Source organism: Shewanella sp. BF02_Schw, from assembly GCF_014596695.2.
In the GTDB taxonomy this organism is placed as follows: Bacteria; Pseudomonadota; Gammaproteobacteria; order Enterobacterales; family Shewanellaceae; genus Shewanella.
This window is the reverse complement of record NZ_JABKAW020000001.1, coordinates 346,030-576,715: the sequence shown is the minus strand read 5'-3', so window position 1 is coordinate 576,715 and position 230,686 is coordinate 346,030. Positions and strand designations below refer to the sequence as shown.

Below are 230,686 nucleotides of genomic sequence, written 5' to 3'. Positions count from 1 at the left end.
CATTACTAGTTGCTTGCCAGCCTGCGCGAGCAAAGCCTACCCATTCTTCTACTTCAATGGTTTTGTCATCGTCTGCAATTAAAAAACGTTCTGTTCGCATTGAGCTACCCACACCGAAACTCCAGTCACGGTTATACTGATAACTTAACTCTAATCCTGCAGGACCACTAAAACCAGCTTGGAACGGGTTAGCAAGTACCCACTTCTCGTTTATCTGCCAACGTACGGCTAAGTAAGGTACGGTGCGCACTTCTGAAATATCATTTAAGTATGCAACGCCAACACCCAACATATTGCCCGAATCAAAACGGTACATTCCCGATGCGACTACACCATAACTTTGCGCATTTGAAGATGATGCAGTATCGGCATAGGCGTATTGCAGTTTGGGGGCTATAAGAAACATCCAATGATTATCAAGACGGTAAGATAACGATAAACCAGCACTGTACTGATGTATGGTTGACCAAGGTTCAGTACTGCTGCGTAACAGGGTGTTTTGGTTAATATCCCAGTCGTAATCGAGATTGTCGTAGCCTAGATTTGCCCCAATTGACCACTGACGATTGAGTGGCATGCTGGCCGAAAAACTGGTCTTCCAAGCATCACGCTGTAACTGATTAGGGTTATTACTATCAGCCCCAACATTAGCGGTACCCGTTGATGTACGAGCCACAGTGAGCGAAAATGGTGAACGTTCTGGCGCTGCTAAAGCATGCTGACTTAACAACAGTCCCGATGCTAGCAAAATTGACAAAGCTGATGTACTCAATGATTTTGGCTGAATTACGTTAACGTTATAAAGCGTCATATCAATCTGCTTCCCTTCAAATAATGAGATAAGTTAACTATTAACTTGGCTTAACTGCACCTTGGCTTAATAGCACGTTGGGTTAATAGCACCTTAGTTTAATTACGATAATACTGTTATCGCGCCAATTAAGTTCAAGTTTTATTGGTTTATTTTACGTCAACTTGATGAGCTCGCAAAAACATCTCGGCAGTATCTTGCAAGTATTGTTGTCTGGTTGTCAGTAAATCACCTATCTCTAAGCCTAACTCTAGGCGTAATTTTAGTTCGCCAAATAACATTAAACACAATCTAACTGCGCTTTCGTGCGGATTTTCAAAAAAGTATTCGCCATGCTCATTAACCTTTTTTAAGTAATTTCTAATCAGTCCGAGCACATGCTTGGGGCCTGCGTCATAAAACAATCTAGACACTTCTGGGTGAGTGTCGGCTTGAGCTACGCAAGTTTTAAATACTGTCATGGTTTCTTTGCTAACAATCATTTCACCAAATTGCAGAGCAAACTGCAAAATAACCCGTTGTGGATTTGCTGCATCAATTAAAGCTTCGCCAGTGAGTTGATGCACAACACATTTAGACTCAATCGCAGAAACAAACAAATCATCTTTGGAACCAAAGTGAGAGTAAACGGTTTGTTTTGATACACCGGCATGTTTTGCCACTTCGTCCATGCTGGTATTAGGAAAACCCTGATGGCAAAAAAGGTCAATCGCAGACTCAAGTACTTGAGCCCGCTTTTGCTCACTGCGGCTCAAACTAACCTGTTCGATGTTATTAAGCGATGTGTGTGTTTTTGTCATGTTGGTTCCGTAAATTAACCCATTAAGCACAATCGAGTGTCAGCGTTACTACTCATTATTTAGCGTTATAGTAACTAAAAATAGACTGGACAGTCTAGTTTTATAAAACTAGACTACCGAGTCTAGTTAACATTTAAGTTACAAGTCACGATTTGCGGTTAATGAGTTCGCTTATTGTTATTAACACTGGTTTTTAAGATAAATCAACATTGGCACAATATATTGCTTTGCAAGGAATAAACTTATGTACGCGTCAAAGGCATTCACCCCAATCATTCGATACTGGGCGCTAGGTTTAAGCTTAATCTCATTAGGCGGTTGTGGCTCTGAGGTAAAAGAGCATTCACAAACAACTGAGTATCAAACGGTATTGTCACAGCCTTTATCATTAAGCGACCGTTATCAACACATGCAAACTTACACGGGTACAATTCGCTCGGCCAATACCACCGGAATTGGCTTTGAGCTTGCGGGTAAACTGAATAATATCCTAGTCGACAGTGGCGATACTGTGAGCAAAGGACAAATATTAGCGCAGCTTGATACTGATTTATTAACCGCAGAAAAGCAGCAATTACAAGCCAGTTTATTGCAAACTCAAGCGGATATAGATTTAGCAAAAAGCACCTTAGCTCGTACTCAAAAGTTGAAACAACAAAACTATGTGTCTGAGCAGCAACTCGATGAAACCCAGCAACAAGTTATTAGCTTACAAGCTAACCAAAAGCGAATAGAAGCCAGCTTAAGTGCAACCAATTTGAAAATTGAAAAATCAACCTTACTGGCCCCATTCAATGGAAAAATCAGTCAACGTTTTCATAATATCGGCGAAGTGATTGCGCTAGGCAGTCCGGTTTTCACCTTAGTTGGTAACAGTCAGCCTGTGGCTTATATTGGAGTACCCATTGATATCGCACAGCAGTTAACCGCCGAGCAGATGGTAGATGTCCGTGTAGGTAAGCAAACCTTTATCGCTAAAATTGCCGGTATTAGTGCCGAGGTCAATACCATTAGTCGCACGGTTCAGTTGCGTATTCATTTGCCAGACTCAGCCAGAGTGATCAATGGCGAAATAGCTTATTTGGCGTATCAACAAGACGTGCAAGCACCTGGTTATTGGGTGCCTATGTCGGCATTAACCGATGGCGTGCGCGGATTATGGAACGTGTTTGCCTTAGTTGAGGCTGAGCAAGGTTTTTATACCATTGAGCGCCGCGATGTAGAGATTATCTATACCAATGAACAACAAGCGTATATTCAAGGTGCCATAAAACCAACCGATTTAATTGTATTGCAAGGATTACATAAATTGGTCGTTAACCAGAAAGTCACTCTCGCTCAAGCTGAGAAAGCGGGGGCATTATGATTAAAGCATTTTTAGAAAATGGCCGCTTAACCAGTTTATTTATCGCATTATTAATTGTTGCCGGATTAGGGGCGATTTCAAGCCTACCGCGCACCGAAGATCCACATATTACTAACCGATTTTCGTCTGTTATCACTCAATACCCTGGTGCATCTGCAGAGCGGGTTGAAGCACTCGTGACCGAGGTGTTAGAGAATCAATTACGCCGTTTAGAAGATTTAAAGCTAGTCCAGTCGACCTCTCGCCCCGGGATTTCGGTTATCCAGCTAGAATTAAAAGACACGGTCACAGAGACAGATCCGGTGTGGTCACGCGCTCGAGATCTTATCGCCGACAGTAAATCATTGTTGCCAATAGAAGCACAAAATAGTGTATTAGATGATCAACTAGGTTATGCCAATACCGCCATTTTAGGACTTGTTTGGGCTGACGATAGCCCTGTAAGAACCGATATTCTAAATCGTTATGCCAAAGAATTACAAAGCCGTCTAAGACTGCTCAGTGGTACTGATTTTGTTAAACTTTATGGCGCACCACAAGAAGAGATTTTAGTTGAGCTAGATGGCAATAAAATCAGTCAATTGCATTTAACCCCCGCCAGTATTGCCGCTATTTTAAATAATGCCGACAGCAAAATTTCAGCCGGTGAAGTTAATAACAGCCAATTTAGAGCCTTAGTTGAAGTCTCTGGTGAGTTAGATTCGCAGAATCGTATCCGCCAAGTGCCGTTAAAAGTAGACGACTATGGTCAAATTATTCGCTTGGGGGATGTGGCCAATATTAGCCGCCAAGCCAAGACTCCGGCATCGAGTATCGCTTTAATCGACAGTCAGCAAGGCGTTTTGGTGTCTGCACGCATGCTCAACAATAATCGAGTCGATGTGTGGCAACAGCATGTAAGCAGCGCCATAGATGATTTTTCAGCTAATTTACCGGCCAATATTAAGGTGCAATGGTTATTCGACCAACAAAGCTATACCAGTGACCGATTAGGTGACTTGGTGATTAATCTGCTACAAGGATTTGTGATTATTTTAGTGGTTCTGATGCTAACATTAGGACTGCGCAATGCAGTGATTGTGGCGATATCATTACCATTAACCGCATTATTTACCCTCACCTGCATGAAATATACTGGACTACCGATCCACCAAATGTCAGTAACAGGTTTAGTGGTTGCGCTGGGGATTATGGTCGATAACGCGATTGTGATTGTTGATGCCATTGCGCAACGCCGTCAACAAGGTATGAGCAAACTGGAAGCGGTATCAAAAACCTTACACCATTTATGGCTACCACTAGCAGGGTCGACCATTACCACCATGCTAGCCTTTGCACCTATTGTATTAATGCCTGGAGCTGCGGGTGAGTTTGTGGGTGGCATTGCCATTTCGGTCATGTTCGCCTTACTTGGCTCATATATTATTTCTCATACCATTATTGCTGGCCTTGCGGGTCGATTCAGTCGCAGTGAAAAACCAACGGCTTGGTATCAGCAAGGGATGGCATTCCCAAGAATTAGCCAAGCATTTACCGCCAGTTTACAGTTTGCGTTATCTCGGCCAATACTGACCGCTATCGTAATTGGAATATTACCGATAGCTGGCTTTTTTGCCGCGGGCAAAATGACTGAACAATTTTTCCCTCCGTCTGATCGCGACATGTTCCAAATTGAAGTCTACCTGGCACCTCATGTCAGTATTGATAACACTCTCGAGCAGGTCAAACTGATTGATAAAAAGCTGCAACAGATTGACGATATTATCGCAGCTACATGGGTTGTTGGCGGTAATACGCCCTCTTTCTATTACAACTTAACTCAACGGCAACAAGGGGCAACCAATTACGCCCAAGCGATGATTAAAGTGACCGATTATGCCGCCGCCAATCGGTTAATTTTACAATTACAAAAAGAGTTTGATGCCCAATTTCCACAAGCACAGATTTTAGTGCGAAAACTGGAACAAGGGCCTCCCTTTAACGCTCCGGTTGAGCTGCGAATTTATGGCCCTAATCTTGATACTCTGAAAACATTAGGTGAGCAAGTACGCGGCATTTTAGTCGCCACACCAGATGTAATTCATACTCGTGCCACCCTCAGTTCTGGCGCGCCAAAAGTGTGGTTACAGGTGAATGAAGACGCCAGTTTAATGAGCGGCCTAAGTTTGAGCGACATTGCTAATCAAATTCAAATGGCGACTACTGGGATCATTGGTGGCAGCATTTTAGAGCAAACAGAATCACTGCCAATACGGGTTCGCTTAGGCGACAACAGCCGCGAACAAGCCACTCGTTTAGCCGAGATTAATCTGGTGTCACCATCGGGGTCAGGCATTCCACTATCGGCATTATCTTATAACGAAATAAATGTCAGTCGTGGTGCAATACCGCGCAGAAATGGCGAACGCGTTAATACTATCGAAGCTTATATCACCAGTGGAGTATTGCCTGCACAAGTACTCAACGAGGTTAAAGATACTATTGCTAATTTGTCTATTCCTGCGGGATATCATCTCGAAATAGGTGGTGAAAGCGCAAAGCGTAATGAGGCGGTAGGTAATTTATTGTCTAATATTGTGTTGGTTGTAACCTTACTATTAGCAACGGTAGTGCTGTCTTTCAACTCGTTTAGATTAACCGCCATCATTTTACTGAGTGCTTTTCAATCGGCCGGTTTAGGCTTGTTATCCGTGTATGTATTTGGCTATCCGTTTGGGTTTACCGTCATCATCGGTTTATTGGGGTTAATGGGTTTAGCCATTAATGCTGCCATTGTTATTTTGGCAGAACTTGAGGATATTCCCGAGGCGCGCGATGGCAATTTAGCACTCATTATTAGCACGGTGAGCAGTTGCGGGCGTCATATTGGCTCAACCACTATTACCACCATAGGTGGCTTTTTACCTCTGATTATCGCCGGTGGTGGCTTTTGGCCACCTTTTGCTATCGCTATTGCCGGCGGTACGCTATTAGCCACTATGTTGTCACTGATTTGGGTACCGGTAATGTATACCTTATTGATGAAGCCGAAAGGTATACTTGCTAATCACTCAGTCGCGTAATGATATAAATTTCATCAGAATTTTTCATTACTTACCACTTTTTCGTACTAAATAACGGGTAATTAGTAGTCCTTAGATGTACATTTAAACTCGTATACCTACCTATTGAAAATTAATTGTCATAATAATTATGGAATAGTGCATATGAATTATAAAAATTGGCCTATAGCAAAACAAATTGGCTCACTTGCCATATTGTCTTCTATCGTTATCTTTACCGCTATGTCTTGGTTTTCCTATCAATCGGCATCCACTGTATTGCATGACAAAGCAATTCAAGCGATTAAATCACAAATGCACAGTAATACTCATTTAATTGAACTGCAGTTCAACAGTATGCTGGACTTAGCTAAACGAAATGCCGATGTTCTGCGTACCTTATATCCAGGACAATTCTTGATAGAAGATCGCACCGTTGAGGTGTTAGGAATTAAGACCCCTGTACTAGTCCATGATAATGAGCAAATTAACAATTCAAATAATAACGTAGATCACTTTTCGAAGCTTACAGGCGGAGTCGCTACGATATTTGCTCGCGATAATGATGATTTTGTTCGTGTATCAACATCACTTAAAAAAGCAGATGGTAATCGTGCATTAGGGACGTATTTAGGTATTACACATCCCGGTTATCAGCGTTTGGTTAAAGGCGAAGAGTATGAAGGCTACGCCAAGCTTTTTGGTAAAGACTACATGACAATTTATCGCCCAGTAAAAGATCCCAATGGCAAAGTTATCGCTATTCTTTTTATCGGTTTTGATATCACCCGATCTGTTGCACAAATCCAAAACTCACTTAAACAACTGACTCTTGAAGAATCAGGTTCGTATGTCATCATCCGAAACTCTGATCAACAGATTATCTCTCATCGTGAGTTAACATCAGAAGAACCATATAATGAAACATTGCTCGATGGCCTATCGCTTGAACAGGCACTCACAGATAAAGGGAGTTGGGTTTACAGGTCCTTGTCTAATCAAGAAATGTATTCCTATTCCGTATATATTCCCGGTTGGAATTGGACTTTGGTCGGTTTCGTTCCTGAAAAGGAATTGAGTGATGAAAGCTTAGGCATGTTAAAAATTAACGCCATATTGGCATTGCTAGGCGTAGTTATTATTTCCGTTTTACTTTTTAATGTCATTAATCGTGCAATTAAGCCATTAAAGAATCTACAGAGGCAAATAGCTAAATTAGGCCAAGGGGATCTTTCACAAACTTTCGAACAATGCCCTCAAGACAGCCACAATGAAGTTGATCACATCACGATAAGTGTGGCCCAAACGGCTGCAAGTTTAGCAGGATTAATTGAGTCGTTAAAACAGTCTGTCAGCAGCTTAGAAAGCCAAGCAATTCTTAGCCAACAAACATCAAAATTGAATGGTAATGAGGCAAAATCACTGTTAAACCAAACAGAACAGATTGCGACAGCTATCGAAGAAATGTCTTCTTCTATTAAAGATGTAGCGCAGAATTCGAGTCAAGTTGCCCAGCAGGCGCAAGAAATTGATGGCGCATCAAACCAAGGACATACACAGTTAACTCAGGCGGTTACAGAACTACAATCCTTGCGTGAACAACTTATTCAAAGTCAAAAAAATATTGAAAGCGTCAACAATGAAACTCAAGCCATCAGTCAGGTTACTGAAGTCATTAACGGCATTGCAGACCAAACTAATTTACTCGCCTTAAATGCCGCAATTGAAGCAGCCAGAGCGGGTGACCAAGGTCGTGGCTTTGCTGTTGTTGCTGATGAAGTTCGCTCATTAGCACAAAGAACACAACGTTCAATTAGTGAGATAGGTACGACTATTAACAAATTACAACAGCAGGTAGAACACACAGCAACACAAATGATCCAGTGTCAGCAACTGGGTGAGTCCTCAACGGTACAAGCTGATACAGTTAATAATCAACTCACACTGATTAATCATAATATCGGCGAAATGGCAATATTTTCGTCTAGTATTGCCAGTGCCACCAAACAGCAAAGTACGGTAGCAGATGAAGTGTCACGCAGCTTACATACTATTTCTACACTTGCACAAAATAGTGATGAGCGGGCAACAAAAGCGGTAAGTGATTCAGAGCAATTAACCAAACTTGCGCACAGTATCAAACAACAAATAGGTGTATTTAAAGTGGTTTAACTAAGTGGGATTTTAGCAGACCAGTACTCAATCTACTGAGTGCTGGTTAATTATCTTAATCGCTTAGTTGAGCAACGATAATCGTCACAACGAGGATTTGCGACTTAGGTAATACAGGTTCATGCTTAATGTTATTTCACGACAGTAGTTTACGACAAAAAACAAAAATACCCCATTAAGCTGCCGACATACGAGTAATGATGATGACAGCTTAATAAACGAACCTAATTATCTAAATTTCAGCTTATGTGGCTAAGCTAGGTAAGATAATTGGCAGCTGACCTCTAATCGAGTCGATGTCCTGCTTTACAATATCTTTATCTATTTCCAGCGTAACAATTTTAGTGACATTAGTACTCATTTCTTTGCGTAAGTTACCTAGAAAATGAGGTGCGGCAACAACAATCAATTGGCTAAATTTGTGCGCATTATATTCAGCCTCAAGGTATCGACAGATCTCCCTGGCAAATTCGACAGCCTCATTCTTTTTAGGCTCTGTTTTCCCCCCGACAGAATGATGACTATTGGTTGCTCCTCCAGCCTGACGGCCTGGTAGATCGGAGGTTAGTTCCTGTTCATGCTGCTGTGCTTCGGGATGGATCATGCTCTTAATCTCAATTAATGTAGATTTTGCTGTTTCTGCGTTAAATAGACGTGCATGTGCGCTATCCGCGACTAAAATCCAACTGCTCATTATATATCTCCCGTTAAGTGCATTATTAACAAATTGCCATGTTCAAAAAACAAACAATTAGCGTTAATTAATTATAGACAATATTTCTGTTAACACTTGGGAATTGAGCAGTATTTCCTGGTATCTTTGAATAAAAATCTTACTTAGCAGTGGCGAGTGTACTACATATTTTTTGGGCTTTTTATAAGGCGGAGACTGAACATAAAATTGGCTTTGTTAACAGCCACTAAGTAACAAGCTAATGAGTGCTAGATTGAGTCATTAGTTAAAACCGGTCGATTTTAGTTTTGTAAACAAGATGAGTAGCCAATAAAAAACCGCTTTATTACTAAAGCGGTTTTTTTATATCAAACGATATAACGTTTATAGTTCGTTGTTACGATCCATATTTTCAGTATTCTCAAGCCATAACGCGTTGATGATACCGAATGAACACGCTAACAATACCCCTAAAATCCACGCAAAATACCACATAGACGTTGCTCCTTAATTTAGTAAAGTGAGCTTTTGTTGTTTTCAACATACTCACGATTTAAGCGGCCGTACATCTTGTAGTAAGTCCAAATGGTGTAACTTAATACTGTAGGTACGAAGATAATAGCGGCAACGGTCATCACTTTTAGTGACATTTGGCTGGCTGTAGCATCCCACATTGTTAAGCTGACATTAGGTTCTAATGATGAAGGCATAACAAATGGGAACATTGCTGCACCACAGGTTAAAATGACACTAGCAACCGCAAGCGAACTGAAAAAGAACGCAAATCCACTACGATTTAAACGACTGGCAAAAATCACCAATATTGGCATTAATAAGCCTAACACCGGGAATAACATGGTAAGAGGATATTTATCATAGTTGGTTAACCAAGCACCCGCTTCAACCGCCACTGTCTTAGTGGTTGGATTTGACGGGCCAGCAAGGTCGAGGGCTGAGGTAATAACATAACCATCAATACCGTTTACAAGCCAAACACCAGCAGCACCAAACAGAACCACTAATAGACCACCACAAATTTGCGATGCTTTAGCGCTTCTAACGCGCAGCTCTCCGTCGGTCTTCATTTGTAACCATGTAGAGCCTTGCATTATCACCATAGTGACACTCACAAGACCGGCTAATAAGCCAAACGGATTCAATAAACCCAACAGACCGCCATGATAAGTGGCGCGTAAATATTCATCAAAGTTAAATGGTACGCCTTGAAGCAAGTTACCAAATGCCACACCAATGATTAACGGTGGTACAAAACTGCCGACAAATAATGCTCTATCCCATGACTTACGCCATCTTGGATCTTCAATTTTAGAGCGATAATCAAAACCGACTGGACGTAAAAACAATGCAAATAGTACTAGCATCATTGCCACATAAAAGCCCGAAAACGATACCGCGTAGACCATAGGCCAAGCAGCAAATAATGCACCACCCGCCGTCACTAGCCATACTTGGTTACCGTCCCAATGTGGTGCGATAGTGTTAATCATAATACGGCGTTCAGTATCATCTTTACCAATAACGGGTAACAATATACCTACGCCCATATCAAAGCCATCTGTCACGGTAAAACCAATCAACAGCACGCCGATTAACGCCCACCAAATAAATCTTAATACTTCATAATCAAACATAATCAGGTCCTCAGATTAAGCATCTTGGGTTTCGAAATGGTAACGGCCGGTCTTTAAGCTGCTTGGACCAAGACGAGCAAACTTATACATCAAGTAAGCCTCTATCACCAACAGGATGGTATAGAACACCGTAATCGAAATAATACTGAACCAAAGATCCGCCGTCGTTAAACTAGACGCCGACATGAATGTTGGTAGCACTTCAGAAATGGTCCAAGGTTGGCGACCAAACTCTGACACAAACCAACCAGCTTCAATGGCTACCCATGGAAGTGGCAAACTGTAAAGAGCAGCACGAAGTACCCACTTTTTCTCGGCGATTTGATGACGAGTGCTTTGCCAGAAGGCCGCAGCAAACACCAATAGCATTATCATCCCAGAGCCAACCATTAAGCGGAAACTCCAGAACATAGGCGCCACGGTAGGAATTGAGTCATAAGACGCTGCAATAATTTGCTCTTCAGTCGCATCCACCACTTTGTCGGTATAACGCTTAAGTAAGAAACCATAACCTAGGTCGATTTTGGTTGCTTCAAATTGCTCTCTAACCTCAACCGATTTATCACCTGCACGTAATTTTTCAAGTAAAGCATACGCAACCATACCGTTACGAATTCGTACTTCGTGATCTTTAATAAGATCCTTAATACCGGTTACTTCTCCATCTAAAGAACGTGTCGCAATGATACCCATCGCATATGGGATCTTAACGGCGTAATCCGTGTGCATAGTTTCTTGGTTAGGGAAACCAAATGCAGTAAAGGCTGCTGGTGCAGGTTCAGTGTGCCATTCAGCTTCAATTGCCGCTAATTTAACACGTTGGACTTCACCGACTTCATAACCCGATTCATCACCTAACACGATGACCGATAAAATGGATGCCATACCAAAGCTTGCTGCAATAGCGAATGAGCGACGAGCAAAAGGTAAATCTCGGCCTTTCAATATGTAATATGAGCTAATGGCAAGTACAAACATGGCACCGGCAACATAACCAGATGCGACGGTATGAACAAACTTAACTTGCGCGACGGGGTTAAATACCACTTCGGCAAAATTAGTCATTTCCATACGCATAGTTTCGTAGTTAAACACCGAACCCACTGGATTTTGCATCCAACCATTGGCGATCAAAATCCATAAAGCTGACATATTAGAGCCAAGAGCGACAAGCCAAGTGACGACTAAATGTTGGCGTTTGCTGAAGCGATCCCAACCAAAAAAGAACATCCCGACTAACGTAGACTCAAGGAAGAACGCCATTAAGCCTTCAATCGCCAGAGGCGCGCCAAAAATGTCACCTACGTAATGAGAATAGTAGGACCAGTTAGTACCAAACTGGAACTCCATCGCTAAACCCGTTGTTACGCCTAAGGCAAAGTTAATCCCAAACAACTTACCCCAAAATTTAGTCATGTCTTTATAAACTTGCTTATTGGTCATCACATACAGTGATTCCATAATCGCAAGAATAAAGGCTAAACCTAGGGTGAGTGGAACAAATAAAAAATGATACATGGCTGTCAGCGCAAATTGAAAACGCGATAGCTCAACGACCTCTTCGATAATCATTGGCGACTCCTTACTTCAGTACAACCAAATACGACATAGCAACACTCGGTTACCATAATGATGATGTTATACCTGAAAACGGTAATATTGAAGCAGTGGACAACTCACCAAAGAGTGAAAAATGATAAATTAATCTATTTGCCTGTGTTTTCAAGTCCAGTCCTAAACGCCCTATATCTTACGGTATAATGGCTTGGTAGATCATATTTTTTAATCAAAAATGTGATAAGCATTAGATTATTTGCATGAATAATTTTTTGAGTTAAAAAATCAGTCCTTTACAGTCGATCTCACACCTATTCGATGTACATTTGATGTCAGATGGATCACAACTCAACAAGAAACTTGTGGTATTCGTTGTAATAAAAATTGTACAACCATCGCCCCCCTATCTTGAGGTATTGACAAAAAATGGATAATTGCTAGGAATAAAAAGCAAGCATGTCTTATTTTTGACAAAACACCCTGCTCACTCAGATTGTTAATAAAAAGTAGTTAAATACACAAAAAATTAATATTAGATAAATATTTCTATAATTAACAATACACAATGATATTCATAACGCACTGTTTAAATTAAGTATAAGTAAATTTATTTTAAAAATTAAATTAAAATAATACAATAATTCATTAAATAAACTAATGCCAAACATCATTTTTTCTCGTTTGAGCATACATTAGTTCAATTGTATAATTTGCGCACAATTAAGAAGACGAACACTAAGTAGTGCAATGAGTCGTTGTCTTAATTCCAGTGACCTAACCTAGAGAGAATGTGCTATGACTCAATTATTCGAACATATTGCCAACTTGTACAAACGTGTTTTTACTGAAATGTTTACTGCTAAAGAAGTGAAATAAGCGAGCTCACGTTTTTATCTATACCGTGTTTAGTGAATGTTTTTTGTTAGCGCAGAAATAATATTAAGCGGTAATCGTTATGATCCAAGGATAACGAATCAGAAAACCCCATAGAATAAATCTATGGGTTTTTTCTTTACCACGACAACATAAAATCAGCAGCGCTAAACAAATTGAAACCAATAAAAAAGGCGACTCAAAGGAGTCGCCTTTTACTTTATAAATTAAGTGTTTTAGCTAAATCAAGTGCTTTAGCTAAACTAAAAATTTAATTTGCGATTAGCCGATTTTCACTCGTGCATTACGGAACATGCGCATCCATGGGCTATCTTCACCCCAGTTATCTGGATGCCATGAATTAGCAACAGTTCTGAATACTCGCTCAGGATGCGGCATCATAATGGTTACGCGACCATCAGTGGTACAAATACCCGTTAAGCCATTGGCAGAACCATTTGGATTTTCTGGGTACTGGGTCGCAATTTGACCATGACCATCAACATAACGCAGTGCAATAGTGCCCGATGCTTCTGCATTTGCTAACGATTGAGCATTAGCAAATTCCACTAAGCCTTCACCATGCGATACAGCGATAGGCATACGAGAGCCAACCATACCGTCAAAAAATACCGATGGATTTTGTTGCACTTCAACCAAACTGAATCGAGCTTCAAAACGCTCAGAGCGGTTACGCACAAAACGCGGCCAATGCTCACTTCCTGGAATAATTTCTTTCAGATTAGATAACATCTGACAACCATTACACACGCCAAGGGCGATGCTTGAATCACGTTCGAAGAAACGGCTAAACTCATCGCGAGCACGGTCATTAAACAGAATCGACTTAGCCCAACCTTCACCAGCACCTAACACGTCACCATATGAGAATCCGCCACAAGCCACTAGGCCTTGGAATTCTTCAAGGCTAATACGGCCAGATAAAATGTCCGACATGTGCACGTCGCGGCTTTCAAAACCGGCACGGTCAAAAGCGGCTGCCATTTCAACATGAGAGTTAACGCCTTGCTCACGTAAAATAGCCATTTTAGGGGCAGCGCCTTTAAGAATATAAGGTGCAGCCACATCTTCACTTGGATTAAAGCCTAATTTAACCGTTAATCCTGGCGCATCAGCTTGTTGTTTAAGCTCATACTCTTCACGCGCACATTCTGGGTTGTCACGTAGCGCTTGCATGCGATAGGTCGTTTCTGACCACAAAGTGCGCAGTGCTGTACGACTATCAGCAAATATCACTCGCTCGCCATCGTTAATGCTAATCTTGTCTGCCGCTTGTAAGCCACCAATGTGATGACACGTGACACCTTTAGCCTCAAATTGTGCGGCAATGGCTTTGGCATCAACAGCACTGACTTGAATTACAGCACCAATTTCTTCGTTAAATAAACGCTCTAAATCAGTACCATTCAAGCTGGCTAAATCAATCATTAACCCGGTATTACCGGCAAAGGCCATTTCCACTAAGGTGGTAAATAAACCGCCGTCGCTACGGTCGTGATAAGCCATAACCGCTTGCTCGGCGACTAACTGCTGCATCACTTCAAAAAAGCCCGCTAAGTTGGCGGTTTTATCTAATGTGGGTGCAATATCGCCTAACTCACTGTAAACCTGCGCTAAACAAGAACCGCCTAAACGATTTTGGCCATTGCTTAAGTCCAGCATTAATAATGCACTGTCACCTTTATCATCACAAAGTTGCGGCGTTACCGTTTTACGAATATCTTGCACCACACCAAAAGCGGTGATGACTAACGACATAGGCGATGTGACAGTTTTCTGAGTACCATTTTCTTCCCATGCGGTTTTCATCGACATGGAGTCTTTACCGACGGGAATAGTGATACCGAGTTCAGGACAAAGGTCTTCACCAATCGCTTTAACCGCCTGGTATAAACCCGCATCTTCACCAGGGTGACCCGCTGGCGACATCCAGTTAGCTGAAAGCTTAATGCGCTTGAACGAGCCAATATCGGTACCAGCAATGTTCATAATCGATTCGGCAACTGCCATACGAGCAGAGGCGTCGAAATCGAGTAATGCTAACGGAGTACGCTCACCCATCGACATCGCTTCACCGCAGTAGCTGTCATAACTTGATGCGGTTACTGCACAGTCGGCAACAGGAACCTGCCATGGACCCACCATTTGGTCGCGATTAACTAAACCAGTGACGGAGCGATCACCTATGGTGATAAGGAAGGTTTTGTCAGCCACGGTTGGCAAGGTTAAAATGCGCTTAACGGCATCGTTTAGCTCAATTTTAGTTTGATCTAACGCTGGCGATACTGCTTTGGCAGTCACCACATCACGGCTCATCTTAGGCGCTTTACCTAATAAAACTTCAAGCGGTAAATCAATCGGCTTGTTATTAAAGTGACTGTCTGCAAGCGTTAAATGCATCTCTGCAGTTGCTTCACCAACCACCGCAAATGGCGCGCGTTCACGGGCACAAATATCAGCAAATTGTTGTAAGTTCTCTGGTGCAACCGATAACACATAACGCTCTTGAGATTCATTACACCAAATTTCAAGCGGGCTCATGCCTGGCTCGTCAGAAGGAACATTACGTAAATTGAATACCCCACCGCGATCAGCATCATTCACTAACTCAGGGAACGCATTAGATAATCCACCAGCGCCCACATCGTGAATAAATTGAATTGGGTTGGTGTCACCTAACTGCCAGCAGCGGTCGATAACTTCCTGACAACGACGTTCCATTTCTGGGTTTTCACGTTGTACAGAGGCAAAATCTAAATCTTCGCTAGACTGACCAGACGCCATAGAAGATGCGGCGCCGCCACCTAAGCCAATGTTCATTGCCGGTCCACCAAGCACAATAAGCTTAGCGCCAACGGTAATCTCACCTTTTTGAACGTGTTCTTCTCGGATATTGCCTAAGCCACCGGCAATCATAATCGGCTTATGATAACCACGCACTTCAACGCCATTGTGGCTAGAGACTAATTGCTCGTATGTGCGGAAATAACCGGTAATGGCAGGACGACCAAATTCATTGTTAAATGCTGCGCCGCCAAGAGGGCCTTCGAGCATGATTTCTAACGGAGTGACGATACGATCTGGTTTACCGTAATCCCCTTCCCATGGTTGTACAAAACCAGGAATTTTCAAGTTAGAAACAGTAAAACCAGATAAACCTGCTTTAGGTTTAGAACCTCGGCCAGTAGCACCCTCATCGCGAATTTCACCACCAGAACCAGTAGCAGCGCCAGGATATGGGCTAATAGCGGTTGGATGATTGTGAGTTTCTACTTTCATCAATATATGCATTGGTTCAGTGTGATAGTTATAAACACCATCGGGATCAGGGAAAAAACGACCCGCTACCGGACCCGTCATCACTGCGGCATTATCTTTGTAAGCTGATAACACGTAATCGGGCGTGACTTCAAAAGTGTTTTTAATCATTTTGAACAATGATTTTGGCTGTACTTCGCCATCGATTGTCCAGTCTGCATTGAAAATTTTGTGGCGACAATGTTCCGAGTTTGCTTGAGCAAACATCATTAGTTCGATGTCGTTAGGGTTACGCTTTAAACGAACAAAATTTTCAATTAAATAGTCAATTTCATCATCGGCAAGGGCCAAGCCTAGCTTAATATTGGCCACTTCTAAAGCGCGGCGGCCTTCAGCAAGAATATTCACACTGCTAAATTTTGCTGGTTCTGTACGAGCAAATAATATTTCAGCAGCTTCAAACGCCGGCAGCATGACTTCGACCATGCGGTCATGCAATAAACCTTGCAGTAGTTTTTGCTGCTCGGCTGTTAATACTGACGCTTCAACATAATAAGCAATACCACGCTCAAGACGGTTAACTTTGCCTAAGCCACAGTTGTGGGCAATATCAGTAGCTTTAGAAGACCAAGGAGAAATAGTGCCAGGACGAGGAGTAACAAACAGTAAAGTGCCTTGTGGGGCATGAGACTCAATAGCTGGGCCATAAGTAAGAATAGTTTCTAACTGTAGACGTTCATTATCATCTAGTGGTTCACTCAAATTAGCTAAATGTACATATTCAGCATAAATTTGCGATACAGGAAGCGCTGCGTTTTCGCAAGCCTCCATGAGTTTTTGAACTCTAAATGCAGATAGTGCTGGGGCTCCGCGAATGATTTCCATCACGTCTATTCACCTTTATAATATAGGAGGATCAGAATTGGCGCTATTATAGGGAATTGCACACTACAAATCACCTTCAAGCGCAGGTGAAAACAGTGTTTCCTGATAGGGAAAATATCCCACTCAAGTAATGCTAAAATGAATAACATAAACACTTTACCTTTTAACAAAAAACAACCACTAAATGCTGCTTATTTACTCAACTATAGGCGTTTAGGAAAACTACTGATAAAGTAAGCAAAAAATAAGCTAACTCCCCTACATATTTAAAGGCTATTCAACCGGTATTTCATTCGTTTTTACACATCACTCTGGTGACATTAACGAAACAACTTAAGATAACCAATTAATAAATATGATCAAAACCTTATTCATAATCTTACTTTGCGGGATGTTATCCGCCTGTCAACCTGTTGATATTCAAAATGTTGATATTGCTGCCCCCGCACCTAAGCGTACCGTATTAAAGGTAGGGACATTATATGGCCCGCAGATTTATCTTAATTCAGAACAGGGTGAAAGCGGATTCGACTTCGAAATGGCGCAGCGCTTTGCTGACTATTTAGCCGTTCCTTTAGAAATGATCCCGTACACCAATCGCAAGCAATTATTCGCGGCATTAAAAGAAAACAAGATTGATATTATTGCGGCTGGCATCGCTAAAACTCCTAACCGTAGTCAACAATTTAAGCTCGGACCCACCTTATATAAAGTCAACCAAGTGTTGGTCTATAAGGAGGGTACTCCGGAACCCAAAGATATTAGTACTCTGTCAGGTGAAATTACTGTCATGGCTAACTCATCTTCAGTCAATACCTTAACCAAATTACAAAAAGACTATCCTGAGTTGATGTGGAATCAAGTCAACGACAAAGACAATGAAGAACTGTTTGCATTAATTGCCAACGGTGAATTGAACTACACCATTTCAGATTCAAATAGTTTATTGATCAATCAGCGTTTTTTACCTGAACTACGCGCGGGGATGATTTTAGAAGAAAAGGTCGAAGTGGTGTGGCTATTACCGCCGAATAACAGCGACCGTTTAATGAGTAAACTATTGGCTTTTTGGCATAAAGAAAGGCGTGCGGGTACGCTGGAGCATTTGAACGAGAAGTATTTTGGCCATGTTAAGCGTTTTGATTACGTTGATACTCGTGCCTTTATCCGCGCAATTGATAACATTCTGCCCGAATATCGTAGTTTTTTCGAGCAGTATTCTGGAGAGTTAGATTGGCGTAAATTAGCGGCCGCAAGTTATCAAGAATCACACTGGAACCCGAGTGCTCGCTCACCTACAGGGGTGAGAGGTATGATGATGCTAACTCAACCTACAGCGGCTTATGTTGGTGTAGATGATCGCTTAGATGCAGAACAAAGCATACGTGGTGGGGCATTTTATTTAAAAGACATGATGGAGAGATTGCCTGACACCATCTCTGAAGCTCAACGGATCTGGTTCGCACTGGCTTCCTATAATATCGGTTTAGGTCATGTTGAAGATGCACGACGATTAACTGAATCAATGGGAATGGATCCTAGCGCATGGCGTGATGTCAAAAAAGTATTACCTTTGCTGCAACAATCTAAATATTATAAACAAACTCGATATGGTTATGCCCGTGGTAGCGAAGCTGTTCATTATGTTGACAGTATTCGTCGTTATTACGACACTTTAGTGTGGATCGATAATCAAACCCAAAAGTTGGAGATTATTGAAGAACCTCAACAAATTGAAATCATTGCTGAAGACGCTTCAAAAAATATCCATGAAGCAGCACACTAATTTTTGTGCTGACACGCTTATCGTCATAAACCTGACCGATAATTGTCACGAATATAAGGTACTATGGTGCTGAATTTATCGTTAGAAAGCATTCTGCTAAAGTATGCGGTTTATCAGTAACCTCGATGAGGTTAGCCAATATTAAGGGATCACGGTATGAGAAGAAGAGCTATAAGCAACACCATGTCACGTCGTCGCGTCATGCTTAAAGTACATAAAAGCCGCATTCAAAATCGTCAACGAGCTCATTTTTTATTGGTACAAACTGAAAATTAATCTTCCGTTAACCACATAAAAACCAGTCACTCAATCAGTCTATTTTATAGCTAACTGTTTGAGTGCTTTTTTTTCTGCTCTACGTCGTTGAAAAAATGCACTTAGCTGCGCACCACACTCTGCAGCCAACACACCTGAACTGACTTCAAGCTGATGATTAAAAACTGGATGTTGTAATAAATTAATCACGCTACCTGCCGCGCCAGTTTTTAAATCATCTGCACCATAAACAACCCGCGCAATACGACTGTGCACCATGGCACCTGCGCACATAGTGCAGGGTTCTAACGTGACATATAAAGTCGTGTCGAGCATACGATAATTCTCTAACACCTTGCCGGCTTGACGAATACATTCCATCTCGGCATGAGCGGTTGGATCGTGATTCACAATACTTAAATTACAACCACTGGCAATCAATACATCGTCTTTAACCAATACGGCACCCACTGGCACTTCGCCTTTTAGCTCGGCTTGCTCGGCAAGTTGCATCGCTAAACGCATCCACTTTTCATCAATGGCGCGCTGAAGCTGATTCGATTTCTCATTGTGCGCATTAGAAAGTGGGCAAGTATCGCTGGAAACGTGTTTTTTTGGGGTATCTGTCACTCTATAAAACCTAGGTAATTGTCATACGTGGCTATTCTAGCAAATAAAAAAGACGCCGCAGCGTCTTTTTATTTAAAGTAAGGAGTCACGCTACAACGTTATTCCCATTCAATTGTTGCAGGCGGCTTACCTGAAATATCATAAACCACACGAGAAATCCCATCGACTTCATTGATAATACGATTCGACACGCGACCCAAGAAATCATACGGTAAATGCGCCCAATGCGCAGTCATAAAGTCGATAGTTTCTACCGCGCGTAACGATACAACCCAATCATACTTACGACCATCACCCATTACACCTACCGAACGAACAGGTAAGAAAACGGTAAAGGCTTGGCTGACTTTATTATACAAATCCGCTTTATGCAGTTCTTCAATAAAGATAGCATCGGCACTGCGCAATAAATCACAATACTCTTTTTTGACTTCGCCAAGAACACGAACACCTAGACCAGGTCCTGGAAACGGATGACGATAAAGCATGTTGTAAGGCAAGCCTAACTCTAAACCGATTTTACGCACTTCATCTTTAAATAATTCACGTAATGGCTCAACTAAACCCATCTTCATATTGGCAGGTAAACCGCCAACATTGTGGTGCGACTTAATCACATGCGCTTTACCCGTTGCACTGCCCGCTGATTCAATAACATCAGGATAGATAGTACCTTGGGCTAGCCATTTGGCATTAGCGCATTTCTTTGATTCTTCGTCGAAAATCTCAACAAACACACGGCCAATGATTTTACGTTTGGCTTCTGGTTCTGCTTCGCCAGCCATCGCATCTAAGAAACGGTTTTCAGCATCGACGTGAACAATTTTGAGTCCAAAATGATCGCCAAACATTTCTAATACTTGATCCGCTTCATTCAAACGCAGCAAACCGTTATCCACAAACACACACGTTAGTTTATCGCCAATCGCACGATGTAATAGCATCGCCACAACCGATGAATCTACCCCGCCAGATAAACCCAGAATAACTTCGTCATCACCAATTTGCTTTTTTAAACGCTCAATAGCATCTTCAATAATTGATGATGGCTTCCAATTGGCTTTACAGCCACAAATGTCTAGCGCAAAATGCTCTAGCATACGCTGACCTTGGCGAGTATGCGTCACTTCTGGGTGAAACTGTACGCCGTAAAAACCTTTATCTTCATTGGCCATCGCAGCAAACGGACAAGTTGCTGTTTTAGCGACGGTCACAAAACCTTCAGGGATAGCAGACACTTTATCGCCGTGGCTCATCCACACATCAAGCAAAGGTTTGCCTTCTTCGCTAACGGCATCTTCAATGCTTTTAAACAAAGCTGATGTGGTTTGCAATTCAATTTGTGCGTAACCAAACTCACCTTCGCCAACGCCTTGAATCACTTTGCCACCCAGCTGCTCTGACATGGTTTGCATGCCGTAACAAATACCCAATACCGGTACACCAGCAGTAAACACATATTCAGGGGCACGCGGTGAATTGTCTGCTGTGACACTTTCAGGGCCACCGGCTAAAATAATACCGTTTGGGGCAAACTCACGAATTTGCGCTTCGCTCACATCCCACGCCCATAACTCACAATACACACCAATTTCACGGATACGACGCGCAATAAGTTGAGTGTACTGAGAACCAAAATCGAGGATTAGAATCTTATGATCGTGAATATTACTCATGAATAACCTTTACATATTAATTAAGTGTAATAACTCGCATCCAATTGATGCGGTCAAATTAACGCTAATAAAACGAGGGCGACATAACGTCGCCCTTATCATAATTACGAACGATAGTTTGGTGCTTCTTTGGTAATGGTCACGTCATGAACGTGTGACTCACCCATACCTGCTGAAGTCACTCTTACAAACTGTGCTTTTTCATTTAACTCTTTAATCGTGGCACAACCGGTTAAGCCCATGCATGAACGCAAGCCGCCCATGTGTTGATGAATGATCTCTTTCAACTTACCTTTGTACGGCACGCGACCTTCAACACCTTCAGGTACGAGTTTGTCTGCTGCGTTGTCACTTTGGAAGTAACGGTCAGATGAACCTTGAGTTTGGCCCATAGCGCCCAGAGATCCCATACCACGGTATGACTTATAAGCACGACCTTGGTAAAGTTCAGTTTCACCCGGCGCTTCTTCAGTACCAGCAAACATAGAACCCGCCATGATGCATGATGCACCTGCAGCTAATGCTTTAGCTAAGTCGCCAGAAAAACGAATACCGCCATCAGCAATAACAGGAATGCCTAAGGCGAGTACTGCTTCAGCAGCATCAGATACCGCAGTGATTTGTGGTACACCGACACCCGTTACAATACGAGTGGTACAAATTGAACCAGGGCCAATACCGACTTTAACGGCGTTAACGCCCGCTTCAACTAGCGCAATTGCACCAGATGCGGTGGCAACGTTGCCGCCAACAATTTGTAAATCAGGGTATTTGGCTCTAGTGTCACGAATACGCTGCAATACGCCTTCTGAATGACCATGTGATGAGTCAATCAATAACACGTCAACACCGGCTTTTACGAGCGCGTCAACACGTTCTTCATTGCCAGGACCTGCGCCGACTGCTGCGCCAACACGTAAACGACCTAATTCGTCTTTACATGCGTTTGGTTTGCGTTCAGCTTTTTCGAAATCTTTAACGGTGACTAAGCCTTTAAGTTTAAAGTTTTTATCAACCACTAAGACTTTCTCAATACGATGAGAATGCATTAGTTTTTGTACTTCATCTAACTTAGTACCTTCAGTTACTGTGACTAGACGATCTTTAGGGGTCATCATGTCGGCAACGGTTTTGCTCCAATCAGTCACAAAACGCACGTCACGACCTGTAATAATGCCCACTAGTTCGTGTGCATCATTGACTACAGGGTAACCAGCAAAACCATTATGTTCAGTTAATAAACGTAAATCAGTTAAGCTTGTGGTAGGTGTAACAGTAACGGGATCTTGAACAATACCGGCTTCATAACTTTTAACTTTACGGACTTCTTCGGCTTGTTGCTCAATACTCATGTTTTTATGAATAAATCCTAAACCACCTTCTTGCGCCATCGCGATCGCAAGACGAGATTCAGTCACAGTGTCCATAGCAGCAGACACAAGTGGAATATTTAATTCGATTTTAGTCGTTAAACGAGTTTTAAGAACAGCGGTATTAGGGAGTACGGTCGAGTGGGCAGGAACCAACAACACATCATCAAAGGTTAGTGCATCTTTCAGTAAACGTAGCATGGCAACATCTCCCTAGTAAGTAGGATTTGAGGTGAAATATTGCGGCGAGATTATACCTTGCATATTGCAGTTGGTAAATGGAAAATGGATTTTTATTAACGTTAGAATGAGAACTCTCATGAGTGCCACAAAAAACAATGTTTATAGTGTTTCGCAATTAAATAGCGAAGTGAGGCATATTATTGAAGGTCAAATCGGCAAAATTTGGCTAAATGGTGAAATATCAAACTTTTCGGCCCCAAGTTCAGGGCACTGGTATCTCACCTTAAAAGACGCTCATTCACAAGTTCGCTGTGCCATGTTTAAGGGCCGTAATCAATCTGTGCGTTTTAAACCCGTCAATGGTCAACAAGTGTTGATTAAAGGCGCCATCAGTGTTTACGAGCCTCGTGGCGATTATCAGCTGCTACTTGAGTCAATGTTGCCAGCAGGTGATGGACTACTCGCACAAGAATTTGAAGCATTAAAACTAAAATTGGCCGCTGAAGGCCTATTTTCCCTAGAAACCAAACGCCCTATTCCAACTAATATCCAACGAATTGGTGTCATCACATCGGCAACGGGTGCGGCGTTGCGAGACATCTTGCATGTATTAGCACGCCGAGATCCCTCTATCGAAGTGGTTGTGTACCCCACTCAAGTTCAAGGTGCTACAGCCAGTCAATTAATCTGCCAAGCCATTGTTACTGCCAATCAACGCATGGAAGTTGATGTACTGTTGCTTACCCGTGGTGGTGGCTCGTTAGAAGATTTATGGTGCTTCAACAGCGAACATTTAGCCCATGCGATTTACAACAGCGCACTGCCTGTGGTGAGCGCTGTTGGCCATGAAATAGATACCACTATCAGTGATTATGTTGCCGATGTACGCGCCCCTACGCCGTCAGCCGGTGCTGAATTATTATCGAAAGACAAAGGCAATAAAGCTGAAAAGTTGGCGCTATTGCTATCGCGTTTACAGCAAGGGATGAAACATTACCAATTGCAGCAGTATGGACGATTAACTCAGTTATCTCACCAACTCCAACGCCATGAGCCGCAACATAAACTGCAGCAATTTGAACAACGATTTGACGAAATGCAAATGCGCTTAGAAAATGCCTTACAGCATAAACTCAGTCGCCTAACCTTACGCCACCAGCAATTACATAATCGCTTGCAACAACGTTCACCAATTAATACCTTAACCATAGAAAAACAGCGGCTTGGGTATTTAATTGAACGCTTTAACGACGCCAGTAAAGATTATTTTAAACAGGCTGAATCACGAGTTTCACAGGCCGCCCATAAACTTGATACCGTCAGCCCGCTGGCAACCTTGAGCCGAGGTTACTCAATCACAAGTACCAATGAGCATGTTATCGAAAATGCCAATCAATTAAGCAATGGTGATGTAATTCATACTCGGTTAAAGCAAGGAAGTGTCACCTCAACAGTGACAGATGTCTCAACCAAATAACGAACATAAGCTCGATGAAAGAAATGTGCTGGGAATGTGTGAACCAGAGATATTATCGATTATATACTCAAGTGAATTCAAACTGCAGGTTTTAATTTCTGAAAGTTATCATTAATTGTATCACCGAGTGTATCGGCAATATCGGGGAGGGTGATGCTAAAAAAGTCAGTGATTTTTCGTCGGAATTCTTTTGTCGTTGCGAAGTATTGCCCATTCCTCGCATGCTTATTCATTACCTTCCACAATCGTTCTATTGGGTTTAAATTTGGACTATAAGGCGGCAGGTAATGCAATGTTATATTCAGATTTTTAGCCTCTTTAACTACTAAGGCATTTCGATGGTATCCAGCGCCATCAAGCACCAAATGGATAACACCACTTGTTGAGTAACGCGCTCTAATTTGGTTTAAAAAATCGATGATGGATGCACCGTTAACCGTTTTGCTATATTGCTCAATGACCGCTTCTGTTAAGTGACCAAGTCGGATTGCACCAACCACGTTAATACGGGTTCGGCTTCCCGTCGTTTCTATCGGTTTATCAACGCCTTTTTTTATCCAGCCTGCGGTGATTTTTGTGGCTTGGGTCGGATGAACCGCATCCATAAATAATAACGGTTCATCAGGGGTTAACGAGGATTTTAGTTGCTCATAATATTCAATGAAAGCCGTTTGTTTGTCTTCATCAAATTTGTGAGGAACCCCTTTAGGGTTTTTATAGCTGAACTGATGTTTATGCAGCCATTTATTGAGGCCTGACACTGTGTACTTAATCTGAAATTGTTCTGAGATATAAGCGACTATTTGATGGCTATGCAAGTAGGTCACCTCACACAGGTGTGCAATCAATAGTTCAGTTTGCTCTTGACTCAGATAACTTAAGGAGCCGCCACTATTACACGTGAGTTTTTGGTCGTGAGCATAGGCATCAATGTATCGAACTACGGTCGTTTCGTGAATACGTAACGCTTGGGCAATCATTGGCGTTGGCCAATTTTCATCGCGTAGTAAAATGGCTTTAATGCGATCACACTCACGCCTATCACTCGAGCTTTTATGTCGAGTTTCCAATGCTACTTTTTGTTCTGGCGAGAGTGTAATTTGTTTCATGGGGCTATGATGATCCCATTTGGGACAAAATCAAGCATTTTCAATGATCACGGGTATATATGCTTGTTATTTAACTCACTTAACATCCATATATCAAATTACGTGTGCCAAATACATGTAGTCATCTAGATTATTGTTCACTAACTCCGTTATCGGTTAAACAAAAAAGCCATCTTTCGATGGCTTTTTTATTTACAGATCAACAAGCATCGCTTGTTAACCACACTCATGGATAAAACTATTTACCCATTGGTGTTAATACAATTTCTACACGACGATTTTGCGAACGACCTTGCTCGGTAGAGTTGCTGGCAATTGGGCTTGACTCGCCCATACCAGTTGAAGATACACGTGAACCACTAACCTTCTGGCTCGTCATATATTGCGCAACTTCACTCGCTCGTACTTGTGACAAACGCAGGTTATAAGAATCTGAACCCGAACTGTCGGTATAACCAATCACATTTAAGCGAGTGTCATCATATTCTTTAGCCACTAATACAACACTGTTTAACACTGATTTAGCGCGTGAACTTAAGACAGTTTGATCAACCGCAAAAGTCACTTCATTAGGCATGTTCAGTACAATATTGTCACCGTTGCGCGTCACACTCACGCCAGTTGATTTTAACTGTTTACGCAATTCTGCTTCTTGCACATCCATGTAATAACCAATACCACCACCAAGAGCCGCACCAGATGCTGCACCAATTAATGCACCTTTACCGCGGTCGCTTTTGCTTGATGAAAGTACACCAATGGCTGCGCCTGAAAGACCACCGATAATAGCGCCATTTGTGGCTTTAGCATTTTCTGATTCGCCCGTATAAGGATTAGGTAATTGGCAACCAGACAACAACAGCGCCGAACCGATTAATGAACTGCATAACAATGATGCATTTAACTTTACTGACATACACACTCCTAACTACTTATCCCATATGGATAAGTAAAAACTGACAAAATCAAAAATCGTCATTCTAACGTAGATCTAAGGTACATAAGCATAAATTTTACGTTATATTTTATTAATCAAACGTCGACGAAACCCAATCACTCCAGCGAGTAAGCCAATACTTAACCAAGATAACGCCCCGCCTGAATGTTCAGTTTGGATATACACCTCTTCCACATAGACCGCATCACGGTCGCTACTTTCAAGTGGCAACGCGTACAAGGCATTCGACTCATCACTACTTATTGTCGCAACCGGATCGGCATAACCTAGTTCATATAAATCGATCAACACATCATAGTGATCGGCTTGATAACCACTGGCTAACGTAGTGAGCACTTCGTAATCATCATTACTAGAATCTGCGTGGAGGTTGAATACGTCAGTTGAGTAATAATGGATCCACGGCCCACCATCTTGGCTTAAATATAACTCGGCAAATACATCAGCCTGAATGTCACCCGCACTGCTGGTTATATCAGCATCAAAGGTCACACTAAAGGTTTGATAAAAACCATCATAATCATAGTCATCAAATAAACTTGAATCTGCACCGTAGAAAGAAAAGTCGTAATAAACAACTTGATTTTGCTGCGCCAACGCTCGTTGTTGCTGGTTGGCCGTTGTCGCGGCAGCTTTTTGATTTTTAGCCATCACTTGTTCACGGGTGACTTTTTTATTCAGGGTTGCAACGGTACCTTGCAACTTAGCTTGCTCATGTAAAGCGCTCACCCTAGCCTGCTTGTCCGCTTCAGTTTCTGGCGTTTGCGGATTAATGACTCTTGCTTGACTGTATGTACCAAAAGCTTGTTCAGAGATCCGCTCGGCGCCTTGTACTGTTGGCGAACTTAACCAGAGTGCACTAGCAACACATAAACTTACGCCCCATTTTAGCTGGGTATTAATTGTCGATAGATTGGCTGTCTTGGCAGTATTATGTTTCATGTTAGTTCCTCACAGTCTTGATATTGAGGCCATTTAACCCTAATCAAAATGAACGTAAGCTGAACATAGTAATAAGGTAGACTTCCGATATCGCTAACCTTTAGTGCCACTGTTATAAATCAATACCGCGAAAACATCCCATAGAGGTAAACCATTCAGTTAATGTTCATCTGCTACCCATTATACTGCCAAGTCAAATCATCGATACATTGGCATTTACTGATATCTTACGGGCGTTTATGTTTCGCTTACGGCTATTTACTCAATAAGATTAAGTAGATGTTTCTATATAGAAAGGGATCTTTTACACTGGCAATAATGAGGTTATTAGGGAACACAATATGCAGCGTATGCTCAACGTAAATGCCACCATGTTAGGCCTGATGTTAGCGGTACTTTCACTAGCGTGCTCAGTGCCGTCCTATGCTGCTGCATTACATTCATCAGCAGGTGCTCAGTTCTCCCCAGGCCCCAATAATAATCGTCAAAACAATAACCAGCAGAACAGTAATCTGGTGGTTAATAGCGCTCAACAAGCTGTACAAATGGCTCAACGAAGTTATTCAGGTAAAGTATTAAAAGTGCAATCAGCTAACGTCAATGGACATCCTGGTTATCGAATTAAATTACTCACCAATGATGGAGTCATTTTTTATGTGTTAGTCGATGCCACTAATGGCTCGGTTACAAGGAACTAGCTCATGAGATTATTACTGGTCGAAGACGATTTAGCCCTACAAGCAAACATCAAACAGCACCTTATCGACGCGCAATATACTGTTGATGTCGCCAGCGATGGTGAAGAAGGCTTATTTCAGGCTCAAGAATATCAATACGATGTCGCCATTATCGACGTCGGTTTGCCTAAGCTTGATGGCTTGTCATTAATCAGTAAGTTACGTGAGCAAGACATTAGCTACCCGATCATTATTTTAACCGCTCGAGACAGTTGGCAAGATAAAGTGGTCGGATTAGATGCCGGCGCAGACGATTACTTAAGTAAGCCGTTTCAGCTAGAAGAACTTGTCGCACGAATTAATGCATTAATTCGCCGCTCCGCAGGTAAAGCCAGTCCAGTGATTCAAAATGGTCCCTTTAGCATTAATACCCGCAGTTTAGAAATTAAAAAGAGCCTGCAAATAATTAACCTTAGTGGTTCTGAGTACAAACTATTTGAATACCTGATGCTGCACCCAGGGTCGGTACATTCCAAAAGCAGTTTAATTGAACACATTTATGATCAGGATTTTGATTTAGACTCCAACGTGATTGAAGTGTTTATCCGTCGTTTACGTAAAAAACTCGACCCCGACAATCAATATCAATTAATTGAAACACTGCGTGGTCAGGGCTATCGACTGCGTCAATTAGACCCTGATGCGTAAACTACTCAGCTCGCTTAAAGTCCGCATTGTGATCAGTGCGTTATTACTGATTTTGGTATTATTGCCCATTATCGGCATAACCGTTAATAACGCCTTTGAAACCCAAATTAATGTCGCGGCAAAAAACCAGTTAAAAGCCTATGTTTACTCTGTTTTAGCCATGGCAGAAGTGGAAGATAACCAATTACAAATGCCGTCTCATTTACTTGAAAACCAATTCAATGTGATTGGTTCAGGTCTTTATGCGTTAATCACCACCAAAGATAATCAGCTACTGTGGACCTCAAACTCATTTCTCGGCCTCAACACCCCGATTAACTTACCCAAGCCCGTAACCGGTAGAAGTACCTTCGACTCGATATTGATTAATGACAAGCCACAGTTGATATACAGTTTTAGCGTGAGTTTTGCCACCAGCGAACAGCCTTTTACCATGACGCTGCACATTATAAAAAACCAACAAGAATACCTACAACAAATCCAAAAGTTTTCTAACACCTTATGGACTTGGTTGCTAGTGTTAACCGCCTTATTGGTTATTGTACAGCTCAGCTGGTTGCTATGGACCCTAAAACCTTTAGGCCAATTTAGCCAAGAACTCAGTGCGGTAGAACAAGGCACATCAATGCAACTCAGTACCCGCTACCCTGTGGAATTGCAAAAAGTAGCGCAACAGTTAAACACCTTATTACAAACCGAACAAAATCAGCGTAAACGCTACCGTAATGCGTTAGCCGATTTAGCCCACAGTTTAAAAACACCTTTAGCGGTAATCCAAACTCAAGCTGATTTAAGCGACGCCTCGATGGAACAAATTAACCGTATAAACCAAATTATTGCTTACCAACTAAAGCGGGCACAAAGCGCGGCGGGCAGTGCTTGGCACTTAGGGGTTAATGTTGACAGTATTGCCGTTAAATTAGTCAGAACCTTAAGTAAGATATACCAACATCAAAACCTCACCATTGAGTATCACCCCAACGAACAAGCCCGCTTTAAAGGCGATGAAGCAGACTTAACAGAAATGCTTGGTAATGTGCTCGACAATGCCTGCAAAGCCGCGAAAACAAAAGTGACATTAACCCTTACACAGCAAGATAGTCAGCTGTGCATGACAATTGAAGATGATGGTGAAGGTATTCCGAAAGATAAACAGCAACATATTTTTGAACGGGGGATCCGTGCAGACACTTACACTCAAGGCCACGGGATCGGGCTGGCAATCGTTAGAGACCTTGTCGACAGTTATCACGGTAAACTTACTGTTGGCCAATCGGCATCATTGGGTGGCGCTCAATTTGAGTTTACTTTCCAACAATAAACGCCTGCTTTAGATTGCCGCTATATACTATTTGTTTAGTTTATCTATCTAGCTTATTGCTCTTACTTACTCCTCTCGCATAGTTCTAGCGTATTAACTTCCGTTATGAGCTTTCAGCTTATGTTCATCTTCGGCCCGTTATGATGAACCTAACAGTCATCAATGACGCTGGAGATAACATGAAAAAAGCCATTCACGTACCCGCTCAGGCATTGCTCGCCTTAGCCTTGGTCTGTATGCCATTAACCAATGTACACGCGGCGCAACCAACTAATTCATACACTTATACAGCAGAAGATGATGTGGTGAGTGATGCTGAGTTGGCACAAATGCTCGCGCCAATAGCGCTATATCCAGACAGTTTATTAACCCACATATTAATTGCGTCAACGTACCCATTAGAAATTGTCCAAGCCAAACGCTGGTTATCAAACCAAGGTAACCGCGACACCAACCAAATTATGACCGAGGTAGAGTCGCAAGACTGGGACCCAAGTGTCAAAGCCTTGGTAGCATTTCCCAATGTATTGCAGCGTTTAAATGATGATTTAGCGTGGACTCAAAGCGTAGGCGATGCCTTTTTGCAAGATGAAGGCCGCATGCTAGACACCATTCAATCATTAAGACAACAAGCTGATGAAGCCAACAACTTAGTCGACCTTGAGCAAGTAAAAGTGTCGCGGGTTGAGCGCCGGATTATTATTGAATCAGTTCGCCCAGAAATTGTTTACGTGCCTTATTACGACAGCCGTATCGTTTATGGCAACTGGCGCTGGAATCGTTATCCACCGGTTTATTGGAATGCACCTGCTTATGTACATTATCGCCCTAACCACAGTGCTATTTACTGGGATAGCGGAGTACGTATTAGCTTTAACTTCTTTTTTAGTGGTTTTCATTGGCATGATCGCCGTGTAATTGCGGTACCAGTACGTCAAAACTACCGTTACTACACACCACGAAAAATAAGTTACAGCCATGGTGCCCAACATTGGCAACATAAACCTAAGCATCGCAAAGGTGTGGCTTACCACAGCCAAGTGATCAGCAAACGTTATAATGGCCATTATGAGAAACGTAACAAGCAGGTAAGTTATTCACGCGAAGCCAAACGCCAGCAAGCCAATGAACCTCGTCATTATTCCACCAAGGTGAATGATCAGCGTAAAGACATAAACCATAGCAGCAAGCAGGATAAGCGTAGTGACAAATCAACGTTAAGAAGTGTAGGCCGCAATGAGCCGATTGAGCACAAAAGTAGCCAGCTAAAACGCGAGTTAAGCCAGCAACGTCAACCAGCAGCACAAGTAAAATCATTTGAGCGCAAAGGTGAGCCGATGAAGTCAAACTACAGTCGCCAACGCGATGTGGCCCAAACTAAGCCTAAGTATGAGACAAAACCAGTGGCGAACATAACAAGCAAGCCGCGCACTCAAGAATTACAACAAGCTCAACGTAACACTCGAGTTGAAACATCGCGCCAGCCGCAAGTTAACGCGATGCGCAATCCACAACAGCAAGTAAAACAAATACGCAGGAGTGAACCACAAAAGCAGCAAGTTCGCGAAACAACTCGATCGACGCCTCAGCAAGCTTCGCGATCAATGAGTCAGCAACGTGATAATGCATCATCACGCCGTGCAAGCCAATCGAGAGACACCGGACCTTCAAGAGAAAAACAGTCTAGAGAAAGACAGTAAACAGTAAAAAAAGCCGCGAACTACAACAAAAAACAACATGAGTAGGTCTTGTCTCTCATGTTGTTTTTTGTCTATATAAAATCAATAAAATTGCCAGTATTCACGCTAAACCTGAGCATGGGGTAATACAATACAGACATTTAAGCCATGAGGTTCTACTCGGCTAAAAGTCAATTCACCATGATGTAAACTGATAATATGCTGACAAATTGATAAGCCTAAACCCGCACCATGTGAAGCGTTTTCATCAACACGATAAAAGCGGTTTTTGGCTAAGCTGATTTCCTCATCTGACATACCCCGGCCTTGATCAAGCACATAAATTTTTGTCTGTTGCTCGTCCTGAGTAACCTTAATGGTTATTAAGGATTCTTTAGGACTGTATTTACAGGCATTTTCGATAATATTTTTCAGTACTAATTCGATGTAAAACGGATCGGCATTAATGTTCATATCTTTAGGAACAACGATATACCACTCGAAATCGGCAATGACGTGTACTAGCTGATTTATCACATTCTCAATAATATCTTGTAGCTTACAATCGGTTTTATTTAACGCCTCTATCGCATCCACTCGTGATAACAACAACAGCTGCTCCACTGTATGGCTAATGCGGTTTACACCCTCGCCTATGGCTTCTATATATGGCAACGTTGCCTGCTGAATTTGTGGCATTTGGCTAGACAATACATCGCTTAAGCCATCGCTGTGTAACTTAATAATCGCTAATGGCGTTTTAAGTTCATGGGCGGCATCGGCACTAAAACGACGTTCACGGATCATCGTCTCGCTAATGCGCAGCAAGAAGCCGTTAAGGGCTTTTTGCGTTGATGCTAACTCCTTCGGTAAAGTGAAATTGATAGGGGTTAGGTCTTGGGCTGAGCGGTTATCTAAATGACGTTCTAATAACTTAACCGGTTTAAATAAGTAATAAGTTAACAACAACATGAAAAACATCATAATGGGAGTAATGATTAACGGCGAGCGCCAAGTGTTGCTGATAATTAATGACACGATCTCTCGTCGAACATCATCACGCTGTGCGGTTACAATCCATACCTGATGCGACGATGAGAAAAAACTGTACACATGCCATAACTCATTATCGATGCTACGAGTGTCATAGCCTTGGATGAAATTGGTTAGTTGTTGCTCGCCAGAACTATCAGAATACGCGAGTAACTGCCCCGAGCTGGACAGTAATTGAAATGATAATTTATGCTCATAAGACAAGGTGACAGGATTAGATTGATCAGCAAAGGTTTCTATTTTTGAATCCGCAACATGGAACAAACTTGGCTGCTGGAGCAATTGTGCCAGTTGAGCTTCTGTTAAATGTTCGACATAAAACTGTTCCAACATTTTGGCGGTTTGCACCATCTGCGCATCAAACAATTCTTCGACTTCATGCATAGCATCACGCGTACTGAGTATGCTCGAAAAAGTTACCGTAAGAACAATCCCCACCAGCATAATCAAACTTAATAATAATCGTAACGAAAACATAATATCCTTATTGTATTAAGTGTAATTAAGTCGCTGTTTGGCTGCCCAGCATTTACTTCATCTACCCTATCTAGCTCATAATAAAGCTATACCGTTTCAGTTAAAATATAGCCTATACCGCGCACGGTTTTGATCAGCTCAGTGGCCGTTTTTTTACGTAGATGATGAATATGCACTTCTATCGAGTTGCTGCCCACTTCATCCCAGCCATAAGTTAGCTGTTCAAGTTGATTACGGGTTAATACGCGACCTGCTGATTGAGCAAATTCGAGTAACAGTTGATATTCACGGCGTGAAAGCGACACTAACACATCGCGAAAATGCACTTCACAACGGGCAAAGTCGATGTTGAGAGCACCATAGCTAAATTGGTTATTATCTAGGCCATGTTGACGTCGAATAATCGCCTTAAGCCTAGCAATTAATTCCCTCACATCAAAAGGCTTACTTAAATAATCATCGGCACCAATATCTAAACACATTAAGCGGGTGTCGAAATCAGTGTTGGCTGTTAATACAATAATAGGTAATGAGATACCATTTTTACGCCACTGTTTTAATAAGTCCGCACCATTGCCGTCGGGTAAACTTAAATCGAGAATAATGGCGCTAAAATCTTCATTTCCTAAGGCGATTTGGGCTTGATTATATGATGCTAAATGATCGACCTGAATACCTGATTTAGCTAAGCTCATTACGATGCCTTGTGCTAACAACTTATTATCTTCTACTAATAACACCCGCATTCAGTACCCTTATTCATTAACGAAACACCTTAAAATCGACACCTTGTTGCTGTAAAAAACCTTCAGCATCAGCTCCTTTTAGCATCGACATTGTGGCCAACATTCCTGCCATAACACAATTGGGCGCCAGCACAGTGACCGATAATGGCGCTTGCTCTACAGGGTAACCCTTTTTAGGATTAATAATATGCCCATAACGTTTACCGTCCACCTCTATATAGCGCCGAGTAGTACCACTAGTGGCTAACGCCCCCTGGCGAATGGTTAACAGTGCCGCAGCGTTATCAAGCTTATGAGGGTTTTCAATCCCCACCTGCCAGCCATCGCTTTTGGTGATCGGGCAAGCAATATCACCACCAAAGTTGACTAATACCGATTGCTTTGGCCAACGACTCGCTAATATTTGTGCGGTGCGATCCACCGCATATTCCTTACCGATACCGCCAAAGTCGATACTCATGTCTGCAGGCATGCAAACGGTCTTATCCGTCAATGCAATGCGATCAAAACCCACCTTAAGCAAGGCGGCATCAATATCAATTTGTAACGGCACACGATGGTTACCATCAAAACGCCATAACGCCATTAATGGACAGGCACTGATATCAAATGCTGATTCACTTAATTGAAAACATTGTTGAGCAAATTGCAATAAATGCACTGTCTCGGCATCAATTGGGGTCGTTTCACCTTGGGCATGATTTAACTGCCACACCACGTTAGCTTCAATAAAACGGCTGAATTTATGTTCTATACGCTTTGCTTCGTCATAAGCAATAGTCAGCATTTGCCTCGCAATGTACTCGTCATCAACTGCCATTAATAATTCACATGGGCTAGCCATAGCATTAAATGAACCTAAAAAGCCCCAAGGACGAGGCTGTAAGCTCATCACTTTTGGGGCTTTTGACATTGTTGTTAGTGGTTCAAGCAAGTTAAATTACTCTGTTTATTGATGACACATTCATCTTAAAACGAATAACTCACTTGAGCTACTATCGCTTTCACCGCTGGGAATAAATCGTAGTTTTGTAGCTGACCAGGTATCTCAGTACCATTATTTTCAGGATTTTGCTGATAATACTCAATACGATAACTTAATTCATGGCCACCCGATAAACGCTGGCCAAATTTAAGTCCTATGGTGTAAGCCGTCATATCACCAATGCGATAATCGGCGCTGGCATACTCTGGTATTTCATCGCCACTCATCAAGAATGGTTGATAAAACTCAGCTGCTTGCTGCTGGTAATAACGTAAGTGCAATTGTGCGTACATAGTTGGACTAAAATTATATCGGTAATGCGTTTCTAAAGTATGCGATTGAATATCCCAATCATCAGTACTATAGCGATATGAAAAATCGACTACGCCAGAATCCAGTGCACCTTTGGTGAGTAAAAACACGCTGTGCTTAAGGCGTGAGTCTGGACGATTTTCGTAACGATAAGCTTGTGTTTGACCGTTAACATCGACTTCACTAAGGATCTTATACGGGTCGGTCATGTAACCTGACACACTTGATAAACCATAGTTAGCTTGCATCAACCAATTACGATTAATAATCTGAGTCACACCAAACATGATATCACTGGTTTGTTTAGTATCATCACCCGCTAAACGCGTTTGATCAAAGGCTGCTTGATAATCGGCATCACTGGCATAATCGCCACGAAACACCATTTCTGACATTGCCACAGGACGACCGCCAACAGGGTCAACCACATCATTGGTAAATGCCCCCGATAACGACAACGTAGTGTTATTTTTATTAAAACTACGTTCAAGACCCGCGTTAATGCCCATCGAAAGATAATCAAACTCTTTTGAACCGTACACACCTACGTTACCGGTCCAATCTTGATTAAGCACTTCTTGCCAGTTAGCGCTAAGCTGAACACGAGTATCATGAAAGGTATCATCCAGCGGTGTTTCGCCAGCACTGACAGTATATTGGCCATCACCTGACGGACGCGTGAAAGTTTGACTGTCACTTTGTGCCACTGCACCAGAAGCTGATGCACCGGTTAAACTGTCGACCACAATTTTAAGGTCCAATAACGAACTGTCACCAAAGGCTTTTTGTACATTACCAATCGCTTCTGCAGCTTGAACCCGGTCTTGCTCGCCATAATACATAATGGCAGCATCGACCTTCCAATCATCATTGGCAGGAATCGGTTCTGCTGCACTGGCCTGTTGGCTTAATAAACTACAGCTTGCTAATGCCAACGCACTGGCAATACTTTGCTTAGATGTTAGTTGCATCCACAACCTCCGCCCGCTAATGAGCGACCACCACTAGTACCTTCTTTACTAAAATAAATATGGTCATCTAACGCGAGATCGAGTTTTTCGCTGTTCAACGCCATATCAGCACGGGCTAATTGATCTTTTTCCCAAGGTTGTACACCTAAGTTCGAACAGCCAACCAAACTACTGACAATGGCTAATGCCACCACAGCTTTGGCAAAGGGTTGATAAAATGCTTTTGTCATCAATTTACTCCTGTAACAACATTTGGATTTCTTGTTCATAGGCGGGAATGTTTTCGGTAAAAAAACCCATGTGAGTTTGCACTAATTCACCTTTACGATTGAACAAAAAGCTACTTGGCATACCTTGTAACTCAAAGGCTTGGGCAATATCACCTTCAGGGTCAAAACGAAGATTAAATTTTGCCGGCAGTTTGCTCAAAAACTCACGGGCTAATGTGGTATCAACATCAAGGTTAATTGCGACTACCTCTAAACCTTGTTGTTGATATTTAGCCTGGATGGCATTCATCCACGGAAATGATTTACGGCATGGAGCACACCAAGACGCCCAAAAATCGACATAAACCACTTTGCCAGCAAATTGTTGCAGACTGACACTTGCGCCTTGTTGATCTAACACATCATGTTCTAATGACGGAGCAGCTTGAGCTTGGGCATTAACACCTAACCCTATCGCTAAACTTAACGCTATAAACTTAATGTTACGAAAATGACAAAATAACCCAATTGACATCATATTTTCACCTAATAAACATATTGCAAACAACATAGTCCACCAATCTTAAGATTCACTTAAGCATTGTAAAGATATCGTAAAGACAATTTATGCCATTAAAAAAAGAAAATAACATTAGCCTCCAATCATTTTCGACACGATGCCTTTATCGTTACCAGACTCGGCCACTAAAATCCCTGCTAAATGTAAACTTATAAAAGGGATGAAATACCACAGTGCCAACTTATGAATTGTTTCAGCCTGTTCTTCTATTGCCTCTGGACCAAACTTGAGTAACAAACCTGTTATTACAGAGAACGCTATGCCAGCATAAAATACCCAATACACCCATGCCTGAAACTTTTGCTTTGTCGTAGCTTGGCGCGAAAAAGGCGACGGATAATGCAGACCAAATTTAGCCATATAAACAAACCGAGCAAAAACAAATACGCCCACCGCATAGCCAAAATAAATATGCCACTGGAACATAACGCCACGAATACTTTTAGCAATGCTCACCGCTTGTTTATCGGTAATAATGACATCTAATTTCGCTAAGCCTTGGTGAATTATGGCGGCCATATGGTTTTTTTCCATCCACCCAAGCCTTAGTAATACGGTTAATAACATCACCATCATGGTCAAGGCCAACCCCCAATGAATAAGACGATGGAATAATGGATAAGTTGTCTGTGTTTGCATATAAACCTCGGTAGGATTGCGATGATGGGCCATTATCACGCCGGAATCTTAACAATCACTTATGGATAACAATAATCGAAAAAGAATCTAAAACATGACACTATGGCGATAAAATAACTTTGAACGAACTCACACATGACTCATTTTCTGCACAATACCCGACAAATGGCGTTATTCCTTGCAGGTTTAGGAACTTCATTGGGCGGACTTTATACTTTATTCCCACAGTGGGCTGTCGAAAACCTTAACCAGTTAACCTATCACTCCAGTGACACAATATTTATTCAGCATTGGGGATTTATGGTATTAATGGTTGGATGCAGTTTTTTTATTGCAATGTTCCGTTCAGCTTGGATAAAACCGCTGTTTTGCATTGCGCTCATTGAAAAGCTGTTTTTTGTTAGCTTGGTATTGAGTCATGCCAATCAAGATTTTGTCGATAGTTTTTGGTTATCAATGGTAATGGACAGCATGATATGTACTTACATTGCCGCGTATTTATGGTGGTGTCGAGCCACTGGTGATTTAACGTATTAAGATAGGTAAACTCAATTTAACCGAGACTATCTGGCGGTGCCGCGACATCGCATTTTTTACAAATAAGGATCATTCCTAATTGCTGTTGCCGACCTTCTACTGTCATTACCCAAGGGCGAACAGTCCAAGGTGGATTATGGCGTACATGTTGAAAATGGCCGCAACCTAATTCTGCCACCCAATGATGTTCTTCATCCAAATGATAACCGGTAATTTTTTGCTGCATCCTAGTTCACCCAATCTTTAATACCAATTCTAATAGACGGTAAACACCTACAAAAAAGCCTGAACAAGTCAGGCTTTTTGAGTAATAAGTAACTTAAATAACAACGAGGTTACTTAGTACGATCGCGAATGTGGCTCATTGCACGCTTACGACGACGCTCTTGACCCACGGTCAACTTCTCAGTTCTACCTTCAAACGGGTTAGAACCTTCATGGAAACGTAACTGAATTGGCGTACCGACTACTTTTAATGAACGACGGAAATAGTTCATCATATAGCGCTTATACGAATCAGGTAGTTTCTTAACTTGGTTACCATGAATAACCACGATTGGTGGATTATAACCGCCAGCGTGAGCATATTTAAGCTTCACACGACGACCATTCACCAATGGTGGTTGGTGATCATCTTGCGACATTTGCATAACGCGCGTTAGCATTGATGTACTTACGCGACGTGTCGCACTGTCGTAGGCTTCTTCAATTGACTCATATAAATGACCAACGCCAGTGCCATGTAATGCCGAAATAAAGTGAATACGAGCAAAATCGATAAAGCCTAAACGGCGATCAAGTTCGCTTTTAACACGGTCTTTGACTTTTTGATCAATACCGTCCCACTTGTTTATCGCAATCACCAATGCACGGCCTGCGTTTAAGGTAAAACCTAATAAACCAAGATCTTGCTCTGCAATACCTTCGCGCGCATCGATAACCAATAATACTACGTTAGCATCTTCAACCGCTTTCAAGGTTTTAATTACCGAGAATTTCTCGATAACTTCATTTACTTTACTGCGACGTCGAACACCAGCAGTATCAATTAACACGTACTCTCTACCTTCGCGTGACATTGGAATGTAAATACTGTCACGAGTGGTACCTGGCTCGTCATAAACGACGACACGTTCTTCGCCGAGGATACGGTTAATCAGTGTTGATTTACCCACGTTAGGCTTACCAATAATGGCGAGCTTAATCGGTAAGTTTTGTAGGCGTTCTTGTTCTGCTTCCGCTTCTTCTTCAGTATATTCACGTTCAACTTGCTCGCCTTCTTCGTCGAGTTCGCGAACAATACCCATAGCTTCGGCATAAGGCGTTAGTGCGTAGTCAATCATGTTGGTTACACCACGACCTTGCGCGGCAGCCATTTGATAGACTTCACCTAAACCTAGAGACCAAAATTCACCACAAGCTGAATCGGCATCAATACCATCAACTTTGTTGGCAACCACAAAAGTGACTTTATCACGGCTACGTAAATGCTGAGCAATCGCTAAATCGGCAGCGGTCATACCAGCACGAGCATCGGTCATAAATAATACGACGTCAGCTTCTTCAATCGCGGCCAATGACTGTTCAGCCATTTTGGTTTCGATCCCTTCTTCGCTGCCATCAATACCGCCAGTATCAACAACGATAAACTCGTAGCCAGCTAAAAATGCACGGCCGTACTTACGGTCACGTGTTAAACCTGGGAAATCAGCGACTAACGCATCACGAGTACGAGTAAGACGGTTAAATAATGTCGATTTGCCGACATTCGGTCGCCCTACAAGGGCCACAACAGGGATCATGATTTTGCCTCTAAAAAACTTTTCAATAAAAAGCCCCCGGAACGCTTCCAGGGGCTCTAGTAAGGACATTATACCTTAATTAACGCAAAAATAGTGCTATGACTTATTCCGCATCAGTTTCAGTATCTTCCTCAACATTCATTTGCTCTTCTTTGTTCAACGTAACAATCGCGACTTTGCCGCTACGGCCTTGAACATAGATTTTGTCACCCACCACTAAAGGTTGGGCATATAATCCATCACTATCAACTTGAACTCGGCCAACTATATCGCCGCTGTTACGGTCAATAAAATGCAAGTAACCTTCAAAGTCACCGACAACAATATAATTATCAATTACTGCAGGGGCTGTTAACTCACGGTTTTTAAGGACTGAAGTGCTCCATAACTCTAAACCATTACGGCGATCGACAGAGTAAATACGGCTATGATCATCGACCAAATACAGGCTAATACCTGCAGCGGCTAAATCATTAAAGCTTGAATATTTACGCGACCAAACTACGCGACCGCTACGAAGTTCCATAGAGACTAAGTTACCATTGTAACTAGCAACATACAGATTTTCGCCCAGTATTAATGGCGTCATATCAATATCAGCCATCCGGGTAAACTCATTTGCACCGGTTGGACTAAAAACGGCTTGTTCCCAAGCAGCTTGGCCATTACTTTTAACGACAACTGCGACTTTACCGTCAGCTGTTCCCAAAAAGAACCCGCCCGCTTCATACGCAGCAGAACCTGTACCTCTTAAGGTAAGATTTGGCAGTTGCATTTCATAGGTCCATAACTTTTTACCATTATCGATATCAAATGCTTCAAATGCGCCTTTACTGGTATTTACCGCGACAACATCTTCTGCCACTGTTGGTGCCGATAATAACTCGCCATTCGCTTGCGCAGACCACACAACGTCACCCGTTGCTTCGTCAAGCGCAACCAATAAACCGGTTTCGCCACCAACAAACACTTTATTACGTGCAGCGGTAACACCTGCAGCTAAAAGAATACCCTTGGTTTTGGTTTCAAGCTTATCTTCAAAGACATCATTGAAGTCTTTTTTCCAAAGCTCATCACCGGTTGTTTCATCAAAGGCAACCACAATACCGCTACGATCGGCGACAAACACCTTGCCGTAACGAACGGTAGGGCGAAGTTGAGAGTAATAATCCCCTACACCGTCGCCGACACTGGTATCCCAAGTAATCTCAGGAAACACGGTTGCTTGTATATCAACTAATTCACTCACTGGCTCTTCTTCAACATCACTTGAAGAACAAGCAGACATAAGAGCAACACTTAACCCAACGGCAAGTAGATTTTTACACCACGACTTCATCGGCTAAATTCCTTATGCCTTGTTTAGATTGTCTAATTTCATGGTCAGCGCTGGACTGGCTAACGCGCCACCATTATCCACTGCTGCTTGATAAGCTGATTTGGCTTTATCCAAATCACCTTGACGCACTAAAAAGTCGCCTTTCAATTCTTCACGTTGTGAAGCAAATGCTTTATCAGTCACTTGATCTAACGTCGCTAACGCCATGCCTATATTGTTTTGTTCTGCTTGAATACGTGCTAAACGAATCATCGCTACCATACCCAAACCAGAACCTGGTTGGGCAGCAATTATCTTAGTAAATGAGGCTTCAGCTTTAGCTAAATCACCCGCTTCAACCGCTGACTTTGCTACCATTAATTCAAGCAATGCTTGATAACCTTGCTGATCATGTTCTGATGCAAAGCTTTCTGCCTGAACCAATAACGCAGCAGGGTTAGCCGACTGTGTCACGATAGACTGAAACGACTCTGAAGCTTCTTCAGCCGCCGTCACTTTCATGTCTGAATATTCGTTCCAACCATATAGACCGCCAAGGCCTACTACGGCACCGACAATAATTGAGGTACCATAATCTTTCCAGAACTGCTTGATAGCATCTACTTGTTGTTCTTCTGTGCTATAAATTTCCACTTGCACTTCCCCTTTAAAATCTGTTCTTAAATCAGTTCTGCAATTTTAGCTACGAGTTCACTACGCGTAACCAATTGTTGTTCATCGCTTGTTCTTAGCGGTTTAATAGCGACTTGGCTATTAGCCATTTCGTTTTCACCAATAATTAACGCAAACTGAGCACCACTTTTATCGGCACGTTTCATTTGCTTTTTAAAGTTGCCACCACCGCAATGGCTCATGACTTTAAGTGTTGGTAACTGTTGACGCAACTCTTGAGCCACTTTAATGGCTTCAACGACGCAATTTTCACCCATTGCAGTGACATAAACGTCAACTTCTGGGGCAATATCACTGGTTAACTCAAGTGTTTCAAGCAATAGTACAATACGCTCAAGGCCCATTGCAAAACCAACAGCTGGGGTATCTTTACCACCAAGTTGGCCGACTAAGCCGTCGTAGCGCCCACCCGCCAATACTGTACCTTGAGAGCCCAGGCTAGTGGTAACCCATTCAAATACAGTGCGGTTATAATAATCTAAACCACGGACTAAACGCGGATTAATGGTGTATTGGATACCAACAGCGTCTAAGAGTTCACATAAAGTTGAAAAATGTGTCTTGGTCTCTTCACCAAGATAGTCCATCAATGCGGGAGCATCAGCTAAAAGAGCCTGCACTTGCTGATCTTTACTGTCTAGCACTCGCAATGGATTGGAATACATGCGACGTTGACTATCTTCATCTAACTTGTCTTTGTGCTGCTCTAAGAATGCAATTAAGGCATCACGGTAAGCTGCACGTTCAGCCGGATCGCCTAAAGTATTAAGCTCAAGTGCCACGTGTTCTTTAATGCCTAACAAGTCCCATAAACGGGCAGATAACATTAATACTTCAGCATCAATATCGGCGCTAGCAATGCCGTAAACTTCAACGCCAAACTGGTGGAATTGACGGTAACGACCTTTTTGCGGGCGCTCATGACGAAACATGGGTCCCATATACCATAAACGTTGTTCTTGATTGTAAAGCAGACCATGTTCGTTACCCGCACGCACTGTTGAGGCTGTGCCTTCAGGGCGTAAGGTTAAGCTGTCACTGTTACGATCTTCAAAGGTGTACATTTCCTTTTCAACAATATCGGTCACTTCACCAATAGAGCGTTTAAAAAGATCGGTACTTTCTACAATAGGAGTACGAATTTCACTGTAACCAAATGCACTAACTGATGAGCGCAATACAGCTTCGACTTTTTGCCATAAAGGACTTTGAGTAGGCAGAATATCATTCATTCCACGAATAGCTTGGATTTGCTTTGCCACTGTTAACGTGTCCACTTCTTGATTAGCTTGCGCTAATAAAATGTAAATATACCCTCAACATCGGCAACTCTTGGTTGCCATGCACAGGATTAAGATTATTCAGTTTTATCGATTATCGCGATGCGATTAGCCATCATGCTGGCTTTAGCGCGGATTTTTGCTTCTAAACCATCGACAATATTTTTATTGTCAAAGCGCTCTTTTTGACGCACTCCGTCATCATAATAACCGCTCTTAGCATGGCCGCCAGTTAAGCCGATATCAGCCACTAACGCTTCACCTGGACCGTTGACTACGCAACCAATAATAGACACATCCATTGCAGTGGTAATGTCCTCAAGACGACGTTCGAGTTCATTGACGGTACTAATCACATCAAACTCTTGGCGCGAACAAGAAGGACAAGCAATAAAGTTAATGCCACGGCTACGAATACGTAGCGACTTTAAAATATCAAAACCAACTTTAATTTCTTCAACCGGATCGGCCGCTAACGAAATACGTAAAGTATCACCAATGCCTTCAGCTAATAACATGCCTAAACCGACAGCTGATTTAACTGAACCCGCACGCATCCCACCGGCTTCGGTAATACCTAAATGTAACGGTTGACGAATTTGTTTAGCCAGCAGACGGTATGATGCGACAGCCAGGAATACATCTGACGCTTTAACGCTGACTTTAAATTGATCGAAATTCAAACGGTCCAAAATATCCACATGACGCATCGCTGATTCAAATAATGCTTCAGGCGTTGGTTCACGATATTTGTCCATTAAGTCTTTTTCAAGCGAGCCACCATTCACTCCGATACGGATGGGAATGTTTTTATCGCGGGCGCACTCAACCACACTGCGAATGCGTTCTTCATTACCAATATTACCTGGGTTAATACGCAGGCAATCTGCACCGTATTCGGCCACTTTAAGCGCGATACGATAATCGAAATGAATATCGGCCACTAATGGCACATTGACAGACTGTTTGATAATTTTAAAGGCTTCAGCATCATCCATTGTCGGTACTGAAATACGTACAATATCAGCGCCCACTTTTTCTAATGCTAGAATTTGCGCCACGGTGGCCGCAACATCGGTAGTTTTAGTATTCGTCATCGATTGAACAGCAATCGGTGCGCCATCACCAATAGGGACATTGCCCACATAGATACGTGTTGATGGTCTGCGAATAATTGGGGATTCGTTATACATGCAAATATGCTCTACTGCTGTTGCTAAAGCATTATGACGCTTTAGGCAGGGTTAATCTTGCAACTCGACCGTTGGCAAACTCAGCTAAACTGACATTATTGCCATCGAGGCTGATGCTGGCTACTTGAGGAGCACCCAGAATCACTTTAAAAGGTTTTATTCCACGAACTTCAATTCGTTGTGCCGAATTCTTCACGCCATCAACCATCACTTTGCCATTAGCATCAGTCACGTTAACCCAACAGTCACCGGTAAGCTCAATGGTTAATACACTTTCGCCACTGGTTAAACTGGTGTCTGTTGTTGATGAAGATTCAGTACTAGCAGTTGTAACACTGCTGCTAGCCGCTAATTGTTGTGCAGTACTGGCTGCATCTTGTGCCGTTTGAATCAGCTTATCTTCGGCTTCTATTGCTGCCTTGTTAGCCGAATCTGTTGCACTATCATTGCCTTCGTTACCTAAATCATTAGCAGTAGATTGCACTGAGCCACTTCGAATGATCTGTTGCGGTTCAGGCATGTTGCTTTCAGCAGCAATCTCTTCAACGGTAGGCTGCGATAAATCAACATTGGTTAGTAACGATGATTTCTGTACCCACCACAACACTAACATGGCAATCAATACGGCAACGATAAGATAAGTCACTAAATTAAGACGACTATTACGAGCTTGATGAGTCGTTTTACGTGAAAAACTTTGCATTGCAGGCGCAACAATTTCAGGCAACTGATGGCTTAAGCATTGTTGAATTTGGTTAATGTCAGCGCTCACAACACGGGCATAATTTTTAATATAACCTCTAACATATGTGGTAGAGGCAATATTAACAAAAATGTCATTTTCAAGATCATTGATAATCTTGGGACGTAAATGCAATTGGGTTGCTACGGTCTCAATTGAGAGTCCCTTTGCTTCGCGAGCCGCTTTTAAAATGGCGCCAGCAGTAACAACATCCTTTAACAATGACGTTTCTTCTACGTCTTGTTCTACTTCGAATTCTTTAGTCATTAATTCAAGTTAGCTCTATAATTTTTGGCTTGTGGAGATGCAGGAAACTTAGCAATAAGTAAAATGCCAAATCGTTTTACGGCTTCTATATCATTCGCCGCCCGCTCAATCTTAATCCCTAAGGCTAAACTTTCTGCTGATTCGCTAGCAACTCGATGGTATCTTGCGAGTTGTTCGCGCGCATTGCCGTAGTCAGCATCTTCCATGGCTAACTCGGTTAATTCTAATAACGTTACTTTACGTCTTTGATCATACTTTAACGCCATATTAAAATACTGTCGCGCTTTTTCTTTATCACCGGCTTTACGGCTGCATACGCCTAAGTTTTCATAACTCGATGCGGTACGGGTATATTTAGGTGTTTCAATCGCCGCAAGAAACATTTTCTCAGACTCAACAAAATTATTTTGCTGACATAAAAACACCCCAAAGTTATTCCGTGCATCACCAGTAACATCACTCAAGCTAATGGCTTTTTTATATGACTCTTCTGTTCGCTCTATATCACCAACTGTTTGATAATAATAAGCCATTGCCATATGAACTTCACTGATATTCGGTGCATATTCAACAGCTTTATTTAAATTGTACTTGGCTTGTTCACTATTTCCACGATTTAGATAAGTTAACCCAAGTTGCATTCGTTCTCTAGCGGCCCCCTGCTTATCAAACCGACGCTCTGCTACAGGGGTATCAGTACCACTGTAAGTACGCTCAGTAACACAAGCAGTGACGGACAAAGCCACTAAAGTAATCAGAACAACCTTTTGCATTCCGTGCTTCATTTATAAGCCTATTATCTATGCAAACAACGAGTTATTCCATTGTGACTGAAATCTGATTCTGTTGCATTTGTTTTTTTGCTAAACGCTTTGTTCTATCACGAATATCGCCAGCTAGTTGGCCACAAGCAGCATCAATATCATCACCACGAGTTTTACGAACAATCACAGTTAGGCCGTGTTCCATCAACACTTTAGAAAAACGATCTATGCGTGAGTTAGAAGAACGACCGTAAGGAGAACCAGGGTACGGGTTAAACGGAATTAAGTTAATCTTACATGGAGTATCTTTCATTAGAATTGCAAGTTCATGCGCTTGGTCTGTGCTGTCATTAATATGATCAAGCATGACATATTCAACCGTCACGCGGCCGCGATTTGCATTAGACTTTTCTAAATAACGACGAATACCCGCTAAAAATTCTTGTAATGGATATTTTTTATTAACTGGAACCAACACATCGCGCAGTTCATCATTTGGTGCGTGAATACTTACCGCTAATGCGACATCAATGGCGTCACCTAATTTATCAAGTGCAGGTACTACACCAGAGGTTGATAACGTCACTCGACGTTTAGATAAACTAAAGCCAAAATCATCCAGCATAATATCCATCGCAGGGATCACATTAGCAAGGTTCAGCAAAGGCTCACCCATCCCCATCATCACTACGTTAGAAATTGGTCGATCGCCAGTGTCTTTATGGAAACCTAAAAATTGCGATACACGCCAAACTTGGCCAATAATTTCAGATACCGTTAAATTACGGTTAAAACCTTGTTGGCCCGTTGAGCAGAAGGTACATTCTAAAGCGCAGCCGACTTGTGACGATACACACAAGGTCGCGCGGTCTTCTTCAGGAATATATACGGTTTCAACTTCTTGGCCTTGGCCAACATTGATAGCAAATTTAATAGTGCCATCATTCGACTTTTGAAAACTCGCAATTTCAGGCGCAACAATTTCACACTTCGCTGCAAGTTTGGTACGCAACACTTTGTTTATGTTGTTCATTTCTTCAAAGTCAGTAACACCAAAGTGATAAACCCACTTCATTAACTGATCGGCACGAAACGGTTTTTCGCCCATCTCACTGAACAACGCCCGTAGTCCTTTACGATCAAGATCTAATAAATTGATTTTCTTTACACTCATTCGCCTAACCTCAAAACACCAAAACCTGTAACAGGGCGGCGAATTATACAGTTAGCATCACGTTTTAGCCAGTATATCTGCATCTAGTGATATGTTAGTATTACTGCAGGCTATATGGCCTTCTACGAGGAAGTTTTTACTCACACTATGTTAACCCTTTTATTGATTGTTTCTTTTGCTATTTTGATTTCCTTTTTGTGTAGTATTTTTGAAGCAGTTCTCTTATCTGTCACTCCAAGTTATATCGCAACCCTAAAAGAAACTAACCCCTTTATTGCTGCGCAGCTCGATAAACAAAAGCAAAATATTGACTCTCCTTTAGTGTCTATCCTAACGCTAAATACCATCTCACATACCATGGGTGCTTCTATTGCTGGCGCACAGGCGGCTATTGTGTTTGGTAGTCAAATGCTTGGGGTATTCTCTGCGGTTCTAACTTTTTTAATTTTGTTCCTCTCAGAAATCATCCCTAAAACATTAGGGGCTAATCATTGGCGTAAATTGGCGCCATCGGTATCGGTATGCTTATTCTGGATGGAAAAAATGACCATGCCTTTAATTTGGATGTCTCAAAAAGTCACCAATCTGTTAGGCAAAGGTAATAACGGTCAATACATTCGTCAAGAGCTCGGCGCGATGAGTAAAATGGGTAAAGACAGTGGTGAGTTAAGTGAACAAGAATCACAAATTTTAACCCAAATGTTATCGATGAAAGACATGCACGTCAGCGACATCATGACCCCCAGAACGGTAATATTTAAATTATCGACTCACATCACTCATGCGCAATTTATCGACCAATATTTGTCGAGCCCGTTTACTCGTTTTCCGATTTACCAAGGTGACCGAGATAATGTGATTGGTTATGTCAATCGTAATGACATTATCCTTCAGTCTCGCCAAGCACCAGATACCGAAATTGGCACTCATTTAAAAACGTTACTTGTAGTCCCCTCTTCCGTAAGAGTATTGCCACTGTTTCAATTAATGATAAAACGTAATGCTAAAATGGCATTAGTGGTTGATGAATATGGCTCAAGTGAAGGGATAGTGACAATTGAAGATATCATCGAAACCTTAATTGGTTTAGAAATCGTTGATTCAAAGGATTTAGCTCCCAACATGCAAGCTCTGGCGCGTAAGCTGTGGCAACGACGAATCAAGAATAAAGGGTTAGTTATATACGATGATAATTAACTTGGTTAATTAAGCCACTTGCGCACGGATACATAATCAAAAAATCAATTATTAACATTCTGTTGGTCGCATTTTTTAATACAAACTGTATTGGCTATATCCAGCCAACTAGTACCATCACTTCCGTTGTTTGAGCTGCAATATAAAGATCACAACAACGCGCAGTGATGACATGTTTAGCTAAATTAGTATAAGATGGTGACATTATATTGAGGAAAAAAATGTCACATATTTATCGTTTATCTATAGCTCATATTAATGACACTCATTCTAACTTCGAACCTAGTCCAGTCCAGTTTAGCCTGACAGCCCAGCAACGCACTTATACACTTGAAGGCCATTCAGGTGGCTATGCGCGTTTAGGTTACCAAATTGAACAAACAAGGCAGCAAGCCGCAGCCGAGCAAACTCCATTTCTATTTTTACATGGCGGCGATAGCTTTCAGGGCACTTTATATTTTAGAGAGTTTCAAGGTGCCGCCAATGCACACCTTCTTAACTTACTCAAACCTGATGCCATGGTGTTGGGTAATCACGAAATCGATGCAGGTAATAGCCCTGTGCAGGCCTTTTTAAACCGTATCGACTTTCCGGTATTAGCCGGAAATATGGATTTAAGCGCAGAAGATAGGCAGAAAACAGGTCGATTATACGGCCACCCGATGTTGTACGACTTTGATGACAGCACCGGGACAGCAAAAGTATTGATAAAGCCATTTCACGATATTCAAATGGCTATTATTGGTATTACCTTAGATCAAATGCATTTAATTGCTAGGCCGGATCCCGATACCCACTTTGTTAATGCTATCGACACTACCCGTAAAACAGTTCAAAAACTGAAACAGCAAGGCATTAATCATATTATTGTACTAAGCCACCTAGGTTTAGACCAAGACCAAGAACTTGCTGCCTGTGTCGACGGCATAAGTCTAATTGTCGGCGGACATTCTCATACTCTCCAAGGTAATATGAGCAACATTGGCTTAAGCGATATTCCTTACGCAGAAACCATAAACTCAACGCCTATTTTGCATGCCGGAAAATATGCAGAAACGCTGGGTATTGCCCAAATCAATTTTGATTCAAATGGCAAAGTAACCGAACTTATCGGTAATAACTATTTTATGCTTGATGACAATATTCATGTCAGCACCAAAGACGGACAGCCTGCCGATAGTGCTATTGCCGCAGATTTAATCGAGCAGTTGTTCAATCACCCAAGCATAAAAGACGCTAAGCATGATGATGCTATTCATCAGGTGATTCACAGCCAATACCGCCCATCATTAGATGCGCTAGAAAACCAAATACTGGCTCATATACCTCGAAACTTTGTCCACACTAGGTTGCCCAGCAAACAGCTGCCTCATGGCAGTGAAATAGCCCCTTGGGTGAGTCGTAGCATGTATAAAGCGGCTAAATACATTGAGCCAAATATCGATTTTGCACTCCATAATGCGGGAGGTGTAAGGCAATCACTCAATAAAGGGCAATTATCACTTGCCGATGTTATTGGCCGCATTTTGCCATTCGAATTACCCCTAACCTTGTATCAAATTATGGGTAAACATATTATTGAAGCTTTAGAATCGTCCATCAATAGCGCTACCAATAATGGTATTGTCGGCACAGGTGCGGGCAGTTTCCCCTACCCCTATGGATTACGCTACTTCTATGATGGTAAGCGAGTTAAAGGCCAGCGGATCACTCAAATTGATATCTACAAGCAGGATCAATGGCAAACTCTTGAATCTAATAAGTTGTATATTGGGGTATCAAGTTCTTATACCGCAGCGGGTAAGGAAGGTTATGATGCGTTATTGCATGCCCACTGGCAGCAACCGATGAGCAATCAAACGCTGCCAGAAGCCTTCATCGATTTTGTTAGTCAACATGGCCATCTCATTACGGGACAACTGTTCACAAATGTACATTACATTAGCCATCGTGATTAAACGGCAACTTCATATATTTAGAAGACAATACCTAAAAGAAACCACCTAACAGCAGATAGAAGACAATAATTCGCGGTAGATCACAGACCATAATGAGCAGAGATGGTTAAATAGTTCAAAGGTTGAATTAAAATCCTCATTAATTATCATTTTTGGCAAAATAGGAATACATACATGAAAGCTAAATTAATTGCATTTGCTGCCGCTGCCACTTTGGCTATGGGTGTTTCTTCTGTATGGGCACAAGGTGCTTTGCATCAAGGCGAAGTACTCGACACCATGAATGGTGGCGGTTATACCTACGTTCAACTAAAAGAAGCTGACAAAACATATTGGGCTGCGGGTCCGCAAACTGAAGTGGCTAAAGGCGATAAGGTAGAAGTGTCTGAACAAATGTGGATGAGCGACTTTAAAAGCTCAAGCCTAAACAGAACCTTTGATAAAATCATGTTTGTTGGCAATATTAATAAAAAATAGTACGTTTTATCGTAAAAAACTTACATAATTGGCCAATCTTATCGATTGGTCTTTTTTATGAAAAACTCAATAAATCAACCTCATCAAATCGTTGATTTTTCTGCATCCTATGCAACTCAAATAAGTGAATTATACCATACGGCTGTACAAGGCATTATTCATCCAAGATACCCGACCTTAAAACTCAATGCGTGGTCATCAGCGCCTCGTTCAGCTAAATTTTGGCAACTACGATACAAACGAAATAAAGCCTGGTTAGCACTTGATAACCAACAGGTCATTGGTTTTATTAGTCTAGAAACTCATTTTAAACACCAGGGGTATATTGACTGCTTATACGTTCACCCCGACTATCAGCAGCAAGGCATCGCCCGCGCACTCTATAAACACTTACAACATTGGGCTCTTCAGCAACAATATCCTTATCTCAGTGTTGATGCGTCATACTTATCTAAACCGTTGTTTGAAGCTATGGGATTTTTTTTGCAACAAACAAGCTATCAACAAAAGTGTGGCCAAACGTTTACCGGCTTTTACATGAAAAAACGGTTAATAGACTAGCTACTAGGGCGGGACTTCGTCCTGCGAGAACGCTATAAAAGCGATAAAAAGCGATAACGAGCGTTACAAGCCTAGGTGCTAGGACGCTTCGAGGCTAGATTCTATAACAGCGGTAGAGCTAGGACGATAACGAGCGAACGCTTTGACCGCTTTATTTAGCAGCGTAGCGATCTAGCAGGACGCAGTCCGCGCTAGGCTCTAGGCTGTTACGTTCGTTATCGCTTGTCATCGCTTGTTACCAGCTTCATCGCTTACTACCTAGCTTCACCGCTTTAACAGAGGTTGTAGCATTTCTTCCAATCCATTGAGCTTCACTTCATACATTAATGCTAGTTGCTCACCAAGTTTGCCTTCAGGAAAACCTTTAGAGTGAAACCAAACCAAGTAAGGTTCTGGTAACTGCAGTAATTTACGACCAGCATATTTACCAAATGGCATGGTTTGATTAATCGCTTCTAACAATTGCTGCTCATTCATCACTTATGGCTCCACGCCTTTGTTTATCGATTAGGTTAATGTAATACCGATTACATTAACTATTTTATCAGTTCAAAGCCTTTATCAAAACTGCTTTAAGTTAAGCAAAGTGAACTGACAATGCACGCGATTGACATTACGGGCCATCAAAAAAGTACAACGAGTGAAATGCACAATGAATTGATACTGGGTTAATTAATGAGAGGTTAGCTACTCATTAATCAACCAACCCTGAGTAAACTCATGCTGAATGAATCGTCGCCTCGATTCAAAATCGCCCCAGGCTCAGTTCAAAAGCGATTGTAACTGACTATATCGGACAATAATAAGACCACTGGTTAGCGTAAAATAACCGATTGAATCAAATTTAAGCTTAAAATAACTCGTTTTGCTGCATCCCTAAAATATATCAATTAGCTATATCAAAATAGATTTATAGTCATTTAATGCATATGAAACACGTATTCATATTTTATATACATTGAAAACACCTCATAAAACAATGATGTTATTTGCACATAACAGCTGCAAGTCATTATTAAATTTAACCTTTCACTAACATTGGCGGATGCAAACCTTTGCTGTCAATTTTCCGCCTTTATGGTCAAAACAGTCAAATTATCGCCTCAAAGACATTAATAAAAAACCGTCAAAAATCAGCTAATTGACTAAATCTATAACCATAATTACAGTGTAGTATCAATTACATTTAACGGTGTAAGTTAGTCATATTGAGAGGGCAATATCCATGATCATATTAGTTGGTGGTGAAAAAGGGGGGAGTGGTAAAAGCTGCCTTGCGCAAAATATTGCAGTCTTCCTAACCAATGAAGTTCAAGCCAGCGTGATTATGGTCGACTGCGATCCGCAAAGAACCACATCAGACTGGATCCAAGCTCGGAACAACAACCCAAAACTGCCGGCCATTAACTGCGTGCAACTGTATGGCAAAATTCGTAATGACTTGCTCAGCTTAGAGCAACATTATGACTATGTTATTGTCGATTGTGGTGGCCAAGATAATCTAGCGCTTAGAGCAACCATGTCAGTTGCATCCTATGTATTAATGCCATTGCGCCCAAAACGACGAGATTTAAAAACCGTCAGCCATATGGACGATATCGTCTCAACTTGTTTGATGATAAACCCAAAAATGAAAGCATCATTTGTGATCACTCAATGCCCAAGTTTACCGAACCAGGCAAGCAGAATTACTGAAGCAAAAGATGTCTGTCGTACCTATGACATTAATGTATTAGATGCCGTTAACTACAGTCGCAATATTTACGACGACAGTGAAGAATCTGGCTTATCAGTATTTGAGTTAGAACCCCAAGGTAAAGCTGCAGAAGAAATGCGCAGTATTGCCTGTGAATTACTCGACATTACTGATGCAAAGCAACTCATTGAACAGCGCAATACTGCATCGAACGTGACCACGATGAGAGGAAATTATGGGACTAGCCGATCTCAAGAAAAACGCTTCGTTATGTAAAAGCACCAATAACATTGCAGTATCAATTGATGACTTTATTGCAGCAGCCGATTTATATGCTGCTGGCCAAGACCGCCCTCAACATGAGGAAAAGCAAACGCTAATGAAAAGCGATGCAGGTAAGCAAAACAATATAATCGATTTTTTACAACGAAAATATCCACAGCATGTAGAGCCAATAAAATCGGTCAACAAAAGTAAACAGCAACCTTTTAGACGTTGTACCTATACCTTAAGTGAAACGGCAATAAGCCAGCTCGCATTACTCAGTCAGCAAGGAGGAATAGCAAAATCAAAACTTATCAGGCAGTTGATTTCACAATATTTTAGTCTATCTCCACAACAACAAAAACGGTTAGATGTTAGCTTTACAGACCAATAGTTAATTTTGCAGACAAATAGTTAATTGAACATAAATTTAACCAAACACAACGACGACCACTTTATCCCCGCCCTTTCACTGGCAGTAAATATGAGACTAATATTTGCTAGCCAGTGCTTTTATTTAACCAAAATCCCAACCTACACGTTAAGCAAACTACGTTATCACTTATGGCTCCCACTGCTATTTAGTTTTTCCTAAAGCTTGAATTTGCTAACAAACTGCCCCATTAAATACTCATGGAATTAAACAGCTACTAGCGAATGAATTAAATGAGTCATGCTAAAAATTGCAAGCTCAGATAATACATAAGCTTAAAATAACAATCTTAACGCCCTCTTCGACTACCAGGACACTTCTATGATCGCGATTGTAATATTACTCGTTATATCAATAACAGCTGTGGCATGGATTGTCAGTAGCCAATGGCGCCTCAACCGTCAACGTAGCATTGTCGCCAGCAAACCATTTCCCACTCAATGGCGTCATATATTAAAAAAGCGTTTTCCTTATTTCAAAGCCATGCCGACGGATTTGCAACTTCAACTCAAAAAGCATATTCAGATATTTATTGATGAGAAACAATTTATCGGTTGTGACGGATTCGAAATCAATGACGAAGTAAAAGTGACGATTGCAGCCCAAGCGTGTTTATTATTACTCAACCGTAAAACTGACTATTACCCAAAACTTAAACAAATTTTAGTCTATCCAAGCGCGTTTATCGTTGAGAAAAACCGCACGGATCTCGCAGGGGTACAATCAAGCCAACGCAATGTGTTGCTGGGAGAATCTTGGGAATATGGCAAAGTCGTATTGTCATGGAACAGCACTATAGAAGGCGCTGCCGATCCGTTTGATGGTAGCAATGTTGTTATACACGAATTCGCTCACCAGCTTGATCAAGAAGATGGAACAGCTAATGGTGCACCACCACTGCGCGATATCACTTCATATCGTTCATGGTCTAGCACATTGGGGCAAGAATTTAAGCAACTTCAGTATTGCGCTCAACACCATATCCCGTCATTATTTAACTATTACGGCGCGACCAATCCGGCGGAGTTTTTTGCAGTGATAAGTGAAACGTTTTTTGAACGACCCGTGGAGTTTTACCAACAGCATCAACAATTGTATAAAGAATTGAGCCAGTTTTATCAGCTAGATCCAATAAATTGGCATTAAAAAAGTATTAAAAAAGTATTAAAACACATAATAATAATTTACTAGGTTAACAGGAATACTATGCAATCAATCATTCACCGACTCGGTTTTATTGCCGTGTTAATGACGACAGTGGCAGCCTTCGATCTACACGCAAGTGAAGCCGAAGAATCAACACTTGAACAGAGCCAAACTGAGCCTAAAAACAAACAAGTTAGTCAGCAAGTGAGCTCCGAAAGTGAAGCTGTTATAAAAGACATTAGCCAAAAAAATGAGTTAATTGATAGCCAAGGCTTATCAGAAAAAGACAACCAAGAAGTCAGCGCCTTGCTAAATTTATTACATGAAAGTGCAGCTGCTGCTGACTGGACCACTTATTTTAGCCTTTATCATCCACAAGCGGTGTTTATTGGTACCGATGATTCAGAGCGTTGGAATATGGTTGAATTTGAGCATTATGCCAAACCCACTAAAGGCTGGCGTTATGATTTAAAGTCACGTCACTTGTTACAAATTGACGATACCATTGTATTTGACGAGCAGCTCTATAGCCCGGCGTATGGCATCAGTCGGGGTACTGGTGCGTTGGTACAAACTTCTGAAGGATGGAAAATAGCGCAATATCATTTGAGTTTTCCAATTCCAAACGATAAAGCCAAACGTATTACCAGCTTAATTATGCAATAACCATTAAACAATATGGTGGCCATTGTCGAGTATGATGACTGCCATAATAGTGAATAGTTAACGCTTCGCTAGACACTAGACACTAGACACTAGACACTAGACACTAGACACTAGACAGATTGTAGCTAATTGGAAACTATTCAATAGCCACCTTATGTCATCGACACCCCAAAACACACGTTAGCGAGTTCACTAAAGTGAGTAAAACTGTCGAAATCCTCTTGCTCAAAACAACGTCCAGATCCCTGCCTATCCGCATAAAATAATCCCAACACTTTATGGCCAACAAAGAGTGGTGCTAATAAAAAGCCATTTTGAGAAAAGCGTTCAACGAGTACATCATCAATTTGTACTTTGCATTCTTTACTGGTGGGAGCATTGACCCACACACTCTTTTTTTGTCCAATACATTGAGTGAAAACCGATCGAGGATCGTCTAGTTCAATCACAAAGGCTTGTTTCAACAATTCAGCGCCATCCCCCATCATCACCCTAGGTTGTAATAATTTACGGCTTGGAGAGAGTAACAGTACACCACAACGGTCTAGGCCAACTCCGGTTAACATCCCTTCTAATGTGGTTTGCATTATTTGATTAAAATCAGTTTTAACCACTGCATAGTGGGTTAATTGTCTCAATTTACTTAACTGATAACCTTGATTGGTTAGCCGAATTTCAGTGGGCTCAACAGGAGAGTCGACATGTTCTAATACGTCTGCGGTATTCGGTAAATAAGACACTATGGCTTTGGCACCATATTCAATGGCTAATTTATGGGTTATTTTACTGCAATCGATAAATTTTTCAGTAAATTCATCCACACTGATGTCTAACATTTCTGCGGCTTGAGATAGGCGCTTATGCAGTTCTTCAGGGTTAACTTTAGGCTGCGACACAATTTCTGATAACTTATCGGCTAAAAAAATACAACGGATCTCAGGCATGCGCTCATCGGGTTGTGCTAAAGACTTAATCAGCACTTCACCTAAGCCCCAGCTTCTGGCAATACTTTGGGTCAGCTGGGTAAAAGAGGTGCCTAGTTCAGCTCGAATCAATGAGTTTTGTTCAATTTTATTGTCAATGGCTAACAGCTTATTATCAAGCTGTTCGGTCAATTCACCGCCCATACTCCAAAAAGCGCTTTCGCCTATTCGATACAATAACGAGGCAATAAACACCTCTTCACGTAGCGATTCTCCACGGTCGCTCATCATCATTCTGGCGAGCATCGCCGCTTGAAAAGATTGCGCCATCAGTTTTAATAAACGTTGATAGACACCTTCGCTCAGGTGCTTATTTTCAAGTAAACTGGTGAGTAGTTTTGCGGTAATGCATATGTTGCGGATAGTATCAAAACCTAATACTACCGCTGCACGGCTAACGGTCGAAACAGGATTAATACCTTTATTGTAAGTGGCGCTGTTTGCCACTCGTAAAATACGCGAGGTGAGTGCATTGTCGTGCATGACACTTCGACCTAACAAAGATAACGAAGACACATCGTCTTTTGCCAACTTTTCTAAATCACGCACAGTTGAACATAATGCAGGCATTTCTTGATCACTAATCCGCTTGGTCCAGTAATCAGCCCCTTTTTGCTGAGTCATCGCCTTCAAAAATTAACCTAAATATAACAAACATTGTTTTCAGTATACTCAATTTCATCACAGTGTCTTGTAGATATTGCTATTCACTCAAGCTAGCTCACGTATCAAAGCAAAACAACAATACTCATATCCTAGCGCCTACTGGTTGATGAATTAATATCACTGATGCTAGTACAACAAGTAAGCGACATGTTACATCGCTATTACATCACTTTATTCAGGAATAGCGATTTTTGAGCAAGTGTGGTTCGAAATAAATGGGATTCATCTGGGCGCAAAAGTGACATCTACATAAACGATAAATATTGGGCAAAAAAAAACGGCTCACAAGAGCCGCAATCACAATAATGTGGTTGGAAAAAACTTACGGGTAGGAAGTATCCAAACAATCAGGTTTAACAACTAAGCATTTACTTATAAACCATCATATTTGGATAAAAATCCCGTACGACCTGTAGGTGAGTCGCACGGGGTTACAACAGTCACAAAGTGACCAAACTTGTAAAACGGTTGGGGACTAACGATTAAAACTGTTCTTCTTCAGTAGAGCCCGTTAGCGCTGTTACTGACGATTTACCGCCTTGAATACACGTTGTCACTTGATCAAAGTAACCGGTACCCACTTCTTGCTGGTGCGATACGAAAGTATAACCTTTCTTAGCAGCAGCAAATTCAAGCTCTTGTACTTTTTCAACATAATGCTTCATGCCTTCACCTCGTGCATAGTCATAGGCTAAATCGAACATGTTGTACCACATGTTATGAATGCCTGCTAACGTGATGAACTGGTACTTGTAGCCCATGTTAGACAACTCTTGCTGGAACTTAGCAATAGTGACGTCATCTAAATTCTTCTTCCAGTTGAACGAAGGTGAACAGTTATAAGCAAGTAGTTGATCTGGGTACTGTGCATGAATGGCATCAGCAAATTTCTTCGCTTCTTCAAGACAAGGTTTAGCTGTTTCACACCAAATTAAATCAGCATAAGGAGCATAAGCAAGACCACGTGAAATAGCTTGGTCTAAACCAGCTCTAACGCGGTAAAAACCTTCGTTAGTACGTTCACCAGTAACAAACTCACGGTCATATTCATCACAATCTGAAGTCATCAAATCTGCAGCATTGGCATCAGTACGTGCAATAACCAAGGTATCAACACCACTAACATCTGCCGCTAAACGTGCAGCAACTAACTTTTGCACCGCTTCTTGGGTTGGCACTAAAACTTTACCGCCCATGTGGCCACACTTTTTAACAGACGCTAATTGGTCTTCAAAGTGAACACCTGCAGCACCAGCATCAATCATCGACTTCATTAGTTCAAATGCATTCAATACACCACCAAAACCGGCTTCTGCATCAGCAACGATAGGTAGGAAATAGTCAGTGTAATTGTCATCACCAGGATTTACTTCTTTGCCCCATTGAATCTGGTCAGCACGGCGAAATGAGTTATTAATACGGCTCACAACAGCAGGTACTGAGTTTGCTGGGTAAAGTGATTGATCTGGATACATAGTGCCCGCTAAGTTAGCGTCAGCAGCTACCTGCCAGCCTGATAAGTAAATCGCTTCTATTCCCGCTTTTGCTTGTTGTACTGCTTGACCACCAGTAAGTGCGCCCAGTGAGTTTACGTAGCCTTTTTTAGCGCCGCCGTTAACCAGTTCCCACAATTTTGCAGCACCCATTTTAGCAATGGTATTTTCTGGCACAACAGAGCCACGTAATGCAACAACTTCTTCAGCAGTAAAAGGACGTTTAACCGATTTCCAACGTGGATTTTCAGCCCAATCTTTCTTAATTACATCAACCTGTTGCTGACGAGTAAGTTGTGTAGTCATAGTGTCGCTCCTTACTGTATGAGGGTGGCAAAGTGAATCATTCAACTTTGCCTAATTCAGTAGTGTTGTAATTAATATCGTTATCCGACATTACGCCGTTAACAGTTCATATCCTGGTAATGTTAAGAAATCGACTAGCTCATCAGAGGTAGTAATTTGTTCAAATAATGCTGCCGCTTTGGCGAACTCACCTGCTTTAAAGCGCTCTGCACCAAGTTCCTCTTTCACGTTGGCCATTTCTTCTTTCAACATGTCTTTAAACAATGCTTTAGTGACCAGTTTGCCGTTGGATAAACTTTTGCCATGCTGGATCCATTGCCAAATAGAAGTGCGCGATATTTCAGCCGTGGCAGCATCTTCCATCAAACCGTAAATCGGTACGCAACCATTGCCCTGGATCCACGCTTCGATGTACTGCAACGCAATACGAATATTCAAACGCATGCCTGCTTCAGTTCGCTCGCCTTCACAAGGCTCAAGTAACTCGCTGGCTAAAATGGGTGCATCGACATCACGAGTAATGTGTAATTGATTGGTTCTATCGCCACCGATGTAATCATTGAAAATTTTCATTGCGGTGTCAGCTAAACCAGGATGTGCGACCCAAGTACCGTCATGGCCATTGCGAGCCTCTAACTCTTTATCGCCACGCACTTTTTGCAGTACCAGTTCGTTAGTCGCTTCATCTTTAGCAGGAATAAATGCTGCCATACCGCCCATGGCTAATGCGCCACGTTTATGACAAGTTTTTATCAATAGACGTGAATAAGCACTTAAAAATTTAGTATCCATCGTTACCGCTTGACGGTCGGGTAGTACACGGTCAGGATAGTTCTTTAAGGTTTTGATGTAGCTGAAGATATAATCCCAACGACCACAATTAAGCGCGACAATGTTTGAACGAAGTTCATAAAGAATCTCTTCCATTTCAAATACCGCAGGTAATGTCTCAATTAAACAAGTACATTTAATCGTGCCAGGCTGTAAGCAAAAACGCTCTTCTACAAAGGCAAACATTTTCGCCCACCAACGCGCTTCTATATGGCTTTCTAACTTAGGAATATAAAAGTAAGGTCCAGAGTTTTTAGCTAACAGCTGACGATAATTATGATAAAAGTACATAGCAAAATCGACTAACCCACCAGGAATAGGTTTGCCTTTGTATTCAATGTGCTTTTCAATAAGATGCAAACCACGTACACGAGCAATTAACACTGCAGGGTCAGGGTTTAACGAATAATGCTTACCGGTTTCAGGAACGGTTAGTTCAATATCGCCACGAACGGCATCACGAAGGTTAATTTGTCCTTCGACAATTTTTTGCCAACTCGGTGCTAATGAATCCTCAAAGTCGGCCATAAACACTTTTACATTGGCGTTTAAAGCATTGATGATCATTTTACGGTCAACGGGGCCAGTAATTTCAACACGTCTGTCGGTGAGATCATCAGGCATGCCACGGATAGTCCAATCACCACCACGTATTGCACGAGTTTCAGGTAAAAAATCAGGTAACTCACCATTATCAATACGAGCTTGTTTTTGTTTACGCTTAGCTAATAGCTCAGGTACTTCATCAACAAATTTTGCACATAACGAATCAAGGAAAGCCACAGCGCCAGAGTTAAAAACGTCTTCTTGACCGTTGACAGTGGGACCAATAAACGTGAGATCGGTTTTAATCGAATCATCAGCATTTGCTGTGGACTTACTGTATTGAGCTACTAATTGTTCTGCCGTCATAATAATGGCTCCCTAAATGCTGTCTGTTTTGATATCGGTTGTCATGCTTCACTGTGTAGTGACGTTATCTACTGTCTACTTATCACGCTTATCTATACCAACTCATCGGCGTATATATTCGCGTTCAAATAAACCATTTCTAATAACATTTAACTGAAGCTGACTGTTTACCAAAAACTTTCAAATGTCTATTTCGTACTAAAAACTAACCAAAAACGTTTGTAATTGCAACAGTCTTCACTTTACCAAAACGACTTAAAAACCAGTGTTACAGATCATATAAAATGGTCTTACCAACCGAGAAAGACAGACTTAAACAATTGATATTAAACGCAATAATAAAATAGAGCTTATACTTTAAATTGGCCGTCTGAAATTCATCTTACCAATTTACCGGTAAATGATTATGGTAAAAAAGGATGTAATATAATTACCTTATGTAAAATTATGTTTACTAAACTTTAGTCTATGCCATTGAATTAAACAATTTTGTAACGTTTCTAGCTTACCTACACGTAACAAGGTTTTAATCTTTAAAAACAGATAGTTAAAACTAGGTAATTAACTACCAAATTTAAACAACTGTTTTAAATTTACGTTTACGTAAACGAAATAAAATAAGCCGCCGCAACGGCTTAAAATGTGAGTTACGTCACCCGATCAACAAGCTCAAGTAGATTGGTTTTTTTTAAATAAAATTCAATTTTTTTAAAAATAATTGAAAGAACTTCATAAATGGGGCAATAGAGAACCAAAATGGTGCAGCAACAAGTAACAAACGGTGATCTGCTCTGGGCGGAATATGCCAATAATAACCAAGCTTCGCTCACAGTATGTTAATTGTCGTTTATTGATAAATAGTTAATGATTCAGCTCTAGCTCAAATAGAGTGGCCAACAAGGTAACGCAAACGGTGATGAGTGTATGGAGTTAACACATGTTGTAAGTGATAAATGAGACGGACATAGCGTTAGCATTTGTAGCGGAGGATTTTACCTTGAAGCAATTTGGTACAGACCATAAATGCATAATATTAACTCAGAATAAAAGATGGGGTTGCGCGATAAAAAGAGATTGTTTCAAATCTGCACTATCCAACTTACTCGTTGCTCGACTAACAAGGCGCACTTATAGCGTGTCTGTGATAAATTAATAGCGCAAATTACGCTGATAAAAAAGCTTTGATTAACTTTCCTTGTCCAGTGCACTGTAACGTTCACAACTGCCGTAGTGTCAGCGTTTAGCTGCTATCACAAGCTGGTTTAGCATATGTTGATTTACTTTACTCAAGGTAATACACGGGAGGGATATACAGTCAGCTAGAGGGTTATCGTTATTTGATGGCGTCGTTATAACAGATGACGCAATTTCGACCGTTATGTTTAGCCTTATAAAGCGCTAAATCGGCACGGCGAATTAACGGGTCGAGGCTTAGGTCATCCTTATCGACGCTACTCACACCACAACTCACTGTGACAGTAAAATCGTGCCCTGAGAAACGGGTGTTAATATTGGCAACGGCATGGCGAACCTGTTCGGCAAATTCAACCGCGATATCTTCAGTTTGCTTTGGCATAAAAATAGCAAACTCTTCCCCACCCATTCGGGTAAATATATGGGTCGGCTTTAACATTTCACCAATCACATGTGTGACCTTTTTTAATACCCAATCGCCCGTAGCATGACCATATTGATCATTAATATTTTTAAATAAGTCTAAATCCATCAACAGCACAGAAAATGACTCGCCAAGCATTTGAGCTTGAATAAATTCATTTTCTGCCATTTCTTGCCCTGTACGGCGATTAAAGATACCTGTTAATCCATCTCGCTGCGCTTGCTTCATAAATTGATTACGCTGCATCCAAGCAGATATTAATAACAATAATAAACCAACAGAAAGCCCAACTAATAATGTTGAAAACATAATCGATGAACTTTTCTCTTTCATGAATAAATCTTTTTGTTTCATCAAAAGTTCATGGTCTTGAATTAAGCTGGTATTCTCACGATTTTTTTCAACGCTATCAAAGCGGGCCATTTGGTAGGCATTTTCTTTTACTTTCTGTTCATCAAGTAATTGCTGACCAAGTGCAGAAGCAACAACTTGATATTGGTATGCTTTATCGAACTGACCACGTTTACCCGCAATTAAAGACAGTATTTCGCTAACACGTTTTTTTACCTGCATATTACTGGGCTTATTGGGTAAAGCATTAACTAACTGCGCAAACATATCAGCTTGCTGATAATCACCCAAATGGAAATATATCGAGCTCAAATAAGACTGTATTTCGTTAATCTCAATTTGAAATTTAAACTTCTGGTAGCGCTCTAAAGCCACTAGATAAAATGGTTCTGCTTCAGCATATAAGCCCTTATCAAACAAAACATTACCTTGCCCCTTAATTGACATAATCTCAATCAATGGAAAACCATGATTTTTACAATAAAGTTGAGTGTCTTTAAAGAACGTCTCGGCTTGATCAAAGTGGGCTAGCTTTAAATGAGCAACTGAGTGATATAACATCGAAAAACATTCACTTTTTGGGTCTTTACCTTGGTTTAGACTCAGTGCTAATTGCGCGATACGTAGCATTTCCTCATAAGCGTTAAGCTGTAAATACACATTCATCAAGCGAATATAGGACATTATTTTGATACTTTGATCTTGATAACTGTCGATACGAGAAAGGTTATCCTCTAAAAGAGCAAAAGCTTTTTGATAATTACTCAAGCCGATATTTGCAGTGATTTTCAATAAATAAATATTGGTGAGTTCTTCACCAAGTGGTCCGTATGTCAGTGCTTTATCGAAAGCTTTATCTGCTTCGACAAAATGACCTAAATAAAGATCTTTTGTACCTAGCAACATATACAGACGGCTATGCTGTGGTGAGGTGAGTAACGATTCAGAGGATAACGCGGTATCAATCTTTTCAATGGCATAACCAATATCAGTCTTCAAAGATTGTTCAATAGTGTCGAGTTCTTTATCATAATCGATGTTGTCAGCTATCGCCGCGCGGCTAAAAAGCAACACGATGATAATAAAAAAACACATCAATATTTGAGACAAAAAATAATTACTCTGTCGGATTACTTATAATCATATACATGGCCATTTCTTTATCACCAGACAACTGGCTAACACGTGCTTTATCTCCTGACATCACAGCTTCAATCTCTTCTTGTGTTAATCCATTTGATTTCATTACACCACGTGGATCAAGCTTATATGCTTCCAATAAAGCGGCGTCCGTTCCAAGCTTAGTAAAAAATGTATTCATGTTAGACATATCGTAACCTTATATTCTAGATTATATTTGTAATTAGCGACTTAAATTTACATCTATGTGATTATCATTTGTAACAACTTTAACTTTACTGGGTCGTTCCGTCGACATAAAACGTCGTAACCAATTGTTTTATCGAAAATCTCTACACAAAATTGCCCATTAACATCTTTTTATCAATAAAAACTGTATCAATTTCGCTAAGATTGAATCATTTACATCCAATAATCACCATTAATAGCTTGTCGATAAAAGTACGGCGGTTTAAAGCATACTATTACTTTATTACCTCATTTGTGAACAGCCATAAAAATACTTAGCCAATATCTGCTTCGGCGATACCTAATTTGGCTAACATCTCATGGTTAAGCGTCATTGGACGCGCTGGAGGAATTAACAATGTGCTAATCGTCGTTAGTTTAGCCTCTGGCAATACATATAACGGCATTCGCTCTATAACAGGTGATTGAAATGGCAAATTTGCTGCTTCATATATAATCACTTCATGATTCAGCGGATACCACTGATTTAAGTGTTCAACCAAAATCTGTAATTTATCTTTAGTGCTACTAAATTGAGTTAAGGTATGTTCACCCGCAAGAGCAATCTGCCAAAGTAAAAGATGCGTTGTAGGATCCGGAACATGGTGATAAAGCATGAACTGAGTCGCTTCAAAGCTTTGATGACCACTATTGCCTGGGTCAATGCCTAAATCAGCCCACAAACAAGCTTCAGCTGAAATACCCGGTAACATGCTAGCGTCAAAACCTTCACTGCGGGCCTGTTTAATCGACCAATGCGCTACGCAAGCAAATACCCCAGGATGGCCATATAAGGCACATACAACTAACTTGCCTAAGCGAACTTCGTCTAAGATAGCGTCAACCATTTCGGCATAAGTATCACGACGATTTTTTACCTCATCGTGTTGAGCATAATAAGGTTGAAGCGAGCGAACATCTGAATTAAGCGACATTAACCAACGTTCAGAAAAACCATCGGGCACTAACGAAAAGACCACATCAGCATGCTCTATATAACTCAAACTTAATGCACCTATTTGCCCTGCAAGCTGTAATCCCGTGCCAACACAAACAAGGTTACCTTTCTTTACACTGGTTAATGTTGCTATCGGTGATTGTTGTCTCGTCATCGTGGTTTCTTATTTTGAAATAATTACAACGCAAAATAAAAGCATAAAATAAAATTATCAATAACTTATGCATTAATAGCACTTGACATTATTAAACGTTAACTAGGGCATCTAAATCATAAATTGAGCAACATCCTACCAACATTTTTTGTACAATGTTAAATAAAAATGAAAATTTACTCTAAATTTATTTATCGAAGAAAATGGAACTTCAACCGCTAAATTGACTCAAAACCACAACATCTTCTAATAGACCCTTGTCAGCATAGGGACTGCTTGGGTATGATGACCGACAGAATTTAGGAAGTAGCGCAGACAATGATAAACAAAAAACAAAGTCTTACCCTTGTAAGCGCAGTTGCGCTTTCATTATCTCTTAGCGGATGCAGTGTGTTTGATTGGTTGATTTACAAGCCAGATGTGCCACAAGGCAACTACATGGAAACACAGCAAGTTGAAAAACTTCGTGTCGACATGACTAAAGAGCAAGCAGAATATATTTTAGGTCGTCCAGTATTGCGCGACAGCTTCTCCGATGACACTTGGTATTATGTGTACCATTTTAAAAGTGGTCGAGATGCTAGCATTACTCACAAAGAGTTGATCATTCACTTTAATGGCGACAAGATTTCAAGTGTTGCTGGTGATTATGACCTAAGTGCAGAATTTAATACTCCACTTGATGAAAGCTCGTTGCCGTCAGTTAACGAACAGGATCTTAAGCCTTTATTACCAGAAGTTCGTCCAGATGCGAAACCTTTAGTTGAAGAGCTACGTCCTGCGTTAAAAAACCAGGCCGAAAATGATAATGATAATGCACCAACATAAGCCACACGATAACATGTGATTTATGCCAATAAAAAAGCAGGACCTCTAACGAGAGTCCTGCTTTTTTATTATATACCCGTGATCATTGAAAATGCTTGATTTTGTCCCAAATGGGATCATCATAGCCCCATGAAACAAATTACACTCTCGCCAGAACAAAAAGTAGCATTGGAAACTCGACATAAAAGCTCGAGTGATAGGCGTGAGTGTGATCGCATTAAAGCCATTTTACTACGCGATGAAAATTGGCCAACGCCAATGATTGCCCAAGCGTTACGTATTCACGAAACGACCGTAGTTCGATACATTGATGCCTATGCTCACGACCAAAAACTCACGTGTAATAGTGGCGGCTCCTTAAGTTATCTGAGTCAAGAGCAAACTGAACTATTGATTGCACACCTGTGTGAGGTGACCTACTTGCATAGCCATCAAATAGTCGCTTATATCTCAGAACAATTTCAGATTAAGTACACAGTGTCAGGCCTCAATAAATGGCTGCATAAACATCAGTTCAGCTATAAAAACCCTAAAGGGGTTCCTCACAAATTTGATGAAGACAAACAAACGGCTTTCATTGAATATTATGAGCAACTAAAATCCTCGTTAACCCCTGATGAACCGTTATTATTTATGGATGCGGTTCATCCGACCCAAGCCACAAAAATCACCGCAGGCTGGATAAAAAAAGGCGTTGATAAACCGATAGAAACGACGGGAAGCCGAACCCGTATTAACGTGGTTGGTGCAATCCGACTTGGTCACTTAACAGAAGCGGTCATTGAGCAATATAGCAAAACGGTTAACGGTGCATCCATCATCGATTTTTTAAACCAAATTAGAGCGCGTTACTCAACAAGTGGTGTTATCCATTTGGTGCTTGATGGCGCTGGATACCATCGAAATGCCTTAGTAGTTAAAGAGGCTAAAAATCTGAATATAACATTGCATTACCTGCCGCCTTATAGTCCAAATTTAAACCCAATAGAACGATTGTGGAAGGTAATGAATAAACATGCGAGGAATGGGCAATACTTCGCAACGACAAAAGAATTCCGACGAAAAATCACTGACTTTTTTAGCATCACCCTCCCCGATATTGCCGATACACTCGGTGATACAATTAATGATAACTTTCAGAAATTAAAACCTGCAGTTTGAATTCACTTGAGTATATAACCACCTAAAAACTTAATCCATCACCTTAATAATGGTAAGTTAATTGACTTTAGCACCGGTGATTTTATTAATACGACCTTCATCTTTGGCTTTTTCGGCACGCTTGCGACGAACATCTTTAGGATCTGCAATTAACGGGCGATATATTTCAACACGTTGCCCAGGAACGAGTACCTCATCATGTTTGGCCTGGCGACTAAACACCCCAAGCTTAACCTCTTCAAGGTTAATCTCCGGAAAAAATTTAACAATATCACTTTGCTTAACGGCTTCAATGAATGTAGTGCCTGGCGACACCATCACCGAAATAATTTTCTGCTGTTTTGGCAATGCATAAATAACATCTACCGAGAACTTTTCTGTTTCATTAATCACGATAAATCACCTTTGCCCTGTCAGTAAATGCCATTACCATCGACGACATCAAATCTTTAAACACTTTGCCAAACGCCATATCAACCAGCATGTTTGAAAATTCGAAGTCTAAATCAAATTCAACTTTACAGGCATCTTCGGTAAGCTCAGTAAATTTCCACAAACCATGCATATACTTAAACGGGCCATTTTCCAATTCAAGTGAAATCGATTTAGCTTGGATCACTTGATTGCGGGTGGTAAATGTTTTACTGATCCCCGCCTTACTAACATCAACCGACGCCACCATGGTTTGACCATCAAACTCAAGCACCTTACCACCGACACATCCCGGTAGAAAAGCATGATACGATTCAACATCATTGACTAAATCATACATCTGTAAGGCACTAAATCTAACCAGCATACTTTTGGAAATCTTGGGCATCTGACATCACTATCGTTAATACAATAGTGCGATTTTATCACGTTAAATAAAAAAGGCATCTCCGAGAGCGTTAAATCACGTTGGAAATAACACAATCACCAAGAAACTGGGTATAATCGTTGAAATATCAAAAATCTCCCCCATATCTATTAGTTAATAGTATTAGCATAATAGAGTTTATCAAATGGGCTCACTGCGGGTTGTCCAGCACCATCCTTCAGGTCAATAACGGCAATCAGAACGGTAATAATAATGGTAAAAAAGAAATCAGCAAACGCCTCAGCGAGCATCGCACGCAATAAACGCGCGACCTTTGAATACCGCATAGAAGACAAAATCGAAGCGGGATTACAACTTATGGGCTGGGAAGTTAAGTCCATTCGCATGGGTAAAGTAAATTTATCTGATTGTTATGTCTATATTAAAGAGGGTGAAGCCTTTATGCATGGTTGTACTATTCAACCACTTAATACCGCTTCAACCCATGTAATATGCGATCCAATCAGAACCAAAAAACTGCTATTAAAGCGCAGTGAAATTGACAAACTTGCCGGCCTAATTGAGCGTCAAGGCTATACCCTCGTACCATTATCAATGTACTGGCGCAAAGGTGCTTGGGTAAAAGTCGAAATTGGCTTAGGTAAAGGTAAAAAAGATCACGATAAACGTGAAGATACCAAAGAACGTGAGTGGAAAATTGAAAAAGCTCGCGTAATGAAAAAAGACAAAGAAAACGCTTAATCTCGTTAGTAGGCCACTGAAACGATTAAAATTGATAAGTTGTTATTGAACATAGGCCTATAACGAACAGATAGTGAACAAACGATTATATTTTGTTAATGGATACTAGGTATTCATCTAACAAAGCGTTATAATTAACTCAATTGGGGGCGATTCTGGATTCGACAGGATTCACGAAACCCAAGGAGCATGTCGAGGGGCGGTTGGCCTCGTAAAAAGCCGCACCGTTATAGTTGCAAACGACTCTAACTACTCTCTAGCAGCTTAGGCTAGCTAGCCATCAACCACACGTTTCGCACGTGGACAGTGGATCCTGATGGTCATATTACAGTGTGCTAGCGAGGGAACTCCGTCCGGGGGTGAACCGCGAAACAGTACCGGACTCACCAAGTAGCATCCTGTCTTTCGGAGACTGCTTGGTTAAATAAAAGAGAGACTAAACATGTAGTGCCGAGGATGTAGGCTTTCTGGACGCGGGTTCAAGTCCCGCCGCCTCCACCAATTTATAGAAGGGCTTAGCAGCAATGCTAAGCCCTTTTTGTTTGCCCATTTTTGCATGGCAACATTTTATACTTCGATTAACTGGTCGTAATCATTCAACTTAAAAAATAACATCAACGTCGTGGCGCTTCACCCACACCCGACCAAGAAGGGAAAAACTGCTTTCCCCTCTTGGATCACCCCAGCAGCTCCGACAAAGTGTTGATCCTCATAGCGATAATAAAAATCGCCTAACGGCTCAGATGGTACATCCATGTACCCCTGAGCCTGTGCCATCATCCATGATGTCACTACGGCATTTTCATCACGCTATTTCGGACACTTCGGACGGAGGACCATTGAGCCTGCAGGTTTGTTTGTTACTTTGTTGAAGGTTTGGTATTCGTAGTCAATAACCAGATCACCAGCTTGGTGTGGGGTGTTGGCTTTAAGCGCAGCAAAGGCTGTGGTATCCATCAACCACTTGCCGGCTTTTACATCGCTGGGGCGTCCATCTACTGCCGCAAACTCACCATCAGGCAATGCCTGGATATAACCATCGGCGCAGGCCGTGGTAATATAAAAGGTTAACTGGCTGCTAAGGGCTGTAGGCCGAAACATAAAGGCACTCTCAATAACATTGGAGTGCCTAGAATGCGGGTTTTACTGATTTGAGCGGATTGGAAAGGTTTCGGGATTAGGGCTTTATATTTATATATTTAGAAGCGAGATCTATTACGGAATCTAAGTTTTCATCATTAATGAAAAATTTTAATTTTTTAGATCTACGATAATTATTCTGAAAATTAATCAAAGACACAATAGATAACTTATCATCCCCGATACTACTACTATAATGTTCATATTCAATACTCAGAGCACCAATTATAATTACAATACTTACGCAGTCTTCCCAAGGTACTTCACTTGATTTATCTATATAGTCTGATTGCGAAACTGTTTGAAAGCGAATTAGTTGTTCTGAATTCAACGGATGATCATGCCAAATACCATTGAGAAGTTCCTTTAGACTTAGAGTGTGTGGCGATAAAGATCTTAGGCAAGAAACGTATTGGTTCGAATTAATTATTGTGTTAGAAATTAACTCATCATACCTTTGAACTTGCTCATTTATCGCACGAGTTATTTCTCTGAGTTTAAAATCTTGACTAGCTAACCTTACTTGAGCCAATAGTGCATCAGCACTTCTAGCCGTTTCATTTTTTGTTGCCTTCAATTCTTCACGTGTTTCTTTTAGCTCCTTAAGCTGGATCCGAATAGACCAGACTAATAATCCAACAGTAGCAAAGCCGAGGATTGGATTTAATGTCCCACCAATAAAGTCTCCAAATTGCGCAAACCTATCTTGGCTGCCCCAAGGGCCATTAAACTGACTAAAATACAAACCTAAAATAAAAATTGTAATTATTGCAACTAAGATGAGAGAAAAAACCAACCAGTTTGGTAAATCATCACTAAGATTTGAACCACCTTGATTTTTTTCGGGTGATACTGTTACTTCTTTCGGTTTTGATACCATGTTCAATCTTCCAATTTATTAAAATTTAACAAGCAAGTAGAAAAGGTATCTTTTTCACCCTTAGTATTGATCCAACCCGCTGCACTACTTTCATTAAGTACAACCTTGCCATCGTTGAACACGTCCGCACTTACAAGCAAATAGTTCAATGAACCCGTGTATGTTTCAATCCGGTAACCAGTAGCTCTTATTGATTGTCTCACCTCAAAATTAGCTAGACCAGAATGGGCCTTATTAAAACCATCTGTTAAGCAGTCAATGAAATATGGGATTTTATCAGTAGCAATGTTGCCAGAATCCACAACAAAAAACTCATCAGTATCTGTGCGAGTTGGCGCAGCACATGAGGCCAGAATTATAGATAACGGAATTATGAATAATTTTTTCAAAAATACATATCCTTATGATTTGATTTTGATTGTGTTAGCTAAAAGTCACTTAGCTTAAAATTGAAACTAAGTTATTAAATTTAGTTCACTGTAACAACCCAATTACCACCGTCATCATCGATTGAATAAGCATAATAATCGTCATTGCAAGTTACTCTGTAGGAACCATCCCAAGAACTTTGGCTTATATGACTCACAGAGTCACACTTATAACCTGAGCGTTTTATCAACATTTGAGCAGCACCTGTCTTTTCTGCAGAAACAACTGGACTCGTTTGTTTACTATTATCCGTTTTACCGTTATCTCCACCAAACACCCCAGATAAAATCAATAGGGCTAAAAATAAAATACCCACACCTACAAAAATTGATAACTGTTCCGTTATTTTAAATGCTTCTGAATGAGTTAGCTGCAGATGTTTTAGGTACTTTATATATGGATCTGTAGGAGATTTGAAAGAAAAATATAAATCTTCACCAAAATTAATTTTTGCTACTGTATTGTACTTATCAGAATCTAACATTGTTAAGCTAGAAGCCGCTGCCAACATGATTTTTGAACTTTTAAATGGCGAAGACCCACTGAAAGTAATAACCCCATCCAAGCAATTAAAAGCGACTGTTTTTACCTTTAGCTCTGGTATGTTTGTCTCTAGCACTTCAACAGTTACAATCATCGTAATTCCTTTTCAACACATGACATATAAATTCCATTCCAATCATGATGCTAACCTACATAATTATCTCAATAAAAAAGATAACATCTCTGCACTTCTCAAATAAACTTAAGCTAACAACCTAATTTTTTATATTCATCGTATGCTACCAAGCAGCACTCTTCTATAAAACACGTCACATCGATCTTAATTTCACCATACATCCATACAGAGTTTACAAAGTCAATCCTTCGGTTCTGTCCACGAAAAATGCTTATATCCACACTGAAAGTCACACCGTCATTATCCATTATTTGTTGGGACAACATCACCGGCATCCCTTCATGTACATCAACAAAGATCAGAGGTTCCTCATTTAGCTCTACACTTAGATTTGTATTGTTTTGCTTCTGGACAATAACGTCACCCCAAGACTTGGCAGCATTTTCTATATCTAACAACAGTTGATTTATAATCGAATTCATTTCAAAGTCCTTTTGAAGATAAAATACAGTTCACCATGATCTAAATCTCGTTTAAAAGATGTTTAAATCTATGCTAATTCGTTTAACTTGCTCTTAGTCCTATATCATGAAGTATTTGATTCTTGCTCTTCTTACAGCTTGTTTGAGGCAGTCATCTTCGATGACTGGTAAATCGAGTGCTTCGCAGTTAGGGCGTTGGTGACAACAATACTCAGCAATGCATAAACGATGGCCCAGGAAATTGATATTGCTAAAATCCCGAGTAAGAAAGGGGCTAGCACCACGGCATCGGCACCACTTTTTAAGAGTTTGAATGTAAAAATGATAAAGCCAAGCAACACCATTCCATGGATAAATGAGCTGAACGAGCACAGTGAGCCACCAACGCTCACCGCCGATTGGGCTTTGTCTAAATCAGCTTGAAATCGATGCGTTGTTTTATCTGCAGTTTGCTCAGATGATGGTTGATTGTCGGCAGTTCTGTTTAACTCGGTAGGGTCTTGAGGTAAGGCAATTTCTTTGGCTGGTGTGTCCATACACGGGATCTTCCATAAGATGACTGGTTAAGAGTAAAACTTATCAACTAATAGACGAGAAGACAATAAATCAATGCTAATCAGTAACCTATTTTAGTTATTTAAAGAAAATAACAACCATTACATTAACGATCGTCTTAAATGGCTTTCTACTAGGTCCAGAATGTCTTGCTTTCAAACGGCGCGATACCCAAAAACGGCCTTGCTTGAATATCTTGATTGGGGAAGATGCTAAATGAGCTTGTGGTACCACCCAAATGCTGCATGGCAGCGTATTCTTGATAACTACAACAGCGGCTTAATCGAAGAAAGTAGAGACACAGGTGCAATCGCGGCTGTGACCATCGAAAACATGGATGTTTTCGCAGAGCGCCCATGGATGGGTTTACAGCGTGTCACCGAAGTGATTGCACTTGGGGAGCACAACTGGGCAAGCATGCGATCGGGCATTGCTAAACAATATACTTTTGGAACAACAATAACCGGTTCAGATGTGGCGGCGGGACTTGAACCCGCGTCCATAAAAAATCCCCGCTGGCATCGCTGCCTGCGGGGATTTTTTGTTAATCAGCCTAAAGCCGATTAATGGTCACTTATAACAATTAGATTACTCGTTATTAGCTTTGTTTTTTAACAAACTTCGATTTCAGCATCATTTGGCCGTTGCCATCAACTTTACAGTCGATGTCGTGGTCGCCGTCGACAAAGTGGTTGATCACTGCTTTAGTGCCGACTTTAAGCACGAGTGATGAACCTTTTACTTTAAGGTCTTTGATTAAGGTGACTTTGTCGCCTTCTGCTAATAAGTTGCCGTTGGCATCTTTTAAAATGATAGCGTCTGGATCAACCACTTCTTCATTTGGGTTCCACTCATTGGCGCATTCTGGGCAAATTAATAATGTGCCGTCTGAATAAGCGTACGGAGACTCACATTTTGGGCATGGCGGGATTACATCACTCATATCTTTACTCTCTGTGTTCTTGGCAGTTGTCGAACACGTTAACAGCGCTAATACGCAGTTCGACAGGCTTTATCGATTGGCGTGAGATAGAAAAGTATCTACCCTGCCGAATATTGTAATGACATTATAATGCTATTATCACGAATTGACTACCCTAGGGTGGTAAACCAGTTGATCCACTTGCCCGCTAATGTAACGGCTAGCGTAACGAGTAGCGTAGTAATTTGCATAGCCACTAGGTGACTAATAGTGTCACCAATAGCCTAACAATAGGCGAATTAAAGCTTAGCTTTTTACCTGTGGGTTCGGACGACTTTGATTGTCAGCAAAACTCACATCATGCTTTTCGAGGTATTCGCGAATAAGCTGACGGGTGACTTGTGATGGGGTGAGATCTTGCGCAGCACACAGTTGTTCAAATGCCTGCTTTTTTAGCGGGTCCATTAATACAGTAAAACGTGCAGTTTTATTTTCCATAGTGGCTAGCCTTTCATTACGACATGATAATTTGATTATAATCCAGTGTGTGGCTAAAGACCATATTCTGGATTTTTTATTCGCCGTACTATTATTGCTAGCCTTTCACTCGAACTATTCACTCAGGTCTTTAAATAGAGCTATTCACTCGAGCTAAACAACTAGGCTGGTTAAACCTAATCATGTCTTAGCCCGAGTGTGTTTATCTGTTAAGCAATGCTCGCTAAACGGGGTAACAGCGCTTTAAAACTCGGTCTTGTTGATGAACTATGCTGCAAGCAATCTTGCACTAACTGGCGCAACATTATCGCTTGTGGTGTGTTTGGGTTATCGATGAGGTTTAGCATGTCATCGACCAAATAACCAAATGCCCTAACCTCAATAGCTTGCATTAATTGCAAATGCTGTGGGGTGAACTGCTTTAAATTTGAGGCGGCGCCAAAATCACCAAACAGCACGTTATCGTGGGTATTTATCATGATGTTGTGGGCATAAATATCACCATGGCTTATACCATTTTGGTGTAAATGAGCCAAAATATCAGCCATTTGGCTGGCAATATGAGTAATGCGCGCCCAGGTAAATACCGTTTGCGCTTCAAAAGTGTCGCGGCTACAGGTTTGTAACGACGGCGGTAAACCTAAATTGCCGTAGCTTGGCGGAATAAGTTGCATCACTAAACCCAGTTGTTCTGGTTGATTAATTTGTGCCACCACATTAATCAGATTAGGGTGCTCGCCAGCGGTTAAGCAACAATCAAGCTCATCTGCTGGATAACCATCACTGGTTACCATGCCCTTAAACAACTTAATTGCGACATCAGCGTCGCTGCTAAAGTTTGCCTCAACTGAGTTTTCTGTATGGTGAGTCGCTTGATAAATCAATCCTGATGCACCCTGCCCGAGTAACTGACCTAAGGTAAACTGGGTTAATGGCACGATAGGTACGCGAGTATTATCGCAATGTTCTACATGACTAAACGCGTTACCTGCAAAAGCCAACCAGGCTAAGTTAGGTAGCTCAAATAACCAATGTGGTAAGGCGGTAAGCTGGTTAGCCGATAAACGGATAAGAGCCAATTGATGACAATTAGCCATGCTATTAGGCAGTGCGGTTAATCGGTTACCCGCTAACGCGAGTTTTTCCAGACGATGACATTGACCTAAACTGTCTGGCAACAGCTCAATGTGGTTATCGGTTAATATTAACCAACGGGTTTGCTTTGGAATGGATGCTTCAGGTACGGTGCGAATTTGATTAGCTTTAAAACCTATCATTTCGAGCTTTGGACACTGGCCTAATACTGCTGGCAGATGATCAAATAGGTTATTCGACACAAACAAGATTTTAAGTTGATGCAAGTCAGCAAAGTTATCAGGCAATGACGATAATTGGTTATTGCCGAGATCGAGCACTTCTAGGGTATCGGCTAACTCAAACAGTTTTACAGGAAATTCCGTCAGTTGTTCTGCGATACTGACCCGTTGATAACCCAGTAACAAACCATCATTTAATTGTTGCAGTGTTTGCATCATGTTTCTCTTTGCCAAAAATTGTCGACATAGTAATAGACTGCACCCACTGAGACAAATTTCTGCCAAAAAAAAGACCACAGCAAAAGCTGTGGCCAAGACGGATGCTAAAAAACACAAATTGGGGTTGATAGTTTTAGCGCCATTTCTAGCATAGAAAATACTGCTTAGAAATGGATTCCTACAAACTACGTTTGACTAACCTCTGCTGAAATCAGTAACGTAAAACAATAAACTAGGTTAAATCAATTCCGTTAACATGGTGTCGGCGTATGCCACTAATTCGCCGCCATCACGCACTTTTGCCACATAATCTGGATTAGCAATAAATGGACGGCCAATCGCCAACAAATCAAACTTATTGTCGCTAATGGCCGCACTGCCCGTTTCGGCGGTATAGCTACCTACACCCACTAACGTGCCAGTGTAAACACTGCGTAGGTAGGCCGATATGCTGCCACCTAAGTAATCAAACTGCATTGAGTCGTCAAAAATACCGCCATGTAAAAATGCTAAATTGCGTTTGGCCAACTCAGGTAATAAATAGTCAAACACGCCACGGTCGCGAGGATCGGCTGCCATATTAAAATAGGCACCAGGAGATACTCGAATAGCGGTGCGATCTGCGCCAATTCTAGCCACAATAGCGTCAACTACTTCTAAGGCAAAGCGTGACATATTTTCAGGAGTTTGGCCGTATTCGTCTTCACGACGGTTACTGTCATGATGTAAGAATTGGTCAATCAAATAACCATTTGCAGCATGAATTTCGACGCCATCAAAACCAGCATCAATCGCATTTGCAGCGGCTTGAGCATAGTCAATCACTAACTGCTTGATATCATCTAACGTGGCAGCCTTTGGCGTTTGGTAAACTAATTCGCGCATTCTAGGCACAGTACCTTCTACAGCTTGAGCAGAAGCAGATAACACGTCGCCACCATCAAAAAAGTGTGAGTGTGCTACACGGCCAGTGTGCCAAAGCTGAGAAAAAATTTTGCCATCATTTTTGTGCACCGCATCGGTCACTACGCGCCAGCCGTCGATTTGAGCTGGAGTAAATAAACCAGGGGTATTTGGGTAGCCTTGCGCATCTGGACGGATAATTGTCGCTTCACTGATTATTAAGCCTGCTTCAGCACGGCGAGCATAATAGTCTGCAATAGCTTGAGTAGGAACAAGATCATCATCCGCCATACAACGCGTTAATGGTGCCATTAAAATCTTGTTTGATAATGTTAGGGTGTCATTGAGTTTGTATGGTGTAAATAAACTTGCCGTCATGTGACGATCTCCTTTCTTGAATATACATTCAAGATTAATCTTAATTGAATACACATTCAAGTATTTTTTGAATAATCGATCAAATTTAGTTAGACTCGAGCGTTATGAGTTATCACGCTTTGATGTTGACCAGAAGTGACCAGATATGAGACACGCTGAATTTAATAGAGAAACGGTTTTACGTGCTGCCATGAGCACCTTTTTAGTGAATGGATACGCTAAAACCAGCATGCAAGATCTCACTAAAGCAACGGGGCTACATCCGGGGTCAATTTATTGCGCTTTTGACAATAAGAAAGGCTTGTATATTGCGGCTATTGAGCAGTACCAACAAGATCGCAATGAACAGTTTCAGCAATTGTTTGCTAATGACCGTTCAGCAGTAGACAACTTAGGGGCTTATTTAGCTTTAATTGTACAAGAATGCTTAAGTTGTGATGCTACTCAGGCGTGTTTACTGACCAAGTCACTCAGTGAGATGGGCGAGCAAGATGAGCAAATTAAACAAATGACTTGTCAGTTTTTGCAGCTATGGCAGCAGTCATTAGTAATGGTGTTCGATACAGCAAAAGCGCAGAAGCTAATAGCTCAAGACTGTGATAGCCAATTTTTAGCACAGTATTTAGTGATGGGAATTTACGGTTTACGAACGGTAGCTCACACCCAGCCTCATGAGCAAGTATTACAGCCTTTAGCAGATAAACTGTTAGCCGACTTATTACGCTGCGAGTCGCTAAACTAGCATGCCTAACTCTTGCCGTTAGCTCATGCGTGAAAGGCAACACATACAAAAATTACAAAAAAAAAGACACTTTACGTGTCTTTTTTTTACTTAAGGTTCATTTAATTGTCTATTTTGCTCATAACTCGTTGCGAATACACTCGCTCACCCAGTGAGTTAAGTATTTTGCACTCGCCTTCTAATACCGCAATAATAGATTTACCTCGACGAAATGATTCAGGGATCATTACACGCCCAGTTTGGCTGATTTGCAGATCGGTCATCACAGCATTATGCATTTCTAAACCAACTGGGGCTTCGTAATACAAAATAGTCACCGTCGCATTTGACGTTTGACCTTCAGCAGATTCAGATTTCATATTTGGACTCTCATTTCTAGCATACTAATTAAGTGTAGAAATGATATTGATCATCTAACTCATCAATTCATCTCAGGATAAAATGGATCAAACTATGGACTTTCAATATTGAGTTAACCCAATAGAGAAATCCTTTTTCTTATTTTTATATTTAGGCTTTATACGCTAATACTCTACTAAATTGTATTATCGATTGAAGCTTCATGATACATAAACTTAACACATCTGATGTGTAAATATGAATACTTATGTCCTGTAAGTGCGAAGCACTAGCGCTTTATTTTACCGTATTTACAATGTAAACAAACCGACTAAACCTCATCTCGGGATGATAAATAGGCCCGTTCAAAAAGTCAGATGATTTCAAGTAGATCATCGACATCGTTTTTGTTGTCTTACAAACAGTGCAAATTTACTTGGCAAAGGCAGGTCTATGGTAAGTGAATCCAGCTAGTGACTAGGGCAAAGGACTGTTTGATAACCTTTTATTATTTTGCTAAAAGATTATTTATGCAAAATTTAGAACCAGCACCTAAACAGCACAACTTATTCCTGCTAGAATCGATGACAATTTTTAGCCTTAAACATTTAATAAAACGAGATTAAGATGGGCAGAGCATATCAAAATAAAAAAGAGTCCATGGCGAAAACCGCTGGCCAAAAGACACGAATTTACTCACGTTACGGTAAAGAGATTTATATTTGCGCTAAAGGTGGCGTCGACCCAGACGGCAACCTAGCACTACGTAGCTTGATTGCCCGCGCGAAGAAAGATCAAGTTCCGGCACACGTTATTGAACGTGCCATTGAAAAAGCTCGTGGTGGTGGTGGTGAAGATTATGATACCGCCCGCTATGAAGGTTTTGGTCCTGGCGGCTGCATGGTGATTGTTGACTGCTTAACAGACAACGGTAACCGTACCTTTACTCAGGTTCGCCAAGCATTTGTTAAAAATGATGCCAAGTTAGGTAGCCCTGGTACTGTTGGCCATATGTTCGAACATCAAGCCGTTTTTGTGTTTGAAGGCGAAGACGATGAAGCTATTCTTGAATTGCTTATGATGGCTGATGTCGACGTTGCCGATGTAGAGCTAGAAGATGGCATCATCAGTGTATTTGCACCCGTATCAGAGTTTAACAATGCGCGCACTGTGTTAACTGAAGCCTTTCCAGAGATTGATTTTAAGGTAGAGAATTTAGCATTTGTGCCACAAACCATGACTGAACTTACTGGTGAAGATATTGAAAGTTTTGAAAAGTTCTTAGCCGCTCTTGATGATTGTGATGACGTTCAGAACGTTTACCACAATGCAGATATTAACGACGACGAATAACTCAAACTTAGGCTGTTAAAGTGTTCTAAGCCTACGTACTAGAACACTTTGCAGCTTGTTTCTATTAAAGCCGTCACGTCTTTTTTTCACTCTCAAGATCCACAACCTAAACGCCTCAATGTTAAAATGCCAAGACGCTTCGCTGATAAATTCTATAAAAACGATAATGCTGAAACGCTAAAAGTTCAACAGTCTAACCGAATCCCCCCTTCCTGCTTTATGTTGCTATAGCTTTATGTTGCTATAACTTTTTAGTGATCTACGTAAGTGAAGCATGCGCTTTTCATCGTTGTTATCTGCCTAATAATCCACCGAACACTTTATTAGCAATGCATTAGGGGTTATCACCCTTACCGATGTTACCGCTTTGATTACTTTAAGCATGATCAAAAAAGATCATTGGATAATAGCTCATTTCATGTCACTCTAAATAATACTCTTTATACATGTTATTTTTGAATAGCTAACATCGCTAAAATCAATTCAAATGTTATATCGGCACCAAACATTTAAAGGATGACCCATTGCTAACATTCATTAAAAATGAAAGTAAAAGTAACGGAGAACTTCAGCAAACTCACGTTATATCCCTGTTTTCATTGGTCGGAATGTCGATGACTTTTGTGATGGGAGTAATAAGCTTATTTAACAGTAATTATGTGTTAACCATCACTCTATTTGTCTCCAGCATTATTTATTGTTTGGCTTACGTGGCGCTAAAAAAATACAACAAGCTTAACCTTAGCTCTTTTATTATCATTTACTCGTTATATTTACTGATGTTCTATTTGGTGTTTACTGGAGGGGTGGAACAAACCGGTCCACTGTGGATATTTATTGTGGCGCCAGTTTCCGTTTATGTACTGGGATTAAGTTATGGTCTGGTTAACCTGCTATTTTTCATAAGTGTTGTCGCTATTATTATGTTTTCACCGATAGAGATGCCTCAATATGCAACTTACTCAACTGAGTTTAAAGTCCGGTTAATATTGTCATTTTTAACCACTACCTTCCTCTCCGCGTTATATGAATATTCAAGAATGTTATCCTACAATAGTGCGCTGAAGCTCGGTAAAAAATATCAAAAACTCGCGTTATCAGATCCATTAACGACACTGGCTAACCGACGTAATGCGTTAACTATTTTACAGCAGGAAAAATCAAGAGTATCAAGAAACAACGAATCATTATCCGTTTTGCTGTGCGATCTTGATCATTTTAAAATGGTCAATGACAAATACGGTCATAATTGCGGAGATATCGTGCTTACCGAGCTAGCGCAAGTGTTTAAACAAAGTGTGAGGCAACAAGATTGCGTTGCACGCTGGGGTGGCGAAGAGTTTCTGTTTATTCTGCCGCAAACCTCGGCTGAACAAGCTTTTATCATTGCTGAAAAAATTCGTACTAATGTACAACATCATAAGGTGCTTTTTCATAAGCAAGAGATTAGCCTAACCATCAGTATGGGTATTTCACAGTTAACCGATAACCAAACTATTGATGAGCTTATTAACAATGCCGACAGATATTTGTATCAAGCGAAAAAGAATGGCAGAAACCAAGTATATCCTCAGTAAGCAGGCTCTATCGACCTATGAGCCGATTGGAGTGTTTTCCATCCCATAAATGTTGTACTGTTTTATATCCAAAAATAAATGCTAAATGCTAGAACGCTTCGCGGCTAGATTCTATAAATGCGATAGCGCAGATGATTTACAAACTTAACAAGCTGCGATGAATGTATTGATGCTTTACTGCGCTTAGCTTTTTAGCAATGCAGCGTTCTAGCAAGTTGAAGTTAGCTTGAGTTGCTAGGTTGTTATGACTGGACAAGGTTAGTTTTTATGATGCTCTAACAAAAAACGCAGCCTAGGCTGCGTTTTGGATATCGTTGAATAAACGACTAGGGTTAACGGTTAACGTAAGTCCATTTCTTGAACTTTTTCGTAAGCGATTTCAGGTGCAGTTACATCTGGTTTTTCATGTAAATCTGCTTTTAATTGGCCTTTACGATGCTTTAGTGCCGCATCTAATTTTTTAGCGGCGCTCGTGATAGCGGGATACATGACTAGGTCAGTACCTTTGGCAGCAATGCGAGTTCCTTCATAGTTAGTTCTAATTTCAACATCATATTCACCATGCTCTTTAGCTATGATGATATCTAGCGAGATAAGCGTCGGGAAATGGCTAGCTATTTTAGCGAATTTTTCATCTACGTGTTGTTTGACAGTATCAGTAACATCAACATGGTGACCAGAAAGATTTATTTTCATAGATTATCCTTAAAAGAATTTACTTGCCAAATGTATTGCGTATTACAATTGCATGCTGACATAAATAGTGTTGTTGTACAAATGCAGGCTGACATATTTAGACATGGAACGTGTGCTTTGTATCACAAGTGCTCAAGCCTATAATGTGTTTTATATCTACTTGTATACTTTAACAGCGACAACATTGATAAACGTGCATGGGGTATATCTAATTGACCTAACCCTTACATTGATTAAACATCAGATTACTGATTAAGTATAGACACAATTTAGTCCCAAAGGTTGCAACTTTTGTGTTGTTTACACAAGTGATGGTAAACCAATCAATTAACCGCTAAAAACAGTTAATTTATAAGCAACTATACTCATTTTATTTTTGTAGACTTAGCTAAATTAAGTCGAATTAATCATTAACAGGAACATTTATGACGACTAATCAGCTCCAAATTGACATTATTTCCGACGTAATGTGTCCGTGGTGCATTGTCGGTTATCGCCGACTTGAACAAGCATTGAGCAAATTTGATGATTTAGAAGTTACATTGCAGTGGCATCCGTTTGAGTTAAATCCAGCAATGGGGCCTGAAGGGCAACATTTAGGCGAGCACATTGCGGAAAAATACGGTTCAACACCTGAGCAAAGTGCTCAAAATCGTCAACGGTTAACCCAAATGGGTGCCGATTTAGGCTTTGAGTTTAACTTTTCCGACTCATCACGTATTTACAACACGTTATTGGCCCACCAGCTACTGTATTGGGCTGCCGAGTCTGGTAAGCAAACTGACTTGAAATTGGCGCTGTTTAGCAGCTATTTTACTGAGCAGAAAAACCCAGATGACATTGAAGTACTCATTGAAGCTGCAACAAAGGTAGGGTTAAATGCTGATGAGGCTCGTGCTGTGCTCACCGACAAACGCTTTGAAGCTGCTGTAAAAGAGGAAGAGCAACTGTGGATCAGCCGCGGAATTCAAGCCGTACCTGCCATTGTGTTTAATCAACAATATTTAGTCTCTGGCGCACAAGATCCCGACACTATTGCTGAGTTGATTACCAAACTGACTACAGAAGAAGCTTAAGCCGTTTTCATTAAACAAACAAAACCCAGCTTTAGCTGGGTTTTGTTTTTTACGAAGCAATCACTTAAGCCTAGTTCAACTTGGTAACTAATAAGGTTGGCGATTCAGTGCTTGAACCTGTCACCGTAAAGCGATAGGTACCGACGCTTGTAGCATTAAAGTGCATGTTGGCGCCTTTTTCCACTAAGGTTTTCAACACCCCTTCAGTCACAGCGTCATCACCGGCTATTGCGCTAAAGTCAATTGTCGACCAATCTGCTGTCGCTATTTTAAATTCATTATCATCGGTAGCTAACGCAATATCGACGTGGTAGATGGCATAACACAGCACATATGCATTGATTACCAATAGATAGTCTTTCGTTGTTTTAAAACAGATAGTTAAATAGCAATAAATTCATCTAAAAAGCTGATTTAAATGGTATTTAAATCGCTTTAATGGAAAAGGCTTTATCCATTTTGTTTGTATCGATTTCGCCACATGTAGTGGTCGTTTCGGTTTGACTATTTAGCTCAAATTAATGGACATTAAGGTACGCCTAGTGTTGAATCAATAGAGATGTGTTACCGTTTGGTGAGTGACCGCTTTTCAGGGTAATACACGCTAAATTAAGTTGTTATAAACACCACTTTTATGTGGTTTGGGGAGTACAAAATGGGCTTTAAATTAACGGTAAATTGGCAGTCTTCACCAAGTGAGGAAGGTGAATTTAATCGCGACCATGAGGTTAAGTTTGGTACAGGGCAAACGATTCAAGCGTCATCAGCCCCTGAATACAAAGGCAATGCCGATAAAGTGAATCCAGAAGAAAGCTTACTGGCTGCTTTGTCTTCTTGCCACATGTTGACCTTTTTAGCGATTGCCCATTTAAAGCGACTGCCTGTTGCCAATTATGTTGATAATGCTACTGCTGATTTAGGTAAAAATGAAGCAGGTAAAGTCGCCGTGGTTAAGATGACATTAGCGCCTAAAGTGACGTTTGCAGAAGGGATTGAAGTTGACGCAGAAACGTTAGCGAAGATACATGAAAAAGCCCATGCAAATTGCTTTATTGCTAACTCGTTAGCATGCGAAGTTGAAATAAAGCAGTAGGCTTTTTACTGTTTCGCTGTTTTAATGTTTTAATGTTTTAATGTTTTAATGTTTTAATGTTTTAATGATAACCCTCTCAACATGACGCTGAGAGGGTTATTTTTTATTGGTTTACTGAAGCCAATTTAAAGTTATTTGGCTTTTATGTCAGCTGCTTTACCTATTTTTGGCATTGGCAAGCCTTGTAATGGCGCAATAGGTTGTTGTACTAGTTCATCTTTCAAATAACTGATAGCAGCATCAAGTTGTGCATCTTTACCGCTAAAAGTGGCATAAGGTAAGTTATCGACTTCAATGTCTGGCTCAACCCCGTGACCTTCAACAACCCAACGCCCATCGATGGCATATTGTGGGTATTCTGCCACTCGTGCCATGCCTTTATCGGTCACCGAATTGCGACCCGATAACCACACTCCAGCGCCCGCAGTTTGCTTACCGATAATAGGCGCAATGTTTAGCGCTCTAATTCCGGCAGAAAAAGTCTCACCATCTGAGTAGGTCATTTGATCGGCTAATATCACTAAATGGCCTCTAAAGGTTTGCTGCATGTTTGCGTTGGTGCTGCCATGAGTTGGCTGCCAAAATGCCCATGCACGGCGTAACAGTTTTTCGATAATCCAACTGTCGATATTGCCACCACGATTGCGACGAACATCGATGATTAAGCCATCTTTGTCGTAATTGGTATAAAACTCGCGAGCAAAGCTTTCGACATCACCGCTGCCCATGGCATATAAGTGTAAATAACCAATATTCCCTTTAGAGGCTTTAGCCACTTTGTCGCCGTTATGCTCAACCCAATCAAGGTAACGCAGCTTGGCATCGGTACCTATATCATGGGGAGTTACTATGGTATTGATGGCTGTTTTACCACGGACTAAACCGAGCAACACTTGCTTGTTGCCTTGGTTTCGCAGTAGTTGAGTCACATCAGCAATGTTAGTGATTTTCTTACCATTGATGCTCGCAATCACATCACCTTCTTTCGCATCAACCTCAATACGGGCCAGTGGTGAGGCTGATAACGGCAACTCAGGGTCGGTTTGATAAATATGGCTTATGACCACGCCTTTATCGGTTTGTGTCAGCCTAGCTCCTAACGCAGCGGCTTTGGCTGCATCGGCATCTTGGGCAATATCTCCACCTCGTACTTGTGAATGTAATGAGTTCAGTTCACCCATCATTTGGGTGAAAATATCATTCAGCTCATTACGATCGGTCAGTCTGTCTACCAAAGGTTGATATTTAGCTTTAGCTGCTTGCCAATCTACGCCGCGCATTTTTGGATCAAAAAACGAATCGCGATGCATTAACCACGCATCTTCAAAAATTTGTTGCCATTCTTGCTGCGGAGAAATACTTAATTGCCATTGGTCGGTGCTGACTTTGGCGCGCGATACATCGCTGGGCAGTTTGTCACCGGCATCGACAATCATAAGGCTTTTAGGATCAGACTGTTTGCGCAGCATGATTTTACTGCCATCTTTTGATAACGAATATTGGCCGACATCTTCACCAAAGGTGTCGACTTTAATATTGAGCGGGTCAAACTTAATCAGTTTTAGTTCGCTTTTATCTTGGCTGCCATCTAATAAATACAGCTTATCTTTGGTTGCGGTTAAGCTATTGTAGTTACCTGCATCAACTGGCACTTGCCATAAGCGTTGGTTTAATCCGTCCCACTCTACTTTGACTTTTGCTGGGGTGTCTTGGTCTTTACTGTCAGCTTTTTTAGCGTCTTTGTTAACGGTAAGCTCGGTTGGTTTGGCAAACGGAAATGATGCTTTAGCATCTAATGCTAAGGCAAACACTTGAGTGCGTTTATCAAATATCGGCCCCATGTTACGGTCGCCCCAAGGCGAACCAGGGTTGGCTTTAAATTCGCGGTTAGACAAGAAATACAACCATTTACCGTCGTGGCTAAAACTAGGCGAAAAAGACTCGTATTTGTCTGTAGTCAAGGTTTGTGATTTTGACTCGTTAATGGAATACAACACAATTTGCGGACGTTGTTTGCCAATCTCAGCCTTGGTTAGCGCAATAAATTGACTGTCGCCAGACCATTTTATGTCTTGGTAAGGGCCTAAACCTTCGCCATTTTTAATGATTTTTTGGTTATTGTTGCGGCTTAAATCAAGTAACCACACATTACCCATGTAATCGTCATGCACTAAATAACGGCCATTTGGTGATAACGATAAACTGGTGCGTAAAGTGCTGCCATCTTTAGTAAGTTGCTTAGCACCGGCAGAACCGTCGGCAGGATATTGCCAAATTTCTTGTTCGCCAGACGCATCGCTAATGCCATAAACCCATTTGCCGTCATCACTTAATAGTGCATCACGTACACGACTATCGGCGGGTGAATCTATTTGCACTAAACGACGACCGTCGTTGCTGGCAATAGCTACATGGCTACGGGCCGTTATTACTACGTTATCGCCTTGATGAGAAAATACTGTCGAGGTGGCGTAATCCATTGGGTCGTTAACCCACTGTTCGCGGCGATGAGTAAAGTCGCTGGTAAGCTCAATGGCTACTGTTGATTCCGCAAGATCGGCTAGATTAAGTAACTTAATGTCGGCGCCCTGCTGAAACACAATACGGCCATTATTAAGCTGGGCGTCACGCACTTGCCAGTCGCTGTATTGAGTGTGTTGCTTAATGTCTTTGCCATCTAGGGTCATTGACCAAATGTTGTCATTGCCAGATTGATCACTGACAAAGTAAACACGTTGGTTCCATAGCATTGGCTGTTTAACCGAGCCTTCATGGGCGTTGGTTAACTGTTGTGCTTCTTGTTTACTGCCTAACTTATAACGCCAAATTTCGCCTTTAGCGCCGCCGCGATACACTTTGACATTGTCGCCGCTAACTTGCAGACCAAATTGGGTAAAATAAACATATTCACCTTTATCATCAATGGTGCCTTCGACTGCGTCAGCTAACGGTAAATCGGTAATGGTTAAGGATTGTGGGTCAACGGTTTTAAGCACCCAAAAGTTAGCCGGGCCAAAGGCGTTGTCGGTTGAATACAATACTTCGCCAGATGCCGTCCAACCTTGCAGACGTACTCGGCTGTTTTCAAAGCTCACCCGTTTAGCTACGCCGCCTTGAATCGGCATCACATACACTTCGGTAGCGCCTTCATAATTGGCAGTATATGCCACCCATTTACCGTCTTTAGAAATGGTTGCGTCCAACTCTTCAGCAGCTAAACTGGTTAAGCGGCTGGCTTTAGTTTGGTTATTTTTTTGACTGAGTTCTGTGGTCCAAAGATCGCCTTCGGCAGTAAACACTAAGGTTTGATCGTGTAATGCAGGAGCGCGGTAATAGCCTTGATTAGAGGCGTTGGCGAATATCAATGATGAACACGCTAAAGTGCCTAGTACCAACATACAATGCGCAACGGAGCGACGAAGTTTCATGGTGAGGAGCTTCCTTATAAAGTCGATAATTAGAGATAACGCGTTATCGAGTAGGCTATTTTTATTGATTGATTCACGTTATCAGAGTTATGCCAATTGTTGCAGTACAAAAATGTAACGAACCTCTACAGGGAACAAAAAACGGCTAAGCAATAATTGCTTAGCCGTGGGTATTTTACCGTCTTAGTATTCTGGTATTTTGCTTACTGCGAAGTCAGTTGCAGTACAATTTTATGGTATTGCTCATAAAGTGGATGCGACGGATCTGATAACTCAGGAAAGCGTTGATCTATGGTGATCATATAACGCTCAGCTTGAATCAGTTTATTGTCGGCCATTAATACTTTTAAACGAGCCAAGGCAACATCAGCAGTATCTAACTCAATGTCCCCTTTTAACGAACCATTAAATGACTGTTTCACTTGCTGTACCTCCTTGGCATTACTGCGTGATTGCAGATCTAATGCTTTCTTTTGTGCTTCTGCATTTACTTTGGCAGGTGCTGGCGCTGCACTCATTACCGCGGACGATGTATCTGCCATTTGAGATTCAATGGATCCATTGCTATCAGACCGATTGTCATCAGATACTTCACTGATTGCATCGCGATTTTTTGACTGATTATTTACAGGTGCCGATTTCATCGACAATCCCTGCACTGCAATGGATTCTGCTGCTGCGGCATCTTCAACTGGTGATTCAGTTAGTTTAGGTACATCCGATGTCGATTTGGCCTGCTTAAATGGTGGCTGCTGAGCAGGTACGCTTTGCTCCGAGTCAGTACCAAGGTTTTTTTGCAAACTTGGATTTAATATAAATAATCCCGCCACCAGCAACACTGAGGCAGCACTTGAGTACACCCATGCATTGCGTTGCCAGATTGATTTTTTAGCTGAACTGGCTTTAGATACATTAGCCTCCGAACGCGCCTTGGTTAATATGGCTTCATCCAGTTTTGCAGAAGGTTGCTCTAATGGTTGTTGATGATAAGCATCTTTGATTTCAGTTTGTAATGCAGTGAACTCTGCATCATGATCTTGTTGCTGACTCATAATGTTGTCTCCTGCCTTTGATTAGCAACACATTGCTTAATACTCTGATAAGCATAACGAATACGACTTTTAGTTGCTTCTAAAGTCACATTGGCAATGTCGCTTATCATGGCGGCGGTCATGCCCATTTCAATGTTGAGCAAAAAAGCTTCTTTTTGCACTGGCGGTAACTTAGCAATGCAACCCTTCATCATATCGGCTTGTTGCTGCTGCTCAACTTGCGGCTCGGGCGAAGCTTGATCGTCGGCTTGTAAGCAGTCCATGGTTTGATCTTCGCCAAGCGGGGTCACTTTATCGAGAGGCTTAACGGCTCGCACATGGTCAATCAATAAGTTATGGGCAATTTTATATAACCAAGTGGTGAATTTGGCGGTGACTTGATATTGCCTCGCCGCATTAATCACCTTACCCCAGGTGTCTTGATACAAATCTTCGGCGAGCTGCTGGTCATGTAATTGACGAACAAAATAACGATACAAAGGGCCTTTGTGTTTAAGGTATAAGGCCTCGAACGCGCGTACGTCACCGGCTTGGTAGTCGAGCATCAGTTGCTCGTCACTTCCCACTTGAGGAATTAACGACTCATCCTTAGGGTGTATTGATGTTTGCACCATTTTATCCTTTTTGTGACGCATTTATTGGCTAACCCAACGAGTATCAGGCTCAGTTATCATAACCTGACCGTCGAGTACACTTGCAGTTTTTAACATTTGCACAAACTCATGACGATAGCCAAATCGGTCTTGACCCATTGCAGACTCAGCAAGTGTAATTAACTTAGCATAATCAGTATCGTGGACATAATTATTCTGGTTAAGCAGCTGACCAAATCCAGCGACTGCCGCGGCAAACCTAAAGTCATCGCTGGCTTGATGCAAATGAGTCAGCTGCTGCTCACGACTAATAGGATAGGCGATTAATTGACTGGTTTGTTCGCCAATCGCTTTATAACGCAGCTTTAAATAAGCCACTTCATTTACAGTGTGTTGATGAACTTTAGCATCATCTATTTGCGTTGATTCCGTGGCGGTATAACGCAGCGGATCAACTAGGCGATTATGGCTGTCGTTATAACGGATTTCATACAGTGCAGTCACAGAATGACCCGCACCAATCTCGCCTGCATCAACGGCGTCGTTATTAAAGTCACTACGATTTAACAAGCGATTTTCGTAACCAATCAGTCGATATTCTGAGACCACTGCGGGGTTAAATTCAATTTGCACTTTAACATCGTAAGCAATGGTTAACAGTGTGGCACTGAGTTGATCAACTAGTACTTTTCGTGCTTCATTTAAGGTGTCGATAAAGGCATATTGACCGTTAGCTTTATTCGATAATTGCTCCAACAAATGGTCGTTATAACTGGCAGTACCCGAACCTAGACCAAAACCAAGCGTTGATAAGCCAATACCCTTTTTGCTTTGACTGGCAACGAAATCGACCAATTGCTGATGATCTGTTATTCCCAAGTTAAAGTCACCGTCGGTGGCTAATATGACTCGGTTACTGCCGTTTTCGATAAAGTGCTTTTGCGCTAATTGATACGCCAACTGAATACCTTGGCTGCCGTTAGTGCCACCTTGCGCGTTTAACTGACTTAGGGCTATTTTAATGGCGGTAAAGTCATTACCTGCGACACCGTCAAGCACTACACCGCTGACACCGGCGTACACCACAATCGATACTTTATCTTGCGCCGATAATTGCTGACTCAACATCAGCATGGCTTGTTTCAATAATGGCAATTTATCAGCAGATGACATAGAGCCTGACACATCAAGCAGTAACACCAAATTACTTGCACCAAGCTTATCAGGCGCAACATCAAAGCCTTTAATACCAATGCGCAGTAATTGAGTATCAGCATTATACGGTGATGGTGCTAATTCAGTATTCACCCTAAATGGCTGCTCAGTGGTTGTCGGTACGGGGTAGTCATAGCTGAAGTAATTGACTAACTCCTCTACCCTAACGCTATTCTTTGCCGGCAGTTGGCCTTGACTGATTAATCTGCGCGTAGTGCTGTAACTGCCAGTATCAACATCGATTGAAAACGTCGATACCGGTGTTTCGCCTGCTACCATATTGCCGTTTTGTACTAGCGACTCAAATTTGTCATTAACATTAGGGGCTAATAACAAGCTGCGATCGCTTGCGCTGACATGCTGAGGACTCACAATACGCTGCGCCATTGACGATGCCATGACTTTAGCGCTGCGATGCACCTCCTTTGATCCCTTGTATAAATCAGCTTGTGGCTCAGATGCCATCACTAAACCAGCTACCTCATGCAACTCGGGATTTTGTTGTCGAGTTGAATGAGTTTCACTAGTGGATTGAGTTTTAGAAATGGACTGAATTGTAGAGATAGATTGTGGCTGACTTTGTTTCGCACTGTCTTTGGATTCTTGCGCACAACCACCGATAATAATCGCACTAATCACGATGGCTAATACACTGCGAGTGAGTTGCTTATGGGTATTGTTCATGGTTATTTTCCTCATCTATCGACTGATTCTTCATTTTGGTCACGTCAACAAAGTGACTTTGCATACAGCTAATAACGAGCGCGATGAGCAAAAGGGTTATTGATATAAAATGTGTTTAAGTAGTTTTCGTATTTAGAAACTGAGTGTTAGCCTCAAGAAACACTGAAATGAAGCCAACAGAGCATGGCTTATGCTATTATCTAGCACCTTTTTTATCGCCTTAATATTGACGTTAACCGCCGCTATACTCTAGTGAGCAAATTAACTAAATATACTAATAGAATAAGTACGTTAAGGAGTTAACATGCAAGCCCTAGTTGCTGTTGTAATGGGTTCGAAAAGTGATTGGCCTACAATGGAAGCCGCCGCTGAAATTATGGATAAGTTACAAGTGCCTTATCATGTTGAAGTTGTTTCAGCTCACAGAACACCAGACAAGCTAATGGAATTTGCAAGTTCTGCTGCAGATAAAGGCTATAAAGTCATTATTGGTGGCGCAGGCGGAGCAGCCCATTTACCAGGCATGATCGCCTCTAAAACGCGTTTACCAGTGTTGGGTGTCCCAGTACAAAGCAAGGCGCTATCTGGTATGGACAGTCTATTGTCTATTGTACAAATGCCTAAAGGGATTGCTGTTGGCACCTTGGCCATTGGTACTGCCGGCGCGTTTAACGCAGGTTTATTAGCCAGCCAAATTTTGGCGATTAGCGATACCGCTTTAGCTGAGCGTTTAGAAGCATTTCGTGATGAGCAAACTCGCTCGATCCTTGATAATCCCGATCCGAGAGAAGACTAATGACGTTGCCAAAAAATCTTTGGGTATTGGGTGACGGTCAATTAGGTGCCATGCTCAGTCATGCTGGTCAGCCGTTAGGCATTAATGTGCGCCCAGTCGATATTATGACGCCATCAGATGCACAATTACCGCTAGAAGCTGACGACATCATTACCGCTGAACGTGAACAATGGCCTGAGTCGCAGTTAAGTTTACAACTCAGCCAACACCCACATTTTATTAATGGTCCTGTGTTTGGCCGTTTAGCAGATCGTTTTAGCCAAAAAAGTCTACTCGATGAATTAGCGGTCGCCACATCACCGTGGCAATTAGTTGATGACAATACCAGCACTGAAGCGTTACATAGGGCTTATGGTGAACGGGTATTGTTAAAACGTCGCACCGGTGGTTATGACGGTAAAGGTCAACACTGGCTTAAACAGGCTGAAGCAACAACCATCCCTGCCGATTGGCGCAACGAAGCCATTGCAGAACAAGCGATTAACTTTGATGAAGAAGTGTCGTTAGTCGGCGTGCGCACACAAGATGGCCGCTGCTTATTTTACCCACTAGCACTTAACTTGCATCAAGACGGTATTTTAATGGCCTCTATCGCGCCATTAAGCCGCTTAGCGTCTTTACAAGCAGAAGCTGAAGACATGCTAAGCAAGGTGATGCATGGCCTTAAATACGTGGGTGTGATGGCAATGGAATGTTTCCGTGTTGGTGAACACTTAATGGTAAATGAGTTAGCGCCACGGGTGCATAATTCTGGCCATTGGACTCAAGCAGGTTGCCACATTAACCAGTTTGAATTGCACTTACGTGCCTTATGCAATTTACCTTTGCATCAACCACAAGTGAACTTTCAATGTGTGATGGTTAACCTAATTGGTGTTGATAAAGACGACCGTTGGTTAAGCCTGCCAAATGCTGAACTGTTTTGGTACAACAAAGACGTTCGTGTTGGTCGCAAAGTGGGTCACTTGAACCTGTCGGTGCATAATAAAACGATGTTAGATGGCAGTATTAGCCAACTAAAATCGTGGATGCCACAGCAATATCAAGCACCATTAGATTGGATTTTGGCAGAGTTTGCCCAATAGCTGGCTTAAACAGGCTGGTTAAATTAGTTTGTAAAATCAATTAAACAAGTCATCAAATCTGTTTATTAGGACGTTACCTAAAGACACACGAAAAAAGGAGCCTAGGCTCCTTTTTTGTTATTGATTTTTTTGTGATTTATTTTTTGTAATTGAATGATTTTTTATGATTGAATACTTTCTTGTCATTGAATAGCTAGGGCTTTCGCTTAAAAATCGCTAACCACGTCAAATGTGTTCGCAGTGGTCAGTAAGCCGCTGCACAAAGCGACTTATACTTAAGCTTAATCAAAGAATACTCGCCATAACCAAGACGAATCTAAATCATCTTTGCATTGAGTGTATTGCGCAGCATAACGTTTTGAACGGGTGTCGACTTTATTGGCTACTGGCGTTAACCATTTTTTGGCTTTATAACTACCACGCTTATAACCGCCCCAGCCTTCGTGATAATTTAAGTATTGGTTTTTAGCATCCCACTTTGATACGCCATTAATTTTATGGGTTTTGTAAATAAACCAGCCCATAAAGTCCATCGCATCATCAAAATCACTACGGCTAGACCAATTGTTACCGGTTTCGCGAACGTAATCGTCCCACGTCATGGTTTTAGCTTGTGCGTAGCCATAGGCATCGCTGGCTCGTCCGGTGGGGATAAAACCTAAAAAGTATTCCATTGGTGGTGCGGCATTATGTTTGAATGAACTTTCTTGGTACATCATCGCTAAAGGGACATGTACTGGAACGCCCCATTTTTCACGGGTATCTACTGCGGCTTCATACCAAGAACGGTGTTCTTTAAAAATAGCACACAGATTATCAGGCTCTTTCGGAGGCGAGGTGGCACAACCTGCTAATGACAGTAATACAATTGCGCTAACGACACCTAAAAAAAACTTCATAACACCTCTACCAGTACCTAAGATATTGATTCTGGGCTCAGTTTTACATCAATTAAAAACCAATGCAATTATCGTTACATTTTTTGTTGCATTGTTTTATAAGGGAACACCCATTATTTCAACAATGCGCCTCAAACTGAAAAGACTGAGTGACTCTGATTGAGCACATAATGAATGGAGTGGGTATTATCGTTTCATTTCACATTGATGAGATTCTGTTTGCCAAATGATTGGCTGCCAGTAGTCCTGATTTTGACCAATATAGATTTTATCGGTATTGAATTGAGCGGCAATATGATAGCGCTGATCGAGCTCAACATTAACAGTCAATACTTTCACTTTACGGGCCGATAATGACACTTTTAATTCTGGTGAGTTAATCAGCTCTGCCACTGTAAATGCATGCTCGCCTGGCGATAATAGGTAATTGGGCCTTGAAATAACGGCAACGCCATCCAAGTGAGTGACCACGACACGGTATAAGTTGGCACTGTTATCGGGCGCTAAATAACTCGATACAGTACCGCACTCTACCATTTCATCTGGCGATGAAGCACAGCCATGTAAAGCTAATGCCGCTACCGCTACAAGCAGTGCTCGCCAAGATGAATAAGCTTGCATGATTACTTCGCCTCGAAAGTGCCTGCAGGAACAAGATCACTAAAATAGTGAGCGAGGAAAGTCGCAAAATTATCTTGTGGTTGAGCCTCTAAACTGTGCTGCTCAAGCAAAGATTTTTTAGCCTCGTTTTCATAGCTTTGCTCGACTTCATCACTTAATGGGTAATGGCTTAAAAATTCATGATAATCATTTGCCAGTTGTTTAACCCACACGCTATGGTCGGTGCCTTTAACCACGACTTCGTTGATCACTCGCCCTGATAAGGTTTTATCTGGATCATCGATAGCTTCAGACCAAGTGCTTAAGGCTGTTTGGTAAGCATGGCTATCATCACCGTCGAGTAGCTTCGCGATTGTGTTTAATTGTCCAAATAACTCGTGCATCCATTGCGTTAAGCTAATGGTCTTACCGTTACGTTGTAATTCAAGCCCAGGTTTACGGCCTTCTAATACTACGGCTTTCAAGTTAGCGGCAATCTCTGCGTCGCCGACGGCATCGGTATCTTCAGATGGCGATAATAAGCAATACAATAAAAATAGGTCTAGGAAACGTACTTGAGTTGCATCTATCCCAACAGGGCTAAATGGATTAACGTCTAAGGCACGTACTTCAATATACTCAACACCTGCACGAGCTAAAGCTTGTGAAGGTTTCTCGCCTTTTTGGGTGACACGTTTTGCACGGATTGGCGCGTAAAATTCATTTTCAATTTGCAAAATATTACTATTGAGTTGGCGGTATTCACCGTCGACATTAATACCAATCTTTTCAAACTTTTTCGATGGCATTTTAATTGCTGCGCCGACGCCTTCAAGGTAGTCAGGCAATGAGTTATAGCTAATATTAAGCGTGTCTTGTTCTTTATTGGTATAGCCTAGATCACTCATGCGCAATGAGGTTGCATAAGGAAGGTATAAGGTCCCTTTACCGGTTTTTTTAAATTCGAAATCAACGTCTTGATCTTTTATAAATGAACTGCATAATGCTGGCGTTGAACCAAATAAATACGGTAACACCCACACTAAACGACGGTAGTTACGGATCAGTCCAAAATAAGATTCTGAGATAAAGTCTTCAAAGCTGATATTTTTACTGCAACAAGCGGCACCGTTGGTCATCTTGTCATCATACAAACGTTGCCATAAATCTTGCGACACCGAAAAGTTAAAATGAACCCCAGAAATGATCTGCATTAATGCACCATAACGATGGGTTAACCCTTTACGATATAAGGTTTTCATTTTACCGTTATTGGAGCTGCCATATCGTGCGACAGGAATATCACTGACTTCACCTACGTAACATGGCATGCTGACAGGCCACAATTTTTGGCCGTTAAGGTTACGCACACTGTAAGCGTGGGTTTGCGTTAACCCCTCGAGCAAATCATCAATACTGTGACAGACTGGCGTAATAAATTCTAATAAGGCTTCGCTGTAATCAGTGGTAATGCGCGAATGGGTCAGAGCAGAACCGAGCGCTTCTGGGTGTCCGTCTTGTGCTAAATGGCCGTTTTCATCAATACGCAATGCTTCACGTTCAATACCACGTAACATGCCCAATAAAGCCTCACGGCCTTGAGTGTCGCTTAAGTGTTCGACTTTTTCATTGAAAGACTTCAATTTACTACTCTCTTTTATGGATTCGCATTGCGAGTAAACAGCTAGACCTGATAATAAACGAGATTATTACTGAAAACGCGAAAAAAAATGTAACTCAGTATAATTAGCGTGTTTATGGGTGTTAAATTAAAAAACGGCAACACAAATTGTCACCGTTGATAGAGCCTTAAACATTATCTTTTATTTGCCAAAATAACCAACACCGTATGGTATTACGATTAAAGCACATAATTTAGCTCAACCTATATTTATAATAGACTGAGCTAAGTATACATCTCATGTATATGAGGTTAACACTAGCTTATTTCAAGGCTAGTGTTAACCCTTGTAGTAACAAGTGTTCAACTAGTCGGCAAGTGTCATCATTTCAATCTGATACCCAAGGGCTTTTAATTGAGGTACAACGGTGGTTTTATCACCCACCACCAACATTGCCATATCATTGATATTTAATAACTTACTGGCAAGTTTGTTTAATTCATCTGTCGAAATGTTTTTCACAATTTTGTCTTGCTTAGCCGTAAAGTTTTTATCGAGCTGATAACGTTGGATCATTCTTAGAAAACCGGCTTTTTGATACGGGGTTTCGTATTCTAATGCCTGGCTTTGCGCAATCGAACTGCGCATAAAGGCACTTTCTTCGTCGGTCATACCCGACGCTTGGTATGCATTAATTTCGTTAATAAACTCAGCTAATGCTAATCCTGTTACATCGCTTCTTACGCTAGCATACGCCATAAACTGACCGGTATCTTCTGCGCCACCAAACTGAGTACGCGCACCATAGGTGTAACCTTTATCTTCACGCAGATTAAGATTAATACGGCTATTAAACGCATCTCCTAATGGGTAGTTCATCAAATAAGCTTTAAAGTAATCGCCTGTTGCATCATACGGTAACGACACTTGGCCGATATTAATCACCGACTGTGCTGCACCAGGTTTATCAATCAAATAAATGGTGTTTTTAAGGTGTGTTGGTAATGCAGGCAGTGCTGCAACCTGAGTCGCCTCACCTTGCCATTCATTAAATATCGACAACTTAGGCATTATTTGTTGTTGATTTAAGTCTGATACCACAACCATTTGAGCATTACCTGCACGGTATTGCTGTTGGTAAAATTGCTTTACGTCATCTAGCGTTAATGCCGATATTGATTTAATCGTACCATTACTGCTGATCCCTAATGGACTATTGTTGCCATATAACAAGGCAGCAAAACCACTACGGGCTAGATAGTTAGCATCGGACATTTGATGTTGCAAACCTTGCAACTGCTGTTGTTTGACTCGTTCAAAGTCTGCAGCAACAAAACCGGGACTGAATAAACGCTCTTTAACGATAGCAAGCGTGGCATCTAGGTTTGCCGTTAAACTCGACACTTTAAGGTAGCTTTGTGAATCGCTGGCGCCAAAACTAATCGACGAGCCCAGCATATCAAGCGCCCCAGCTAAATCTTCGCTGCTGCGTTGCGCACTCGACTCATTAAGCATAGATGCGGTTAACTCAGCAAGACCCGCCTTATTATTGGGAGTTAAACGATGGCCGCCATCCAAATAAATAAGCAATTCAACCGTTGGTGTTTCGTCACTTTCAGTGCCCATCACTTTAATGCCATTTACCAGCTTGCTGTCCCATAATTGCGGCACTGTCAGTATCGGGGCCGCGGCTGATGGCGGTATTTTATTGCGATCAAATGAAGATTTAGCGAAAGTGATATCAGATAATCCGGTTACCGCTTCTTGCGCGATAGGCAAAGTAGTCGGTTCAAAATTATCCGCGTGGGCGATTAATTGTGTTTGTCCTTCTGGCACAATACTCATCACCACCATTGGCTTATTTTTAATGTAGGTATTAAATACCCGCATTACATCGGCTTTGGTGACATTAGCATAACGGGCTAAATCCGCAGCCACCATGTCTGGCTTACCAAAAAAGGTTTGATTAGCGGCAAGTGTAGAGACTTTTCCGGCGACACTTTGCATGCCAAAAATAGTGTTGGCTTCGAACTGTACTTTGACTTTTTGCAAGTCATCGTCGGTTACGCCACGTTGTTCAAACTCACTGATAGTTTGATTTATTTTAGTTTCAAGATCAGCAAGACTGCCACCTTTACTTGGGTTCGCGACAGCGTAAAGAGATAACTGACAAGTAAGCTCTTGGCATGGATGACTCACCGCAGCTTGGACCGCATAACCATCTTTGACCAAATTTTTATAGATAAGTGACGTTTTACCGCCACCGAGAATATTAGCGAGCAAATCGAGTGCAGCTTCGTCTTTATGTTGCGCGTAAACAGTGGGGAATCCCATGTATATTAATGGTAAATGTACTTTGTCTTCCATCGATATATAACGGGTTTTATCCAATGTCACCATGGTTTTAGCTTCAGGCTTAACCGTAGGCCCGGCTGGAATTTCACCAAAGTACTTATTTACCCATGCCAGCGTTTGCATCTCATCAAAGTCGCCACCAATGGTTAAGGTCGCATTGTTAGGCCCATACCAACGTTGAAAAAAATGTTTCACATCAGCAACTGTGGCGCGATCTAAATCATCTGGCCAACCAATAACAGGCCAAGAATACGGATGACCCGCTGGATAAAATGCTTGGTTAAAACGTTCATTTAAACGGCCATAAGGACGATTATCAATCCGTTGTGCACGTTCATTTTTGACGGTTTCACGTTGCACTTCGAATTTTTCACTCGTGAGGGCGGGCAGTAAAAAGCCCATACGGTCAGACTCTAACCAGAGCATTTTCTCTAGTTGATTACTTGGCACTGTTTCAAAATAATTAGTTCTGTCGGTATTGGTAGTGCCGTTTAATGTTCCGCCCGCTTCAGTAACCACTTTAAAATGCTGTTCATCACCAACGTGTTGTGACCCTTGGAACATCATATGTTCAAATAAATGCGCAAAGCCACTGCGTCCGGCTAATTCACGGGCTGAACCGACATGATAGGTCACATCGACATGAGCTAATGGATCTGACTTGTCTTGATGTAAAATCACGGTTAAGCCGTTGGCTAACTGATATTTTTTATAAGGAATGCTAACTTGATTTTCTATCGGCGTGGCGTTTTCAATTAAGGTAACGCCTTGGGGCAAACTCGACGACTGGTACCCATCATATGCGCAGCCACTTAACGCTGCACTGATGGCCGCTGCTAATATCCATTTATTCAAATTTAGTTTCAAAATCGACTCCTTCCTTAAAACAAAAAAACCATCGTTGCAGAAGTAACGCGGTATCAATACTCAAACGTATACGTCATCAGCAATACAATGACGCTATAACGTAATAATTTACCCATAAACATAAATAATGAGGCGGGCAAGATAGGTATTTTTAACCATCCAGCCAGTAAACATAGCAAATCACCGATTATCGGCAACCAAGATAATAATAAGGCCCACATACCATATTTTTCTATCCATGCGAGTGCATAGCGGTATTGACGACGTTGAATATCTTGTGGATTCTTGGCTAACCGCCCTGCTCGACCAAGACCATAACTGGTTATCGCACCAAGCGTATTACCAATAGTGGCCAGTATTAATAATTCGAACCATAAAGATGGCGTTTGATTAAGTAATGCCACCAGTAACACTTCTGAGCCGCCAGGCAAAAGCGTTGCAGCGAAAAAGGCGCCGCTGAACATTAACCATAAACTCGTCATCGATAAATCTTATTGTGCACTAGCATATTCATTCCAATGACTATTCATTTTATTTTTATCGTACCTTCACAATGAATATCTGCACAGCATAATATGAATATATTGAACGCGATAAATCTTAAATTAACTCACCAGTATCTCAAGAGTGCTTTAAACACTATGCAGATACACAATCACGATACCGTTCATTGTGACGTAAACATGCAAGGTTACCCCACTCAATATACAAAAATTGAGCAACAACAGCGCGAATACGTTAATGAATAGTGAAAAAACTTAAAGTTATAATAACAAATTTAGTTATTCATATAAGTTATAATAAAATAACGTTGTTTGTCATTCGCTCACTTCATACAATGCGATTAATGTTTATTAACCTCAACGGGTTTATTAGGACATTATTTAGCGTAAATACTTCGCATAGTCCTAAAAAACTAGACAGTAATACAGCGTCACATCGCCATTGTAGGGTTTAGCTTTTAGTAATTAATCACTCATTAGTGAACTAATGGGTCACGTACAACGATGTTGCCTAATCATATTTAGCGACGTCACAATGACATAATTTGGAACTTTCATGATATTGCAAACGCTCAAACGCATCCCTTTTTGGCAGAAAGTCATTGCAGGTTTTGTTTTAGGAACACTCACTGGTGTCGGATTAGGCGAGTCAGCCGTGATGTTAAAGCCTCTTGGCGATCTGTTTATCAGTGCCATTAAAATGCTGGTTGCTCCTTTGGTATTTTGTGCCATTGTGGTGAGCATTACCTCTCTGGGCTCGCAAGGTAATTTAAAGCGTTTAAGCTTTAAAACCTTAGCCATGTTTATGTTTACCGGCACCATTGCTTCATTTATTGGTTTAACTGTCGGCAGCCTTATCGACATGGGCGGTAACCTAGCCTTAGCCACATCGGAAGTTCGCGAACGTGATATTCCAGGCTTTGCTCAGGTATTACTCAATATGATCCCGGTGAATCCGTTTGCCTCATTAGCCGACGGCAATGTGCTTCAAATTATTGTCTTTGCCGCGTTAATAGGCATTGCCATTAATGCTGTGGGCGAGAAAGCAGCACCGCTTAAAAACGTGATTGAAGCTGGCGCTGAAGTGATGTTTCAACTAACGCGTATGGTATTAAAACTGACACCTATTGGTGTATTTGGTTTAATGGCTTGGGTTGTGGGCGAGTATGGCTTAAGTACATTATTACCATTGGGTAAGTTTATTATTGCGATTTATATTGCCGCGTTAATTCATATTATCTTTGTGTATGGCGGTTTAGTTAAATTTGCTGCGGGTTTAAGCCCACTGCAATTTTTCCGTAAAGCCATGCCGGCTCAAATTGTGGCCTTTAGTACCGCATCAAGTTTTGGTACTTTACCTGCCAGCACACGTAGTACTGAAGCAATGGGCGTATCGAAACGTTACAGTGCTTTTGTACTGCCACTCGGCGCAACCATGAACATGGACGGTTGTGGCGGTATTTATCCTGCTATTGCGGCCATTTTTATTGCGCAAATTTACGGTATTCCGCTTGATATGACGGACTACATGTTGATTGCGGTAACGGCAACGGTAGCGTCTGTCGGCACAGCAGGAGTTCCTGGTAGTGCGATGGTGATGTTAACCGTGACTTTGGGCGTGATAGGCTTACCACTAGAAGGTATTGCCTTCATCGCAGCCATTGACCGTATTATTGATATGATCCGCACGGCAACTAACGTGACTGGCGATATGATGACTGCGGTTGTGATTGGAAAATCGGAAGGCCAATTGGACGTAGAGCAATTTTACTCAGATGAAAAACCGGTTGAGCAAGCCGCTTAACAGTATTTTCATTGTATGGTTTGACCTAAAATACCTTGATCATTTTTAAACAAGCCAGCACTTTTTAGTGCTGGCTTTTTAATGTCAATCGTCAAAAAAGATAAACGCCCATAAATGAGTGAAGGCTATTGAGCTAACGCTGGAATGACTTAAATTGGAAAAGTGCTCCACATCCAAAAATCTAGGTCAACAGTCGTCTACATCAGAAACGATCTACGTTGAACCCGACAGTTTCAATCCGATAATGCCAATAACAATTAACAGTAGACTCACTAATCGAATCAATGTGACTGACTCGTTAAACAATACCATTCCTAGTATTGCAGTCCCTACCATTCCCACTCCAACCCAAATAGCATAAGCCGTTCCAACGGGCAACGATTTCATCGCAATGCCCAGTAGCCCAACACTAATCAACATGGCGACAATAGTACCGACGCTTGGCCATAAACGAGTAAAACCTTCGCTATATTTAAGTCCTATCGCCCATACAATTTCAAATAATCCCGCTACCACCAAAATAAACCAAGACATACACACCTCTGTGTTACGGGGCCGTCCCCGGATGAAATAGAGAGGTAAGGTCGTCCTCACGTCACATAAACAGATATCGGTATCACAAAAACAACCTAAGCCAATATCTTGTGATTAGGGCATTCACTGAGTAGGTTGCGATCTACTATTGGTACGTTTTACCCTGATGCATCAACCAACCATTAAGGTGGCGGCCATTAGGATCGTCATGAGTCCAATGCACTACGCCGCCTTTGTTATTCCATTCATACACACCGTAAAATTGTATCTCATCACCGACCGATATCGCATCAATCCGTGGCGCTAAATCAATATTATGTGCAATTAATACGGTGAACGAAGAAGATATTTTAACAATTAATCTTTGATGTCTAGCACCTTTATTGTCATCTGGTAGCAGTTTAACCACGGTTCCCAGACCTTGTACCTGAACATTTTCCTGCTGATGCTCAAATGCTTGCTGGATGAGTGCATTGTTATTTTGGGCTACAGAATATTGCACTGTGGAGTTAGATTTGAGTGCGGTGGTTGATGTATCGGTGAATGATTCAGCCACACTATATTGCGGTAAAACGAACCATTGATATGACGAAAAAATTATAACGAGTAACGCGAGCCATTTTTTCATGTGTTGTGCTTTCCTTAGCCTAATTAACAAGATAGTTAAACAGATATTATACGATAACAACCCAAAAGGAACACAAGATAGTGATGATGGTGATGATGGTGATGATGGTGATGATGGTGAGCATGCATTATGACTAAAGTTCTTTAGATTATAAATTGATTATGCAGGCAGTGAATTTTATCTAAGCCAGTCTAATTTAGCACCGTTAGAGACCACGGATTAGCAGCAATTTTAGGCTCTACATAAGATAGTAGCAGGAATAGTTAACTGACTTGGTTGAGCTTAGGGGGGTAAATAGATTTCAAAACTGGACACAAAAACGCAATGTAAAAAAAGATTAAAGCGAGTATCAATTGATACTCGCTTTTTTCACTAGCTTGCCAAATTAGAACTTAGCGTTTGCCCAAAGCCACACTTTATCAGTATCAACTTTACCGGCTCCAGCATCGCCTGCTGAATAAGCGGCGTATTTAACACCTACGGTATAATTTTTATCAATTGGTAAACTGAATACGGCGTCAATTTCGTCGCCTAAATCGTTTACCGTAGCGCTAGATTCGTCAGCTTCAAAATCATGGTAAACCAACGCCCAATTACCACCAACAATACTACCACCAATAGACACATAGGTATCGGCTAGCCCTTGGGCTGGCGTCCCTAAAAATTGATCAGACCAACCATTAAATGCGTGTAAAGTGGCAAGCGGTGTTGCAAAACCATATTCACCATTATCAGACCCAAGCAGCTCGTATCCTAACTTGACGGTCAGCCCGCTAAAACCTACGCCAACTTCGCCCAATAAATAATCAGCAGAATAAGATGTAGTTGCGGTATCGGCATCTTGTGTGGCGTATTCTACCGTATAAAGTAGTTTGATTTTGTCGATATCTTTAGCACCAGCAAAGCGCACGCCATAGGTGTCAACGCCGTTATCAAGGTTGGTATCTTCCTCAAGCAGATAGCCGTAAGCACTTAGCTTACCCAAGCCTAAATTATATGATGCATTGATGATGTGATCTTTTGAATCTATGTCTTTTATTTCTGCAAAAATACGGTTGCGCTTGTAGATATAGCCATAGTCAACGCTAAAGTCATTCATTGCATATTGCATAGTAACGGCATCGAATGTTTGGCGATCTTGACGCCAGCCAACATGGCCGATAAAACGTTGGTTATCGATAGCAATAACTTGACGCCCAGCTTTAGCAGTAAAACCATTACGCTTGTATTGTAAGAAAGCCTGGTCTAATTCAGTTGTTTCAGGGTCTGCAATCACAGAGTAATCAGCATTGTTGCCAATCGCGTCATTATAATCATTAACCCCTGCTAAGCTGCGTGAATCCTCAAACTCAACTAAAGCTGTTAAGCCGTAATATTCAGCGGTCGCAAAGGTTAAACGAGTCCGAAGTGTCAATGCATCAGCATCTTTTAACGCATTGTCTTGATCGACAGATTCATAACGCAAATTCAAATCTACATTTGCAGTTCCCTGAGTCACTGCATCAGCGATTGATGTGACTTTAACATCCGCTGCAGAAGCATTTCCCATAGCCAGTAATAGTGAACAACTAAGTACTGATAAGGCACATTTTTTTGTAAAGGCAGAATTTAGGCAAGCCTTATCCGCAACTTGACTCGCAAGCAGTTTTTTATTCATCTTACATCCCAAATAGTTATTTTAAGTTAAGTTATCAACACGCTGTAAAGCGTAACAGTGCGACTAGCAAACTAACTGTTGCTTACTTTAACGGCTTCATTAATTGGTGTCTGTGATTTATCTTGCATTTTAAATACTTGTTTTGTTGCTGACAGTGATTCTATCTTGCGTTGTTTTTCATACAGGAATTTAAGTACCTCAGAACGCAGTCGGTTGTACTCAGTATCTTGAGCTAACGCTAGGCGGTTTCTTGGCCTTTGAAGGTCGACTGTTAAAATTTCACCCACTGTGGCTTCTGGACCATTGGTCATCATGACAATTTTGTCAGACAGCAACACAGCTTCGTCTACATCGTGGGTAATCATAATCACGGTATTATTTAACTGACTTTGGATCTCCATTAACGAGTCCTGCATGTGTGCTCGTGTTAACGCATCTAATGCTCCAAATGGCTCATCCATCAGCAACACTTCCGGTTGCATAGCAAGCGCCCTTGCAATACCGACTCGTTGTTTCATTCCACCAGAAATCTCTCCTGGACGTTTATGCATAGCATGATCCATCTGCACTAATTGCAGGTTATGTTCAATCCACTGTTTCATTTCTGTTTTGCTCATCTTGCCAGCAAACACTTGTTTTACAGCAAGCTCAACGTTTTGATAGGCACTTAACCAAGGGAGTAACGAATGATTTTGAAATACCACCGCCCGTTCAGGTCCTGGCGCTTTAACTTCAGTACTTTTTAAAATGACCCCACCAGAGCTGGCTTGGTATAAACCTGCAACAATATTCAGTACGGTCGATTTGCCACAACCAGAGTGACCAATCAAAGAGATAAACTCGCCTTTATTTATCTTCAAATTCACGTCTTTAAGCGCTGTAAAAGATCCTGTAGGCGTGGGAAAAACCATATCAACGCCGCTAATCTCTAAAAATGTGCTCATGTTGTTACCCTCATTGATCCCAAGATACCCAATGCTGTAAGGCCAGAATGCCTCGGTCTAATAAAAAGCCAATAAAGCCAATCACAACCACCGCGGCCATAATTCGCGCTAATGAATCAGAACTACCATTTTGAAATTCATCCCAAACAAATTTTCCAAGCCCCGGATTTTGCGCAAGCATTTCCGCGGCAATCAATACCATCCACGCGACCCCTAGGGATAAGCGCATACCGGTAAAAATCATTGGGATAGATGCTGGTAAGACGATTTTTTGCACATGGGTTATTGCCGATAACCGCAATACTTTGCTGACATTGATGAGGTCGCTGTCGATACTCGTCACGCCGATTGTAGTGTTGATAATCATTGGCCAAACACTGCACAAGGTGACCGTGAGCATGGAGTTAATAAATGATTTAGACACTAGCGGATCCGGCGAGACATACAGCGCACTGACCACCATGGTAACTAAAGGCAACCAAGCGAGTGGCGATACGGGTTTAAAAATTTGAATAATGGGGTTAATTGCTGCCTGCAAACTGCGGCTTAACCCCATCCAAATCCCCAATGGAATAGCAATAATGGCCGCTAAAATAAAACCACTCATGACGGTAATTAGACTAGTGACAATTTGATCCCAAAAAGTTTCTTTACCTGTGTAAGCACGTACTTTGGCGACATAACTTGGATCGTTAGCAACACGCGCCTCATTTCGTGTTTCTTGACGTTGATAAAAAGCCTCGGCCTTTTCGCGCTCAGTTATATGCTCCTGATACAAATTGTCAAATTGCGACACGACAGCAACCGGTCCCGGAAACTTACCTAGAGAGGTTTCAATACTATTAGCTGTCACCGCCCACAGAGCTAAAAATATCGCAATGCCGATAAACGGTAATAGTATCGCCCTACTTAACTCGGCTATTTTCAGCATAACAACTGCCATGTTGCCTCGTTCAATTAAGCGATTTTGTGCAATAGAATAAAGACTGTTCATCCAAGACTCCTTAACGGTTTGTTACAGCTTGTCGCCTTGCTTTAATCCAATTACAAATGAATTAATGTAAGCATTAGGCTTGCTGCCGTCGTAAACTAAGTTATCAATAAAGTGAGTTTGCGGTGCTTTGAAACCGGTTTCTTTACTGAAATCTGGAAAGTCAGCTGCGGGGATGAGCTTATCGTCGATGAGTGATTGCGCGGCTTTAGCATAAATATCTGGACGATAGACTTTTGCGGCGATGTCTTTATACCAATCGTCAGATTTATCTTGTTCAATTTGGCCCCAACGGCGCATTTGAGTTAAATACCAAATCGCATCTGAGTAATATGGATAAGTTGCGTGATGCCTAAAAAATACATTGAAGTCTGGAACCGCGCGCTTATCGCCTTTTTCATATTCGAACGTACCCGTCATACTATTAGCAATCACCTCATAGTCAGCACCAACATAATTAGATTGAGACAATATTTTTACGGCTTCTGGGCGGTTAGCATTGTTATTGTCGTCTAACCATTTAGCGGCGCGGATCAACGCACGAGTAAGGCGTATAGTGGTATTTGGATATTTTTCGGCAAACTCGGCTGTAATACCAAACACTTTTTCAGGATTATCTTTCCAAATTTCATAATCGGTCACCACAGGTACACCAATGCCTTTAAACACAGCTTGCTGATTCCAGGGCTCACCAACGCAATAGCCATTAATTGTGCCCGCTTCCAGTGTCGAGGGCATTTGTGGGGGCGGAGTTACCGACAGCAAAGCTTGTGCATCAATCTGCCCTGATGTATCTCCTTTATGAGGTGCGTAAAACCCAGGATGAATCCCACCAGCGGCTAACCAGTAACGCAATTCATAGTTATGTGTAGAAACCGGAAACACCATACCCATATTAAATGGCTTACCAACCGCTTTAAATTCTTCAACTACGGGCTTTAGTGCATCAGCTTTAATGGGATGAACGGGAAAACCGTCTGCCTGTTTAGCAATGTGCGGCTTCATTTTGGCCCAAACGTCGTTTGATACCGTAATTGCGTTACCATTTAAATCCATCGAAAATGGGGTAATAATGTGCGCTTTAGTACCGTAACCAATTGTTGCAGCAATTGGTTGACCCGCTAACATGTGGGCCCCATCTAATCGACCATCAATCACACCATCGAGTAACACTTTCCAATTTGCCTGCGCTTCAATCGTGACGTATAAACCTTCTTCTTCGAAATAACCTTTTTCATAAGCAACCGCAATAGGTGCCATATCAGTTAATTTGATAAAACCAAACCTGAGCTCTTCTTTTTCAGGAAAGCCCACTTCGGCACTTACAGTGTTGATACACAAACTTGCCCCAATACTGACCCCCAGTAATAAAGACTTAATCTGCTGAGTTAACGATATTTTCCAGTTCATATTATTTCCCCGTTATGAAAATTGACAATAAAAAAAGGCGCTTCGGATATCCATTTAGGAATATCTCGATAGCGCCTTTGCTAAAATTGAATTTATTAAATATTATTTATCAGTCAGTTAGTTGTAAAATTGATAACCTGTACTGTCTAAAAAGACTGGATATGGCTCATCAAATATACAACCTTTGCTATCCATTTTTCATGCCAAAACATTAACAGGTTGATTTTGAATAACTTTAATTTTAACAATTAAATAACGTAATGCTACTACAGTGCAATAAAACAGTTTAAGTGCACCAATATGCATCAAAAGAGGTATAAGTAATTTTGTACCAGTAGATAAAAACAAAAAAGCCAACGCAAAGGCATTGGCTTTTGAATCATCTGATAAGTTTTAGCCTAGTACTGCCAGCAAAACACCTGCAGCAACAGCACTGCCTAGCACACCTGCTACGTTAGGTCCCATAGCATGCATGAGTAAGAAGTTTTGGTTGTTAGCCTCTAAACCTACCTTATTCACTACTCGTGCAGCCATTGGCACAGCAGAAACGCCTGCTGCACCGATAAGTGGGTTAATTTTTCCGCCAGAGAGCTTACTCATTAATTTAGCCATCAATACCCCAGAAGCAGTACCAATACTAAACGCAACCGCGCCAAGGATTAAAATACCTAGCGTTTCGATACGCAGAAATTGATCTGCTGATAGCTTAGACCCAACAGCAAGACCTAAAAAGATAGTCACTATGTTGATTAACTCGTTTTGCGCCGTTTTCGATAAACGATCCACTACGCCCGATTCGCGCATTAAATTGCCCAAACAGAACATGCCAATTAATGGGGTTGCTGCAGGTAAAAATAAAATGGTTAACCCTAGCACCATCAGTGGAAAGATAATTTTCTCTTTCTTACTGACTTCACGCAATTGTTCCATTTTAATTTCACGTTCGGCTTTAGTGGTTAGCAGTTTCATGATCGGCGGCTGAATTAATGGCACTAACGCCATGTATGAGTATGCAGCAACAGCAATCGCCCCTAACAATTCAGGCGCTAGTTTAGAGGCTAAGAAAATTGCCGTTGGACCATCTGCTCCACCAATAATGGCAATAGCTGCAGCATCTTGCATACTAAACTCAAACCCAGGTACCCAATTTAAGGCAATAGCACCAAGTAAAGTGGCAAAAATCCCAAATTGCGCCGCAGCCCCTAACAATAGTGTTTTAGGGTTAGCAATTAGCGCACCAAAATCAGTTAATGCACCCACCCCCATGAAGATGAGCAATGGGAATACCCCAGTCTCAATCCCGACATGGTAAGCGTAATACAGTAAGCCACCTTCATCGGTAAAACCTGCATTAGGAATGTTGGCTAATATGGCGCCAAATCCGATAGGTAATAACAATAACGGTTCAAATCCTTTAATTATCGCTAGAAATAACAATAAACAACCAACAGCCATCATTAGCAGTTGGCCACCAGTAAAGTTAGCGACACCCGTTTCAGCCCAAAAAGCCAATAATCCTTCCATTTCGACCTCTTATGCTAATGACAACAATGTTGAACCTACAGTTACACTGTCACCTTGCTTAACCGCTAACTGAGTTACAACACCATCTTGTTGAGCACGAATTTCGGTTTCCATTTTCATCGCCTCCAGGATAATGATCACTTCACCGGTTTTAACCGCTTGACCATTACTGACTAACACTTTGAAAATATTTCCCGATAACGGCGCGGCCATGGTGCACTTAATCTCACCCGTAGGCGCTGAGGCGACCGTTGCAGACGCTGCCGTAATAGATGCAGCTGATGCTGGCGCGATGTGACCAATCTCACCACCTTCACTCACTTCAACCACAAAATGTTGACCATCGACATCGACGGTATAGGTTTGTGGGCCTTTATCGGCTTCCACTTGTAAATCATCTGCACTTGGGACAGGTTCAAACGCATCCGGATTGCCGCGATTTTTAAGAAACTTAAGACCAATTTGATTGAACAACGCATAAGTCATTACATCGTCATCTGATTCTGCAGCTAAACTAAAGCCCTGCTCTTTGGCGGCTTCGGCAAGCTCGACACGTAACTTATCTAATTCTGGTGCAATTAAATCGGCTGGGCGACACGTAATTGGCTGTTCGCCTTTTAGCACTCTGGCTTGTAGTTCTGCATTAACTGGCGCTGGCGTCGCACCATATTCGCCTTTTAGTACACCTTCGGTCTCTTTGGTCATCGACTTGTAACGCTCACCCATCAGCACATTGATCACCGACTGTGAGCCAACAATTTGCGATGTTGGGGTAACGAGAGGTAAGAAACCAAGATCTTCACGTACCCGCGGGATCTCTTCAAGCACGGCATCCATTTTGTCTGCTGCGCCCTGCTCTTTTAATTGATTTTCCATATTGGTTAGCATGCCGCCAGGTACTTGAGCACGTAAAATACGTGAATCAATGCCTTTTAGTGCACCTTCAAAACGGACGTATTTTTTACGCACTTCACGAAAATAGGCTGCTATCTCTTCTAGCAACACCATATCGTAACCGGTTGCCCTGTCGGTATCTTCAACCATTGCCACTAACGTTTCGGTAGCGCTGTGGCCGTAGGTTTGGCTCATTGAAGATATTGCCGTATCAAGCACATCAACGCCCGCTTCAATCGCTTTTTGATATGTAGCGCTGCTTAGGCCCGTTGTTGCATGACAATGCATCGACACCATTAAGTCCGTTTGTGATTTTAAGCGGCTAATGAGGTCATAAGCTTGCATTGGCTTAAGTAAACCCGCCATATCTTTAATACATAAAGAATCTGCGCCCATGTCTTCTAGGCGTTTAGCCATATCAACCCAAGTATCAATGTTGTGAACAGGGCTAGTGGTAAATGAAATGGTGCCTTGGGCATGGCCGCCCACGTTTTTAACCGCTTTAACCGCGGTTTCAAGATTACGGACATCATTCATTGCGTCGAAGATACGAAATACATCAACGCCATTGGTATGAGCTCGTTCTACAAAACGCGTAACGACATCATCGGCATAATGTCGATAACCTAATAAATTTTGGCCTCGAAGCAACATTTGTTGCGGGGTATTAGGCATGGATTTTTTCAATTCGCGAATACGATCCCATGGATCTTCGCCTAAATAACGAATGCATGAATCAAAAGTTGCGCCGCCCCAAGACTCAAGTGACCAGAAGCCTACTTTATCTAATAACGGTGCTATAGGTAACATATCGTCAATACGTAAACGTGTTGCCAATAATGATTGATGTGCGTCACGCAGGACGACATCGGTTAATGCTAATGGCTTGCTCATAATGACTCCAAATTTATTTCGCGCGGTATTGATGTATCGCAGAGGTAATAGCGGCAACCAGCTTAGGGTCTAAGACGGTATGTTTAGGCACATTAGCACTTACCGTTGCTAGCGTAGGAACCTCTACTGGGGCCGGAAAAAGCTTGGCAACAATGCCAATACCGATGATTAAGATACTCAAAAAAATAAATACTAAACCCATGCCCATTACCATAATGCCTAGCGCATCGGATAACTGCTCAGATATCGATGTCATGTGTCCTCACTTTATCTGTTAAACATCAAACCAATACGTTGACTATTCTGTACCGTCCCTCAATGTGCTATCACGGTGCAATGTCACAAAACGTGCACCAAGACAACAACATCCTTAACGACTACAGACATAACTTGACTACTCAAGAAGCATAAATATTCAAACTCAACGCTTATTCAATGAAGGTGTATTTCATGGTAAAAACCGCAAACTGAGTTTGTAAACCTAAAATCCTGTCACAAAATATAAACAATTTACACCAACAATGCTATCTTTTTGTAAATTGGTCTTACCAAAATAGAGAGAACCAATTAAACAAAATCAATAAAATACAAAAAAAATGATAATAACCTGATGAATCATCAATAAAATCACTATATTCACTTTGAAATTAACAAATTCATAATTCAATGATAAAAATCACTCACACTTTATTGGTTTAACAAATTGATGAAATAGATGATTAAACATGACATGAGTAATAAGTGAATAAAGATGTGAAAATCAAATTTTATGAGATAAAGGTAAGCGTCCGGCGAACTACGCCTTGTCTAGCTTAACCTGCCAGGGTAAAAGGCTGTTGAGATCGCATTTAAGGTAGGATAATTGTTCTAAGCAGTGTTCGATGTAATCGAACGGGATGAGTCCATTCGCTTTAGCCGTTTCTATGATGCTGTACAAAATTGCACTCGCCTCAGCGCCGCGATGGTTGTGATTGAATAGCCAGTTTTTACGCCCTATCACAAACGGTTTTACTGCCCGCTCTGCACGGTTGTTGTCGATATTGAGTCGACTGTCTTGCGTGTAACAACTCAGCTTTGACCATTGATTGAGGCTGTAATGGATGGCTTTGCCTAGCGGACTCTCCTTTGATACTTGCTGCACTGATTTATCCAACCATTGCTTAAATAACCCCAGTTGAGCACGTGAGTGGGTGCGCCTAAAATACAATCGCTCTTCCAGGCTCAGTGCTTGTATTTGGGTTTCAATACGGTACAGCTTGGCTATCATGCTCAATGCCATATCCGCTTTACTGATTTTGCCTACTTTGGGCTTGCCTTGTGCTATTAGCGCTTCTTTGAATTTACGCCGCGCATGAGCCCAACAACCGACCAGTTTATTGTTTGCCTGCTGATAAGCCGCGTAACCATCGACTTGTAAATAACCATTAAATACCGTTTGCTCGGTGGCCAGAAAACGGCTCACGCAGGTGCCCGCGCGGCTACCGTCTTGATAGTCGTACAGTACGATATTGCGCAAACCTTGATATCGAGGCTCAGTGCTTGGTTTATCCGCGCCAGCGCAATACACCCACATATAGGATTTTACTCGCTCATCGTTAATCACTTTGAGCGTGGTCTCATCGGCGTGGATGACATCTTGTGTTAATAGATGTTGGTGCAGTAAATCATGTAAGGGCTTGAACAGCGCTGCAGATTTCATCATCCAATCCGCCATGGTTTGCCTGCTTAAGGCGATACCGTGTTGCTTGAATAAGGTTTCTTGCCGGTAAAGGGGTAATGCGTACTGATATTTACTGGTAATGAGCTGGCTTAACAAGCTTGGCGTCGCCACGCTTTTAGGGATAGGACTGACTGGCACGGGCGCTTGTTTGATATTGGCCTGGGGTCCTTTAGTCTCACAATGCTTGCAGCTGTATTTTAATCTAACGTGCTCAATCACACTGATTTTCGCCGGAATAAACTTCAGCTTCTCACTACTGTCTTGGCCCATTAACGCCAGCTCATGACCACAGCACTCACACTGCTTATCTTCATCACTGATGTCATGGATAATCACTTCACGTGGCAGGTCTTTAGGCAGTAATTTACGCTTGGCGCGCTGTTTAGGTGACACAGGCGCGTCAGCATCTGCTGTTAATTCAACAGGCTCATCAACCGTCACTTCTGCTTCGTTAAACAACTCACCTTGATAGTCATGGCTTTCACTGCTGGCGCCGAAACGTTGTTGCTGGGCTAAGCGAAATTGTTCAAGCAAACGCTGCACAGAGTGTTTAAGTTCGGCGATTTCAGCGTCTTTAGCCGCCAACGTCTCAAGCAATAATTGCTTAAGTAAATCAACGTCATTGGGTAAGTTATCAGGGCTTAATTTCATGGTGTTATTATATCAAATATCCCATTAAATAAGGCTAAAGCAGTGATCTAATTATCGAAAACAGCCTTCGCAATGGCGATCAATTAACTGTAATTCAAGCCGTTCACATGCTGATGACCCAGGACATCAAAGCCAGATAACAGCCAATGAAACTGTTGCTCAGATAAACTCAGGCACTCATCAATACTTTTCGTCGGCCACTTAAACTTATCCTGCTCGAGGCGTTTGTACCACAGTGCAAAGCCGGTGTTATCCCAGTAGAGGATTTTTAATTTATCACGGCCTTTATTACAAAAGACAAACACACTGCCGTCGTTGGCCTGTAAGGATAATTGCTGCTCAACGATAACAGCTAAGCCATTTATCGATTTACGAAAATCCACCGGTGCACGGTGCAGATAAACACTGGGAAGCTCACGAAACATCAACATGCTTGTAGGCCTTTTATAATCTCCAGCAGGTATCGTGCAGGCAAGGTGCTGGGGAAAGTCCATAAACCGGTTTGATGCTGAAAATGGATAGCCTGGGCTGAAGCGGAAGGTTGAGCTTGGGTTGTCATCGCAGTGGGCGATGTCACGGTAGCCTTAACAAACGGCGCTATCTGTTGGGTGCCCATTTTAGCCATGTCCGCTTTGCGGGCGTAAAACCCACTAAGACTAAGCTTGTGCACACGACAAAAATTTGAAATCGTTAAGCCGCTAGCGGATTGCTGTTGTATCAAAGCAACCCAATCTTGATGTGAACGTGTAGCCATGTTAACTCCTGATGTCATTATCAGTCGTTAAGATAAAGGCTCGATGAGCGCAGTTGAAGACGTACTTGCCCGGACGCATACAGATAAAGCGGTTGCAGTAAGATGAGAAAGACAATGAAAATTAAGCAAAAAAAAAGCCCTGCATTGATGCAGGGCCTTTTTATTATGGTGCGCGTGGGAGGAGTCGAACCTCCGACCGCCTGGTTCGTAGCCAGGTACTCTATCCAGCTGAGCTACACGCGCAAAATCGGTAAAACAAGCCATTCATAAATAATGCTATCGTCTGCACTTCATGTGCGTGACGTTATTTAATGAATGGCGGAGAAGGAGGGATTCGAACCCTCGATGGGATTTAAAGCCCATACTCCCTTAGCAGGGGAGCGCCTTCGGCCACTCGGCCACCTCTCCGCAATATATGGTGCGCGTGGGAGGAGTCGAACCTCCGACCGCCTGGTTCGTAGCCAGGTACTCTATCCAGCTGAGCTACACGCGCATAAATTGGGTTTTTAGTGAAACATGAAATGGTGCGCGTGGGAGGAGTCGAACCTCCGACCGCCTGGTTCGTAGCCAGGTACTCTATCCAGCTGAGCTACACGCGCATTCATGTTTAACACTTTAATAGATAATGGTGCGGATGGGAGGAGTCGAACCTCCGACCGCCTGGTTCGTAGCCAGGTACTCTATCCAGCTGAGCTACATCCGCATCGTATATCTATTGTAAGAAATGGCGGAGAAGGAGGGATTCGAACCCTCGATGGGATTTAAAGCCCATACTCCCTTAGCAGGGGAGCGCCTTCGGCCACTCGGCCACCTCTCCGTTTCTTGGCGCACATATTACTGTTTGATGAAAATAAGTCAAACCCTTTTTAGGAAACCTAACTTCATTTGGAGTGTTTTTAAGCACATTGGAGATAATAGACTCAAATCTTGATGAAAACAGTCGTTTTTTGATGAATATTCTTTTTAATTTACAGACATAATCTCATTAAACCTCTGTTCGTCCGACAAGCGTTTTAAGGTTTTTAACCAAAGATATAATTAAACACATCGTTGATTTAAACAACTTAGCCTAGTCATTGGGTAATTTATACTCACTATTACAATTCAACATCATATTAACCAATATCGACAATAGCCGCATAATGCCATTTAGGAAGGTTAATTTGCTATAGCTTGCACGAGATTACGATGGGATTTGTATTGATCAACGATTCCCATTACAACGCTATAATCAAGATGAATTAAGCACATTTAAATAATGACTCGTTAAAAAAATGGTTTGATACCAATTGTTAGCTACAAATAGCATCCAGTGATAATTCAACACGAGTAAAATAAATACGTTAGTCGGATGGTAAATAAATGACGACTCATTTATGGATGCGTTTAACAAACTGAATCAGTGTGTTAAAAAGTGCTTTGTGAGAGCCTCATTCATTCCACTTCAGTCTTGTATCAACTTAAGGGGAAATTGTCCTGCTTACACCAACAACCTTAAATTGGAGCTGTGAGGTACTCTACGCTAGAGCTAATGTAACCTCAACGCAGAATAACAGATGGGTAAATTGATAAACGTAGAATGTTTACTGGTCACTCATATTTAAATTGACTCGTTATTATTTGAATTTGGTTCTAAATTTAGCTCTGTATTTAGGTTAACCCAGCGAAATGACACGTAACTAGCGGGTCTTTTAATTGAAGCAATCGCATAAACAAAGGACAGTTTGATGACAGTGAAAATTCCGAGCAGAGGTTAACGAATAAGGGCTGATTAAACTAAAGCGGTAATGCCACTGCAATACAAAAACAAAAAAGCCAGCAAATGCTGGCTTTAATGATATCGACATCATCTGTCGAAATTAGTAATTACCACCTTCAGAAGGGGTACCTGACTTCTCAGACTGAATACGTTGGTAGATCTCTTCACGGTGAACAGATACTTCTTTAGGTGCGTTAACACCAATACGTACCTGATTACCTTTAACACCTAACACAGTAACGGTGACTTCATCACCAATCATTAATGTTTCGCCTACTCGACGAGTCAAAATTAGCATTCGATTGCTCCTTTAAGTTCAATCTGCATAACACGCTTTGTCCGTAATATGCGCTCATTATAAGGTCTGCTTTACATAAAATCATAGTATCAATTGGTGAATACATCAGTTTATAAAGCAAATTCTCTTAGGAAATCATAAAACTTGACGATTAGTCGTCTTTTAAAAACGAGATCAACCGTAAATTATTCATATTCACGATATAAGACTCCGTTACTAAACAATCCAATACGGCAAACCAATAACAAAAACGATAGGAATTGAAAACCAATACAACATTAGAGTACTACATATAAGTACAATAATAAGCATTGCCCAACGCTAGCAACCCTTTTAAACGCTTTTACTGTTAGCAAGTTAGTTCACTATGCCAAATCTATTCATAGCACTCAAGTCATAAAGTCGCATATCTTAGACTTTATGACTCAATTGCCAAAAAAACGCTAATCTACAGATTTTATTAACTTAAACGTTCGTTTACCCAGGGCTCTACAAGGGCTAATGCTGCGGCTAGATTCTCAGGTTGAGTACCGCCAGCTTGTGCCATATCAGGACGACCACCGCCCTTACCGCCAACATGCTGTGCAACCATTGCGACTAACTCACCCGCTTTGACCTTCTTGGTTAAATCGTTGCTGACTCCAGCAATTAAATTAACTTTACCGTCTTTAGCAGTACCTAGCACAATAATCGCAGACTTTAGCTTTTGCTTCAGCTCATCCTGTAAACCACGTAGTGAACCTGGGTCAATACCATCAAGTTGTTTAACTAAAAGTTTAACGCCATTGATTTCTACTGCATCACCGGCCATATCAGCACTGGCCGCAGCAGCTAACTTATCTTTTAATTGAGATAAATCTTTTTCTAATTGCTTCACTTTATCTAGCTGAGCTTTTAACTTAGCGACTACCGAAGCACTATCTGATTTTAGTAGTTGTGCAGCCTCATCTAACATGGCTTGTTGATCAGCAATATAAGCCATTGCAGCAATACCTGTTACAGCTTCAATACGACGCACACCGGCAGCAATACCATTCTCAGAAGTGATTTTAAATAAACCGATATCTCCAGTGCGGCCAACGTGAGTACCACCACACAGTTCGATAGAGAAATCACCCATAGTGACAACACGTACTTGGTCATCGTATTTCTCACCAAATAGTGCCATTGCACCTTTTTCTTTGGCTTCATCAATGCCCATTTCAGTGGTACAAAGTTCATGGTTACGACGAATTTGGGTATTAACTAAATCTTCGACAGCCTTCAATTCTGATGGCTTAACCGCTTCAAAATGAGCAAAGTCAAAACGTAAACGTTCAGGATTAACAAGTGAACCTTTTTGAGACACATGTGAGCCTAACACTTGACGTAATGCAGCATGCAATAAGTGAGTAACAGAATGATTTAATTGCGTACGATGACGTAAGTTTTTATCCACTTGTGCGGTTAACTGCTGGCCTATGACTAACTGACCTTGAGCTAATTGACCTTGGTGACCGGTAGCTGGACCAAACTTTTGAGTATCGGCAACGGCAAATACTACGCCTTCAGCTGTCAACTGGCCTTTATCACCAACCTGCCCACCAGATTCAGCATAAAATGGTGTGTTGTCTAATACTACGACAGCATCCTGACCCGCTATCACGGTATCAACCGCTTTACCGTCAACATATAAAGCAATCACGTTTGGCTGACCAGTTAACTCGGTATAACCGCTAAATGAGGTTTCTGCATCGATAATTAATTGGCTATTATAATCAGCGCCAAAGTTGCCTGCAGCTTGTGCACGGCTTCTTTGTTCAGCCATTGCTGACTCAAAGCCAGCTTCATCAACGTTAATATCACGTTCACGACAAACATCTGCAGTTAAATCGACAGGAAAACCATAGGTGTCATACAGTTTAAATAAGGTGTCACCATCTAAAGTATCACCTTGCAAGCTATTCAACGCGCCGTCTAAAATAACTAAACCGCGCTCAAGAGTGCGAGCAAACTGCTCTTCTTCCGCTTTTAAGGCTTTTTCAACAATAGCTTGAGTTTGTTTTAAACCAATGGCGGCATCGCCCATTACGCTAATAAGTGTTGGCACAAGTTTGTAGAAGAATGCGTCATTAGCACCCAGCTTGTTACCATGACGGACTGCACGACGAATAATACGGCGCAACACATAACCACGCCCTTCATTTGATGGCATAACACCATCAGCAATTAAAAATGCACATGAACGAATATGGTCAGCAATAACGCGCAGAGATTTATTTTCTAAATCAGTTACACCGATAATTTCAGCTGTTTTGGCAATAAGTTGTTTAAAAATATCGATTTCGTAGTTTGAATGCACGCCTTGCATAATCGCAGCAATACGCTCAATACCCATACCAGTATCAACAGAAGGTTTTGGCAATGGCAACATTTCACCGTCAGCCTGACGGTTGTATTGCATAAATACAATGTTCCAAATTTCAATAAAGCGGTCACCGTCTTCTTCAGGCGTGCCAGGACGGCCACCCCAAATATGATCACCATGATCGTAGAAAATTTCACTACAAGGACCACAAGGACCAGTGTCACCCATCTGCCAGAAGTTATCTGACGCAAAAGCCCCGCCTTTGTTATCACCTATGCGGATCATATTTTCCGCTGGCACGCCTATTTTTTGAGTCCAAAGATCATATGCTTCATCATCGGTTTCATAAATAGTGACACATAAGCGTTCTTTTGGCAGTTTGAGTGTTTCGGTTAGGAAGGTCCATGCAAAACGAATTGCATCTTCTTTGAAATAATCGCCGAAACTAAAGTTGCCTAACATTTCAAAAAAAGTATGGTGACGAGCGGTATAACCCACGTTATCTAAATCGTTATGTTTGCCACCTGCGCGCACACAGCGTTGTGAAGTTGTCGCTCGGGTGTAATTGCGTTTATCCATGCCGAGAAACACATCTTTAAACTGGTTCATACCCGCATTGGTGAATAACAGTGTTGGGTCATTTGTGGGAACAAGCGAGCTGCTATCAACAACCTGATGTCCGTTATCTTCAAAGTACTTTAAAAAAGCGCTTCTTAACTCTGCTGTAGTCTGAAACATGAAATGGCCCTGAATATAGAAAATACGAAAGTAACGAGCTTGGCATGCAAGCCTGTAAATGTAAGCATTATATACTGAATTTACGTCAACATGCGAGATGAGTGGCTCGATTATCCTCTGAGCATAAACCGATAATAATAGTTATTGATAAGCGATCTCACCGACTAAGGTTAACTAAGCTCAACTCGAGCTAATAAACACATCCCGAACAGCCCGTTACCCAACTAACGACGTTAAATTCACAGGCAATTGGCTCGTTGCTGGCGGCAAGACTGCCTTGTGAGTAAGCAAATGGTCAGCTTGAGATTGCAGATTAACAACAACTGTTGTTGTCGAGTGTTCGGTCTGTTATCCACATTTGAAGTGAGCTAAATGCCGTCTAATTTAACCAGATAAACCTCCGCTATCACGATAAAAAGAGCGTGGTTATAGTAACAAATTAGCTTTTAAACCAATTGAAGAAGGTAGCTGCATAACTAATAGATTGTTTGGCAAACAGTGTGATTTTACATGCTAAATAATTCAGAACTAAATCATTAAAAGTATGGGCATTAAAGCTATGTGGGATTATTCAAAGTAACGCAGAGTAGCGGATATGACTCAATAACCCTGAGATTGACAATAATCGAGTACTAGAGATTTTTCACATATCAACGTTTTTAACGTTGCAGTTTTTAACGTTGCAGTTTTTAACGTTGCAGTTTTTAGCGTTATAATTTTTAGCGTTATCGTTTTTAGGGTATAACAACAGGGGCTTTTAGCGGGGGAATATTCGCGGCGCGCAAGATGCGCTACCGCGATAGATGTAACTGACTGACTAGCTTAGAATACTTCACCCGTTTCAAGGTCAATATTCTCATCACTTTCTGTTTTAGAATCTGATGCATTAGCACCACCATTCAATAACATCGCACGTAAAGTGGTATTAATTTCACTGGCAATGACAGGGTTTTCAGTCAAGAATTTACCTGCATTAGCACGGCCTTGACCAATTTTCTCGCCTTTGTAGCTATACCAAGCACCCGCTTTATCAACTAACTTGTGCGCAACACCTAGATCGACTAACTCACCAGTACGGTTAATACCTTGTCCATAAAGGATTTGGAATTCAGCTTGCTTAAATGGAGCCGCAATTTTGTTTTTAACCACTTTAACGCGGGTTTCATTACCGACAACTTCGTCGCCGTCTTTAATGGCACCGGTACGACGAATATCTAAACGTACTGAAGCGTAGAACTTTAGTGCATTACCACCGGTAGTTGTTTCTGGGCTACCAAACATCACACCAATTTTCATACGAATTTGGTTAATAAAAATAAGCAAAGTATTTGATTGCTTAAGATTACCAGCCAGCTTACGCATAGCTTGGCTCATCATACGAGCGGCAAGGCCCATATGTGAATCACCAATTTCACCTTCAATTTCAGCTTTTGGCGTTAACGCTGCAACAGAATCGACCACAATAACGTCTACAGCACCAGAACGAGTTAACGCATCACAAATTTCTAACGCTTGTTCGCCTGTATCTGGCTGTGAACAAAGTAAGTTATCAATATCTACGCCTAACTTTTTCGCATAAATTGGGTCAAGAGCATGTTCAGCATCAATAAACGCACAAGTTTTACCTTCGCGTTGCGCTGCGGCAATCACTTCAAGAGTTAACGTCGTTTTACCTGATGATTCTGGACCGTAAATTTCAACGATACGTCCCATTGGTAAACCGCCCGCACCGAGTGCGATATCCAATGAAAGCGAACCGGTAGAGATAGTTTCAACATCCATTGTGCGATCTTCGCCCAACTTCATAATTGAGCCTTTACCAAATTGCTTTTCAATTTGGCTTAAAACGGCGGCTAGTGCTTTCTCTTTATTTGGATCAACCTTCATTATAAAACCCTCTTAAGGCATTCAATACGTTTAGTAAAATGCTATTTCGACTTAGGTGAAGTGACGTGAATCATTTCAATATGTTCATCAGTATACTGTATAGTCATACAGTATCAAGTGCTGAGCTGATTTTTTTTTAAACCTTTGAGAATTGATCATTTACATCAATATTTTATCCTCATAAAATTTTTTGTTTGAATCTATTTATACGCTGGGGGCAAATATTGTTAAGATTAGCCCCATAAGATTTACGTCCTACGATTGATTAATAGTGAAGTGTTCATAATGACAGTGATTGATACCAGCGATTTAGAAAAACACACCCCGATGATGCGCCAGTATTTGGGCTTAAAAGCGGCCCATCCTGATATGTTATTGTTTTATCGAATGGGTGATTTTTATGAGCTGTTTTACGATGATGCTAAACGCGCTTCTGAAATGCTGGGTATTTCACTGACGGCTCGTGGAAAAAGCGGTGGTGACCCGATTCCCATGGCAGGCATTCCATATCATGCTGTCGAAGGCTATTTAGCAAAATTAGTTAACATTGGTCAGTCTGTAGCCATTTGTGAGCAAATTGGTGATCCAGCCACATCAAAAGGCCCTGTTGAGCGCCAAGTGGTGCGCATTGTTACCCCTGGCACCTTAACTGACGAAGCTCTACTGCAAGAAAAACAAGACAATTTATTGGCAGCACTGTATCAGGGTAAAAGCGGTTTTGGTTACGCGACTTTAGACATTTCGTCTGGTCGTTTTGTTGTTGCAGAATTACCCACTCGTGAAGCTTTAGAAGCCGAATTACAGCGGACTAATCCAGCAGAGTTACTTTACAGTGAAGATTTTGCTGACATGTTATTAATCAATAACATGAAAGGCATCCGTCGTCGCCCAGAGTGGGAGTTTGATTACGACACGTGTATTAATTTACTGCTCAATCAATTTGGCACCAAAGATTTGCACGGTTTTGGTATTACTGATGCACGATTGGCGTTACAAGCTGCAGGTTGTTTAATGCAGTATGTAAAAGATACCCAAAAGATGGCGTTACCACATATCAACTCGATTGTGCGCTTTAATCAATCTGAATCTATTATTTTAGATGCCGCAACTAGACGTAATTTAGAGTTAACTCAAAATTTATCTGGCGGGCGAGAAAATACCCTATCATGGGTATTAGATAATACCGCAACCCCTATGGGTAGCCGTATGTTACAACGCTGGATCCATGAACCATTACGCAATCGTCAAACTATTCAATATCGCCATAGCGCAGTCAGTGAACTCATTGAACAAGACTTATATCAAACCTTACATGAGCAACTAAAAAGCTTAGGTGATATCGAACGTATTATGGCTCGTTTAGCACTACGCAGTGCCAGACCACGTGACTTTTCACGTTTAAAGCAAGCACTAACGCTTCTGCCTGAAATCCAACAAACATTAGCAACATGCCAACAACCTCGATTAAATACGTTAGTGCAATTACTGGGTGAATTCCCTGAACAACATGATTTATTAGAACGCGCTATTGTAGACAACCCTCCCATGTTAATTCGTGATGGTGGCGTTATCCGTACTGGCTATAATAATGAGTTAGATGAATGGCGTAAGTTGAGTGAAGGCGCCAGTGATTATTTAGTCGAACTTGAAGCTCGTGAGAAACAACAAACGGGGATTAACACCTTAAAAGTCGGCTATAACCGAGTTCATGGTTACTATATTGAAGTGAGCCGTTTACAGTCAGATAGAGTGCCACTGAGCTATCAGCGTCGTCAAACACTCAAAGGCACCGAACGATATATCACCCCAGAATTGAAAGAATACGAAGAAAAAGTACTTTCAAGCCAAGGCAAAGCACTTGCGCTTGAAAAACAACTGTGGGAACAACTGTTTGACTTATTGTTACCTAAATTACAAGAATTACAGCAGTTTGCAACGGCTGCTGCCGAGTTAGATATATTAAGTAACTTTGCCGAACGAGCACAATTATTTAATTATCAATGCCCACAAATGACCCACGATATTGGTATTAATATTGAAGCGGGCCGCCATCCAGTCGTTGAACGAGTTAGCCAAGCAGCATTTATTGCTAATCCGGTAGCGTTAACACCGCAGCGCCAAATGCTTATTGTCACAGGCCCGAATATGGGCGGTAAATCTACCTATATGCGTCAAGTTGCATTGATTACATTGATGGCACATATCGGCTGTTTCGTTCCAGCAGACCATGCTCAAATTGGTGAAATCGACCGAATTTTCACCCGTATTGGTGCATCAGATGATTTGGCATCGGGCCGATCAACCTTCATGGTTGAAATGACCGAAACGGCTAATATTTTACATAATGCTACTGCAAACAGTTTAGTGTTGATGGACGAAATAGGTCGCGGCACCTCGACTTATGATGGTTTAGCGCTCGCTTGGTCTGCTGCTGAATATCTAGCCAAAAATGTCAGTGCACTGACATTATTTGCTACTCATTATTTTGAGTTAACCCAATTGCCCGAGCTGTTACCGTCAGTCATTAATGTTCACTTAGATGCAATAGAACACGACGACACAATTGCCTTTATGCATTCGGTACAAGAAGGTGCGGCAAGTAAAAGTTATGGCCTACAAGTTGCGGCCCTAGCGGGTGTGCCGGCATCAGTCATTAAAGCGGCAAAACATAAGCTTCATCAACTTGAAAACCGAGATATGACGTTATCTCAACAGAACCCAACTCAAGTAAGTATGAACTTATTACCTCCAATACCAGAGACGTCACCCGTGTTGGAAAAGTTAGCCCAAATTAATCCAGACGAGTTGACACCTAAACAGGCTTTAGATTATTTATATGAGTTGAAGCGATTAAGTCACACGAACACCGAGCTACGAAAATAACTGGCCAAGTGAATTGTTGAACTGTGGGAGCCTGCAAAGGCTTCCATTTCAATGACGTATTAGGTGTTACATCAAACGAGTAACGCCCCTGAAATACGATGAAATGAACCAACAGTATTAAAATACTATCAGTAATACCTAGGTTATATCGTCAAGTTGCCACTACACAACGCTTAAATTAAGTTGGCGATTAGTAGGATAAACCTAAGCGCATGAGCAAAATTAAAATGCTCATATAGGTTTTAACCCTAATATCGCAATACCTTAATTGACCTTATTGACACATTAATGATGACATATCATTTGTGTGTTGATGATAGTCAACCGCCTAATATTCACAATAAACGTTCACTATCCATTAATCTCTGAATAATGCTTCAACCGACAGTCCTTGCGCCCCAAGTAAATCTTTTAAGCGTTTAAGCGCTTCGACTTGAATTTGACGTACACGCTCACGTGTTAAACCAATTTCGGCACCGACATTCTCTAATGTTGAAGGTTCATATCCGAGTAAACCAAAACGTCTTGCTAACACTTCGCGTTGTTTAGTGTTTAATTCGTTTAACCAGCCCACTATCGAATTAGATAAATCTTCATTTTGTACCCGATAATCAGGGCCAACAGAATCATCATCAGCAATAACATCTAATAATGCCTTCTCATTATCGCCACTCAGAGGCGAGTCTACCGAAGTAATTCTTTCGTTTAACTTCAGCATACGGCTAACATCACCGGTCGACACATCTAACTTTTCGGCGATCTCTTCTGCGGTCGGTTCGTGATCAAGTTTTTGGGCAAGCTGTCTTGCTGTACGCAAGTACACATTTAATTCTTTTACAATATGAATTGGTAGACGGATAGTGCGAGTCTGGTTCATGATCGCCCGTTCAATGGTTTGTCTGATCCACCACGTTGCATAAGTGGAAAAACGGAAACCACGCTCAGGATCAAACTTTTCAACCGCACGAATTAAGCCTAAATTGCCTTCTTCGATCAGATCGAGCAGCGCTAAACCACGATTGTTATATCTTCTGGAAATTTTAACAACAAGACGGAGGTTACTTTCTATCATGCGGTTGCGAGACTTTTCGCAGCCTTTGAGGGATTTACGTGAAAAAAACACTTCTTCCTCTGCTGTCAGTAGCGGAGAAAAACCTATTTCACCTAAATATAATTGAGTAGCGTCTAAATTTTTTTGTAAGTCATCTTGGACTTTTTCTTCAATATCAAGTTGTTGCACCAAATCGCGTTTACCGGTTGCAACTTCTGGTGGTTGTTTAGCTAGATCGACAAGATATTCTGCTGAAGCAGTATTATTTTTGCGGCTCATAATTGCTCTCCCAAACCTAATTTGTGGTATTTAATCTACTTCACTTGCTTATCCTCCGTTATTTATGTTGCTAAACAATTACTGTTTAGGTAGATATCGTAATGGGTTGACAGACTTACCATGAAATCGTACTTCAAAGTGAAGCATTACTTGGTGTGTCCCGGTACTGCCCATTTTTGCAACTGTTTGTCCTGCACTCACATATTGCTTTTCTTTAACCAATATCGTGTCGGCATGCGCATAAGCACTTAAAAAATCATCATTGTGTTTGATAATAACTAAGTTGCCATACCCGCGCAGTGCATTACCGGCATACACGACTCTCCCATCTGCTGCGGCTTTAATAATATCGCCGCGATTACCAGCAATCTTTATACCTTGATTGCCTTGTTCTGATGCCGAAAAATATCCAACTATTCGGCCTCTAACTGGCCAGTGCCATTGCTGAACTTGCTGTGGCAAATTAGCGACAGAACCACTCGCACTTTGGTTAATTGTTTGTTGGGTAGTTGTTACAGAATACGCAGGCTTCACTTTGTGATCAAGATCTTTTTTCGTTCTGACTGAAACAACTGCTGGGACTGGGTTTGGCGCAACCGTAGGTTTGATTGTTTTTAATATAGAACTATTCGAACTCGAAATATAGGGTTTAGTAACGGCTTGGGTTTGTACTGAATTAACAGAAGGTTGGGATGCTCGAGCAGGTGCCGATTGACTATTATTTGTAGTGGCTAAATTAAGCGTTTGCCCAGGATAAATAGTATAAGGAGCCGATAAACGATTCAAACGGGCAACTTCGACAAAATTACGTCCAGCCCCCCAAGCTATTGAATAAAGTGTGTCACCTTTCTGTACTTTATATTTATCGGTTTTTAATGAGCCTTTATGATACCGAGGACCATGATTTTTTGACGATAAGCTGTCTACCGGTGCGGGACGATCAGCTTGAAAGCTGCATCCAGTGAGCATGATTGCTAAGACCACAAAGTTGGGCCAACCGGTATTCATCAAACAAAGTCCTTAACGGGGAAATAGGTGATTGTTAAGCTAAATAAGCTTACTCCAAACGAAAATATCAATAATGGATAAAGTTCATTTGTATCGTGTTAACTAAGCCAAATCTCCATTAATGAGAGGAACAAATTTAACGGCCTCTATTATCTCAGATTTGAATGTCTGTCCAATGCGGGTAATTTTGAGTAATTGCTGGGTGTCTTCTCCTACCGGAATAATCAATACTCCATGTTCGGATAATTGTTCAAGCAATGCTTGAGGTACTGTCGCAGCAGCAGCGGTCACCATTATGCCATCAAATGGTCCACGGTTTGACCACCCTTGCCAACCATCACCATATTTGAATGCGACATTATGTAAATCTAGACGTTTTAGTCTTTGACGAGCTTGTATTTGTAATGCTTTTATACGCTCAATTGTGAATAACTCTGGAATTAACGATGCTAAAACAGCGGCTTGGTAACCTGAACCAGTGCCAATTTCTAACACTTTTTGAGGATTATGTTGCAGCAACAGTTCAGTCATTCGAGCCACAATATAAGGCTGCGAAATTGTCTGTCCCTGCCCGATAGGTAATGCCGTATTCTCATACGCCTTATGAGCTAATGCACCATCAAGGAACAATTCACGTGGTGTTGTTGCTACAGCATGCAATACCGCAGGATGTCGAATCCCTGCCTCGGCCAGCTTTTTGGCCAAATTCATTGCTGATGTAGAAGCTACACGAGTCATATTTTTATTATCCAATCGGCTAATCCATCAAGTTGATTGTATGCCGTTAAGTCTACCGTGAGTGGCGTTATAGATACATATCCCGCAGCTACAGCACCAAAGTCAGTCCCTTCACCGGAATCTTGTTCACTGCCAACAGGACCAAGCCAGTATATATCTTTACCCGCTGGATCTTGGGTTTTTATCATACCTTCGGCTTTATGTCGCGCTCCTAAACGGGTAACTTTAATCCCTTTAATTTGTGCTAAAGGTAAATCTGGAACATTAACATTCAAAATTTGATCACGACTAATAGGATGTTGCAGCAACCCTTTTACAATTTTGGCTGCGTAAACAGCTGCTGTATCGTAATGGATTAATGATTTTCCAACCAGTGACACAGCAATGGCAGGTAAACCTAAAAAACGTCCCTCCATTGCAGCTGCAACAGTGCCTGAATATAAAGTGTCATCCCCCATATTCGCCCCGGCATTAATGCCAGAAACGACAATATCAGGTTCGGTTTGACACAATTGCCTAATCGCGAGATGCACACAATCTGTCGGTGTACCATTAACCGAAACATAGCCATTTTCTAAGTTATTAATTCTTAATGGATTAGTCAAGGTTAATGAATTGCTCGCACCAGAGCAATTACGATCCGGTGCAACAGTTAATACTTGCGCAAACTCACTCAATGCGTGGGTTAATGCAATGATACCGGGGGCTCTCACGCCATCATCATTACTGACTAAAATATTAATCATTAATTAACACTCTTCATTTGTTTGTGCTTGTTGCTCGGCAACCATGACTTTTCGTTGCGACTCTTGGACATCTTGGTAATCAGCGAGCTCGCGTAGCACCGAGGTGGCATAACTCCCTGCAGGTAACACAAATTCAAGTGTGAGCGTATCAGCATCAAACTGCCATTTCATTCCTTGAGGCTCAAGTAATAATGGCCGTCTCTCTTGCGATAAACCCGCTTCTTCGAGTCCCTGTAAATCGGCCGATAATTCAGCTAATGGCGTTAACTCTAAAGCTAATGCCTCACCTTGTGCTAATGGTGTTCCCCGTCCCCAAAGAGGAGCTGAAAGTTGAATATCTTTTTCAGCTAAGCGGCTGTTGAGAACATCATCCCATACTTCGGCGGTAAAATAGCTTTTACTGCCAGCTAACATCACGCAATCGCCAGCGACGGTATCGACCTGATGATTAGCTAAACGAAATGACACTACCTGATTGAATATATTGGAACGCACGGCCGATAAATACATGCTGCGCTTATGGCGATCTTTTATGTTTCGACCACCACTGAGCATTTGTCGACCTAAGATTAGGTTTTTACCATCATGGCCAAAGCGCTGCTCACCAAAATAATTAGGGACACCGAGTTTGGCTATCTGCTGTAAACGAGATTCGACATCAGCAGTATCATTGATATTACGCAATGTCAGTACAAATCGATTTCCAAGTAAGGCGCCGATGCGCAGTTTTTTACTGTGACGACTGCTCGACAGAATGGTTAATTTATCGTCATTTAGCTCTGTCCACTCTGGCGTTTCTTTACCAGGAATACGTATGCCGAACCATTGTTCAGTAATAGCATTTTTGTCTTTCTGACCGGCATAGGTCACTTCTTTGGGATGCACTTTAGCAAATTTAGCTAATATTTCAGCAACATATACGGTATTCATGCCATTTTTACGTACATGAAGCATATGATGCTCGCCTTCCCCTGTTGGGGTAAAAGGCAAAATTTCTTTAACAATAAAGTCGCTGTTATTGGTACGTAAATCAGCTTGGCTTATTGGTTTACCAAATAGGTAATGTAATTCTTTCATGTGACAGAACTCTCTATATTTTGTAGGTTATTGGCTCTTCATCAACACAACAGCTTCAACAGCAATGCCTTCTTTACGTCCAGTAAAACCGAGATTTTCGGTAGTCGTCGCTTTAACATTAATATTATCGATATCTGTTTGTAAGTCAGCACTTAAGCACTGACGTATGGCTTCAATATGGGGTGCCATCTTAGGTGCTTGAGCAATAATGGTGACATCTAGATTACCTAAAACAAACTGCTTTTGCAGTGCAAGTTGATAACAGTGTCTTAATAGCACTCGACTATCGGCACCAGCAAAATTAGCATCAGTATCAGGGAAATGTTTACCGATATCACCTAACGCCATCGCCCCTAATATCGCATCACTAATGGCATGCAGTACCACATCACCGTCAGAATGGGCAATCAGTCCACAGTCATAAGGAACAGTAACACCACCTAAAATCAATGGGCTATCATCGCCAAATTTATGTACATCAAAACCATGGCCGATACGAATATTCATTTAAAAACCTTATCTTAACTTGCTTTGAACTAATATTAACGAGTGTGGTTATTTCAGGTAATTATTGTTGCGCCAGAAACAGAGTTGCCAACTGTAAATCATCTGGATGAGTCACTTTGATATTATCCATTCGGCCATTAACCAATCCCGGCATAATACCAGCCCATTCCATGGCACTGGCTTCATCAGTAATAGGTACCTGCGCCGCTAATGCTGCCGATAAGTGGGTTCGTAAAATCGAGACCGGGAAATACTGCGGCGTTAATGCATGCCATAGCAACGAGCGGTCGACAGTATGAACAATATGACCACTGGCGTTACTGCGCTTCATGGTGTCGCGAACGGGTGCAGCAAGAATGGCACCCTGAGGATGAATAGCTACCGACTCAATCAATTGGGTAATATCTTGGTGGGTTACACAAGGTCTTGCCGCGTCATGAACAAGAGCCCACGCATCTGGATTATGACTATGCGCATAGTCTAACGCAGCTAAAACAGAATCAGCACGCTCTCCACCACCAACAACTTGGGTTAACTTAGGATGTTGAGATTGTGGTAATTGGCTAAAATAATTATCTTGTGGATGCAATGCAACAATAACCTGAGCTATATCAGGGTGAGCTAACAATGTATCTAATGTATGGCCGAGAATGCTTTGTTGGCCAAGCATTAAATATTGCTTAGGTTTGTCAGCCCCCATGCGACTGCCAACACCTGCAGCAGGCACAATTGCAATAATGGAACGAGGATTGTTTGACATATATGCAGTACCAATATTTAAAGTAATATGACTGAGGGTTAAACCTGCTGTGCAACCTGCGTTAACGATTAAATGGGTTCCGTTCACGTAGTTCGCTACCCACGACCCGATAAAACGTTTCGCCGTCTTTCACCATACCTAATTCGTTACGGGCACGTTCTTCAATGGCTTCTGTGCCACTTTTCAAATCGATAATTTCTTCTTTAAGAATTTGATTTCGAGCGACAAGCTTGCCATTACTTTGTTCTTGGCCTGCTATTTGGGTTTGCAATAAGACATATTCTGACAAATTGTTATCGCCCAACCAAAGCCGGTACTGTAAAAGTGACAATAAACAAATCAGTAAAAATATTAGTTGCTTCATAATATTAACTTATGTCGAAGTAATCCTTAGAAAATATGTCCGTTATAGTACAACAAAAAAGGCCACCGAGTGGTGGCCTTTTTAAGCTAAAGCAAAAATATTATCCTTGGCCTTTCACTTCTTTAAGACCGTTGTATGGTGCTTTTGAACCTAGAGCTTCTTCGATACGTAGCAATTGGTTATATTTGGCAACACGGTCACTACGACTTAGTGAACCCGTTTTGATTTGGCCAGCCGCGGTACCAACAGCTAAATCAGCAATCGTTGAATCTTCTGTCTCGCCACTACGATGAGAGATAACAACAGTAAAGCCTGCATCTTTAGCCATTTTAATTGCAGCCAATGTTTCGGTTAAGGTACCGATTTGGTTGAATTTAATTAAAATAGAGTTAGCGATGCCGTTGTCGATACCACGCTTAAGGATTTTAGTGTTTGTTACGAATAGATCATCACCCACTAATTGGATTTTATCGCCCATTAGTTTAGTTTGGTGAGCAAAACCATCCCAGTCAGACTCGTCCAGACCATCTTCGATAGAAACGATTGGGTAGCGTTCAGTAAGACCTTGTAAGAAGAAGTTAAATTCTTCAGAAGTAAACTTCTTGCCTTCACCTTTAAGATCGTAGATGTTGGCTTCTTTGTCGTAAAATTCAGAAGCAGCACAATCCATCGCTAACGTGATGTCTTTACCTAGCTCGTAACCGGCGTTGGCAACAGCAACTTTGATTGCAGCAAGTGCAGCTTCGTTAGATGCTAAGTTTGGAGCAAAACCACCTTCATCACCAACCGCAGTTGAGTGACCGTCAGCTTTAAGTACTTTAGCAAGGCTGTGGAATACTTCCGCGCCCATACGTAGGCCTTCACGGAAAGTTTTAGCGCCAACAGGTTGGATCATAAACTCTTGAATATCAACGCTGTTATCGGCGTGCTCGCCACCATTGATGATGTTCATCATTGGAAGAGGCATAGAGTAAACACCTGGTGTACCGTTTAGATCAGCAATGTGAGCATATAAAGGGACGTGTTTAGCCGCAGCGGCAGCTTTTGCAACTGCTAGAGAAACAGCAAGAATGGCGTTAGCGCCAAATTTTGCTTTATTTTCGGTACCGTCTAAGTCAATCATGATTTGGTCAAGTTCAGCTTGAGCCAATGCATCTTTACCTTTTAGTGCTTCAGCAATTGGGCCATTAACAGCAGCAACCGCTTTAAGAACACCTTTACCTAAGTAACGTGCTTTGTCGCCGTCACGCAGTTCTAATGCTTCGCGACTACCGGTTGATGCGCCAGATGGTGCCGCAGCCATACCAATAAAACCGCCTTCTAAATGCACTTCTGCTTCTACAGTTGGGTTACCGCGCGAATCCATAATCTCGCGACCAATCACTTTAATGATGTTAGCCATAATTCCCTCGTACTTTGTGTAAGTAAATTAAAAAATTAAAAGAAATAAAAAGTTAATACCAATAAAAATACATAACAGACTTAAAAAAGCAGATTTATTGGTATATAACTTTCAGTTTAGTAATTTTAAATCGGTTAGTGCTTAGGATAAATCGAATTAGACTTTGCATCAACTTAGTTTTCACTGCAGTTACACGCCATCAATACGATTATATGATCTAACGCAAGTATCTTGAATAAAAAAGCCGCTAATGGATACATTAGCGGCTGATTCATTAATCGATATCGCGTTTTTGATACGCATAAGAAGCGGCTATGAACCCTTCAAATAATGCATGACCGTCGCGCGGTGTTGAGGTGAATTCCGGGTGGAATTGACTCGCAACGAACCATGGGTGATTAGGCAATTCAATCATCTCAATCAGTTTACGATCAGATGATAAACCACTAAACACTAAGCCGGCCTTTTCTAGGCGATCGATGTAGTTGTTATTCACTTCGTAACGGTGACGATGACGTTCAACACAGGTTGCAGAATCATAGGCTAATGCCGCTTTTGTGCCTTCTTTTAAATGACATAGCTGAGCGCCTAAACGCATAGTGCCACCTAAATCTGAAGACTCATGACGCGTTTCGACATCCCCTTCTTCATTAATCCACTCAGTAATTAAACCCACTACCGGATAAGGTGTCTGTGGATTAAACTCAGTTGAGTGCGCACCTTCTAAACCTGCTACATGGCGAGCAAATTCAATTAATGCTACTTGCATACCTAAACAGATACCAAAGTACGGAAGATTGTTTTCACGAGCAAATTTGGCAGCAAAAATCTTGCCTTCTACGCCACGTTCGCCAAAGCCGCCTGGTACTAAAATACCGTCTAGACCTTGCAACACTTCTTCGCCTTTAGCTTCAACTGTTTGTGAATCAATGTACTTAATGTTCACTGTTACACGGTTTTTTAAGCCTGCATGCTTTAATGCTTCATTCACCGACTTGTATGCATCAGGGAGTTCAATGTACTTACCTACCATACCAATAGTGACTTCACCATTTGGATTGGCTTCTTGATAAATAACGTTTTCCCACTCAGACAAATCAGCTTCGTTACACGCTAAATTAAAACGTTTGATGACTAAATCATCTAATCCTTGCGAGCGTAATAACGCTGGGATTTTGTAGATGCTATCAACGTCTTTTAATGAAATAACCGCACGTTCTTCTACGTTGCAGAATAACGAAATTTTAGCTTTTTCATTGGCAGGAATTGCACGGTCGCCACGACAAACCAGTACATCCGGTGCAATACCAATTGAACGCAACTCTTTAACAGAGTGTTGCGTCGGCTTGGTTTTAATTTCGCCTGCAGCGCCTAAGAACGGCACTAAGGTTAAATGCATAAATAGTGTACGTTCGCGTCCTAATTCAGAACCTAATTGACGAATAGATTCAAGAAACGGCAATGATTCAATGTCACCTACCGTGCCACCGATTTCTACAATCGCTACATCATGGCCTTCACCACCAGCTAACACTTTTTCTTTAATCGCGTTAGTAATGTGTGGAATAACCTGAATGGTTGCGCCTAAATAATCACCACGACGTTCTTTACTAATCACTTCTTCGTAAATACGACCAGTAGTAAAGTTATTGCGACGATTCATTTTAGTACGAATGAAACGTTCGTAATGACCTAAATCGAGATCGGTTTCAGCACCATCTTCAGTCACGAAAACTTCACCGTGCTGAGTTGGGCTCATGGTACCCGGATCGACGTTAATATAGGGGTCAAGTTTCATAATGGTTACATTGAGGCCACGCGCCTCTAAAATTGCCGCGAGCGAAGCTGCTGCAATGCCTTTACCTAGTGATGAAACAACGCCACCAGTAACGAAGATATACCTTGTAGTCATGCTGAACCTGAGAAAATGTGTTGGAAAAAACGTGCTTGTAAGAAAGCACTAGGACGGGGCGATATTATAGCAAAGCCACCTCGTTTCGACAAACTTAAACGCGCTAATTTTAGCTTAATTTATGTTTTCGTGTTGTTTTACTACATTCCAGTAGTGGTCTAATTCTTCCAAGCTATGCTGTTGTATCGGTTTACCACTATTGTCTACACATTGCTCAACCCCTCTAAATCTACGTTCAAATTTATAATTGGCTTGACGTAATGCTTGTTCAGGATCAACGTTTAAATGACGGGCAAGGTTGACTACAGCAAACAATAAATCGCCCATTTCATCAACAATTCTCGGTTGATAAAATTCAGGATCTTGATGTCGTAGATTAACTTCTACCAGTACTTCATCTATTTCTTCATGTATTTTGGCGACAACAGGCTCAAGCTCGGCCCAATCAAAGCCGACTTTAGCCACTCGATGTTGAATTTTTCGTGCTCGAGATAATGCCGGTAATGCATGAGGGATATCATCTAACGCTGAGTGCAATTTTTTTTGCTGACGTTCATTGGCTTTTAACGAATCCCACGCTTGGCTTAAATCGTGAGTATTGGTGATGGCACCAACAACGTTGTTTTCTGACTGAGCAAATACATGTGGATGACGGCGAATAAGCTTCTCGCTAATTCGCGCCACTACCGTCGAAAAATCGAACTTACCTTGCTCTTGCCCTAATTGGCAATAAAACACTATCTGAAACAATAAGTCGCCCAGTTCATCAGGTAACTCTTCCCATGCTTGTCGCTCAATAGTATCAACAACCTCGTAAGCTTCTTCTAAGGTAAAGGGCACAATACTGGCAAAATCTTGCGCTTGATCCCAAGGACAACCAGACTCGGGGTTACGCAATTGCTGCATGATGGTCAGTAACGATTGGATATCTGCCACAGAAACGGTCCTCTATTGTAAAGATAAAATCTAATAAAAAAGGCACCTAACAAGTAGATGCCTTCAAGGTAAGTCCATGATGTTAATTACGTTATAATCGGCGCGACTCAATCACACCATCAACAAGCGACAGTTTACCGAGAATCCGTGATAAGCCATCTAAATTATACAATTCAAGTTCAAGCTCTACGGTGGCCGTTTGGCTTTTAACATCAGAAGATGAACTCATGGCCATCACATTGGATTTCTCTGCCGCTAGCACTGTGGTTAAATCTCGTAATAAGCCACTGCGATCATGGGCAAGTACTCTAACGCGAATACGATAACCACCAGAGTAGTTTTCACCCCAAATCACATCGACACTGCGTTCTGGGTGGGCACGCATTAATTCTTTCACTTGCTCGCAATCACTACGGTGCACAGAAATACCCCGTCCCATAGTAATATAACCAAAAATTTCATCGCCGGGAACGGGTTGGCAACAACGCGCAATGTGGCTCATTAAATTACCAACACCATTAACTTCGACTTGGCCTTTACTCGACTTTTTAGGCTTATGCGACGCTTTCTTTATAATGTCTTCAAGTAAGTTTTCGTCAGTGTCTTCTACTTTGCGAATTTTGGTATCGGTAAAATTAACCACTTGATTTAAGCGTAAATCGCCGCCACCGATAGCCGCCAGCATGTCATCCATAGAGTTTAAATTAAAGCGCTCTACCGCCACTGCCGCATCTTTAACTTTAAGACCCACTCGGGCTAATTCAGACTCAAGCATCTCTTTACCCGCGGCAATATTTTTATCGCGGTCTTGTTGCTTAAACCAATGTTGAATTTTTGAACGCGAACGTGACGACTTGATATAACCTAAATTAAGATTGAGCCAGTCACGTTTTGGATTGGGTGTTTTTGACGTGATAATTTCAATGCGCTCACCCGTTTCAACTTGGTAAGTGAATGGCACAATGCGGCCGTCGACTTTTGCACCAATACACTTATGACCCACTTGAGAGTGAATATAATAAGCAAAGTCGAGTACGGTAGAACCTAAAGGTAAGTCAACGACCTCACCACTTGGGGTAAATACATAGACTCGGTCTTCAAATACTTGGCTACGGACTTCGTCAACCAAATTACCACTTTCAGCGACATCTTCTTGCCACTGTAAAATTTTACGCAACCAGTTAATTTTTTCTTCGTAACCGGTTTGTTTGGTATTGCTGGCACCTTCTTTGTATTTCCAGTGCGCGGCAACCCCAAGTTCAGAATCTTGATGCATCGCCTCGGTACGAATTTGAATTTCTACGGTTTTGCCTTCAGGACCAACAACTACGGTATGAATAGATTGATAGCCGTTCGGTTTTGGATTTGCTACGTAATCGTCAAACTCACGCGGAATGTGGTGCCAAAGGTCATGCACAACCCCTAACGCGCCATAGCAATCTTGTAATCTTTCGGTGACAATACGGACAGCTCGGACGTCAAAAAGCTCATCAAACTTGAGATCTTTGCCCTTCATTTTTCGCCAAATACTGTAAATGTGCTTAGGGCGGCCGTACACTTTGGCGCGAATATCATCGCTATCTAAACGCTGCTGCAACTGAGTCACAAACTTGTCGATAAACACTTCACGATCAACACGCTTGCCATCAAGCTGTTTGGCAATGTCTTTGTAAACAGTTGGATGCAAGTAGCGAAAAGAAATATCTTCAAGCTCCCACTTTAATTGACCAATGCCTAAGCGATTTGCTAATGGCGCATAAATATCAGCAATTTCTCGTGCTAATAATACCCGAGTTTCTTCATCGGCGTTTTTTACCGCACGCAGTAAGCATACGCGTTCGGCTAATTTGATCACTACGGCACGAACATCTTCAACCATGGCCAATAACATTTTTCGGATGTTATCTATTTGAGGTTCGGCATCGCGCGAATTTTGACTGACTTTTAATGCGCCAATGGCATTCATGGTCACAACGCTGGCAACTAACCTTGCAAGGTTTTCACCGTATTGCTCTAGGATTTGTTCGTCATTGAGAACGCCAGCATCGAATAGCAAAAATAATACTGCGGCTTGTAACGTTTCAATGTCCATATTCAGCGGCGCTAAGATTTCGATCATTTCGCGAGCACGCGCAAGCAGCTCAGTATGAGCCAGTTTGTTTTTAACCGGTAAGGCCTCAACTTGCTGGATCAATACCAATAACTTCTGAGCATCATCTTTGTCGTCGAGATAACGAGCGACCCACTCATCTAATTGGAATACTTGCGTATTAAAATGTGCTTCGCGAACAGATACCATGAACCCTTCCTTAGCCGCATGACCGACTGACATCCAACCATATGCACATGGCATAGTGTGCATATATGGTGTTAACACCAACTGAACAACCTATCTTGAAGCGCAATATTATTTTGTCAATTCAATAGCGTTCAGTTGGCCAATTTTTTAGCATACTTATCGTAAGCGGCTAAAAAATCGTTGTTTAAATATTTAATTCAAATAACACCATGGCTTCAATATGATGCGTCTGCGGAAACATATCGACTAATCCCACTTGGGCAATTCGATATCCACGGGCTAATAATACACTACTGTCACGCGCTAAACTTGCCGGATTACATGAAACATACACCACTTTTTTAGGTTGCATTTTCTGTAACCATTGTAAACTTTCAAAAGCACCTGCTCGAGCAGGGTCCAGCAACAGTTTATCAATTTGGCCTAACCATGTTTGCGTGGATAGATCAGCACTTAAATCCGCATGATAGAAAGTCACATTATCCAATTGGTTGTCGACAGCGTTTTGCTTGGCTTGTTGCACCATTTCAGGCACACCTTCAACACCTATGACTTCTGCTGCCTTTAATGCCAACGGTAAACTGAAATTACCCACACCACAGAATAGGTCTAAAATACGCTCACCTGGTTGAGGGTCTAACCATTCGATGGCTTGATCGACCATGGCCTGATTAATAGCACCATTAACTTGAACAAAATTACCAGGAGTGAATGAACAACGAACAGCCTCCTGTGCAAGATGATAATAAGGTAACGCGACAGCTTCATCACCCGCGGCATCAACAACAGGCAGCAAGGGGAACAATTGGGTTAATTGACCAGCATCATCTTGCAATAATAAGTTAAGCTGGTATTTTTCGGCAAAGCCCGTTAACCAGCGAATATCAGATGCTGGCAACACTTTAGTCACTCTTAGTACCGCAAAATTACCGTTATCAGCTTGGGTGAGTTCAACGTGCCCTAAACTGGCCTTAGCTTTAAGTTGATTTAAATTAGCCGCTAATGGAGTAATCAAAGCAGACAATGACTCAGATAACACTGGGCACTGCTGAATGGAAACAATTTTATTGCTATTTCCGGCGCGAAACCCAAGTTGTAACCGCTGAGTATTTTTATCAAATAATGTGGCCAATCTTGCGCGTCGGCGATAATGCCAGGCCTCACCCACTATAGGGTCAGCGATAATATCAGCATCAATGGCTTTAGCACTCGACAGCTTGCTGATTAAATCAACCAAGGCAGTTTGCTTATGCTCGCGTTGCGCATTAGTGTCCATGTGCTGCAAATCACAACCGCCACATTGTTGATAATGTGGGCAATGAGGTTTGATTCGATTAGCCGATGCAGACTCAATAGTGATGAGCTTGGCTTTAGCGTAGCTTTTCTTTTGTTCGACAAATTGCACCGTAGCGGTCTCTCCCGGTAACACTCCCGGAATAAACACTATTTTGCCTTGATGTTGCGCTATGCCTGCACCTAAATGGTCAAGTTGAGTGACACTGAGGCTTAACTTTGCTGATAATTGCTTAGATTTGTTCGGTTTTGCTTGGAAAAATTGTGCCATTTCGGCCTCAGGTATTGAATAAAAAACTAGTCAAGAGTGCGCCATATCTGGCAGTCTAGACGGAATAACAGCGATTTAGTAACAGGGATATACCTAACAGCCATGAAAAGTGCCAACAATATGACCAAATACAGCCTACGCTCTTGGGTTCTGGTACTTGCGTTAGCGCCCACTATTGTAGTGGGTATTCTACTTGGAAGTTATTTCACGATAAACCGCTTTTATGAATTGGAACAAACCTTAATTGAAAAAGGCAGCAACATTGTTGAGCCATTAGCCATTGCCAGTGAATTTGGTATTATCACTCAAGACCGTGAATCAACTAAACTTTTACTCGCCGCCTCGCAGATAAACAATGCATCGCTAATCTTATCTATTGCTGTTTTTGATGCCGAAAACCAACTATTTGTCACTTCGCACTACCACAAAGATTTTGAAACGATGCGTTACAAACAAACGCTGGCAAACTTAATCGGTACAGAACATGAAACGATTGGCGATACCTTAGTCATTCGTGTGCCAATAATATCCCATACTGGGTTAGAACAAAAACATGTTGCCAGTATAAATCGTCAAAGTAACAGCGACATCGATAATAATGCCTCTACCAATGGTGTCGTTGCGCCAATTTACAATAATCAACAAGAGCGAATATTAGGCTACATATCAGTATTACTAAATAAAGAGAACGCCTTGCTCGAACAACATCGAGCGGCTATAGCGGCGTTTATTATCGTATTAATCGGCGTGCAATTTAACCTATTTTTTACCTTCCGCTTAGTCAAACACGTGAACTACCCCATTACCGAAATGGTGCGAGTGGTAGCCAAAATTCGTGAAGGTAAACTCGACACTCGCCTAGAAGGCAACTTGATTGGGGAACTGGATCTACTCAAACGAGGGATCAACGCAATGGCAAGTTCATTGTCAGAATATCACGATGAAATGCAGCAAAATATTGATCAAGCAACCTCTGATTTACGCGAAACCCTCGAGCAGATTGAAATTCAAAACGTTGAGCTCGATATTGCCAAAAAACGCGCGCTTGAAGCGAGTCGGATAAAATCAGAATTCTTAGCCAACATGTCGCACGAGTTACGTACACCACTCAATGGTGTCATAGGATTTGCAAGACAGTTATTAAAAACACCTCTGCATACTAGCCAGCTCGACTACATAAAAACCATTGAACGCAGCGCCAGTAACCTACTCGGTATTATTAACGATATTCTCGACTTCTCTAAACTTGAAGCCGGTAAAATGATATTAGAAAAAATGCCTTTTGCACTGCGAGAAACGCTAACTGAAACCCTGACTATTATTGCCGGTAGTGCACAAGAGAAAGGCCTAGAACTGGTTATCGACATTGATGCTAATGTGCCAGAAAGTGTCAGTGGCGACGCGATGAGAGTCAGCCAGATTATTACTAACTTAGTCGGTAACGCTATTAAGTTTACCGACAAAGGCAGTGTCATACTTAAAATACACTTAGTGGGTCAGGACGAAGATAACATTACCCTGCGCTGCGAAGTTATTGATACCGGTATTGGTATTGATGAGAGTCAGCAAGAATATTTATTCCAAGCATTTGGTCAAGCCGACTCATCCATTTCACGTCGCTTTGGAGGCACAGGATTGGGCTTAGTGATTACTAAACGCTTAATCAACCAGATGGGTGGCCAGATAGGCTTTACCTCGGCCCCCAATAAAGGCTCAAATTTCTGGTTTATTCTGCCACTTGGGATCAGTCAATTTGAAATTGGCGAAGTGTTGCCGGTTGATGCATTACAACATAAATCAGTCTTATTATATGAACCACGGGAATTAACCCGCGATACATTAAATCGCCGCTTAGTGTCGTGGCAATTAATTATCACTAATGTGGCCAATCCAGAAAATCTCACCTCCGTGTTACAAACTAAAAACAGCAAATTTGATTACATCATCATGAGCTGCCATGGTTTTGCCGACAATGCGTCTTTTATCCATTTATTACAGCAAGCCAAACAACATACTGACTGCCTGATTTTATTACATGACTGTCTAGACCAAGACATGATAATCAATGTGCTAAAAGTCAACGCAGATGTATTGCTCAGCACCCCAGTGAGCGATTTTACCCTAGCGCATCATTTAATATATCCACCAGTACCTTCTACTTTTGTCAGTTTACCTGAGCAAATAAATCTTGATGTAACACAACGCCTCAATGCATCAGTATTAGCCGTTGACGACAACATGGCCAATCTAAAGTTAATTGATACTTTGCTCAAAGAACTAGTCGACAATGTGGTGACCGTTAATAATGGCGCCGATGCGATTCAACAAGCTAAAAAACAAGCATTTGACCTAATCTTCATGGATATTCAAATGCCAGGAACCGACGGCATAACCGCAACCCAGCAAATACGTTCAGAATCACTCAACCGTAATACGCCGATTATTGCAGTAACGGCACATGCTATAGCAGAAGAGCGTGAGAATATTTTAGCTAGCGGTATGGATGGTTTCTTGCCTAAACCGATTGATGAATTATCACTAAAAAGCGTTATCAGCCGCTGGATAATTAAACCTCAATTTACTCATTTCGACACCCATGTTCTCAATTGGGATTTATGTTTAACCCAAGCAAACCAGAAAACTGATTTAGCCTTAGACATGTTAAAGATGTTAGTTAATTCATTACCGGAAACAACCGCAACTATCGATAAAGCGTTAATAGCCAGAGATGCAGAGACACTGTTGCAGGCAGTGCATAAACTGCATGGTGCAACATGTTATTGCGGTGTACCGACAACACAAAAGCTCTGCCGGGATATTGAGTCAGCATTAAAGCATAAAATTGACATCGATGACCTAGAACCTGAAATACTAGAGTTACTTGATGAGTTAACTAAGGTAGAATCAGCTGCAAATCAAGTGATAAACCAGCTATCAGTGGATGTTCCCAATGACCAGTAAAACCGGTTTTTTTAAACGCCTAAAGGCATTGTCGTTACCTCAGAAGCAACTTTTTGCACTCGCACTGTGTCAAAGAATGCTCCCAAACTATCAATTATTTTCTGAAGTATGTGAATTTGGCCAACCGCAGGTATTAAGTACTGCGCTAGAGTTGTTATGGCAAAGCCAATATGACAAAAAGCTTAAGTTCAATATTGATGTGCATTTACAGCGCCTCGATGAAAACACCCCTGATCCTAGCGAGTTTGAAGCCTATGGTGCTTATCCCGCCATGGATGCGGCTGTAGCCATTGCCACCTTAATGGGTGCGATAGATGGAAAAATTGAAGAAGATATTACTAACATCAGTAAGTTATCATCAAGTACTGTCGCCAATTATATTGAAGCTATTAGCGATGAGTCATTAATGGATGAAGAACTCGATGAGTTTGTTTTTTCTCACCCAGTAATGGAACAAGAAAAAGAATTACAAGGCATGTTACTGGACATTGTCGAAGCTAATCCAGACATAACCAGCGAACTGGTTAAAGGTTTACGTAAAGATATTATCGAAGCCGGTGTGTCTAATATTGGTATTAGCCTGTAGCAAAAACTTGTAGCACGGATCGGTTACTGCCAATAAACGTCATTTAGCCTGAAATTATTCAGGCTTTTTATTAGGTGTCGCGCCATGAGAAGAATTTTTTATCAAGGTTTCACTTTCAGTAACGCCAATGGTAAAACTGATAACTGGACGCTAGTGATTGGCAATCAAGTACGAGTGGGTTCGTTATTTGAGTTAAGACGGCAAGTGCATTTTTTTTCTGAACTTGGAATATTACCTCCACCGAAAATATCAAAAGCGAATTTAGCCTTAAAATCTGACAAATAATCACTCGTTTAACTTTAGCCTAATTGCATCCGCCTACCGAAAAGCAGTAAAGTGACCTTATTATCATTTTGCTAAGGAATTGCGAGGGATGTCCAGTATTCTTACCCCGCTAATCGCTGTATTTATTATTATGCTGCTCGGCAGTATTGTTCAAAAAATGCGTCTGTTGCCAGCAGACACCGATTTGATCCTCAATCAGTTTGTTTATTACATTGCTTTCCCCGCTATATTACTGATTGTGCTAGCTGAAACGCGCATTGAAGACATTATTCAATGGGGCTTTATCGGTGGGTTTAGTCTGGCGATGATCATCACTTATGCTTTAGTGATTGTTGTATCACTAATTCGCACACCTAAAAAACAAGCAGTTGCCGCCATGCGCGCATTAAATGCTACGTTTGGTAATACCGCATTTATTGGCATTCCCTTGCTGAGTTTATTATTCCCAGGTCATAAAATGGCATTAGTCGCTGCAGCGATTGCCAGCTTGTTGTCGGTGTTCATGTTTGCTTTTGCTTTAGTATCAATTGAGCTAGCCAGCCGTGATAAACAATCAACCGACCATGCCATCGTCATCATGGCTAATGCCCTGTATAAAAACCCAATCGTGGTTGGCAGTGTTATTGGCATCGGTTTATCAGCACTGCATATTACCTTACCGGATAGTTTGGCCTTAATGCTACATCAGGTGGGAAATACCTCTAGCCCATGTGCACTGTTTGCTATAGGAATGGTACTTGCCAAAGCATTACGACATCAATCTGGCACAAAAATGTTCAGTGTTGGTTTGATTGCGGAACTGAATTTAATCAATTTACTCAAGCTAATTATTCAACCTTTAATTGCCTTTGGTTTACTCAAACTGTTCGGCGTAGAAAAGGAATTACTGACCATGGGAGTCATTTTGGCAGCGTTACCGACAGCAGCAAGTGTGTACCTTTTGGCCGACCGCTACCAAATTAACGCCAATGTCAGCGCCCAAGGTATTTTATATGGCACATTAATCACTTTTATCAGTTTGCCGATAATAGAAACACTTTTAAAATCCATTGCTTAATGATCAATCAAATCTAGATGATAAAATAGTCAGCGATAATTATTCCTCAACCACTTTACTGTATATAAAATCAGTATATACTGTTTATCAATACAGTGGTTTGGTAGTTTCATTGACAGGAATTTATTATGCTTTGCCAACTCAGCATCAACAATTTTGCTATCGTGCGTTTTTTAGAGCTCGACTTTAAAGCCGGTATGACAAGCATCACCGGCGAAACAGGTGCAGGTAAATCGATTGCTATCGATGCGCTTGGGTTATGCCTTGGTAATCGAAGTGATGCCAACACTGTCAGGCCTGGAGCCTCCAAAACCGAAGTGAGTGCAAGGTTTACCCTTCATGATGTACCTTTAGCCAAACGCTGGCTTGAAGATAGCGATCTTGATGCTGAAGATGAGTGCATATTACGTCGAACCATTAACAGTGATGGCCGCTCAAGAGCCTACATTAATGGTAATCCTGTGCCCGTGACGCAATTAAAAGCCATCGGTCACCTATTGATTGGTATTCACGGCCAACATGCTCATCACGCAATGCTTAAAAGCGAGCATCAATTAAACCTACTCGACCACTATGCCAACCACAAAATACTGCTCGATAGCGTTAGCGCTAGCTATCAACGCTGCAAACAAGTGGAAAACGAGCTAAAGCATCTTGAACAAGCTCAGCACGAACGTATTTCGCGTCAACAGCTACTGCAATATCAAGTAGAAGAGCTTAATGAGTTCAACTTAGGTTTGGAAGAATTTGATGAAATAGAACAAGAACACAAACGCTTAGCCAATGGCACAGATTTAATTGAACGTTGCCAAGCAGGTTTGCATTTATTGACCGAAAGTGATGAAGGCAATATAGAATCTCTGCTTAATAAAGTGGCCAGTATTGCTGATACGCTTCAAGGCTATGATGAATCCCTTGCGCCTATCAGCACTATGATCAGCGATGCGTTAATTCAAGTACAAGAAAGCGCTAGCGAAATTGAAAGTTATTTAAGCAGTTTAGAGCTTGATCCAGAACATTTTGCCTATTTAGAAAAACGTCTTTCAACGGCAATGCAATTGGCGCGCAAACATCATGTGAGCGCTGATAAGCTGGCGCTACATCATCAAGCATTGATGAGTGAATTAGCCGAACTTGCTGACGACGAAACTAAATTAGATGGTATAAGACAACAACTTGAAGCCACCAGAAATGCCTACTTAACCAATGCACAAAAACTGAGTCAAAGTCGCAGCCGTTATGCTAAAGAATTGGACAAGCTAGTCACCCAGTCTATCCATGAGCTCAATATGCCTAAGGGTAAATTTACCATTCAGATTAATCATAATCCGGACAACATTTCAGTTAATGGCTGCGATAGCATTGAATTTATGGTGACCACAAACCCTGGGCAACCATTACAACCGATTTCTAAAGTGGCCTCTGGCGGTGAGTTATCGCGTATTGGATTAGGGATTCAAGTGATCACGGCTAAAAAAGTCGCCACTCCGACACTGATATTTGATGAAGTTGATGTGGGTATTTCTGGACCAACAGCATCGGTAGTCGGTCGTATGTTACGCAGCCTTGGCGAATCAACTCAAGTATTGTGTGTCACCCATTTGCCGCAAGTTGCAGGTAATGGTCATCAACATATGTTTGTGAATAAATTTAATAAAGGTGGCAACACCGAAACGACCATGCAGACGTTGGATAAAGATCAACGGGTGAATGAACTTGCGCGCTTATTAGGTGGTGATGTCATTACCGAAAATACCTTGGCGAATGCCCGTGAGTTGTTGCAATAATCGTTATGCACTTATAAAAAGCAAATCAATATGTTAACGTAAAGTTAAAATAGATTTACGGATAAATCATAATGATGAAAGTAATAAAGGGCTTGGGTATTTTTGTCGGGCTAATATGCAGCTTACTGGTATTTACCGTTGTCTGTTTAGTGGCCATTAATGCAACAGACAGAACAAAGTCACCTAACACTCTTTTAGTTGAAAACTGGCTAAAACAGCAACCTATCGACCCTAGCGAAAATGGCTATGAGTATGCAATTACTATCGTAGGCACAATAGGAGACGATAAAACAAATGATAAAAAACCATTAATCAGCTTCAGCGAGCAAGAAGTTGAGTTAACTGACAACTTTAAAACGGCTTGTTATCAAACGGATTTGATAATATGCAGTCAATTTATTAGCGATAATAGCGATAGTATTAGAAATGTCATTGGCGCTCATAAAGCTAATATACAACAATATAATACATTATTAGATATGCCTTATTGGCAAGAAGAACCACAGTCTTTAACCCCAAACAATCAAGCTCATTGGGGTCTGCTTTTTAAGTTAAGAGATGTTCGTCAGCTTGCTGCGATAATAAGTATAGAGACATCTGACAACAAACTTGACCAACAAGCTACAGTGGCATTTTTAAACAAAGATGCACATTTTTGGAATATGGTTTATCACTCATCTCGCTCAACACTCAATCATATGATTGCCGTTAACATGATCAAATATCAGCTTAATTTAGCTAGCACCTTAGCTAAAACCACTGATGCAGCTGTTGCAACCAAAGTCACAACTTGGCAAACATCTTTCGAATTAACTGATAGTGATTTTGAACGGATATTTTCTGGAGAATGGCTTTTTGCCCATAACGTTACAGAACAAATGTTAATTGAAGTGCAGTCTGATAGCGCGGCTTTTTATGAGAAATGGTTAGCCTATGCGTTGCTTAAGCCAATAGACAGTGACAATCTCATGGCTGAGTATATTGTCAGCTTAGTAAAGGAACCGGTTTCAACTACCTCGATGCACACGCTCAAAGAACCAAATTATTGTGCTAACGACAATTATTTTCAGCAATTATGGATGTTACGCTACAATCCGATTGGTAAACTATTTAATTGCACTGTTTATGGAACAGATTACAAACAACGTTTAACCAATATGAATACAGAGTTAGAGCAATTGCGGACGAATCTACTTACCGCAAAATCATCCTAGTAAGTAGCAGCAACTGATTTAGTATAAGTATTATCGACAAAAAAGAGCACAAATGTGCTCTTTTTATGTATTAGGTACGATTTATAAGTGCATTTATAATTCTTTGCTAATCGTTGATTATAATCAGGTATTGATAATCAGGTATTGATAATCAGTTATAGATAATCAGTTATAGATAATCAGTTATAGATAATACACCGCTAGTTGCACACCGATTAACGAAAAGATTCCCGCCAATACATCATCAATCATTATCCCAAAACCGCCATGCACTTTGGCATCAAGCCAGCGAATAGGCCATGGTTTGACGATATCAAAAAAGCGAAATAGTACAAAACCAAGTGCTAACCACATAAAACCTAAAGGCGCTGCAATCATGGTGATCATCAACCCAACCACTTCATCCCACACAATAGCACCATGATCATGTACGCCCATATCTTTAGCTGCTTTGCCACAAATATAAAAGCCAGCGAGCATGCAAATACAGGTAATGATGAGGTAATTGGTTAAGCTTAACTGTTGCATTAGCAACACTATGGGCACCGCGGCTAAGGTACCAAAGGTACCTGGTGCTTTTGCCGCTTTACCGCTACCAAAGCCTAATGCCAAAAAGTGAATTGGATGGGCTAAAGACAGCTTTTTTACGAATTTATCTTGGGTTAATAATCTCATAGTACTTCAATTAAAAATGCACAAAGCCACGTGAAATCGGGTTAAATTCTAACCCATTTTCGACTAGTTTTAATTTATCACCTGCACAGATTTGACCAATTTTTACAAATTTGACACCAGCATGAATTAACGCGGTATCAATTGCGCCGCGTTGTGATTCTGGAACCGTAAACAATAACTCGTAGTCTTCACCACCCGTGAGTGCATAGCTTAATGCATCTTCATGACTGAGATTGGCTTTAACTGAGTTTGATAACGGAATTAGATTCACATCGATGATGGCGCCCACTTTCGATGCCGTTAATATATGTCCAATATCAGACATTAAGCCATCAGATAAATCGATAGCACTGGTGGCAAGTGTACGCAGAGCTTGGCCAGCTAAAACACGAGGCGTTGGATAATAATGACGATTAATCAGATATTCTTTATCTTCAGTGTTAACCGTTTTAACGCCTCTGAGGATATCAAGACCTAAAGCTGAGTCACCTAAAGTGCCGGTGACATAGACCCAATCACCAATTTTTGCACCATCACGAGTTAATGCAGTACCTTTAGGAACTTGGCCATTAATCGTAATACTGATACTGCGAGGTCCACGGGTAGTATCACCACCAATTAAGGCAATACCATAATATTCTGCAATCTCGAACAGGCCTTCACTAAAATGTGCTAACCAAGGCTGGTCAACATTGGGGAGCGTCAGTGCTAAGGTAAACCAAGCTGGTTCTGCTCCCATGGCGGCGAGGTCAGAAAGGTTAACCGCTAACGATTTATAACCTAAAGCATGAGCAGGAATGCTTGCTAAAAAGTGGACATTTTCAACGAGGGTATCACAAGAAATCGCTATCGATTTATTGTCTGCAGGATTCACTAACGCACAGTCATCGCCGATGCTTAACTCTACATCGCGCCTTTTTAGGCCTTTATTGCGGAAGTAATGTTCAATGAGTTGGAATTCTTTCACATTCAGTCTGGTACGGTAAACCGTCCACCTCAATTTTGAAACAATTAATAACAAATGAAAACGGTATCCGAAGATACCGTTCTGGCGTTACTTATGCTTCACTAACTTATCAAGCAAGCCGTTGACAAATTTGTGACTATCTTCAGCACCAAACGCTTTCGCTAACTCGATACCTTCGTTAATCGCCACTTTAAACGGCACATCTTTACGGAAGGTCAACTCATAAGTTGCCAGACGCACAATGGCTTTTTCTACTGGTGACACTTCTTCAAAATTACGATCAAGATGCGGCTTTAACAGCTCATCAATTTGCGATGTTTTTGATGCTACACCAGTTAACAACTCACGAAAATAAGCGACATCAACACCGTCAGTGTTCTGTTCAGTTAAAAACTCATGTTCTACGTCAGCAACTTTGTTTTTACTTAACTGCCATGAATAAATGGCTTGAACGGCTAAACGGCGGGCCTTACGGCGCTCTGAAGGTTTCATACTTTTCCTACTATTACAGCTGTTGTTCTAGTTGTTGCAGTACATTAACCATTTCAAGCAAACTAAGGGCTGCTTCGCCACCTTTGTTGCCTGCTTTAGTACCCGAGCGCTCAATAGCTTGCTCAATGGTATCAGTAGTTAATACACCGAATGAAACAGGAAGATCATACTCTAATGCAACTTGTGCAAGACCTTTGTTACATTCACCAGCAACAAATTCAAAATGAGGTGTACCGCCACGAATGACAGCACCTAATGCAATGATACCGTCAAACTTTCCACTTGCTGCAACACGTTTTGCTGCAAGCGGTAATTCAACTGCACCAGGTACGCGAACAACAGTAATGTTGTCGTCACTGACCTGGCCGAAACGCTTTAATGTGTCTATTGCACCATCAAGCAGACTTTCAACTAAAAAGCTATTGAATCGCGATATTACGATCGCCACTTTGGCATTTTTCGCTTCGATATTACCTTGAACTACGTTCATTCTATCTTACCTAAATTAGCTAAAGCACCCGGCTCGGGGCAAAAAGAGGCGTTATGATATCACAGCCAAAAGCCCTGAGCGCTATGCAATTAATGAATTTGTTAAATTTACCATAAGCCAAAATTATTCAGCTATATAATCAGTCACTTCTAAACCAAAACCAGACAGTGAATGATAACGTTTTGGCGAACTGAGTAAACGCATAGTGCTGACACCTAAACTCGACAGAATTTGTGAGCCTACGCCAACACGACGAGATGTTCCTTGCCACATTGCTGGCGCAGGAGATTGACCATTATCTTCAGCTTGAAAGGCTTTTACTTTGGCCAATAAATTACTTGTATGTTCATCATTACCCAGTAGTACTAAAACGCCACCTTCGGAAGCAATCCGCTCCATGGCTTTTTCTAATGGCCAACTGCGCTTTTGATCACGTTCAGAATGCAGCAAATCATTAAAGGTGTTTTGCAAATGCACACGCACCAAACAATTCGGTTTTACTTCATCTTTAACCAAGGCGTAGTGTAATTGATTATCGATAGTGTCTCTAAACGTCACCATAGTAAATTCACCAAAACGAGTGGGTAATTTACACTGAGCTTCACGTACAACGGTAGTTTCGTTAGTGTTACGGTATTCGATTAAATCGGCAATAGTACCGATTTTAATCCCATGTTTTTCACTGAATATTTCTAAGTCTGGACAGCGCGCCATGGTACCATCTTCGTTTAAAATCTCAACAATGACGCCTGAAGGTTCACAGCCAGCTAAGCGCGCTAAATCGCAACCCGCTTCAGTGTGGCCAGCGCGGGTTAATACTCCGCCCTCTTGTGCCATCAACGGAAAAATATGTCCAGGTTGCACTAAATCAGAGGCTTTGGCGTCTTTGGCAACGGCAGCTTGTACGGTCACTGCACGGTCATGAGCAGAAATACCTGTTGTGACTCCGGTCGCCGCTTCAATTGATACAGTAAAATTAGTCGAGAACTGGGCATTATTATTGGTAACCATTAAAGGCAAATTAAGCTGCTGACAACGCTCTTTGGTCATTGTTTGGCAAATTAATCCACGGCCATAGGTTGCCATGAAATTGATTGCTGCTGGCGTCACTTTATCAGCGGCCATGATCAAATCACCTTCATTCTCTCTGTCTTCATCATCCATCAAGATAACCATCTTACCTTGACGAATATCTTCAATGATTTCTTCTATGCTATGTAGCGCCATTGTCAGACCTTTATTTAGTAAGTGTTTGATTTAAACCTTAGGCATTAAATCTATTGGTATTGCATATTATGTATAGGGTACAAATGGTGTTTTACTGTCGCGATTAACGTAAAAAACCTGATTTAGCGAGTAACTCCATGGTCACGCCCGATGCAGGCTGCACATGGTTAGTTTCCGGTTGCATTAAACGTTCTAAATAACGCGCGATTAAATCGACTTCGATATTGACACTATCACCTACTTTTAAATCCACCAGCGTGGTTTCACCTGCAGTGTGAGGTACAATCGTTAATCTAAAACGAGCACCATCAACTTCATTAACAGTCAGGCTTACACCATCAATGGTGATCGAGCCTTTGTGAGCAATATAGCGACTTAATTGGGCTGGTACTGATAACCAAAACTCTAGTGATTTACCTCTGTAAGCGCATTGCTCAACTTTTGCAATGCCATCGACGTGTCCACTTACCATGTGTCCACCTAATCGAGTGGTTGCCGTAACCGCTTTCTCAAGATTAACCTTTTGACCGACCTGATAACGACTAAAGCCAGTTAAGTCAACGGTTTCAGCTGATATATCAGCAACGTAACCATCACCTAAACGCTCAACAACGGTCAAACACACGCCATTGGTTGCTATACTGTCACCTAGCTTTACATCCGTTAAATCCAGCTTACCGCTGGCAACTGTTAAGCGGATATCGTTACCTTTGCGATCAATTTTACGTAATGTGCCAAGGGCTTCGATTATTCCTGTAAACATAATACTCACTTTTTGCAGTTAAACGTTGCTGTTGTTCAGGTTTTGGACTGAACAACACGCACATTAATAGGGTTGATTATATCTGAGGATATAACGCTTATCTTGTCCAACGTTGCGTTCATCAATTAATTGCAGTGCCGGCGCTTGCTCCATTGTACTGTAATTAGGTAACTGCAACATATTACGTCCGTGGCTACCTAATAGTTTAGGCGCCTGGTAAAGCACAATATCATCAACGAGCCCTTGGGCGACAAATGCTCCGGCTAAGGTAGCACCGGCTTCAACTAAAACAGAATTAGTATGCTGACCTAAATATGTTAGCAAAGCTAACAATGGGATTCTGCCTGACGAGTCACACGTTAACTGAAGAAATGATACGTGATCTGGAAATGCAGCTTTGGTGCTTTCGGGATAATTACAGCCAGAAACCAGTAAAATAGGACTTTGAATTGAAAATAATTGCTGTGTTGCTGTTAATCTTGCGCGACTGTCGAGCACAACCCTTAGAGGTTGGAAGATTTCATCTTTTGTATGGCGAGTGGTTAACTCACCTAACGCCTCATAGCGCACATTAAGGCTTGGGTCATCGACAAGAATGGTTTCAACACCAGTGATTAATGCACAATGGCTAGCGCGGTATTTTTGCACATCAGCTCTTGCTGCACTGCCAGTAATCCACTTCGACACGCCATTAGACAGAGCCGTTTTACCATCTAAACTGGCTGCTATCTTTACCGTTATCCAAGGAAGTCCTGTTTTCATCCGCTTCATAAAACCCAGATTAAGGTCATAGGCTTGTTCGCTGAGCAATCCAACATCAACGTTAATACCAGCCTCACGTAACAGGGTTATACCGCGACCAGACACTTGTGGATTTGCATCGGTCACCGATACCACAACTCTGGCAACTTTGGCATTAATTAAGCCTAAAGCACAAGGTGGTGTGCGGCCATAATGACTGCAAGGTTCAAGAGTGACATACGCCGTGGCACCTTCAGCAGACAAGCCATTATCATGCACCATTTTCAGCGCATTAACTTCGGCATGCCCTTGGCCAGCACGTTGATGATAACCCTCACCAATAATCTTATTCTGATAAACAATGACACAACCGACACAAGGATTTGGCCGAGTGGTATAACGGCCTTTCTCGGCAAGCGCGATGGCACGGCTCATCATTTGGGTGTCAAAGGTGGACCAGTTAGACATGGGAGATAATCTCTTATTGCTTAAATGCCATTAAAACCATTAAAACAGATATTATTAAGCAGCATTACTTTTGCAATTTAGCAATTGCTTCACCAAATTGGGATACATCTTCAAATGCGCGATAAACCGATGCAAAGCGGATATATGCCACTTTATCAAGGCTCATCAATTGTTCCATCATCAGATTACCAATCATTTCAGAATTCACCTCACGCTCACCTGTCGCGCGCAGTGTTGATTTGATTTTAGTCAATGCTTGTTCAATTTCATCAATTGAGACCGGGCGTTTTTCGACCGCACGTAGCATGCCGCCACGCAATTTTTCTTCATCGAATGGTTGTCGAGTGCCGTCACGTTTGATGACTCTAGGCATGACTAATTCTGCGCCTTCAAACGTGGTGAAACGTTCATGACATTCGGTACATTCCCGGCGGCGACGTACTTGGTGACCATCAGCCACTAATCGAGAATCTATAACTTTGGTATCGGTCGCGCTACAAAAAGGGCAATGCATTGAACCTCCTGCAGAAAAAAACAAAATGGCCGCTAACAATTAGCGGCCATTAAAGTTTATCCTATTTGTTGAGCAAGGTTAACCTAAACCTTTTCAACAGGCATCAAGTGACGATTAACCGTATACAGGGAATCGGGCACATAATGCCAACACTTGACCTTTCACTCGTTCAGCCACTTCGGCGTTAGATGCATCATCAAGAATGTCACAAATCCAACCGGTCAATTCTTTCGCTTCTGCTTCTTTAAAACCACGACGAGTAATTGCTGGCGTTCCAATACGAACACCAGAGGTGACAAACGGTGAACGTGGATCATCAGGTACTGAGTTTTTGTTGACGGTAATGTTGGCATTGCCCAATGAAGCATCAGCTTCTTTACCGGTTAAATCACGACCAATTAAATCAACCAACATTAAATGGTTTTCTGTACCGCCAGAAACAATTTTGTAACCGCGAGCTAAAAACACTTCAACCATAGCTTTAGCGTTTTTAACAACTTGCTGCTGGTATACCTTAAACTCTGGCTCTAATGCCTCTTTAAATGCAACCGCTTTACCTGCGATTACATGCATTAAAGGGCCACCTTGGCCACCAGGGAATACCGCTGAGTTCAACTTTTTATACAACACTTCATCATCGGCAGCAGAGATAATAATCCCGCCACGTGGACCCGCTAATGTTTTATGAGTTGTTGAGGTGACCACATGTGCATGTGGGACAGGGGTTGGATAAACACCTGCAGCCACTAAGCCTGCAACGTGAGCCATATCAACAAGCAAATAAGCACCAACTTTATCGGCAATCTCACGCATTTTAGCCCAATCGACTATGCCTGAAAATGCCGAAAAACCGCCGATCATCATCTTAGGCTTGTGCTCAATGGCTAAACGTTCCATTTCGTCATAATCAATTTTGCCAGCTTCATCGATACCGTAAGGAATGATGTTGTAAAGCTTGCCTGAAAAATTCACTGGTGAACCATGGGTCAAATGACCACCATGAGCAAGGTTCATCCCTAAAACAGTATCACCAGGTTGTAACAACGCCATAAACACTGCGCTGTTTGCTTGTGAGCCTGAATGAGGCTGTACGTTGGCATAAGTTGCACCAAATAATTCTTTTGCGCGTTCAATAGCCAATGTTTCAACAACATCAACGTATTCGCACCCACCATAATAACGCTTGCCTGGATAACCTTCAGCATACTTGTTAGTTAACTGAGAACCTTGCGCTTCCATCACACGTGGACTGGTATAGTTTTCAGATGCAATCAATTCAATGTGTTCTTCTTGACGACAAGTTTCATCTTCAATGGCTTTAAATAATTCTGGATCATAATCCGCAATATTCATCGCTTTCTTCAACATGGTAGCTCCAACATCATTATCTATATAGTAGGGTTGCGCGGTATTCTACTCTGCAACGATAATGATTTACAGTACAAACAACATGAAATTCACTGTGTTCTGAATACAAAACGATTCATGTTGATAACACCAAGCTAGCAGATTGTTTAGCGAATTGAGTCTAAAAAGCATGCTAGATAAAATCACACAATTGCCTGTTGAGTTCAGCACATAATACAGTAGAATTATCACCATCTTTGTTGACAATTAGACAGTATAATTATGGCTCAATTTGTATACAGCATGCTTCGTGTGGGTAAAATTGTCCCACCCAAAAAGCAAATATTAAAAGACATTTCATTAAGCTTCTTTCCTGGCGCTAAGATTGGTGTGCTCGGGTTAAACGGTTCGGGTAAATCAACATTGCTGCGCATCATGGCGGGAATAGATACCGAAATTGAAGGTGAAGCACGCCCAATGCCTGGGTTAAAAATTGGCTACTTACCGCAGGAGCCGCGCTTAAACGAACAACAAACTGTGCGCGAAGCCGTCGAAGAAGCCCTAAGCGAAGCTAAAAATGCACTAATACGCTTAGACGAGGTCTATTCTGCTTATGCTGAGCCCGATGCAGACTTCGACGCACTTGCAAAAGAGCAAGGCGAATTAGAAGCCATCATCCAATCTCAAGATGCGCATAATCTTGATCATATTCTTGAACGTGCAGCTAACGCATTACGTCTGCCCGATTGGGATGAGAAAATTGCCGTACTCTCTGGTGGTGAACGACGCCGAGTGGCCATTTGTCGCTTATTGCTTGAAAAACCGGAAATGCTATTACTCGACGAACCAACCAACCATTTGGATGCAGAGTCAGTGGCGTGGTTAGAGCACTTTTTACAAGAATATAACGGCACCGTGGTGGCGATTACCCACGATCGTTACTTCTTAGATAATGCTGCTGGCTGGATTTTAGAACTTGACCGCGGTGAAGGTATTCCATGGGAAGGTAACTATTCATCTTGGCTTGAACAAAAGGATGCGCGCTTGTCCCAAGAATCGTCCACAGAAAGCGCCCGCCAAAAAACCATTGCTAAAGAATTAGAGTGGGTACGCCAAGGTGCTAAAGGTCGTCAATCAAAAGGTAAAGCCCGTATGGCTCGCTTTGAAGAATTGAACACCAACGATTACCAAAAGCGTAACGAGACCAATGAACTGTTTATTCCACCAGGGCCTCGTTTAGGCGACAAAGTCATTGAAGTGACTAATTTAACCAAGTCATATGGTGACCGCGTACTGATTGATGATTTGACATTCACGGTTCCTAAGGGCGCTATCGTCGGCATTATTGGTGCTAACGGTGCGGGTAAGTCAACCTTATTCAAAATGATCTCAGGCGAGGAACAACCAGACAGTGGCTCTATTTCTGTCGGTGATTCGGTTCAAATTGCGTCGGTTGATCAGTTCCGTGATTCGATGAATGACAAAAACACCGTGTGGCAAGAAATTTCAGGCGGCCAAGATATTATGCGCATCAACAACACTGAAATTTCTAGCCGTGCTTACGTAGGCCGCTTTAACTTCCGTGGTGGCGATCAGCAGAAAATAATTGGTTCATTATCGGGTGGTGAACGCAACCGAGTTCACTTAGCTAAGTTATTACAAGCCGGTGGCAACGTATTATTACTCGACGAACCCACCAACGACTTGGACGTTGAAACTTTACGAGCGTTAGAGGAAGCGTTATTAGAGTTCCCTGGTTGTGCAATGGTTATTTCCCATGACCGTTGGTTCCTTGACCGTATTGCGACCCATATTTTGGATTACCGTGATGAAGGTAAAGTGAGCTTCTATGAGGGTAACTATACTGAGTACTCAACTTGGTTAAAAGCCACCTTAGGCACCGATGTAGTAGAACCGCATCGATTAAAATACAAGCGTTTAAATAAATAATTCGTCTGCAATAAAGTGTTAAATAATAAAGCAGAGCCTCAGCGCTCTGCTTTATTATATTAGCCATTATTTAAAAGGTTATTACAAAACTAACGATCGAAATCTCGACAAGTGTCAAAAATTTGTCAATTTATTGTGAGCAATGCACCACAATCTGTTTGTAAAGCCAAAATAACTTCAGTATTATAAATTATTAACGGATTATTTTACTCTTTGCTGATTACACTCAGCGCAATACAGAGTGTCGATGGTTCCAGCTTGTAGAGAAATTTAATGGAGATATCAGTGAGATACGGTTCAATTAGCCTTGCTTTATTGTGCTTATACGCAAGCAACTCATTTGCGGCACTCGAAGTCATTACCACATCAGAAAAGCAGACTCTCAATAAAATTGAAAATCAATACGATATCGATTCTCTGCTAATCACTGTTAATGACAAATTCTCACAGCTTAATAAAAAAGCCTATGACGTTGAAGGTCTGAAAAAAACAATTGTTTCAGAACAGCAGCGCTACGATGAGCTTATTACAGAATTACCTAAGGTTATTCGGGCTAAAACAGGGCTTCCAGAAACCTATAAACAAATTGAAGAGTCTGTCAATTTAGTCGATGAATTAACCCTAAAGGCAGAAGAAGACAGTAAACGCCTTGAAACTGAAAAAGTTGAAATATTAACTGAATATGAGGCGATAAATAAAAAACGTGCCGCTAAAAGTCAGCAACTATTTAAACTCAAAACTGATATTACTAATCGTTTAATTGCAGATTTATCTAAATCAAGCAGCACACTGCCAGTCAATATTAATGGTTCGACTGAGTGTTCAAAATATCAAACTATCGCAGATTGTTTGAAAGAGTCTAAAAGCAGCATTTTATCCAATACTCGTAATGAGTCGCCGTTTTTAAATGACAAAAGTGTTTTATTGTCATATGAAGTTATCGACGCCAATATGAATATGAGAGGCGATTTGCATTATAAAGTGGCAATGAACTTTAAGCCTTCTTATAACGATAAAATTGACTCAATGTTAAATGAAGAATTAGGCCTTAAGTCGGCGATGGTTACCTTAATCAGTAACGTACCAGCAGATTGGTATATCAATGGCACCAAAGTAGGCACGGGTAAAAAACTTTTTCACGAGATCCCTTTAGGGAAACACGGCATTTTAGCGTCTTACCAAAATCAAGATAAATCAAGCGTCGAAAATGTTGAAGGCAATGGTGTATTTAATTATAAATTTGCCAATGTTGCTTCGTCTAACAAAGCCAGCAACCAAGCTAAAGCAGTGACAGCAGAAGTCCCAAAAGGCATTCTTAAACCATCAGCTAAACCGCAGCCTGTAGTCCAAAAAACTAAGGCTAAATACACCTTATTTTCAGACCAAACCAGTATTAAGTTAAGTGATGATGATGCCAAAAAGAAATCATCAGATAAAGGTTATGAATACTTTATGGGTGTTACACCTGTCAATAAAAAGCAAAACATTGAATTTACTAACGAGCCTATCGAGAAGTAATGTTTCAACCAGTGTTTTAACATAACTATTTGTTCAGCCTGGCTGACATAAATCAAAGCCATATCTTCGGATATGGCTTTTTTGTTGCTATAGCATCATCAAAACCCACTATTGATATGCGCCTTGTTACAAAGAAAATTAAAAGATTTACATTACTTTACGCTTGGTTAAGCAAATATAATTACAATAAGCTTGCATCAATCACGGGCTAGTCGTTAGCCAATGTCGTCTTGTAACGACATCATCAATTATTGCTTATAGAGATGTGTACTTAAATGATCAAAAAACTTAGCCAATGTCTTTTTTCGACTACCGTATTGATGATGGGATATGTTGGGTTTATTTCCAATGGTGTTGCCGCGCCCACACCTCCTCGCGCTGAAAAAGTGGTTCCTGTCGTCACCGCCACCGTTGAACAACATGAGCTTTCGCAATCAATTACCTTAATAGGAAAACTGGCGGCAACTCACTCGGTAATGATCGCGCCACAAGTCGCAGGAAAAATAGACAGCATAGCAGTCACATCTAACCAATACGTCAATAAAGGCCAAGCACTACTGACACTTGATAACCGCAAAGCAAAAGCCAGCGTAACCGAAGCGCAAGCCTATTATCAAGATGAAGTGCGTAAGCTTAATGAGTTTAACAAGTTGATTCACGTTAACGCCATCACTCAAACAGAAATAGAAGCTCAAAAGTCCAGTGTTGATATTGCTTTCGCTCGCCTTGAATCAGCCAAAACAGATCTGGATTACCATACTCTAGCCGCGCCATTTTCCGGAAACACTGGTTTGGTTAACTTCAGTCGCGGCAAGATGGTCAGTATCAATGAGTCACTATTATCACTTGATGATTTATCCGTGTTACAGCTAGATTTACAAGTGCCGGAGCATTATCTCTCTTTGTTAAGTACAGGAATGTCGGTAAACGCTTCCAGCAGAGCATGGAATAAAACCATTTTTACTGGCAAGATTATCGCTATTGATCCACGCGTCAATTCACAAACACTCAATCTCAATATTCGCAGTCAGTTTGATAATCAAAAGGGTCAATTAAAGCCCGGTATGATGATGTCAGCGACACTGGTATTTCCAAGCGTGTCTTCCCCTATTGTTCCGGTACAAGCACTTGAATATTCTGGTACCAAACGTTATGTCTACGTAATCAACCAGGACAATATCGCCACACGCACCGAAGTGATGTTAGGCGCCAGAATTGACGATCAAGTGTTACTGGAATCTGGCATAAACATCGGCGACCACATCGTCGTTCAAGGGCTGGTAAATATGCGTGATGGTGTCAAAGTAAAAGACTTAGCTAAGCAAGCTCAAACAAGCCCTGTTAAACAGGAGCAACAATAATGTGGCTAAGTGATACGGCGGTAAAGCGCCCTGTAGTTGCGATTGTATTAAGTTTATTACTGTGTGTTTTTGGCTTAGTGTCGTTCTCTAAACTGTCGGTTAGAGAAATGCCCGACGTACAAAATCCGGTAGTGACCGTCATGACCACTTATAGCGGTGCATCTGCCACTATTATGGAAAGTAAAATCACTAAGAGCCTTGAAGATGAATTAACTGGCATCAGCGGTATTGATGAAATTACCTCAACCACTCGAAATGGCATGTCACGTATTTCAATCGAATTCGAACTAGGTTGGGACTTAACCGAAGGCGTCAGTGACGTACGAGATGCCGTTGCCAAAGCACAACGTCGCTTACCCGATGAAGCTGATGATCCGATTGTATCTAAAGATAATGGTACTGGTGAGCCGTCGATTTACGTCAACTTAAGCTCTGAAAATATGGATCGTACTCAACTCACTGATTACGCCCAGCGGGTATTAGAGGACAGATTTAGCTTAATTACTGGGGTGAGCTCAGTCAATATTTCTGGTGGCTTATACAAAGTCATGTATGTACAACTAAAACCGCAATTAATGGCCGGTAGAAATGTAACTACCAACGACATTATTAGTGCGTTAAATACCGAAAATCTTGAAACACCCGGTGGCGAAGTCCGTAACGACACCACCGTCATGTCAGTCAGAACAAAACGGCTATATTACAGCCCAGAAGACTTCAACTATTTAGTTGTCCACACTGCTGACGATGGCACGCCTATTTATCTTAAAGATGTCGCTAGCGTGTTCATTGGGGCAGAAAATGAAAACTCGACCTTTAAAAGTAACGGCATCGTTAACCTAAGCCTAGGCATAGTGCCGCAATCTGATGCCAATCCATTAGACATATCACTGCAAGTACAACAAGAAGTCGACAAAGTGCAGAGTTTTCTGCCAAAAGGAACGCAGTTGGTTGTCGATTATGATGCCAATGTGTTTATTGCGCGCTCGATTAATGAGGTTTACAACACCCTATTCGTTACTGGGGTATTGGTTATTCTTGTGCTGTACATTTTTATCGGTCAAGTACGGGCAACACTCATTCCTGCAGTCACAGTACCAGTATCATTAATTGCCGCATTTATGGCGGCATACAGCTTAGGTTACTCCATTAACTTATTAACCCTAATGGCGCTTATTCTAGCCATTGGTCTAGTGGTTGATGACGCCATCGTTGTGGTTGAGAATATCTTCCACCATATTGAACAAGGTGAAAAACCGATACTTGCGGCCTACAAAGGGACTCGCGAAGTCGGTTTTGCTGTGATATCAACTACCCTAGTACTGGTGATGGTATTTTTACCTATTTCATTTATGGATGGCATGGTCGGGTTATTGTTTACTGAGTTCTCCGTGATGCTGGCAATGTCGGTGCTGTTTTCATCCCTTATCGCCCTTACCCTTACCCCAGTGATGAGCAGTAAACTATTAAAAGCCAATGTGAAGAAAAATCGTTTTAACATTGCGATCGATAATGGCTTTAATCGTTTAGAGCAACGGTATCGTAGTATGGTCAAATGGGCATTGCACTGGCGCATGGCAGCACCATTCATTATTATCGCCTGCATCGGTGGTAGCTATTTACTCTTGCAACAAGTCCCTTCTCAACTCTCACCACAAGAAGACCGCGGGGTATTATTTGCGTTTATTAAAGGCGCCGAAGGCACCAGTTATAATCGCATGGTTGCCAATATGGACATTGTTGAAAACCGATTAATGCCACTATTGGGTCAAGGAGTAGTGAAATCATTTAGCGTTGAAGCGCCAGCATTTGGCGGTCGAGCGGGAGATCAAACCGGATTTGCGATTATCCAGTTAGAAGACTGGCAAGATCGTGATACCGATATTAAACAAGCGTTAGCGTTAATCAGCCAAACGTTAAAAGACATTCCCGATGTAATGGTACGGCCAATGTTGCCAGGATTTAGAGGCCAATCAAGTGAACCTGTTCAATTTGTACTGGGCGGCTCTGACTATTCTGAGTTATTTAAATGGGCTCAAGTACTACAACAAGAAGCCGATGCAAGCCCTATGCTGGACGGGGCTGATTTAGATTACGCAGAGACCACACCAGAACTTGTTGTGACGGTAGACAAGCAACGAGCTGCAGAGTTAGGCATTAGCGTTTCAGAAATAGCGACAACCTTAGAAATCATGTTGGGCGGCCGCAGTGAAACAACCTTTGTTGAACGTGGCGAAGAATATGATGTGTACCTTCGCGGTGATGAAAACAGCTTTAACAGCGTCACAGACCTCAGTAAGATTTACTTTAGAAGCAGCAAAGGCGAATTAATCACCCTTGATACCGTCACTAAAGTTGAAGAAGTTGCCTCGCCGCAACGATTAAGTCATACCAATAAGCAAAAATCGATCACCATCAAGGCAAATTTAGGCGAAGGTTATACCCTTGGCGAAGCCCTCGACTTTTTAGAACAACGCGCAATAACATTACTGCCAAACGATATTTCAATTGCCTACACGGGTGAGTCAAAAGACTTTAAAGAGAACCAAGCTGGGGTGCTCATTGTATTTGCTTTAGCACTGCTGATTGCTTATCTGGTATTGGCGGCTCAATTTGAAAGTTTTATCAACCCTGCAGTGGTGATGTTTACCGTTCCCATGGGGATTTTTGGTGGCTTTATTGGCTTAGTGCTCACTCATCAAGGGATGAATATTTACAGCCAAATTGGCATGATCATGTTAATTGGTATGGTAACTAAAAATGGTATTTTAATCGTTGAGTTTGCTAATCAGCTACGCGACAGAGGCTTATCGCTCGACAATGCCATTATTGACGCATCGGCTCGTCGCTTAAGACCCATTTTAATGACAGCCTTTACCACGCTTATTGGTGCCATTCCATTAATCGTATCAACCGGCGCGGGGAGTGAAAGCCGTATTGCGGTAGGAACTGTGATATTCTTCGGCATGGCATTTGCGACCGTTGTCACCCTATTGGTGATACCCGCAATGTACCGACTTATTTCTTCGTCAACTCACTCTCCAGGGTTTGTTGAAGCACAACTTAATGACGCCATTGCCGCTCAAAAAGCGCAACAGCCTTAATCTTCACAGGTGTAATAATGACAACGCTTGCCGTATTTGTAGATGTGCAAAATATTTATTACACCTGTAAGCAAGGTTTTGGCCGTTCATTCAATTACCGAGCTTTATACAAACATTTGTCGGCACAGGGCACTATTAGCCACGCAATAGCTTACGCTATAGCACCAGCCGATGACGGTCAGGTTAAATTTCAAGATGCACTAAAACATATTGGTTTTACGGTTAAAACCAAACCTTATATCCAGCGCAGTGATGGTTCCGCCAAGGGAGATTGGGATGTTGGGATTACCATCGACATGCTAGAGATAGCGCCCACGGTAGATGAGGTTATTTTACTGTCTGGTGATGGTGATTTCGATTTATTACTCAAAAAAATCAACCAAACGACCACATGCTACACCCATGTACTAAGTGTTGAACGCCTCACTGCAAAATCATTAACCGATCAAGCGCAACAATTCACTGCCATCGATGCCTCGCTTCTTATTTAAATACAAACAATGACAATAATCACCCACTTTAAGCACAAGCGACAAAGCTAACACATACGACAAAAACATCGCTAAGATAGATACCAACAGAAATTAGTTTGATTTATTCCTCAGCCATTCAGCCTTCATTTACACAAGTTTCTTCTCATCAATACGGTTTAAATTTGATGAAAGGAAGATGAGTAGATCCCAAACCCACAAACAATGTTATTATTTTGTTGTGTAAAATAGTGACTGTATTTACAATATATCATCCTGTTATTATAGGTATCAAAATCAGTTTTTTATAAAAATAATAATAAGGTCTCTGATGGTGTTCTTTTTCCAAAGATGGTTATGCTCGCTGTTATGCTTACTTCTTTCAGTTGCCTTTATTTCAGCCACAAACGCAGAACAGTTTCAAATAGATAGGCTCAATATTGCTGACGGTTTACCGTCAACCATGATCACCTCTATCTATCAGCAAAAAAACGGATTTTTATGGTTTGCAACCGATGCTGGTGTGAGCCGTTATGATGGCCAAGAGTTTATAAACTTTCAGTTTTCACCGGGATCCAAAAGACATATATCGAATAACTTTGTGACAGATATTATCGAAGACGCCCAAGGCAATATCTGGTTTGCTACTGAAGACGGTCTTAATCAACTCACCGTCGATGATGAACTTAACATCTACCCCACCTCACAACAGCCTTTCGCTCAAAACACCAATTGGATAATGCGTTTATACTTGGATTCAAAACGCCAGCTATGGATAGGTACTGGCAGTGGGTTACAATATAAAACAGAGCATGGAACCGATTTCATCTCGGTTCCATTATATTTAAACCAACAAGATACTCCTGTAGAAACATCTATTTACAGCATAGTAGAAGACACTCAACACCGTATTTGGGTAGGGACCGACCATGGTCTCGCATTATTAGAACCCAACAGTACAACAATGCAGCTATATCAATCAGATAAAGCACAAGCAATATCCACTACAGGTTCAGCCGTTACTACGGCAGATTTATTTAATGATTACATTCTGACGAGTCAAATAGATAATCATGGTCAACTTTGGTTTGGTAGCCAACATTTTGGCTTAATTAAATTTATGCCTAACGACAACACATTCCAGCATTTTTTTAGTCCAAAACAACCAAAGGTTGGACAAATTCCCAGTAACTACATCTCCAGCATAGCGATTGAAGACGATCAACATATCTGGATTAGTACCGATAAAGGTGCGGCAAATTTAACTGTCGCATCCGAACATTTTGACTGGTTAACCTCACAAACGTTTAATCAACAATCATTACCGACCAATGATGTTGATGATGTATTTATCGACCATTCAGGAATCATTTGGTTTGCGACTAACCAAGGTGCGGCCTTTTACACGCCATTGAAAAAATCAAGTCGACTGTATAAACCCCTTGCCAGCCAATCAGAGCTATCAGGAGGCAATGTTTACGCAATAGCCTTAACGCAATCAGGTGATGCCTGGGTAGCAACAAATAAGGGTATCGATAAGATAAACATCGATAATAAAACGGTTGAATTAGGACCTTTAAAAGATAAAACCACTCCATCATTAATAAACAATATTTGGAACGTAACAACAGACAAAGATAATAATCTGTGGTTTTCTGACGCTGAAGGCCTGAGTTTTTATGATCAACGTTCTGACACTGTGCAACACTTTAGTAATAAAGTGAATAATCCCTATGGCTTTCCTAATACTGATTTCTATACTGTTGACCCAGACCAAGAAGGCAATGTGTGGATCACTGGCTATTTAGACGCTGGCGTAATGCTATTTAACCCGCAAAAAGGTTTAATAAAACATTATTTTAACGATGCGGATAATCTTTATACTTCAGGTGGGAATTTCACCTTCGACAGTTTAATCGCTACCCAAGGTGAGTTATGGTTAGCCACCACCAATGGTATTTTCATTATCGATCCTAAAACGGATATCACCTCACACTTAAGCTTAGGTAATGAAAGAGAGAACATCCGAATAGGCGGTATTTACCAAGATAAACAAGGCATTATATGGGCAGCAACCCAAGGTCTCGGGTTAGCAAAAATAATTCCAACATCAAATGTACCTCAGGGATTTACCATTGAATACATTACACGTCAGCAAGGCCTACCAGATAACCGTTTAAAAGCCGTCATTGGTGATGACCAAGGTAATTTATGGCTAACGAGCCAGCATACGTTAATCAAATATACCCCCAAAACCGCTAAAATAAGTGTTTATCCCAGCGTGATTAACACCGACAACTTAACCTTTAATGAAGCCGCAATAGCCATTTATCAACACCAGTTACTGTTAGGTACTAATAAAGGGGTGATACAGATAGATATCGACACTATTAGCCAAAATGATTTTGCGCCTCCGGTGCATATCACTTCGGCAAAAATAGCCAATAAATCGTATATTAATATTAACAGCCATAACCCTCCCCCGAAGCCGATACTTGATTACGACAACAACATGATCCAGTTTTCATTTGCATCATTAGACTATACCGCCCCTGAACGGAATCAATATCGATATATGTTAGCCGGGTTCGATCAGGATTGGCTGACCACATTACTACCTCGGGCGATGTACACTAATTTAGCCGCTGGTGATTATGTGTTTAAAGTACAAAGCACCAATAGCGACGGTATATGGAGCAACCAACAGGCAGAATTTGCATTTAACATTAAAAAAGCCTGGTGGTATTACGCATTAATTGCTTCGGGCACCATGATTATATTGATTATGATTTTGTTTGCGTTATCTCGAATCAAACAAATGAGAGAGCTCAGTCGCCGGGCTAACTTTGACAGCTTAACGGGATTGGCAAACCGGTTTCATTTTAATCAACAACTGTCATTACTTATGTCTAATCCATACAACACCGCCGCTGTGGTGTTTATCGATTTAGATCACTTTAAAGAAGTTAACGATTCTATGGGCCATGACGTAGGCGATGAGCTCATTATCCAAGTTGGTAAACGGCTTCAGCATTGTTTAAGCCAACAAGATGTATTGGCTCGACTCGGCGGAGATGAATTTGCCTTAATCATTCCATACGAGCAAGTTGCGGCCGACGTGAACCGAGATTTAGTTAATATCATTGAACGAGTTCGTCAAACGCTCAACAAAGGCTATCAAATTAATCAATATTGGCTAAACAGTTCTGCCAGTATTGGTGTGGCATGCTTCCCGGAAGATGGTAAAGATGCCAAAACATTATTAAAACATGCTGATACCGCCATGTACGCAGCTAAACAAAATGGGCGAAACGGAAGTTACTTTTTTAACGAAACATTATCCACGGCACTATTAGAAAGGTTATTGATTAAAGATCAGCTAAATAATGCCATGTCAGATGCGCAACTTGAAGTGCATTACCAGCCAAAATGTTGCGTTGATACACATGAGATTGTCGGTTTAGAGGCGTTACTTCGTTGGAATCACCCTCAACACGGGATGATATCTCCTAGCCGCTTTATTGATCAAGCTGAAGACAGTGGCTTAATTATCGATATTGGATTATGGGTACTTGAACAAGCCTGTCAGCAAGGATATCGTTGGCTTCAACAAGGGATACTGAGAGGCAATATTTCGGTTAACATTTCACCGGTAAAATTATCACAACCGACTATTGTTGATGACATTGCTGCCATTTTAGAACGAACCGCCTTCCCGGCTCATCATCTTGAACTTGAAATAACCGAGTCATTACTCATTAAAGATTTAAAAACAGCACAAGACGTTCTATTAGCACTCAAACAATTACGCGTACGTATTGCCCTAGATGATTTTGGCAAAGGTTATTCGTCATTAAACTATTTGACCCAGTTCCCCATTGATACTTTAAAAATTGATAAGGGGTTTTTAAGCAGTATTTTGCCTGAAGAAACCAGCAATATAGTATTACGAAACATCATTACCTTAGGTAATGAGCTGAAATTAGATGTCATTGCAGAAGGCGTCGAAACTCATGCTCAACTGCTTAAATTGAAACAGTACAATTGTAAAATAGTTCAAGGTTTTTTATTCAGTCATGCTCTTGATGTCACTCAATTAGAAGTATGTCTTCTACATAACAAGTTAACCTTATGTGAATATGTTGAAGTTGAAAACGAATAATGAGAGCGGCAACTTATTAGCGATTCATGCATAAGCAGCACCCAAACTGTTAACGACTTACTGCGACGTCTGCAAACACACATAACCTTCACTAACGATGCTCTTACCTATCAATCTGTATTCTAAACTAACCCTAATAAGGTGCCTTAAACTCTCGTTATTGATGCGAAGACACATTCATTTCAAGGCAGATAACTACCTGTGAAATGCTTATTCATATCGCATTACATTGTTATTATTTAAATCAATAATGAGAGGGCTCACATGATTGGGAATATCACTTTATTTGCAAAAGTGTTATTCTTGCTGGGCCGTAGCAGGACACTTCTATAAAGGATTATATGTCGTTAATACGTTACAAAAAACTAATTTTTGATTACATTCCCATGCCCAAACGAGCTCGTTTATTCATCCAATTGATATTCATATCAGTGGGAGTTTTATATACATTTAACTCGACCATCGCCGTGGCGGAACCACTAAAAATCACTTTAGCTGCAGAAGATAGTTGGCCTCCTTTTGCCGATGAAGTGGGTAATGGTATTTCCCATAACCTTATTAGACAGGCTTTTAAGCAAGTTGATGTTGACGTTTCTACTATTGTAGTACCCTATACTCGTGGTTTGATTATGACCGAGCGAGGTTCGGTTGATGGCGTTTTTAATGTGACAAAAGAGCAAAGCACTATTAACCGATTTATATTCGGTAATGAACCTTTGTTTACAGTAACAGCTTCTTTTTTCTTTGCCAAAGAACACCCTACCATTGCGGATAATAAATGGCAGATCCCAATAAAAAGCACGATTGGTATTGTGAGTGGTTATGAGTACGGCGACGAATTTACGACGCTTGTTGAACAGCTGCAATTACACGTCATCACGGTAAATAGCCAGCGCCAATTAATCAATTTATTATTAGTAGGCAGAATTGATACCGCCATTATGTATGACCTTGTTGCTGATGTTTACATCGAACAGATGGGTGTTAGCCATAATATAAAAGCTAAGTTTAATAATCATACCAGTAAAATTTTCGTCGCATTTTCGAAACTTAACCCTCAAGCAGAGCACATTAGCCAATTACTCGACAAAGGGCTGCTAACGTTACAAAGACAAGGTAAGTACCAACAGCTGCTTCTGCCTTCAAATGATTAACGACATAACCACAATATCAATAACATAAGGTCATAGTGTAATGAGTCACCCCTCTGTAGAGCACAAGTACAGCCCAGTTCACTCTTTTTCTGTACAAATTTATTATGAGGACACCGACTTTTCTGGTGTGGTATATCATCCTAACTTCTTAAAATATTTCGAGCGTGCGCGTGAACATGTCATCGGCGCAGATGTACTCAGCCAACTTTGGCAGCAACAACAATTGGGTTTTGCCGTTTATCGCAGCGATATGTTATGTCACGATGGGGTTGAGTTTGCAGATATTATTGATGTGCGCACACAATTTTATTTTGAAAGTAAATATCGTACCGTATGGAAACAACAAATATGGCGGCCTAATGCTAAAAAACCTGCAGTAACCGCTACAATTGAAATGGTCTGCATGAACCAGAAGCGTCAACTTTCACCTATGCCTGTAGAATTAATCGCTTATTTATCAGCAGGATTTAAGTAATTAACCACCAGACACAACGACATTTAACGTTGAAGAGATTAACTTTTAGGATCACTAAAGTGTGGATTATTAATTTTTTGATAATTAAGTTGCGGATAAAGATGTTCAAACTCATTGGCTGTCAATGGTTTAGCAAAGTAATCACCTTGAATAGTGTCTACTCCAAAAAGATGTAATGCATCTAATACAGACTTAGATTCAACCCCTTCAACCGTCACTTCAAAACCTAAATTTTTAGCCAGCTCGATACTGGTCTTAACAATTTGTTTCGCCGCTTGAGATGTTTCAAATTCATCTAAAAAGGCTTTATCAATTTTCACTTCATCAACGGGTAAATGACGCAAATAAGCTAAAGAAGAATGACCAGTACCAAAATCGTCAATCGCAAGTTTAACTCCAATATCACGTAATTGATTTAAGGTAACAATCGTTTGCTCGAGCGATTTCATTAACACACTTTCAGTAATTTCAATGGTAATGGTTTCGGCAGGAACCAGATACTGGGATAGTTTGGTGGCGACATCGGCAGCAAGGTTTGGATTATCTAAATCAGTAGATGACAAATTAATGGCTACATTAACGTAAACCCCCATATTTCGCCATTTGGCTTGTTGAGCCAATACGTTATCTAACACCCAACTACTCAGAATATCGATCATTCCGGTCTGTTCCGCTAATGGAATAAATTCATTTGGAGAAATTAATCCTAAGCCTTCATGTTGCCAACGAATTAACGCTTCAACCTGCTTACATCGGCCGCTTTTTATGTCTAGCTTTGGTTGAAATACCATAAATAATTGACCTTGCTTTAACCCTTTAGGCAAGCCATTAATAATCAACAATTCTCGGTATTGTGCTTTATCATCATCTTGATCGTAAAAAGCAATCGGCTGTTTTAATGCTTTGGCTTTCTTCAGTGCTAAATCTAAACGGCGCAGCATCAAACTGACATCGGCATGATGCTCATTGAGCGACAATACTCCGAGCTGCATTTTGATACTGATTGGCTGTTGTTCTATTTCAAATGGACTTTGTAAATCATTTTTTATCGTTTGCAACTGCTCGACAGTCAACGGTTGCTGGAAAAACAACAAAAATTCATTACCGTTCATACGTGCGATGAACTGTGCTTTACAGTTCAGGTTATCTATCCGCTTGGCAAAAGCTTTCAGCAATTTGTCACCAAATAAAAAACCAAATAAATCATTCACAAAACGAAATTGTCGAATATCCACCAGCACTAACATACCTTCTGAAATAGGCATTTTTGACAACATTTTACGTTTAAAGCCAACACGATTCGCTAATCCGGTTAACTTATCTCGTTCGGTGCTAAATAAGCTTGATTGATGTAAATGATGGAGGACATTAATGAGCGGTTTTAACGATTTGGCAGGAGAATCTATGTTAAATGAATCTTGATTGAGTAATTGTAATTCTAACGAGTGAGTTAATTGTTTAATAAAACGATGCTGACGCCAATGGAGAAATGCAATGGTGCACAGCATAATCACAATCATAAATAACACTGTTATTAGCAAATAATTCATTAAGTATTCATCATGTTACAGTTTTAGCCATCGGTTATTTAAACATCAAAAACATCTCACTTAGATATTAATCATTTAATGTTAGCTCATTGATTAATACCCGTGAAACTCACTTAACATAGCATTATTCGTAACTTTGCTTAATTGAATGGTACATATCAATAAACTCATCACTAGCAAGATCTTCTGGTGTTACAGGTAAACCTCGTAGGACAAAGACACCTAACCTTTCTTCTAACTCTTCACCGGCTCTAAGTTCACCAGTATAAAATGCCGCAGAACGAATAAAGTCGAGATAAGTCACTTTTTCAGGCATATAATGAAGATCAGCCCAACGCTCAACCACTTCCATAACTTCTGGGGCAAAGTCCCACGTTTTTAATACCGCACGACCAATCGGCCCCTGCATTTTACGTACGAGACTTCGTAAGTCATCAATTCGGCTAAACAATTCTGGGTGAACTTCTGCTTCGGTTAATACTGGTAATGCACCAATATTATGTACCAATCCCGCAAGGGTAAGCGTATCACGGTCTAGTTTTTTAGTGGGATGACGTTTGTTATACATTTCAAGCATCGCACAAGATGAAGCTGTCACTTCAATAGAGGTCTTCCATACCTCATCCATCACCTCCCACACCATTTCGTTGGTTGAGATAAAGAGCTGTTCCATGGCAACTGACGTGGTAATGGATTTAATTTGCACTAAACCAATACGATTAACTGCGGCATTGATGCTTTCTGCTTTATTACCACGAGAATATAAAGCGCTGTTTGCCACTTTAATAATACGGGCTGAAATAGCCGCATCTTGTCCAATAATATCTGCTACTTGTTTAAGGCTCGAATCTTGACGAGATACCACTTCTTGAACACGCATGGCCACTTCAGGTAATGTTGGTAAAACTAAAGCATCATCTTTGAGCTTTTTTAATAGTCCAACCAAGAGTTGATGTTCCGTAGACATGGGTTCTCCATAAATAAATAGTCTCTAATGTTGGATTATATACCCAAACCGATAACGTTTGCGATTACTCAACTGACGACAACTCAATTATTTATATCTTTCTGTGCTGATTTAACAGTTATAAATTCCTTCGATACAATAAAAATACAACCAACCTCACAAATACCAAGGCTATATTTGTCCTCGCTAATATCCTTAAGTAAGCTTCGCCCCTTTCATCACACAATGTTCAATTAGGTCAAAAAACATGTTTAAACCTGAATTATTATCTCCTGCTGGTACGCTTAAAAATATGCGTTACGCCTTTGCTTATGGTGCTGATGCTGTTTACGCAGGCCAACCTCGTTATAGCTTACGAGTTAGAAATAATGATTTCAAAATGGAGACACTTGCCAGCGGTATTGAAGAGGCTCACGCCCTCGGTAAAAAATTGTATGTGGTGAGTAATATTGCCCCACATAATGCCAAGCTAAAAACCTATATTAAAGACATGCAACCGGTGATCGCGATGAAACCTGATGCGGTGATCATGTCTGACCCTGGGCTTATCATGATGGTCCGCGAAGCGTTTCCTGAACAAGTGGTTCACTTATCGGTTCAAGCAAATGCGATTAACTGGGCATCGGTTAAATTCTGGCAACAACAAGGCATCAAGCGAGTCATTTTATCGCGTGAATTATCATTGGATGAAATTGAAGAAATTCGCCAACGTTGTCCAGATATTGAATTAGAAGTGTTTGTGCATGGCGCACTTTGCATGGCGTACTCTGGCCGTTGCTTGCTCTCTGGTTACATGAATAAACGCGATCCTAATCAAGGGACCTGTACCAACTCATGCCGTTGGAAATACGATGTGCACCCAGCACAGCAAACAGAGACTGGCGATATCATCCCTGTGGCTCCAACCGTACAGTTTGAGAGCCCTACATTAGGTTCGGGCCAACCTAGTAGCGACATAGTGCTACTGCAAGAAGCTGGTCGTCCTGGCGAGTATATGCCTGCGTTTGAAGATGAACATGGCACCTACATTATGAACTCAAAAGATTTACGGGCTATTCAACATGTGGATCGTTTAACCAGAATGGGGATTGATTCATTAAAAATTGAAGGTCGTACCAAATCTTTTTACTATGTCGCGCGCACCGCACAATTATATCGCCAAGCAATTGAAGATGCCGCTACAGGCAAAGACTTTGATCGCACATTAATGAACAACCTTGAAGGTTTGGCGCATCGTGGCTATACCGAAGGGTTTTTACGTCGTCACGTTCATGACGAATATCAAAACTATCAATATGGCCATTCTGTGAGTGATAGCCAGCAATTTGTTGGTGAATTCACCGGTAAACGAAATGCTGAGGGTTTGGCTGAAATTGATGTAAAAAATAAATTTTCAGTCGGTGACAGTGTTGAAATAATGACAACTGAAGGTAATTTTGTTATCACTATTGAATGGTTAATAAATCGCAAAGGCGAATCGATTGACTCTGCTTTAGGCTCAGGCCATTTTGTGTTTCTAGCGCTTCCAGCAGATATAAATATCGACAAAGCCATGTTAATGCGTAATTTACCTGAGGGAGTGGATACCCGAAACCCTCATCAACCAGCTTAAATTAAGGTTTTTATGGCACTAATCATCGACGATAGCTGTATCAATTGTGATATGTGCGAACCCGAATGTCCTAATGAGGCCATTACTATGGGTGAAGAGGTGTATGAAATCGATCCCGCGTTGTGCACCGAATGTGTCGGTCATTACGATAAGCCAACTTGCGTGTCTGTTTGTCCTATAGATTGTATCGATCCCGACCCAAAACATGTCGAGTCACATGATGCGCTATTACTAAAATACGCTGCTCTCACGGGCAATGTGTAACCTCAGGATTGAGCAACTAAGAGCTAATATATAGTGCCTAGGTACCTAGCATCTAGTATCTAGTATCTAGTATCTAGTATCTGCAAAAACGGCGCTTAATGCGCCGATTTTTATAGTCAAATAACACCATCACTATTCACTGGCTGTTAATGTTTGTAATACTTTTGCCAGTTGCTCAATGCCGATCCGAGCGGGTTTGGGTAAGTTATCTAACTCTATAGACAACAATAAATTTTTAACCTCTAACCCCAACTCTGTATCCCCTTCTATACGTAATTTACGCTGAAAAAATAGCGTGTCGGGATCTTCTTTGCCTGCTGCAACCAAAATTAACTCAGGCACATTGGCACCTAATGTCACATCAGGCTGAGTAAAAGCACGCACTCGTAGTTGTTGTTCTACACCCACCTCAAAACGCAAACCAATATCATCAACACAAATGCCTACCCACTTTTGTTTGAGAAAATGGAGTTCATCTGCCTTCAATTGTTCCGCTAACACTAAATTAAGCAGTTTATTAATGACGATTATTTTTAACGCTTCAGGCATCAAGTTTAGCGAGCGACGGCTTACTTGAGGCGCAAAATGTAACAAGTGCGCCGATAATTGTTGTGTAAATGCTTGAGCCATCGAGAGTACCTACTTGTAAATTGAACCAATAATCAAGTCAGTTTACTGGCAATTTATCTAACGAAACCTGTTTTAAATCAAATCATGTTAACTCAATCACATTTACACTCCTGTTCTTTGAAAAAAATGAGAACACCAACATGGAACTCTTATGCCCTGCAGGTAATTTAGCGTCGCTCAAAGCCGCTCTGAACGCTGGCGCTGATGCGGTTTACCTCGGACTAAAAGATGACACTAATGCGCGCTCGTTTGCAGGTCTAAACTTTTCTGCAGTACAACTGGCACAAGCGACAAAACTGGCCCAAAGCCAAGGGCGAAAGGTATTTTTAACCCTAAACACTTTTCCGAAACCCGGCGAAGAACAGCGCTGGTATCAGGCCGTTGATTTAGCCGCACAATTAGAAATGGATGCCCTCATCGTAGCAGACTTATCATTACTCGATTATGCCCACCAGTATTATCCGCACCTTCCGCTACATTTATCGGTACAAGCCAGCGCCACAAACTTAGGGGCTCTGTCATTTTATCAACAAGCTTTTAATATCGAACGAGCAGTATTGCCACGAGTGTTGTCGATTAAACAGGTTAGAGATTTAGCTAAAGTGAGCCCTGTTGAGCTTGAAGTATTTGCTTTTGGTAGTTTATGTATCATGGCTGAAGGACGCTGCCATTTATCATCATATGTAACAGGACAATCTCCTAATACCGGCGGCTCATGTTCCCCGGCTAATCATGTGCGTTGGCAAGATGCCGGTAGCGATAAATTGACCCGACTCAATAATGTATTAATCGATAAAGCTGATGCTAACCAACAACTGGGTTATCCAGTGGTCTGTAAAGGCCGTTATGTTGCTGAGTACGATCATGATGCAAAGTATTTACTGGAGTCACCTACCAGTTTAAACACCTTAAGCTTATTACCCGAGCTCGCCCAAGCGGGAATTAAATCACTTAAAATAGAAGGACGTCAGCGAAGCCCTGCTTACGTCAGCCAAGTCACCCACGTTTGGCGTAGCGCTATCGACACTTATTTAGCTAACCCCGAGTCTTTTTGCGAGCAACCACAATGGTCGCAAGCGTTAGCAAAAGTATCCGAAGGACAAATCACTACATTGGGCGCTTATGAGCGTCAATGGCAATAAGGTTTTACAATGAAAATATCTCTCGCTCCAATTAGTTACTGCTGGTCAAAATCTGACGTTGAGCACTTTTATCAGCAAGTAGCATTGAGTAACATCGATAGCGTTTATTTAGGTGAAACCGTATGTAGCCGCCGCCGTGAACTGAAGTTTAACGACTACCTAGATCTCGCCAATATGCTCAAGTCTCATGGCAAACATGTGGTGTTATCAACCATGGCTTTGATAGAAGCGCAATCTGAGCTTAATGAACTGAAACGAGCTATTGATAATGGTGATTTTAGTATCGAAGCGAATGATATGGCTGCAGTACATTATGCGCACCAAGCGAAAGTCCCCTTTGTATGTGGGCCAACAATCAATAATTACAATCGGACCAGTCTTGATTTATTGCACCAAAAAGGGATGTACCGTTTTGTCATGCCTTGTGAATTATCACAGCAGTGGTTAAACACCGTCATCAATCAAGGTGATAAACCCGCTTTTGAAATAGAGGTGCTCGGTCACGGCTATTTACCCTTGGCACATTCTGCACGCTGTTTTACCGCCAAACATTACCAATTGCCAAAAGATAAGTGTCAAACTATTTGCCAACGCCATAGCAAAGGCTTACTGGCTCAAACTCAAGAGTCACAACCGTTACTCCGCTTAAATGGCATTCAAACTCAATCTGCGGCGCAGGTAAACCTGATTAACCAAATTCCACAAATGATAGACATGGGGATTGATTATTGGCGTATATCCCCCAATAAATTAGCCGATATAGCCATGGGTTCAGAACTTGCTGATGTATTAACACAAATAACAGAAGAGCCGCTTAATAGTAAATCGCTAATTAATAAACAGTTTAATGACAATAAACAGGCATCGATTATCAATCATCATTGCAATGGCTATTGGTTAGGGTTACCGGGCATGGACTATTCCCTTGAGCCCAATACTCCAGCGAGTTAACCTTATAAACGCTACTTGATAGCCATTAATAAAAGTGGTCATGAACCGTCATCATATCCATGTTTATTAATGGCATACAAACCATAAAAAAGTGCTAGATCCAAAGATAACACACACCCGCAACAAAGTTTCAACAGGCTGATTAAATTAGATTTTAACCATATACCCCAACAATTTCTTAAAGTAAATATCTACTCACATTTAACTAATATCTATTCGATTAAGTTATCATTTTACATACAGCAAATAAGGGGGTAACCTTGCCTACCCAAAAAAACAACTGAATGGACATTCAATTTTGGTCCATAATAAACAGTTGGGTAGCACAGCTGGCCAACTTAGAACACATAAGTAAGGTGTATTTAACGTGACACATAAAAAACATAACATTAAAACAATTCTCACCTTTATTATTCCGTCACTGATTGGCTTGTTACTGTTCATGACGCCTATCAATGTCGAAGGTTCGATTACCATTCCGATTGCAATCATCTCAAAAGCGTTGCAAAGCCAAATGGGCAGTTCGATTCAGCTTATTGTTACCTGCATTGTAGTATTAATGGCATTGGCCTCGTTACTCACACAGCTCATTAATCCTAAATTCGTGCGTAAAAGTACTTTTTTACGCACTTTACTGAAAGTGAATTTATTTTGGTTAGCGGTGCGCATTCTAGGCGCAATTTTTATCGTCATGGTTTATTTGCAAGTGGGCCCCGAAGCGATTATTTCATCGGCCACGGGTGGCTTAGTTCTGAATGATTTAGTACCTGTACTATTTTCAGTATTTATTTTTGCTGGCATGTTATTACCGCTATTGCTCAATTTTGGTTTATTGGAGTTTTTTGGCACATTATTAACCAAAGTAATGCGCCCAATATTCAATTTACCTGGTCGCAGTGCTATTGACTGCATGGCATCTTGGTTAGGCGATGGCAGTGTGGGCATTTTAATGACCACTAAACAATACGAAACCCGTTTCTATACTGCACGCGAAGCTGCTGTTATTGGTACAACCTTTTCTGCCGTATCGATAACCTTTAGCCTAGTGGTGATATCACAGGTCAAACTTGAGCACTTGTTTGTGCCGTTCTATCTGACAGTGTGCTTAGCTGGTTTTGTTGCTGCAATAATAGTCCCTAAATTACCGCCGCTATCATGGAAGAAAGATCTGTATATTGATAATACCCCTCGCCATGAAGATGACGAAACGATCCCAGCCAATCATGGTGTGTTTTCGTGGGGATTTGATCAAGCAATGCAACGCGCATCTTCTGCAGGTGGCATTAAGCATGTGCTAACGGAAGGGATTAAAAACGTTGTCGATATGATATTCGGGGTTATCCCTGTTGTTATGGCTATTGGTACCGTCGCATTAGTGTTGGCTGAGCATACGCCTATTTTTAATTACTTAGGTATGCCATTTATTCCGCTGTTAGAACTGCTGCATATTCCAGAAGCTACCGAAGCCTCGAAAACGATTGTGGTAGGGTTTGCCGATATGTTTATCCCATCCATTTTGGCCAGCTCTATAGAATCAGATTTGACCCGTTTTGTTATTGCTGCTTTATCGGTTACTCAGCTTATTTATATGAGCGAGGTAGGTGCTCTTTTAATTGGTAGTAAAATACCGGTTAACTTTTTTGAGCTATTCGTTATCTTTATTCTACGAACCTTAGTAACACTACCGATTATTGCATTAATGGGTCATTTACTGATTTAGTTGAAGTCAGTATATATAACCACTCAAAATAACCAGGGAGCGCAATGCGCTCCTTTTTTAAACTAAATATTCTCAGCGTAATCGAGATAAATCGAGTATGCTTAAACAATAAACACTAACTATGTGTCTTTGCGATATTGATTACTAAGGGCAAACTATGGACGACAGACGTAAATTTTCTCGCATTTTTTTTGCAGCCAGTGCTCATCTCGCGCAAACAGAACAAACTTGGCGCACTAAAATTTTAGATTTAAGTCTTAACGGTGCATTAGTAGAATTACCATCTGGGTATACAGGTCAACTCAATAGCATTTTAACCTTAGAGTTTGTGTTACCCGACTCTGATATTGAACTCAAAATGGAAGCGGCAATTGTCCATAAAACCCCAGAACACCTGGGCTTAAAGTGTACTCACATTGACGTTGACAGCATTACCCACCTGCGCCGAATTATTGAACTCAACATAGGCGATGCTGAGTTATTAGATCGTGAGCTTACGTCGTTAATCACTCCAGCGCCTTAAGCTTTCAGATATACCGTAAAATGCAAAAAAGGTAAGTCAATGACTTACCTTTTTTATGCTCAAGTTTTGCTTTTAGCAACCGAGGGTTAATTAATTAACTCAAGCAGCTCATGGATAGTTTTCACTGGAATAATTTTTGCCCCAAGCCCTTCCATGGTTTTGTGATAATTACGAAATGGGATAAAAATCTCTGTAAAACCATGTTGTGCAGCTTCTTTTACTCTCGGCACACCACTATCAATTGGGCGCACATCGCCATTCAAACTCAACTCGCCCATAATACAAGTGGTTCTTGGCACGACAAAGTCATTTAAACTGCTCAGTAATGCCGTAACAAGCGCTAGATCGATGCAGGTTTCTGACTCATCAATTTTTAAACCGCCCACTATATTAAAAAATGTATCATGAAAAATTTTGGTTTTAGTATGCTTACGTAAAATACCGGTTAACATTTTAATCCGATTCATGTTTAAGCCCACACACACTCGTTGTGGAAACTCAGATTCAGTCTCGGTGGTTAAACATTGTATTTCCAATAGTAAATTACGGTTACCTTTACGAATACAAGTGATGGTCGAGCCCGGCGATTCGGTGGTTGAACCCGATAAAAATATTTCACTTGGGTTATCAACACTGATCATACCGCGTTCACTCATGCGGAATATCCCCACGGTATCAACATCACCAAAACGGTTTTTATTGGCGCGCAAGGTACGAATTTGCCCGTCGTTGGTGTCGATATGTAACAATGAATCTACGATATGAACCAAGGTTTGCGGGCCTGCTATTTCGTTATTTTTATTTACGTGAGCAATAATGAACATGGTGACATTATTTTTTTTACAATATTGAGTAAATGCTTGAGCCGCCGTTTTAACTTGTGAAGGCGACCCCGGACTGCCATTGGCCGCATCGGTGACAACCGCTTGAATAGAGTCAATGACAGCAAACTTGATTTGCTTGGCTTCTAATTCTTCAATAATGGCTTCTACACTGGTTTCAGACAGCAGAAACAAGTTATCTTCGTTATAATTAAGCTTTAAACGATTAACACGGTTTTTGAACTGAGATAATGATTCTTCTGCAGTACAGTACAGTGAAGCCATAGATTGTGACATCCGAGCAACCAAATCAGACAGTAATGTTGTTTTACCAGCTCCTGGGTCACCGGAAATAATATTCACCGATCCCGTCGTTAAACCACCACTGAGCACTCTATCTAATTCACCGATTTCAGTCAGTCTTTTTTCGGCATCTTGTGATTCAACTTCACTGAGTTTTTTAGAGCCCCCCCCCACAGCACCAGCGTATCCCAATACCGATGAACGTGAAGTTGAACTCTTTGAGGCCGACAGTTTCATTTCCACCAAAGAATTCCACGCACCACAACGACACTGTCCCTGCCAACGCGGATAATCCAGGCCACAATCGTCACAAACAAATGCCATTTTTGGAGCTTTCGCCATGTTAGTTCCTAGGTTGCAAATCAATTAGTACTTTTATGACCCATGTCACTCAGTCTACGAATCAATAAAGCATCATTGTTAGAAATTTCTTTACTGCCTAAACCTCACATCGAACGAATCAAATATGACGGTTTAGGCAACTCATAAGTATAATAATAACAACGATCTTTAGTCAGAGTCTTGCCAATGATTAAAATATTGTCCACACTCATGTAAACAAACTGTAAAAATCAACAAACAAACGTTACATCAATACAGCATTACCATTAATACGCTATGTTAGTCTTCGTTTCTGAGTAATTAACAACGATATCATTTGTGCATACCTATCGAACAACATTGAAATGTATATTACTATAAAGATCAGCACTTTCTTGCCGATAAAATTATCAGCCAGGCTCACAATAAGCATTTAAAACGATAAAATAATGAGTTTAGATAACCACAGGGCATTAATCGAACAACTAAAACCACTGATCATGGAACCTGATTTTCAGGACGTATTTGAACAGTTAACCGTTGACGAATCTAATTCAACCCGTTTTCTATTGAAAATGGAGCTAAACCGTATCTCATCTTTATGTACACGAATTATAGATTTACGAGATAAAACGGAACTGCCATGCGAAGAAGTTGTCATCGCTAACCAAAGATATTTTCTAGACGAACCCGCTAAAGAAGCACTGCTACAAGCACTACCGTTATACCGCAACAAATATACCTTAGGTGTATACGAGCACGTTATAAAAGCGCATAAACTGCGACGCCTGAAACTCAGAGAAAATGTTTCAATTGAGGTTGTCGACGAGGAAAATCCATTTTTAGTGCCTGGTGTTGTACTTGGCAGCTACTTTAATCGCTGTGAAGAACGAATGAATTACAGCATTCGAATTATGGTTTCTCAGCAAGGCATAACCGAAGTGAATGGCGCAACGCTAGATTTATCTGTCGGCGGCGCTCGCATTAAGTTGCCATTAAAGCATCATTTAGACCAAGATAAACCTTTGCGAGTAAAACTACTTGAACTCAGCGATGAATTTTATCTAGATGATCTAAAGCATGGTGTTGAATATCAAATAGTGGATATTCAAAATAAAGATGATAGTGCTATTTTTAGATTGAAAAGACTGGGTAGTGGAGAAGCATTAGACGGCGTACTATCGCAGCTTATACGCAGTTATAAATTCCGTTATAAAGTTGATGTCAACGACGTCATCGTTACTGCTACCGGATTAGGTTATGAACGTCATTACTTACCACTATTAACGCATCTTCCTTTATTTGTTTCGATTGTCGATGGTAAACCAATCATAGCCTACGAATTACTGGGTAGAGGTAACCAACCAATCCAACATTATTTTCAAGATGAAAATGAAATAAGTCAGCTACCGAGCTTTATTAATACCCGACGCTTAAGCCAAATGATCAAAAGCTCCGAAAATAATGAACATTGTTATTTATTCAGTTTTACACACAATGCTAATGGTAAATTACATTTTTATTCTGCTACCTTAGCAGAGCTTAAAGCAACCAAAAATATGCATCTCTTTTTAGGTTTTGCGTCGACAAAAACCAGCTGGCGCGTATTTAAAATTGTAATGCAGCCTATTGATCATAGCAAAAACTATAAAACATCCACCTTACCGGGGGATGATGCTCGTTATGCGGCCCTCACTGAGCAACAATTAGCTCAATTTAGTCATACTTTACAACTTATTGATTTAACCAACGAGGAAGCTCGTAAAGACTATCAATGCTGGTTTGATCAATCTGATGTGAATGGCTTAAAGATTTTCTCTCAAGCAAAAATAAAACAACACAGCATCAAAAAAGTATCAATGCCATTTAGTGAGCGGCGCCATGAGGCTCGATTCGTCTTTAAAACCTTAGTCACAATTCAACAAGGTGATAAACAGGCCACTGGTATTACTCATGATATTTCGAGTCGAGGTTTACAACTGACTCTAGATAAATCAGCTAATTTCAACGAACCGGGTCCGGTTACATTATCATTTCCACGCCTGCAAGCCGCTGCTGGAAAAACTAATTTATCGAATTTACCTTATCAGCTAATTCGCAGCCGGATGAATGGTGCAACTTTGCATTTGAGTGCCATCATTGGCCACTCCCCGCATGAAGGCGTTGAGTTTTTAAGTAAATTAATTGCTCACAATAAACAAAAACTCGAGCAATTATCAGACAACGAAGGCCAGAAAAAAGAACTGGCTGATGGTATGAAAAATCTCGTGATGCGCCAATTGCCAGGAGTGCCATATTTTATCGAAAAAACAGTAAAAGCGGCACAAATGGCTTACATAGGTATTGGTACCACGACTGATGAAATAAGCCATTTATTTGCTCAAGACAGCGATAAGGTACTGCAATACAATTTAAAGCCACTACTAGGGGCTGTTGATCTTTGTTTGAATTTTGTGCGAAGAAGGTAATCTCGTATAATTCACTTCGCCAAAAACAAATACAACGAGATTACCATGCCCCGATTAATGCTCACTGATGAGATGTGGTCGAAGCTAAAAGCTATTCTGCTTGATGATAGAGTTTATAACAAGCAAGAGCATCGATTTACGATGGAAGGTATCCTTTACCGATTGCGTGTTGGCTGCCCTTGGCGAGATTTACCTGAATATTTTGGCTTATGGAATACCATTTACCGTCGATTTTTACTGTGGTCAAGAAAAGGTATTTTACTTAGGCTGTTCAAAACATTATCGACTAATAGTGATACTGAATGGGAATTTATTGATGGAAGTTATGTAAAAGCCCATCAACACAGTTCAGGTGCATCATCTGATGAAAATCAAGCAATTGGGTTAAGTCGTGGTGGTAATACAAGCAAAATCCATCTCGCGGTAGATAGCTATGGTTTACCGATAGAATTCATTGTTACAGGTGGAGAAGTTCATGATAGCAAAGCAGCTAATGCCCTTATTGAATTATTGCCACAAAGTCATTTTATTATTGCAGACAAAGGCTACGACAGTGAAGCGATTAGAGATAAAGTGCGTGAATGTGGTTCAAAGCCAGTGATCCCTAGAAGACAAAATTCGAAGCAAGGAAATGGCGATATCGATTGGTGTTTATACAAATATCGGCATTTAGTTGAAAATGCTTTTGCTCGGCTCAAGCATTTTAGAGCGATAGCTACCCGCTATGATAAATTGAAAATTAATTTTGAAAGCCTGCTGGCTCTAGCTTGCTCTATAATTTGGCTGCCAATGTGAAAGATCAACAGCCCCTAGACAACAATGTATTAAAACAACACATTATAGACCCTATCAAGTTAATGAAACCCACTCATGATATGGCCTTTTTTGAAGTGTTTATGCAACTCACCCGCCACCCTAGAGGTGCAGTGCAGATCCAATGTAAACTTAAATCAGAACTGGGTAATAGAGAACAACAAATTCAATTTATTACCCAAAGTAAAAAAGTGGGTCGCTTCATGGCGTTAAGGGTGTATATAGGAGCAACTGAAAAGCCCGATATGAGTTATATTCGACGCGAGCTAGAATATATCCACATTCATGCTAATCACCGTGCAAAGCAATTAGAAGAACAATTATGGAGAGTTATCGGTTCGGGTGAGCTATTAGATATTACTACTGAAGTTGAAATCCGTTTTCCAAGCTTAATGATACTAGCCTAAGCAATCTTTCAGAAACCGCTACTCGTAATAAGCTATGGCATAAATCGATAAGAAGGATTTAGTTCAAATCTGCATTTTTTGCTAGTCAAAGATTAAATAACCAGAGAATAGGTTAATAACCACTTACTATTCCCATACAGCTAACTTGGCTCACATTGATAAATACCACTGTTTAATTTGTACAAAGTGATCTTGCTCGGCTTGTCGTTCAGTCAACATACCAGCATGATTATAATCCAGTAAATTGCCCTTTTCTTTGGCGAGTAAAGTGTACTTAACCTGGCTAAAACCACATTCATCAATCATATCGCGTACATCTGACGGATTGCCTAATACGTGATCATTTTTACCAGCGATAAACCATGCCGGTGGCCATACCGCTTTAGTTGCGGCTTCTGCATAGTGAAAATTATCATCATGATCAACCCAATCACCTCGCACCCAATCAATCGTTTGTAATAATGATGCACTGCTCTCATTATCCATACCAACACGGAGTCGACAGGCATCAAAGTAGCCTTGTCTGCCAATATAAAAAGGCGCAAAACGATTCCAGAAAAAATCGACCATAAGCCATTTTTTAAATGACTTCACTTTGATAGTACGTTTGGAACCAAAGGTTAATAACGATGCAACACTAGACTGTAAATGACTATAACGAGCCAAACTACTGGCCATTAACACCCCGCCCCATGAATGGGCACACCAATGTACTTTATTAACCAAAGGATGACGCTGTAGAATAAACTGCTGCACTAGTGGCAATTGTTCACGGATGACTTCTCCTTGTCCCAACGTAAAGTCACGGTGAATTTTAGGCTCGCTTAAGCCTCGTCCTGCGGTATCCATCACATAAACATCAAAACCAGCGTTAGCTAAAAAACAGCCTAAACCACGGCCAGAACTGCTATAAAACACTCTTCCATTAGACATAGCCCCATGCAACATCAAAATAGGAATACCTAGGGCTGTCGGCAATGAAGGACGAATATGCCGAAGGTGCAATTGACCATCTCTGTATGGTATAAAAAGTGAATCTTGGAGGATATCGATAGTCAAAATAGGCAGTTATGTTAGTGATTATAAATATAAAACTAACATTACTACCATGAAATACAACTAGAATAGAGTAATAATTCTATATTTAGCCTTGTTCATAAAGGTAAACATCAAAACGTTATAGTTGTAGGCAAAACACTAATGCTCGTAAATCGACATTTTGTATCGATGCATCAGCAGCAGCAATTAATTTAGGTTTAGCATGAAATGCCACACCTAAATCTGCAGCTTGGATCATCGGAATATCATTAGCGCCGTCACCAATTGCCACTCGCTGACCTGATGGAATGCCCCACTGTTCGGCACATTGACTAATCACATTAGCTTTGTATTGAGCATCTACTACTTCACCTGTCACTTCGCCACTTAGCTTACCATCAACAATAACCAGCTCATTGGCAAACGCCGCATCAAGATTAAGTAATGTTTTTAAATGGCCCACAAATGGTGTGAATCCACCAGAAGCGACAACCAGTTTCCATTGATGCGTTTTTAACTCGGCTAACATCACTTCAAGACCAGGCATTAAAGGCAAGGTATCGCACAACTGCTGAATAATAGAGGCATCAGCACCAGCAAGTTTACTGACTCGTTGTCTTAAAGACTGTTCAAAATCCAATTCACCACGCATAGCACTTGCCGTAACTGCTGCGACCTCCTCACCCACGCCAGCCATAGCGGCGAGTTCGTCGATACATTCAATTTGAATGGCAGTAGAATCCATATCCATCACTAATAAACCGGGTTGGTTTAACCGTGCTAATGGCTGTTGAATGAGTACAATTTCTGCGGGTATATTTTGAGGAAATGACGCGACCCACCCATCATTAGCAGTTTGAGCCGACAGTTCAAAACCAAATAAATCGTTTTGCCTGTCAAGCCTTGCGATATGAGTATCACTTGATATTGAAGATAACCAGGCTTCTATCTCTGTTGAGCATTGCGCACTAAAAATAACTCGACAACGATACGGTAAGTGAGATTGTAAGTTACGTAAATAATCTGACTCTTGATAACGATATAACACACAGCCTAAATGTTGATATGTCTCACAAGTATCTGAAAATAAAAAATTTAGTAAAACATTATCACGTTGTTCAAGCATCAATACGGCCTCTTAGTATGTTACGACTATCTACTGACAAATTTTTCGATTAGTATAGCTTTTTGATAATTCTCTGTAATTGGGTTAGCACAGAATGGTTGCTCGGTAAAAGAACTCCCTAAAACAGCCTCCAATTAAATAGAAAAAACACTGAGGATTAAAGTGATTTTTGTTAAAGGTCTTAAGAAAAGGCAAAAAATTAGCAGAATTGTGCAAATCATTGTGGCAATAGCACTGATCTTCGGCCTAATGTACTTGTGGCAATCAAGTTTACGTAATGGTCAAAAATTATTAAATTCACAAACAAAAGTGATGGCAAGGCTATTAGCACAGCAAGCCGCTAATGGTGCGGCTCCAGCAATGTTTTTACAAAATGATGAGCAACTGCGATGGTTAGCATCAGCACTTGCTGCTGATCCTAAAGTGATGTCGGTGAATATCTATAATTCACAAGGTGTAAGGCTAGCCTTTGCCCAAAGTGTGTCTTATGAAAACTTAGAAGCCGACTCTGAAATATTAAAAAGCTTATTAAAACCATATCCCCCCCTGATTGAGAACGTTGTTCAAGACGACAACAATTTAGGTTACGTTGAAGTACGTTTAAATCTTGATATATTTTTCGACGAAATAAAAATATTGCATGAACAGAACATGCAATTACAGCAGATGATGTTAATTGTAGCTGGCTTTATTGGTTTACTATTATCACGGGCACTTTCATTTAAACGTGCCGATTTTGACCGCCGAAAAGCCCAAGCTAAATTACGTAAAAAACCTAAAAAATCGGCCTTGCTCGCTTCAAACGAAACGCAAGCAGACGAGTCAGAAGATGTAAAACAAGATCCTCCTGCCTAGAGAGATTGCTGACAGAAATGACAAACATAAAAAATGGGCACTCAATGAGTGCCCATTTTTATGACTAACGATTAAATTACAGTGTTAACGCTGCATCTAAAGTCATGATGATCATGTCGCTGAATGTTGTTTGACGCTCATCAGAGGTCGTCTTCTCACCGGTACGAATGTGGTCTGATACCGTTACAACACATAACGCTTTGGCGCCTAATTCATGTGCTACACCGTATAAACCAGCTGCTTCCATTTCGACGCCAAGAATACCCATTTTTTCCATAACATCAAACATTTGAGGATCTGGAGTATAAAATAGGTCGGCAGAGAAAACGTTACCTACACGGATTTTAGTGCCGTGCGCTTTCGCTGAATCAACAACAGCACTTAGCAAGCTGTAGTCTGCAATTGCAGCAAAATCGTTATCTTTAAAACGTAAACGGTTCACTTTAGAATCAGTACATGCACCCATACCGATAATCACATCACGTACTTTTACGTCAGTGCTGATTGCGCCACAAGTACCAACACGGATTAAGTTCTTAACACCGTAGTCTTTGATAAGTTCGTGTGCATAGATTGAACAAGATGGGATACCCATACCTGAACCCATAACAGAAATACGCTTACCTTTATATGTACCGGTAAAACCTAGCATGTTACGTACATCAGTCACTTGCTCAACATTTTCTAAAAATGTCTCAGCAATATATTTTGCACGTAACGGATCGCCTGGAAAAAGTACCGTTTCAGCAAAAGCACCTTCAACAGCATTAATATGTGGTGTAGCCATGTTATAACCCCTATGTTTCTATTTTATTTTGTATTGCTTAGTCATGTTTACAGTTTAGCAAAGCCATTAAACTTTATATAGAACCGTCGTTTGAAAATGTGACTAATTAATAAAAGATTCACCATAATTCATCGGTTCTAACTCAAAATAACTCGCAATAGACTGGCCAATATCAGCAAAAGACTTACGACGGCCTAGCGAGCCTGCAGATAAACCTGCACCATAAGCGAGTACCGGCACACGTTCACGAGTATGTTCAGTGCCAACCCAAGTAGGATCACAACCATGATCAGCAGTGAAAACCACTAAATCTTCAGGCTGTAAAATCGCTAATAATTCCGGTAAACGAGAATCAAAGTACTCAAGTGCTTTAGCATAACCGGCAGTGTCACGGCGATGACCATAATGAGAGTCAAAATCAACAAAATTGGTAAACACAATCGTGTTATCGCCAGCACGTTTAATTTGCGCTAAGGTTTCGTCAAATAACTCTTCAAGACCAGTCGCTTTAAATTGTTGAGTAATACCGCTGTGCGCATATATATCAGAAATTTTACCGATACTAACCACTTCACCGCCAGCATCTTTAAGCTTATCTAATACCGTAGGCGCTGGTGGTAATACCGCATAATCATGACGGTTACCAGTACGAGCGAAATCAGCAGCGCCAGTGCCAACAAACGGACGAGCAATTACGCGACCAATGTTATAAGGCTCTAACTCTTCACGCGCTATTTTGCACAAGTTGTATAGATTTTCTACACCAAAACTTTCTTCATGACATGCTATTTGGAATACAGAGTCAGCAGAGGTATAGAAAATAGGCTTGCCTGTTTTCATGTGCTCTTCGCCTAACTCTTCAAGAATTTGAGTCCCTGACGCATGGCAGTTACCTAAAAACCCATCTAAACCAGCGCGTTCAAGGATTTTATCTGTGAGTTCTTTCGGAAATGAATTGGTTAGGTCACTAAAATAACCCCACTCATAAAGGACAGGAACACCCGCCATTTCCCAGTGACCACTTGGAGTGTCTTTGCCTGAACTTAATTCGTCAGCATGGCCATAAGCACCGATGAGTTCGACATTATCAGCAAATCCAGCAGCAAATTTACCCGTACTTTCAAAACCAGCATGGCCTAGACCAAAGCGAGCAAGATTAGGTAATTTCAATGGACCTTGACGGCCGATATCCGCTTTGCCGTCAGCACAAGCTTGCGCGATGTGACCAAAAGTATCAGAGCCAACGTCACCAAACTTATCGGCGTCGGTAGCAGCACCAACACCAAAAGAGTCGAGCATTAAGATAAAAGTACGTTTCATTATTTGTTTCCTTTATAAATCTGAAGCGCGAATATAACGATATATTTCAGGCGTTTTCTCAGGCGCGCTATCACCAATAATAATGGCTTGCTGAATAGCAGCGGCAGCTTCGGCGAAAGCATCTTCAGATTGAGCATGGATCATCGCTAACGGAACATCTTTGTTAACTTCCTGACCCAATGCGCATACTTGAGTTAATCCAACACTGTAATCCAGTGCATCACCTGGTTTGCGACGTCCACCACCTAAGGTCACTACGGCTAAACCAAGTTCTCGTGTATCCATTTTGTAAGCAAAGCCAGATGTATTGGCATATACAGGTCGTACAATTTTCGCATGAGGTAAATACTTATCATATGCCTCAACAAAATCTGTTGGGCCACCTAAGCCAGACACCATTTTAGCAAATGCCTCTGCTGCTTTACCATTATCTAATACAGTATTTAGCTTATGACGAGCTTCTGCTTCATTCTGTGCAATACCACCCAAAATTAGCATTTCTGCACATAATCCCATGGTGACAGCATATAAACGTGGATTACGATATTGACCAGTCAAAAAGTTTATCGCCTCACGAACCTCAACCGCATTACCTGCACACGAAGCCAATACTTGGTTCATGTCAGTTAACAATGCCGTTGTTTTAGTTCCTGCGCCATTAGCAACAGCAGTAATACTGCGAGCTAATTCTTCAGATGCTTCGTAAGTAGGCATAAATGCACCGCTGCCGACTTTGACATCCATTGCAAGAGCATCAAGCCCCGCGGCTAACTTTTTAGATAAAATAGATGCGGTGATAAGTGAGATAGATTCAACGGTGGCGGTATTATCACGAATCGAATAGAAACGCTTATCAGCAGGGACTAAGTCACCGGTTTGACCAATAATGGCAACACCAGCATCTTTAACCACTTTGCGGAATAATTCACTTGAAGGCTCAGTTTGATAGCCAGGAATAGCATCAAATTTATCTAACGTACCACCGGTGTGACCTAAGCCACGACCTGAAATCATTGGTACATAACCGCCACAAGCTGCAGCCATAGGGCCAAGCATTAGGCTGATTACATCGCCAACACCACCAGTGCTATGCTTATCGATAATCGGGCCATTGAGGCCCAGAGAATCCCAATTTAATACGGTTCCGGAATCGCGCATTGCAATAGTTAATGCAATCCGTTCGTCCATATTCATATCTTTGAAATACACTGCCATGCCGAACGCAGCAATTTGGCCTTCTGAAACGGTGTTATGAGTAATGCCATCAACAAAGAATTGAATTTCTGCAGTGCTTAATACATCGCCATTACGTTTTTTGCGTATAATTTCTTGAGCTAAAAACATGTTACGTCTCCCTTTAGGCAACCCATCACCTTTAGGGTCGCCTTTAATAATAGGATGCTATCAAGTGATAGCGCCTCAGTACGACAATGATCCAAGGCCATACTGAGATTTTTGACTATCTATGCGATTAGTAACCTGAAGTAGGCTTAGGGGTATCAACTAATTCTAATGTATGTAATAAGCTATTTAATAAGCTAGATGCACCAAAACGGAAAGTTTGTGGGGTAACCCAATCAGCACCCAAAATGCGCGCAGCCAAGTCTAAAAACTCTGCTGTTTGTGCTGCATCACGAACACCGCCGGCAGGCTTAAAGCCTACATTGCGATTTTTCTCACTGATTACAGTTAGCATAATTTCAGCCGCTTCAAGTGTGGCGTTCACCGGTACTTTACCCGTTGATGTTTTAATAAAATCAGCACCGGCATCGATAGCTAATTCTGATGCTTTACGGATCAAAGCTGGATCTTTCAACACACCAGATTCGATGATAACTTTTAAAATCGCATCATCGCCGCACTCTTCCTTACAGGCTTTAACCAATTCAAAACCGACGGTTTCGTTACCTTCCATTAATGCACGGTATGGAAACACAACATCGACTTCATCAGCACCATAGGCAACTGCGGCACGAGTTTCTAGTACTGCGATGGCAATATCATCATTACCGTGTGGAAAATTAGTTACGGTTGCAATTTTAATGTCTTCACAATCAAGTTCATTTAGTGTTTTACGTGCAATAGGAATAAAACGAGGATAAATACAAATTGCGGCAGTATTACCTGCTGGAGACTTGGCTTTATGGCACAAATCGATGACCTTTTGATCAGTATCATCGTCATTTAAAGTGGTTAAATCCATTAATTCAATACCACGTTGTGCCGCTTTTTTTAAATCAGTCATAATTGCTCTCCGAAACGATAAATCAAAGTTGATAAATTTTTTTCAGGCAACACTATGTAGCTGGCATATGATTATAATTATGGCCGGGCCTTCAGTATTGCCAGTAAATCTTACTACTATTTACTAACCTAAGTATTCAATCTGATAACGAGTACCACGACTTGAATCCTTGAAGACCGGAAAAGATAAAACAAAGATAATTGTTTCAACTGTTCCGCGAAAAATCCATTTTAGCGCGTAAAAATAAAACTTTGTAGGGTACAAACTTTTATATAAAAACACTCTTATTAGACAATGATTTTAAATGAAAGTTCGATTTGCATTTATTGTAAAATATGGAGCCGCTAAACGCGGCTCCAACAACTCATATACAAAAAAACTAGATTTTGTAAGTTGCGGTTAGGAAGTGAGTCCAACCTGTTGTATTCAAACCATCAAAGAACTGATTCTTAAATGCATTGTCATTTAAGCCGTATGAGTGGTAGAAGTATTTAGCACCATAACCTAAAGCAAAACGGTCTGTATGGTAGTAAAGACCTAAGAAACCAGCGCCACCGTGTTCAGTGTTGTTATAGTTACCATCACTGTTTTGGCCTGAATATTCTTCGTCCATGTCAAATTGGTAATCAACATAACCTTGGAAAGATAAAAAGCTCTTGTCATCGAAGAAAACAAATGGCTTGAACCAGTTAGCTGAGAATTGGTAACCATTCCAGTCTTTACGGTTAATATCATAACTAGCGAACATGTTCATGCCAGTTTTACCTAACCATGGAACCATTACATCCGCACCAACACCCCAGAAAGACATGTTAACGTCGCCAGCACCATTACCATCGGTATTGATAGCGCCGCCACCCCAGTTAAATAGAGTAGATAAATATACTTCTTGAACTGGGCCGAAAGATAAATCTTTACCAGTAATAGCATCAAGAGAAAAACGAGGAGCTAACTTCATGAACATTTTGCTCGCGCCGTCAGCTTTATCGCCTGAATCACTGTTGCCTAAGTTGAAAACATCAACATAACCATATAGGTCAACAAAACCAGAACGTCCACCAAACTCCATCTCTAAATAGTTATGGGTAGCTTCATCTTCGTTTGCAATTGGATGCTCATCGATTGCGTACATAATGTTAAACTGCATCCACTTATAATCATTAGCGTGAATGTCACCAGTTTGTTCAGCAGCAGAAACAGTAAATGCAGAGCCCGCTAGTGCAACGGTACTTGCTAATACTAAAGTATTTAATTTTTTCATCATCAACCCCATGTATATTATTTAACTATCTTCTTGGATAGCACTTCTTTTTAATCATTCGTATTTTACCGTTACTGATATAAATCTCAATATTTAATCGATAAAAAACGAATACAAAATTCTTTTTTGTGAACAATGTCGCGACTTTTTGTCCACACATCATTAACAATTTGACATTTCAATCTTGACTAGAGAATTTAATGCATCCTCTTTTGCAATCACTAAAACAGCATAACTTCGTATTGGGAAACGGTGGATTAACACAAAAATCAATAACAACTTTATTACAAAACTGGGTCTCTAATAATTATTAAAGTAAAGACCCAGCTGTAGGAGGTATTCCCCCTGGAATTACTCTTAACTTAGATAGCTAAGAATAAACCGGCTAATGTCGCGCTCATTAAGTTAGCTAATGAACCAGCGATAACAGCACGGATACCTAGTTTTGCAAGGTCATGGCGACGTGAAGGAGCCATAGCACCTAAACCACCAAGTAAGATTGCAATAGAAGATAAGTTAGCGAATCCACACAATGCGAAAGAGATAATCGCTTTAGTACGGTCTGACATCATTGCGCCAGTTTCAGCTACTACTTTAAAGCCTTCAGCAGATGCATCAAGTAGATACGGAGCGAAGTTTAAGTAAGCAACAAATTCGTTAACAACAATCTTTTGACCGATGAAAGAACCAGCAACAAGCGCTTCGTTCCAAGGTACACCGATTAAGAAAGCTAGAGGCATAAAGATATAACCAAGGATAAGTTCTAGCGTAATACCCTCTAAACCGAACCAACCTGTTACGCCACCGATGATACCGTTGACCATTGCAATTAATCCAACGAATGCGATCAACATAGCACCAACGTTCAATGCAAGGTGCATACCTGATGCAGCACCTGAAGCAGCAGCATCTAACACGTTTGCTGGCTTATCAGGATCATCTGGTAAATCGTCCATTTCATTGATAGCCGCTTCTGTTTCTGGGTGCATCAGTTTAGCCATTAATAGGCCACCTGGTGCCGCCATGAATGACGCTGCAACTAAGTATGCAATTGGAACACCCATTTGCGCGTAACCCGCTAATACAGAACCAGCGATTGATGCTAAACCACCCACCATGATGGCGAATAACTCTGATTGAGTCATAGTAGCAATAAACGGACGCACAACTAGCGGTGCTTCAGTTTGACCAACGAAAATGTTCGCTGTTGCTGACATTGATTCAGTGCGGCTTGTGCCTAATGCTTTTTGTAGACCGCCACCAATAATGCGGATGATCCACTGCATAATGCCTAAATAGTAAAGCACTGCAATTAAAGAAGAGAAGAATATAATGACAGGTAATACGTTGATGGCGAAAATAAAACCAACTTTAAAGTTAGCTAAATCACCAAATAAGAAGCTAGTACCTGCTTGTGCATAACTAATCACACTTGATACTGCGTCAGAAACACCTTTCAGAATATCTTTACCGATTGGAACATATAATACGAAACCAGCGAAGAATGCTTGAATTGCTAAAGCACCACCAACGGTACGTACACTAATTGCTTTTCTATTATTTGATAGTGCAAAACCTATCAATAGTAAGGTGACCACCCCTACTAAACTCATTACTATATCCATTAATCATCACCCTTTTGTTAACAGTTTTTTTGAATGTTGTTAACTCACCTAATTTCCGCTGATGATTATAACTGAGCGTGAAACGAAAAGCGTCGTTTTGATCAAGTTTTTAAAGTTTAATTTCAAACCCTTACGACATTAAAAACAATTTATGTCTCTATGTTCATTAAAAAACAATTAAAGCTCAAACAGTTGCAATGCATTTTTATTCAACTGTTCTAATATACAAACAGTCGGCTTTTTCTTTAAAAATGCGATTTCGGACACAATTCGAGGAAGAATAAGAGGGGTATTACGTGATTTAGGATGATCAAAAGGAGGCATACTTGGTGAATCAGTTTCCAATAAAAAGTGCTCTAAAGGTAAATTAACCACTGTTTCTCGAAGCTTTTTCGCACTTGGATTGAGTATTAAAGCACCAACACCTAATTTAAAACCGAGTGAAATATAACGTTTCGCAATTTCACTATTGCCATAGAACCCATGCACTACGCCGCCTTTAGGCAGTCTAATATGTGCCAACATTGACAATAATTCTTGGTGAGCTTTAACAGCATGTAAAATGACGGGTAATTGGTAAATTTGAGCAAGCGATAACTGTTTCTCAAGTAACAACAATTGTTTATCCGACCAATGGTGCAATTTATCCAGCCCACACTCCCCAACAGCAACCAAACGCCTATTCTTGCTATATTGTTGTATCGTTGCTTCAAGCTTAATAATGGCAGCATCAATGTCCTCAGGCACGTACCAAGGATGAATACCAAGGGAGAAATAACAATTAAACTGCTGTGCTATTAGAATTTGCTTTTGCCATTTATCAACCGACACACCAGGTAAAATAGCAGAGCTAATACCATGGCGATGCATGGCATCAAATAATTGTGTTCTATCATCATCGAACTCTGACATGTCGAGATGAGCATGAGTATCAATCATAAGGTTGCTCTTTTTTATTGCCATTCTGATTTATGACGGGCTCAGATGTCGATGCTTCATTTTTAGGTTCGCTCAATCGTGGTACACAGCTGCGTTTATTTTCTAGGGTTAACCCCATCTCATCACACCATAAAATGTACCTTTGCCAGGGTTTTACAATAAATAGCCTAAAAATAGCCTTAATCATCTTAATTCCCTGTTAAAAATAATAATAAAAAAGGCGGCACAGCCACCTTTTTTAACATATCTGTAAAAAACTTCTTAACATTTAATGTTCGCGTGTTTTGGCAAACTCAACATCAGGGTAGCGTTCCATCGATAAGTTTAGATTCACCATAGTAGGAGCAATATAGGTCAAGTTATTACCGCCATCTAGGGCTAAATTTTGACTACATTTACGTCGAAACTCTTCTAATTTACGCTCATCTTTGCAATACACCCAACGTGCGGTACTCACACTGATACCTTCGTAAATAGCTTCTACGTTATATTCACTTTTTAAGCGTCCAACAACTACTTCAAACTGTAGCACACCAACCGCACCTACGATTAAATCGTTAGAATCAATTGGTCTGAAGACCTGAACGGCTCCCTCTTCAGATAATTGCACTAACCCTTTAAGCAACTGCTTTTGTTTTAGTGGATCTTTTAAACGAATACGACGGAACATTTCAGGTGCAAAGTTTGGCACCCCAGTAAAGCGAAGTTTTTCGCCTTGAGTAAATGTATCACCAATTCGCATGGTGCCATGATTATGTAATCCAATAATATCGCCTGGGTACGCCACTTCGGCACGACTTCGATCACCAGCCATAAAGGTCAAAGCATCACTAACATTGACATCTTTACCGATGCGAACATGGTGCATTTTCATACCTTGTTCATATATACCCGAGCAAACACGCATAAAAGCAACACGGTCTCGATGTTTTGGATCCATATTGGCTTGTATCTTAAAAATAAAACCAGAAAACTTTTCTTCATCAGGCGTGACATTTCGTACATCACTTTCACGGGGAAGCGGCTTTGGAGCCCATTCCACGATACCATCCAAAATATGATCCACACCAAAGTTACCTAAGGCTGTACCAAAATATACTGGCGTAAGCTCGCCTTTTAGAAAAGCTTCTTGATTGAATTCATTTGAAGCGCCAGCGACCAGTTCCATTTCATCACGTATTTCAGAGGCATACGATCCAAGAACTTTATCTAATTCAGGATTATGTAATCCTTTGATAATACGCTCATCTTGAATTGTATGACCCATACCGCTCTGGTATAAAATGATTTCATCACGCAGAATATGATACACACCTTTAAATTCCTTACCTGAACCAATTGGCCAAGTAATCGGTGCACAAGCTATTTTTAAGATGTCTTCTACTTCATCCATCAATTCAATGGGATCACGAATATCGCGGTCACATTTGTTCATGAATGTCACAATAGGTGTGTCACGCAAGCGCGTCACTTCCATAAGCTTAATAGTACGATCTTCGACACCTTTAGCGGAGTCGATAACCATTAAACATGAATCTACTGCGGTTAGTGTACGGTAGGTGTCTTCCGAAAAGTCTTCGTGACCAGGCGTATCAAGTAAATTGATGAGCGCGCCACCGTAAGGGAATTGCATCACAGAGGTGGTAATCGAAATACCACGATCTTTTTCCATTTCCATCCAATCAGATTTAGCATGTTGACCAGACTTTTTGCCTTTTACCGTGCCAGCCTTTTGTAAGGCATTTCCGAATAAAAGCACTTTTTCGGTGATGGTGGTTTTACCCGCATCGGGGTGCGAAATGATGGCGAAGGTACGACGCTTGTCGACCTCAACTTTATTGCCTGACATGTTAACCTTGCACTAGCCGCTAAAAAAGGCGCAAATTATAGCGCCTATCGATAGAATTGGCTAGGCAAAGTGTTTTTTAGCTCTTAGATGACAATTCGTTAGATTGTTGAATCATATTTTTCATTCTGGCTAATTCAATTCTCGCATAACGATGCTCAACAAAATCATAAATATTGGTGGCTAACGTTAAACGATAGAAATTAGCCGCTTGCTGATATTGACCATTTTCAGCAGCATGTTTCGCCAAGTAAAAATAGGCTTCACATAAACGTTCTGCATATTCTTTAGGCTGAGACAAACCTTCTTTTGCGGCAGCAAATACTTGTTCTTGATTTATCTTACCTAAGTAAAAATCGACTAACACACTAGACCAGTCTTTATCCTTTAACTGCTGACGCTGTATCGCAAGGTCTGCCAAAGCAGGCTTACTATCGATTGAGGAAGACATCAAATACAACCATAAAGCTCGATAACCGTCACTTGGGTCACGATCATAGAATGCTTTCATATCATCAACGGCTAATTCGTAACGTTCGCCATAATATAATGCAATACCACGATTTAAAAAGGCATAGTCATAGTTTGGTGACAGTTCGAGTACACCATCAAATGCTTCATAAGCACTATCAAACTCGCCTTCTTGAGTGTAATAAATACCAAGAAAGTTATATGCATCGGCTAGATCAGGTTGTAATTTTAATGCTTGATGAAAATCGATTCTGCCAAGTAGACGTAATCCGACACTGTCATAAATGACCCCTCGATCGTAATGAAAACGTGCACGTTGTTCGTCAGTTAACTCCATGGTAGCTAAAATTTCATTTAGCTTTGCGAGTGTCACTTCTAATTTATAATCAGGCATAACCGGCGCGACAATCATCTGCCCTGCAATATTATCATTTGAACCTAACGTTGCAGCACACCCTGACAACAACATACTTGCACCGACAACAACGGCAACGATTGTGGTGCGTAGTTTACATTCCATCCGCTTTACCTTATCAGGTTCTATTAATATTCAATATCATAGCAATCTGGCAATCTAAGAGCCATGCACATTACAGATTATTTTTTTATAGATAAAAAAAAGGAGATCAAATGATCTCCTTTTGTGTCGTTAAGCCTTTAAATTACATTACTCAGCAGTTTCTTTCGCTTGAGCTTCTTTAATTGATAGTCTTACACGACCTTGACGATCCACTTCCATTACTTTAACAGCAACTTCTTGGTTCATCTCTAAATGGTCTGACACGTTAGCAACACGCTCATCGCTAATTTGCGAGATGTGAACTAAACCGTCTTTACCAGGAAGAATGTTAACGAACGCACCAAAATCAACGATACGAATAACTTTACCGTTGTAGATACGGCCCACTTCAACTTCTGCAGTGATTTCTTCAATACGACGGATTGCTTCTTTAGTCGCTTCACCGTTTGAAGAGGCAATCTTCACAGTACCATTATCATCAAGCTCAATTGTAGTACCCGTTTCTTCGGTAAGCGCACGAATTACCGCACCGCCTTTACCAATAACGTCACGGATCTTCTCAGGGTTAATCTTGATGGTAGTGATTCGTGGAGCATGGGCAGAAATATCGTCACGATGTGAACCAATAGCTTGATCCATAACGTTTAGAATATGAACACGAGCACCATAAGCCTGTTGCAGTGCGATATCCATGATTTCTTTAGTGATACCTTCGATTTTGATATCCATCTGTAATGCAGTAATACCATCACGAGTACCGGCTACTTTAAAGTCCATATCGCCTAAGTGATCTTCATCGCCTAAGATGTCAGAAAGCACAACGAAATCGTCACCTTCTTTAACTAGACCCATTGCAATACCCGCAACAGAAGTCTTGATTGGTACACCTGCATCCATCAATGCTAATGAAGTACCACATACTGAAGCCATTGAGCTTGAACCGTTAGATTCAGTAATTTCAGATACAACACGAATGCTGTACGGGAATTCTTCAGCTGAAGGCATCACGGCATTCATACCACGCCATGCTAACTTACCATGACCGATTTCGCGGCGCTTAGGTGAGCCAACCATACCTGTTTCACCAACAGAATACGGAGGGAAGTTATAATGAAGCATAAAGCGATTAGTACGTTCGCCCATGATGCTATCAATCTTCTGCGCATCACGTTCAGTACCTAAAGTACAGGTTACTAATGCTTGAGTTTCACCACGTGTAAATAATGAACTACCGTGAGTACGTGGAAGTACACCCGCTAAAACACTTAACGCGCGGATCATATCTGGTTCACGACCATCGATACGAGGCTTACCACTGATAATACGGCCGCGAACAACGCTTTTCTCTAAACTACCGAGTAAGTTGTCTACTTCACGAGTATCAACATCTGGATTCTCTGCAACTAGTGCAGCTTTAGCAGTAGCTTTAACAATACCGACTTGTACATAGCGGTCTTGTTTAACTTCAATTTGGTAAGCTTCTGTCATGCCAGCTTCTGCAAGATCTTTGATTTTAGCAACTAACACTTGATCTTGAACTGGTGCAGTCCAATCCCATGTTGGTTTGCCAGCTTCAGCCTTGAACTCGGCAATAGCATCAACAACAACTTGTTGTTGATCATGTCCGTAAGTTACCGCACCTAACATGATTTCTTCTGCAAGCGCTTTAGCTTCAGATTCAACCATAAGTACAGCAGCTTTAGTACCCGCAACCACTAAATTTAGTGAACTTGTTGCAAGCTGATCAACTGTTGGGTTAAGTACATATTCATCGTTGATATAACCAACACGCGCAGCACCTAGTGGGCCACTGAAAGGAATACCAGAAATTGCTAACGCTGCTGAGGTACCAATCATCGAAACAATATCTGGCTCGATTTGTGGATCAACAGAAACCACAGTGATGATAACTTGAACTTCGTTTTTAAAACCGTTAGGGAATAAAGGACGAATAGGACGGTCAATTAGACGCGCAATCAGAGTTTCATCTTCTGATGGACGGCCTTCACGCTTGAAGAAACCACCAGGAATTTTACCTGCAGCATAGGTTTTTTCTTGATAGTTAACAGTTAGCGGGAAGAAGTCACGGCTTAAATCCGCTACTTTTTTACCAACTACAGTAACTAATACTGTGGTATCGCCCATGCTTGCTAAAACTGCAGCATCAGCTTGACGTGCAATAACACCTGTTTCTAAGGTGACTGTATGTTGACCATACTCAAAACTCTTTACAATTGGATTCACGTGACCCATTCCTTAATTTAATGACCTTTAATTACGCGCACAAGTATACTTCAATTAGACCGAATAGTTAAATAGACGCGAGTTACAGAATGTGAAAATCTTTAAAATAATCATTTTCCTACATGAGATCATCGTATTAACAAATGATTTAGACGTTATTAAGCAAAAAACTTTACGATTAAGTGACCTGAGGTTTGCTATTTGATTTGATTATTGATGACAAGACAGATGAATTTGACTAAAGTTGTAGCTAATAGTGTCAATTTTTGTAAGGGTTAACTAATTAATTAGCCACGTTAAGATTGATTTAATAGAACCTATAAATCATGAGTAACTTTAGCATTTTAAATGCTAAAAACAACGTAGAATTAGTCACTTATATGACATGGAATAATACATGACTGCCCGTTTTAAGTCTCTTACATGGAAACAAACTAACTTAGTGGTATTTACTGCTTTGTTTTTTGCAATTGCCATCTTTATCGTAGAAATTGCGTTAGTTGTTATAACGACTAAACAACAGCTTACAGCAGCACAGCAAGAACTACTCAATTCTGTCGAGCAAACCACTACGAATGCGGTATGGTCGTTAGATGACAAACTTGCTAGTCAAACACTCGAAGGCATCATCAAAGTAGATAACGTCGGATCAGCGGTCATTGAGCTTGATGATGGTTCGCTATTTGTATCTGTGGCCAATGAATCTGATGAGTTTTCCAATAACTACATATCGTTAAGTAATCGTCTTTTTGGTAATTTGAAAGAAATTTCCCGTTCGCTGTATCGTCCGTTCTACTTTGAAGGCAACAAACAACAGCAACTCATTGGCACATTGACCATTTTTTACGACACCCAAAAACTGACGACTAAACTCTTTAGTCAGCTACAACTTGGGCTAATAGCGACATTGGCTCGCGCACTATTGCTCACTTTAGTATTAACAGTGGTGTTTCATCGTTTTTTAACACAACCCATCGCACGCATTAGTGAAGCTATTGATAAAATTGATCCAGACTATCCAGATGAAAACTTGTTGCCGATGTCTCAAGCCCATAAAGATGATGAATTAGGCCTAGTGACCAGTAAATTTAATCAAATCTTATTACAGTTCAGCCAAACTCAAAATAAACTGCGAAAAATGGCGACGCGTGACCCATTAACAGGGCTACCGAATCGAACCTTATTGTTAGAAACACTCAATGTGACAATTCAACGTTCACGTGTTCATAAGCGAAATTTTGCACTACTTTTTATAGACTTAGATCGTTTTAAAAACGTCAATGACTCTTTAGGTCATGCATTAGGAGATCAATTCCTCGCCCGAATCGCACGTATTTTAGAAAGAGTGGTAGGTGATCGAGGTAGCGTAGCGCGCTTAGGCGGCGATGAATTTGTTATTTTAGCCGATGAAATTCAAACCCCGTCACAAGCAGCTGATTTTGTTGATAAGTTGCTGATCCAATTAAACACTCCAATTCAGCTAAACGAACATGCTATTCACCCAGCAGCGTCTATCGGTATATCGATATATCCCGAAGATGGTAACACCGCAGAGGATTTAATTCGTCATGCAGATATTGCCATGTACAGCGCTAAAGCCGCTGGTTCTAATCAATGGTCGTTCTTTAAACAACAAATGACCGAACGTGCTGCAGTAAGATTACGTACAGAAGCCTCGTTACACGATGCTTTGAAAAACAACGAGTTTTTATTATATTTTCAACCTAAATTTGACTTAAATACCAATAAAGTCGTCGGATGTGAAGCTCTTATTCGCTGGCAAAAAGACGGCCGATTAATAAGTCCTATGTCATTTATCCCTGTAGCCGAAGAAACCGGTATTATCATCCCTATTGGACGTTGGGTTATCGAGCAAAGCTGTAAAGTCATCAGGGAATGGCAACGTAAATATAATTATGCTATCCCTATTGCTGTGAATGTGGCCTCGCAACAATTTGCAGATGCCAGTTTAGTACCTGATATTAAACAATTGGCAATTCGTTACCAAATACGTCCGGAATTACTTGAAATAGAAATTACAGAAACGTCACTGATGAATGATGTTGAACAAGCAATTACCAAATTAGAACAACTCAAATCAGCGGGTTTTGGTATTGCGGTCGATGATTTTGGCACAGGATATTCTTCATTATCATATCTACGTCATTTGCCGATTACCACAATGAAAATTGACCGTGCATTTGTTAGCGATCTCCCAGAAGATAGCGCAATTGCGTCAACTATTTTAATGCTCGGGCGCCAGCTTGATTTGACCATTGTTGCTGAAGGTATTGAAAATATTCAACAACTTGAATGGTTAAAAGAAAATCAATGTGAAATCGGTCAAGGTTTTTACTTCAGCCAGCCATTACCCATAGAAGAATTTGAAGAAAAATATATTGCCTGCAATACCGCTAAAATAATGCATGTTTAACGGCAACAAACGCAAGCCTAAATCAGACATGCCAAAGTATTCTTTAGCGGCCAATTATGAATAAAGCTTGATCGTAAGAGTTGGGTTGGTCTGTGGCGAGTTAGTCACAATAAAGCGGTATTATCTAAAGGTGGCTGTCTTAACCTTCCGCAGGTTATATTACCTCATCTAAAGAGCTTAATTTTTTCGGCAAAATTGTAAGCATTCTCTATTCTCTATTCTCTATTCTCTATTCTCTAAAAAATTCTACTCAACCGGATCAACTGTGGTGTGGCGATGTGACGTATGTTTGGGTTGGTTATCGTTGGGCATATTTAGCGGTGGTTCTAGACCTGTTTTCCCGTAAACCTGTTGGGTGGGCGTTGTCATTATCGCCTGACAGCGAGCTGACATGCAAAGCCTTGAAAATGGCATTTGAGTTAAGGGGGAAACCTGAGAATGTGATTTGTCACAGCGATCAAGGTTCACATTACACAAGCTTGAAATTCAGACAATTATTATGGCGTCTTCAAATTGAGCAAAGTATGAGTCGTCGCGGGAATTGTTGGGATAACACGCCAATGGAGCGCTTCTTTAGAAGTTTGAAATCTGAATGAGTACCCGCCAGTGGTTATGGGAATTTTACAGAAACAGACAAAGCGATCACAAATTACATCACTGGATATTACAGTGAAACTAGACTTCATCAATATTATGGTGGGTTAACGCCAAATGAGTCAGAACGTTTATATTGGAGTGACTCTAAAGCAATGGCCAATTTTACTTGACCACTACAGTGCTAGCTATAAGTTAATAAGTTCTTTGCTCATCTAATTCTCGCACGTATGCATCTTTAAATTTTTTATCTTCTGCAATGCATTCAACAACTCGTTTAACCAATAAACGTTCGTTAGATATTGTTGGCACGTATTCCGCAAGTAGAGCACTTTGCTCTTGTATCGCTAATTTTTTTTCCCATTCAAACAAGGCAATATTTGGACCGTTGGGTGTTTGTATATGACATTTATACGGAATATAATCAGTTTCATCTTCTGCAAAAGCAGAATAAGTAATAAAAATATATAAAATTGCTGTAAATATTATGCTTATTCTCATTTCCAACACTCCGAAGGTGACTTAGCACCCGTTGAGGTTAACGATATCGTTGCACAAGCCGTATCACGAGTCGCTTGTACTCCAACAGCAGTAGCTGTCACGGTGTAATCATCACCACTCAGCGTTGTATCAACCTTATAATAGGTATTTTCAACAATCCAAGGATCTGCTTTCAACCCAAGTTTAGTCATATCAGTTGCAAAGCTACGATGATCTAAATAATACTGTTCTTGCAAATTGGCAACATGCATCACCCCTGCCAAACCGTCACCACGAGCACCTTTAGCAACAAACTGAGTATAATTAGGATATGCTATTGAAGCTAAGATCCCCACGATCACAACAGTGATCATCACTTCAATTAATGTGAATCCTTTCTGATTTATCATTGCTTTTTTACTCATCTTTATTCATCAATATGATAATAAATTTTATTAACGCCTGGACCAGCACCGATACATTTATTATCACCAGCAGCACAGCCATCACCCTCATCATCCACTTTATCCATATCATCACCAGCAGAGCCAATACCAATTAAATACATATAACTATCTGATGTACCATTTGGTGGTATGACTAACTGAGGCGTATCAGGTACTCGTGCGCCCATTTCTAAATATTCTTGAGTATATGAACGAGTACCTTTGTGTAAATCAAAGCCGTATAATCGACCCTCACCAGATGCAAGACATTGATTTGATGATGTCACATCGCCTGGAACATAAGAGGTAAAGTACACTTTTCCTTGAATGATTGTAGATGCCGATAAACTTTTTTCTCCTTTCGCGGCGAAGTTATAATACCAACCTCGTTTTGCACCAAACTCAATATTTTGCTGTTCAGTTGTCGGAGGCGTAGAAGATACATTATAAAGATTTGCTAACTCCAACGGAGCAGGTATCTCTTTACCTGCAGCGCCAGTAAACGATTTAGTCACGACATTACGGTCTTGTAACACAAAAAACTTGTCTGAGCGCGTTGTATCTAAAGGATGTGGCCTGTGACCACTGCCTACGGTAACTGCATCATAAGGAATATTCTGGTACGTCAAACTAGTAGTAGTATTACTATCAGCATCCGTCACTGACACTTGAGAAATGTTAGTAAATACTGTTTGCGCCACTGCAGGTTCGGCAAAAAAACGTCTATCGGTTGCTTGTGTAGAACCACCTAGACTCGCAAACTTAAACGCCGTCCACGGACTGGTAGAACTCGTCGGTGAAGCACTGGGTAAATCCATACGCCAAATATTAGCCCCTGTGTCAGTTGCATATAATCTGTCAGTCAATCTATCACCGTTACTGTCTAATATTGCAATACTATTTGGAATGCTATCAACAATACCAGGTAATTGTGTTCCACTAGAACCTGTACCAAATCGATACACTAGGGCTCCAGTTTCAGCGTTTAAAATATAAACACTGCGACCGGTAGTGTCATCAGTACCAACCCCTGCACCATCTTTTGTTGAAGGGTTATATCCACCGCCAATAATCACAACTGGAGATGCGGTACCAGCAGAGGTATTACCCGCTGGCACTCCTGGAATAAACGTGACCACAGGCTCAGCCCAAGACTGGCCCATATCACTCATCCCTGTGGAGCTCGGGTCAACTTTCCACATAAATTGTGGTGAATCAGGATTGGTAATGTTGAGCGCATAATAAGATTTCCCACCGCGGCGCATACCCACAAATAACCAAGCTTTATCAATTGCACCTGATGCATTTCTTTTTACATATGCAACAGGCGGGCTATCCATTCCGTAAACAGAATGAACGCCTGTTGGTACGTTTGCCCTTAACTCACGAAGGTTAGGCAGTAACTCTTGCGGCATAAATGACCAGGACTCTTCAATACTCGAACCACTGTCTTTAAACATGTGTAAAAAGCCTGCATTGGTGCCCAGTAAAATACGTATATCTGGTGAGCTTTCAGTACCATAGTTAATGGCTAACGGTTTAGAATGCAGTGGGTCGCCCATAATATCTGAGCGCTTATCTGTTGTTGAACCGTCTTTGTCTTCATCATCAACATCAATGCCGATCGCCCAATCGAATAATTTAGTTAACTCAGATGTGTCTACGCCCATAAAGGCAGCCAAGGCAGCTTCACTGCCAATACCTGGACTGGTTACAGCTTTTGATTTAGTGAAAGCTTCAATAGCGCCACCTGTACCAAAGTTCCCGTATAACGTTCGACTTGGCGTTGATTGAAGCTTAGTTAATGCTCCACCGATTTCAACATTATTACCATCACCGCCGCCGCTTGTGGCACTGCAGACAGCATCCGATGTCCAATAAGAACATGCCGACGAGGCCAAATTACCATCACCATCAATGGCATCATTACCATTTTTATCGACAACATCACCAGATCCAGTCACCTTAAATTTTTTCAAATTACCAATCCAACGAGGACCTTCGTTAGGTAAAAACATCGCGTAATAAACCGAGTCTAATGTTTGGGTTCTATCAAAGTTATTACTGGCAACTGATGGTGAAGTGAAACTTGAATTAGTTTCTAGAATATTAGAGAAGATAGATTGTAAAGCCTCTTGCAATCTTGCAGCATCGGATGCTGGAAAATATGCACCGCCGCCACGATTTGCTGTTTCTTGCAGAAGTGTTGCAACACTCGTTGCACCAGAACCATAACCAATGGTATAGGTCGATACAGTTTGTGTTCCATCAAGGCTAGTATTAACATCATTTGTGTTTAACCAGCCTGCTAGCGCAGCTAAATAACTACTTGAGTATCTATTACTGGTAGTTACACCTGAGAGACCTAAAACTTTACTATCTGCATCATTATCACTAACAGGAGCACCATCTGTAACATATATAATATAGGCCTTATCTTGACATTGTTTACCGACAAAAGGGGATGTGTAGACACCATTAACCTCTACAGTCAGGTCTCTAAATGGAGTTCGAGTAGGATCATCGTCACCATAATCAACACCTAAACCTGCAAAATAGCGGTAGGCTTCATAAAGGTTTTCGCATAAAGGGGTATTACCGCCAGCGGTAAAACTACCGATGGTGGTGAGTAAGTTGGATTTATTAGCATCATTATTCGTTGTTATGCCATATACAATTCTACCACCGTTTGTACTGCTACTAGTATTTCGGTTAAACACACTCAAACCGAAATCAACACCAGGTGTTGTAACAATTGTATCTTCAATTACCCGTTGGGCAACTTGTAGTCGAGAATAACTACTCTGAGTTTTAGTACTATGATACCAATCAACATACCTTTCGGTATATATTGTAATCGGTTGACCAATGCCAAAATTGGTTAATTTAGCTTTTGCGACGGCAGCATCAATTTCGGTTGAAGTCGATGAGTTATCGATAGCAGTATAACGAACAGGGTTTGAACTCACCCCTAAGCCATCGACAGGAAAACCGTTTGTTTCCTGACGGTTAGCATAATTCAATTCAGCTATATCTTCATAACAATCAACATATTGAATACCAGTTCCGTCAGTCAGAGGGAATTCAGACCATTCACCATTTTCACCAATATATTTGTGCTCACGAAGATATCCGGTAAACATACCATAATCTTTTAGATAGCGATCACTGACACCGCAACCATTAAACTTAGCTTCGAAATATTGGTTACTTGAAGACAAAGGAATATTACTACTGCTACGAGTAAAAAATAACTTAGTTGTTCCTCTTAAGCGAACGCCATTATTATTGACATTTTCATTACCACGGCTATAAGGATCGTCAGTCGAAAAACTGGTGCTCATACTGCCGGATGTATCAAAAATAATGAGTACCTGCGGTTTTGAGCCTGTACGTGCGGTAGACTCAAGTACATACAACTCAGTATCATCGGCAAAGCTGATGGATGAGTAAGCCAAAATTGCAAATAGCAATGTATAAGATAATTGTTTAAAAAACATGACTAACTCCTTCAGTACACTTCTTGTTCAATACCAGCAACCACTGTCACTAGCCCCATATTATTGCGGCCAAATGTTGCAGCGCTCGAAATTTCAATTCGGCGACAAAATATAGGAATTGAATTGCCTTTTACATTTCGTTGACATTTCACATCACCTACAATCAATGGCGTTATGGTATTTGTAACACCTAATTCATTATCAATTGTTTGAGAAATAGCTGTCATACTTGTGAAAGTGTTGCCTGTATTCGCCAAAATAACTTTATCTTGTCCGCCTTGAGCTGAAGCCATCGCTTCAATTCGTTCTGAACCAGCACCAGACATTCTCAATGACTGTGTCGAATTGACTGCCAATGCCACACCAATCAAGGTCATTAACACTAGGACGATTAACGAAAAAAACAACACAATTCCCTGCTGCGTCTTTATTGATGTGATCATTTACCTACCTTTCCTGCATCCACTCAAAAAAATTACGAAATGAGCTGTGATATTATTGGTTGATTAAAATTGGATTTTCTAAAACAATAGTGCTTGAAACTATTTTTCGACGAAAGTTATCATTAAGTGGTCCAATGGTCTTGTCACCTAGCTTATAAGTATTATCATTTGTATAACTTCTGTCTTCTTCGCTTGAACGAACCAATAAAAATACCCTTAAAGCAACTAAACGCTGAAACTGTTCATTATCCCACATTAACGTTGTTACGTTTTGCGCAGGCATATAACTGTCTGCTGTGCCATCACCATTACTATCAAAACCATATAAAATACGCATATTTTCTATGCCTTCTACGAGCTGTTCTTCGTTATTCATGCCGTTATTTATTGATAACGTCCGACGCCTTAAAACGGGAGTGGTGCCGTCATTACGAACAAAGTAGACATGATGCTGGTATTCCCAAATGCGGCTATTCGCTAACCCAGGGGCAGCGGCACTGCCATTGAAAAATATGATTTCATTTTGCGTAGATGCTGCGTAATAGCGTGTTGCGGTGAGAACTGTTGCAGGTGGTCCCATTAAGCGTTTAATTTGGATAACATCTGTGGCGTTATTAGGTGTAATACACGCTAGTGATTCTGCACTTACGCCTTGCTCGTATCCCCACAAGCGCCTGAAATGAGAAAGTTGTGTATTAGGAAAACTGGCATTATTCAATCCTGCACCCACGCAATCAGCCGTTACTGCGGTGGCAGATAACGTTGTATCAGTGCCAACAATCAAATCAGCACCCGTAATGTCACCCATAAAACCAAGCTGGCTTAAGTCGCGTTCCATAATCGCTAATGCGATTCGGCCATTTTCTTGTAATTGATTAAATTGGCTGGTTGTTGTTACATTACTTGAAGACATGCTAAACATAGTAAAAAGGCCTGCTGTTAAAAACAAGCTAATCAACATCGCGACCATTAACTCAACTAGCGACATTCCTCGCTGGATTACTGATTTCTTCATCATCTTAATATCGCCGTATTAACCACTAATGCACGTCGCCTGTCACTACTCGTTCCACAACCTTGTACAACGCTAGATTGTCCTGAAGCGCCATCTGAAGATGATCTAACGCCCTTCCAAGTGATTACGACCATGACATTATTATTAGCGTCTATATTTATACAAGCTGTTGGAGAATCTAATCCACCCACATTATTATTGTCAGATGATTTTTCATTTTCACCTAAAAACGCGCGTTCCCACTGATATAAGTCCCAGTTTCTTGTTTCAATGTTGGTACATAGAACATTACCACCCACAGCAACATCACAAGATTTGGCCGATGATATAGATGAACCAGTATAAGTCCCTGCATAGGTGGCTAGTTGACTACTGTTTATACGCATTCGATTAATGATGTCGTTAGCATAATACGAGGCTTGAGTTTGTTGAAAAGATTCGAAACTGCCTTTCTTGGCAACTAAATGAAGATTAAAAATCCCAATAAGGCCAATCACTAGAATAACCAGTGAGACCATTACTTCAATTAAGGAAAATCCATTCCTTTTGCATGACATGAACGTAAAACCTCCAGATAAAATCAAAAGTAGATATTTTCACTCTTGAATATCGATATTTTATACAGCACAACTATTTAACCAGTCTAAACATTCAGCATAGATAATAACTGACTTAAATGTAATCAGATAGTATCAATTTTGTATGATTAATAGAACAACATATTTTATCCGTATTATACTCGGTTTACTTTGTAAGCACAAAAAACCCGCAACTTAAATTAAGTTGCGGGTTAATATTTATAGATGATTGAAATTACTAACGTAATTCAGCTGGAACTGCAAATACAGTGTCTTCTTTACGGCCTTCAACTTCAGTAATAATACTTGGAGCAAGTTTAGCTATCGCGTTAACAACTTGTTGCACTAACACCTCAGGCGCTGAAGCACCAGCAGTTACTGCTACTTTTTTCACACCATCAAACCACACAGCCTCAACGTCAGCAGCGGTATCAACGAGATAAGATTGCGTACCTGTTTTTTCAGCCAGCTCACGTAATCGATTTGAGTTAGAGCTATTTTTAGAACCGACAACAATCAATAAATCGACTTCGGAAGACATACTACGTACAGCATCTTGTCGATTTTGCGTCGCGTAGCAAATATCATCCTTACGCGGCCCCTCAATTGAAGGAAAGCGCTTTTGCAATGCAGTAATAATATCTAAGGTGTCATCAACAGAAAGTGTTGTTTGAGTGACAAAGCATAAGTTGTCTGGATTATTGACCTGAAGATTATTAACATCCTCTGGAGACTCAATAAGATAAACACCACCTTTAGGATTATCATATTGTCCCATAGTGCCTTCAACTTCTGGATGGCCTTCATGACCAATCAAAATGCACTCAATACCTTTACGACTTGCACGAGTCACTTGTAAATGTACTTTTGTCACTAAAGGACATGTCGCATCGAAGACTTTTAAACCACGATTTTTAGCTTCTTTACGCACAGCTTGTGATACACCGTGAGCACTAAAAATAACAATACTGTTGTCTGGCACTTGGTCAAGTTCATCAATAAAAAGAGCACCACGCTGTTTTAGATTTTCAACCACATATCGGTTATGTACCACTTCATGGCGTACATAAATTGGTGGTTCAAATAACTCTAAAGCACGCTCAACAATACTGATAGCACGGTCAACACCGGCACAAAAACCACGAGGGTTGGCCAATAAAATACTCAGTTCTGGAGACGTCGGATCAACTTTTAGCATGTGATACCTTTTTTACTCAGTTATGACACTGATCACTTCAAGTTCAAACGTAAGCGTGCGTCCTGCGAGTGGATGGTTTAAATCGACGGTAATTGAATCACCAGCAGTATCGCGAACGATACCCGGTATTTCACTGCCACCAGGACCCGCAAAACTCACAATAACACCGTCTTCAAGCTTCATATCTGCAGGAAATCGACTTCTGTCCATATAGTGAATCGCATCAGGGTTTGACTCACCAAAAGCGTCTTTTGCCGCTAAGGTAAATGTGTGCTTATCACCTTCTTTCAAGTCTTTTAGTTCGTTTTCAAAAGCCGGACTTAGACTACCGTCACCAATATTTAAACGTGAAGGTTTGCCAGATGATTTTGTACTGTCGGCTGTGGACCCGTCTTCCAGTACAATATTCATATGACATATTAATGAATGACTGTCTTGCTTATTTAAATCTGTCACAGTTAATCTTGCTCCTTCGGTGGCTTTGCTTCGGGTCTGAATGATTCCCAAATGATCAGTACCGCACCAATAAAGATGCCTGCATCGGCAATATTAAATGCAGGGTAATGGCTGGTATTCCAGTAAAAATCGACAAAATCAATTACAAAACCATGCATTAAACGATCAACCAAATTACCTAATGCGCCGCCAATAACTAAGGTAAAGGCTAAATTACTGCGCCATAACGCATAAGATTGTTTACGCAACCAGATTGTTAACAAGGTACTAAAACCGACAGCAATGATGGTAAACAACCAACGTTGCCAACCACCAGCTTCACTTAAAAAACTGAACGCGGCACCGTAGTTTCGCACGTAAGTGAAATTGAAAAATGGTAAAAGCTGTATAGACTCATACAATTCAAAATTACTCAGGACCCATTGTTTAGATAGCTGATCGGCTAAAAACACCAATGCAGCTACCCAATACCAACGTAAGCCACTGTCTTTCCATGTTAATGGCACAGTACTCATTATCAATGTTTCCTTAAGCGAATTCGCGTTGCTCGCCTTCACCTTCAATATTGGTCACACAACGCTGACACAATGTTGGGTGAGCTTCAATGGTGCCAACCTCTTCACGATAGTGCCAGCAACGCTCACACTTCTCGGCAGCACTTTTGGCAACCACTAGTTTAAGCGAACTTAATTCGGTTTCGATGGCATCGCTACCCGCTTGTGACATATCCGTAACCGCTGCTTTAGAGGTGATAAGGATAAATCGTAACTCATCACCCACTTTAGCTAACTCAGCCGCTAAATCAGCATCGGCGAACAATGTCACTTCAGCTTCTAATGAACCACCAATACGTTTATCACGGCGTGCTTGTTCGAGTACTTTATTAACTTCATTACGGACAGTTAATAGTTTTTCCCAATAATCATCGCTTAAATCACTTTCAAGAGTGACGGCTTCTAAGCCTTGATACCATTCTTGGGTAAACACATACTTTTCACGTTTACCGGGTAATAATTGCCACACTTCATCAGCGGTAAAGCTTAAAATTGGCGTCATCCAACGAACCATCGCCTCGGCAATATGATAAAGCGCAGATTGACAGCTACGACGTGCATGCCCTTCTTGCTTAGCGGTGTACTGGCGATCTTTAATAATATCAAGATAGAAACTGCCTAACTCTACAGAACAGAACTGCATCAGTTTTTGAGTCACTAAATGGAAATTGTATTGATCATATGCTTCAATGATTTCTTGTTGCAGCACTGCTGCACGACGAACAACCCAACGATCTAACGCGACCATCTCTTCAGATGCGATCATGTCTGTTTCTGGGTTAAAGCCATTCAAGTTAGCAAGTAAGAAACGGGCAGTATTTCGAATACGACGATATGCATCAGCACTGCGATTTAAAATCTCGTCAGATACCGTCATTTCGCCACTATAATCGGTTGCGGCAACCCATAGACGTAAAATGTCAGCACCAAGCTTATTGATTACTTGTAAGGGAGCTATCACGTTACCAACAGATTTTGACATCTTACGGCCTTTACCATCAACGGTAAAACCATGGGTCAACACTTGCTTATAAGGTGCTTTACCATTCATAGCGGTTGAGATCATCAATGATGACATAAACCAACCACGATGCTGATCGCTACCTTCTAGATACAAATCTATGTCATGCCCATGAAACTCTGGACGCGCTGCGACAACAGATGAGAATGATGAACCTGAGTCAAACCATACATCCAATGTATCAGTCACTTTGCGGTATTGATCGGCCTCATCACCTAACAATTCGCTGGCATCTAAATCCCACCAAGCTTGAATACCTTGTTGTTCAATGCGATGCGCTACACGTTCCATTAATGAAACACTGTCTGGATGTAATTCATCCGTTTCACGATGTACAAACAACGTAATAGGGACGCCCCAAGTACGCTGACGTGAAATACACCAGTCTGGACGGTTTTCTACCATTTTTTCAATACGGCTTTGGCCCCAATCAGGGATCCACTTCGTTTGTTCAATTTCTTTTAACGCTTGTGAACGCAAACCATGATTATCCATAGAGATAAACCATTGTGGCGTGGCACGGAAAATAATTGGTGTTTTGTGGCGCCAGCAATGTGGATAGCTATGGCGTATAGCAACATGCAGAAGTAATGCGCCCTTTTCTTCTAACAGCGCAACCACATTGGCGTTGGCTTTAAATACATGCTGACCAGCAAAAAACTCAGTGTCTGGCTTATAAACACCATTGTCGCCAACAGGGTTAGCGACTTCCAAACCGTATTTTTGGCCGACAATAAAATCGTCCTGACCGTGGCCTGGTGCTGTATGTACAATACCGGTACCTGCGTCAGTAGTCACGTGATCGGCTAAAATAGCAGGCACGTCAAACGCATAAAATGGGTGATTAAAACGCATTAACTCAAGTTCTGCGCCTTTTACTTCACCTAAAATAGTGTGTGACTCTGCACTGTAACGCTCAAGACATGACTCAACCAGAACTTGAGCTAATATCAAGGTAGTCGTTTCACCATTCTTAACAAATTCAACCAGGCTGTAATCTAACTCAGGGCTTAACGCTAATGCACGATTTGCAGGAATCGTCCATGGGGTCGTGGTCCAAATTGCCATAGCTACTGGTTTAGCATAATTTTCTACGCCAAATTTAGCTGCAACAGCTTGGCTATCAACCGCCACAAAAGCGACATCGATTGCTGGAGATGTTTTATCTTCGTATTCCACTTCAGCTTCAGCAAGTGCTGAACCACAGTCGGTACACCAATGCACAGGTTTAACACCTTTGTGTAAATGACCGCTTTCAATTACTTTTGCCAATGAACGGACAATATTCGCTTCGGTTGAAAAGTCCATGGTTAGGTAAGGGTTTTGCCAATCACCTAATACACCTAAACGAATGAAGTCATCACGTTGGCCATCAACTTGGATAGCGGCATATTTACGACATTCTTCACGAAACTCTGCCGCAGAAATTTTGACACCTGGCTTACCGACTTTTTGCTCAACTTTAAGCTCAATCGGTAATCCATGACAATCCCAGCCTGGAATATAAGGCGCGTCAAAACCTGACATGGTTTTAGACTTAATAATGATGTCTTTAAGGATTTTGTTTACCGAGTGACCAATATGAATGCTGCCATTGGCGTATGGAGGGCCATCATGAAGAATGAAAGGTTTACGGCCAGCACGGCTATCACGGATCTGTTGATACAGTCCGTCTTGCGTCCAGCTATTTAACATTTCTGGCTCGCGATTTGCCAAATTACCGCGCATCGGAAACTCTGTTTCCGGCAAGTTCAAAGTAAATTTATAGTCGCTCATTGATCCCATACCATTATTTAAAGCTGATTCATTTCAGCTAGCATCGTTGCTAAATAAAGCGCGAGCTTCATTTGCATCATTTAAAATCTGTTTTTTTAGCGCGTCCAATGACTCAAAAGGTTGTTCATCACGGATCTTTGCTACTAATTCTACTTCCACTCGTTTGCCGTATAAATCACCGCTAAAATCAAACAAATGGACTTCTAATCTGCAAGTTTGACCATTTACAGTGGGTCTAAAACCCACATTAGCCACACCGTCATAAATATCGCTGCCATCCCAGTACAAACGAACCGCAAACACCCCTCTTACAGGTACTACGTGTCGTTTTAAGGCAATATTTGCTGTTGGAAAACCAATTGTACGGCCTAATTTTTGCCCGTGTGCAACCTTACCACTTAAAATGAAAGGATGACCCAATAACCGCCTTGCTTGCTCTAAGTGCCCTAACGCTAGTTGTTCTCTCACTGCAGTAGAGCTTACTCGCAACGAACCAACAACAAAGCTTTGTGTACTGACCACAGTAAAGCCAAATTCTTTACCCGCAGCAACGAGCATATCGAAGTTACCTAAGCGACCTTTACCAAAACAAAAATCATCTCCAACAACGAGATATTTAACCCCGAGTTTTTTAACCAGTAACTCTTCAATAAACGCTTCAGCAGGTTGACTAGCAAAGGCTTCAGTAAAATTGATACAAAGTAGCTGATCAATTTTAAGCTCATCTAACAATCTAATTTTATCACGTAGAAGACTCAGACGCGCCGGCGCATCTGTACCACGAAAACGTTCTTGCGGTTGCGGTTCAAAGGTCATTAACATTGCAGGCAGTTGAAAATGATGCGCTTTATTAACCAAGCTGCTGATCACCTGTGCATGGCCACGATGGACACCATCAAAATTCCCAATGGTCAAAACGCAACCATGATGAGAAGGTAAAATATTGTGTATACCGCGGATTAATTCCATTACGCTCAATACTGCCTATTGCAAATCGGCAGATTATATACCCAAACCAATGTCAGATGCGAGTTTCAACCTCAGATTATTACAGCGAATTTTGGATAATCAGCCGAATATGCCTAAGTCTCTCACGTAGGATAAATTATCCCTGACGTTTAATTTTCCAAGGCCGTACACCCAATGCGAGTAAACTCAACAAATAAATAACCGCGCCACCAACAATGAGCTCAATCAACATAAACATCCGTTCGAAGGTGTGCCATTCGAGCCATGTACTTTGTTGCGGCATAAAATAAACAATGCCAATGGCCATTAAGGCTGTAGAAATAATCACTTTAAACGAGAAAAATAACGTTTGTCGGCTCATTTGATAAACGCCCGCTTTATGCAAACCTCGATACAACAAACCCGCATTTAATAGCGCAGACATTGATGTCGCAATGGCTAAGCCCACATAACCAAATGGAATGGCAAAAATAAGGTTAAACACCATATTACTAACCATGGCAATAATGCCATATTTAACCGGAGTTTTAGTGTCTTGACGCGAATAATATCCTGGAGCTAACACTTTAATCATCATGAAACTTAACAAACCACAGCCATAAGCAACCAGGCTATACGAAGCCATTTGAACGTCATTTAGGCTAAATGCACCACGCATAAACAACACCATCAGCATTGGTTTAGCGAGAATAATCAGTCCTAACATAGCCGGAGTGCCTAAGAGTAAAATGGCTTTTACTCCCCAATCCATCGTTTGATTAAAGCCACTGCCTTGGGCATTAACATGTTTTTGCGATAATGCAGGCAAAATCACTGTCGCGATGGCAATACCAAATAATCCTAAAGGGAACTCCAATAGGCGGTCTGCGTAATACAACCAACTAATCGATCCCGTCATCAGGAAACTGGCTATAAAAGTGTCGAACAATAAATTAATTTGCGACACAGACACACCAAATAAAGCTGGGATCATCAAGGTTCTAATTTTTACCACACCAGGGTGATGCCATCCCCACGTAGGCCTAACGAGTGCTTTCTCACGAATTAAGAAAGGTATTTGGAATAAAAACTGAATCAATCCACCAACAAATACCCCCCAAGCCAAACCAATTTCAGGGTTTTCTAATGTGTGCGCATACCATAACGCCACGGCAATAATCGCCACATTCAAAAATACTGGCGTAAAGGCTGAAACCGCAAAGCGTCCACGAGTATTAAGGATTGATCCTGCTAGGGCTGTGAAGGTGATAAACCATAAATACGGAAAGGTAATTTTTAACATGACAGAAGCCAGTTCAAATTTTTCTGCATTAGGCCCGTCATTTAACCAATCGACAAACCAGCCACCACCAAAAAGAGCAGCTAATACTGGAGAACCAACAACACCAACCAAAGTAACAATTGTCACTAGTACACCTAAGGTACCAGCGACTTTACTTAATAACTCGCGTGTATCTTCTGGGGTCATTTTTTCCTGGTACTCGGTCAGTACCGGCACAAATGCCTGCGCAAAAGCCCCTTCGGCAAATAAACGCCTTAAAAAATTAGGTATCTTATTTGCAAAAAAGAACACGTCAGCACTACTGCCTGCTCCCATTAGGTTCGCAATCACTACATCTCGAACTAAACCTAATACTCGTGAAATCAGCGTCATAACGCTGACAATCAAGCCTGATTTAAATAATTTTTTGCTCAAACAGCCCCCCAGGCACAAACACACTTCAACGAAAATTAATGGGATATATTAATAAATATTCTATTATGGCCCTGTCACACAGACCAAAGAGCTGGTAGAATTGCGCCACATATTACACGAGTGGGTTGAAGTTAGGCATGTTAGGTTGGATTAATTTATCTTTATGATGATTATTCAACTGTAGTCGTTGACAAGACGACAAAAAGCAGGCATATTCCTCGGCCTTTAAAAGTATCAAATCCAGTTTTTAGGAGTTGCACCTTGGCTAATAGCAAGTCTGCAAAGAAGCGCGCGCTTCAGTCTGAAAAGCGTCGTCAGCATAATGCTAGTCGTCGCTCTATGTTACGTACATACGTTAAAAAAGTCATCGCTGCTATCAAAAGTGGTGACCATAAAGCGGCTACAGAAGCGTTCGCTATTGCACAACCAATTGTTGACCGTATGGCGACTAAAGGTCTTATTCATAAGAATAAAGCCGGTCGTCAGAAGGCTCGCTTAAATGCAAAAATCAAAGCTATCGCAGCTTAATTTTTTGTAGATTAAGATTCAAAAAACCGGCTTAGGCCGGTTTTTTTATCACTAAATTTTACCTATCTATCTTTTTCATCTGCAACTTCCCCTATCTCAATCTCAACTCAACTCAACAGATTAGTATCAATATAATAATGTCAAAATTATTAATGATCTGACCCTAAAAAATAGTCTGATTAAAGGCAAGTTGCGCTTGAGAACTGTTTTAACGTTTAATTTAATACTATTAATATTGGCGACTAACTAAGCCTGTAGAAAGACAGTATGGAAGCTTTCACTCATTTCAACGGGAGAACGATCAATTTTATGAAAGTTGAAAGTTGAAAATTGAAAGTTGATTGTTGGTGGTTTTGAAAATATTGATACATTGCAGGTTTGTGGTTTGAAGTGTCTTAATTGCGGCCAGTAAGCGGCATATTGCGTGTATAATTTACAGAACTAAACGTCTTAACTTAAGACATCATCAATGAGATGCATCAGTTAAGACGTTTGTGGAGTCAATTTAATAACAATACATATTATTTAATACTTGAATTAACTCTTTTACCTCATTACTTTTTAATGAATAAAAAACGGTTTGTGCTTCTTTTCTAGTACAGACTAAATTGTCTTTACGAAGCCATGCCAAATGTTGAGATAATGCCGATTGACTCAACCCCAACTTCTTATTCATTTCACCAACACACATTTCACCTTCATTAAGAAGATGACACAAAATAAACAATCTACGTTCATTTGCTAATGCTTTTAGCAATACGACCGCATGATCTGCTTGCTGCTGCATTTTTTCTATATTCATCACGCGCTCTTCTCCTCATCTAACCCCGCTCTAATATAGCGTTCCCTTACAAATAGAGTCGGGACATAAAGCACACTTTTTGGTAGATTGTTGTAAAAAATGAGACTTAGCTAAAATAATCAAAGGAAACTCATGAAAAACTATCAAAGAGCCACTCTCGTCGGTGCCATTTTTGCAGCACTTATTGGCTGTCAAACAACGTCACCAACTAAAGCCACTGCACCACAATTAGTGATTAATGATTCTGATGATGCAAAAATCAGTCAACAATTAGCTAAACAAGCTTTATCGTCTCGCTTAAGTTATGACATAGTCGAATCACTCACCGTTGAAGTTGGACCAAGATTAGCTGGCACGGATAAAGATATAGTTGCGGTTGATTGGGCAATGGAAAAATTGTGGCTGCTCGGATTTGATAAAGTGTACAAGGAGTCAGTTCAAGTTCCTGCATGGTCAAGAGGTAGCGCCCACGCAAGTATCGTAGCGCCTTATGATCAGCCATTAGTCGTTACCGCCTTAGGTGGAAGCGTGGCAACACCAGTTAACGGTATTCAAGCATTAATTGTACGCTTTGACAGCTTAGAAGAGTTATCTAATGCATCACCTGGACGCATCGAAGGCAAAATTGTATTCATCGACCACAAAACTGAACGCCATATTACAGGTAAAGGTTATGGCGAAGCCGTAGGCGGCCGTTCTCGTGGAGCTATAGTTGCTGCACAAAAAGGAGCGGTTGCCATCGTTATCCGCTCTATTGGGACGGATCATGACAGAATGGCCCATACTGGTATGATGCGATATGAAGAAGGAACGCCTAAAATTCCTGCGGCAGCAATGTCGAATCCAGATGCCGATTTAATTAATGCGATGTTAAAGCGCGATCCAAACATCACACTATCATTAAATTTGACCTCAGAAAATCTAGGAATAGCCACATCTTATAATGTCATTGCAGAAGTCACAGGTAGCAGTAAGCCTGACGAAATCGTCCTTATTGGTGCTCATCTTGATTCATGGGATGAAGGTACAGGTGCGATTGATGATGGCGCTGGTGTGGCGATTGTCACCACCGCTGCTAAACTTATCCAAGACTTACCACAAAAGCCAGCACGCACTATTCGAGTAGTATTATACGCTGCAGAAGAAGTCGGTTTAGTCGGCGGTAAAGCCTATGCGGCACAACATGCTGATGAATTAGATAAACACTATATTGCCGCAGAATCTGATTTTGGTGCAGGACCAGTATATAAAATTGATTTTAACGTTAATGCCGCGACATTTGAGCAGGTCAAACAAGAACATTCAGCTATGACCTTAAGCGGCGTTGAGCTAGGCAATAATGAAGCGTCTGGTGGCCCAGATGTTTCAATTCTACCAGCATTAGGCGTTCCAGTTGCGTCGTTAAATCAAGATGGTTCAGATTATTTTGATTATCACCACACTCCTAACGACACCTTGGATAAAATTGATCCCAAGAAACTAGCGCAAAGTGCCGCTGCTTATGCACAATTTGCTTATATGATGGCGCAATCAGAAATCGATTTAAGGCCTGTTACTCAGCAAAAAGAACAACACTAATCGGTTTATCTCAATCGAGCTTAACACTCAGACATTAAAAAGCCCTTATTCAAGGGCTTTTTATTAAGCTGGTTTTATTATTTTAGAGAGCGTTATTTTTGTTCGTCTCGTAAAAATACTGGCGCTGTAGGGGTCGATTGCACTTCGTTATAATAATAACCTTCAAGATCAAACTCGGTTAATTGTTCAACACTAGTAGGTTTAGTATCCACAATGTAACGAGCCATCAATCCGCGCGCTTTTTTAGCATAAAAGCTAATCACTTTAAATTGACCTTTTTTACAGTCTTTAAATACTGGTGTAATCAACAGTCCTTCAAGCTGTTTAACGTTGACCGATTTGAAGTATTCATTCGACGCTAAATTGACAATGATATCGTCACCCTGCTCTTTCAAGGCCTTATTCACTTCAGCAGTGATAGTCTCGCCCCAAAAAGCATATAAATTGCTGCCCTGTGAGTTTGCTAGTTTGGTACCCATTTCTAACCGGTACGGTTGAATTAAATCCAACGGTTTAAGTAAACCATACAAACCAGACAAAATACGCAGATGCTTTTGACTAGAAGCTATTTGTGACTCAGATAAATGATCGGCATCAAAACCGGTGTAGACATCACCTCGAAATGCGAATATAGCTTGTTTAGCATTATCAAGGCTAAACGGTGGCTGCCAGTCAGCAAAACGAGCAGCATTAAGCCCGGCAATTTTATCGCTTACTTTCATTAAACTGGCAATATCCATTGGTGATAATTCACGGCATACATCAATCAATGCTTGGCTTTGTTTAAGTAAACACGGCAGAGAATGGGTGTTAGTTATAGGTGGATTTTCGAAATCTAATGTTTTCGCGGGTGAAACTAAAACCAGCATAAGTACGCTCCAGGTAAAATCATAATGTCATCATACTGAACTGATAAAAAAAAACCATGCTGCTGTAGCATGGTTTTTTCGATTACCCTAATAGGTAAATGCTATTTTTTTACAGGCTCTGCTGAGTTAGGCCAAATTTTTTCTTCTAATTGATCGGCTAGCTCCGGAAACTTACTAGTATCAAATACCGGATCAATACCAGCGTCTATCTGTTCACGGTAGTCATTGATCACTCTAACCGCCAAACCAGACAACAAGACTAATGCCACTAAGTTAACAATGGCCATTAGCCCCATCGACACATCCGCTAAATCCCAAACCAAACTAATTTTAGCGAGAGAACCAAACATAACCATACCTAAAACCACTAAACGAAATAAAGGTAAGGCTTTTTTACTATTGCCAGACAAGAACATTACATTGGTTTCTGCATAAGAATAGTTGGCAATAATAGACGTAAAGCAGAAGAGTAAAATGGCAAAAGCAATAAATGCTCCACCCCAATCACCCACATGACTGGTTAATGCACTAATGGTTTTGGCAATACCATCCGAGCTAGAAGCTGCATCTCCAGATAATAAAATAATCGCTGCGGTTGCGGTACAAATAACAATGGTATCAACAAACACGCCCATCATTTGCACAAAACCTTGCGATGCTGGATGGTTAGGATTTGGAGATGCACTTGCAGCAACATTTGCGGCACTCCCCATACCCGCTTCGTTTGAAAACAATCCTCGGGCAATACCAGCTTGCATTGCTTGCGAAACACTAAATGCAACACCACCAGCAGCAGCTTCTTGCCAACCAAATGCACTATTGATAACCAACATGAATATGTCGGGTAATTTTTCAATGTTCATACCCACAACGACAAAAGCAATGGCAATATAAGCAATAGCCATTACAGGCACAATTAACTCAGATGCTTTAGCAACCTTCTTAAGGCCTCCAACAATCACAAAGGCACTGCAAATAACAATACCAATTCCAATATAGACAGGCTCAAAACCAAACACCTGAGTCATAGCACCAGTTATGGTGTTAGCCTGGACTGCATTAAACACTAAACCAAAGGCTATAATTAAAAATATCGAGAACAGCACACCCATCCAGCGTTGACCAAGACCTTTCTCCATATAATAAGCAGGCCCGCCACGGTACTGACCATCACCATCTTTCACTTTATAAACTTGGGCAAGGGTCGACTCAATCATTGCGGTTGCCATACCAAGTACCGCAATAGCCCACATCCAGAACACGGCACCTGGTCCTGCAGTACCAATTGCAACAGCCACACCGGCCATGTTACCAGCACCTACACGTGCTGCCATACTGGTACAAAAAACCTGAAATGATGATAAACCATGCTTACCTGGACGACGGCTAATAGCCAATACTTTAATGCCATGAACAAAATGAGTGGCTTGAATAAAACCGAGACGAATGGTGAAAAATAATCCAGCGCCTACCAGTCCATAAACTAATAGCTTGCCCCAAAGTAGGCTATTCATAAAATTAATAATCGTTTCTAACATTGCCATATTGTCTAATCTTCCCCGTTATAAGGTTATTTTTTTGTATCAGGCTATTGCGCTGAATGTTAAAGCACATAATGGACAGACCTGGCACTTCATATGCGAGCTGCTATGTGTCAAACGGTAAAACAAATAAAAGTGCCAAATAAAGGCGCCATTATAAAAGCTAATGATGGTGGATTAATAGGTATAGATCACCAAGGGCTGTGAATGCTAAAACAACGTTACCTACCTGATACATTGCCTAAGTAAATGACACGTTGAAGCAACACAAATAAAACAAAAAGCAACAAGTGACATCCATCACACTTTATCACTTCTATTATTAATGCTCTATGCTTAAAGCACTGGCAAATCGTTATTAAATTTCAAGTAATAATCGACATATCAACCAAAAATGCGACCTGAACTAAAAGTGACTCGTCAAAAATCAGATAAAGGCCACATTATTGTAATAAAATTACAGATACAGTGTTCTCAAAGAAAGTTAAATAATTATTTTCACTTTTAATCGAGGTCACAATGACTAACTCAAATGAAATAACTGCACTAAAAAAATACGTACGAGCGACTAACTTCTTGGCGACATCGCAAATTTATCTGAAGCAAAACGTACTTTTTAAGCGTCCTTTACAACATACTGATATCAAGCCTCGTTTACTTGGTCACTGGGGAACGTGTCCTGGTATCAACTTTGTCTACGCTAACGTTAACCGTCTTATTGTTAAGCATAATCGTGAATTCATTTACCTTGTTGGCCCTGGCCACGGTTTCCCAGCAGTACAAGCTAACTTATTTGTAGAAGGTTCATTAAGCCATTTCTACCCAGAGACCATACCTTATACAGAAACGGGTATCGAAGATATCTGTAAAAAATTCTCAGCAGCTTACGGTTATCCATCACATGCCAATCCTGAAGCACCAGGTCAAATATTAGAAGGTGGTGAGCTTGGTTATTCACTTTCAGTTGCTTGGGGCTCTGTATTAGATAACCCAAATCTTATTGCCGCCTGTTTAATTGGTGACGGTGAAGCAGAAACAGGTCCATTAGCTGCATCTTGGTATGCCAACCGTTTAGTCTCACCAGATAACAACGGTGCAGTGCTACCAATCGTACATATTAACGGTTACAAAATTTCAGGCCCTACTCGTATGGGCCGAATGAGCCATGAAGAGCTAGATTTAGAATTCCGTGGTCTTGGTTATCACCCAATCATCGTTGATGATGAAATGGAAACCGATATTTTTGAACAAATGACCGCAGCAATGGACTTGTCATATGACATGATCAATGACATCCAACGTCGCGCACGTTCAGGTGAAGATGTCGTTAAACCACGCTGGCCAGTTATTTTAATGAGAACCGCAAAAGGTTGGACTGGTACTTCTGAATACGATGGTAAGAAACTTGCTGGTAACTGTGAATCTCATCAAGTAATAGTGAGTAACTGCGCCAAAGATAAAGGCCATCTTGAAGCACTTGATAAGTGGTTGGCTAGCTATAAGTTTGACGAATTAGTGCAAACCACTGAAAGCGGTGAATTGATATTTGATAAAGACATTATGTCTTTGATGCCGCCAAAAGAGTTATGTTGTGGTCGTCAACGTCTGAGTTACGGCGGTGAAGTTGTACGTGCTTTAGCAAATCCAGATTTAAACAAATTGGGTTACGGTTCAGAAACAGCTCGTGGTCAACGTGGTTTCTCAATGTTGAAAATGGGTGAGTGGATGCGTGATGCTTTCAAACTAAACCGCGATCAACGTAACTTACGTATCTTCAGCCCTGATGAAACATACTCAAACCAACTACAAGCTGTGTTTGAAGAAACCGACCGCGCATGGCAGTGGCCAATCGAAAGCTGGGATCAAGATATGTCTCGCGATGGCCGCGTGATTGAGCTCCTATCTGAAAATTTACTTTTCGGTATGTTACACGGTTACACAGTAACAGGTCGTCACGGCATGTTCCCTACCTACGAATCTTTCTCTCAGGTAGTGTCATCAATGGCAGATCAATATTGTAAATATGTTCATGCAAGCCAAGGCATCCATTTCCGTAAGCCTATCCCTGCATGTAACGTCGTATTGTCTTCACTATTAGAACGCCAAGATCACAACGGCTATTCTCACCAGAATCCGTCTTTCCTAGGCGCTATGTTAGAGAAACATCCGAACATTATTTCTGCTTATTTACCTGCAGATGCTAACAGTACCTTGGTTTACACTGAACGTGCTTACGCTGATCGCGATAAACTGAACATTATTGTTGCGGGTAAAAAGTCGTTACCACAGTGGTTATCACTTGATGAAGCCCGTAAGCAAGCTAAAGACGGTATCATGGTGTGGGATTTCGCCTCTGATGACAAACCAGATGTAGTACTTGCAGGTTGTGGTGACTACGCGACGCAAGAATGTATGGCCTCACTGGTATTAATTCGTGAGATTTTACCAAGAGTGCGCATCCGCTTTGTAAGTGTCTCAGAACTTCACAGCAGCGGTTTAGGTAGTCTTAAATTCCAAAGCAAGCCTTGGATGATGGATGAAGTCTTCACTGAAGATAAAGGCGTGGTATTCAACTACCATGGCTACCCAAACACCATCAAAAAGCTTGTATTTGATTATAAAGGTAACCGTCGCTTCCGTATTAAAGGTTATGAAGAAGAAGGTTCAACGACTACACCATTTGATATGGGTGTGCGTAATGGTACTTCTCGCTATCATTTAGTTATCGATATGGCATATAAGTTGTTCCAGCAAGGCGTAATTGATGAATCACAACATGTGACCATCACGACCGATATGTTACAACGCTTGGTAGACCACAAAAACTACATCAAAGCGAACGGTGTTGACCCTGAAGAGATCGAAAACTGGGTGTGGACACGTTAAGTTAAGCCACTTTTAACAATAAAAAATACGCCTTCAGGGCGTATTTTTGTTTTTATAATCCCCAAAAGTGACCATTTCATAAAAATCAAACTAACTTATTAAAAAAAGAGTTGATATTCACAATTCATCTTTAATCATTTATGAATTAAAACATACATGCTTAGCTTATGTTTTAATTAGTTATTTTAATTAAAACAAATTTCATCCTGAGTATTATCTAATCTAGCATTACCAAAAATTAATCCTTTTTACTATGGAAAAACATCTAATTACCAACCATAATTGCGCCGCTGACTAAAATACAAAGAAACACCACATTAAGCGTCAGTAATGCATGACAATAACAACTCCGTTACATGCATATTTGGTGGAGTAAAATAACAATGGATGTAAATATGATGAAGAACACATTAAAAGTAGTATTACTCACCTCTATGTTGCCTTTCGCTGCATCAGCTGCACAAGAATTAACACCTTGGTATGTTGGTGGTGGTTTAGGCGTCAACAACTATGAACCTAGCTGCGACCAAAAAACCATGAAAGTATGTGGTGAAGATGACCCATATGCTTGGGATGTATTTGGTGGTTATTTATTTAACGAATACGTCGGTATTGAGCTAGGTTATCGTGACCTTGGCCGTGCAGAATGGACTGATTATTCTAACAAGCGCAATGATGTTGGTGCTCGTGGAATGTCATTAGGTTTTGTTGGTTTTTACCCACTAGCAGACAAGTGGAGCTTATCAGCTGAAGCTGGTGCGCTTAACTACCTAATCTCGAACAAAAAAGAATACAACACTGAATATTACAGTGATAGCGGTATTGCACCATATTTAGGTGCTGGTATTGGTTATAACTTTACTGACAATTTAAAGTTACAAGCTAAATACCGTCGTTATGAAAATCTTGACGAAGAAAAGTGGAATACACTTTCGATGGAAAGTAACTATTGGGGTCTTGAGCTAAGCTACCGTTTTGGTACTAGTACTCCAGCTCCAGTTGCTGCACCAGTTGTTGTTGCACCAGTTGTTGTTCCACTTGGTGATGATGATAAAGATGGCGTAACAAACAACATAGACAAATGTCCAGACACACCATCAACTCACAAAGTTGATGCGACTGGTTGTAGCGTTTATGAAAACGTTACAACTAAGTATGACTTAGGTGGTATTTTATTTGCTAATGATTCAGCTGAAATCCGTGCTGGTTCGTTTGCTGATTTAGAAAAACTTGCTGACCACTTAACTAAATACCCACAACACACTGTATCTGTTCAAGGCCATGCGTCTAACGTAGGTAAAGCAGAATACAACATGAAGCTTTCTGAGCGTCGTGCGGTAGCAGTTGCAAGTGCACTAAACAAAAAATATGGCATTAGCATCAGCCGTATCAGTTCTGTTGGTTACGGTGTCACTAAACCAGTTATGCAAGGTAGCTCAGCTGAAGCTAACCGTGTTAACCGTCGTATCGAAGCTATCGTGACGGGTACTGAAAAGCGCGTAGTATTACGTTAATTGTAATATAGATACGCTATACTTTAGAAGTCGCTGCTTGCAGCGACTTTTTTATTTTAAGAACAACGTAAAAACCAATACACCAGTGACTAACACTGACGTTGCGGTATTAGAATTGGAAGTATGTACCGTATAAACTGACCAATTCTGTCTATTTAGCAACAATAATGGCTTTAAATAAGCGAAAATAACGGATAATTTCGTAATTTTTTTACAAATAAAGTTGGAATAATCCCTAAAATCGCTTCTAATAAAGGCATTGATCTATATTCATTGCTTAACGAGAGGAAATTTCCATGGCCAATGCACTCGCGCAACTCAAATCATTCACGACCATCGTTGCTGATACCGGCGACATAGAAGCTATTAAGCGTTACCAGCCTGAAGATGCAACAACCAATCCATCACTCATTTTAAAAGCCTCGCAGATCCCTGAATATGCTTTTCTTATCGAGAATGCTATTGAATGGGCTAAAACTCAAAGCCAAAGTATTGAACAACAGATTGAAGATGCAGGCGACAAACTTGCAGTCAATATTGGCGTAGAAATTTTAAAGCTAGTACCAGGTCGTATCTCAACAGAAGTCGATGCTCGCTTATCATTTGACAAGCAACGCTCAATCGACAAAGCTCATAAGCTAATCAAATTATATAAAGAAGCCGGAATTGATAAATCACGAATTTTGATCAAACTAGCTTCGACTTGGGAAGGTATTTGCGCAGCAAAAGTACTTGAACAAGAAGGCATCAACTGTAACCTAACATTGCTATTTAGCTTTGCTCAAGCAAGAGCCTGTGCAGAAGCTGGCGTATACCTTATTTCGCCTTTTGTGGGTCGCATCCTAGATTGGTATAAAAAAGACACAGGCCAAGATTACACTGCAGAAACCGATCCTGGTGTGGTCTCTGTTACTGAGATTTACAACTACTATAAGCAACATGGTTATAACACTGTTGTAATGGGTGCGAGTTTCAGAAATATTGGTGAGATTATTGAATTATCAGGTTGCGACCGTCTAACGATTGGCCCTGCATTACTAGAAGAATTAGCCAATACTGATGTAGAGATTATCCAGAAATTGGTTGCGACACCAGCAACACAGTCGGCTCCAACAGCACTCACTGAAGAACAATTCCGCTGGGCATTTAACGAAGACCCAATGGCAGTAGATAAGTTGGCAGAAGGCATTCGCAATTTTGCCATCGATCAAGGCAAACTAGAAGTTATGCTAAAAACAAACTTAAGCTAGTTGGAGGCTTTACTCGTGACTACACTGACTCAAAGCACGACTTGGAAGGCGCTACAAACCCATTCAAGTCAACTACCTCACATGCGCGAATTATTTGCCCAAAACCCACAACGTTTTGAGCAAATGAGCGTTGCGGCTTGTGGTCTGTTTTTAGATTACTCTAAAAACCGTGTGAACGATGAAACACTTAAGCTGCTATTCTCTCTCGCTAAAGAAGCAAAACTGAGTGAAAAAATTACTGCAATGTTTAATGGTGATGTAATTAACAACACCGAACAGCGCTCAGTATTGCACACTGCATTACGCAGTAAAGCAACTCAAACGGTTATTGCTGAAGGAGCGAATATCGTTCCCGAAGTGCAACAAACATTAGCCAAAATGGCTAAGTTTGTTGGCACGGTGCAATCAGGTGAGTGGAAAGGTTATACCGGTAAAGCGATTACAGATATCGTCAGTATCGGCATTGGAGGTTCTTTTCTTGGACCTAAAATTGTTTCACAAGCGCTTAGACCATATTGGCAAGCAGGGCTTAATTGCCATTTTGTCGCCAACGTTGATGCTACTTCAATCTGTGAAAAATTAAAAAATCTCAATGCTGAGACCACATTGTTTGTGATGTCGTCAAAATCATTCAGTACTCAAGAGACTCTTACCAATACCCTTAGCGCTAAAGATTGGTTTTTAGGCCAAGGTGCAAGTCAACAAGATGTGGCGAAACACTTTGTTGCTGTAACATCAAATGTGGCTAAGGCAACTGAGTTTGGTATGGACGCTAACAACATATTCCCAATGTGGGATTGGGTTGGCGGACGCTACTCATTATGGTCAGCCATTGGTTTACCAATCGCGCTACTTATTGGTATGGATAACTTTAAAGACTTGTTAGATGGCGCGCATCAAATGGATGAGCATTTTACTAACACGCCTATCGAACAAAATATGCCCGTCATCATGGCTATGTTGTCTGTATTGTATGGTAATTTTCATGGTGCTCAATCACATGTCATTTTAACCTACGATCATTACTTACGTGGTCTTCCGGCTTATTTTCAACAACTCGACATGGAAAGTAATGGTAAATCAGTGACACTCGATGGCACTGACGTCGATTACAGCACCGGTCCCGTCATTTGGGGCGGTGAAGGTACTAACGGTCAACATGCCTATCATCAGTTGCTACATCAAGGCACAGCACTTATTCCTGCCGACTTTATTATGCCGTTGCAAAGCCACAATCCGTTGGGTGAACATCATGACCAACTTGCATCAAACTGCTTTGGGCAAACCCAAGCCTTAATGCAAGGTCGTACCTACGATGAAGCACTGGCTGAACTAAGCAATAGCCAGCTTGATGAGCAACAAAAACCGCTTATAGCCAAACATAAGGTAATGGTTGGTAACAAGCCAAGTAATACCTTATTGATGGATAAGCTAACGCCAACAACATTAGGTGCGTTAATCGCGCTATATGAGCACAGAACCTTTGTTCAGGGTGCTATATGGCAGATAAACTCATTTGATCAATGGGGTGTAGAGCTAGGTAAGCAATTAGGCAATGATGTGCTTGAACGAATTGGTGCAGACCAAGATGCTACCGATTTAGATGCATCGAGCAATGCATTAGTGAACCTGTATCGTAAAGGTAAGCTATAGAACAAATACTAGCCTTAAATAAAAACCTCAGCTTGCTGAGGTTTTTTTATGCGTTTTTGATATCAAATTCACTAAACTGTGATTTATTAGTAACGTAAATGCAACACAACTATTGCACCCTATAGCTGAAATATGGTACTTATTTGTGCAGAGACATCATAATAACAAGGGAGGTTACCATGGATCGATTAGACTATGGTGGTGCGCTAGACGAAGTTGTTGAAAGACCAACCCGCTCAAAAAGCTCGTCAAAAAAACGCAAATGGCGTGAAATTGAAACCATTAAGGATAAACAGCGTTTACTCAAGGAATTGCAAGATATTGATGATTCATTCGATTTTGATGTTAATACATTAGTGCTTTAATTGGATCCCACCACATTTAACACTTAACGATAAAATCGATTAAAAGAGCGCATAGAGCGCTCTTTTTGTTTGCCAAAATTTATAGGTTGGTTATGAATGTACATCACAACCCTCTAGCCCAGAATAATCACATCATTTGTTATCTGAATGTTCAATATAGGTCCGTAAATCTTCAAAAATCGTTTTATCATTATCATTAAATAACGGATCTTCAATTAAGCGATTTTGACATAACACGTTGATTTTTTGCCAATCGTTATTGTCTAATGCCTTAACAAAATTAGGAAATACTTCCCGTTCTTCATACTGCATATGCAATTGTTGTAGGTCAATATATTCTTGCAGATCGTTAATCAACTTGTCGCGCGAGATAACCACATCCGAAAGAATCATATTCAAACTATAAACTAAAGCACCCGATGCCTCAGCCAAACGATGATGTTCATTATAAAGTTGGCCACAATTCGCTAAACCCGTTTTATTACTGTAATAATCGAAAATAATATCTTCCAACGGGTGATGACTATGCTCAGCATAGCCTTGCATATACTCAACGATATCCCTAACCAGATTAAAATTAACTCCGTTACCTTCAGCCAATCGAGTCAATTTATTCGAAAGGATATTCAACAAAATGGCAATATGCTTATGATCGCGCATTAAACGTTGCAACATAACCTTCTCCCGTCATCTATCTACAAAACACCAATGTATAAATAATAGCCAATAATGCGTCTTTTACTAATCTACACTGTGATAAGCATTATGAGGTATGACCAAGATCATAATATTGAAATATAAAAAAACACCTAATGCCAATCTCATTGATATTAGGTGTTAGATATTTGAAGCTAAGGGGTTACTTTAACACAGCAAACATATGAGCCTTAAGCTGACCAAAATCAGCATCTAATTCT

The 230,686-nt window shown here is 41.1% G+C and carries 192 protein-coding genes, 6 tRNA genes, 1 other RNA gene and 2 pseudogenes (2 of these 201 running past the window's edge); 65 read left to right on the top strand and 136 right to left on the bottom strand.

Features of this window, described 5'->3' with window-relative positions:
- Window positions 1-811, bottom strand: the 5' portion of a protein-coding gene (locus HNW13_RS02705; RefSeq protein WP_192115356.1) for a DUF6268 family outer membrane beta-barrel protein. It extends 122 nt beyond the left edge of the window; the window shows 811 of its 933 coding nt (coding positions 1-811); the start codon lies at window positions 809-811; its stop codon lies off the left edge, out of view.
- 149 nt (window positions 812-960) lie between these two features.
- On the bottom strand, window positions 961-1,611 hold the full coding sequence (locus HNW13_RS02700; RefSeq protein WP_162022626.1) for a TetR/AcrR family transcriptional regulator: 651 nt from the start codon (window positions 1,609-1,611) through the stop codon (window positions 961-963).
- A 244-nt stretch (window positions 1,612-1,855) separates the two neighbouring features.
- On the opposite strand from HNW13_RS02700, the gene HNW13_RS02695 reads away from it, so the two are divergent.
- From HNW13_RS02695 to HNW13_RS02685, 3 genes are all read left to right on the top strand, one after another.
- Entirely contained in the window at window positions 1,856-2,977 is a 1,122-nt protein-coding gene (locus HNW13_RS02695; protein ID WP_192115357.1) for an efflux RND transporter periplasmic adaptor subunit, read from the top strand.
- Window positions 2,974-6,039, top strand: coding sequence for an efflux RND transporter permease subunit (locus HNW13_RS02690; RefSeq protein ID WP_192115358.1), 3,066 nt, complete (start codon window positions 2,974-2,976; stop codon window positions 6,037-6,039). Before HNW13_RS02695 ends, HNW13_RS02690 begins: the two co-directional genes overlap by 4 nt.
- Window positions 6,040-6,183: 144 nt before the next feature.
- Window positions 6,184-8,190: a methyl-accepting chemotaxis protein gene (locus HNW13_RS02685; RefSeq protein ID WP_192115359.1), complete on the top strand. Its 2,007-nt coding sequence runs from the start codon at window positions 6,184-6,186 to the stop codon at window positions 8,188-8,190.
- A gap of 244 nt (window positions 8,191-8,434) precedes the next feature.
- Here the strand turns inward: HNW13_RS02685 and HNW13_RS02680 are convergent, their stop codons facing one another.
- The 5 genes from HNW13_RS02680 to purL all read right to left on the bottom strand — a co-directional run bounded on the left by HNW13_RS02680 (window position 8,435) and on the right by purL (window position 17,109).
- Window positions 8,435-8,884, bottom strand: a complete 450-nt coding sequence (locus HNW13_RS02680) for a host attachment protein (protein ID WP_192115360.1) — start codon at window positions 8,882-8,884, stop codon at window positions 8,435-8,437.
- Window positions 8,885-9,247: 363 nt separating this feature from the next.
- The gene (gene cydX / locus HNW13_RS02675) at window positions 9,248-9,358 is read right to left on the bottom strand and encodes a cytochrome bd-I oxidase subunit CydX (protein WP_011636618.1); all 111 of its coding nucleotides are present in this window, start codon (window positions 9,356-9,358) and stop codon (window positions 9,248-9,250) included.
- Window positions 9,359-9,375: 17 nt separating this feature from the next.
- Entirely contained in the window at window positions 9,376-10,515 is a 1,140-nt protein-coding gene (gene cydB / locus HNW13_RS02670; protein WP_182743939.1) for a cytochrome d ubiquinol oxidase subunit II, read from the bottom strand.
- A gap of 15 nt (window positions 10,516-10,530) precedes the next feature.
- Complete coding sequence (locus HNW13_RS02665; protein WP_162022620.1) at window positions 10,531-12,087, bottom strand: cytochrome ubiquinol oxidase subunit I; 1,557 nt, start codon at window positions 12,085-12,087, stop codon at window positions 10,531-10,533.
- 1,140 nt (window positions 12,088-13,227) lie between these two features.
- On the bottom strand, window positions 13,228-17,109 hold the full coding sequence (purL, locus tag HNW13_RS02660) for a phosphoribosylformylglycinamidine synthase (RefSeq protein ID WP_192115361.1): 3,882 nt from the start codon (window positions 17,107-17,109) through the stop codon (window positions 13,228-13,230).
- Between the two features lie 355 nt (window positions 17,110-17,464).
- On the opposite strand from purL, the gene mltF reads away from it, so the two are divergent.
- On the top strand, window positions 17,465-18,895 hold the full coding sequence (gene mltF, locus HNW13_RS02655; protein WP_192115362.1) for a membrane-bound lytic murein transglycosylase MltF: 1,431 nt from the start codon (window positions 17,465-17,467) through the stop codon (window positions 18,893-18,895).
- Between the two features lie 315 nt (window positions 18,896-19,210).
- Here mltF and tadA read toward each other — a convergent pair whose 3' ends face one another.
- The 3 genes from tadA to guaB form a co-directional block, all read right to left on the bottom strand.
- Entirely contained in the window at window positions 19,211-19,690 is a 480-nt protein-coding gene (tadA, locus tag HNW13_RS02650; RefSeq protein WP_206780909.1) for a tRNA adenosine(34) deaminase TadA, read from the bottom strand.
- A 188-nt stretch (window positions 19,691-19,878) separates the two neighbouring features.
- Window positions 19,879-21,456, bottom strand: coding sequence for a glutamine-hydrolyzing GMP synthase (guaA, locus tag HNW13_RS02645; protein WP_192115363.1), 1,578 nt, complete (start codon window positions 21,454-21,456; stop codon window positions 19,879-19,881).
- 104 nt (window positions 21,457-21,560) lie between these two features.
- Window positions 21,561-23,027, bottom strand: coding sequence for an IMP dehydrogenase (guaB, locus tag HNW13_RS02640; RefSeq protein WP_101085482.1), 1,467 nt, complete (start codon window positions 23,025-23,027; stop codon window positions 21,561-21,563).
- A 118-nt stretch (window positions 23,028-23,145) separates the two neighbouring features.
- Here guaB and xseA point away from each other — a divergent pair, with 118 nt between their 5' ends.
- Complete coding sequence (gene xseA, locus HNW13_RS02635) at window positions 23,146-24,486, top strand: exodeoxyribonuclease VII large subunit (protein ID WP_192115364.1); 1,341 nt, start codon at window positions 23,146-23,148, stop codon at window positions 24,484-24,486.
- Between the two features lie 77 nt (window positions 24,487-24,563).
- Here the strand turns inward: xseA and HNW13_RS02630 are convergent, their stop codons facing one another.
- From HNW13_RS02630 to HNW13_RS02620, 3 genes are all read right to left on the bottom strand, one after another.
- On the bottom strand, window positions 24,564-25,595 hold the full coding sequence (locus HNW13_RS02630) for an IS630 family transposase (RefSeq protein WP_124013279.1): 1,032 nt from the start codon (window positions 25,593-25,595) through the stop codon (window positions 24,564-24,566).
- Window positions 25,596-25,833: 238 nt separating this feature from the next.
- Window positions 25,834-26,511, bottom strand: coding sequence for an OmpA family protein (locus HNW13_RS02625; protein WP_162022615.1), 678 nt, complete (start codon window positions 26,509-26,511; stop codon window positions 25,834-25,836).
- Between the two features lie 102 nt (window positions 26,512-26,613).
- Complete coding sequence (locus HNW13_RS02620) at window positions 26,614-27,495, bottom strand: choice-of-anchor H family protein (RefSeq protein WP_192114496.1); 882 nt, start codon at window positions 27,493-27,495, stop codon at window positions 26,614-26,616.
- Between the two features lie 341 nt (window positions 27,496-27,836).
- Between HNW13_RS02620 and HNW13_RS02615 the strand changes: the two genes are divergently transcribed.
- The 4 genes from HNW13_RS02615 (at window position 27,837) to HNW13_RS02600 (ending at window position 31,901) form a co-directional block, all read left to right on the top strand.
- Window positions 27,837-28,193 carry a PepSY domain-containing protein gene (locus HNW13_RS02615; RefSeq protein ID WP_242445092.1) on the top strand — a complete coding sequence of 119 codons (357 nt, stop codon included), beginning with the start codon at window positions 27,837-27,839 and terminating at the stop codon, window positions 28,191-28,193.
- Between the two features lie 3 nt (window positions 28,194-28,196).
- Entirely contained in the window at window positions 28,197-28,880 is a 684-nt protein-coding gene (locus HNW13_RS02610) for a response regulator transcription factor (RefSeq protein WP_059747866.1), read from the top strand.
- Window positions 28,873-30,201 carry an ATP-binding protein gene (locus HNW13_RS02605; protein WP_101085491.1) on the top strand — a complete coding sequence of 443 codons (1,329 nt, stop codon included), beginning with the start codon at window positions 28,873-28,875 and terminating at the stop codon, window positions 30,199-30,201. Before HNW13_RS02610 ends, HNW13_RS02605 begins: the two co-directional genes overlap by 8 nt.
- A 179-nt stretch (window positions 30,202-30,380) precedes the next feature.
- Window positions 30,381-31,901, top strand: coding sequence for a DUF3300 domain-containing protein (locus HNW13_RS02600; protein WP_192114495.1), 1,521 nt, complete (start codon window positions 30,381-30,383; stop codon window positions 31,899-31,901).
- A 105-nt stretch (window positions 31,902-32,006) separates the two neighbouring features.
- Here HNW13_RS02600 and HNW13_RS02595 read toward each other — a convergent pair whose 3' ends face one another.
- The 7 genes from HNW13_RS02595 to HNW13_RS02565 all read right to left on the bottom strand — a co-directional run bounded on the left by HNW13_RS02595 (window position 32,007) and on the right by HNW13_RS02565 (window position 37,885).
- Window positions 32,007-33,410 (bottom strand): ATP-binding protein, encoded by a 1,404-nt coding sequence (locus HNW13_RS02595; RefSeq protein WP_192114494.1) that lies wholly within the window; start codon window positions 33,408-33,410, stop codon window positions 32,007-32,009.
- Window positions 33,411-33,496: 86 nt separating this feature from the next.
- Complete coding sequence (locus HNW13_RS02590; RefSeq protein WP_162022611.1) at window positions 33,497-34,156, bottom strand: response regulator transcription factor; 660 nt, start codon at window positions 34,154-34,156, stop codon at window positions 33,497-33,499.
- Window positions 34,157-34,172: 16 nt separating this feature from the next.
- A complete protein-coding gene (locus tag HNW13_RS02585; protein ID WP_192114493.1) occupies window positions 34,173-35,069 on the bottom strand; it encodes an FAD:protein FMN transferase in 897 nt (298 codons plus the stop codon).
- Window positions 35,070-35,125: 56 nt separating this feature from the next.
- The gene (locus HNW13_RS02580) at window positions 35,126-36,424 is read right to left on the bottom strand and encodes a DUF3570 domain-containing protein (protein WP_192114492.1); all 1,299 of its coding nucleotides are present in this window, start codon (window positions 36,422-36,424) and stop codon (window positions 35,126-35,128) included.
- Window positions 36,415-36,654, bottom strand: a complete 240-nt coding sequence (locus tag HNW13_RS02575; RefSeq protein ID WP_162022608.1) for a DUF4266 domain-containing protein — start codon at window positions 36,652-36,654, stop codon at window positions 36,415-36,417. Before HNW13_RS02575 ends, HNW13_RS02580 begins: the two co-directional genes overlap by 10 nt.
- Before the next feature lie 4 nt (window positions 36,655-36,658).
- Window positions 36,659-37,171 (bottom strand): TlpA disulfide reductase family protein, encoded by a 513-nt coding sequence (locus HNW13_RS02570; RefSeq protein ID WP_243756159.1) that lies wholly within the window; start codon window positions 37,169-37,171, stop codon window positions 36,659-36,661.
- A gap of 114 nt (window positions 37,172-37,285) precedes the next feature.
- Window positions 37,286-37,885, bottom strand: a complete 600-nt coding sequence (locus HNW13_RS02565) for a cytochrome b/b6 domain-containing protein (RefSeq protein ID WP_192114491.1) — start codon at window positions 37,883-37,885, stop codon at window positions 37,286-37,288.
- Window positions 37,886-37,987: 102 nt separating this feature from the next.
- On the opposite strand from HNW13_RS02565, the gene HNW13_RS02560 reads away from it, so the two are divergent.
- Complete coding sequence (locus HNW13_RS02560; RefSeq protein ID WP_192114490.1) at window positions 37,988-38,389, top strand: hypothetical protein; 402 nt, start codon at window positions 37,988-37,990, stop codon at window positions 38,387-38,389.
- A 16-nt stretch (window positions 38,390-38,405) separates the two neighbouring features.
- Here the strand turns inward: HNW13_RS02560 and HNW13_RS02555 are convergent, their stop codons facing one another.
- From HNW13_RS02555 to HNW13_RS02515, 9 genes are all read right to left on the bottom strand, one after another.
- Window positions 38,406-38,615, bottom strand: coding sequence for a DUF3565 domain-containing protein (locus HNW13_RS02555; protein WP_101085508.1), 210 nt, complete (start codon window positions 38,613-38,615; stop codon window positions 38,406-38,408).
- 109 nt (window positions 38,616-38,724) lie between these two features.
- Window positions 38,725-40,191, bottom strand: coding sequence for a ribosome biogenesis GTPase Der (der, locus tag HNW13_RS02550; RefSeq protein WP_101085510.1), 1,467 nt, complete (start codon window positions 40,189-40,191; stop codon window positions 38,725-38,727).
- A 103-nt stretch (window positions 40,192-40,294) separates the two neighbouring features.
- On the bottom strand, window positions 40,295-41,530 hold the full coding sequence (bamB, locus tag HNW13_RS02545) for an outer membrane protein assembly factor BamB (protein WP_101085512.1): 1,236 nt from the start codon (window positions 41,528-41,530) through the stop codon (window positions 40,295-40,297).
- A gap of 12 nt (window positions 41,531-41,542) precedes the next feature.
- Entirely contained in the window at window positions 41,543-42,163 is a 621-nt protein-coding gene (locus HNW13_RS02540) for a tetratricopeptide repeat protein (RefSeq protein ID WP_101085514.1), read from the bottom strand.
- Between the two features lie 26 nt (window positions 42,164-42,189).
- On the bottom strand, window positions 42,190-43,464 hold the full coding sequence (gene hisS, locus HNW13_RS02535) for a histidine--tRNA ligase (protein ID WP_192114489.1): 1,275 nt from the start codon (window positions 43,462-43,464) through the stop codon (window positions 42,190-42,192).
- A gap of 95 nt (window positions 43,465-43,559) precedes the next feature.
- Entirely contained in the window at window positions 43,560-44,675 is a 1,116-nt protein-coding gene (gene ispG / locus HNW13_RS02530; RefSeq protein WP_101085518.1) for a flavodoxin-dependent (E)-4-hydroxy-3-methylbut-2-enyl-diphosphate synthase, read from the bottom strand.
- A gap of 31 nt (window positions 44,676-44,706) precedes the next feature.
- Complete coding sequence (locus tag HNW13_RS02525) at window positions 44,707-45,684, bottom strand: RodZ domain-containing protein (RefSeq protein ID WP_192114488.1); 978 nt, start codon at window positions 45,682-45,684, stop codon at window positions 44,707-44,709.
- Window positions 45,684-46,469, bottom strand: coding sequence for a type IV pilus biogenesis/stability protein PilW (pilW, locus tag HNW13_RS02520; RefSeq protein ID WP_101085522.1), 786 nt, complete (start codon window positions 46,467-46,469; stop codon window positions 45,684-45,686). The genes HNW13_RS02525 and pilW overlap by 1 nt, the downstream gene beginning before the upstream one ends.
- Window positions 46,470-46,500: 31 nt before the next feature.
- A complete protein-coding gene (locus tag HNW13_RS02515; RefSeq protein ID WP_011636587.1) occupies window positions 46,501-47,622 on the bottom strand; it encodes a bifunctional tRNA (adenosine(37)-C2)-methyltransferase TrmG/ribosomal RNA large subunit methyltransferase RlmN in 1,122 nt (373 codons plus the stop codon).
- 147 nt (window positions 47,623-47,769) lie between these two features.
- Here HNW13_RS02515 and HNW13_RS02510 point away from each other — a divergent pair, with 147 nt between their 5' ends.
- The 4 genes from HNW13_RS02510 (at window position 47,770) to HNW13_RS02495 (ending at window position 51,815) form a co-directional block, all read left to right on the top strand.
- On the top strand, window positions 47,770-48,819 hold the full coding sequence (locus tag HNW13_RS02510) for a hemolysin family protein (RefSeq protein WP_162024297.1): 1,050 nt from the start codon (window positions 47,770-47,772) through the stop codon (window positions 48,817-48,819).
- A gap of 221 nt (window positions 48,820-49,040) precedes the next feature.
- Window positions 49,041-50,777, top strand: coding sequence for a bifunctional metallophosphatase/5'-nucleotidase (locus HNW13_RS02505; RefSeq protein ID WP_101085525.1), 1,737 nt, complete (start codon window positions 49,041-49,043; stop codon window positions 50,775-50,777).
- A gap of 174 nt (window positions 50,778-50,951) precedes the next feature.
- A complete protein-coding gene (locus tag HNW13_RS02500; protein ID WP_059747853.1) occupies window positions 50,952-51,254 on the top strand; it encodes a hypothetical protein in 303 nt (100 codons plus the stop codon).
- A gap of 57 nt (window positions 51,255-51,311) precedes the next feature.
- Window positions 51,312-51,815 carry a GNAT family N-acetyltransferase gene (locus tag HNW13_RS02495; protein ID WP_192114487.1) on the top strand — a complete coding sequence of 168 codons (504 nt, stop codon included), beginning with the start codon at window positions 51,312-51,314 and terminating at the stop codon, window positions 51,813-51,815.
- Between the two features lie 264 nt (window positions 51,816-52,079).
- Here HNW13_RS02495 and HNW13_RS02490 read toward each other — a convergent pair whose 3' ends face one another.
- Window positions 52,080-52,292 carry a DUF3820 family protein gene (locus HNW13_RS02490; protein WP_041413444.1) on the bottom strand — a complete coding sequence of 71 codons (213 nt, stop codon included), beginning with the start codon at window positions 52,290-52,292 and terminating at the stop codon, window positions 52,080-52,082.
- Window positions 52,293-53,040: 748 nt separating this feature from the next.
- On the opposite strand from HNW13_RS02490, the gene HNW13_RS02485 reads away from it, so the two are divergent.
- The 4 genes from HNW13_RS02485 to HNW13_RS02470 all read left to right on the top strand — a co-directional run bounded on the left by HNW13_RS02485 (window position 53,041) and on the right by HNW13_RS02470 (window position 56,020).
- Window positions 53,041-53,787, top strand: coding sequence for an AAA family ATPase (locus HNW13_RS02485; RefSeq protein ID WP_162022602.1), 747 nt, complete (start codon window positions 53,041-53,043; stop codon window positions 53,785-53,787).
- Window positions 53,747-54,169: a hypothetical protein gene (locus HNW13_RS02480; RefSeq protein WP_192114486.1), complete on the top strand. Its 423-nt coding sequence runs from the start codon at window positions 53,747-53,749 to the stop codon at window positions 54,167-54,169. The genes HNW13_RS02485 and HNW13_RS02480 overlap by 41 nt, the downstream gene beginning before the upstream one ends.
- A 360-nt stretch (window positions 54,170-54,529) precedes the next feature.
- Entirely contained in the window at window positions 54,530-55,354 is an 825-nt protein-coding gene (locus HNW13_RS02475; RefSeq protein WP_162022600.1) for a M90 family metallopeptidase, read from the top strand.
- 60 nt (window positions 55,355-55,414) lie between these two features.
- Complete coding sequence (locus HNW13_RS02470) at window positions 55,415-56,020, top strand: nuclear transport factor 2 family protein (RefSeq protein WP_101085535.1); 606 nt, start codon at window positions 55,415-55,417, stop codon at window positions 56,018-56,020.
- Window positions 56,021-56,172: 152 nt separating this feature from the next.
- Here HNW13_RS02470 and HNW13_RS02465 read toward each other — a convergent pair whose 3' ends face one another.
- From HNW13_RS02465 to HNW13_RS02440, 6 genes are all read right to left on the bottom strand, one after another.
- On the bottom strand, window positions 56,173-57,627 hold the full coding sequence (locus HNW13_RS02465) for an HDOD domain-containing protein (protein ID WP_162024296.1): 1,455 nt from the start codon (window positions 57,625-57,627) through the stop codon (window positions 56,173-56,175).
- 524 nt (window positions 57,628-58,151) lie between these two features.
- A complete protein-coding gene (gene aceA / locus HNW13_RS02460) occupies window positions 58,152-59,468 on the bottom strand; it encodes an isocitrate lyase (RefSeq protein ID WP_192114485.1) in 1,317 nt (438 codons plus the stop codon).
- Window positions 59,469-59,558: 90 nt separating this feature from the next.
- On the bottom strand, window positions 59,559-61,211 hold the full coding sequence (aceB, locus tag HNW13_RS02455; protein ID WP_192114484.1) for a malate synthase A: 1,653 nt from the start codon (window positions 61,209-61,211) through the stop codon (window positions 59,559-59,561).
- Between the two features lie 1,333 nt (window positions 61,212-62,544).
- Window positions 62,545-64,290 carry a GGDEF domain-containing protein gene (locus HNW13_RS02450; RefSeq protein WP_192114483.1) on the bottom strand — a complete coding sequence of 582 codons (1,746 nt, stop codon included), beginning with the start codon at window positions 64,288-64,290 and terminating at the stop codon, window positions 62,545-62,547.
- A gap of 7 nt (window positions 64,291-64,297) precedes the next feature.
- Entirely contained in the window at window positions 64,298-64,510 is a 213-nt protein-coding gene (locus HNW13_RS02445; RefSeq protein WP_101085543.1) for a hypothetical protein, read from the bottom strand.
- Window positions 64,511-64,823: 313 nt separating this feature from the next.
- Window positions 64,824-65,660 (bottom strand): SAM-dependent methyltransferase, encoded by an 837-nt coding sequence (locus HNW13_RS02440; RefSeq protein WP_192114482.1) that lies wholly within the window; start codon window positions 65,658-65,660, stop codon window positions 64,824-64,826.
- 318 nt (window positions 65,661-65,978) lie between these two features.
- Between HNW13_RS02440 and bamE the strand changes: the two genes are divergently transcribed.
- Both bamE and HNW13_RS02430 read left to right on the top strand, forming a co-directional pair.
- The gene (gene bamE / locus HNW13_RS02435) at window positions 65,979-66,488 is read left to right on the top strand and encodes an outer membrane protein assembly factor BamE (protein ID WP_101085547.1); all 510 of its coding nucleotides are present in this window, start codon (window positions 65,979-65,981) and stop codon (window positions 66,486-66,488) included.
- A gap of 129 nt (window positions 66,489-66,617) precedes the next feature.
- The gene (locus tag HNW13_RS02430; RefSeq protein WP_124013279.1) at window positions 66,618-67,649 is read left to right on the top strand and encodes an IS630 family transposase; all 1,032 of its coding nucleotides are present in this window, start codon (window positions 66,618-66,620) and stop codon (window positions 67,647-67,649) included.
- A 57-nt stretch (window positions 67,650-67,706) separates the two neighbouring features.
- Here HNW13_RS02430 and HNW13_RS02425 read toward each other — a convergent pair whose 3' ends face one another.
- Both HNW13_RS02425 and HNW13_RS02420 read right to left on the bottom strand, forming a co-directional pair.
- Window positions 67,707-68,042, bottom strand: coding sequence for an RnfH family protein (locus tag HNW13_RS02425; RefSeq protein WP_101085549.1), 336 nt, complete (start codon window positions 68,040-68,042; stop codon window positions 67,707-67,709).
- On the bottom strand, window positions 68,035-68,469 hold the full coding sequence (locus HNW13_RS02420; RefSeq protein ID WP_162022595.1) for an SRPBCC family protein: 435 nt from the start codon (window positions 68,467-68,469) through the stop codon (window positions 68,035-68,037). The genes HNW13_RS02425 and HNW13_RS02420 overlap by 8 nt, the downstream gene beginning before the upstream one ends.
- 252 nt (window positions 68,470-68,721) lie before the next feature.
- On the opposite strand from HNW13_RS02420, the gene smpB reads away from it, so the two are divergent.
- Both smpB and ssrA read left to right on the top strand, forming a co-directional pair.
- On the top strand, window positions 68,722-69,210 hold the full coding sequence (gene smpB / locus HNW13_RS02415; RefSeq protein WP_011636568.1) for an SsrA-binding protein SmpB: 489 nt from the start codon (window positions 68,722-68,724) through the stop codon (window positions 69,208-69,210).
- Between the two features lie 145 nt (window positions 69,211-69,355).
- Window positions 69,356-69,711: a transfer-messenger RNA gene (gene ssrA, locus HNW13_RS02410) on the top strand.
- A 309-nt stretch (window positions 69,712-70,020) separates the two neighbouring features.
- Here the strand turns inward: ssrA and HNW13_RS02405 are convergent.
- The 6 genes from HNW13_RS02405 to HNW13_RS02380 form a co-directional block, all read right to left on the bottom strand.
- Complete coding sequence (locus tag HNW13_RS02405; protein WP_243756158.1) at window positions 70,021-70,311, bottom strand: phage protease; 291 nt, start codon at window positions 70,309-70,311, stop codon at window positions 70,021-70,023.
- A gap of 76 nt (window positions 70,312-70,387) precedes the next feature.
- Window positions 70,388-71,230 (bottom strand): hypothetical protein, encoded by an 843-nt coding sequence (locus HNW13_RS02400; protein WP_192114481.1) that lies wholly within the window; start codon window positions 71,228-71,230, stop codon window positions 70,388-70,390.
- A gap of 2 nt (window positions 71,231-71,232) precedes the next feature.
- Window positions 71,233-71,619: a hypothetical protein gene (locus HNW13_RS02395; protein WP_192114480.1), complete on the bottom strand. Its 387-nt coding sequence runs from the start codon at window positions 71,617-71,619 to the stop codon at window positions 71,233-71,235.
- An 80-nt stretch (window positions 71,620-71,699) separates the two neighbouring features.
- Complete coding sequence (locus tag HNW13_RS02390; protein ID WP_192114479.1) at window positions 71,700-72,296, bottom strand: hypothetical protein; 597 nt, start codon at window positions 72,294-72,296, stop codon at window positions 71,700-71,702.
- 113 nt (window positions 72,297-72,409) lie between these two features.
- Window positions 72,410-72,760 (bottom strand): hypothetical protein, encoded by a 351-nt coding sequence (locus tag HNW13_RS02385; protein ID WP_192114478.1) that lies wholly within the window; start codon window positions 72,758-72,760, stop codon window positions 72,410-72,412.
- Between the two features lie 131 nt (window positions 72,761-72,891).
- The gene (locus HNW13_RS02380) at window positions 72,892-73,296 is read right to left on the bottom strand and encodes a hypothetical protein (RefSeq protein WP_192114477.1); all 405 of its coding nucleotides are present in this window, start codon (window positions 73,294-73,296) and stop codon (window positions 72,892-72,894) included.
- Window positions 73,297-73,531: 235 nt separating this feature from the next.
- Here HNW13_RS02380 and HNW13_RS02375 point away from each other — a divergent pair, with 235 nt between their 5' ends.
- A complete protein-coding gene (locus HNW13_RS02375) occupies window positions 73,532-73,882 on the top strand; it encodes a hypothetical protein (protein WP_192114476.1) in 351 nt (116 codons plus the stop codon).
- 31 nt (window positions 73,883-73,913) lie between these two features.
- Here HNW13_RS02375 and HNW13_RS02370 read toward each other — a convergent pair whose 3' ends face one another.
- The 4 genes from HNW13_RS02370 to HNW13_RS02355 form a co-directional block, all read right to left on the bottom strand.
- Window positions 73,914-74,258, bottom strand: coding sequence for a zinc ribbon domain-containing protein YjdM (locus tag HNW13_RS02370; RefSeq protein ID WP_011636566.1), 345 nt, complete (start codon window positions 74,256-74,258; stop codon window positions 73,914-73,916).
- 285 nt (window positions 74,259-74,543) lie between these two features.
- Window positions 74,544-74,735 carry a CopG family transcriptional regulator gene (locus HNW13_RS02365; RefSeq protein ID WP_101085561.1) on the bottom strand — a complete coding sequence of 64 codons (192 nt, stop codon included), beginning with the start codon at window positions 74,733-74,735 and terminating at the stop codon, window positions 74,544-74,546.
- Window positions 74,736-74,944: 209 nt separating this feature from the next.
- A complete protein-coding gene (locus HNW13_RS02360) occupies window positions 74,945-76,267 on the bottom strand; it encodes a leucine-rich repeat-containing protein kinase family protein (RefSeq protein ID WP_243756212.1) in 1,323 nt (440 codons plus the stop codon).
- Window positions 76,268-76,507: 240 nt separating this feature from the next.
- Window positions 76,508-77,551, bottom strand: a complete 1,044-nt coding sequence (locus HNW13_RS02355) for an alkene reductase (RefSeq protein WP_192114474.1) — start codon at window positions 77,549-77,551, stop codon at window positions 76,508-76,510.
- A 145-nt stretch (window positions 77,552-77,696) separates the two neighbouring features.
- Here HNW13_RS02355 and HNW13_RS02350 point away from each other — a divergent pair, with 145 nt between their 5' ends.
- A complete protein-coding gene (locus tag HNW13_RS02350; protein ID WP_101085568.1) occupies window positions 77,697-78,293 on the top strand; it encodes a TetR/AcrR family transcriptional regulator in 597 nt (198 codons plus the stop codon).
- 101 nt (window positions 78,294-78,394) lie between these two features.
- Here HNW13_RS02350 and HNW13_RS02345 read toward each other — a convergent pair whose 3' ends face one another.
- Window positions 78,395-78,652, bottom strand: coding sequence for a TIGR02922 family protein (locus HNW13_RS02345; RefSeq protein WP_101085570.1), 258 nt, complete (start codon window positions 78,650-78,652; stop codon window positions 78,395-78,397).
- Window positions 78,653-79,259: 607 nt separating this feature from the next.
- Here HNW13_RS02345 and HNW13_RS02340 point away from each other — a divergent pair.
- Together HNW13_RS02340 and HNW13_RS02335 are read left to right on the top strand one after the other, a co-directional pair.
- Window positions 79,260-79,985 carry a YebC/PmpR family DNA-binding transcriptional regulator gene (locus tag HNW13_RS02340; protein ID WP_059746407.1) on the top strand — a complete coding sequence of 242 codons (726 nt, stop codon included), beginning with the start codon at window positions 79,260-79,262 and terminating at the stop codon, window positions 79,983-79,985.
- Window positions 79,986-80,509: 524 nt separating this feature from the next.
- Window positions 80,510-81,562, top strand: a complete 1,053-nt coding sequence (locus HNW13_RS02335; protein ID WP_192114473.1) for a diguanylate cyclase — start codon at window positions 80,510-80,512, stop codon at window positions 81,560-81,562.
- A 339-nt stretch (window positions 81,563-81,901) separates the two neighbouring features.
- Here the strand turns inward: HNW13_RS02335 and raiA are convergent, their stop codons facing one another.
- Entirely contained in the window at window positions 81,902-82,258 is a 357-nt protein-coding gene (gene raiA / locus HNW13_RS02330; protein WP_011636558.1) for a ribosome-associated translation inhibitor RaiA, read from the bottom strand.
- 425 nt (window positions 82,259-82,683) lie between these two features.
- Between raiA and HNW13_RS02325 the strand changes: the two genes are divergently transcribed.
- Window positions 82,684-83,334: a DsbA family oxidoreductase gene (locus tag HNW13_RS02325; protein ID WP_162022571.1), complete on the top strand. Its 651-nt coding sequence runs from the start codon at window positions 82,684-82,686 to the stop codon at window positions 83,332-83,334.
- A gap of 70 nt (window positions 83,335-83,404) precedes the next feature.
- Here the strand turns inward: HNW13_RS02325 and HNW13_RS02320 are convergent, their stop codons facing one another.
- Window positions 83,405-83,683, bottom strand: a complete 279-nt coding sequence (locus HNW13_RS02320; RefSeq protein WP_192114472.1) for a hypothetical protein — start codon at window positions 83,681-83,683, stop codon at window positions 83,405-83,407.
- Window positions 83,684-83,989: 306 nt separating this feature from the next.
- Here HNW13_RS02320 and HNW13_RS02315 point away from each other — a divergent pair, with 306 nt between their 5' ends.
- Window positions 83,990-84,427, top strand: a complete 438-nt coding sequence (locus HNW13_RS02315) for an OsmC family protein (RefSeq protein ID WP_192114471.1) — start codon at window positions 83,990-83,992, stop codon at window positions 84,425-84,427.
- A gap of 131 nt (window positions 84,428-84,558) precedes the next feature.
- Here HNW13_RS02315 and HNW13_RS02310 read toward each other — a convergent pair whose 3' ends face one another.
- From HNW13_RS02310 to HNW13_RS02295, 4 genes are all read right to left on the bottom strand, one after another.
- Window positions 84,559-87,855, bottom strand: a complete 3,297-nt coding sequence (locus HNW13_RS02310) for a S41 family peptidase (RefSeq protein ID WP_192114470.1) — start codon at window positions 87,853-87,855, stop codon at window positions 84,559-84,561.
- 203 nt (window positions 87,856-88,058) lie between these two features.
- Window positions 88,059-88,907, bottom strand: a complete 849-nt coding sequence (locus tag HNW13_RS02305; RefSeq protein ID WP_192114469.1) for a hypothetical protein — start codon at window positions 88,905-88,907, stop codon at window positions 88,059-88,061.
- Window positions 88,904-89,521, bottom strand: coding sequence for a sigma-70 family RNA polymerase sigma factor (locus HNW13_RS02300; RefSeq protein WP_192114754.1), 618 nt, complete (start codon window positions 89,519-89,521; stop codon window positions 88,904-88,906). The genes HNW13_RS02305 and HNW13_RS02300 overlap by 4 nt, the downstream gene beginning before the upstream one ends.
- Before the next feature lie 21 nt (window positions 89,522-89,542).
- Complete coding sequence (locus tag HNW13_RS02295; RefSeq protein ID WP_192114468.1) at window positions 89,543-91,399, bottom strand: VWA domain-containing protein; 1,857 nt, start codon at window positions 91,397-91,399, stop codon at window positions 89,543-89,545.
- A gap of 304 nt (window positions 91,400-91,703) precedes the next feature.
- Between HNW13_RS02295 and purE the strand changes: the two genes are divergently transcribed.
- Together purE and purK are read left to right on the top strand one after the other, a co-directional pair.
- Window positions 91,704-92,195, top strand: a complete 492-nt coding sequence (gene purE, locus HNW13_RS02290; protein ID WP_192114467.1) for a 5-(carboxyamino)imidazole ribonucleotide mutase — start codon at window positions 91,704-91,706, stop codon at window positions 92,193-92,195.
- A complete protein-coding gene (purK, locus tag HNW13_RS02285; protein WP_192114466.1) occupies window positions 92,195-93,280 on the top strand; it encodes a 5-(carboxyamino)imidazole ribonucleotide synthase in 1,086 nt (361 codons plus the stop codon). The genes purE and purK overlap by 1 nt, the downstream gene beginning before the upstream one ends.
- Window positions 93,281-93,561: 281 nt before the next feature.
- On the opposite strand, the gene HNW13_RS02280 is transcribed toward purK, so the two are convergent.
- From HNW13_RS02280 to HNW13_RS02260, 5 genes are all read right to left on the bottom strand, one after another.
- The gene (locus HNW13_RS02280; protein ID WP_192114465.1) at window positions 93,562-94,179 is read right to left on the bottom strand and encodes a hypothetical protein; all 618 of its coding nucleotides are present in this window, start codon (window positions 94,177-94,179) and stop codon (window positions 93,562-93,564) included.
- Window positions 94,180-94,365: 186 nt separating this feature from the next.
- Complete coding sequence (locus HNW13_RS02275) at window positions 94,366-94,800, bottom strand: hypothetical protein (protein WP_162022563.1); 435 nt, start codon at window positions 94,798-94,800, stop codon at window positions 94,366-94,368.
- Between the two features lie 2 nt (window positions 94,801-94,802).
- Window positions 94,803-96,422 (bottom strand): glutamate--cysteine ligase, encoded by a 1,620-nt coding sequence (gene gshA / locus HNW13_RS02270; RefSeq protein ID WP_192114464.1) that lies wholly within the window; start codon window positions 96,420-96,422, stop codon window positions 94,803-94,805.
- A gap of 345 nt (window positions 96,423-96,767) precedes the next feature.
- Window positions 96,768-99,611: a pitrilysin family protein gene (locus HNW13_RS02265; protein ID WP_192114753.1), complete on the bottom strand. Its 2,844-nt coding sequence runs from the start codon at window positions 99,609-99,611 to the stop codon at window positions 96,768-96,770.
- Between the two features lie 65 nt (window positions 99,612-99,676).
- Window positions 99,677-100,105: a YqaA family protein gene (locus HNW13_RS02260; protein ID WP_101085598.1), complete on the bottom strand. Its 429-nt coding sequence runs from the start codon at window positions 100,103-100,105 to the stop codon at window positions 99,677-99,679.
- 577 nt (window positions 100,106-100,682) lie between these two features.
- Between HNW13_RS02260 and HNW13_RS02255 the strand changes: the two genes are divergently transcribed.
- Complete coding sequence (locus HNW13_RS02255; RefSeq protein ID WP_123777127.1) at window positions 100,683-101,930, top strand: dicarboxylate/amino acid:cation symporter; 1,248 nt, start codon at window positions 100,683-100,685, stop codon at window positions 101,928-101,930.
- 213 nt (window positions 101,931-102,143) lie between these two features.
- Here HNW13_RS02255 and sugE read toward each other — a convergent pair whose 3' ends face one another.
- From sugE to recA, 21 genes are all read right to left on the bottom strand, one after another.
- Window positions 102,144-102,464: a quaternary ammonium compound efflux SMR transporter SugE gene (gene sugE / locus HNW13_RS02250; protein WP_101085602.1), complete on the bottom strand. Its 321-nt coding sequence runs from the start codon at window positions 102,462-102,464 to the stop codon at window positions 102,144-102,146.
- A 145-nt stretch (window positions 102,465-102,609) separates the two neighbouring features.
- Entirely contained in the window at window positions 102,610-103,092 is a 483-nt protein-coding gene (locus HNW13_RS02245) for a DUF3465 domain-containing protein (protein WP_192114463.1), read from the bottom strand.
- Between the two features lie 385 nt (window positions 103,093-103,477).
- Window positions 103,478-104,749 carry an alginate export family protein gene (locus tag HNW13_RS02240; protein ID WP_243756157.1) on the bottom strand — a complete coding sequence of 424 codons (1,272 nt, stop codon included), beginning with the start codon at window positions 104,747-104,749 and terminating at the stop codon, window positions 103,478-103,480.
- A 71-nt stretch (window positions 104,750-104,820) separates the two neighbouring features.
- The gene (locus tag HNW13_RS02235) at window positions 104,821-105,693 is read right to left on the bottom strand and encodes an ABC transporter ATP-binding protein (RefSeq protein ID WP_192114462.1); all 873 of its coding nucleotides are present in this window, start codon (window positions 105,691-105,693) and stop codon (window positions 104,821-104,823) included.
- A 10-nt stretch (window positions 105,694-105,703) separates the two neighbouring features.
- Entirely contained in the window at window positions 105,704-106,636 is a 933-nt protein-coding gene (locus HNW13_RS02230; protein WP_197708419.1) for an ABC transporter permease, read from the bottom strand.
- 72 nt (window positions 106,637-106,708) lie between these two features.
- Window positions 106,709-108,094, bottom strand: a complete 1,386-nt coding sequence (locus HNW13_RS02225; protein ID WP_192114461.1) for a CmpA/NrtA family ABC transporter substrate-binding protein — start codon at window positions 108,092-108,094, stop codon at window positions 106,709-106,711.
- Between the two features lie 393 nt (window positions 108,095-108,487).
- Window positions 108,488-109,618: a sodium ion-translocating decarboxylase subunit beta gene (locus tag HNW13_RS02220; RefSeq protein WP_101085612.1), complete on the bottom strand. Its 1,131-nt coding sequence runs from the start codon at window positions 109,616-109,618 to the stop codon at window positions 108,488-108,490.
- A 9-nt stretch (window positions 109,619-109,627) separates the two neighbouring features.
- Window positions 109,628-111,406, bottom strand: coding sequence for a sodium-extruding oxaloacetate decarboxylase subunit alpha (gene oadA / locus HNW13_RS02215; RefSeq protein WP_192114460.1), 1,779 nt, complete (start codon window positions 111,404-111,406; stop codon window positions 109,628-109,630).
- 13 nt (window positions 111,407-111,419) lie between these two features.
- Entirely contained in the window at window positions 111,420-111,662 is a 243-nt protein-coding gene (locus HNW13_RS02210) for an OadG family transporter subunit (RefSeq protein WP_101085616.1), read from the bottom strand.
- A gap of 540 nt (window positions 111,663-112,202) precedes the next feature.
- Window positions 112,203-113,777 carry an IS66 family transposase gene (locus HNW13_RS02205; RefSeq protein WP_208062790.1) on the bottom strand — a complete coding sequence of 525 codons (1,575 nt, stop codon included), beginning with the start codon at window positions 113,775-113,777 and terminating at the stop codon, window positions 112,203-112,205.
- A gap of 83 nt (window positions 113,778-113,860) precedes the next feature.
- Window positions 113,861-114,208, bottom strand: a complete 348-nt coding sequence (gene tnpB / locus HNW13_RS02200) for an IS66 family insertion sequence element accessory protein TnpB (RefSeq protein WP_208062789.1) — start codon at window positions 114,206-114,208, stop codon at window positions 113,861-113,863.
- A complete protein-coding gene (locus tag HNW13_RS02195; protein ID WP_208062787.1) occupies window positions 114,202-114,531 on the bottom strand; it encodes an IS66 family insertion sequence element accessory protein TnpB in 330 nt (109 codons plus the stop codon). The genes tnpB and HNW13_RS02195 overlap by 7 nt, the downstream gene beginning before the upstream one ends.
- Window positions 114,532-114,697: 166 nt before the next feature.
- Window positions 114,698-114,774 (bottom strand) — tRNA-Arg (locus HNW13_RS02190).
- 73 nt (window positions 114,775-114,847) lie between these two features.
- Window positions 114,848-114,939 (bottom strand) — tRNA-Ser (locus HNW13_RS02185).
- Window positions 114,940-114,947: 8 nt separating this feature from the next.
- Window positions 114,948-115,024: transfer RNA gene (locus HNW13_RS02180), tRNA-Arg, on the bottom strand.
- A 29-nt stretch (window positions 115,025-115,053) separates the two neighbouring features.
- A tRNA-Arg gene (locus tag HNW13_RS02175) sits at window positions 115,054-115,130 on the bottom strand.
- 27 nt (window positions 115,131-115,157) lie between these two features.
- A tRNA-Arg gene (locus HNW13_RS02170) sits at window positions 115,158-115,234 on the bottom strand.
- Window positions 115,235-115,256: 22 nt separating this feature from the next.
- Window positions 115,257-115,348, bottom strand: a tRNA-Ser gene (locus HNW13_RS02165).
- A gap of 1,042 nt (window positions 115,349-116,390) precedes the next feature.
- Window positions 116,391-116,588: a carbon storage regulator CsrA gene (gene csrA / locus HNW13_RS02160; RefSeq protein WP_011636538.1), complete on the bottom strand. Its 198-nt coding sequence runs from the start codon at window positions 116,586-116,588 to the stop codon at window positions 116,391-116,393.
- Between the two features lie 460 nt (window positions 116,589-117,048).
- Window positions 117,049-119,673 carry an alanine--tRNA ligase gene (gene alaS, locus HNW13_RS02155; protein WP_101085618.1) on the bottom strand — a complete coding sequence of 875 codons (2,625 nt, stop codon included), beginning with the start codon at window positions 119,671-119,673 and terminating at the stop codon, window positions 117,049-117,051.
- Window positions 119,674-120,495: 822 nt separating this feature from the next.
- Entirely contained in the window at window positions 120,496-121,560 is a 1,065-nt protein-coding gene (gene recA, locus HNW13_RS02150; RefSeq protein ID WP_059746422.1) for a recombinase RecA, read from the bottom strand.
- A gap of 285 nt (window positions 121,561-121,845) precedes the next feature.
- Between recA and mutS the strand changes: the two genes are divergently transcribed.
- Entirely contained in the window at window positions 121,846-124,443 is a 2,598-nt protein-coding gene (gene mutS / locus HNW13_RS02145; RefSeq protein WP_192114445.1) for a DNA mismatch repair protein MutS, read from the top strand.
- 358 nt (window positions 124,444-124,801) lie between these two features.
- Here mutS and rpoS read toward each other — a convergent pair whose 3' ends face one another.
- From rpoS to rlmD, 13 genes are all read right to left on the bottom strand, one after another.
- Window positions 124,802-125,773 carry an RNA polymerase sigma factor RpoS gene (gene rpoS / locus HNW13_RS02140; protein ID WP_101085622.1) on the bottom strand — a complete coding sequence of 324 codons (972 nt, stop codon included), beginning with the start codon at window positions 125,771-125,773 and terminating at the stop codon, window positions 124,802-124,804.
- 78 nt (window positions 125,774-125,851) lie between these two features.
- Window positions 125,852-126,781 (bottom strand): peptidoglycan DD-metalloendopeptidase family protein, encoded by a 930-nt coding sequence (locus HNW13_RS02135; protein WP_162022555.1) that lies wholly within the window; start codon window positions 126,779-126,781, stop codon window positions 125,852-125,854.
- Window positions 126,782-126,883: 102 nt separating this feature from the next.
- Window positions 126,884-127,519, bottom strand: a complete 636-nt coding sequence (locus tag HNW13_RS02130; protein WP_101086297.1) for a protein-L-isoaspartate(D-aspartate) O-methyltransferase — start codon at window positions 127,517-127,519, stop codon at window positions 126,884-126,886.
- Window positions 127,516-128,265 (bottom strand): 5'/3'-nucleotidase SurE, encoded by a 750-nt coding sequence (gene surE / locus HNW13_RS02125; protein WP_162022554.1) that lies wholly within the window; start codon window positions 128,263-128,265, stop codon window positions 127,516-127,518. Before surE ends, HNW13_RS02130 begins: the two co-directional genes overlap by 4 nt.
- Before the next feature lie 3 nt (window positions 128,266-128,268).
- On the bottom strand, window positions 128,269-129,342 hold the full coding sequence (gene truD, locus HNW13_RS02120; RefSeq protein WP_182743623.1) for a tRNA pseudouridine(13) synthase TruD: 1,074 nt from the start codon (window positions 129,340-129,342) through the stop codon (window positions 128,269-128,271).
- A 27-nt stretch (window positions 129,343-129,369) separates the two neighbouring features.
- Window positions 129,370-129,849: a 2-C-methyl-D-erythritol 2,4-cyclodiphosphate synthase gene (ispF, locus tag HNW13_RS02115; RefSeq protein ID WP_192114444.1), complete on the bottom strand. Its 480-nt coding sequence runs from the start codon at window positions 129,847-129,849 to the stop codon at window positions 129,370-129,372.
- Window positions 129,850-129,910: 61 nt separating this feature from the next.
- Entirely contained in the window at window positions 129,911-130,609 is a 699-nt protein-coding gene (ispD, locus tag HNW13_RS02110) for a 2-C-methyl-D-erythritol 4-phosphate cytidylyltransferase (RefSeq protein WP_192114459.1), read from the bottom strand.
- A 61-nt stretch (window positions 130,610-130,670) separates the two neighbouring features.
- Window positions 130,671-130,973 (bottom strand): cell division protein FtsB, encoded by a 303-nt coding sequence (ftsB, locus tag HNW13_RS02105; RefSeq protein WP_101085633.1) that lies wholly within the window; start codon window positions 130,971-130,973, stop codon window positions 130,671-130,673.
- Window positions 130,974-131,073: 100 nt separating this feature from the next.
- A complete protein-coding gene (gene eno / locus HNW13_RS02100) occupies window positions 131,074-132,375 on the bottom strand; it encodes a phosphopyruvate hydratase (RefSeq protein WP_101085635.1) in 1,302 nt (433 codons plus the stop codon).
- A gap of 274 nt (window positions 132,376-132,649) precedes the next feature.
- Window positions 132,650-134,287 carry a CTP synthase gene (locus HNW13_RS02095; RefSeq protein ID WP_101085637.1) on the bottom strand — a complete coding sequence of 546 codons (1,638 nt, stop codon included), beginning with the start codon at window positions 134,285-134,287 and terminating at the stop codon, window positions 132,650-132,652.
- Between the two features lie 114 nt (window positions 134,288-134,401).
- Entirely contained in the window at window positions 134,402-135,223 is an 822-nt protein-coding gene (mazG, locus tag HNW13_RS02090) for a nucleoside triphosphate pyrophosphohydrolase (protein WP_192114443.1), read from the bottom strand.
- A 91-nt stretch (window positions 135,224-135,314) separates the two neighbouring features.
- Complete coding sequence (gene relA / locus HNW13_RS02085; protein ID WP_101085641.1) at window positions 135,315-137,522, bottom strand: GTP diphosphokinase; 2,208 nt, start codon at window positions 137,520-137,522, stop codon at window positions 135,315-135,317.
- Window positions 137,523-137,706: 184 nt separating this feature from the next.
- The gene (gene rlmD, locus HNW13_RS02080; protein WP_192114442.1) at window positions 137,707-139,086 is read right to left on the bottom strand and encodes a 23S rRNA (uracil(1939)-C(5))-methyltransferase RlmD; all 1,380 of its coding nucleotides are present in this window, start codon (window positions 139,084-139,086) and stop codon (window positions 137,707-137,709) included.
- A gap of 102 nt (window positions 139,087-139,188) precedes the next feature.
- Here rlmD and barA point away from each other — a divergent pair, with 102 nt between their 5' ends.
- From barA to HNW13_RS02050, 6 genes are all read left to right on the top strand, one after another.
- Entirely contained in the window at window positions 139,189-142,047 is a 2,859-nt protein-coding gene (gene barA, locus HNW13_RS02075; RefSeq protein WP_162022550.1) for a two-component sensor histidine kinase BarA, read from the top strand.
- A complete protein-coding gene (locus tag HNW13_RS02070; RefSeq protein ID WP_101085646.1) occupies window positions 142,037-142,633 on the top strand; it encodes a YjaG family protein in 597 nt (198 codons plus the stop codon). The genes barA and HNW13_RS02070 overlap by 11 nt, the downstream gene beginning before the upstream one ends.
- Window positions 142,634-142,717: 84 nt before the next feature.
- Window positions 142,718-142,918, top strand: coding sequence for a DUF3319 domain-containing protein (locus HNW13_RS02065; protein ID WP_192114441.1), 201 nt, complete (start codon window positions 142,718-142,720; stop codon window positions 142,916-142,918).
- 88 nt (window positions 142,919-143,006) lie between these two features.
- A complete protein-coding gene (locus tag HNW13_RS02060; RefSeq protein ID WP_101085650.1) occupies window positions 143,007-143,975 on the top strand; it encodes an AEC family transporter in 969 nt (322 codons plus the stop codon).
- A 128-nt stretch (window positions 143,976-144,103) separates the two neighbouring features.
- A complete protein-coding gene (recN, locus tag HNW13_RS02055) occupies window positions 144,104-145,762 on the top strand; it encodes a DNA repair protein RecN (RefSeq protein WP_182743618.1) in 1,659 nt (552 codons plus the stop codon).
- Between the two features lie 71 nt (window positions 145,763-145,833).
- The gene (locus HNW13_RS02050) at window positions 145,834-146,976 is read left to right on the top strand and encodes a hypothetical protein (RefSeq protein ID WP_192114440.1); all 1,143 of its coding nucleotides are present in this window, start codon (window positions 145,834-145,836) and stop codon (window positions 146,974-146,976) included.
- A gap of 183 nt (window positions 146,977-147,159) precedes the next feature.
- Here HNW13_RS02050 and HNW13_RS02045 read toward each other — a convergent pair whose 3' ends face one another.
- From HNW13_RS02045 to glyA, 9 genes are all read right to left on the bottom strand, one after another.
- Complete coding sequence (locus tag HNW13_RS02045; protein WP_101085658.1) at window positions 147,160-147,651, bottom strand: phosphatidylglycerophosphatase A; 492 nt, start codon at window positions 147,649-147,651, stop codon at window positions 147,160-147,162.
- 10 nt (window positions 147,652-147,661) lie between these two features.
- Complete coding sequence (gene thiL / locus HNW13_RS02040) at window positions 147,662-148,618, bottom strand: thiamine-phosphate kinase (protein ID WP_192114439.1); 957 nt, start codon at window positions 148,616-148,618, stop codon at window positions 147,662-147,664.
- A gap of 87 nt (window positions 148,619-148,705) precedes the next feature.
- Entirely contained in the window at window positions 148,706-149,110 is a 405-nt protein-coding gene (gene nusB / locus HNW13_RS02035; protein WP_101085664.1) for a transcription antitermination factor NusB, read from the bottom strand.
- A 13-nt stretch (window positions 149,111-149,123) separates the two neighbouring features.
- Window positions 149,124-149,600, bottom strand: a complete 477-nt coding sequence (gene ribE / locus HNW13_RS02030; protein WP_011636512.1) for a 6,7-dimethyl-8-ribityllumazine synthase — start codon at window positions 149,598-149,600, stop codon at window positions 149,124-149,126.
- Between the two features lie 123 nt (window positions 149,601-149,723).
- Window positions 149,724-150,827 (bottom strand): bifunctional 3,4-dihydroxy-2-butanone-4-phosphate synthase/GTP cyclohydrolase II, encoded by a 1,104-nt coding sequence (ribBA, locus tag HNW13_RS02025; protein WP_192114438.1) that lies wholly within the window; start codon window positions 150,825-150,827, stop codon window positions 149,724-149,726.
- Between the two features lie 103 nt (window positions 150,828-150,930).
- On the bottom strand, window positions 150,931-151,590 hold the full coding sequence (locus tag HNW13_RS02020; protein WP_162022545.1) for a riboflavin synthase: 660 nt from the start codon (window positions 151,588-151,590) through the stop codon (window positions 150,931-150,933).
- Between the two features lie 63 nt (window positions 151,591-151,653).
- A complete protein-coding gene (gene ribD, locus HNW13_RS02015) occupies window positions 151,654-152,799 on the bottom strand; it encodes a bifunctional diaminohydroxyphosphoribosylaminopyrimidine deaminase/5-amino-6-(5-phosphoribosylamino)uracil reductase RibD (protein WP_192114437.1) in 1,146 nt (381 codons plus the stop codon).
- A gap of 64 nt (window positions 152,800-152,863) precedes the next feature.
- Window positions 152,864-153,313, bottom strand: coding sequence for a transcriptional regulator NrdR (gene nrdR, locus HNW13_RS02010; RefSeq protein WP_011636508.1), 450 nt, complete (start codon window positions 153,311-153,313; stop codon window positions 152,864-152,866).
- A gap of 114 nt (window positions 153,314-153,427) precedes the next feature.
- Window positions 153,428-154,681: a serine hydroxymethyltransferase gene (gene glyA, locus HNW13_RS02005; RefSeq protein WP_192114436.1), complete on the bottom strand. Its 1,254-nt coding sequence runs from the start codon at window positions 154,679-154,681 to the stop codon at window positions 153,428-153,430.
- Window positions 154,682-154,942: 261 nt separating this feature from the next.
- On the opposite strand from glyA, the gene ettA reads away from it, so the two are divergent.
- The 8 genes from ettA (at window position 154,943) to HNW13_RS01965 (ending at window position 168,854) form a co-directional block, all read left to right on the top strand.
- Window positions 154,943-156,610 (top strand): energy-dependent translational throttle protein EttA, encoded by a 1,668-nt coding sequence (gene ettA, locus HNW13_RS02000; RefSeq protein WP_011636506.1) that lies wholly within the window; start codon window positions 154,943-154,945, stop codon window positions 156,608-156,610.
- A 285-nt stretch (window positions 156,611-156,895) separates the two neighbouring features.
- Complete coding sequence (locus HNW13_RS01995; protein ID WP_162022542.1) at window positions 156,896-158,128, top strand: hypothetical protein; 1,233 nt, start codon at window positions 156,896-156,898, stop codon at window positions 158,126-158,128.
- Window positions 158,129-158,451: 323 nt separating this feature from the next.
- On the top strand, window positions 158,452-159,489 hold the full coding sequence (locus HNW13_RS01990) for an efflux RND transporter periplasmic adaptor subunit (protein WP_243756208.1): 1,038 nt from the start codon (window positions 158,452-158,454) through the stop codon (window positions 159,487-159,489).
- On the top strand, window positions 159,489-162,593 hold the full coding sequence (locus tag HNW13_RS01985; protein WP_192114435.1) for a multidrug efflux RND transporter permease subunit: 3,105 nt from the start codon (window positions 159,489-159,491) through the stop codon (window positions 162,591-162,593). Before HNW13_RS01990 ends, HNW13_RS01985 begins: the two co-directional genes overlap by 1 nt.
- Before the next feature lie 17 nt (window positions 162,594-162,610).
- Complete coding sequence (locus tag HNW13_RS01980; protein WP_192114434.1) at window positions 162,611-163,084, top strand: NYN domain-containing protein; 474 nt, start codon at window positions 162,611-162,613, stop codon at window positions 163,082-163,084.
- Between the two features lie 310 nt (window positions 163,085-163,394).
- Complete coding sequence (locus HNW13_RS01975; RefSeq protein WP_192114433.1) at window positions 163,395-167,225, top strand: EAL domain-containing protein; 3,831 nt, start codon at window positions 163,395-163,397, stop codon at window positions 167,223-167,225.
- Between the two features lie 467 nt (window positions 167,226-167,692).
- Window positions 167,693-168,379 (top strand): transporter substrate-binding domain-containing protein, encoded by a 687-nt coding sequence (locus tag HNW13_RS01970; RefSeq protein ID WP_347813070.1) that lies wholly within the window; start codon window positions 167,693-167,695, stop codon window positions 168,377-168,379.
- Between the two features lie 40 nt (window positions 168,380-168,419).
- Complete coding sequence (locus tag HNW13_RS01965) at window positions 168,420-168,854, top strand: thioesterase family protein (protein WP_192114431.1); 435 nt, start codon at window positions 168,420-168,422, stop codon at window positions 168,852-168,854.
- A gap of 38 nt (window positions 168,855-168,892) precedes the next feature.
- On the opposite strand, the gene HNW13_RS01960 is transcribed toward HNW13_RS01965, so the two are convergent.
- Together HNW13_RS01960 and HNW13_RS01955 are read right to left on the bottom strand one after the other, a co-directional pair.
- Window positions 168,893-170,404: a bifunctional diguanylate cyclase/phosphodiesterase gene (locus HNW13_RS01960; protein WP_192114430.1), complete on the bottom strand. Its 1,512-nt coding sequence runs from the start codon at window positions 170,402-170,404 to the stop codon at window positions 168,893-168,895.
- A 124-nt stretch (window positions 170,405-170,528) separates the two neighbouring features.
- A complete protein-coding gene (locus tag HNW13_RS01955; RefSeq protein WP_101085693.1) occupies window positions 170,529-171,371 on the bottom strand; it encodes an HDOD domain-containing protein in 843 nt (280 codons plus the stop codon).
- Between the two features lie 247 nt (window positions 171,372-171,618).
- On the opposite strand from HNW13_RS01955, the gene yegQ reads away from it, so the two are divergent.
- Window positions 171,619-172,983, top strand: a complete 1,365-nt coding sequence (gene yegQ, locus HNW13_RS01950) for a tRNA 5-hydroxyuridine modification protein YegQ (RefSeq protein ID WP_192114429.1) — start codon at window positions 171,619-171,621, stop codon at window positions 172,981-172,983.
- Window positions 172,984-172,995: 12 nt separating this feature from the next.
- Window positions 172,996-173,247 carry a YfhL family 4Fe-4S dicluster ferredoxin gene (locus tag HNW13_RS01945; RefSeq protein ID WP_101085697.1) on the top strand — a complete coding sequence of 84 codons (252 nt, stop codon included), beginning with the start codon at window positions 172,996-172,998 and terminating at the stop codon, window positions 173,245-173,247.
- A gap of 132 nt (window positions 173,248-173,379) precedes the next feature.
- On the opposite strand, the gene HNW13_RS01940 is transcribed toward HNW13_RS01945, so the two are convergent.
- The gene (locus HNW13_RS01940) at window positions 173,380-173,877 is read right to left on the bottom strand and encodes an SCP2 sterol-binding domain-containing protein (RefSeq protein WP_192114428.1); all 498 of its coding nucleotides are present in this window, start codon (window positions 173,875-173,877) and stop codon (window positions 173,380-173,382) included.
- Between the two features lie 140 nt (window positions 173,878-174,017).
- Here HNW13_RS01940 and HNW13_RS01935 point away from each other — a divergent pair, with 140 nt between their 5' ends.
- From HNW13_RS01935 to HNW13_RS01920, 4 genes are all read left to right on the top strand, one after another.
- Window positions 174,018-175,019, top strand: a complete 1,002-nt coding sequence (locus HNW13_RS01935; RefSeq protein WP_192114427.1) for a peptidase U32 family protein — start codon at window positions 174,018-174,020, stop codon at window positions 175,017-175,019.
- Between the two features lie 9 nt (window positions 175,020-175,028).
- A complete protein-coding gene (locus tag HNW13_RS01930; RefSeq protein ID WP_192114426.1) occupies window positions 175,029-175,970 on the top strand; it encodes a U32 family peptidase in 942 nt (313 codons plus the stop codon).
- A gap of 367 nt (window positions 175,971-176,337) precedes the next feature.
- The gene (locus HNW13_RS01925) at window positions 176,338-177,690 is read left to right on the top strand and encodes a YjiH family protein (RefSeq protein WP_101085705.1); all 1,353 of its coding nucleotides are present in this window, start codon (window positions 176,338-176,340) and stop codon (window positions 177,688-177,690) included.
- A 157-nt stretch (window positions 177,691-177,847) separates the two neighbouring features.
- The gene (locus HNW13_RS01920; protein ID WP_101085707.1) at window positions 177,848-178,213 is read left to right on the top strand and encodes a PilZ domain-containing protein; all 366 of its coding nucleotides are present in this window, start codon (window positions 177,848-177,850) and stop codon (window positions 178,211-178,213) included.
- Window positions 178,214-178,299: 86 nt separating this feature from the next.
- Here HNW13_RS01920 and radA read toward each other — a convergent pair whose 3' ends face one another.
- Window positions 178,300-179,679: a DNA repair protein RadA gene (gene radA / locus HNW13_RS01915; RefSeq protein WP_101085709.1), complete on the bottom strand. Its 1,380-nt coding sequence runs from the start codon at window positions 179,677-179,679 to the stop codon at window positions 178,300-178,302.
- A gap of 428 nt (window positions 179,680-180,107) precedes the next feature.
- On the opposite strand from radA, the gene HNW13_RS01910 reads away from it, so the two are divergent.
- From HNW13_RS01910 to HNW13_RS01900, 3 genes and pseudogenes are all read left to right on the top strand, one after another.
- Window positions 180,108-182,126 carry a PilZ domain-containing protein gene (locus tag HNW13_RS01910; RefSeq protein ID WP_243756156.1) on the top strand — a complete coding sequence of 673 codons (2,019 nt, stop codon included), beginning with the start codon at window positions 180,108-180,110 and terminating at the stop codon, window positions 182,124-182,126.
- Window positions 182,127-182,171: 45 nt separating this feature from the next.
- Window positions 182,172-182,921 (top strand): IS5 family transposase, encoded by a 750-nt coding sequence (locus tag HNW13_RS01905; protein WP_124011573.1) that lies wholly within the window; start codon window positions 182,172-182,174, stop codon window positions 182,919-182,921.
- Window positions 182,922-182,953: 32 nt separating this feature from the next.
- A pseudogene (locus HNW13_RS01900) lies at window positions 182,954-183,346 on the top strand (PilZ domain-containing protein); the annotation flags it as partial.
- Between the two features lie 150 nt (window positions 183,347-183,496).
- Here HNW13_RS01900 and HNW13_RS01895 read toward each other — a convergent pair.
- Together HNW13_RS01895 and serB are read right to left on the bottom strand one after the other, a co-directional pair.
- A complete protein-coding gene (locus HNW13_RS01895; RefSeq protein ID WP_192114424.1) occupies window positions 183,497-184,405 on the bottom strand; it encodes an alpha/beta hydrolase in 909 nt (302 codons plus the stop codon).
- A gap of 118 nt (window positions 184,406-184,523) precedes the next feature.
- On the bottom strand, window positions 184,524-185,510 hold the full coding sequence (gene serB / locus HNW13_RS01890; protein ID WP_162022534.1) for a phosphoserine phosphatase SerB: 987 nt from the start codon (window positions 185,508-185,510) through the stop codon (window positions 184,524-184,526).
- 162 nt (window positions 185,511-185,672) lie between these two features.
- Here serB and HNW13_RS01885 point away from each other — a divergent pair, with 162 nt between their 5' ends.
- A complete protein-coding gene (locus HNW13_RS01885; protein WP_192114423.1) occupies window positions 185,673-186,365 on the top strand; it encodes an AhpA/YtjB family protein in 693 nt (230 codons plus the stop codon).
- 76 nt (window positions 186,366-186,441) lie between these two features.
- On the opposite strand, the gene deoD is transcribed toward HNW13_RS01885, so the two are convergent.
- The 10 genes from deoD to pnp all read right to left on the bottom strand — a co-directional run bounded on the left by deoD (window position 186,442) and on the right by pnp (window position 199,623).
- On the bottom strand, window positions 186,442-187,152 hold the full coding sequence (gene deoD / locus HNW13_RS01880) for a purine-nucleoside phosphorylase (protein ID WP_059746461.1): 711 nt from the start codon (window positions 187,150-187,152) through the stop codon (window positions 186,442-186,444).
- Between the two features lie 102 nt (window positions 187,153-187,254).
- Entirely contained in the window at window positions 187,255-188,472 is a 1,218-nt protein-coding gene (locus tag HNW13_RS01875; protein WP_101085719.1) for a phosphopentomutase, read from the bottom strand.
- A gap of 12 nt (window positions 188,473-188,484) precedes the next feature.
- Window positions 188,485-189,816, bottom strand: coding sequence for a thymidine phosphorylase (gene deoA / locus HNW13_RS01870; RefSeq protein ID WP_011636477.1), 1,332 nt, complete (start codon window positions 189,814-189,816; stop codon window positions 188,485-188,487).
- 127 nt (window positions 189,817-189,943) lie between these two features.
- The gene (deoC, locus tag HNW13_RS01865) at window positions 189,944-190,717 is read right to left on the bottom strand and encodes a deoxyribose-phosphate aldolase (RefSeq protein ID WP_101085722.1); all 774 of its coding nucleotides are present in this window, start codon (window positions 190,715-190,717) and stop codon (window positions 189,944-189,946) included.
- 379 nt (window positions 190,718-191,096) lie between these two features.
- Window positions 191,097-191,981 carry an outer membrane protein OmpK gene (locus HNW13_RS01860; RefSeq protein ID WP_162022532.1) on the bottom strand — a complete coding sequence of 295 codons (885 nt, stop codon included), beginning with the start codon at window positions 191,979-191,981 and terminating at the stop codon, window positions 191,097-191,099.
- 359 nt (window positions 191,982-192,340) lie between these two features.
- Window positions 192,341-193,603, bottom strand: a complete 1,263-nt coding sequence (locus HNW13_RS01855; protein WP_101085726.1) for a NupC/NupG family nucleoside CNT transporter — start codon at window positions 193,601-193,603, stop codon at window positions 192,341-192,343.
- A gap of 177 nt (window positions 193,604-193,780) precedes the next feature.
- On the bottom strand, window positions 193,781-194,542 hold the full coding sequence (locus HNW13_RS01850; RefSeq protein ID WP_101085728.1) for a TatD family hydrolase: 762 nt from the start codon (window positions 194,540-194,542) through the stop codon (window positions 193,781-193,783).
- A 268-nt stretch (window positions 194,543-194,810) separates the two neighbouring features.
- Entirely contained in the window at window positions 194,811-196,391 is a 1,581-nt protein-coding gene (prfC, locus tag HNW13_RS01845) for a peptide chain release factor 3 (RefSeq protein WP_101085732.1), read from the bottom strand.
- 76 nt (window positions 196,392-196,467) lie between these two features.
- Window positions 196,468-197,379: a lipoprotein NlpI gene (gene nlpI / locus HNW13_RS01840; RefSeq protein ID WP_101085734.1), complete on the bottom strand. Its 912-nt coding sequence runs from the start codon at window positions 197,377-197,379 to the stop codon at window positions 196,468-196,470.
- Between the two features lie 147 nt (window positions 197,380-197,526).
- The gene (gene pnp / locus HNW13_RS01835) at window positions 197,527-199,623 is read right to left on the bottom strand and encodes a polyribonucleotide nucleotidyltransferase (protein WP_192114422.1); all 2,097 of its coding nucleotides are present in this window, start codon (window positions 199,621-199,623) and stop codon (window positions 197,527-197,529) included.
- Between the two features lie 397 nt (window positions 199,624-200,020).
- Here pnp and HNW13_RS01830 point away from each other — a divergent pair, with 397 nt between their 5' ends.
- Together HNW13_RS01830 and HNW13_RS01825 are read left to right on the top strand one after the other, a co-directional pair.
- Window positions 200,021-202,057: an EAL domain-containing protein gene (locus HNW13_RS01830; protein WP_162022528.1), complete on the top strand. Its 2,037-nt coding sequence runs from the start codon at window positions 200,021-200,023 to the stop codon at window positions 202,055-202,057.
- Window positions 202,058-202,305: 248 nt separating this feature from the next.
- Window positions 202,306-202,824 (top strand): annotated as a pseudogene (locus tag HNW13_RS01825) (IS3 family transposase); the annotation flags it as partial.
- Window positions 202,825-202,846: 22 nt separating this feature from the next.
- Here HNW13_RS01825 and HNW13_RS01820 read toward each other — a convergent pair.
- The 12 genes from HNW13_RS01820 to murJ all read right to left on the bottom strand — a co-directional run bounded on the left by HNW13_RS01820 (window position 202,847) and on the right by murJ (window position 216,783).
- The gene (locus tag HNW13_RS01820; protein ID WP_192114421.1) at window positions 202,847-203,152 is read right to left on the bottom strand and encodes a TapY2 family type IVa secretion system protein; all 306 of its coding nucleotides are present in this window, start codon (window positions 203,150-203,152) and stop codon (window positions 202,847-202,849) included.
- Complete coding sequence (locus tag HNW13_RS01815) at window positions 203,149-203,541, bottom strand: type IV pilin protein (RefSeq protein ID WP_192114458.1); 393 nt, start codon at window positions 203,539-203,541, stop codon at window positions 203,149-203,151. Before HNW13_RS01815 ends, HNW13_RS01820 begins: the two co-directional genes overlap by 4 nt.
- Before the next feature lie 17 nt (window positions 203,542-203,558).
- Window positions 203,559-207,077, bottom strand: a complete 3,519-nt coding sequence (locus tag HNW13_RS01810; protein WP_192114420.1) for a PilC/PilY family type IV pilus protein — start codon at window positions 207,075-207,077, stop codon at window positions 203,559-203,561.
- Between the two features lie 11 nt (window positions 207,078-207,088).
- Window positions 207,089-207,508: a pilus assembly PilX N-terminal domain-containing protein gene (locus tag HNW13_RS01805; RefSeq protein ID WP_192114457.1), complete on the bottom strand. Its 420-nt coding sequence runs from the start codon at window positions 207,506-207,508 to the stop codon at window positions 207,089-207,091.
- A gap of 64 nt (window positions 207,509-207,572) precedes the next feature.
- The gene (locus HNW13_RS01800; RefSeq protein WP_192114419.1) at window positions 207,573-208,538 is read right to left on the bottom strand and encodes a PilW family protein; all 966 of its coding nucleotides are present in this window, start codon (window positions 208,536-208,538) and stop codon (window positions 207,573-207,575) included.
- Entirely contained in the window at window positions 208,535-209,092 is a 558-nt protein-coding gene (gene pilV / locus HNW13_RS01795; protein ID WP_192114418.1) for a type IV pilus modification protein PilV, read from the bottom strand. Before pilV ends, HNW13_RS01800 begins: the two co-directional genes overlap by 4 nt.
- A 259-nt stretch (window positions 209,093-209,351) precedes the next feature.
- On the bottom strand, window positions 209,352-210,281 hold the full coding sequence (gene ispH / locus HNW13_RS01790) for a 4-hydroxy-3-methylbut-2-enyl diphosphate reductase (RefSeq protein ID WP_182744784.1): 930 nt from the start codon (window positions 210,279-210,281) through the stop codon (window positions 209,352-209,354).
- 42 nt (window positions 210,282-210,323) lie between these two features.
- A complete protein-coding gene (gene fkpB / locus HNW13_RS01785; protein ID WP_192114417.1) occupies window positions 210,324-210,767 on the bottom strand; it encodes an FKBP-type peptidyl-prolyl cis-trans isomerase in 444 nt (147 codons plus the stop codon).
- Window positions 210,768-210,769: 2 nt separating this feature from the next.
- Window positions 210,770-211,273 (bottom strand): signal peptidase II, encoded by a 504-nt coding sequence (gene lspA, locus HNW13_RS01780; protein ID WP_192114456.1) that lies wholly within the window; start codon window positions 211,271-211,273, stop codon window positions 210,770-210,772.
- 22 nt (window positions 211,274-211,295) lie between these two features.
- Window positions 211,296-214,118 (bottom strand): isoleucine--tRNA ligase, encoded by a 2,823-nt coding sequence (ileS, locus tag HNW13_RS01775; protein ID WP_192114416.1) that lies wholly within the window; start codon window positions 214,116-214,118, stop codon window positions 211,296-211,298.
- 33 nt (window positions 214,119-214,151) lie between these two features.
- Complete coding sequence (gene ribF / locus HNW13_RS01770) at window positions 214,152-215,087, bottom strand: bifunctional riboflavin kinase/FAD synthetase (RefSeq protein WP_101086379.1); 936 nt, start codon at window positions 215,085-215,087, stop codon at window positions 214,152-214,154.
- 136 nt (window positions 215,088-215,223) lie between these two features.
- On the bottom strand, window positions 215,224-216,783 hold the full coding sequence (gene murJ, locus HNW13_RS01765; protein WP_192114415.1) for a murein biosynthesis integral membrane protein MurJ: 1,560 nt from the start codon (window positions 216,781-216,783) through the stop codon (window positions 215,224-215,226).
- Between the two features lie 261 nt (window positions 216,784-217,044).
- Between murJ and rpsT the strand changes: the two genes are divergently transcribed.
- Window positions 217,045-217,311 carry a 30S ribosomal protein S20 gene (gene rpsT / locus HNW13_RS01760; protein WP_059744082.1) on the top strand — a complete coding sequence of 89 codons (267 nt, stop codon included), beginning with the start codon at window positions 217,045-217,047 and terminating at the stop codon, window positions 217,309-217,311.
- A 505-nt stretch (window positions 217,312-217,816) separates the two neighbouring features.
- Here rpsT and HNW13_RS01755 read toward each other — a convergent pair.
- Entirely contained in the window at window positions 217,817-218,113 is a 297-nt protein-coding gene (locus HNW13_RS01755; RefSeq protein ID WP_011638342.1) for a metalloregulator ArsR/SmtB family transcription factor, read from the bottom strand.
- Between the two features lie 132 nt (window positions 218,114-218,245).
- On the opposite strand from HNW13_RS01755, the gene HNW13_RS01750 reads away from it, so the two are divergent.
- Window positions 218,246-219,691, top strand: a complete 1,446-nt coding sequence (locus HNW13_RS01750; protein ID WP_192114414.1) for a M20/M25/M40 family metallo-hydrolase — start codon at window positions 218,246-218,248, stop codon at window positions 219,689-219,691.
- Window positions 219,692-219,783: 92 nt separating this feature from the next.
- Here the strand turns inward: HNW13_RS01750 and yaaA are convergent, their stop codons facing one another.
- Window positions 219,784-220,560: a peroxide stress protein YaaA gene (gene yaaA / locus HNW13_RS01745; protein ID WP_192114413.1), complete on the bottom strand. Its 777-nt coding sequence runs from the start codon at window positions 220,558-220,560 to the stop codon at window positions 219,784-219,786.
- Between the two features lie 101 nt (window positions 220,561-220,661).
- Entirely contained in the window at window positions 220,662-222,098 is a 1,437-nt protein-coding gene (locus HNW13_RS01740; protein ID WP_101087192.1) for an alanine/glycine:cation symporter family protein, read from the bottom strand.
- A gap of 522 nt (window positions 222,099-222,620) precedes the next feature.
- On the opposite strand from HNW13_RS01740, the gene HNW13_RS01735 reads away from it, so the two are divergent.
- From HNW13_RS01735 to HNW13_RS01715, 5 genes are all read left to right on the top strand, one after another.
- Entirely contained in the window at window positions 222,621-224,987 is a 2,367-nt protein-coding gene (locus HNW13_RS01735) for a phosphoketolase family protein (protein WP_101086375.1), read from the top strand.
- A gap of 395 nt (window positions 224,988-225,382) precedes the next feature.
- Window positions 225,383-226,501, top strand: coding sequence for an OmpA family protein (locus HNW13_RS01730; RefSeq protein WP_192114412.1), 1,119 nt, complete (start codon window positions 225,383-225,385; stop codon window positions 226,499-226,501).
- A 296-nt stretch (window positions 226,502-226,797) separates the two neighbouring features.
- Window positions 226,798-227,751: a transaldolase gene (tal, locus tag HNW13_RS01725; protein WP_101086373.1), complete on the top strand. Its 954-nt coding sequence runs from the start codon at window positions 226,798-226,800 to the stop codon at window positions 227,749-227,751.
- A gap of 15 nt (window positions 227,752-227,766) precedes the next feature.
- Window positions 227,767-229,404 (top strand): glucose-6-phosphate isomerase, encoded by a 1,638-nt coding sequence (pgi, locus tag HNW13_RS01720; protein WP_192114411.1) that lies wholly within the window; start codon window positions 227,767-227,769, stop codon window positions 229,402-229,404.
- Window positions 229,405-229,583: 179 nt separating this feature from the next.
- A complete protein-coding gene (locus tag HNW13_RS01715; protein ID WP_101086371.1) occupies window positions 229,584-229,769 on the top strand; it encodes a DUF3545 family protein in 186 nt (61 codons plus the stop codon).
- Between the two features lie 132 nt (window positions 229,770-229,901).
- Here HNW13_RS01715 and HNW13_RS01710 read toward each other — a convergent pair whose 3' ends face one another.
- Window positions 229,902-230,444 carry a hemerythrin domain-containing protein gene (locus tag HNW13_RS01710; RefSeq protein WP_101086370.1) on the bottom strand — a complete coding sequence of 181 codons (543 nt, stop codon included), beginning with the start codon at window positions 230,442-230,444 and terminating at the stop codon, window positions 229,902-229,904.
- A gap of 184 nt (window positions 230,445-230,628) precedes the next feature.
- Window positions 230,629-230,686 carry the 3' portion of a threonine synthase gene (gene thrC, locus HNW13_RS01705; RefSeq protein WP_192114410.1) on the bottom strand. 1,226 nt of this gene lie beyond the right edge of the window, so the window shows 58 of its 1,284 coding nt (coding positions 1,227-1,284); its start codon lies beyond the right edge, outside the window — the gene reads right to left on this strand; the stop codon is at window positions 230,629-230,631.

What these genes read in the sequence shown, in the direction of transcription:
- HNW13_RS02700 (WP_162022626.1), bottom strand. Translation starts at nt 1,611, where the DNA reads ATGACAAAAACACACACATCGCTTAATAACATCGAACAGGTTAGTTTG.
- HNW13_RS02695 (WP_192115357.1), top strand. Translation starts at nt 1,856, where the DNA reads ATGTACGCGTCAAAGGCATTCACCCCAATCATTCGATACTGGGCGCTA.
- HNW13_RS02690 (WP_192115358.1), top strand. Translation starts at nt 2,974, where the DNA reads ATGATTAAAGCATTTTTAGAAAATGGCCGCTTAACCAGTTTATTTATC.
- HNW13_RS02685 (WP_192115359.1), top strand. Translation starts at nt 6,184, where the DNA reads ATGAATTATAAAAATTGGCCTATAGCAAAACAAATTGGCTCACTTGCC.
- HNW13_RS02680 (WP_192115360.1), bottom strand. Translation starts at nt 8,884, where the DNA reads ATGAGCAGTTGGATTTTAGTCGCGGATAGCGCACATGCACGTCTATTT.
- cydX (WP_011636618.1), bottom strand. Translation starts at nt 9,358, where the DNA reads ATGTGGTATTTTGCGTGGATTTTAGGGGTATTGTTAGCGTGTTCATTC.
- cydB (WP_182743939.1), bottom strand. Translation starts at nt 10,515, where the DNA reads ATGTTTGATTATGAAGTATTAAGATTTATTTGGTGGGCGTTAATCGGC.
- HNW13_RS02665 (WP_162022620.1), bottom strand. Translation starts at nt 12,087, where the DNA reads ATGATTATCGAAGAGGTCGTTGAGCTATCGCGTTTTCAATTTGCGCTG.
- purL (WP_192115361.1), bottom strand. Translation starts at nt 17,109, where the DNA reads ATGGAAATCATTCGCGGAGCCCCAGCACTATCTGCATTTAGAGTTCAA.
- mltF (WP_192115362.1), top strand. Translation starts at nt 17,465, where the DNA reads ATGATCAAAACCTTATTCATAATCTTACTTTGCGGGATGTTATCCGCC.
- guaA (WP_192115363.1), bottom strand. Translation starts at nt 21,456, where the DNA reads ATGAGTAATATTCACGATCATAAGATTCTAATCCTCGATTTTGGTTCT.
- guaB (WP_101085482.1), bottom strand. Translation starts at nt 23,027, where the DNA reads ATGCTACGTTTACTGAAAGATGCACTAACCTTTGATGATGTGTTGTTG.
- xseA (WP_192115364.1), top strand. Translation starts at nt 23,146, where the DNA reads ATGAGTGCCACAAAAAACAATGTTTATAGTGTTTCGCAATTAAATAGC.
- HNW13_RS02630 (WP_124013279.1), bottom strand. Translation starts at nt 25,595, where the DNA reads ATGAAACAAATTACACTCTCGCCAGAACAAAAAGTAGCATTGGAAACT.
- HNW13_RS02625 (WP_162022615.1), bottom strand. Translation starts at nt 26,511, where the DNA reads ATGTCAGTAAAGTTAAATGCATCATTGTTATGCAGTTCATTAATCGGT.
- HNW13_RS02620 (WP_192114496.1), bottom strand. Translation starts at nt 27,495, where the DNA reads ATGAAACATAATACTGCCAAGACAGCCAATCTATCGACAATTAATACC.
- HNW13_RS02615 (WP_242445092.1), top strand. Translation starts at nt 27,837, where the DNA reads ATGCAGCGTATGCTCAACGTAAATGCCACCATGTTAGGCCTGATGTTA.
- HNW13_RS02610 (WP_059747866.1), top strand. Translation starts at nt 28,197, where the DNA reads ATGAGATTATTACTGGTCGAAGACGATTTAGCCCTACAAGCAAACATC.
- HNW13_RS02605 (WP_101085491.1), top strand. Translation starts at nt 28,873, where the DNA reads ATGCGTAAACTACTCAGCTCGCTTAAAGTCCGCATTGTGATCAGTGCG.
- HNW13_RS02600 (WP_192114495.1), top strand. Translation starts at nt 30,381, where the DNA reads ATGAAAAAAGCCATTCACGTACCCGCTCAGGCATTGCTCGCCTTAGCC.
- HNW13_RS02595 (WP_192114494.1), bottom strand. Translation starts at nt 33,410, where the DNA reads ATGTTTTCGTTACGATTATTATTAAGTTTGATTATGCTGGTGGGGATT.
- HNW13_RS02590 (WP_162022611.1), bottom strand. Translation starts at nt 34,156, where the DNA reads ATGCGGGTGTTATTAGTAGAAGATAATAAGTTGTTAGCACAAGGCATC.
- HNW13_RS02585 (WP_192114493.1), bottom strand. Translation starts at nt 35,069, where the DNA reads ATGTCAAAAGCCCCAAAAGTGATGAGCTTACAGCCTCGTCCTTGGGGC.
- HNW13_RS02580 (WP_192114492.1), bottom strand. Translation starts at nt 36,424, where the DNA reads ATGCAACTAACATCTAAGCAAAGTATTGCCAGTGCGTTGGCATTAGCA.
- HNW13_RS02575 (WP_162022608.1), bottom strand. Translation starts at nt 36,654, where the DNA reads ATGACAAAAGCATTTTATCAACCCTTTGCCAAAGCTGTGGTGGCATTA.
- HNW13_RS02570 (WP_243756159.1), bottom strand. Translation starts at nt 37,171, where the DNA reads ATGATGTCAATTGGGTTATTTTGTCATTTTCGTAACATTAAGTTTATA.
- HNW13_RS02565 (WP_192114491.1), bottom strand. Translation starts at nt 37,885, where the DNA reads ATGGCCCATCATCGCAATCCTACCGAGGTTTATATGCAAACACAGACA.
- HNW13_RS02560 (WP_192114490.1), top strand. Translation starts at nt 37,988, where the DNA reads ATGACTCATTTTCTGCACAATACCCGACAAATGGCGTTATTCCTTGCA.
- HNW13_RS02555 (WP_101085508.1), bottom strand. Translation starts at nt 38,615, where the DNA reads ATGCAGCAAAAAATTACCGGTTATCATTTGGATGAAGAACATCATTGG.
- der (WP_101085510.1), bottom strand. Translation starts at nt 40,191, where the DNA reads ATGATCCCTGTTGTGGCCCTTGTAGGGCGACCGAATGTCGGCAAATCG.
- bamB (WP_101085512.1), bottom strand. Translation starts at nt 41,530, where the DNA reads ATGAAGTCGTGGTGTAAAAATCTACTTGCCGTTGGGTTAAGTGTTGCT.
- ispG (WP_101085518.1), bottom strand. Translation starts at nt 44,675, where the DNA reads ATGTATAACGAATCCCCAATTATTCGCAGACCATCAACACGTATCTAT.
- HNW13_RS02525 (WP_192114488.1), bottom strand. Translation starts at nt 45,684, where the DNA reads ATGACTAAAGAATTCGAAGTAGAACAAGACGTAGAAGAAACGTCATTG.
- pilW (WP_101085522.1), bottom strand. Translation starts at nt 46,469, where the DNA reads ATGAAGCACGGAATGCAAAAGGTTGTTCTGATTACTTTAGTGGCTTTG.
- HNW13_RS02515 (WP_011636587.1), bottom strand. Translation starts at nt 47,622, where the DNA reads ATGAGTGTAAAGAAAATCAATTTATTAGATCTTGATCGTAAAGGACTA.
- HNW13_RS02510 (WP_162024297.1), top strand. Translation starts at nt 47,770, where the DNA reads ATGTTAACCCTTTTATTGATTGTTTCTTTTGCTATTTTGATTTCCTTT.
- HNW13_RS02505 (WP_101085525.1), top strand. Translation starts at nt 49,041, where the DNA reads ATGTCACATATTTATCGTTTATCTATAGCTCATATTAATGACACTCAT.
- HNW13_RS02500 (WP_059747853.1), top strand. Translation starts at nt 50,952, where the DNA reads ATGAAAGCTAAATTAATTGCATTTGCTGCCGCTGCCACTTTGGCTATG.
- HNW13_RS02495 (WP_192114487.1), top strand. Translation starts at nt 51,312, where the DNA reads ATGAAAAACTCAATAAATCAACCTCATCAAATCGTTGATTTTTCTGCA.
- HNW13_RS02490 (WP_041413444.1), bottom strand. Translation starts at nt 52,292, where the DNA reads ATGAATGAGCAGCAATTGTTAGAAGCGATTAATCAAACCATGCCATTT.
- HNW13_RS02485 (WP_162022602.1), top strand. Translation starts at nt 53,041, where the DNA reads ATGATCATATTAGTTGGTGGTGAAAAAGGGGGGAGTGGTAAAAGCTGC.
- HNW13_RS02480 (WP_192114486.1), top strand. Translation starts at nt 53,747, where the DNA reads ATGGGACTAGCCGATCTCAAGAAAAACGCTTCGTTATGTAAAAGCACC.
- HNW13_RS02475 (WP_162022600.1), top strand. Translation starts at nt 54,530, where the DNA reads ATGATCGCGATTGTAATATTACTCGTTATATCAATAACAGCTGTGGCA.
- HNW13_RS02470 (WP_101085535.1), top strand. Translation starts at nt 55,415, where the DNA reads ATGCAATCAATCATTCACCGACTCGGTTTTATTGCCGTGTTAATGACG.
- HNW13_RS02465 (WP_162024296.1), bottom strand. Translation starts at nt 57,627, where the DNA reads ATGACTCAGCAAAAAGGGGCTGATTACTGGACCAAGCGGATTAGTGAT.
- aceA (WP_192114485.1), bottom strand. Translation starts at nt 59,468, where the DNA reads ATGACTACACAACTTACTCGTCAGCAACAGGTTGATGTAATTAAGAAA.
- aceB (WP_192114484.1), bottom strand. Translation starts at nt 61,211, where the DNA reads ATGACGGCAGAACAATTAGTAGCTCAATACAGTAAGTCCACAGCAAAT.
- HNW13_RS02445 (WP_101085543.1), bottom strand. Translation starts at nt 64,510, where the DNA reads ATGTCTAACATGAATACATTTTTTACTAAGCTTGGAACGGACGCCGCT.
- HNW13_RS02440 (WP_192114482.1), bottom strand. Translation starts at nt 65,660, where the DNA reads ATGACGAGACAACAATCACCGATAGCAACATTAACCAGTGTAAAGAAA.
- bamE (WP_101085547.1), top strand. Translation starts at nt 65,979, where the DNA reads ATGATAAACAAAAAACAAAGTCTTACCCTTGTAAGCGCAGTTGCGCTT.
- HNW13_RS02430 (WP_124013279.1), top strand. Translation starts at nt 66,618, where the DNA reads ATGAAACAAATTACACTCTCGCCAGAACAAAAAGTAGCATTGGAAACT.
- HNW13_RS02420 (WP_162022595.1), bottom strand. Translation starts at nt 68,469, where the DNA reads ATGCCCAAGATTTCCAAAAGTATGCTGGTTAGATTTAGTGCCTTACAG.
- smpB (WP_011636568.1), top strand. Translation starts at nt 68,722, where the DNA reads ATGGTAAAAAAGAAATCAGCAAACGCCTCAGCGAGCATCGCACGCAAT.
- HNW13_RS02405 (WP_243756158.1), bottom strand. Translation starts at nt 70,311, where the DNA reads ATGTTTCGGCCTACAGCCCTTAGCAGCCAGTTAACCTTTTATATTACC.
- HNW13_RS02400 (WP_192114481.1), bottom strand. Translation starts at nt 71,230, where the DNA reads ATGGTATCAAAACCGAAAGAAGTAACAGTATCACCCGAAAAAAATCAA.
- HNW13_RS02390 (WP_192114479.1), bottom strand. Translation starts at nt 72,296, where the DNA reads ATGATTGTAACTGTTGAAGTGCTAGAGACAAACATACCAGAGCTAAAG.
- HNW13_RS02385 (WP_192114478.1), bottom strand. Translation starts at nt 72,760, where the DNA reads ATGAATTCGATTATAAATCAACTGTTGTTAGATATAGAAAATGCTGCC.
- HNW13_RS02380 (WP_192114477.1), bottom strand. Translation starts at nt 73,296, where the DNA reads ATGGACACACCAGCCAAAGAAATTGCCTTACCTCAAGACCCTACCGAG.
- HNW13_RS02375 (WP_192114476.1), top strand. Translation starts at nt 73,532, where the DNA reads ATGAGCTTGTGGTACCACCCAAATGCTGCATGGCAGCGTATTCTTGAT.
- HNW13_RS02370 (WP_011636566.1), bottom strand. Translation starts at nt 74,258, where the DNA reads ATGAGTGATGTAATCCCGCCATGCCCAAAATGTGAGTCTCCGTACGCT.
- HNW13_RS02365 (WP_101085561.1), bottom strand. Translation starts at nt 74,735, where the DNA reads ATGGAAAATAAAACTGCACGTTTTACTGTATTAATGGACCCGCTAAAA.
- HNW13_RS02360 (WP_243756212.1), bottom strand. Translation starts at nt 76,267, where the DNA reads ATGCAAACACTGCAACAATTAAATGATGGTTTGTTACTGGGTTATCAA.
- HNW13_RS02355 (WP_192114474.1), bottom strand. Translation starts at nt 77,551, where the DNA reads ATGACGGCAAGTTTATTTACACCATACAAACTCAATGACACCCTAACA.
- HNW13_RS02350 (WP_101085568.1), top strand. Translation starts at nt 77,697, where the DNA reads ATGAGACACGCTGAATTTAATAGAGAAACGGTTTTACGTGCTGCCATG.
- HNW13_RS02345 (WP_101085570.1), bottom strand. Translation starts at nt 78,652, where the DNA reads ATGAAATCTGAATCTGCTGAAGGTCAAACGTCAAATGCGACGGTGACT.
- HNW13_RS02340 (WP_059746407.1), top strand. Translation starts at nt 79,260, where the DNA reads ATGGGCAGAGCATATCAAAATAAAAAAGAGTCCATGGCGAAAACCGCT.
- raiA (WP_011636558.1), bottom strand. Translation starts at nt 82,258, where the DNA reads ATGAAAATAAATCTTTCTGGTCACCATGTTGATGTTACTGATACTGTC.
- HNW13_RS02325 (WP_162022571.1), top strand. Translation starts at nt 82,684, where the DNA reads ATGACGACTAATCAGCTCCAAATTGACATTATTTCCGACGTAATGTGT.
- HNW13_RS02315 (WP_192114471.1), top strand. Translation starts at nt 83,990, where the DNA reads ATGGGCTTTAAATTAACGGTAAATTGGCAGTCTTCACCAAGTGAGGAA.
- HNW13_RS02310 (WP_192114470.1), bottom strand. Translation starts at nt 87,855, where the DNA reads ATGAAACTTCGTCGCTCCGTTGCGCATTGTATGTTGGTACTAGGCACT.
- HNW13_RS02305 (WP_192114469.1), bottom strand. Translation starts at nt 88,907, where the DNA reads ATGAGTCAGCAACAAGATCATGATGCAGAGTTCACTGCATTACAAACT.
- HNW13_RS02300 (WP_192114754.1), bottom strand. Translation starts at nt 89,521, where the DNA reads ATGGTGCAAACATCAATACACCCTAAGGATGAGTCGTTAATTCCTCAA.
- HNW13_RS02295 (WP_192114468.1), bottom strand. Translation starts at nt 91,399, where the DNA reads ATGAACAATACCCATAAGCAACTCACTCGCAGTGTATTAGCCATCGTG.
- purE (WP_192114467.1), top strand. Translation starts at nt 91,704, where the DNA reads ATGCAAGCCCTAGTTGCTGTTGTAATGGGTTCGAAAAGTGATTGGCCT.
- purK (WP_192114466.1), top strand. Translation starts at nt 92,195, where the DNA reads ATGACGTTGCCAAAAAATCTTTGGGTATTGGGTGACGGTCAATTAGGT.
- HNW13_RS02280 (WP_192114465.1), bottom strand. Translation starts at nt 94,179, where the DNA reads ATGAAGTTTTTTTTAGGTGTCGTTAGCGCAATTGTATTACTGTCATTA.
- HNW13_RS02275 (WP_162022563.1), bottom strand. Translation starts at nt 94,800, where the DNA reads ATGCAAGCTTATTCATCTTGGCGAGCACTGCTTGTAGCGGTAGCGGCA.
- HNW13_RS02260 (WP_101085598.1), bottom strand. Translation starts at nt 100,105, where the DNA reads ATGACGAGTTTATGGTTAATGTTCAGCGGCGCCTTTTTCGCTGCAACG.
- HNW13_RS02255 (WP_123777127.1), top strand. Translation starts at nt 100,683, where the DNA reads ATGATATTGCAAACGCTCAAACGCATCCCTTTTTGGCAGAAAGTCATT.
- sugE (WP_101085602.1), bottom strand. Translation starts at nt 102,464, where the DNA reads ATGTCTTGGTTTATTTTGGTGGTAGCGGGATTATTTGAAATTGTATGG.
- HNW13_RS02245 (WP_192114463.1), bottom strand. Translation starts at nt 103,092, where the DNA reads ATGAAAAAATGGCTCGCGTTACTCGTTATAATTTTTTCGTCATATCAA.
- HNW13_RS02240 (WP_243756157.1), bottom strand. Translation starts at nt 104,749, where the DNA reads ATGAATAAAAAACTGCTTGCGAGTCAAGTTGCGGATAAGGCTTGCCTA.
- HNW13_RS02235 (WP_192114462.1), bottom strand. Translation starts at nt 105,693, where the DNA reads ATGAGCACATTTTTAGAGATTAGCGGCGTTGATATGGTTTTTCCCACG.
- HNW13_RS02230 (WP_197708419.1), bottom strand. Translation starts at nt 106,636, where the DNA reads ATGGCAGTTGTTATGCTGAAAATAGCCGAGTTAAGTAGGGCGATACTA.
- HNW13_RS02225 (WP_192114461.1), bottom strand. Translation starts at nt 108,094, where the DNA reads ATGAACTGGAAAATATCGTTAACTCAGCAGATTAAGTCTTTATTACTG.
- HNW13_RS02220 (WP_101085612.1), bottom strand. Translation starts at nt 109,618, where the DNA reads ATGGAAGGATTATTGGCTTTTTGGGCTGAAACGGGTGTCGCTAACTTT.
- oadA (WP_192114460.1), bottom strand. Translation starts at nt 111,406, where the DNA reads ATGAGCAAGCCATTAGCATTAACCGATGTCGTCCTGCGTGACGCACAT.
- HNW13_RS02210 (WP_101085616.1), bottom strand. Translation starts at nt 111,662, where the DNA reads ATGACATCGATATCTGAGCAGTTATCCGATGCGCTAGGCATTATGGTA.
- HNW13_RS02205 (WP_208062790.1), bottom strand. Translation starts at nt 113,777, where the DNA reads ATGAAATTAAGCCCTGATAACTTACCCAATGACGTTGATTTACTTAAG.
- tnpB (WP_208062789.1), bottom strand. Translation starts at nt 114,208, where the DNA reads ATGTTGATGTTTCGTGAGCTTCCCAGTGTTTATCTGCACCGTGCACCG.
- HNW13_RS02195 (WP_208062787.1), bottom strand. Translation starts at nt 114,531, where the DNA reads ATGGCTACACGTTCACATCAAGATTGGGTTGCTTTGATACAACAGCAA.
- csrA (WP_011636538.1), bottom strand. Translation starts at nt 116,588, where the DNA reads ATGCTAATTTTGACTCGTCGAGTAGGCGAAACATTAATGATTGGTGAT.
- alaS (WP_101085618.1), bottom strand. Translation starts at nt 119,673, where the DNA reads ATGTTTCAGACTACAGCAGAGTTAAGAAGCGCTTTTTTAAAGTACTTT.
- recA (WP_059746422.1), bottom strand. Translation starts at nt 121,560, where the DNA reads ATGAAGGTTGATCCAAATAAAGAGAAAGCACTAGCCGCCGTTTTAAGC.
- mutS (WP_192114445.1), top strand. Translation starts at nt 121,846, where the DNA reads ATGACAGTGATTGATACCAGCGATTTAGAAAAACACACCCCGATGATG.
- rpoS (WP_101085622.1), bottom strand. Translation starts at nt 125,773, where the DNA reads ATGAGCCGCAAAAATAATACTGCTTCAGCAGAATATCTTGTCGATCTA.
- HNW13_RS02135 (WP_162022555.1), bottom strand. Translation starts at nt 126,781, where the DNA reads ATGAATACCGGTTGGCCCAACTTTGTGGTCTTAGCAATCATGCTCACT.
- HNW13_RS02130 (WP_101086297.1), bottom strand. Translation starts at nt 127,519, where the DNA reads ATGACTCGTGTAGCTTCTACATCAGCAATGAATTTGGCCAAAAAGCTG.
- surE (WP_162022554.1), bottom strand. Translation starts at nt 128,265, where the DNA reads ATGATTAATATTTTAGTCAGTAATGATGATGGCGTGAGAGCCCCCGGT.
- truD (WP_182743623.1), bottom strand. Translation starts at nt 129,342, where the DNA reads ATGAAAGAATTACATTACCTATTTGGTAAACCAATAAGCCAAGCTGAT.
- ispF (WP_192114444.1), bottom strand. Translation starts at nt 129,849, where the DNA reads ATGAATATTCGTATCGGCCATGGTTTTGATGTACATAAATTTGGCGAT.
- ispD (WP_192114459.1), bottom strand. Translation starts at nt 130,609, where the DNA reads ATGTCAAACAATCCTCGTTCCATTATTGCAATTGTGCCTGCTGCAGGT.
- ftsB (WP_101085633.1), bottom strand. Translation starts at nt 130,973, where the DNA reads ATGAAGCAACTAATATTTTTACTGATTTGTTTATTGTCACTTTTACAG.
- eno (WP_101085635.1), bottom strand. Translation starts at nt 132,375, where the DNA reads ATGGCTAACATCATTAAAGTGATTGGTCGCGAGATTATGGATTCGCGC.
- HNW13_RS02095 (WP_101085637.1), bottom strand. Translation starts at nt 134,287, where the DNA reads ATGACTACAAGGTATATCTTCGTTACTGGTGGCGTTGTTTCATCACTA.
- relA (WP_101085641.1), bottom strand. Translation starts at nt 137,522, where the DNA reads ATGGTATCTGTTCGCGAAGCACATTTTAATACGCAAGTATTCCAATTA.
- rlmD (WP_192114442.1), bottom strand. Translation starts at nt 139,086, where the DNA reads ATGGCACAATTTTTCCAAGCAAAACCGAACAAATCTAAGCAATTATCA.
- barA (WP_162022550.1), top strand. Translation starts at nt 139,189, where the DNA reads ATGAAAAGTGCCAACAATATGACCAAATACAGCCTACGCTCTTGGGTT.
- HNW13_RS02070 (WP_101085646.1), top strand. Translation starts at nt 142,037, where the DNA reads ATGACCAGTAAAACCGGTTTTTTTAAACGCCTAAAGGCATTGTCGTTA.
- HNW13_RS02065 (WP_192114441.1), top strand. Translation starts at nt 142,718, where the DNA reads ATGAGAAGAATTTTTTATCAAGGTTTCACTTTCAGTAACGCCAATGGT.
- HNW13_RS02060 (WP_101085650.1), top strand. Translation starts at nt 143,007, where the DNA reads ATGTCCAGTATTCTTACCCCGCTAATCGCTGTATTTATTATTATGCTG.
- recN (WP_182743618.1), top strand. Translation starts at nt 144,104, where the DNA reads ATGCTTTGCCAACTCAGCATCAACAATTTTGCTATCGTGCGTTTTTTA.
- HNW13_RS02050 (WP_192114440.1), top strand. Translation starts at nt 145,834, where the DNA reads ATGATGAAAGTAATAAAGGGCTTGGGTATTTTTGTCGGGCTAATATGC.
- HNW13_RS02045 (WP_101085658.1), bottom strand. Translation starts at nt 147,651, where the DNA reads ATGAGATTATTAACCCAAGATAAATTCGTAAAAAAGCTGTCTTTAGCC.
- nusB (WP_101085664.1), bottom strand. Translation starts at nt 149,110, where the DNA reads ATGAAACCTTCAGAGCGCCGTAAGGCCCGCCGTTTAGCCGTTCAAGCC.
- ribE (WP_011636512.1), bottom strand. Translation starts at nt 149,600, where the DNA reads ATGAACGTAGTTCAAGGTAATATCGAAGCGAAAAATGCCAAAGTGGCG.
- ribBA (WP_192114438.1), bottom strand. Translation starts at nt 150,827, where the DNA reads ATGGCGCTACATAGCATAGAAGAAATCATTGAAGATATTCGTCAAGGT.
- HNW13_RS02020 (WP_162022545.1), bottom strand. Translation starts at nt 151,590, where the DNA reads ATGTTTACAGGAATAATCGAAGCCCTTGGCACATTACGTAAAATTGAT.
- ribD (WP_192114437.1), bottom strand. Translation starts at nt 152,799, where the DNA reads ATGTCTAACTGGTCCACCTTTGACACCCAAATGATGAGCCGTGCCATC.
- nrdR (WP_011636508.1), bottom strand. Translation starts at nt 153,313, where the DNA reads ATGCATTGCCCTTTTTGTAGCGCGACCGATACCAAAGTTATAGATTCT.
- glyA (WP_192114436.1), bottom strand. Translation starts at nt 154,681, where the DNA reads ATGTTGAAGAAAGCGATGAATATTGCGGATTATGATCCAGAATTATTT.
- ettA (WP_011636506.1), top strand. Translation starts at nt 154,943, where the DNA reads ATGGCTCAATTTGTATACAGCATGCTTCGTGTGGGTAAAATTGTCCCA.
- HNW13_RS01990 (WP_243756208.1), top strand. Translation starts at nt 158,452, where the DNA reads ATGGGATATGTTGGGTTTATTTCCAATGGTGTTGCCGCGCCCACACCT.
- HNW13_RS01985 (WP_192114435.1), top strand. Translation starts at nt 159,489, where the DNA reads ATGTGGCTAAGTGATACGGCGGTAAAGCGCCCTGTAGTTGCGATTGTA.
- HNW13_RS01980 (WP_192114434.1), top strand. Translation starts at nt 162,611, where the DNA reads ATGACAACGCTTGCCGTATTTGTAGATGTGCAAAATATTTATTACACC.
- HNW13_RS01975 (WP_192114433.1), top strand. Translation starts at nt 163,395, where the DNA reads ATGGTGTTCTTTTTCCAAAGATGGTTATGCTCGCTGTTATGCTTACTT.
- HNW13_RS01965 (WP_192114431.1), top strand. Translation starts at nt 168,420, where the DNA reads ATGAGTCACCCCTCTGTAGAGCACAAGTACAGCCCAGTTCACTCTTTT.
- HNW13_RS01960 (WP_192114430.1), bottom strand. Translation starts at nt 170,404, where the DNA reads ATGAATTATTTGCTAATAACAGTGTTATTTATGATTGTGATTATGCTG.
- HNW13_RS01955 (WP_101085693.1), bottom strand. Translation starts at nt 171,371, where the DNA reads ATGTCTACGGAACATCAACTCTTGGTTGGACTATTAAAAAAGCTCAAA.
- yegQ (WP_192114429.1), top strand. Translation starts at nt 171,619, where the DNA reads ATGTTTAAACCTGAATTATTATCTCCTGCTGGTACGCTTAAAAATATG.
- HNW13_RS01945 (WP_101085697.1), top strand. Translation starts at nt 172,996, where the DNA reads ATGGCACTAATCATCGACGATAGCTGTATCAATTGTGATATGTGCGAA.
- HNW13_RS01940 (WP_192114428.1), bottom strand. Translation starts at nt 173,877, where the DNA reads ATGGCTCAAGCATTTACACAACAATTATCGGCGCACTTGTTACATTTT.
- HNW13_RS01935 (WP_192114427.1), top strand. Translation starts at nt 174,018, where the DNA reads ATGGAACTCTTATGCCCTGCAGGTAATTTAGCGTCGCTCAAAGCCGCT.
- HNW13_RS01930 (WP_192114426.1), top strand. Translation starts at nt 175,029, where the DNA reads ATGAAAATATCTCTCGCTCCAATTAGTTACTGCTGGTCAAAATCTGAC.
- HNW13_RS01920 (WP_101085707.1), top strand. Translation starts at nt 177,848, where the DNA reads ATGGACGACAGACGTAAATTTTCTCGCATTTTTTTTGCAGCCAGTGCT.
- radA (WP_101085709.1), bottom strand. Translation starts at nt 179,679, where the DNA reads ATGGCGAAAGCTCCAAAAATGGCATTTGTTTGTGACGATTGTGGCCTG.
- HNW13_RS01910 (WP_243756156.1), top strand. Translation starts at nt 180,108, where the DNA reads ATGAGTTTAGATAACCACAGGGCATTAATCGAACAACTAAAACCACTG.
- HNW13_RS01905 (WP_124011573.1), top strand. Translation starts at nt 182,172, where the DNA reads ATGCCCCGATTAATGCTCACTGATGAGATGTGGTCGAAGCTAAAAGCT.
- serB (WP_162022534.1), bottom strand. Translation starts at nt 185,510, where the DNA reads ATGCTTGAACAACGTGATAATGTTTTACTAAATTTTTTATTTTCAGAT.
- deoD (WP_059746461.1), bottom strand. Translation starts at nt 187,152, where the DNA reads ATGGCTACACCACATATTAATGCTGTTGAAGGTGCTTTTGCTGAAACG.
- HNW13_RS01875 (WP_101085719.1), bottom strand. Translation starts at nt 188,472, where the DNA reads ATGAAACGTACTTTTATCTTAATGCTCGACTCTTTTGGTGTTGGTGCT.
- deoA (WP_011636477.1), bottom strand. Translation starts at nt 189,816, where the DNA reads ATGTTTTTAGCTCAAGAAATTATACGCAAAAAACGTAATGGCGATGTA.
- deoC (WP_101085722.1), bottom strand. Translation starts at nt 190,717, where the DNA reads ATGACTGATTTAAAAAAAGCGGCACAACGTGGTATTGAATTAATGGAT.
- HNW13_RS01860 (WP_162022532.1), bottom strand. Translation starts at nt 191,981, where the DNA reads ATGATGAAAAAATTAAATACTTTAGTATTAGCAAGTACCGTTGCACTA.
- HNW13_RS01855 (WP_101085726.1), bottom strand. Translation starts at nt 193,603, where the DNA reads ATGGATATAGTAATGAGTTTAGTAGGGGTGGTCACCTTACTATTGATA.
- HNW13_RS01850 (WP_101085728.1), bottom strand. Translation starts at nt 194,542, where the DNA reads ATGATTGATACTCATGCTCATCTCGACATGTCAGAGTTCGATGATGAT.
- prfC (WP_101085732.1), bottom strand. Translation starts at nt 196,391, where the DNA reads ATGTCAGGCAATAAAGTTGAGGTCGACAAGCGTCGTACCTTCGCCATC.
- nlpI (WP_101085734.1), bottom strand. Translation starts at nt 197,379, where the DNA reads ATGGAATGTAAACTACGCACCACAATCGTTGCCGTTGTTGTCGGTGCA.
- HNW13_RS01830 (WP_162022528.1), top strand. Translation starts at nt 200,021, where the DNA reads ATGACTGCCCGTTTTAAGTCTCTTACATGGAAACAAACTAACTTAGTG.
- HNW13_RS01820 (WP_192114421.1), bottom strand. Translation starts at nt 203,152, where the DNA reads ATGAGAATAAGCATAATATTTACAGCAATTTTATATATTTTTATTACT.
- HNW13_RS01815 (WP_192114458.1), bottom strand. Translation starts at nt 203,541, where the DNA reads ATGATAAATCAGAAAGGATTCACATTAATTGAAGTGATGATCACTGTT.
- HNW13_RS01810 (WP_192114420.1), bottom strand. Translation starts at nt 207,077, where the DNA reads ATGTTTTTTAAACAATTATCTTATACATTGCTATTTGCAATTTTGGCT.
- HNW13_RS01800 (WP_192114419.1), bottom strand. Translation starts at nt 208,538, where the DNA reads ATGATGAAGAAATCAGTAATCCAGCGAGGAATGTCGCTAGTTGAGTTA.
- pilV (WP_192114418.1), bottom strand. Translation starts at nt 209,092, where the DNA reads ATGTCATGCAAAAGGAATGGATTTTCCTTAATTGAAGTAATGGTCTCA.
- ileS (WP_192114416.1), bottom strand. Translation starts at nt 214,118, where the DNA reads ATGAGCGACTATAAATTTACTTTGAACTTGCCGGAAACAGAGTTTCCG.
- ribF (WP_101086379.1), bottom strand. Translation starts at nt 215,087, where the DNA reads ATGGAATTAATCCGCGGTATACACAATATTTTACCTTCTCATCATGGT.
- HNW13_RS01755 (WP_011638342.1), bottom strand. Translation starts at nt 218,113, where the DNA reads ATGAATATAGAAAAAATGCAGCAGCAAGCAGATCATGCGGTCGTATTG.
- HNW13_RS01750 (WP_192114414.1), top strand. Translation starts at nt 218,246, where the DNA reads ATGAAAAACTATCAAAGAGCCACTCTCGTCGGTGCCATTTTTGCAGCA.
- yaaA (WP_192114413.1), bottom strand. Translation starts at nt 220,560, where the DNA reads ATGCTGGTTTTAGTTTCACCCGCGAAAACATTAGATTTCGAAAATCCA.
- HNW13_RS01740 (WP_101087192.1), bottom strand. Translation starts at nt 222,098, where the DNA reads ATGTTAGAAACGATTATTAATTTTATGAATAGCCTACTTTGGGGCAAG.
- HNW13_RS01735 (WP_101086375.1), top strand. Translation starts at nt 222,621, where the DNA reads ATGACTAACTCAAATGAAATAACTGCACTAAAAAAATACGTACGAGCG.
- HNW13_RS01730 (WP_192114412.1), top strand. Translation starts at nt 225,383, where the DNA reads ATGATGAAGAACACATTAAAAGTAGTATTACTCACCTCTATGTTGCCT.
- tal (WP_101086373.1), top strand. Translation starts at nt 226,798, where the DNA reads ATGGCCAATGCACTCGCGCAACTCAAATCATTCACGACCATCGTTGCT.
- HNW13_RS01715 (WP_101086371.1), top strand. Translation starts at nt 229,584, where the DNA reads ATGGATCGATTAGACTATGGTGGTGCGCTAGACGAAGTTGTTGAAAGA.
- HNW13_RS01710 (WP_101086370.1), bottom strand. Translation starts at nt 230,444, where the DNA reads ATGTTGCAACGTTTAATGCGCGATCATAAGCATATTGCCATTTTGTTG.